The organism is Streptomyces sp. NPDC058650 (genome assembly GCF_042717315.1).
In the GTDB taxonomy this organism is placed as follows: Bacteria; Actinomycetota; Actinomycetes; order Streptomycetales; family Streptomycetaceae; genus Streptomyces.
In genome coordinates, this window is the sequence record NZ_JBHXRL010000007.1 from 1 (window position 1) to 221,852 (window position 221,852).

At 72.6% G+C, this 221,852-nt stretch carries 216 protein-coding genes, 7 pseudogenes and 2 riboswitches (1 of these 225 running past the window's edge); of the genes and pseudogenes, 111 read left to right on the forward strand and 112 right to left on the reverse strand.

What is annotated here, in order from left to right:
- Positions 1–124: 124 nt before the first annotated feature.
- On the forward strand, positions 125–1,150 hold the full coding sequence (locus ACFWWU_RS14135; protein ID WP_384143957.1) for a carboxymuconolactone decarboxylase family protein: 1,026 nt from the start codon (positions 125–127) through the stop codon (positions 1,148–1,150).
- Positions 1,151–1,251: 101 nt separating this feature from the next.
- Positions 1,252–2,013 carry a metallophosphoesterase family protein gene (locus tag ACFWWU_RS14140; RefSeq protein WP_384143960.1) on the forward strand — a complete coding sequence of 254 codons (762 nt, stop codon included), beginning with the start codon at positions 1,252–1,254 and terminating at the stop codon, positions 2,011–2,013.
- A 771-nt stretch (positions 2,014–2,784) separates the two neighbouring features.
- Here ACFWWU_RS14140 and ACFWWU_RS14145 read toward each other — a convergent pair.
- From ACFWWU_RS14145 to ACFWWU_RS14155, 3 genes and pseudogenes are all read right to left on the reverse strand, one after another.
- Positions 2,785–3,471, reverse strand: a pseudogene (locus ACFWWU_RS14145) (ATP-binding cassette domain-containing protein); the annotation flags it as partial.
- A gap of 10 nt (positions 3,472–3,481) precedes the next feature.
- Positions 3,482–3,610, reverse strand: a complete 129-nt coding sequence (locus ACFWWU_RS14150; protein ID WP_384143962.1) for a hypothetical protein — start codon at positions 3,608–3,610, stop codon at positions 3,482–3,484.
- A gap of 140 nt (positions 3,611–3,750) precedes the next feature.
- On the reverse strand, positions 3,751–4,242 hold the full coding sequence (locus ACFWWU_RS14155; RefSeq protein WP_384143965.1) for a DUF6326 family protein: 492 nt from the start codon (positions 4,240–4,242) through the stop codon (positions 3,751–3,753).
- 162 nt (positions 4,243–4,404) lie between these two features.
- Between ACFWWU_RS14155 and ACFWWU_RS14160 the strand changes: the two genes are divergently transcribed.
- From ACFWWU_RS14160 to ACFWWU_RS14185, 6 genes and pseudogenes are all read left to right on the forward strand, one after another.
- The gene (locus ACFWWU_RS14160) at positions 4,405–5,544 is read left to right on the forward strand and encodes a sensor histidine kinase (RefSeq protein WP_384143968.1); all 1,140 of its coding nucleotides are present in this window, start codon (positions 4,405–4,407) and stop codon (positions 5,542–5,544) included.
- Positions 5,541–6,197 (forward strand): response regulator, encoded by a 657-nt coding sequence (locus ACFWWU_RS14165; protein ID WP_384143971.1) that lies wholly within the window; start codon positions 5,541–5,543, stop codon positions 6,195–6,197. The genes ACFWWU_RS14160 and ACFWWU_RS14165 overlap by 4 nt, the downstream gene beginning before the upstream one ends.
- 255 nt (positions 6,198–6,452) lie before the next feature.
- On the forward strand, positions 6,453–6,749 hold the full coding sequence (locus ACFWWU_RS14170) for a hypothetical protein (protein WP_384143974.1): 297 nt from the start codon (positions 6,453–6,455) through the stop codon (positions 6,747–6,749).
- Positions 6,750–6,935: 186 nt separating this feature from the next.
- Positions 6,936–7,591, forward strand: a pseudogene (locus ACFWWU_RS14175) (5'-nucleotidase C-terminal domain-containing protein); the annotation flags it as partial.
- A 171-nt stretch (positions 7,592–7,762) separates the two neighbouring features.
- Positions 7,763–8,434 (forward strand): hypothetical protein, encoded by a 672-nt coding sequence (locus ACFWWU_RS14180; protein WP_384143977.1) that lies wholly within the window; start codon positions 7,763–7,765, stop codon positions 8,432–8,434.
- A 40-nt stretch (positions 8,435–8,474) separates the two neighbouring features.
- On the forward strand, positions 8,475–8,825 hold the full coding sequence (locus tag ACFWWU_RS14185; RefSeq protein ID WP_384143980.1) for a hypothetical protein: 351 nt from the start codon (positions 8,475–8,477) through the stop codon (positions 8,823–8,825).
- A gap of 146 nt (positions 8,826–8,971) precedes the next feature.
- On the opposite strand, the gene ACFWWU_RS14190 is transcribed toward ACFWWU_RS14185, so the two are convergent.
- Together ACFWWU_RS14190 and ACFWWU_RS14195 are read right to left on the reverse strand one after the other, a co-directional pair.
- The gene (locus ACFWWU_RS14190; protein ID WP_384143983.1) at positions 8,972–9,253 is read right to left on the reverse strand and encodes a transposase; all 282 of its coding nucleotides are present in this window, start codon (positions 9,251–9,253) and stop codon (positions 8,972–8,974) included.
- A gap of 74 nt (positions 9,254–9,327) precedes the next feature.
- A pseudogene (locus ACFWWU_RS14195) lies at positions 9,328–9,756 on the reverse strand (transposase); the annotation flags it as partial.
- 267 nt (positions 9,757–10,023) lie between these two features.
- Between ACFWWU_RS14195 and ACFWWU_RS14200 the strand changes: the two are divergent.
- The 5 genes and pseudogenes from ACFWWU_RS14200 to ACFWWU_RS14220 form a co-directional block, all read left to right on the forward strand.
- Positions 10,024–10,573, forward strand: a pseudogene (locus ACFWWU_RS14200) (transposase); the annotation flags it as partial.
- Between the two features lie 186 nt (positions 10,574–10,759).
- The gene (locus ACFWWU_RS14205; protein WP_384143986.1) at positions 10,760–11,347 is read left to right on the forward strand and encodes a TetR/AcrR family transcriptional regulator; all 588 of its coding nucleotides are present in this window, start codon (positions 10,760–10,762) and stop codon (positions 11,345–11,347) included.
- Positions 11,344–11,724: a hypothetical protein gene (locus ACFWWU_RS14210; RefSeq protein WP_384143989.1), complete on the forward strand. Its 381-nt coding sequence runs from the start codon at positions 11,344–11,346 to the stop codon at positions 11,722–11,724. The genes ACFWWU_RS14205 and ACFWWU_RS14210 overlap by 4 nt, the downstream gene beginning before the upstream one ends.
- Before the next feature lie 664 nt (positions 11,725–12,388).
- Positions 12,389–13,114, forward strand: coding sequence for a dienelactone hydrolase family protein (locus ACFWWU_RS14215; RefSeq protein ID WP_384143992.1), 726 nt, complete (start codon positions 12,389–12,391; stop codon positions 13,112–13,114).
- A 238-nt stretch (positions 13,115–13,352) separates the two neighbouring features.
- Positions 13,353–13,760 (forward strand): SSI family serine proteinase inhibitor, encoded by a 408-nt coding sequence (locus ACFWWU_RS14220; RefSeq protein ID WP_384143995.1) that lies wholly within the window; start codon positions 13,353–13,355, stop codon positions 13,758–13,760.
- Positions 13,761–13,927: 167 nt separating this feature from the next.
- On the opposite strand, the gene ACFWWU_RS14225 is transcribed toward ACFWWU_RS14220, so the two are convergent.
- Positions 13,928–14,323, reverse strand: a complete 396-nt coding sequence (locus ACFWWU_RS14225; RefSeq protein ID WP_384143998.1) for a hypothetical protein — start codon at positions 14,321–14,323, stop codon at positions 13,928–13,930.
- 188 nt (positions 14,324–14,511) lie between these two features.
- Between ACFWWU_RS14225 and ACFWWU_RS14230 the strand changes: the two genes are divergently transcribed.
- The 5 genes from ACFWWU_RS14230 to ACFWWU_RS14250 all read left to right on the forward strand — a co-directional run bounded on the left by ACFWWU_RS14230 (position 14,512) and on the right by ACFWWU_RS14250 (position 20,622).
- Positions 14,512–15,159, forward strand: coding sequence for a class I SAM-dependent methyltransferase (locus ACFWWU_RS14230; protein WP_384144001.1), 648 nt, complete (start codon positions 14,512–14,514; stop codon positions 15,157–15,159).
- 352 nt (positions 15,160–15,511) lie between these two features.
- Positions 15,512–17,563, forward strand: coding sequence for an MMPL family transporter (locus ACFWWU_RS14235; RefSeq protein WP_384144004.1), 2,052 nt, complete (start codon positions 15,512–15,514; stop codon positions 17,561–17,563).
- A 63-nt stretch (positions 17,564–17,626) separates the two neighbouring features.
- Complete coding sequence (locus tag ACFWWU_RS14240) at positions 17,627–18,862, forward strand: sensor histidine kinase (RefSeq protein WP_384144007.1); 1,236 nt, start codon at positions 17,627–17,629, stop codon at positions 18,860–18,862.
- Positions 18,859–19,515: a response regulator gene (locus ACFWWU_RS14245; protein ID WP_384144010.1), complete on the forward strand. Its 657-nt coding sequence runs from the start codon at positions 18,859–18,861 to the stop codon at positions 19,513–19,515. The genes ACFWWU_RS14240 and ACFWWU_RS14245 overlap by 4 nt, the downstream gene beginning before the upstream one ends.
- A 279-nt stretch (positions 19,516–19,794) precedes the next feature.
- Entirely contained in the window at positions 19,795–20,622 is an 828-nt protein-coding gene (locus ACFWWU_RS14250) for a BTAD domain-containing putative transcriptional regulator (protein ID WP_384144012.1), read from the forward strand.
- Here the strand turns inward: ACFWWU_RS14250 and ACFWWU_RS14255 are convergent.
- The 3 genes from ACFWWU_RS14255 to ACFWWU_RS14265 all read right to left on the reverse strand — a co-directional run bounded on the left by ACFWWU_RS14255 (position 20,612) and on the right by ACFWWU_RS14265 (position 23,455).
- Positions 20,612–21,286, reverse strand: a complete 675-nt coding sequence (locus ACFWWU_RS14255; protein ID WP_384144015.1) for a ScbR family autoregulator-binding transcription factor — start codon at positions 21,284–21,286, stop codon at positions 20,612–20,614. The two genes, ACFWWU_RS14250 and ACFWWU_RS14255, sit on opposite strands and share 11 nt — an antisense overlap.
- A gap of 169 nt (positions 21,287–21,455) precedes the next feature.
- Positions 21,456–21,947 (reverse strand): pyridoxamine 5'-phosphate oxidase family protein, encoded by a 492-nt coding sequence (locus tag ACFWWU_RS14260; RefSeq protein ID WP_329619145.1) that lies wholly within the window; start codon positions 21,945–21,947, stop codon positions 21,456–21,458.
- 65 nt (positions 21,948–22,012) lie between these two features.
- The gene (locus ACFWWU_RS14265) at positions 22,013–23,455 is read right to left on the reverse strand and encodes an MFS transporter (RefSeq protein ID WP_384144957.1); all 1,443 of its coding nucleotides are present in this window, start codon (positions 23,453–23,455) and stop codon (positions 22,013–22,015) included.
- Positions 23,456–23,879: 424 nt separating this feature from the next.
- Between ACFWWU_RS14265 and ACFWWU_RS14270 the strand changes: the two genes are divergently transcribed.
- Together ACFWWU_RS14270 and ACFWWU_RS14275 are read left to right on the forward strand one after the other, a co-directional pair.
- The gene (locus ACFWWU_RS14270) at positions 23,880–24,287 is read left to right on the forward strand and encodes a YciI family protein (protein ID WP_384144019.1); all 408 of its coding nucleotides are present in this window, start codon (positions 23,880–23,882) and stop codon (positions 24,285–24,287) included.
- Between the two features lie 8 nt (positions 24,288–24,295).
- Entirely contained in the window at positions 24,296–25,450 is a 1,155-nt protein-coding gene (locus tag ACFWWU_RS14275; protein WP_384144960.1) for an RNA polymerase sigma factor, read from the forward strand.
- A gap of 116 nt (positions 25,451–25,566) precedes the next feature.
- Here the strand turns inward: ACFWWU_RS14275 and ACFWWU_RS14280 are convergent, their stop codons facing one another.
- On the reverse strand, positions 25,567–26,268 hold the full coding sequence (locus ACFWWU_RS14280; protein WP_384144022.1) for an NAD(P)-dependent oxidoreductase: 702 nt from the start codon (positions 26,266–26,268) through the stop codon (positions 25,567–25,569).
- A gap of 93 nt (positions 26,269–26,361) precedes the next feature.
- Between ACFWWU_RS14280 and ACFWWU_RS14285 the strand changes: the two genes are divergently transcribed.
- Both ACFWWU_RS14285 and ACFWWU_RS14290 read left to right on the forward strand, forming a co-directional pair.
- A complete protein-coding gene (locus ACFWWU_RS14285; protein ID WP_384144025.1) occupies positions 26,362–27,048 on the forward strand; it encodes a TetR/AcrR family transcriptional regulator in 687 nt (228 codons plus the stop codon).
- 18 nt (positions 27,049–27,066) lie between these two features.
- Positions 27,067–27,188, forward strand: a pseudogene (locus ACFWWU_RS14290) (RNA polymerase subunit sigma-24); the annotation flags it as partial.
- Positions 27,189–27,216: 28 nt separating this feature from the next.
- Here ACFWWU_RS14290 and ACFWWU_RS14295 read toward each other — a convergent pair.
- The 6 genes from ACFWWU_RS14295 to ACFWWU_RS14320 all read right to left on the reverse strand — a co-directional run bounded on the left by ACFWWU_RS14295 (position 27,217) and on the right by ACFWWU_RS14320 (position 34,289).
- Positions 27,217–28,200 carry an SCO0930 family lipoprotein gene (locus ACFWWU_RS14295; RefSeq protein ID WP_384144027.1) on the reverse strand — a complete coding sequence of 328 codons (984 nt, stop codon included), beginning with the start codon at positions 28,198–28,200 and terminating at the stop codon, positions 27,217–27,219.
- Positions 28,201–28,362: 162 nt separating this feature from the next.
- Complete coding sequence (locus ACFWWU_RS14300; RefSeq protein ID WP_384144030.1) at positions 28,363–29,097, reverse strand: zf-HC2 domain-containing protein; 735 nt, start codon at positions 29,095–29,097, stop codon at positions 28,363–28,365.
- Positions 29,094–29,672, reverse strand: coding sequence for a sigma-70 family RNA polymerase sigma factor (locus ACFWWU_RS14305; RefSeq protein WP_384144033.1), 579 nt, complete (start codon positions 29,670–29,672; stop codon positions 29,094–29,096). The genes ACFWWU_RS14300 and ACFWWU_RS14305 overlap by 4 nt, the downstream gene beginning before the upstream one ends.
- 82 nt (positions 29,673–29,754) lie before the next feature.
- Positions 29,755–30,750, reverse strand: a complete 996-nt coding sequence (locus tag ACFWWU_RS14310; protein WP_384144036.1) for a DUF1996 domain-containing protein — start codon at positions 30,748–30,750, stop codon at positions 29,755–29,757.
- Between the two features lie 157 nt (positions 30,751–30,907).
- Positions 30,908–32,947, reverse strand: a complete 2,040-nt coding sequence (locus ACFWWU_RS14315; protein WP_384144039.1) for a calcium-binding protein — start codon at positions 32,945–32,947, stop codon at positions 30,908–30,910.
- A gap of 238 nt (positions 32,948–33,185) precedes the next feature.
- The gene (locus ACFWWU_RS14320; protein WP_384144042.1) at positions 33,186–34,289 is read right to left on the reverse strand and encodes a hypothetical protein; all 1,104 of its coding nucleotides are present in this window, start codon (positions 34,287–34,289) and stop codon (positions 33,186–33,188) included.
- Between the two features lie 120 nt (positions 34,290–34,409).
- On the opposite strand from ACFWWU_RS14320, the gene ACFWWU_RS14325 reads away from it, so the two are divergent.
- On the forward strand, positions 34,410–35,456 hold the full coding sequence (locus ACFWWU_RS14325) for an ArsR/SmtB family transcription factor (protein WP_384144045.1): 1,047 nt from the start codon (positions 34,410–34,412) through the stop codon (positions 35,454–35,456).
- Positions 35,457–35,484: 28 nt separating this feature from the next.
- Here ACFWWU_RS14325 and ACFWWU_RS14330 read toward each other — a convergent pair whose 3' ends face one another.
- Positions 35,485–36,051 carry a SixA phosphatase family protein gene (locus tag ACFWWU_RS14330; protein ID WP_384144048.1) on the reverse strand — a complete coding sequence of 189 codons (567 nt, stop codon included), beginning with the start codon at positions 36,049–36,051 and terminating at the stop codon, positions 35,485–35,487.
- Between the two features lie 42 nt (positions 36,052–36,093).
- Complete coding sequence (locus tag ACFWWU_RS14335) at positions 36,094–36,555, reverse strand: RrF2 family transcriptional regulator (RefSeq protein WP_384144051.1); 462 nt, start codon at positions 36,553–36,555, stop codon at positions 36,094–36,096.
- A 298-nt stretch (positions 36,556–36,853) separates the two neighbouring features.
- Between ACFWWU_RS14335 and ACFWWU_RS14340 the strand changes: the two genes are divergently transcribed.
- From ACFWWU_RS14340 to ACFWWU_RS14350, 3 genes are all read left to right on the forward strand, one after another.
- Positions 36,854–39,541 (forward strand): FAD/NAD(P)-binding protein, encoded by a 2,688-nt coding sequence (locus ACFWWU_RS14340; RefSeq protein ID WP_384144963.1) that lies wholly within the window; start codon positions 36,854–36,856, stop codon positions 39,539–39,541.
- A gap of 103 nt (positions 39,542–39,644) precedes the next feature.
- Complete coding sequence (locus ACFWWU_RS14345) at positions 39,645–39,890, forward strand: helix-turn-helix transcriptional regulator (RefSeq protein ID WP_329619159.1); 246 nt, start codon at positions 39,645–39,647, stop codon at positions 39,888–39,890.
- On the forward strand, positions 39,890–40,414 hold the full coding sequence (locus ACFWWU_RS14350; RefSeq protein WP_384144054.1) for a hypothetical protein: 525 nt from the start codon (positions 39,890–39,892) through the stop codon (positions 40,412–40,414). The genes ACFWWU_RS14345 and ACFWWU_RS14350 overlap by 1 nt, the downstream gene beginning before the upstream one ends.
- Positions 40,415–40,465: 51 nt before the next feature.
- Here the strand turns inward: ACFWWU_RS14350 and ACFWWU_RS14355 are convergent, their stop codons facing one another.
- Positions 40,466–41,200: a VOC family protein gene (locus tag ACFWWU_RS14355; RefSeq protein ID WP_384144057.1), complete on the reverse strand. Its 735-nt coding sequence runs from the start codon at positions 41,198–41,200 to the stop codon at positions 40,466–40,468.
- A 32-nt stretch (positions 41,201–41,232) separates the two neighbouring features.
- Positions 41,233–41,874: a TOPRIM nucleotidyl transferase/hydrolase domain-containing protein gene (locus tag ACFWWU_RS14360; RefSeq protein ID WP_384144060.1), complete on the reverse strand. Its 642-nt coding sequence runs from the start codon at positions 41,872–41,874 to the stop codon at positions 41,233–41,235.
- A gap of 297 nt (positions 41,875–42,171) precedes the next feature.
- On the opposite strand from ACFWWU_RS14360, the gene ACFWWU_RS14365 reads away from it, so the two are divergent.
- Positions 42,172–43,728 carry a FadD3 family acyl-CoA ligase gene (locus ACFWWU_RS14365; protein WP_384144064.1) on the forward strand — a complete coding sequence of 519 codons (1,557 nt, stop codon included), beginning with the start codon at positions 42,172–42,174 and terminating at the stop codon, positions 43,726–43,728.
- 31 nt (positions 43,729–43,759) lie between these two features.
- On the forward strand, positions 43,760–45,373 hold the full coding sequence (locus ACFWWU_RS14370; RefSeq protein WP_384144067.1) for a flavin-containing monooxygenase: 1,614 nt from the start codon (positions 43,760–43,762) through the stop codon (positions 45,371–45,373).
- A gap of 84 nt (positions 45,374–45,457) precedes the next feature.
- On the opposite strand, the gene ACFWWU_RS14375 is transcribed toward ACFWWU_RS14370, so the two are convergent.
- The 8 genes from ACFWWU_RS14375 to hsaA (ACFWWU_RS14410) all read right to left on the reverse strand — a co-directional run bounded on the left by ACFWWU_RS14375 (position 45,458) and on the right by hsaA (ACFWWU_RS14410) (position 53,941).
- The gene (locus ACFWWU_RS14375) at positions 45,458–46,375 is read right to left on the reverse strand and encodes an alpha/beta hydrolase (protein WP_384144070.1); all 918 of its coding nucleotides are present in this window, start codon (positions 46,373–46,375) and stop codon (positions 45,458–45,460) included.
- Positions 46,372–47,136, reverse strand: coding sequence for a glucose 1-dehydrogenase (locus tag ACFWWU_RS14380; protein WP_384144073.1), 765 nt, complete (start codon positions 47,134–47,136; stop codon positions 46,372–46,374). The genes ACFWWU_RS14375 and ACFWWU_RS14380 overlap by 4 nt, the downstream gene beginning before the upstream one ends.
- The gene (locus tag ACFWWU_RS14385) at positions 47,136–48,836 is read right to left on the reverse strand and encodes an FAD-dependent oxidoreductase (RefSeq protein WP_384144076.1); all 1,701 of its coding nucleotides are present in this window, start codon (positions 48,834–48,836) and stop codon (positions 47,136–47,138) included. The genes ACFWWU_RS14380 and ACFWWU_RS14385 overlap by 1 nt, the downstream gene beginning before the upstream one ends.
- A gap of 197 nt (positions 48,837–49,033) precedes the next feature.
- The gene (locus ACFWWU_RS14390) at positions 49,034–49,516 is read right to left on the reverse strand and encodes a flavin reductase family protein (RefSeq protein WP_384144079.1); all 483 of its coding nucleotides are present in this window, start codon (positions 49,514–49,516) and stop codon (positions 49,034–49,036) included.
- Positions 49,504–50,397, reverse strand: coding sequence for a VOC family protein (locus tag ACFWWU_RS14395; protein WP_384144081.1), 894 nt, complete (start codon positions 50,395–50,397; stop codon positions 49,504–49,506). Before ACFWWU_RS14395 ends, ACFWWU_RS14390 begins: the two co-directional genes overlap by 13 nt.
- A 27-nt stretch (positions 50,398–50,424) precedes the next feature.
- On the reverse strand, positions 50,425–51,300 hold the full coding sequence (gene hsaD / locus ACFWWU_RS14400) for a 4,5:9,10-diseco-3-hydroxy-5,9,17-trioxoandrosta-1(10),2-diene-4-oate hydrolase (protein WP_384144084.1): 876 nt from the start codon (positions 51,298–51,300) through the stop codon (positions 50,425–50,427).
- Between the two features lie 12 nt (positions 51,301–51,312).
- Complete coding sequence (gene hsaA, locus ACFWWU_RS14405; protein ID WP_384144087.1) at positions 51,313–52,479, reverse strand: 3-hydroxy-9,10-secoandrosta-1,3,5(10)-triene-9,17-dione monooxygenase oxygenase subunit; 1,167 nt, start codon at positions 52,477–52,479, stop codon at positions 51,313–51,315.
- 292 nt (positions 52,480–52,771) lie between these two features.
- Entirely contained in the window at positions 52,772–53,941 is a 1,170-nt protein-coding gene (gene hsaA, locus ACFWWU_RS14410) for a 3-hydroxy-9,10-secoandrosta-1,3,5(10)-triene-9,17-dione monooxygenase oxygenase subunit (protein ID WP_384144090.1), read from the reverse strand.
- 209 nt (positions 53,942–54,150) lie between these two features.
- On the opposite strand from hsaA (ACFWWU_RS14410), the gene ACFWWU_RS14415 reads away from it, so the two are divergent.
- Entirely contained in the window at positions 54,151–55,023 is an 873-nt protein-coding gene (locus ACFWWU_RS14415; protein WP_384144093.1) for an IclR family transcriptional regulator, read from the forward strand.
- A gap of 160 nt (positions 55,024–55,183) precedes the next feature.
- Here the strand turns inward: ACFWWU_RS14415 and ACFWWU_RS14420 are convergent, their stop codons facing one another.
- From ACFWWU_RS14420 to ACFWWU_RS14455, 8 genes are all read right to left on the reverse strand, one after another.
- Complete coding sequence (locus ACFWWU_RS14420; RefSeq protein WP_384144096.1) at positions 55,184–56,245, reverse strand: 2Fe-2S iron-sulfur cluster-binding protein; 1,062 nt, start codon at positions 56,243–56,245, stop codon at positions 55,184–55,186.
- Positions 56,238–56,465 (reverse strand): hypothetical protein, encoded by a 228-nt coding sequence (locus ACFWWU_RS14425; RefSeq protein WP_384144099.1) that lies wholly within the window; start codon positions 56,463–56,465, stop codon positions 56,238–56,240. Before ACFWWU_RS14425 ends, ACFWWU_RS14420 begins: the two co-directional genes overlap by 8 nt.
- 1 nt (position 56,466) lies before the next feature.
- The gene (locus ACFWWU_RS14430) at positions 56,467–57,621 is read right to left on the reverse strand and encodes a Rieske 2Fe-2S domain-containing protein (RefSeq protein ID WP_384144102.1); all 1,155 of its coding nucleotides are present in this window, start codon (positions 57,619–57,621) and stop codon (positions 56,467–56,469) included.
- On the reverse strand, positions 57,618–58,700 hold the full coding sequence (dmpG, locus tag ACFWWU_RS14435) for a 4-hydroxy-2-oxovalerate aldolase (RefSeq protein ID WP_384144105.1): 1,083 nt from the start codon (positions 58,698–58,700) through the stop codon (positions 57,618–57,620). The genes ACFWWU_RS14430 and dmpG overlap by 4 nt, the downstream gene beginning before the upstream one ends.
- A gap of 12 nt (positions 58,701–58,712) precedes the next feature.
- The gene (locus ACFWWU_RS14440; RefSeq protein WP_384144108.1) at positions 58,713–59,642 is read right to left on the reverse strand and encodes an acetaldehyde dehydrogenase (acetylating); all 930 of its coding nucleotides are present in this window, start codon (positions 59,640–59,642) and stop codon (positions 58,713–58,715) included.
- Positions 59,643–59,646: 4 nt separating this feature from the next.
- A complete protein-coding gene (locus ACFWWU_RS14445; RefSeq protein ID WP_384144111.1) occupies positions 59,647–60,429 on the reverse strand; it encodes a 2-keto-4-pentenoate hydratase in 783 nt (260 codons plus the stop codon).
- A 178-nt stretch (positions 60,430–60,607) separates the two neighbouring features.
- Positions 60,608–61,519: an SDR family oxidoreductase gene (locus ACFWWU_RS14450; protein WP_384144115.1), complete on the reverse strand. Its 912-nt coding sequence runs from the start codon at positions 61,517–61,519 to the stop codon at positions 60,608–60,610.
- A 34-nt stretch (positions 61,520–61,553) separates the two neighbouring features.
- Complete coding sequence (locus ACFWWU_RS14455) at positions 61,554–62,330, reverse strand: SDR family oxidoreductase (protein WP_384144118.1); 777 nt, start codon at positions 62,328–62,330, stop codon at positions 61,554–61,556.
- A gap of 78 nt (positions 62,331–62,408) precedes the next feature.
- Between ACFWWU_RS14455 and ACFWWU_RS14460 the strand changes: the two genes are divergently transcribed.
- Genes ACFWWU_RS14460 through ACFWWU_RS14475 form a run of 4 tightly spaced genes read left to right on the forward strand, consistent with a single transcriptional unit; the run spans position 62,409 to position 65,894 of the window.
- Positions 62,409–63,191, forward strand: a complete 783-nt coding sequence (locus tag ACFWWU_RS14460; protein ID WP_384144121.1) for an enoyl-CoA hydratase family protein — start codon at positions 62,409–62,411, stop codon at positions 63,189–63,191.
- Between the two features lie 14 nt (positions 63,192–63,205).
- Positions 63,206–64,054, forward strand: coding sequence for a CoA transferase subunit A (locus tag ACFWWU_RS14465; protein WP_384144966.1), 849 nt, complete (start codon positions 63,206–63,208; stop codon positions 64,052–64,054).
- A complete protein-coding gene (locus tag ACFWWU_RS14470) occupies positions 64,051–64,833 on the forward strand; it encodes a CoA-transferase subunit beta (RefSeq protein WP_384144124.1) in 783 nt (260 codons plus the stop codon). The genes ACFWWU_RS14465 and ACFWWU_RS14470 overlap by 4 nt, the downstream gene beginning before the upstream one ends.
- Positions 64,830–65,894 (forward strand): NAD(P)H-dependent flavin oxidoreductase, encoded by a 1,065-nt coding sequence (locus tag ACFWWU_RS14475; RefSeq protein ID WP_384144127.1) that lies wholly within the window; start codon positions 64,830–64,832, stop codon positions 65,892–65,894. Before ACFWWU_RS14470 ends, ACFWWU_RS14475 begins: the two co-directional genes overlap by 4 nt.
- Positions 65,895–65,994: 100 nt before the next feature.
- Here ACFWWU_RS14475 and ACFWWU_RS14480 read toward each other — a convergent pair whose 3' ends face one another.
- Genes ACFWWU_RS14480 through ACFWWU_RS14495 form a run of 4 tightly spaced genes read right to left on the reverse strand, consistent with a single transcriptional unit; the run spans position 65,995 to position 69,776 of the window.
- Positions 65,995–67,152: an acetyl-CoA C-acetyltransferase gene (locus ACFWWU_RS14480; protein WP_384144130.1), complete on the reverse strand. Its 1,158-nt coding sequence runs from the start codon at positions 67,150–67,152 to the stop codon at positions 65,995–65,997.
- 33 nt (positions 67,153–67,185) lie between these two features.
- A complete protein-coding gene (locus ACFWWU_RS14485; RefSeq protein WP_384144133.1) occupies positions 67,186–67,782 on the reverse strand; it encodes a TetR/AcrR family transcriptional regulator in 597 nt (198 codons plus the stop codon).
- Between the two features lie 42 nt (positions 67,783–67,824).
- Complete coding sequence (locus ACFWWU_RS14490) at positions 67,825–68,613, reverse strand: SDR family oxidoreductase (protein WP_384144136.1); 789 nt, start codon at positions 68,611–68,613, stop codon at positions 67,825–67,827.
- A complete protein-coding gene (locus tag ACFWWU_RS14495) occupies positions 68,610–69,776 on the reverse strand; it encodes an acyl-CoA dehydrogenase family protein (RefSeq protein ID WP_384144140.1) in 1,167 nt (388 codons plus the stop codon). The genes ACFWWU_RS14490 and ACFWWU_RS14495 overlap by 4 nt, the downstream gene beginning before the upstream one ends.
- 45 nt (positions 69,777–69,821) lie before the next feature.
- On the opposite strand from ACFWWU_RS14495, the gene ACFWWU_RS14500 reads away from it, so the two are divergent.
- The 4 genes from ACFWWU_RS14500 (at position 69,822) to ACFWWU_RS14515 (ending at position 74,072) form a co-directional block, all read left to right on the forward strand.
- Positions 69,822–70,715 carry an enoyl-CoA hydratase gene (locus ACFWWU_RS14500; protein WP_384144143.1) on the forward strand — a complete coding sequence of 298 codons (894 nt, stop codon included), beginning with the start codon at positions 69,822–69,824 and terminating at the stop codon, positions 70,713–70,715.
- Complete coding sequence (locus ACFWWU_RS14505; RefSeq protein WP_384144146.1) at positions 70,715–71,884, forward strand: acyl-CoA dehydrogenase family protein; 1,170 nt, start codon at positions 70,715–70,717, stop codon at positions 71,882–71,884. The genes ACFWWU_RS14500 and ACFWWU_RS14505 overlap by 1 nt, the downstream gene beginning before the upstream one ends.
- Positions 71,884–72,876, forward strand: coding sequence for an acyl-CoA dehydrogenase family protein (locus ACFWWU_RS14510; protein ID WP_384144968.1), 993 nt, complete (start codon positions 71,884–71,886; stop codon positions 72,874–72,876). Before ACFWWU_RS14505 ends, ACFWWU_RS14510 begins: the two co-directional genes overlap by 1 nt.
- Before the next feature lie 116 nt (positions 72,877–72,992).
- Complete coding sequence (locus tag ACFWWU_RS14515) at positions 72,993–74,072, forward strand: acyl-CoA dehydrogenase family protein (protein ID WP_384144149.1); 1,080 nt, start codon at positions 72,993–72,995, stop codon at positions 74,070–74,072.
- Positions 74,073–74,082: 10 nt separating this feature from the next.
- Here ACFWWU_RS14515 and ACFWWU_RS14520 read toward each other — a convergent pair whose 3' ends face one another.
- Together ACFWWU_RS14520 and ACFWWU_RS14525 are read right to left on the reverse strand one after the other, a co-directional pair.
- Positions 74,083–75,276, reverse strand: coding sequence for an MFS transporter (locus tag ACFWWU_RS14520; protein ID WP_384144152.1), 1,194 nt, complete (start codon positions 75,274–75,276; stop codon positions 74,083–74,085).
- 119 nt (positions 75,277–75,395) lie between these two features.
- Complete coding sequence (locus ACFWWU_RS14525; RefSeq protein WP_384144155.1) at positions 75,396–76,505, reverse strand: chitinase; 1,110 nt, start codon at positions 76,503–76,505, stop codon at positions 75,396–75,398.
- Between the two features lie 163 nt (positions 76,506–76,668).
- Between ACFWWU_RS14525 and ACFWWU_RS14530 the strand changes: the two genes are divergently transcribed.
- Complete coding sequence (locus ACFWWU_RS14530; protein ID WP_384144158.1) at positions 76,669–77,232, forward strand: HutD family protein; 564 nt, start codon at positions 76,669–76,671, stop codon at positions 77,230–77,232.
- Positions 77,233–77,272: 40 nt separating this feature from the next.
- On the opposite strand, the gene ACFWWU_RS14535 is transcribed toward ACFWWU_RS14530, so the two are convergent.
- From ACFWWU_RS14535 to ACFWWU_RS14545, 3 genes are all read right to left on the reverse strand, one after another.
- Positions 77,273–78,175, reverse strand: coding sequence for a YhjD/YihY/BrkB family envelope integrity protein (locus ACFWWU_RS14535; protein ID WP_384144161.1), 903 nt, complete (start codon positions 78,173–78,175; stop codon positions 77,273–77,275).
- A gap of 43 nt (positions 78,176–78,218) precedes the next feature.
- On the reverse strand, positions 78,219–78,632 hold the full coding sequence (locus ACFWWU_RS14540; RefSeq protein WP_384144164.1) for an SHOCT domain-containing protein: 414 nt from the start codon (positions 78,630–78,632) through the stop codon (positions 78,219–78,221).
- A gap of 61 nt (positions 78,633–78,693) precedes the next feature.
- Positions 78,694–79,119: a SpoIIE family protein phosphatase gene (locus ACFWWU_RS14545; RefSeq protein ID WP_384144167.1), complete on the reverse strand. Its 426-nt coding sequence runs from the start codon at positions 79,117–79,119 to the stop codon at positions 78,694–78,696.
- 329 nt (positions 79,120–79,448) lie between these two features.
- Here ACFWWU_RS14545 and ACFWWU_RS14550 point away from each other — a divergent pair, with 329 nt between their 5' ends.
- Both ACFWWU_RS14550 and ACFWWU_RS14555 read left to right on the forward strand, forming a co-directional pair.
- A complete protein-coding gene (locus ACFWWU_RS14550; protein ID WP_384144170.1) occupies positions 79,449–80,123 on the forward strand; it encodes a DUF5701 family protein in 675 nt (224 codons plus the stop codon).
- 87 nt (positions 80,124–80,210) lie between these two features.
- Positions 80,211–80,345, forward strand: a complete 135-nt coding sequence (locus ACFWWU_RS14555; RefSeq protein WP_384144173.1) for a hypothetical protein — start codon at positions 80,211–80,213, stop codon at positions 80,343–80,345.
- 81 nt (positions 80,346–80,426) lie between these two features.
- On the opposite strand, the gene ACFWWU_RS14560 is transcribed toward ACFWWU_RS14555, so the two are convergent.
- The 4 genes from ACFWWU_RS14560 to ACFWWU_RS14575 form a co-directional block, all read right to left on the reverse strand.
- The gene (locus ACFWWU_RS14560) at positions 80,427–81,515 is read right to left on the reverse strand and encodes an alpha-hydroxy acid oxidase (RefSeq protein WP_384144971.1); all 1,089 of its coding nucleotides are present in this window, start codon (positions 81,513–81,515) and stop codon (positions 80,427–80,429) included.
- Positions 81,516–81,535: 20 nt separating this feature from the next.
- Positions 81,536–82,678: a 4-hydroxyphenylpyruvate dioxygenase gene (gene hppD / locus ACFWWU_RS14565; RefSeq protein WP_384144176.1), complete on the reverse strand. Its 1,143-nt coding sequence runs from the start codon at positions 82,676–82,678 to the stop codon at positions 81,536–81,538.
- A 226-nt stretch (positions 82,679–82,904) separates the two neighbouring features.
- A complete protein-coding gene (locus tag ACFWWU_RS14570) occupies positions 82,905–84,320 on the reverse strand; it encodes an amidase (RefSeq protein WP_384144179.1) in 1,416 nt (471 codons plus the stop codon).
- Between the two features lie 95 nt (positions 84,321–84,415).
- Positions 84,416–85,591 (reverse strand): alkene reductase, encoded by a 1,176-nt coding sequence (locus tag ACFWWU_RS14575; RefSeq protein WP_384144182.1) that lies wholly within the window; start codon positions 85,589–85,591, stop codon positions 84,416–84,418.
- 131 nt (positions 85,592–85,722) lie between these two features.
- On the opposite strand from ACFWWU_RS14575, the gene ACFWWU_RS14580 reads away from it, so the two are divergent.
- On the forward strand, positions 85,723–89,040 hold the full coding sequence (locus ACFWWU_RS14580) for a BTAD domain-containing putative transcriptional regulator (protein ID WP_384144185.1): 3,318 nt from the start codon (positions 85,723–85,725) through the stop codon (positions 89,038–89,040).
- A gap of 14 nt (positions 89,041–89,054) precedes the next feature.
- Positions 89,055–89,384, forward strand: a complete 330-nt coding sequence (locus ACFWWU_RS14585; RefSeq protein ID WP_384144188.1) for a hypothetical protein — start codon at positions 89,055–89,057, stop codon at positions 89,382–89,384.
- A gap of 86 nt (positions 89,385–89,470) precedes the next feature.
- Here ACFWWU_RS14585 and ACFWWU_RS14590 read toward each other — a convergent pair whose 3' ends face one another.
- Positions 89,471–90,691, reverse strand: coding sequence for a saccharopine dehydrogenase family protein (locus ACFWWU_RS14590; protein ID WP_384144191.1), 1,221 nt, complete (start codon positions 90,689–90,691; stop codon positions 89,471–89,473).
- A gap of 131 nt (positions 90,692–90,822) precedes the next feature.
- Here ACFWWU_RS14590 and ACFWWU_RS14595 point away from each other — a divergent pair, with 131 nt between their 5' ends.
- A complete protein-coding gene (locus ACFWWU_RS14595; protein WP_384144192.1) occupies positions 90,823–91,557 on the forward strand; it encodes a TetR/AcrR family transcriptional regulator in 735 nt (244 codons plus the stop codon).
- 168 nt (positions 91,558–91,725) lie between these two features.
- On the opposite strand, the gene ligA is transcribed toward ACFWWU_RS14595, so the two are convergent.
- Positions 91,726–93,801, reverse strand: a complete 2,076-nt coding sequence (gene ligA, locus ACFWWU_RS14600; RefSeq protein ID WP_384144195.1) for an NAD-dependent DNA ligase LigA — start codon at positions 93,799–93,801, stop codon at positions 91,726–91,728.
- 39 nt (positions 93,802–93,840) lie between these two features.
- A complete protein-coding gene (locus tag ACFWWU_RS14605) occupies positions 93,841–94,398 on the reverse strand; it encodes a TetR-like C-terminal domain-containing protein (protein WP_384144198.1) in 558 nt (185 codons plus the stop codon).
- A gap of 170 nt (positions 94,399–94,568) precedes the next feature.
- On the opposite strand from ACFWWU_RS14605, the gene ACFWWU_RS14610 reads away from it, so the two are divergent.
- From ACFWWU_RS14610 to ACFWWU_RS14630, 5 genes are all read left to right on the forward strand, one after another.
- Positions 94,569–95,564 carry an oxidoreductase gene (locus tag ACFWWU_RS14610; RefSeq protein ID WP_384144201.1) on the forward strand — a complete coding sequence of 332 codons (996 nt, stop codon included), beginning with the start codon at positions 94,569–94,571 and terminating at the stop codon, positions 95,562–95,564.
- Between the two features lie 165 nt (positions 95,565–95,729).
- Complete coding sequence (gene rox, locus ACFWWU_RS14615; RefSeq protein ID WP_384144974.1) at positions 95,730–97,157, forward strand: rifampin monooxygenase; 1,428 nt, start codon at positions 95,730–95,732, stop codon at positions 97,155–97,157.
- 351 nt (positions 97,158–97,508) lie between these two features.
- A complete protein-coding gene (locus ACFWWU_RS14620) occupies positions 97,509–98,189 on the forward strand; it encodes a LuxR C-terminal-related transcriptional regulator (RefSeq protein WP_384144203.1) in 681 nt (226 codons plus the stop codon).
- Positions 98,189–98,851: a DUF4255 domain-containing protein gene (locus ACFWWU_RS14625; protein WP_384144206.1), complete on the forward strand. Its 663-nt coding sequence runs from the start codon at positions 98,189–98,191 to the stop codon at positions 98,849–98,851. The genes ACFWWU_RS14620 and ACFWWU_RS14625 overlap by 1 nt, the downstream gene beginning before the upstream one ends.
- Before the next feature lie 4 nt (positions 98,852–98,855).
- Positions 98,856–100,844 (forward strand): ATP-binding protein, encoded by a 1,989-nt coding sequence (locus tag ACFWWU_RS14630; RefSeq protein ID WP_384144209.1) that lies wholly within the window; start codon positions 98,856–98,858, stop codon positions 100,842–100,844.
- Between the two features lie 88 nt (positions 100,845–100,932).
- Here ACFWWU_RS14630 and ACFWWU_RS14635 read toward each other — a convergent pair whose 3' ends face one another.
- Positions 100,933–102,633, reverse strand: a complete 1,701-nt coding sequence (locus ACFWWU_RS14635; RefSeq protein ID WP_384144212.1) for a peptidoglycan-binding protein — start codon at positions 102,631–102,633, stop codon at positions 100,933–100,935.
- Positions 102,634–102,882: 249 nt separating this feature from the next.
- Here ACFWWU_RS14635 and ACFWWU_RS14640 point away from each other — a divergent pair, with 249 nt between their 5' ends.
- The 4 genes from ACFWWU_RS14640 to ACFWWU_RS14655 all read left to right on the forward strand — a co-directional run bounded on the left by ACFWWU_RS14640 (position 102,883) and on the right by ACFWWU_RS14655 (position 105,547).
- Positions 102,883–104,463 carry a phage tail sheath family protein gene (locus tag ACFWWU_RS14640; RefSeq protein WP_384144215.1) on the forward strand — a complete coding sequence of 527 codons (1,581 nt, stop codon included), beginning with the start codon at positions 102,883–102,885 and terminating at the stop codon, positions 104,461–104,463.
- Between the two features lie 72 nt (positions 104,464–104,535).
- Positions 104,536–104,979: a phage tail protein gene (locus ACFWWU_RS14645; RefSeq protein WP_024754772.1), complete on the forward strand. Its 444-nt coding sequence runs from the start codon at positions 104,536–104,538 to the stop codon at positions 104,977–104,979.
- A complete protein-coding gene (locus ACFWWU_RS14650; protein ID WP_384144217.1) occupies positions 104,979–105,398 on the forward strand; it encodes a hypothetical protein in 420 nt (139 codons plus the stop codon). The genes ACFWWU_RS14645 and ACFWWU_RS14650 overlap by 1 nt, the downstream gene beginning before the upstream one ends.
- Positions 105,395–105,547: a DUF6760 family protein gene (locus ACFWWU_RS14655; RefSeq protein WP_017242135.1), complete on the forward strand. Its 153-nt coding sequence runs from the start codon at positions 105,395–105,397 to the stop codon at positions 105,545–105,547. The genes ACFWWU_RS14650 and ACFWWU_RS14655 overlap by 4 nt, the downstream gene beginning before the upstream one ends.
- Positions 105,548–105,552: 5 nt before the next feature.
- Here the strand turns inward: ACFWWU_RS14655 and ACFWWU_RS14660 are convergent, their stop codons facing one another.
- Together ACFWWU_RS14660 and ACFWWU_RS14665 are read right to left on the reverse strand one after the other, a co-directional pair.
- On the reverse strand, positions 105,553–105,768 hold the full coding sequence (locus tag ACFWWU_RS14660; protein WP_384144220.1) for a hypothetical protein: 216 nt from the start codon (positions 105,766–105,768) through the stop codon (positions 105,553–105,555).
- A 1,683-nt stretch (positions 105,769–107,451) separates the two neighbouring features.
- Positions 107,452–107,598 (reverse strand): hypothetical protein, encoded by a 147-nt coding sequence (locus ACFWWU_RS14665; protein WP_384144223.1) that lies wholly within the window; start codon positions 107,596–107,598, stop codon positions 107,452–107,454.
- 289 nt (positions 107,599–107,887) lie between these two features.
- Here ACFWWU_RS14665 and ACFWWU_RS14670 point away from each other — a divergent pair, with 289 nt between their 5' ends.
- From ACFWWU_RS14670 to ACFWWU_RS14705, 8 genes are all read left to right on the forward strand, one after another.
- On the forward strand, positions 107,888–108,529 hold the full coding sequence (locus ACFWWU_RS14670; RefSeq protein WP_384144226.1) for an extensin: 642 nt from the start codon (positions 107,888–107,890) through the stop codon (positions 108,527–108,529).
- A gap of 83 nt (positions 108,530–108,612) precedes the next feature.
- Positions 108,613–109,050, forward strand: coding sequence for a phage tail protein (locus ACFWWU_RS14675; RefSeq protein WP_384144229.1), 438 nt, complete (start codon positions 108,613–108,615; stop codon positions 109,048–109,050).
- A gap of 1 nt (position 109,051) precedes the next feature.
- The gene (locus tag ACFWWU_RS14680) at positions 109,052–109,792 is read left to right on the forward strand and encodes a LysM peptidoglycan-binding domain-containing protein (RefSeq protein ID WP_384144232.1); all 741 of its coding nucleotides are present in this window, start codon (positions 109,052–109,054) and stop codon (positions 109,790–109,792) included.
- Positions 109,789–111,606, forward strand: coding sequence for a VgrG-related protein (locus ACFWWU_RS14685; RefSeq protein WP_384144235.1), 1,818 nt, complete (start codon positions 109,789–109,791; stop codon positions 111,604–111,606). The genes ACFWWU_RS14680 and ACFWWU_RS14685 overlap by 4 nt, the downstream gene beginning before the upstream one ends.
- Before the next feature lie 13 nt (positions 111,607–111,619).
- A complete protein-coding gene (locus ACFWWU_RS14690) occupies positions 111,620–112,018 on the forward strand; it encodes a GPW/gp25 family protein (protein ID WP_317592447.1) in 399 nt (132 codons plus the stop codon).
- A gap of 11 nt (positions 112,019–112,029) precedes the next feature.
- Positions 112,030–114,021, forward strand: coding sequence for a putative baseplate assembly protein (locus ACFWWU_RS14695; RefSeq protein ID WP_384144238.1), 1,992 nt, complete (start codon positions 112,030–112,032; stop codon positions 114,019–114,021).
- On the forward strand, positions 114,018–114,587 hold the full coding sequence (locus tag ACFWWU_RS14700) for a phage tail protein (RefSeq protein ID WP_384144241.1): 570 nt from the start codon (positions 114,018–114,020) through the stop codon (positions 114,585–114,587). The genes ACFWWU_RS14695 and ACFWWU_RS14700 overlap by 4 nt, the downstream gene beginning before the upstream one ends.
- Before the next feature lie 5 nt (positions 114,588–114,592).
- Positions 114,593–115,789 carry an NADase-type glycan-binding domain-containing protein gene (locus ACFWWU_RS14705; protein ID WP_384144244.1) on the forward strand — a complete coding sequence of 399 codons (1,197 nt, stop codon included), beginning with the start codon at positions 114,593–114,595 and terminating at the stop codon, positions 115,787–115,789.
- 79 nt (positions 115,790–115,868) lie between these two features.
- Here the strand turns inward: ACFWWU_RS14705 and ACFWWU_RS14710 are convergent, their stop codons facing one another.
- The 3 genes from ACFWWU_RS14710 to ACFWWU_RS14720 all read right to left on the reverse strand — a co-directional run bounded on the left by ACFWWU_RS14710 (position 115,869) and on the right by ACFWWU_RS14720 (position 119,449).
- Complete coding sequence (locus ACFWWU_RS14710) at positions 115,869–117,944, reverse strand: hypothetical protein (RefSeq protein ID WP_384144247.1); 2,076 nt, start codon at positions 117,942–117,944, stop codon at positions 115,869–115,871.
- A gap of 38 nt (positions 117,945–117,982) precedes the next feature.
- Positions 117,983–118,138, reverse strand: coding sequence for a hypothetical protein (locus ACFWWU_RS14715; protein ID WP_384144250.1), 156 nt, complete (start codon positions 118,136–118,138; stop codon positions 117,983–117,985).
- A gap of 123 nt (positions 118,139–118,261) precedes the next feature.
- The gene (locus ACFWWU_RS14720; protein ID WP_384144977.1) at positions 118,262–119,449 is read right to left on the reverse strand and encodes an alginate lyase family protein; all 1,188 of its coding nucleotides are present in this window, start codon (positions 119,447–119,449) and stop codon (positions 118,262–118,264) included.
- Positions 119,450–119,768: 319 nt separating this feature from the next.
- On the opposite strand from ACFWWU_RS14720, the gene tpx reads away from it, so the two are divergent.
- Positions 119,769–120,269: a thiol peroxidase gene (gene tpx / locus ACFWWU_RS14725; protein ID WP_384144252.1), complete on the forward strand. Its 501-nt coding sequence runs from the start codon at positions 119,769–119,771 to the stop codon at positions 120,267–120,269.
- Positions 120,270–120,376: 107 nt separating this feature from the next.
- Here tpx and ACFWWU_RS14730 read toward each other — a convergent pair whose 3' ends face one another.
- Entirely contained in the window at positions 120,377–120,787 is a 411-nt protein-coding gene (locus ACFWWU_RS14730; RefSeq protein WP_384144255.1) for a Fur family transcriptional regulator, read from the reverse strand.
- 208 nt (positions 120,788–120,995) lie between these two features.
- Between ACFWWU_RS14730 and katG the strand changes: the two genes are divergently transcribed.
- A complete protein-coding gene (gene katG / locus ACFWWU_RS14735; protein WP_384144258.1) occupies positions 120,996–123,221 on the forward strand; it encodes a catalase/peroxidase HPI in 2,226 nt (741 codons plus the stop codon).
- A 73-nt stretch (positions 123,222–123,294) separates the two neighbouring features.
- On the opposite strand, the gene ACFWWU_RS14740 is transcribed toward katG, so the two are convergent.
- From ACFWWU_RS14740 to ACFWWU_RS14755, 4 genes are read right to left on the reverse strand one after another with little or no spacing between them, the layout of a single operon-like run.
- On the reverse strand, positions 123,295–124,488 hold the full coding sequence (locus ACFWWU_RS14740; RefSeq protein ID WP_384144261.1) for an ABC transporter permease: 1,194 nt from the start codon (positions 124,486–124,488) through the stop codon (positions 123,295–123,297).
- Complete coding sequence (locus tag ACFWWU_RS14745) at positions 124,485–125,216, reverse strand: ABC transporter ATP-binding protein (protein ID WP_384144265.1); 732 nt, start codon at positions 125,214–125,216, stop codon at positions 124,485–124,487. Before ACFWWU_RS14745 ends, ACFWWU_RS14740 begins: the two co-directional genes overlap by 4 nt.
- Positions 125,213–126,292 (reverse strand): peptidoglycan-binding protein, encoded by a 1,080-nt coding sequence (locus tag ACFWWU_RS14750; RefSeq protein ID WP_384144268.1) that lies wholly within the window; start codon positions 126,290–126,292, stop codon positions 125,213–125,215. The genes ACFWWU_RS14745 and ACFWWU_RS14750 overlap by 4 nt, the downstream gene beginning before the upstream one ends.
- On the reverse strand, positions 126,289–126,951 hold the full coding sequence (locus ACFWWU_RS14755; RefSeq protein WP_384144271.1) for a hypothetical protein: 663 nt from the start codon (positions 126,949–126,951) through the stop codon (positions 126,289–126,291). The genes ACFWWU_RS14750 and ACFWWU_RS14755 overlap by 4 nt, the downstream gene beginning before the upstream one ends.
- A 134-nt stretch (positions 126,952–127,085) precedes the next feature.
- Between ACFWWU_RS14755 and ACFWWU_RS14760 the strand changes: the two genes are divergently transcribed.
- The 3 genes from ACFWWU_RS14760 to ACFWWU_RS14770 are packed head-to-tail and all read left to right on the forward strand — an operon-like array spanning position 127,086 to position 129,795.
- A complete protein-coding gene (locus ACFWWU_RS14760) occupies positions 127,086–127,781 on the forward strand; it encodes a response regulator transcription factor (protein ID WP_384144274.1) in 696 nt (231 codons plus the stop codon).
- Entirely contained in the window at positions 127,778–129,292 is a 1,515-nt protein-coding gene (locus ACFWWU_RS14765; RefSeq protein ID WP_384144277.1) for an ATP-binding protein, read from the forward strand. Before ACFWWU_RS14760 ends, ACFWWU_RS14765 begins: the two co-directional genes overlap by 4 nt.
- On the forward strand, positions 129,289–129,795 hold the full coding sequence (locus ACFWWU_RS14770; protein WP_384144280.1) for a hypothetical protein: 507 nt from the start codon (positions 129,289–129,291) through the stop codon (positions 129,793–129,795). The genes ACFWWU_RS14765 and ACFWWU_RS14770 overlap by 4 nt, the downstream gene beginning before the upstream one ends.
- A 49-nt stretch (positions 129,796–129,844) precedes the next feature.
- On the opposite strand, the gene ACFWWU_RS14775 is transcribed toward ACFWWU_RS14770, so the two are convergent.
- The 3 genes from ACFWWU_RS14775 to ACFWWU_RS14785 all read right to left on the reverse strand — a co-directional run bounded on the left by ACFWWU_RS14775 (position 129,845) and on the right by ACFWWU_RS14785 (position 133,106).
- Positions 129,845–130,714: an acetylxylan esterase gene (locus ACFWWU_RS14775; RefSeq protein ID WP_384144283.1), complete on the reverse strand. Its 870-nt coding sequence runs from the start codon at positions 130,712–130,714 to the stop codon at positions 129,845–129,847.
- A gap of 298 nt (positions 130,715–131,012) precedes the next feature.
- A complete protein-coding gene (gap, locus tag ACFWWU_RS14780) occupies positions 131,013–132,011 on the reverse strand; it encodes a type I glyceraldehyde-3-phosphate dehydrogenase (RefSeq protein WP_384144286.1) in 999 nt (332 codons plus the stop codon).
- A 138-nt stretch (positions 132,012–132,149) separates the two neighbouring features.
- Complete coding sequence (locus tag ACFWWU_RS14785) at positions 132,150–133,106, reverse strand: GlxA family transcriptional regulator (RefSeq protein ID WP_384144289.1); 957 nt, start codon at positions 133,104–133,106, stop codon at positions 132,150–132,152.
- Between the two features lie 242 nt (positions 133,107–133,348).
- Between ACFWWU_RS14785 and ACFWWU_RS14790 the strand changes: the two genes are divergently transcribed.
- Positions 133,349–134,620, forward strand: a complete 1,272-nt coding sequence (locus ACFWWU_RS14790) for a serine hydrolase domain-containing protein (RefSeq protein WP_384144292.1) — start codon at positions 133,349–133,351, stop codon at positions 134,618–134,620.
- A 23-nt stretch (positions 134,621–134,643) separates the two neighbouring features.
- On the opposite strand, the gene ACFWWU_RS14795 is transcribed toward ACFWWU_RS14790, so the two are convergent.
- The 3 genes from ACFWWU_RS14795 to ACFWWU_RS14805 form a co-directional block, all read right to left on the reverse strand.
- Positions 134,644–135,177, reverse strand: a complete 534-nt coding sequence (locus ACFWWU_RS14795) for a GNAT family N-acetyltransferase (RefSeq protein WP_384144295.1) — start codon at positions 135,175–135,177, stop codon at positions 134,644–134,646.
- A gap of 206 nt (positions 135,178–135,383) precedes the next feature.
- Positions 135,384–136,220, reverse strand: a complete 837-nt coding sequence (locus ACFWWU_RS14800; RefSeq protein WP_384144298.1) for a ketose-bisphosphate aldolase — start codon at positions 136,218–136,220, stop codon at positions 135,384–135,386.
- A 54-nt stretch (positions 136,221–136,274) separates the two neighbouring features.
- Positions 136,275–137,198, reverse strand: a complete 924-nt coding sequence (locus tag ACFWWU_RS14805; protein WP_384144301.1) for an SIS domain-containing protein — start codon at positions 137,196–137,198, stop codon at positions 136,275–136,277.
- A 150-nt stretch (positions 137,199–137,348) separates the two neighbouring features.
- Between ACFWWU_RS14805 and ACFWWU_RS14810 the strand changes: the two genes are divergently transcribed.
- Both ACFWWU_RS14810 and ACFWWU_RS14815 read left to right on the forward strand, forming a co-directional pair.
- Entirely contained in the window at positions 137,349–138,152 is an 804-nt protein-coding gene (locus ACFWWU_RS14810) for a DeoR/GlpR family DNA-binding transcription regulator (RefSeq protein ID WP_384144303.1), read from the forward strand.
- Between the two features lie 186 nt (positions 138,153–138,338).
- Positions 138,339–140,363: a phosphocholine-specific phospholipase C gene (locus ACFWWU_RS14815; RefSeq protein WP_384144306.1), complete on the forward strand. Its 2,025-nt coding sequence runs from the start codon at positions 138,339–138,341 to the stop codon at positions 140,361–140,363.
- A gap of 48 nt (positions 140,364–140,411) precedes the next feature.
- Here the strand turns inward: ACFWWU_RS14815 and ACFWWU_RS14820 are convergent, their stop codons facing one another.
- Positions 140,412–141,032: a hypothetical protein gene (locus ACFWWU_RS14820; RefSeq protein ID WP_384144309.1), complete on the reverse strand. Its 621-nt coding sequence runs from the start codon at positions 141,030–141,032 to the stop codon at positions 140,412–140,414.
- Positions 141,033–141,400: 368 nt separating this feature from the next.
- Positions 141,401–141,585: riboswitch (cyclic di-AMP (ydaO/yuaA leader) on the forward strand.
- 5 nt (positions 141,586–141,590) lie between these two features.
- Between ACFWWU_RS14820 and ACFWWU_RS14825 the strand changes: the two genes are divergently transcribed.
- Positions 141,591–142,472 carry a transglycosylase SLT domain-containing protein gene (locus ACFWWU_RS14825; RefSeq protein ID WP_384144312.1) on the forward strand — a complete coding sequence of 294 codons (882 nt, stop codon included), beginning with the start codon at positions 141,591–141,593 and terminating at the stop codon, positions 142,470–142,472.
- On the opposite strand, the gene ACFWWU_RS14830 is transcribed toward ACFWWU_RS14825, so the two are convergent.
- The 3 genes from ACFWWU_RS14830 to ACFWWU_RS14840 all read right to left on the reverse strand — a co-directional run bounded on the left by ACFWWU_RS14830 (position 142,466) and on the right by ACFWWU_RS14840 (position 145,425).
- Positions 142,466–143,752: an alpha/beta family hydrolase gene (locus tag ACFWWU_RS14830; protein ID WP_384144315.1), complete on the reverse strand. Its 1,287-nt coding sequence runs from the start codon at positions 143,750–143,752 to the stop codon at positions 142,466–142,468. The genes ACFWWU_RS14825 and ACFWWU_RS14830 overlap by 7 nt on opposite strands.
- 102 nt (positions 143,753–143,854) lie before the next feature.
- Positions 143,855–144,451 (reverse strand): hypothetical protein, encoded by a 597-nt coding sequence (locus tag ACFWWU_RS14835; RefSeq protein ID WP_384144318.1) that lies wholly within the window; start codon positions 144,449–144,451, stop codon positions 143,855–143,857.
- Between the two features lie 209 nt (positions 144,452–144,660).
- Positions 144,661–145,425 (reverse strand): alpha/beta fold hydrolase, encoded by a 765-nt coding sequence (locus tag ACFWWU_RS14840; RefSeq protein ID WP_384144321.1) that lies wholly within the window; start codon positions 145,423–145,425, stop codon positions 144,661–144,663.
- 198 nt (positions 145,426–145,623) lie between these two features.
- Between ACFWWU_RS14840 and ACFWWU_RS14845 the strand changes: the two genes are divergently transcribed.
- The 3 genes from ACFWWU_RS14845 (at position 145,624) to ACFWWU_RS14855 (ending at position 149,614) form a co-directional block, all read left to right on the forward strand.
- A complete protein-coding gene (locus ACFWWU_RS14845; protein ID WP_384144324.1) occupies positions 145,624–148,194 on the forward strand; it encodes a SpoIIE family protein phosphatase in 2,571 nt (856 codons plus the stop codon).
- A 165-nt stretch (positions 148,195–148,359) separates the two neighbouring features.
- Complete coding sequence (locus tag ACFWWU_RS14850) at positions 148,360–148,608, forward strand: type B 50S ribosomal protein L31 (RefSeq protein WP_317592418.1); 249 nt, start codon at positions 148,360–148,362, stop codon at positions 148,606–148,608.
- 169 nt (positions 148,609–148,777) lie between these two features.
- Entirely contained in the window at positions 148,778–149,614 is an 837-nt protein-coding gene (locus ACFWWU_RS14855) for an NAD(P)H-binding protein (protein ID WP_384144327.1), read from the forward strand.
- 181 nt (positions 149,615–149,795) lie between these two features.
- Here ACFWWU_RS14855 and ACFWWU_RS14860 read toward each other — a convergent pair whose 3' ends face one another.
- From ACFWWU_RS14860 to ACFWWU_RS14870, 3 genes are all read right to left on the reverse strand, one after another.
- Positions 149,796–150,293, reverse strand: a complete 498-nt coding sequence (locus tag ACFWWU_RS14860) for a peptidylprolyl isomerase (protein ID WP_384144330.1) — start codon at positions 150,291–150,293, stop codon at positions 149,796–149,798.
- 125 nt (positions 150,294–150,418) lie between these two features.
- Positions 150,419–150,640, reverse strand: coding sequence for a hypothetical protein (locus ACFWWU_RS14865; RefSeq protein ID WP_384144333.1), 222 nt, complete (start codon positions 150,638–150,640; stop codon positions 150,419–150,421).
- Positions 150,641–150,671: 31 nt separating this feature from the next.
- Positions 150,672–151,280 carry a DUF6629 family protein gene (locus ACFWWU_RS14870; RefSeq protein WP_384144335.1) on the reverse strand — a complete coding sequence of 203 codons (609 nt, stop codon included), beginning with the start codon at positions 151,278–151,280 and terminating at the stop codon, positions 150,672–150,674.
- A 100-nt stretch (positions 151,281–151,380) separates the two neighbouring features.
- On the opposite strand from ACFWWU_RS14870, the gene ACFWWU_RS14875 reads away from it, so the two are divergent.
- The gene (locus ACFWWU_RS14875) at positions 151,381–151,902 is read left to right on the forward strand and encodes a hypothetical protein (RefSeq protein WP_384144338.1); all 522 of its coding nucleotides are present in this window, start codon (positions 151,381–151,383) and stop codon (positions 151,900–151,902) included.
- Positions 151,903–151,963: 61 nt separating this feature from the next.
- Here ACFWWU_RS14875 and ACFWWU_RS14880 read toward each other — a convergent pair whose 3' ends face one another.
- The 3 genes from ACFWWU_RS14880 to ACFWWU_RS14890 all read right to left on the reverse strand — a co-directional run bounded on the left by ACFWWU_RS14880 (position 151,964) and on the right by ACFWWU_RS14890 (position 154,620).
- On the reverse strand, positions 151,964–152,479 hold the full coding sequence (locus ACFWWU_RS14880; protein WP_384144341.1) for an NUDIX domain-containing protein: 516 nt from the start codon (positions 152,477–152,479) through the stop codon (positions 151,964–151,966).
- A gap of 120 nt (positions 152,480–152,599) precedes the next feature.
- Entirely contained in the window at positions 152,600–153,310 is a 711-nt protein-coding gene (locus ACFWWU_RS14885) for a response regulator (protein WP_384144344.1), read from the reverse strand.
- The gene (locus ACFWWU_RS14890) at positions 153,307–154,620 is read right to left on the reverse strand and encodes a sensor histidine kinase (protein ID WP_384144347.1); all 1,314 of its coding nucleotides are present in this window, start codon (positions 154,618–154,620) and stop codon (positions 153,307–153,309) included. Before ACFWWU_RS14890 ends, ACFWWU_RS14885 begins: the two co-directional genes overlap by 4 nt.
- 134 nt (positions 154,621–154,754) lie before the next feature.
- Here ACFWWU_RS14890 and ACFWWU_RS14895 point away from each other — a divergent pair, with 134 nt between their 5' ends.
- Entirely contained in the window at positions 154,755–155,663 is a 909-nt protein-coding gene (locus ACFWWU_RS14895) for an ATP-binding cassette domain-containing protein (protein ID WP_384144350.1), read from the forward strand.
- Positions 155,660–156,499 carry an ABC transporter permease gene (locus tag ACFWWU_RS14900; protein ID WP_384144353.1) on the forward strand — a complete coding sequence of 280 codons (840 nt, stop codon included), beginning with the start codon at positions 155,660–155,662 and terminating at the stop codon, positions 156,497–156,499. The genes ACFWWU_RS14895 and ACFWWU_RS14900 overlap by 4 nt, the downstream gene beginning before the upstream one ends.
- A gap of 19 nt (positions 156,500–156,518) precedes the next feature.
- Here the strand turns inward: ACFWWU_RS14900 and ACFWWU_RS14905 are convergent, their stop codons facing one another.
- Entirely contained in the window at positions 156,519–157,388 is an 870-nt protein-coding gene (locus ACFWWU_RS14905) for a YhjD/YihY/BrkB family envelope integrity protein (RefSeq protein WP_384144355.1), read from the reverse strand.
- Positions 157,389–157,494: 106 nt separating this feature from the next.
- Positions 157,495–157,968, reverse strand: coding sequence for a winged helix-turn-helix transcriptional regulator (locus tag ACFWWU_RS14910; RefSeq protein ID WP_384144358.1), 474 nt, complete (start codon positions 157,966–157,968; stop codon positions 157,495–157,497).
- A gap of 97 nt (positions 157,969–158,065) precedes the next feature.
- Here ACFWWU_RS14910 and ACFWWU_RS14915 point away from each other — a divergent pair, with 97 nt between their 5' ends.
- On the forward strand, positions 158,066–158,560 hold the full coding sequence (locus ACFWWU_RS14915) for a PaaI family thioesterase (protein ID WP_384144361.1): 495 nt from the start codon (positions 158,066–158,068) through the stop codon (positions 158,558–158,560).
- A 34-nt stretch (positions 158,561–158,594) separates the two neighbouring features.
- On the opposite strand, the gene ACFWWU_RS14920 is transcribed toward ACFWWU_RS14915, so the two are convergent.
- Both ACFWWU_RS14920 and ACFWWU_RS14925 read right to left on the reverse strand, forming a co-directional pair.
- Positions 158,595–158,960, reverse strand: a complete 366-nt coding sequence (locus ACFWWU_RS14920; RefSeq protein WP_384144365.1) for a luciferase family protein — start codon at positions 158,958–158,960, stop codon at positions 158,595–158,597.
- A gap of 135 nt (positions 158,961–159,095) precedes the next feature.
- Positions 159,096–160,253, reverse strand: a complete 1,158-nt coding sequence (locus ACFWWU_RS14925; RefSeq protein WP_384144368.1) for a PP2C family protein-serine/threonine phosphatase — start codon at positions 160,251–160,253, stop codon at positions 159,096–159,098.
- A gap of 182 nt (positions 160,254–160,435) precedes the next feature.
- On the opposite strand from ACFWWU_RS14925, the gene ACFWWU_RS14930 reads away from it, so the two are divergent.
- The 4 genes from ACFWWU_RS14930 to ACFWWU_RS14945 all read left to right on the forward strand — a co-directional run bounded on the left by ACFWWU_RS14930 (position 160,436) and on the right by ACFWWU_RS14945 (position 163,571).
- Complete coding sequence (locus ACFWWU_RS14930; protein WP_384144371.1) at positions 160,436–161,305, forward strand: AAA family ATPase; 870 nt, start codon at positions 160,436–160,438, stop codon at positions 161,303–161,305.
- Positions 161,302–162,666: a VWA domain-containing protein gene (locus tag ACFWWU_RS14935; RefSeq protein ID WP_384144373.1), complete on the forward strand. Its 1,365-nt coding sequence runs from the start codon at positions 161,302–161,304 to the stop codon at positions 162,664–162,666. Before ACFWWU_RS14930 ends, ACFWWU_RS14935 begins: the two co-directional genes overlap by 4 nt.
- 40 nt (positions 162,667–162,706) lie before the next feature.
- Positions 162,707–162,916: a DNA-binding protein gene (locus ACFWWU_RS14940; protein WP_384144376.1), complete on the forward strand. Its 210-nt coding sequence runs from the start codon at positions 162,707–162,709 to the stop codon at positions 162,914–162,916.
- Positions 162,917–162,986: 70 nt separating this feature from the next.
- Positions 162,987–163,571, forward strand: a complete 585-nt coding sequence (locus ACFWWU_RS14945) for a nucleosidase (RefSeq protein WP_384144378.1) — start codon at positions 162,987–162,989, stop codon at positions 163,569–163,571.
- A 70-nt stretch (positions 163,572–163,641) separates the two neighbouring features.
- Here the strand turns inward: ACFWWU_RS14945 and ACFWWU_RS14950 are convergent, their stop codons facing one another.
- Complete coding sequence (locus ACFWWU_RS14950) at positions 163,642–164,847, reverse strand: alpha/beta hydrolase family protein (RefSeq protein ID WP_384144381.1); 1,206 nt, start codon at positions 164,845–164,847, stop codon at positions 163,642–163,644.
- A gap of 237 nt (positions 164,848–165,084) precedes the next feature.
- Between ACFWWU_RS14950 and ACFWWU_RS14955 the strand changes: the two genes are divergently transcribed.
- The 3 genes from ACFWWU_RS14955 (at position 165,085) to ACFWWU_RS14965 (ending at position 167,870) form a co-directional block, all read left to right on the forward strand.
- The gene (locus ACFWWU_RS14955; RefSeq protein WP_384144384.1) at positions 165,085–165,204 is read left to right on the forward strand and encodes a putative leader peptide; all 120 of its coding nucleotides are present in this window, start codon (positions 165,085–165,087) and stop codon (positions 165,202–165,204) included.
- 117 nt (positions 165,205–165,321) lie between these two features.
- On the forward strand, positions 165,322–166,509 hold the full coding sequence (locus ACFWWU_RS14960; RefSeq protein ID WP_384144387.1) for an LLM class flavin-dependent oxidoreductase: 1,188 nt from the start codon (positions 165,322–165,324) through the stop codon (positions 166,507–166,509).
- A complete protein-coding gene (locus ACFWWU_RS14965) occupies positions 166,506–167,870 on the forward strand; it encodes an NtaA/DmoA family FMN-dependent monooxygenase (RefSeq protein ID WP_384144390.1) in 1,365 nt (454 codons plus the stop codon). Before ACFWWU_RS14960 ends, ACFWWU_RS14965 begins: the two co-directional genes overlap by 4 nt.
- A 67-nt stretch (positions 167,871–167,937) precedes the next feature.
- Here the strand turns inward: ACFWWU_RS14965 and ACFWWU_RS14970 are convergent, their stop codons facing one another.
- The 4 genes from ACFWWU_RS14970 to ACFWWU_RS14985 form a co-directional block, all read right to left on the reverse strand.
- Positions 167,938–169,881, reverse strand: coding sequence for an alpha/beta fold hydrolase (locus ACFWWU_RS14970; protein ID WP_384144393.1), 1,944 nt, complete (start codon positions 169,879–169,881; stop codon positions 167,938–167,940).
- Positions 169,882–170,063: 182 nt separating this feature from the next.
- On the reverse strand, positions 170,064–171,188 hold the full coding sequence (locus tag ACFWWU_RS14975) for a PP2C family protein-serine/threonine phosphatase (protein WP_384144396.1): 1,125 nt from the start codon (positions 171,186–171,188) through the stop codon (positions 170,064–170,066).
- Between the two features lies 1 nt (position 171,189).
- A complete protein-coding gene (locus ACFWWU_RS14980) occupies positions 171,190–172,701 on the reverse strand; it encodes an MFS transporter (RefSeq protein WP_384144399.1) in 1,512 nt (503 codons plus the stop codon).
- The gene (locus ACFWWU_RS14985) at positions 172,698–173,384 is read right to left on the reverse strand and encodes a TetR/AcrR family transcriptional regulator (protein ID WP_384144402.1); all 687 of its coding nucleotides are present in this window, start codon (positions 173,382–173,384) and stop codon (positions 172,698–172,700) included. The genes ACFWWU_RS14980 and ACFWWU_RS14985 overlap by 4 nt, the downstream gene beginning before the upstream one ends.
- Positions 173,385–173,676: 292 nt before the next feature.
- Here ACFWWU_RS14985 and ACFWWU_RS14990 point away from each other — a divergent pair, with 292 nt between their 5' ends.
- The 3 genes from ACFWWU_RS14990 to ACFWWU_RS15000 all read left to right on the forward strand — a co-directional run bounded on the left by ACFWWU_RS14990 (position 173,677) and on the right by ACFWWU_RS15000 (position 176,110).
- The gene (locus ACFWWU_RS14990; RefSeq protein WP_384144405.1) at positions 173,677–174,261 is read left to right on the forward strand and encodes a TMEM165/GDT1 family protein; all 585 of its coding nucleotides are present in this window, start codon (positions 173,677–173,679) and stop codon (positions 174,259–174,261) included.
- A 101-nt stretch (positions 174,262–174,362) separates the two neighbouring features.
- A complete protein-coding gene (locus ACFWWU_RS14995; protein ID WP_384144408.1) occupies positions 174,363–174,683 on the forward strand; it encodes a hemerythrin domain-containing protein in 321 nt (106 codons plus the stop codon).
- Between the two features lie 110 nt (positions 174,684–174,793).
- The gene (locus ACFWWU_RS15000) at positions 174,794–176,110 is read left to right on the forward strand and encodes a M20 family metallopeptidase (RefSeq protein ID WP_384144411.1); all 1,317 of its coding nucleotides are present in this window, start codon (positions 174,794–174,796) and stop codon (positions 176,108–176,110) included.
- Positions 176,111–176,125: 15 nt separating this feature from the next.
- Here the strand turns inward: ACFWWU_RS15000 and ACFWWU_RS15005 are convergent, their stop codons facing one another.
- Positions 176,126–177,013, reverse strand: a complete 888-nt coding sequence (locus ACFWWU_RS15005; RefSeq protein ID WP_384144414.1) for a LysR family transcriptional regulator — start codon at positions 177,011–177,013, stop codon at positions 176,126–176,128.
- 158 nt (positions 177,014–177,171) lie between these two features.
- Here ACFWWU_RS15005 and ACFWWU_RS15010 point away from each other — a divergent pair, with 158 nt between their 5' ends.
- Both ACFWWU_RS15010 and ACFWWU_RS15015 read left to right on the forward strand, forming a co-directional pair.
- Complete coding sequence (locus ACFWWU_RS15010) at positions 177,172–178,485, forward strand: MFS transporter (protein WP_384144417.1); 1,314 nt, start codon at positions 177,172–177,174, stop codon at positions 178,483–178,485.
- Positions 178,482–178,802 (forward strand): cupin, encoded by a 321-nt coding sequence (locus tag ACFWWU_RS15015; protein ID WP_384144420.1) that lies wholly within the window; start codon positions 178,482–178,484, stop codon positions 178,800–178,802. The genes ACFWWU_RS15010 and ACFWWU_RS15015 overlap by 4 nt, the downstream gene beginning before the upstream one ends.
- Before the next feature lie 35 nt (positions 178,803–178,837).
- On the opposite strand, the gene ACFWWU_RS15020 is transcribed toward ACFWWU_RS15015, so the two are convergent.
- Entirely contained in the window at positions 178,838–179,341 is a 504-nt protein-coding gene (locus ACFWWU_RS15020; protein ID WP_384144423.1) for a tetratricopeptide repeat protein, read from the reverse strand.
- 181 nt (positions 179,342–179,522) lie between these two features.
- Between ACFWWU_RS15020 and ACFWWU_RS15025 the strand changes: the two genes are divergently transcribed.
- Entirely contained in the window at positions 179,523–181,133 is a 1,611-nt protein-coding gene (locus ACFWWU_RS15025; protein ID WP_384144426.1) for a PHB depolymerase family esterase, read from the forward strand.
- A gap of 153 nt (positions 181,134–181,286) precedes the next feature.
- Here the strand turns inward: ACFWWU_RS15025 and ACFWWU_RS15030 are convergent, their stop codons facing one another.
- The 3 genes from ACFWWU_RS15030 to ACFWWU_RS15040 all read right to left on the reverse strand — a co-directional run bounded on the left by ACFWWU_RS15030 (position 181,287) and on the right by ACFWWU_RS15040 (position 182,700).
- On the reverse strand, positions 181,287–181,595 hold the full coding sequence (locus ACFWWU_RS15030; RefSeq protein ID WP_384144429.1) for a CU044_2847 family protein: 309 nt from the start codon (positions 181,593–181,595) through the stop codon (positions 181,287–181,289).
- A 232-nt stretch (positions 181,596–181,827) separates the two neighbouring features.
- Complete coding sequence (locus ACFWWU_RS15035) at positions 181,828–181,965, reverse strand: hypothetical protein (RefSeq protein WP_384144432.1); 138 nt, start codon at positions 181,963–181,965, stop codon at positions 181,828–181,830.
- A gap of 249 nt (positions 181,966–182,214) precedes the next feature.
- Positions 182,215–182,700: an SRPBCC family protein gene (locus ACFWWU_RS15040; protein ID WP_384144434.1), complete on the reverse strand. Its 486-nt coding sequence runs from the start codon at positions 182,698–182,700 to the stop codon at positions 182,215–182,217.
- 187 nt (positions 182,701–182,887) lie between these two features.
- Here ACFWWU_RS15040 and ACFWWU_RS15045 point away from each other — a divergent pair, with 187 nt between their 5' ends.
- Both ACFWWU_RS15045 and ACFWWU_RS15050 read left to right on the forward strand, forming a co-directional pair.
- Positions 182,888–183,472 carry a PadR family transcriptional regulator gene (locus ACFWWU_RS15045; RefSeq protein ID WP_384144437.1) on the forward strand — a complete coding sequence of 195 codons (585 nt, stop codon included), beginning with the start codon at positions 182,888–182,890 and terminating at the stop codon, positions 183,470–183,472.
- A gap of 104 nt (positions 183,473–183,576) precedes the next feature.
- Positions 183,577–184,026: a peroxiredoxin gene (locus tag ACFWWU_RS15050; protein ID WP_384144439.1), complete on the forward strand. Its 450-nt coding sequence runs from the start codon at positions 183,577–183,579 to the stop codon at positions 184,024–184,026.
- Positions 184,027–184,042: 16 nt separating this feature from the next.
- Here ACFWWU_RS15050 and ACFWWU_RS15055 read toward each other — a convergent pair whose 3' ends face one another.
- Together ACFWWU_RS15055 and ACFWWU_RS15060 are read right to left on the reverse strand one after the other, a co-directional pair.
- On the reverse strand, positions 184,043–184,402 hold the full coding sequence (locus ACFWWU_RS15055; protein ID WP_384144441.1) for an SHOCT domain-containing protein: 360 nt from the start codon (positions 184,400–184,402) through the stop codon (positions 184,043–184,045).
- Between the two features lie 9 nt (positions 184,403–184,411).
- Positions 184,412–184,849, reverse strand: coding sequence for a DUF6325 family protein (locus ACFWWU_RS15060; RefSeq protein WP_384144444.1), 438 nt, complete (start codon positions 184,847–184,849; stop codon positions 184,412–184,414).
- 158 nt (positions 184,850–185,007) lie between these two features.
- Here ACFWWU_RS15060 and ACFWWU_RS15065 point away from each other — a divergent pair, with 158 nt between their 5' ends.
- The 4 genes and pseudogenes from ACFWWU_RS15065 (at position 185,008) to ACFWWU_RS15080 (ending at position 187,662) form a co-directional block, all read left to right on the forward strand.
- Positions 185,008–185,406 carry an SHOCT domain-containing protein gene (locus ACFWWU_RS15065; RefSeq protein ID WP_384144447.1) on the forward strand — a complete coding sequence of 133 codons (399 nt, stop codon included), beginning with the start codon at positions 185,008–185,010 and terminating at the stop codon, positions 185,404–185,406.
- A gap of 92 nt (positions 185,407–185,498) precedes the next feature.
- Positions 185,499–185,942 carry an RrF2 family transcriptional regulator gene (locus ACFWWU_RS15070; protein ID WP_384144450.1) on the forward strand — a complete coding sequence of 148 codons (444 nt, stop codon included), beginning with the start codon at positions 185,499–185,501 and terminating at the stop codon, positions 185,940–185,942.
- A gap of 72 nt (positions 185,943–186,014) precedes the next feature.
- A pseudogene (locus ACFWWU_RS15075) lies at positions 186,015–187,204 on the forward strand (globin domain-containing protein).
- Positions 187,205–187,341: 137 nt separating this feature from the next.
- On the forward strand, positions 187,342–187,662 hold the full coding sequence (locus tag ACFWWU_RS15080) for a hypothetical protein (protein WP_384144452.1): 321 nt from the start codon (positions 187,342–187,344) through the stop codon (positions 187,660–187,662).
- Positions 187,663–187,690: 28 nt separating this feature from the next.
- Here the strand turns inward: ACFWWU_RS15080 and ACFWWU_RS15085 are convergent, their stop codons facing one another.
- The 7 genes from ACFWWU_RS15085 to ACFWWU_RS15115 form a co-directional block, all read right to left on the reverse strand.
- Positions 187,691–188,062, reverse strand: a complete 372-nt coding sequence (locus tag ACFWWU_RS15085; protein ID WP_384144455.1) for a peptidase inhibitor family I36 protein — start codon at positions 188,060–188,062, stop codon at positions 187,691–187,693.
- The gene (locus tag ACFWWU_RS15090) at positions 188,059–188,772 is read right to left on the reverse strand and encodes a hypothetical protein (RefSeq protein WP_384144458.1); all 714 of its coding nucleotides are present in this window, start codon (positions 188,770–188,772) and stop codon (positions 188,059–188,061) included. Before ACFWWU_RS15090 ends, ACFWWU_RS15085 begins: the two co-directional genes overlap by 4 nt.
- Positions 188,773–189,147: 375 nt before the next feature.
- Complete coding sequence (locus tag ACFWWU_RS15095; RefSeq protein WP_384144461.1) at positions 189,148–189,975, reverse strand: polysaccharide deacetylase family protein; 828 nt, start codon at positions 189,973–189,975, stop codon at positions 189,148–189,150.
- Between the two features lie 195 nt (positions 189,976–190,170).
- A complete protein-coding gene (locus ACFWWU_RS15100) occupies positions 190,171–190,548 on the reverse strand; it encodes a hypothetical protein (protein WP_384144464.1) in 378 nt (125 codons plus the stop codon).
- 86 nt (positions 190,549–190,634) lie between these two features.
- Positions 190,635–192,182: an ATP-dependent DNA ligase gene (locus ACFWWU_RS15105; protein ID WP_384144467.1), complete on the reverse strand. Its 1,548-nt coding sequence runs from the start codon at positions 192,180–192,182 to the stop codon at positions 190,635–190,637.
- A 58-nt stretch (positions 192,183–192,240) separates the two neighbouring features.
- Positions 192,241–193,425 (reverse strand): DUF6397 family protein, encoded by a 1,185-nt coding sequence (locus ACFWWU_RS15110; protein WP_384144470.1) that lies wholly within the window; start codon positions 193,423–193,425, stop codon positions 192,241–192,243.
- Positions 193,426–193,538: 113 nt separating this feature from the next.
- A complete protein-coding gene (locus ACFWWU_RS15115) occupies positions 193,539–193,952 on the reverse strand; it encodes a roadblock/LC7 domain-containing protein (RefSeq protein ID WP_384144473.1) in 414 nt (137 codons plus the stop codon).
- 223 nt (positions 193,953–194,175) lie between these two features.
- Here ACFWWU_RS15115 and ACFWWU_RS15120 point away from each other — a divergent pair, with 223 nt between their 5' ends.
- On the forward strand, positions 194,176–194,601 hold the full coding sequence (locus ACFWWU_RS15120) for a PPOX class F420-dependent oxidoreductase (protein WP_384144476.1): 426 nt from the start codon (positions 194,176–194,178) through the stop codon (positions 194,599–194,601).
- Between the two features lie 21 nt (positions 194,602–194,622).
- Here ACFWWU_RS15120 and ACFWWU_RS15125 read toward each other — a convergent pair whose 3' ends face one another.
- The 5 genes from ACFWWU_RS15125 to ACFWWU_RS15145 all read right to left on the reverse strand — a co-directional run bounded on the left by ACFWWU_RS15125 (position 194,623) and on the right by ACFWWU_RS15145 (position 200,198).
- Positions 194,623–195,246 carry an ATP/GTP-binding protein gene (locus ACFWWU_RS15125; RefSeq protein ID WP_384144479.1) on the reverse strand — a complete coding sequence of 208 codons (624 nt, stop codon included), beginning with the start codon at positions 195,244–195,246 and terminating at the stop codon, positions 194,623–194,625.
- On the reverse strand, positions 195,227–195,643 hold the full coding sequence (locus ACFWWU_RS15130) for a DUF742 domain-containing protein (RefSeq protein WP_384144481.1): 417 nt from the start codon (positions 195,641–195,643) through the stop codon (positions 195,227–195,229). The genes ACFWWU_RS15125 and ACFWWU_RS15130 overlap by 20 nt, the downstream gene beginning before the upstream one ends.
- 13 nt (positions 195,644–195,656) lie before the next feature.
- Positions 195,657–196,091 (reverse strand): roadblock/LC7 domain-containing protein, encoded by a 435-nt coding sequence (locus ACFWWU_RS15135; RefSeq protein ID WP_384144484.1) that lies wholly within the window; start codon positions 196,089–196,091, stop codon positions 195,657–195,659.
- Positions 196,088–199,249: a nitrate- and nitrite sensing domain-containing protein gene (locus ACFWWU_RS15140; protein ID WP_384144487.1), complete on the reverse strand. Its 3,162-nt coding sequence runs from the start codon at positions 199,247–199,249 to the stop codon at positions 196,088–196,090. Before ACFWWU_RS15140 ends, ACFWWU_RS15135 begins: the two co-directional genes overlap by 4 nt.
- Positions 199,250–199,370: 121 nt before the next feature.
- On the reverse strand, positions 199,371–200,198 hold the full coding sequence (locus ACFWWU_RS15145; protein ID WP_384144490.1) for an MHYT domain-containing protein: 828 nt from the start codon (positions 200,196–200,198) through the stop codon (positions 199,371–199,373).
- 151 nt (positions 200,199–200,349) lie between these two features.
- Here ACFWWU_RS15145 and ACFWWU_RS15150 point away from each other — a divergent pair, with 151 nt between their 5' ends.
- From ACFWWU_RS15150 to ACFWWU_RS15175, 6 genes are all read left to right on the forward strand, one after another.
- Positions 200,350–200,970 carry a class I SAM-dependent methyltransferase gene (locus tag ACFWWU_RS15150; protein ID WP_384144493.1) on the forward strand — a complete coding sequence of 207 codons (621 nt, stop codon included), beginning with the start codon at positions 200,350–200,352 and terminating at the stop codon, positions 200,968–200,970.
- 206 nt (positions 200,971–201,176) lie between these two features.
- Positions 201,177–201,332: a hypothetical protein gene (locus tag ACFWWU_RS15155; RefSeq protein WP_384144496.1), complete on the forward strand. Its 156-nt coding sequence runs from the start codon at positions 201,177–201,179 to the stop codon at positions 201,330–201,332.
- Positions 201,333–201,369: 37 nt separating this feature from the next.
- Positions 201,370–201,561: a hypothetical protein gene (locus ACFWWU_RS15160; RefSeq protein ID WP_384144499.1), complete on the forward strand. Its 192-nt coding sequence runs from the start codon at positions 201,370–201,372 to the stop codon at positions 201,559–201,561.
- 191 nt (positions 201,562–201,752) lie between these two features.
- Positions 201,753–202,061, forward strand: a complete 309-nt coding sequence (locus ACFWWU_RS15165; protein ID WP_384144502.1) for a hypothetical protein — start codon at positions 201,753–201,755, stop codon at positions 202,059–202,061.
- 97 nt (positions 202,062–202,158) lie between these two features.
- The gene (locus ACFWWU_RS15170; RefSeq protein WP_384144505.1) at positions 202,159–203,037 is read left to right on the forward strand and encodes a hypothetical protein; all 879 of its coding nucleotides are present in this window, start codon (positions 202,159–202,161) and stop codon (positions 203,035–203,037) included.
- Between the two features lie 169 nt (positions 203,038–203,206).
- Positions 203,207–204,589: a tannase/feruloyl esterase family alpha/beta hydrolase gene (locus tag ACFWWU_RS15175; RefSeq protein WP_384144508.1), complete on the forward strand. Its 1,383-nt coding sequence runs from the start codon at positions 203,207–203,209 to the stop codon at positions 204,587–204,589.
- 20 nt (positions 204,590–204,609) lie between these two features.
- Here the strand turns inward: ACFWWU_RS15175 and ACFWWU_RS15180 are convergent, their stop codons facing one another.
- Positions 204,610–205,155 (reverse strand): MOSC domain-containing protein, encoded by a 546-nt coding sequence (locus tag ACFWWU_RS15180; RefSeq protein WP_384144511.1) that lies wholly within the window; start codon positions 205,153–205,155, stop codon positions 204,610–204,612.
- 99 nt (positions 205,156–205,254) lie between these two features.
- Positions 205,255–206,352, reverse strand: a complete 1,098-nt coding sequence (locus ACFWWU_RS15185) for a fatty acid desaturase family protein (RefSeq protein WP_384144513.1) — start codon at positions 206,350–206,352, stop codon at positions 205,255–205,257.
- A 273-nt stretch (positions 206,353–206,625) separates the two neighbouring features.
- Here ACFWWU_RS15185 and ACFWWU_RS15190 point away from each other — a divergent pair, with 273 nt between their 5' ends.
- Entirely contained in the window at positions 206,626–209,583 is a 2,958-nt protein-coding gene (locus ACFWWU_RS15190; protein ID WP_384144516.1) for an SNF2-related protein, read from the forward strand.
- On the forward strand, positions 209,580–211,016 hold the full coding sequence (locus tag ACFWWU_RS15195; RefSeq protein WP_384144519.1) for an SWF or SNF family helicase: 1,437 nt from the start codon (positions 209,580–209,582) through the stop codon (positions 211,014–211,016). The genes ACFWWU_RS15190 and ACFWWU_RS15195 overlap by 4 nt, the downstream gene beginning before the upstream one ends.
- On the opposite strand, the gene ACFWWU_RS15200 is transcribed toward ACFWWU_RS15195, so the two are convergent.
- Positions 210,997–211,842 (reverse strand): hypothetical protein, encoded by an 846-nt coding sequence (locus ACFWWU_RS15200; protein WP_384144522.1) that lies wholly within the window; start codon positions 211,840–211,842, stop codon positions 210,997–210,999. The genes ACFWWU_RS15195 and ACFWWU_RS15200 overlap by 20 nt on opposite strands.
- 320 nt (positions 211,843–212,162) lie before the next feature.
- Positions 212,163–213,017, reverse strand: a complete 855-nt coding sequence (locus tag ACFWWU_RS15205; RefSeq protein WP_384144524.1) for a bifunctional 5,10-methylenetetrahydrofolate dehydrogenase/5,10-methenyltetrahydrofolate cyclohydrolase — start codon at positions 213,015–213,017, stop codon at positions 212,163–212,165.
- 28 nt (positions 213,018–213,045) lie between these two features.
- Positions 213,046–213,154: riboswitch (ZMP/ZTP riboswitch) on the reverse strand.
- 141 nt (positions 213,155–213,295) lie between these two features.
- Here ACFWWU_RS15205 and ACFWWU_RS15210 point away from each other — a divergent pair.
- The gene (locus tag ACFWWU_RS15210; RefSeq protein ID WP_384144980.1) at positions 213,296–214,603 is read left to right on the forward strand and encodes a GAF domain-containing protein; all 1,308 of its coding nucleotides are present in this window, start codon (positions 213,296–213,298) and stop codon (positions 214,601–214,603) included.
- 43 nt (positions 214,604–214,646) lie between these two features.
- Positions 214,647–216,170 (forward strand): aldehyde dehydrogenase family protein, encoded by a 1,524-nt coding sequence (locus tag ACFWWU_RS15215; RefSeq protein WP_384144527.1) that lies wholly within the window; start codon positions 214,647–214,649, stop codon positions 216,168–216,170.
- 378 nt (positions 216,171–216,548) lie between these two features.
- Here the strand turns inward: ACFWWU_RS15215 and ACFWWU_RS15220 are convergent, their stop codons facing one another.
- Complete coding sequence (locus tag ACFWWU_RS15220) at positions 216,549–217,019, reverse strand: hypothetical protein (RefSeq protein WP_384144530.1); 471 nt, start codon at positions 217,017–217,019, stop codon at positions 216,549–216,551.
- A 241-nt stretch (positions 217,020–217,260) separates the two neighbouring features.
- Here ACFWWU_RS15220 and ACFWWU_RS15225 point away from each other — a divergent pair, with 241 nt between their 5' ends.
- The 5 genes and pseudogenes from ACFWWU_RS15225 to ACFWWU_RS15245 form a co-directional block, all read left to right on the forward strand.
- A complete protein-coding gene (locus tag ACFWWU_RS15225; protein ID WP_384144533.1) occupies positions 217,261–217,770 on the forward strand; it encodes a hypothetical protein in 510 nt (169 codons plus the stop codon).
- A pseudogene (locus ACFWWU_RS15230) lies at positions 217,767–218,199 on the forward strand (DNA cytosine methyltransferase); the annotation flags it as partial. The gene ACFWWU_RS15225 and the pseudogene ACFWWU_RS15230, both read left to right, overlap by 4 nt.
- An 85-nt stretch (positions 218,200–218,284) precedes the next feature.
- Positions 218,285–218,830: an NUDIX domain-containing protein gene (locus tag ACFWWU_RS15235; protein ID WP_384144536.1), complete on the forward strand. Its 546-nt coding sequence runs from the start codon at positions 218,285–218,287 to the stop codon at positions 218,828–218,830.
- A gap of 452 nt (positions 218,831–219,282) precedes the next feature.
- Positions 219,283–220,118 (forward strand): IS5 family transposase gene (locus tag ACFWWU_RS15240; protein ID WP_384144539.1). Its coding sequence is split into 2 segments (ribosomal slippage): positions 219,283–219,630 and positions 219,633–220,118, totalling 834 coding nucleotides; the frame shifts between segments, so codons are not numbered across the junction.
- A 777-nt stretch (positions 220,119–220,895) separates the two neighbouring features.
- Positions 220,896–221,852: the 5' portion of a LamG domain-containing protein gene (locus ACFWWU_RS15245; protein ID WP_384144542.1), read on the forward strand. 2,727 nt of this gene lie beyond the right edge of the window; the window shows 957 of its 3,684 coding nt (coding positions 1–957); the start codon lies at positions 220,896–220,898; its stop codon lies beyond the right edge, outside the window.

The following is a 221,852-nucleotide window of genomic DNA, read 5'->3' on the forward strand; positions in this document are numbered from 1 at the left end:
CGCCGAACGCGCCATCCCCCACATCATCCAAACCGCCCAAACACAAGGCATCAACATCACCTACGGCGCACCCACCCCCTAACACCACACACACCTCCGCAGACCCACGCGAGGAAGGAAAAAGATGTCGCACCTCCTCATCCGACCGGCCGCGCGCAGGTCACTCACCCACATCCGCCACATCCGACCCGTCCCCCCGACGGCCGCGACCGGCCTGGCCGCGGCCGTCTACGAAGAAGTCGAACGCGACTTCGGCATGCTCGCACCACCCATCGCCCTCCACGCCCCCCAACCACCCCTCCTCGCCGCAGCATGGACCCTCCTCCGCGAAACACTCCTCGCCACCGGCGAACTACCACGCGCCCACAAAGAAGCCATCGCCACCGCCGTCTCCCAGACCAACTCCTGCCCCTACTGCATCCACGTGCACACCAGCGCACTCGACACCCTCACACCCACCACCCCCGACAACGAGGCCCACCACCTCGCCGCCTGGGCCACCCAACCCCCGGACAAACGCCCCACCACACCCCCCACCCCACAGCAATTACCCGAAGCACTCGGCGTAGCCACGACCTTCCACTACCTCAACCGCATGGTGAACGTGTTCCTCGGCCCCACAGCCCTCCCCGACCGCATCCCTCCCACCGCCCGACGCACCGTTACCCGCCTCTTCACCCGCGCCCTGCGCAAAACCACCCATACCCACCACGAACCCGGCCGCTCCCTCGACCTCCTCCCGCCCGCACCACTCCCCCCCGACCTTCACTGGGCCACCAACACCCCCACGATCGCCGCCGCTTTCGCCCGTGCCACCGCAACCATCACCACCGCAGCCGAACGCACCATCCCCACCACCATCCGCACCCTCCTCGAAGCACACCTCACCGACTGGGACGAAACCCCCCAACCACTCGACCTCACCTGGCTCAACACCGCCCTCGAACCACTCCCTCCCCACGAGCGCCCCACCGCCCGCCTCGCCCTCCTCACCGCCTACGCCTCCTACCGCATCGACGACACCGTCATCACCCCCCTACGCGACAACGGCACCACCGACAACGATCTCCTCACCATCACCGCCTGGTCAGCCCTCACCGCCGCCCGCCACACCGCCACCCGCCTCGTCCCACCAACAACCAACTCATAGCGGCGCCACAACACCGTCGGGGACAGCGGCGGTCGGTCCTTGGACTACGCGCCGGGCGAAAGATCGCACCACTCGGCTGCCTTCACCTCACAGTGGTGACCATGCTGAACCGAGTAGCCGTCCTGTCCGACGTTCACGGAGTCCTGCCGGCCCTGGAGGCAGTACTCGCCGAACCAGACGTCACCGCCGCCGATCACATCGTTCTCACCGGCGACATCACCGCCGGTCCGCAACCGACCCAGGTGCTCGACCTGCTGACCAGCCTCGGCGACCGCGTCATCTGGATCAGCGGCAACGCCGACCGCGAACTCCTCGAATACCGCCGGGGACAACGCGCCACGATCCCCGACCCGATCGCCCCCTGGGCAGCCGAACAGCTCCGCGAGGACCATCTCGACCTTCTCGGCTCGCTGCCACGATCACTCTCCCTGTCCATCAATGGCCTGGGAAAGGTGCTGTTCTGCCATGCCACCCCGCGCGACGACGAGGAGGTCGTCCTGGTCGACTCCCGCCTCGACCGCTGGAAGGAAGTCTTCAGCGGACTCGATGCCGACGTCCGCACCGTGGTCTGCGGCCACACCCATATGCCGTTCGTCCGCCTCGCCCACGGCCGGCTCGTGATCAACCCCGGCAGCATCGGCATGCCCTACGGACGAACCGGAGCGCACTGGGCCCTGCTGGGCCCGGGCGTCGAACTCCGCACCACGTCCTACGACCTCCAGGCCGCAGCCACCCGACTAGGCCAGGACTCGCCCTACCCCGACATCGCCGAATGGGCCGACTACTTCCTGAACGCTCGCGCGACCGACGCCGAGGCCCTCGCAGCCTTCGCCCCACGGGACGGACGCGACCACAGGCCGTGACACGCGCACCCCCTCACGACAGCGGCGCCGAGCACCGACTACGCGATCAACGGCGCCTGCCGATCCCAGGGGCCGACATCGGCTGGGGCGCGGCCGGCGCCCCTGACTGGGACTGAACCCATGCCCCCTCCCCAGCGTTGATCCGAGCATGAACAAGATCGTCACCGCCCCCGCGGCCGTGCTCTTCGCCACCGGACTCGCCCCCGTCACCCTGCGGCAACAGCTGCGAGGCCACTGTCAAGACCGGTCCCGTCTTCTACTTCCGACGGTCATTCGGCCAACGCACCCGCCGTGACGAGTAATTGTCAAATCCTGTGGATCGGTTGAGCTCGTCATGCCGCGAGGGTCTCGGGACGCTCGATAAGCCGCGTTCGAACCGGGCGCGCCGGCGCGGACCAGGGCGACGAGGTGAGGTGCGTTCACGACCGGGATGTCGTCGAGGGAATCGACCATGGCGTACACCTCGCAGGCCGTGACGAGGTTCGGCGCCGGAGTGTCGTCGAGTTCGGCTTGCGCCGCCGCTCGAACCGCCTCGGCCTCGTTGATCACGTCGACCAGTGCTGCCGGGTCGATCCCCGCAGCGATCGCCGCTTGGAACCACCGGAGCTTGGCTTGAGCTTCGTCCCGTCGCTGCCGCGCCTGGTCAGGTCGCCGGTCTCCCGTGCACCACCCTGCGACTCGACCAGCGCCTGAACGGTCCGATCGAGATTCTCCGGCGCGAACGCCGTCCCGATCCACGTGTTCAGCGCGTCCACCAACGGGTCCGCCGACACGCGGAGAGCGCACCCGCACAGCGCCGCTGGCGACGGAGTCGATGACCCGTTGGACCGAGCCGGCGGCGATGATGTGACCGCGGCCGATCACGAGGAGCTGATCGGCGGTCTGGGACATCTCGCTCATCAGGTGCGAGGACAGGAACACGGTCCGTCCCTCGGCGGCCAGGTCGCGCACCAGCTGGCGAGCCCACTGCACGCCCTCGGGGTCGAGCCCGTTGACCGGCTCGTCGAGGATGAGCGTTCGGGGGTCACCCAGGAGTGCGGCGGCGATGCCCAGGCGTTGGCTCATGCCGAGGGAGAACCCGCCGACGCGCTTGGTCGCGGCCCCGGCCGGGCCGGTCATCTCGATGACCCCGCTGACACGGGAGGTCTTGATGTTGTGGGTGGCGGCCATAGTGCGCAGGTGCGAGCGGGCGCTGCGGCCGGGGTGCACGGCCTTGGCGTCGAGCAGGGCGCCGACCTCCCGCAGCGGGGAACGGTGCCGCCCGTAGGGCTTGCCGTTGACCGTGACGGTGCCCGAAGTCGGCCGGTCCAGTTCCATGATCAACCGCATGGTGGTGGACTAGCCGGCACCGTTGGGACCGAGGAACCCGGTGACGGTGCCGGGCGCGATGGTGAAGCTGAGGGTGTGCACGGCGGTCTTGTCGCCGTAGCGCTTGGTGAGCTGGTGTGCCTGGATCATGACCGGGGACCTACTGGGTGTTCGGTGGGGACTGGCGGACCTGATACGTCGGCTCGTCGTGGCGGGTGCCAGTTACGCGGACGACGACGTTGCCGCGCTTGGGGTCGGTGTCGACGATGCGGTGGGCCTGTGTGCGCATCCGATGACCTGACCTGCCGGTAGGGGTCTTGGAAGGCCCCTACGCGACGTCCCAGTGGTAGTTGGTGTCCCACCGCCAGGAGGCCCACACCGCGGCACCGAGGCAGATGGCTCCGAACAGGACGGGGACTGCTCTTGGGTTCACGCTTGCTGCTGGGCGCGAACGGTTTCACGGTCCGGGCTGGTCGCCATGGTCGCCGACGGCGTGGTGCGGGGCCAGGTCCAGGCGTACCGCAGGATGAGGGCGAGAACGATCACTTCCAGTGCGACGCCAAGGCCGTAGAAGTACGTCCAGGACTCGCCCACCGCGTTGAATGCCGCGAAGGGGACCTGTACCGAGGCCACGATGAGGTTCGTGATGCGGTTCGCCCGGGCGGGCAGCGTCATCGACAGCACGACCATGAGGATCGGGATCGCCATGAGCGCGAGGAAGGCGGTCATCAACGTCTGGCTGATGTCGAACTCCCAGACGACGCCGGCCTCGATGTCAGCGATGACGCCGGGCTTGAAGAAGGCGAGAATGTCCACGTAGACGTACAGGAACATGAAGCTCGTCCACGCTGCGGCGAGCTTGGCTCTCACCGGGATCCGCGGGTCTTCCAGTGCGGTGGTGGTGGGTTGACGTGTTCTCATCGTAGGCTCCGTTGTTGTGGTGAGGATCGGTAGGTCCACGATCGCTGAGCCCGGCGGCGGGCACATCGGCGTCGAGGCCGGACCCGCCTCGACCGTTGGAAGGAGCGGCGTCTCGTTCTTTCGGTCGGTCCCCGACGCCTCGGCGGTCCCTAGACTGGGTGTGTGACCACCAACGCCCTGAGCTCGCTGTGGACCGAGCCCCGCGCCACGGACGCTCCCGAACGGGTGTCGCGCGACTGGGTGCTGGTCGGGGTGTTGATGGTGACGGCACTGCTCGAGGGAGTCCTCCGGGACGACGTCGCCTGGCGGCCGTTCGCGACGATCGTGGCGGTCGGACTTGCGCCGGTGCTGCTGTGGCGGCGTACCCACCCGTTGGCCTGTGTCGTGGTGGCCTTCGGCACCGTGATGGCGTTGGGTCTGGCGAGCCTGCTGGGCGGGGCCCCGAGCGTGGGCCTCGACACGATGATCTACATCCTGGTGCTCGTCTACGCGCTGGTCCGCTGGGGCTCAGGGCGCGAGATCGTGATCGGCCTGGCGGTGGTGGCGGTCGCTGCGGGAATCGGTACGGTCGCCGACTACACCGGGCCGGCCGACGTCATCGGCGGGTTCGCCATCCTGGCGGCGGCGGCGGACGGAGCGGCGTTCCGCTACCGCGCCGAGAGCTGGCGCCGGGCGTTGGACCAGAGCCGCAGCGAGGAGCGGGTCGCCCTCGCGCGCGAGCTGCACGACATGGTCGCCCACCACGTCTCGGCGATCGCTGTGCAGGCGCAGGCGGGCCGGGCGATGGCCGGGCAGCGACCTGAAGCGGCGCTCGAGGCGCTGGCGGTCATCGAAGGGGAAGCGTCGCGGACGCTCGCGGAGATGCGGGCGATGGTCCGGGTGCTGCGCGACGGAGCGCCGGCGGAGTACGCCCCCCAGCCCGGCGTTGCCGACCTGGTGTCCCTCGCCCGACGCGCCCCGGTCCCGGTCGTCGACGTAGAGTTGCCAGATGACCTGGACGAACTTCCGCCCCAGGTCGACGCGGCGGTCTACCGGCTGGCTCAAGAGGCGCTGACCAACGCCCTGCGGCACGCCCGCAACGCCTCGCGTGTGGAGATCCAGGTCGTAGAGGGCGCGGGAAGGCTGCGACTACGCGTGACCGACGACGGACAGATCGACCCGGCACGGTCGGTGAACCACGGCTTCGGGCTGCTGGGGATGACCGAGCGCGTGCAGCTGCTCGGCGGCACGCTGCGTGCCGGGCCGGCGCCCGAGGGCGGGTGGACGGTCGACGCCGAACTGCCGACGAAGGTACGCCGATGACGGTGCGCGTGCTGGTGGCCGACGACCAAGATCTGGTGCGCACCGGCCTGTCGATGATCCTTGACGCGCAGCCCGACATCGAGGTCGTCGGCCAGGCCGCCGACGGCCACGCCGCCGTCGAGCTGGCGCATCGGCTCCGCCCCGACGTCTGCCTGGTCGACATCCAGATGCCCGGGCTCGACGGCATCGAGGTGACCGAGCTCCTCGCAGGGCGGGGCGTCCCGGACCCGATCGCGGTAGTGGTGATCACGACCTTCGACCTCGACGAGTACGTCCAGGGCGCGCTCCGGGCCGGCGCCCGAGGCTTTCTGCTCAAGGACGCCGGGCCGGAGCTGCTCGTCCAGGCCGTCCATGCCGCCGCCGTCGGCGATGCCCTGATCGCGCCGAACATCACCCGGCGGCTGCTAGCCACCCTCGCCGCCAGGGAACCGTCGAGCCGACGGACCCAACCGATCGAGCCGCTCACCGAACGCGAGGAGGAGGTGCTGACGCTGGTCGCCCGTGGCCGCACGAACGCCGAGATCGCCGCCGAGCTATACATCGGCTTGACGACCGCCAAGACCCACGTCGCCAGCCTGCTGACCAAAATCGGCGCCCGAAACAGGGTCGAGATCGCGATGTGGGCGTACGACACCGGCCGGGTGGGGAACTGAACCGAACCTGACGAGCATGCACGACGACTGGTTCCCGGCCGGGTGGCTGCAGGGCGGCGGCCTGCGCTTGACAGTCGTCCTTGGTGTCGGCAGTGAGCTCAGGCGACGCACCTAAAGTCGACCAGCCACTGATCTGCTGATCGGCGTTCCGCCGAAAAAGGGGTGCTTGGGTGTTCAATCGGCTTGCGGTCAATGTGTTGCCACCAGGCCCCCGATGGGCTGCCCAGCTGTCTCCGGATCGATGGCGAGGAAGTGGTGGCAGCGGCGATCGGAGAGGGAGGCCGCGGCCCGTTCGCGGAGGAGGCATTGCCGGCTGTTGGCCAGGGTCCTCTCTGGGCGACCGACGAGGGGCGACGTGTAGTGCTGGGTGAGCCCGAGTGCACGGGTGGATGCTGTGGCTACCTGTCCGTGTTCGTGCAGCGTCACGGCGGGATCGTGGAGTGGTCCGACTGGCAGGTGCCGGTTGATGAGGCGCGCCCCCCGGCCTTTTACTTCGACGCTGATCAGTACGACGCCGAACTGACCCGAGCGCTGACTACGTTTGCCTCGTGACTTCCGCCGTGTGGGTGGTCCCCTGCGCGGTGGGCCAGGCCAGAATGATCACGTGGCTGGATGTGTCACAGCACCATCGCCTCGGCCGTTTCGGTCCGCCTCTCGTAGTCGCGGGCCAGGCGGCGTGAGCGCATCAGCCCCCCGAACGTGTGAACTCGCATGACGCGGGCGCGATGCAGCTCAGCAAGCGCCGACATCAACGGCCGAGGCCACGGCCCCCGAGAAGCCGCTCGGCAACGTCATCGCCGACGCCCAGCTCGAAGGTCTCGCCCCGGCCGACAAGGGCGGAGCGGAAGTCACGTTCATGAACCCGGGCGGCATCCGCGCGGACCTGGTGCACAAGGCGTCCGGCAGTGAGGGCGTGGCTTTGTTCACGAGATCTCATGGACAGAGCCAAGGGCGACAGGGTCGTCACCTACGGCGAGGCGTTCACCGTGCAGCCGTTCACCAACATGATGAACGTCGTCGACCTGACCGGCGCCCAACTGGTCACCGCGCTCCAGCAGCAGGTCAGCAGCTCCAACGGGGCCAGCCCGAAGATCCTCCAGGCCTCCGAGGGCCTCACCTACACCCTCGACCTGACGAAGAGCGGCGCGGACCGCGTGGTCGCCGACATCATCAAGCTGAACGGCGAGGCGATCGACCCGGCGCGCACCTACCGCGTCGCGATGAACGAGTTCCTCGCGGGCGGCGGCGGCGGCTTCGCGGCCCTCGGCCAGGGCACGAACAAGCTGGTCGGCGCCTTCGACCGGGACCTGTTCAACGCCTACCTGGCGGCCCACTCCACGGCCGCCGCACCGCTGGCCCCGCCGGCGACGGACCGGATCACGATCATCCAGTAACTCCCCCTGGACGAAGGGGCGGTGGGCCTGCGGGCCTGCCGCCCCTTTCTCGTCGGCTCCCGCACGGGCCGGCCGACCCGATCCGGCCGACCGACCGACCGGATCCAGCCCATAGAGTAGGCAGCTGATAGCTGGACGCACCCCCTTAGCAGCCCTTGAGGAGCCCGCCGGGTGAGCAACGTACTGAGTATGAACAGCGTCCGGGGAAGGGTCCAGGACCCGGGGACGGTCAGGGATTCGATCGACTTCACCGACGGTTCGGGACCGGCCCGCGTGGTCGCGTACCCGGAGCGCGAGCTGCCGCCGGGCGGCATACCCGCCTATCTCGCGGCCCGCAAGAGCGGCGCCCGCGCCTTCGTGCTGTGGGCCGACGAACACCGCCGGGAGCGGGTGGCCACGGTGGTGACCCAGTCCGCCGCCGACGGTGTCGCCACCTTCCAGGTCCTCGGCGCGCACGGCGAGCACATCGGCACGATCGTGCGCGAGAAGGTGTTCCGAGGCAGGGGCCTTCGCACGCGCTGGACCGTGACCCCGCCCGGCGGCCCCGATGCGGTGGGCTACAAGGGCCGGATCGTGTGGTGGTTCGTGTGGTGGCTGTGTCTGCCCCTGATGGTGCTGATCGTCCTCGTCTCCGTCGTCGACAGCTCCCCGAGCGTGGGCGGTGCCGCGCGCGGCCCCCGGCGCATCCGATGGCGTGCGGGCGGCAGGATGCCCCTGGAGTTCAGGTCCGGCGGCGACAAGCTGCACCTGCACGAACCGGACCTGGACTGGCGGCTCGGGGCCGCGCTGGTCGCCCTGGTGCGCAGCTTCAGCTCCATCAGGTGGGACGCCATGAAGAAGTGAAGGGTGGTGTTCCGGGGCCGCGCACAGTAGAACTGGTCCCATGTCCGACCAGCAGCCTCCCTCCCACTGGCCCCGGCCGCCCGGTGCGCCCGGCGTGTACGCGCCACCGCAGGCCCGTGAGGTCACCGCTTCCTACCGGCGGTGGGCGGGCGTTCTCACCTGGACCGCCGTCGTCGTCGCCGCCCTCATGGCGGTCGCGCTCGTGGTGAGCATCGTCTTCCTCGTATGGGCGGACCAGGACACGCGGAACGCCGCCTACGGCTACCTAGCGCTCGTTCTCTGGGTCGGGATCGCCGCGGGGGTCCCGGTCCTGATCGGGGTCGCGGTCCCCGCCGGGGTCATGAGGCGGCGGGTGCGGCAGCAGAGCCGGGCGGGGAACGCGCCTTCGTAGGACGCCGCCGGGTGTGCAGGCCGGGGCCGGTGCTCCCGGACCTCCCGGTCAGGCGGCGGTTCGCGTGTCCTCGGTTCGGCGCGTGCGGTCCAAGGCGAAGCGTCTGGCCGCGCGGGGCTGGCTTGCCGAGGACACCCCGGGCTCCTTCAGCGTCGCTGTTTCGCGAGGCGGCGGCTCATGACCATGGTCATTGACCACAGCACCATCGCCTCGGACGTGTCGGTCCGCCTTTCGTAGTCGCGTGCCAGCCGGCGCGAGCGCATCAGCCCCCCGAACGTCCGCTCCACCACCCACCTGCGGGGCAGCACCACGAAGCCCGACAGGTCCGCATCGCGTTTGACGACCGTGAGTGCGAGACGCAGTGCCTTCGCGGCGAAGTCGACCGGGGGACCGGTGTAGCCGCCGTCGGCCCAGACCGGCCTGAGCACAGGAAGAACCTCATGGTCAGCCGGGTGAGTAGAACCTGGGCCGCCTCCCGGTCGGTCACGTTCGCCGCGGTGACCATGACCGCCAGCAGCAGCCCTGTCGTGTCGACCACGATGTGCCGCTTGCGGCCGTTGATCTTCTTCCCGCCGTCGAAGCCGCGGGAGGAGGCGGGCACGGACGCGGCGGCCTTGACCGACTGGGAGTCGATGATGCCTGCGGTCGGCTCCGGCTCCCGGCCGGCCGCGGCACGGGTCTTCCCCCGCAGCCGGTCATGGAACTCTTTGACCAGGCCCTTGTCCCGCCAGCGGCGGAAGAACACGTAGACCCGGTGCCAGGCGGGAAAGTCCACTGGCATCGCCCGCCACTTGATTCCGTTGTCCACGAGGAAGCGAATCGCGTCGATCATCTGCCGGTGGCAATAGCTTTCCGGCTGCCCGCCACGGCCCTCCAGCCAGCCGGGCACCGGCATCGCGGCGCGGACCTGGACCCACTCCCGGTCCGTCATGTCCGAGGAGTAATGACGCCTTCGCACACCGTGGTCGGCCGCATTCTCGTACACATGGGCGAGACAGACACACGACGGGATATCAGGGTTGGACTCCACGGACACCGGCACGGAAGACTGAGGCACAGAGCCTCCTGACGCTCGAATGGACTTCAACACCCATGAGCTGTGCGGGAGGCCCTGCTTTCATTCACCGGCCACGAGCCGATCACCAACCGAGCACCCAAGTTCGACCCGCAACCGAACCTCTCGGTACGACAACGGCTTCTCAGCCTGATGCCCCACCCGGGCCGGCAGTGGGCCGAACGGGGCGGTAAGCACAAGGACCCCGACCGTGAGCCCCGCCGACGGCGCCTGGCGACCTACAACCGCTACGGCGGGGTCCGGCACCTGTTCGCCGCCCCTGGACCTGGCCAAGGACAAGCTCTACGGCCACATCAAGCCGGTCAAGAGACGGACTCAGTTCCTGGAGTTCTGCCGCTACCTCCGCAGCCTCTACCCGCCCCAGATCCGGATCGCGATCGTCAGTGACGACTTCTTCCCGCACCTGGCCGCGAAGAAGTGCCAGCGCGTCGGCACCTGGGCAGCGGCGAACAACGTCGAGATGGCCTACACCCCGACCAACAGCTCCTGGCTCAACCGCATTGAGGCCCAGTTCACGGCCCTGCGCTACTTCACCCTCGACGGCACCGACCACGCCGACCACGCCGACCACAAGGAACAGGGCAGCATGATCCGCCGCTACATCCTCTGGCGAAACCGCCACGCCGACGACCAGCGCCTACGCGCCGTCGTCGACAGGGCAAACGTTGCCTGATGCGGCACTAGCGGGGGCGGTTGCGCCAATCGCGTGGACCCGCCCACGTGCCCGTCGACGGCCTCCGGGAGCTCTTCTGCCCGCCCGTCGGCTGTCCGACGACCTGAAGAGGCGTCGCCGGCCCCGGTTTCGAAGGGCAAGCCGGCCTCTTGTTTACCTTACGGGTCGACCCGTAAGGTAAATGCCATGAGTTCTCCTCTGCCCTCCAGGGGGCGCCCCCGGGATCCCCGTTCGCACGAGGCGATCATCGGCGCGACGGCCGAACTGGTGGTCGAGGTCGGCTACGCCGCGACATCGATCGGGGCGGTGGCCGCGCGGGCCGGTGTCGGCAAGGACACGATCTACCGGCGGTGGCCGGGCAAGCCGGAGTTGGTGTTCGAGGCCGTCTTCACGACCACCGATGACGCTCCGCCCCCGGACACCGGAACGCTGGCCGGGGATCTGACCGTGCTTCTGCAGGGTTTGGTCGACGAGTTCAGCGCGCCTGCCGCCGCGGCGGCACTTCCGGGGCTGCTCGCTGACTTCGCCGCCGATCCGGAACTAAAGGCGCGCATCCGCGCCGACTTCCTCGCCCCGTCGAAGGATCGGCTGCTGACTGTCTTCGAGCGCGCCGTGGCGCGCGGGGAGATCGCGGCCGAAACGCCTGTGGACCTGGTCCTGGACACGCTGGCAGGAGCTGTGTTCTTCCACGTAGGGCTGATCGGGGAGCACCCTGACCGGCGGCTGGCCGCACGGCTGGCCACTGTCGTGGCCAAGGGAATCGAGGTCCGATGAACAGCTGGCTTCTCACGGCCGGTATCACCGCTGTCGGCGTGGCCGCAGTGCACATCGTCGGTGGGCGCCGCGATGTGGTGCGCCCGCTGCTGGCCAGTGGGCTCGCGGACGAACCCAAGCGTGTCCTGCACGCCGTGTGGCACATGGTGAGCGTCGACTTGGTGCTTTCCGGACTCGCTCTGCTCTACCTCTCCCTGACGGCCGGTACGCCAGGGACCGGCCTGGTGGCGTGGTTCGTGGCCGCGCACTTCATCGCGTACGCGGCGGCCTTCCTGGTCGTCACGCTGTCCGTCGGATGGTCCAGACCACTACTCCGACTGCCGCAGTGGATTCTTCTCCTGCCTGTCGCGGTACTGGCAGCGGCGGGTGCCGCGTAGCCCCTCCCCCGCGAGCTCCCGCGGCCGCCGCTGTCCGCCACGGAGTCCGCGGCCTCGAACCCGTCCGCCCCAGCCATGGAGCAAACCGGGACCGGAGAGCGGCTGCCGGGTCGGACGAACCTGGTCGGATACGCCTCCGTGGACACTGCGGTGTCCGTTGCCGAACGTGGTCAGGACGACTCGCGCTTCGTGGGCGACGCCTACCGTCCGAGAGGCTGGCTGGAGCCGGCTCTTGGAGCCTGGCGCGGTGGAGAAGGCCAGATTGCAGTGCCGTCCGAACGACAGCCCGGCACCGCCCAGCCTTGTCAGCGGCGGCTCGTAGCGTCGTTGACAGGCGGCAGGCCTACGCCGAACTCGCCGTCCCCGCCGCGGCTGGCCGGTCGCGGAGATCGTGCCACCGCTCCGCGCTACCGCCGATGGCGCGTTCCTCCGTGTCACCGGCGGTGATGATCCTGCTGCACTGTCGGCGCACTGGCCCCGTACGCTGCCAGGCGCGGCCCTCGTCGCCCATCGGCCGAGGACACCGGGCCAGGGCCGCAGCGGCATCGACGTGTTTCACCAGGGCCAGAACCTGTCGTGTGCCCGGCCATGGGCCACGCTCTCGCCGTTTCGCCGAGGGTGAAGACCGGCCCGACCGGGCTCGATCGTCACTACAGTCCGGCTCATGACGACGATCACCACACGCACGGTCGAGTACCCGGCCGACGGCCTGACGATGGTCGGGCACCTCGCGCTCCCCTCCGGTGTCGACCGCCGACCCGCGGTCCTGATCGGGCCCGAAGGGCCGGGTCTGAACGACTTCCAGCGACGCCGGGCCGATGCCCTCGCCGAACTGGGTTACGTAGCGCTGGCCTTCGACATCAACGGGGGGCGGTGGTTCACCGACCCCGAAGAAATGCTGGCGCGCACGACCCCGTTACTCGCCGATCCCGACCGGATGCGTGGCATTGGCCACGCCGCGCTCGACGTGCTGCGCGCCGAACAACGGACCGACCCCGACCGCATCGCCGGCATCGGCTACGGCACCGGGGGCGCGATCGTGTTGGAACTCGGACGTGACGGCGTCGAACTGCGCGCGATCGGGACAGTCAACGCACTCTTGACCGGCCGGCCGGGCGAGGCAGCCCGCATCCGCTGCCCCGTCTGGGCCGGGGTCGGATCAGAAGACCCCATCATGCCGCCCGCGCAACGAGAAGCGTTCGCCGCCGAGATGCAGGCGGCCGGCGTCGACTGGCGCCTCACGGTCTACGGCGGAGCACTGCACGCCTTCCACCACCCGCCCGTCGACCAGGCGGTAGTCCCCGGCATCGGCTACCACCCGCAACACGCACACCGAGCGTGGCGCGACGTCGTCGACCTTCTTACCGAATGCGTTCCCCTAACGGAATGAGCCGGATTGAAACGAACTATGTGCGGCCCCTGAAAGCGCGCATGGCCGGCCGGCAAACGCGGTTACCTCCTTCGTGGGGGCGAACCGACTACCGAAGCCCGCAGCCGTCGCGGCCGCCACCGCCCCACCACCAGCGCAGGCGAGCTCCATGGGCTGCGCGGGCACGGCGCCGGCTGCGCTGTGGCGTGACTCCATCGAGCGAAGTGACCGAGCGCTCTCGGCGTCTGTTGGCTCGATCATGAACAAGATCCTCACAGCCCTGCTCAGTACCGGCATCCTCGCCGCCGGCCTTGCTCCCGCCGCATCCGCTGTAGGCCTCGCCGAGTCGACCGGGGAGGCGCACGTCCTGCTCACCGCCACCCGGATGCTGGGCGAGACCGAGGCCATCAGGTTCGTCTGCCTCGACTGCCCCGGCTCCGAAGGCCGTAACCAACCGTTCGCACGCGAGGCCTGCCGAGACCTCCGCACGGCCGATGGCGACTTCGACCGTCTGCCGGGGCAAAGCACCGCCTTCTGCTCCAACGACTCCACAGCGGTCACGGTGACCGCGCACGGCACTTTCCGAGGCCGCGAAGTCCAGTGGGAGCGCACGTACGAGAACGACTGCGCACTCATGCTCGCGACCGGGCCCGTCTTCGAGTTCTGACTCCATGTGCGCGCCCGCTGATGAGCCGTCCGGTCCGTGCAGCGGAATAACGCGCTCCTCCTTACGCCAGGCCGGGGGAATGGGCTACGCGAGCCCACTCCCCCGCCCCGCACACCGAGCCTCCCGCTCACCCTTGTGCTGGAGGCTCGCGGCCGTGGGGCTCGACCTCACGGCACGACCACTACCTGTACGTCATCCTCGTAGATGATCCGGCCTGGAGCCGAAGACTCGACCCGCTCGCACTCGACGCCGTGCGCGGCGAGAAGTTCCAGGTATCCAGCCACCCTGTCGATGAGATGTACGGCTGTGGTCTTGAACCAGGCGACAGCGCCGGGGTGCAGCTCGTGGTCATAGACGTGCGGGTCGGTGTCGGAGGGGTTGGGATAGTTGGCGTCGTACCAGTCGTTGTTCGCCCGCCAGAACCGGTACTCCTCCTCAGAGAGCCGGCCTTCGCGCGCCAGACCGTTGGCCAACGCGAAGACGCCCGGGAAGATCCCCCGTGGACTGCGGGTCCTTCCCTGGTACCTCACGAACAATGCCTCGTCCACGAGGGCTACCTCCATCCGTTGTCGCCGCTACCCCCGCAAACCCAACGCCAGGCGGAACAGGAGCACAAGCCCGGTCCAGGTCCGGGCTCGTGAGAGCGTCCTCGCCATCGGGGCGAGGATGGAGGTGTCGTCAGCACTTGTCCTTGGGACTTCCTCTCGCCGGAGTTCCCTACGCCTCGGGGGCAGGAACTACTGTCGTGCGCATGGTCGAACACGATGCCTTCAATTCCGCCCGCGAGGCCTACGACACTGCTGCCCCTCTCTATGCGCAGTTGTTTCGCGACACGTTGCGTGACAGTCCCCTGGACCGCGCGATCTTGGGTGCCTTCGCCGAGGTCGTCAGCGCGAGGGGGGACGGCCAGGTCGCGGACCTGGGGTGTGGGCCCGGCCATATCACCGCTCATCTGGCCGAGCTGGGGCTGAAGGCGTTTGGTGTCGACGCCTCTCCCGCAATGATCGAGCTGGCTCGACAGGCCCATCCGGCACTGCGGTTCGACGTGGGCTCCATGGCGGAGTTGGACATCGCTGACGGCGTGCTGGGCGGCGTACTCTCCCGTTGGTCCATCATCCACACGCCGCCGCCGGAGCTCCCGGTCATCTTGGCGGAATTCCACCGTGTGCTGGCGCCTGGCGGCCACCTATTGATCGGCTTTTCGGCAAGCGAGGACTCTTCTCACCCGACACAGGTCTTCGATCACACAGTCGCTCCGGCCTATCGGTGGTGGCCTGATCACCTTGCCGCGATGCTGCGCACATCCGGGTTGGGCGAGGTGGCCCGGATGGTTCGCGAGCCTCAACCCACGGACCGACGGCAGTTCCAGGAGATCCAGCTACTCGCCCGCAAGGACTGATCCTTGTCCGGCGCGCCGTCTGGAAGCGCCACAGGTGATCGTGCCTGAGCTCCCCCGGAGGGGCTCAGGAACGGCCCGTATGGGCTGAGGCTGGTCACCCCGGACGTCTCCGAAGGCGTCAGTCGGGAGAAGGGCGGGGCACGCACGTCCTCTGGGGGTGGGCGCGCTTCTGTGTGGGTGGCGGTCACTGGGTTGCGGGAATGGCGGGTACGGGTCGTACTTCCCCGGGAGTAGTCGGCTTGGGGTGCCGACCCTCGCAGTAGTCCTCAACTCGACCTTCGGTGCGACGAATCCTCCTTCTGAGCGCGGGAATCTGGGATCGACCTGTTGGGGATCTGTGGAGGGAGGCCCGATGGAAGGGCGCAAGAGGATCGTCGGCTGGGGGGTGTTGGCGTTGTGGGTGATCGTGATCGCTCTCGCCGCGCCCCTCGCGGGCAAGCTCGGTGATGTACAGCGTGACAGGGCCGTCGACTATCTGCCCGCGAGTGCCGACTCGACTCAGGTCGCGAAGATCACCGAGCAGATGCCGGGCGGGGAGTCCACCGACCTCGTCCTCGTCTATCACCGCGAGGGTGGGCTCACCGATGCCGACCGGGCGAGTGCCGCTCGGGAAGTGGCGGCGGTCGCTGCCGAGCACCCGCTCAGCTCGGTTCCGCGTCCGGTTCCTTCCGAGGACGGGACGACCCTTCTGTACGCGGTGTCCAGTACCGAGCCCGGGACGGACGAGGTGGCCAGGGATGTCTTCGTCCACGACGTTCGCGAGAGAGTGAGCGGTGAGGTCGGCGGGCCCGGTGCCCTGGCCACGGACGCGAGCGAGGTGTACGGCTCTCTCGACGGGCCGTTGCTCTACACGACCGTAGCCGTCGTCGCGATCCTGCTGATCGTCATCTATCGCAGTCCGTTCCTCTGGCTCGTGCCGCTGACCGTCGCCGGGGTCGCCGACTACCTGTCGATGGCCGTCACCTACGCCCTGCACCAGGGCTTCGACATCAGCGTCTCCGGTCAGAGCACCGGTGTCATGACGATCCTCGTCTTCGGTGCGGGAACCGACTACGCGCTGCTGCTCGTGTCCCGGTACCGCGAGGAACTGCGCCGGATTCCCCGTCCGTACGACGCCATGGTCGCCGCCCTGCGCGGCTGTGGTCCCGCCGTCCTCGCGTCGTCGGGGACCGTGGCGCTGGGCATGCTGTGCCTGCTGGCTGCCGACATGAACAGCAGCCGGGGCATGGGGCCCACGGCGGCCGTCGGTGTGCTGTGCGCGCTGGTGGCGATGCTGACGCTGCTTCCGGCCTTGCTCGTCGTACTCGGGCGGCGCGTGTTCTGGCCGCTGATCCCCGCGTACGGGAGTGCGCCGAAGGCCGCGCGCCGTTCTCTGTTCGCCGCCATGGGCTCCTCCGCCGGCCGGCGTCCCCTCGCCGTCCTGCTCACCGGTGCCGCCGCGCTGGCGGCCCTGGCGCTCGGGGTGCTGAACCTGCCCGGGGCCATCAAGCAGGAGGACTCCTTCAGTTCCACCCCGGAGGCCGTCACGGCGATGAAGACGCTGGCCGCCGCGTATCCGCAGATGGGCACCCAGCCCATCACGGTCGTCGCTCCCGAGGCGGTTTCCGCCGGCGTGCTGGAGCGTGTCCGCGCGGCCGAGGGGGTCGCGCGGGTCGACATCGCGCGCAGCGGCGGCGGCTGGAGCGAGATCTCCGTCGTCGCGTCGCATGCGCCGCAGTCCGCGGGCGAGACCGCCACCATCAGGGAGCTGCGCTCGGTCCTCGGCGAGGGGGTGTACGTCGGCGGGCCCAGCGCTGAGCAGCTCGACATGGCCGATACCAGTACCAGCGACCAAAGGATCGTCGTACCTCTCGTCCTTGTCGTGGTGCTGATCGTGCTCGTCGTGCTGCTGCGCAGTCTTGTCGCGCCGCTGATCCTGGTCGCCGCGGTCGTCGCGGTCTGGGGCGCGGCTCTCGGCATCGGCGGTCTCGTCTTCGAGGGGCTCTTCGGCTTCGAGGGCACGGATCCGGGTTTGGCGCTGCTCTCCTTCGTCTTCCTCGTCGCCCTCGGCGTCGACTACGGCATCTTCCTGATGCATCGGATGCGCGAGGAGTGCCTCGACGGGGTGGAGCCGGGGCCCGCGGCCTTGGCCGCGCTGCGCAGTACGGGCGGGGTGATCGCCTCGGCGGGGCTCGTGCTCGCCGCCACCTTCGCGGTTCTCATCAACATGCCGATGGTGCAACTGGCCGAGCTCGGCTTCGTCATCGCCGTCGGCGTCCTCCTCGACACCTTCCTGGTCCGTACGTATCTCGTGACCAGTGCGAGCGTGCTCCTCGGCCGTAGGGTGTGGTGGCCGGGTCCGTTGGCCAAGAAGTCTGCGTCAACGGCCGGTTCGGGGTCCGAGCGGCTGCCCGTACGGGTCTGATCAGGGGCGGGTGGGGGCTCCCCCGGACTGTCAGGAGCCCCGCCCGCTGGGAGGATGAACACCATGGACTTCGCAGCGGCTTTCACTCGTGACCCGCAGGCCGCACCGTATCCGGTGCGGTGTGACGCGACGGCCGCCGCGGTCTTCGCGGTGCTCGCCGGAGTGCTCGCGCTCACGGTCGACGACGGTCGTCGGCCGGACCTCCTCGGCTGGGCGCTGCTGCTCGCCGCGCACGTCCCGCTGGCCTGGCGGCGCAAGGCACCCCTGCCGGTGCTCCTTGTCGTGGTGGCCTGCGTCGCCCCGTACCACGCGTTCGACTACATGCACTTGGCGCCGATACCGGCCTCCATGACCGCCTTGTACACGGTCGCGGCGACCGGCCGGCCCCAGCGGACGGTGCTCGTGGGACTCATCGTCACCTCCGTCACGCTCACCATCCAGCTCGTCGTCAACCCGCACGAAATGGTGGAGCTGCTCAGAGTCTCGGGCTGGGTGATCGCGATGCTCGTCTTCGGTGCGAGCATCCGGCTCTACCGGCAGCTGGTGGCCGGTGTGATGGAGCGGGCCGAGCGGGAAGCGGAGCGGAAGGTCGTCGAGGAACGGCTTCGGATAGCCAGAGACCTCCACGACCTCCTCGCCCACTCCATCACCCTCATCGGAGTGCAGACGTCCGTCGCCGCGCATGTGCTGGTGGCCACACCGGACCGGCTCGACCGGGAGGCGCTCGTCCGGGCGCTCGACGAGATCGCCGAGACCTGCCGGGACGCCCGCGCCGAAGTGCGGACGACCCTGGACGTCCTGCGGGCCGCGCCGGAGGGCCCGTTGCCGGATCTGGCCTCACTGCCCGATCTCGTACGAACCTCGGGCGCCGATCTGACGGTACGGACGGGGACGGCGAAGGTTCCCGCGGCGGTCGGCGCGGCGGCGTACCGGATCGTGCAGGAGTCACTGACCAACGTCGTACGGCACGCGGGCCGGGGAGCGAGCGTGCGGGTCGATGTCGGGCTGGTGGATGAGGAGTTGACCGTGAGAGTGACCAATGGGGATGCCGACGGAGGGGGCGCGGCCGGCGGCTTGGATGCCCTCGGTGAGCCTGATGGTGATGGCGGGGTGGACGGCCTTGGTGGTTTGGGTGGTGCGCATGGTTCCGGTCGAGTGGAGGTGGCGGGGTACGGGATCGTCGGGATGCGGGAGCGGGCCAGGAGCGTGGGCGGCACCCTGAGTGCGGGCCCGCGCGAGGGCGGGGGTTTCGAGGTGGCGGCGCGGCTGCCGCTCACGGTGGGGAAGGTGGCGGTGTGATCCGGGTGCTGCTCGCGGACGACCAGAACCTCGTACGGGCGTCGTTCGCGATGCTCGTCGAGTCGGCTCCGGACATGGAGGTCGTGGGACAGGCGGCCAACGGCAAGGAGGCGGTGGAGCTGGCCCGTTCGGCGCGGGCCGACGTGGTGGTGATGGACGTCCGGATGCCCGAGCTCGACGGCATCAGCGCGACCCGGTTGATCGCCGCCGACGAGGACCTGGCCGGGGTGAGGGTGCTGGTCCTGACGACGTACGACACGGACGAGCACGTCATGGACGCGCTGCGGGCGGGCGCGTCGGGCTTCGCGGTCAAGGACATCCGCCCGGCCGAACTCCTCTCCGCGATCCGTACGGTGGCGGTCGGCGAGGCTCTGTTGTCGCCGGGTCCGACGTCGCGGCTGATAGCCCGGGCCCTGGCGCTCCCCCAAGCCCCAGCGATGGGTGGTCCGGAAGGGCTGACGGACCGTGAACGCGAGGTCCTGACACTGGTGGGTCGGGGCCTGAACAATACGGAGATCGCTGAAGCACTGGGGCTCTCACCCCTGACGGCGAAGACCCATGTGAGCCGGATCATGGGCAAGCTGGCGGCGCGGGACCGGGCCCAACTGGTCATCGTCGCCTACGAGTCGGGGCTGGTGAGCCCTGGTCGCTGAGCGCGGGCGGCGATCGTTCCGCCTTCGCGCCGTGTCGCGCGGTCTTCTCCGGAGCCCTCGCGGCGGCGCCGGGCAGCGGAGCGTCCGGGGCGTCTCTCGGGTGGTGCGCCTTAAGGCCCTCACAATAAACCGCGCATGTGGTTTGATTTGCATGGCTCGCCGCGGGCTCCTCCCCCGGCGCGGTGTTCCTTCGGCGCGCCATGGGCGCAACCGGGTGTCGGTGAGTCCCGCGGCCCCCGCCGAACCGCCTGGGCCGTTCGCCCTGAAGGAGAGTGCGCCGTGCGATTCAACCTCATCGGACCGTTTCAGATCGTCGGCGGCGACGGCGGGATCCTTCCGGCGGGAAGCCCCAAGGTCTCCCAGGTCCTGGCCGTGCTCCTCGCCCATTCCAACACCCCCGTCACACCGGACACCCTCATCCGGGAACTGTGGCAGCACGGCCCGCCGCGCTCGGCCCTCAACACCGTGCAGACCTATGTGCACCACGCACGCCGGGTGCTCGCCTTACCGGAAGCCCGCCCGGACGGCGGCCGCCCCGTGCTGAGCACGCAGTTCGGCGGGTACACGCTGCACGTCGACGAGGCGGACGTCGACATCAAGGTCTTCGAGCAGCTGATCGCCCGCGGGAAGGAGGAGTTCCTGGCGGGCCGGTACGAGGCGGCGGCCGGCGCGGTCGGCGCCGCGCTCGGCCTGTGGCGCGGCCCGGTGCTCTCCAACGTGCCGACGGGCAGCGTCCTCGCCGGCCGGATCGTCCATCTGGAGGAGCTGAGAATCAGGGCGCTGGAACTGCGGATCGAGGCCGCTCACCTGCTCGGGACGCTGCGTGAACTCATCCCCGAGCTGCGCACCCTCGTCCACGACTACCCGCTCAACGAGTGGTTCCACGGCCGGCTGATCGCCGCCCTGCATCAGGCCGGGCGGCGCGCCGAGGCGCTGGACGCCTACCGGAGCGTCCGGCGCCTCCTGCGGGACGAGCTGGGGCTCGAACCGTCGCCCGATGTCCAGCGGTTGCACGAGAGGGTGCTCAGCCCCCTCCGGATCCCGTTGGAGCGCGGCGTCGTCGCGGCGCCCCTGACGGTGCCCGCTCGACCGGGGATCAGTGGGTGATGCCGACGGCGGACCCGGCCGTCTCGGCACGCCAGGCCGGCATGTCGTCGTAGAGGTGGGCGGCACGGGCGGCCGAGACGTCCAGACGGGGCAGGACGGTGGGGGTCGCGACGCCCGCCAGGACGAGCCGGAGGAGCAGGGAGATCTCGTCTGGCAGGTCGTACGTGCCGGGGAGGCCTTCGGTCACCACCCGGACCCCGGTCCAGGTGGACACCATCATGCGGGCGATCTCTTCCTCGTCGACGTGCGCGAGAAGCTCCCCCCGCGTCTTGGCGTCCCTGAGGAATCCGGCCAGCAGCTCGGTCCAGTCGGGCCAGGCGGTGCCGAACTGACGGCGCGACTGGGGGTCGACCGCCATCCGCAGGGCCGCGCTGAGCATCGGCTCACGCGGCAGCCGATAGGCCAGCAGCAGGAGGGTGTCGACCATCTCCTGCAGCTTGAGGGCGTGCGGGCGGACGCCGTCGGTGGTCACTGCCGCGGCCAGGACCCCGCGCGCCAGGTCACCCTTGGACGGGAAGTGGAAGTACAGGGCCCCCTTGGTGACTTCGGCCCGCTCCAGAACCTCGGCGATGGTCGTCGCCTCGTAGCCGCGCTCGTCGAAGATCGCCGCGGCGGCCTCCAGGATGATCTTCCGGGTACGGATCGCCCGCTCCTGCTGCGCCACAGCCACCCCTCACTCTCTCGCGTCTTCATCATGGGTCGAAAGAGACCGCTTGCGCGGTATCTTAACTTGCGGTGGTAGTCCGGCCCCCTCGCTCCCGGCCCGATCCCGCGGCTCAGCGGCGCCGGTGTCGTCCTGGGGAGGGGGCCGTTCAGCCATCCACGCCGGGGAGTCAGCGGCGGTCGCCGTCGGTCCAGATGCGGCTCTTCAGGTCCGAGCCGCGAAGCACCTGCACCCGCCAGGGATCGATGCGCAGGACGTGGTAGCCGGGGTCCTCGGGGCCGCCGCGCCAGAAGCCGATCGGGTCGTAGCCGACGCCCGCGGGGCTTCCCTTGCGGTAAAGGTCCCAGGCGTACTGCCGGGATTCCGGATCCGTGGCCCAGGTGGAGACGCTGTCGATGAACACCGCGTTCTGGCGGGGGTTCCAGTACGAGTACGTCGTATGCGGGTTGTGCGCTAGGTGGGCAGCCTTGACGGGGGTCTTGTAGGCGGCCAGCCAACCGACCGGCTTTCCGTCGACCATTTCCCAGACGGGCAGCAGCACCCGGGCCCTGGGACGGGATTTCCTGTCCACTGTGATCATGGTGCAGTAGACGATGTCCTGGATGTAGGCGAAGAATTTGTCCTCGATTTCCGAGAAGGATTCCACGGTGGCAGCAGGCATTTCGATTCCTCTCGGCAGGTGATCCGTGACGCCAGGGGGCCGGCTGTTCGCGCGCCGGGCGGGAGCTACCTCGCCGCCTCGACGGGGACGGCCTTGTCGGGGGCCGGGGTGGGTACGGGGCCGGTGTCGCCGTACCCTGCCCCGGCCCCGGATCGGGTGCGCAGGCCGAAGGCGCTGATGACGGCGGCGACGAGGGCGGCGACCAGCGGCACGACCAGGGCTGCGCGGTAGCCGTCGAGGAGAGCCGCCGGGGACGTGCCGTCCGTCGCGGCGATGTTCACGGTGGCGACGAAGGACAGGCCGAGCGCGGCGCCGAACTGGAAGGACGTGTACAGCAGGCCGCCCGCGACGCCCTGCTCCTCCTCCGCGACACCGTCGGTGGCCAGAATGGTGAGCGGCCCGTAGGCCAAGGAGAAGGCGAGGCCCAGGATGATCAGGCTCGGGAACATCGCCAGGTACGTCCAGTCGGCGCCGACCGGCAGGAACAGGGCGTAGGACAGGGCCGCGAGGAGCAGGCCGCCGAAGATCACTCGGGCGTTGCCGAACCTCGCCACGAGCCGTGGAGTCAGAGTCGGGGACAGGATCGCGTCCACGCCGATGACGATGAGGGCGAAACTGGTCTGCAGGGTCGACCAGCCACGCAGTTCCTGCAGGTAGAGCACGGCGATGAACTGGAATCCGAAGAAGCCCGCGGCGAAGAGCATGCCGGCCAGGTTCGCGCGGACCAGCGAGCCGCTGCGGAAGATCCCCAGGCGTACCAGCGGCGAGGCCGCTCTGCGCTCGATCGCGATGAACACGCCGAACAGGACCAGGCCCGCCCCGATCGTGGCCGCCGTCACGGCCGCGGAGGCGTGCGCGGCACGCTCGACGCCGAAGACGAGCAGCAGGATCGCGCCGGTGACGCTCAGCGCGCCGGCCAGGTCGACACCCTGACCCTCGCGGTCCGGGCGAGGCGACTTCGGGATGAGGACGAGCGCCGCGACGAGGATGACGAGCGTGAGGATGACCGGGGCGAAGAACACCCAGCGCCAGTTCACGGCGGCCAGCAGGCCGCCGACCACCAGGCCGATGGAGAAGCCGCCGGCGGCGGTGCCGGAGTAGACCAGGAGGGCCTTGTTGCGCTGCGGGCCCTCCTCGAAGCCCGTGGTGATGATGGACAGGCCCGCAGGCGTCATGAAAGCGGCCGCGACACCCGTCACGAAGCGGGCGACGATGAGCATCCAGCCTTCCGTGGCGAAACCGCCCAGACCGGAGAAGAGCAGGAAGACCACCAGCCAGAACACGAACATCCGGCGGCGCCCGAACAGGTCGGCGGCCCGGCCGCCCAGCAGCATGAACCCGCCGTAGCCGAGCACGTAGGCACTCATCACCCACTGGAGCATGCCCGTGGACATCTCCAGGTCCTCGCGGATCGACGGCAATGCCACATTGAGCATGGCCACGTCGATGCCTTCGAGGAAAATGGCGCCGCAGAGCACGAACAGCACGCCCCACGCGCGCCCGCTCATGCGGCCGGTGCCGCTGTCCGACGGTGATTGCAGTGTGGACACAGAAATCTCTCCTTGTCAGTGCGGGAATATCCCGAGGGAACCGTCCGCATTCTGGCCGCGGGCGATTGGAGTTCCCTTGACGTGCGCGTGAGAACGGGAGGGAAGGAGACGGAGGCAGCGGTCGAACAATGAGGCCGTTCCGGGTCCCTCTTGCCGCCACCGGAATCATGCTGCGGTGGCGGCAGGGACGGAAGAACGCACTTTGAAGTCACCAAGGCACCCCACGGGTACCGGTCGCGAGCCCCGTGCGGGGACGAGGGGACGAGAGGACGAGGGGACGTACCGAAGAAAGTTCGGCCGGCGATGTCGAGAAGCCGTGGCCTGCTCCGTCCCCATAGTGAACGGGGCCAGAATGGCCCGCACCAGACCGAGGAGAGACACCATGGCGAAGTACCTGCTGCTCAAGCACTACCGCGGCGCCCCGGCCGCCTCCAACGACGTGCCCATGGACCAGTGGGCACCGCAGGAGATCTCGGCCCACATGCAGTACATGCACGACTTCGCGGCCCGGCTGGAGAAGACCGGCGAGTTCGTCGACGGCCAGGCGCTCGCGCCCGAAGGGACCTGGGTCCGCTACGACGGCGAAGGCCGCCCGCCCGTCACCGACGGCCCGTTCGCCGAGACCAAGGACCTGATCGCCGGCTGGATGGTGATCGACGTCGACGGCTACGAGCGCGCCGTCGAACTGGCCGGGGAACTCTCGGCCGCCCCCGGAGCGGGCGGTAAGCCGATCCACGAATGGCTGGAAGTACGCCCGTTCCTGACCGCGCCGCCCACCATCACCGAGTGACCTCACCCATGAACGACGCCCTGCTGCGCACCCTCACGCCGAGCGTCCTCACCGTCCTCGTCCGCCGCGGAGCCGACTTCGCGGCGGCCGAGGACGCCGTGCAGGACGCCCTCGTCGAAGCCGTCCGCCTCTGGCCTGACGGCCCGCCGCGCGACCCCAAGGGGTGGCTGGTCACCGTGGCCTGGCGCAAGTTCCTGGACTCGGCCCGGGCCGACACCGCCCGGCGCCGGCGCGAGGACCGCCTCGACCAGGAACCGTCGCCCGGGCCCACGGCCCCGGCGGACGACACGCTCCAGCTCTACTTCCTGTGCGCGCATCCCTCCCTGACGCCCTCGTCCGCGGTCGCGCTCACCCTGCGCGCCGTCGGCGGGCTCACCACCCGCCAGATCGCCCAGGCCTACCTCGTCCCCGAAGCGACCATGGCGCAACGCATCAGCCGGGCCAAACGCACCGTCTCCGACGTCCGCTTCGACCAGCCCGGCGATGTCGCCACCGTGCTGCGCGTCCTCTACCTGGTCTTCAACGAGGGGTACTCCGGCGACGTCGACCTCGCCGCCGAAGCCATCCGGCTCACCCGGCAGCTCACCGCCGTGATCGACCACCCCGAAGCCGCGGGGCTGCTCGCCCTCATGCTCCTCCACCACGCCCGGCGCGCCACCCGGATCACGCCCGACGGCACCCTGGTCCCGCTCGCCGAGCAGGACCGCGGCAGGTGGGACACGGCCGCGATCACCGAGGGCGTCTCGATCCTCCAGGCGGCGCTCGCCCGCGACCGGCTGGGCGAGTTCCAGGCCCAGGCCGCCATCGCGGCACTGCACGCCGACGCGCCCAGCGCCGGGGAGACGGACTGGGTACAGATCGTCGAGTGGTACGACGAACTCGTCCGGCTCACCGACAGCCCCGTCGCCCGTCTCAACCGCGCGGTGGCGATCGGCGAGGCCGACGGACCGCGAGCCGGCCTGGCCGCGCTCGCCGCCCTCGACGACACGGTCCCCCGCCACACCGCCGTAGCGGCCTACCTCCACGAACGCGACGGCGACCTGACGACCGCGGCGCGGCTCTATGCCGCAGCCGCCCAGAAGGCGCCCCATCTCGCCGAACGCGACCACCTCACGCGCCAAGCCGCCCGACTCAACACGTACCGGCATCCGCACGTGACCTGAACACGAACACGAACCCGGACACGAACCCGAAACGGAACGCGCGCGACGAGGTCTTGTCCCGCTGATGGACGCCATGGCCTGGTCAGACGTAGTCGACGCTGTCGATGTCCTCCTGCTCAGGCAGGGCCAGTCCACCCTGCCTGAGCAGCTGCTCGCGCGCTGGGGGTGCGGCAGCCGACGATCGCCGGGGCCTCCCGGACGAGTGTGTCGTCGGTGAGCGCTTCCACCATGAACAGCGCGAAGTCCACCCGGCGCGTCAGGTTGCTCGCCAGTACCGGGTCGCCCACGTGCCGGCTCCAGACGGGCAGGCCTTGGCTCTCGCCCTCTTCCAGGGTGCTGCCGCGCACCACGGTCCAGCGGGTGGCGCTGGCGAACACCCGTCGGCACGCCTCCACCTGGTCGTCGAGCTCGACCGCGCGGACGAGCTTGGCCAGCACGGCGGCGACCTTGACGCCCGTGGTGAACAGCCGCGAGTACTTGTCCTTGCCGTCGCGCGAGATGTGCCAGCCGCAGGAGAAGATCAGGCGTGCGCCCGGTCGTGCGTGGTCGAGGACCGCCTGTGCCGTGCCCGAGGAGTACTGGCGGACGCCCCAGGGTGCCAGCACCGTCAGCACCCCGTCGCAGCCCGCGACCGCCCGTGCGATCACCTCCGGGTCGTTCGTCGACCCCGGGATCACCGTCATCCGGCCGTCGAACGCGGCCAGTTTCGGCACGCTGCTCTCCCGGCACACGCCGACCACCTCGTAGCCGCGCTCCAACGCGTGGCGGACCATGTACTGCCCTAGCTTCCCCGAAGCCCCGACGATGCAGACCTTCATGGTGCAGCCCCTTCCACGGAATGCTGACCTTATGCTGTAAGGCACGCTAGCCTTATGGCGTAAGGCGGTCAAGGGAGCCGGAAGGAGACGTGAATGGGCGAGCGGGCCGGTGGCACGGGACGAGGCGGGGCCGGGCGTACGCCTCTCAGCCGTGAGCGCGTGATCCGTACGGCGGTGGCGCTCGCGGACGAGAAGGGCTCGGCCGCACTCAGCATGCGGGCGATCGCCGGACCGCTGGGCGTCGAGGCGATGTCGCTCTACCACCACGTCGCGGGGCGGGACGACATCCTCGACGGCATGGTGGACGCGGTGTTCGGCGAGATCGACCTGCCGCCTGGCGGCACGGACTGGAAGAGCGCCATGCGCCACCGCGCGCTCTCCGCCCGCGCCGCCCTGCTGCGCCATCCGTGGGCCATCGGCCTGATGGACTCCCGCTCCCGGCCCGGCCCGGCGACGCTGCGCCATCACGACGCCGTCATCGGGGCGCTGCGCACCGCCGGGTTCTCCGTGCCGATGACCGCGCACGCGGTCTCGCTGATCGACAGCTACCTGTACGGCTTCGTCCTGCAGGAACTCAGCCTGCCGTTCAACGGCCCGGTGGAACGCGACGAGGTCGCGGGCGCCATCCTGCACGACATGCCCGCCGACACCTACCCCCACCTCACCGAGCTGGCGACTCAGCACGTTCTCACGCCCGGCTACGACTACGCCGACGAGTTCGCCTTCGGCCTCGCCCTCGTCCTCGACGCCCTCCACCCGGACCAGCGCACGCGGCCGTAGCCGCATGGCGGTTCGGGGGGGAACAGAGGGGCCGTCCGTTCGGTGAGCAATCCCGACAAGCTCGGCCACCTCGGACCCGTCGCCGATGCCTGGGGCTCAGCGACGAGGTGAAGCGGGCCCGCCGCCGTCGCACCCCCTGACCAAAGGGGGCGTGGGCCGGATGGCCGGTTACTTGGCGAGCTTGCCGTCGGCCGTCACGGCGAACCAGGTACCGCCCACGCCCTGGCCGTCGGTAGCGCCGGGAGTCTTGTCACCGGTGAACCAGTACAGCGGCCAGCAGTCGATCGTGAGCTGCTTCGTGCCGTCCGGGCGGGTGTAGGTGATCAGCTTCTTCGGGTCGATGCCCTCGACCTTGTCGAGGTCGACCAGCTTGGCGGGCCGCCACTTCTCCAGGCACGCCCCCTCGCAGTTCGACTTCATCGGCCAGGCGGTGTCCTTGGTGAAGCGGTACAGGGTCCTGCCCTTGCCATCCCGGATGATCTTGCCCAGCTTGTCGTCGTCGGCCAGCGAGAGCGCCGGCAGCGCCGCCCCGCCCGTCTCGCCGGAGCCCGGCGCGGTCGAGCCCGGCGCGGCGGTGCCCGGCGCGGCGGTGCCCGGCTGCGGAGCGCCCGCCTTCTTGCCGTCCGGGGTGACCGCGAACCAGGTACCGCCGACGCCCTGGCCGTTGGTCTGGCCCGGCGCGGTGTCCTTCGCGAACCGGTACACCGGCCAGCCCGCGATCGTCAGCTGCCGCACACCGTCGGCCCGCTGGAACGAACCGACGCGGGAGCCGTCCACCCCGCCGGGCTGGGTGCTGCCCGCGGGGACCGGTGGCCAGGTCTTGGCGCAGTCTCCGGCGCAGGCCGAGGTGGAAGGGCCGGCCGTGTCGTTGTCGAACCGGTAGAGGGTGAAGCCCTTGCCGTCGGCGACCACCGGACCGAGCGTGGCGTCGTCACGGACCGCCAGCGGCCCGGAGGCCGTCGTCCCGCCAGTCGAGGCCGCCGCGGAGGCCCCGGCCGTGCCACCGCCGTAGGCGTCGCCGCCCGCGGCGGTCGCAGCGGACGGCGCGGCGGCGGGACCACTCGCGCCCGTCCCCTGCGTTCCACAGGCCGTCACCCCGAACAGCAACGCGGCCCCGGCCGTGGCGACGGTGAGCTTATGCATGTTCTTCATGACAACTCCTCTTATCCAGTGCTTCGTTGTGCTGTGTCGGCACCGGAAACACGCGGCCCGCCCAAGCCGGGTTCAACGGATCCGAAGAAACTTTTCGCGGGCACACGAACGCCGGCCGGGCACAGGGCCCGGCCGGCGTTCTCCGGTGCTGCGACGGGTGTTCTACACGGGCACGGGCACGGTGACGAATCGCTTGCCCGCCTCGTTCTCGACCACGAGCGCGGCCACGTCGGCCGGGGCGACCGCGGCCGAGCCGTCGAGCGAGGCGCCCTTGCCCTCCCCTTCGCGGGCTCCGGCGCCCACCACCCAGCTGCCGGCTGTCATCCGGCTCCCGTCCCGGCCCACCACGACCAGCGTGCACCGCTCCCCCTCGGGCAGACCGGTCACGGCCGCGTGGACACGGACCCAACCGGCCGCCGGAGTCACGCGGACGGTCATCCGGGCACCGGAGGAAGCGTCCGTCGCCGACGCGACCCGCGTACCCGGTACCGGCACCGAGGGAGACGCGGGAGCCGTCGGCACCGGCGAGGGCGGCAGAGCGACGGGCGCACCGGCGTCCGGCAGAGCCGTCCCTGCCCAGAACACAACGGCCAGTACGGCCGCCGCCACCAGGCCCGTCACCGCCCCTCGGCGGCGGCGCCCGGCGGCGCGCTCGCCGCGCATCTGCCGCAGGGTGCGCTGGAGCAGCAGATCGCCACCCTCGGGCGGCCCGTCGACGAACGCCTCCGGCGGCACCTCGCCCAGCGCCGCCTCCATCTCACGCAACGCGTCCGCCTCCCCGCGGCACGACTCGCATCCCGACACATGCGCCTCGACCCGCTCCGTGTCGGCGCTGTCGAGGACCCCGAGCACGTACGGGCCGAGCAGAACCTCCTCCTCATGCCGCCGCCCGTTCACGCGACCACCTCCCTGAACCCGCCGGGCCGCCCCGGCGCACTTGCCTCGTCACCCTCACCGAACAACCCCCGCAGCGCCTTCAGCGCGTAATGCGACCGGGACTTCACCGTGCCCGCCGGGACGCCCAGGCTCTCCGCCGCCTCCGCGACGCTCCGCCCGCGGAAGTACAACTCCGTCAGCACGTCCCGGTGCTCCGGCGTCAGCCGGTCGAGGGCCCCCAGCACCGCCATGGTGTCGACGACCCCGTCGGCGTGATCCTCCTCGATCGGTGGCGTCGTGGGAGACTCCGCGACCTCGGCCGGTCGTGCGGCCCTGGCCCGGTAGCGGTCGGTGATGATGTTGCGGGCCACCGTCAACAGCCAGCCCCGTACGGATCCCTTGCCGTTGACCAGCACGTCCGAGTTCCGCCACGCGCGGATCAAGGTCTCCTGCACCACGTCCTCGGCCATGGCCCGGTCTCCGGTCAGCCGGGCTGCGTAGGCGAGCAGCGCACCCCCGTGCTCCTCGTACACCGACTTGATCAACACCTCGTCACCCGAGCCGCGCCCGCCCCGCGGCCACAGTGGTCCGGCCATCACACCCACTCCGCTCTCCGTTGCCTGCGTCGTGCCCAACACGCAATCCCGGCACCATCAGTTCAGGTGACCCGCATCACACCTACTGGCGGCAGTGGCGGCCTGTGTTGAGGCAGTCGGCTACGGCCGACATCCGGGCGTCCGTCATCACGTTGACGAACATGGCGTGGTCGGTCTTCGGGCTGTGGCGTTGTTCCGGGAAGGCGTCCAGCGCGATCGGCACGTCCGGCCCGGGCACGTCGTAGGCCAGACGGATGGTCAGTTCGGGAACGGCGAACGTGTCCGCCGGGCAGACGCCGTTCGCCGCGCGGAAGGCCAGGTGCGTGCGCTCCGGTCCTGCCGTGTCCAGGCCGTTCCAGCAGCTGGGGAAGGTGAGGGTACGGGTCAGCCGGTCGCCCGCCGGGCAGCGGGGATATCGGGTCGTGTACCGGTCGGGGAAGCTCGCGCAGCCCCAGCGTGCCCTGACGTTCTCGTCGCCGGGGGCGGTCAGCGCCACCGCGTCGCCCGTGACCGCGCGCAGGAAGCGGGGCATCGGGACGACCTCGCCGACCGGATTGCCGCCGAACTCCAGGCGTACCTCGGCGGGTTGGAGGATCTCTCCGGCGTTGCCGTGCCCGGCCGCCTTCTCGTACGCGTGCTGGGCAGGCCGGTCCGTACGGCGCAGCACCGGCCAGTAGTACGTGGAGCGATCGCCCCCGCGGCAGGTGGTGGGCGCGGCCGCCAGGCTCGCGTCGGTGGAGCGGGCGTCGGTGGACAGGTTGCCGACGTAGGCGTGGGTGTGGTGGGCGCCGCCTCGCAGGCCCGGCGAGACGACCAGGTTGTCCTCGTTGTAGTGGGCCTCCTCGTTGCGGCCGCAGTCGATCGTGACCGTGCCGGTCGAGGCGTCCGGCCCCCGCGGCGGCGGCTCGCCTTTGGTTGGTGGCACGTCGCGGATGTCGACGAAGTCCCCCGGCGCCGCGGTGGCGGAGGCCGTTCCGTGCGATGCCCCGTCACGGGACACACCGAGGATGGCCACGGTCAGCGCACCGCCTATGACCAAGCAGACCAGCACGGCGAACCAGCGACGTTCTCTCCCCATGCCCGCCACGGTCTCCGTCGTGCACCGCCCGCGTCAACTACGGGCCTTGGCCGACCCCCGCGTCCCGGCCACGGCCCCGCGACCCTGGCGCCCGCCATGGCGGGAGCCGGCGCCGTGGGGACGGCGACGGCTCCCGCGGTGACGAACCACGGGTGGATCAGGGGCAGCTGATGCGGGCGTCGCCCGGGTCGGTGGTGCAGGTGTCGGTGCCGAGGCCGCCGTTGGCGGTGTCGTTGGCGAGGACCGCGTCGGTGGTCGTGAGGCGGTCGTTGCCGTAGGAGCCCGTCAGGGTGTCGTTGCCTGGGCCGCCGTTCATCGTGTCGTCGCCGAAGGAGCCGTCGAGGTTGTCGTTGCCGTAGCCGCCGTGGACGGTGTCGTTGCCGTAGCTCGCGCGGACGATGTCGTTGCCGCCGAGGCCGCAGATCACGTCGTTGGCGTAGCCGCCGTTCAGGGTCTCCGGGCCGCTGGTGCCGATGATGGTGCAGCCTCGGGCGTTGTTCACCGACGTGGTCGCGCCGGCCGTGTTGTCGGAGGTGTTGGGGTCCGCGGGAGTGCCCGCGACGGTTGCCGTGTGCGTGAGGGTGCCGGTGGAACGGGGCTCCGCCGTGAGCGTGACGGTCGTGCTCGTGCCCGGGGCGAGCGAGCCGAGGGAGCAGGTCGCCCGGGTCGCGGTCGTCGTGCACGTGCCCTGTGCGGGGGTGGCGGAGGTGAGGGTCACTCCGGCGCCGGCGAGGGTGTCCGTCAGGGTGATGCCGGTCGCGGTGGCGGTGGAGGTCGCCCGGTTGGAGACGGTGAGCGTGTACGAGACGCGGTCGCCGATGCTCACCGCGGCCGTGGTGCTCGTCGTCACCGACAGGTCCGCGTGCGGCGGCGGTGGTGTCGTCGCGTCGCCTCCCTGGTAGCGCGCGAGTGCGAAGGCGAAGCCCGCCCCGTATCCGGCGGCGACGATCTTGCCGTCCGGCTGGACGAGTACCGAGCGGGCCTCGTCGAAGTCTCCGAAGCCGGTGACCACGAACCCGTCGCCGCCGAAGCCGGTGTCCACGGTGCCGTTGGTGTGGAAGCGGGCCAGGCCGAAGTCGTTGGCCTCGGAGCTGTTCGGGTCGTCGGCCCGGCCGGCGAGGACGATCTTCCCGTTCTGTTGCAGGGCCATCGCGTACGCGGTCCCGCCGCCGCCGGGGAAGGCCACCGAGGTGCGACCGCCGGTGCCGAAGCCCGCGTCGGGGCTGCCGTCGGCGTGGTAGCGGAGGAGGGCGAAACCGGCGCCGCCGGAACCCGCGGCGAGGATCCTGCCGTCGGGCTGCACCGCGACCGCGTTGCCGAACTCGGTGCCGCCGAAGTCGGCGCTGACCATGCCGTCGCCGCTGAAGCCGGTGTCGAGGCTGCCGTCGGGCAGGTAGCGGACCACGCCGATGTCGAACGCGGTATTGCCCACGTAGCCGACGGAGACGACCCGGCCGTCGAGCTGGAGGGCCATGCTCCGGGCGATGCCGCCGGCTTCCTGGGGCGAGGAGGGGGTGAATCCGGCGACGACCGCGCCGTCACCGCCCAGGCTGGGGTCCAGGTTGCCGTCCGTGTCGAGGCGGACCAGCGCGAACCCGCCACCGCCGCCCTTGCCCGCGGCGACGATCCGGCCGTCGCTCCGCACCGCCACGTCCGCGCCGTCCGCGGAGCCGCCGAACTCCTCGATCCGTACGAGGCCGCCGTCACCGAAGTCCGGGTCCAGGGTGCCGTCGGGCAGGTAGCGGGCCACGGAGAAGAAGCAGCAGCCACCGCCCTCCTCCGCGATCACCTCGGTGGTTCCGGCCACGACGATCTTTCCGTCGGCGGGCTGGATCGCGACGGCGTTCGCCGTATGGGCACCGCCACCGAAGGCACTGGTCACGCGGCCGCCGGTGCCGAAGCCGGGGTCGAGGCCGCCGTCGGGCAGGTAGCGGGCGAGCGCGAATCCGCCCTCGCTCAGACCCGCCACGACCAGCTTGCCGTCCGCCTGGCGCGCGATGTCATGGCCCTCGGCGTACCCCGGGAAGGCCGTGGTCACCCGGCCGTCCGGACCGAACGTCGGATCCAGGTCCCCGGGCGCGGCCACCGCCACTCCGGGCAGCGCGAGCACGAGCGCCGTGGCGAGCGCGGCCGAGGCCGCGGCCCTCCCCCGCGTCCTTCGGCGATCCCGCGCGGGTCTCGGATGTGTCTGGGTCATGGGCGTACAGCCTCCGAACGTGGAGAGGGGTGCGGACAGCAGCGGCGCACAGCTTCGTGACCGAAACCCGCCCGCGGGCCGCGGGCGCCGCCTCACTGCGCCCACTGGCCCCCTCGAACCACCCCGGCGAGGGAGCGCACACGGCACCGCCGACCGCCCGCCGGACGGGCGAACGCTCCGCGGTGCGGCGGCACGGGTGCGGACCCTCCCCCGTACCGGCGTCCCGTCTCCCGCCGGGTCAGGCGGGGCCGCACGTCGGGTCGGCGATCGCGCTCACCGTGTACGGGGGCAGGCCCGGCGGATCGTCGAGCTGGCTGTTGACCACGTACAGCCGGCAACCGTGCCACGCGAGCGTGGTCGGCAGGTCGAAGGGGCCGTCGGTGAGGCGATGGGTCACCGTGCCCGACCGCAGCTCCTCGTCCAGGCGGGCGATGTACACACCGTGCGGGGCGCCGTAGTTGAGTACGGCGTACAGGGTCCGGCCGCGCAGCACCATGCCGTCGGGGCCGAAGGACTCCTCGCCCAGGTCGAGCCGGCTGACGTCCCGGTCGGCCGTGCCGATCCGCCAGACCGCCTCGGTGCCGTTGGACGCGACCAGCAGGGCGGTGCCCGACGCGTTGGCCACGATGCCGTTCAACAGCCAGTACCTCGCGGGGAACTGCGGGAACGCGGGGCGGATGTCGAGCCAGGGTTCGAGCGGGCCGAGGACTCCCCCCCGGATCTTCGCCCGGAGGATGACGGGGTTGGCCCAGTCGGTCACGTACACCGCGTCGTCCGTCACGGCCAGGTCGTTCAGGTCGGGCGTGCCGAGGGGTCCGCCGGGCGCTGTACGGGTGGCCAGCAGGCGTCCGTGCCGGTCGTGGACGGTCAGCGTCGCCCCGCCCACCGAGAGGATGCGGCCGCGCCGGTCGGTGTGGACGCCCAGGGCGCTGGGGCGGTCGTCGAGTCCGCGGGCCGGGAAGGGCTTCATGTCGGGGGTGCCGACGCGGCCGCGGTAGAGCGCGCCCGTACCGTCCGACGACACGTACATGGTGCCGTCCGGGGTGATCGCGATCCCCTCCGGGAGCACGCCGGGTGCCCGGGAGACGACGTAGGAGCCGGGCAGGTCCCGGGCGGTGGCCGCCGGGCCGGGCAGAGCCGCGAGCGCCGTGAGGAGGACCGTGGCGGCGGTGAGGCGGACGAGGGAGCGGGCCGTGGGGACGCGGGCGGGGAATCGGGCGCGAGATCGGTCGTGGGTCGGGGCGGGCGTCCGGCTGGGGGCGGGGGCCGCGGTGCGGGCGGCACTGCCTGCGGTACTCCGGGTGGTTTCCCGGGCGTTGCTCCGGGCTGGGATGCGGCGCATCGTACGGCCTCCGGTCAGGGGTCGACGTCGTGGACACCCGGAGCGTGCACCGGCGTCGGCCGTGACGCATCGCCTTTCACCCCTGGGTAAAAGGGTCCGCCGCACCGATAATCGGCTCGCATGATCCGCCTTCACTTCACGGCCGCCGATCTCCGTCAGATCACCCTCGCCCCGGCGGCGAACGCGCTGTCCGAGACCGCCCTGAGTCTGCGGCTCAGCCTGCGCCTGCGGGCGGGCGGTGGGCGCGCGAACGGCGTCGGCGGGGGCAGCGGTGGTCCGGGGTACGGGCGGTGGGACCGGCCGCGTCCCGCCGCCCGCCAGTGGCACCAGGCGCTGCGCGGGACCGCGAGCGCCCGGGCCGGCGTCCTGGCCGAACTCGTCACCGAGGACGGGTTCCTGCCGGACTTCCTGCTCCAGCCGTCCCTGCACGACTTCGCCGACGCGCTGGAGGCGGCCGCCGCGACACCGGCGGAGCAGCTCGCGCTCGACCTCGGGATCCCCCGGGCCGCGGGCCGGAACGGCCATCTGACGCGCCCCGGACCCTGGGTCCGGGAACTCGCCCAGGGCTCCCCCAGAGCGACCCGCACGCTGGTCGCCGACACCCGGCGGTACTTCCACACGTCGGTCGAACCGCTCTGGCCCCGGATCCGCGGCGGCGCCCTCGCCGATCGCGCTCTGCGCTCCGAGATGCTGCTGCGCGGAGGCGTCGACGCCCTGTTGACCACCCTGGCGACGACCTGGAAGTGGCAGCCGCCGACGCTCCACCTGCCGTCCGCCTCGGCGTACGACATCCCGTTGTGCGGTCGCGGCCTGCTCCTCGTTCCGTCCTGGTTCGCGACGGGCCCGCTGGTGATGTACCGCCCCAGGGCGTCGACCGTGCTGGTCTACCCCCTGCGGGACGACTCCGACGCCTCGGCGGGCGGACCCGGTGGCAGGCCGGAAGCGCTCGCCGCGCTCCTCGGCCGCACCCGCGCGCACGTGCTCGCTCTCCTCCGCACGCCCGCCACGACCACGGCCCTGGCCGAGCGCGCCGCCCTCTCCCTTCCGGCGGCGAGCCGGCACACACGGGTCCTGCGCGAGGCCGGGCTCGTCGACACGACGCGGACCGGCGTCGCCGTCCTCCACACCCTCACGCCCCTCGGGCACAGCCTCCTCGCCGGGATCTGACCGGCGGCGCGCACGCTCGGGCGCCCGCTCACGGGGCCCGGGGGCCGCGGGGAATCGCCAGCCGGGTCAGGAGAGCTCCGCCCGGGCGGAGGTCCGGCCAACTGCCCTGCCAGGTCAGGATGGCCGTCGCGGAGGTCGGGAACTTGGTCCGTACGCGGTCCAGGGCGTCCCCGACACCCCTGGCCGCGAGCAGCAGGACCAGGTCTTCGAGGCCCGGGTTGTGTCCGACCAGGAGCAGGGTGCCGGCCTCGTCGGGTGCGCCGTGGAGGACGTCCAGGAGCTCCCCGGCGTCCGCCCCGTAGAGGCGTGGGTCGTGTCGGGTCGGTGGAGGCCCGTCCAGTTCCGCGGCGGCGAGTTCCCAGGTGTGGCGGGCGCGCCGGGCCGGGGAGCACAGGACGAGGTCGGGCAACACCCCGGTCTCCGCCAGGAAGCGACCGGCTGCCGGGGCGTCGCGCAGACCGCGTGGGCCCAGGGGCCGGTCCTGGTCGGGGACGCCTTCCGGCCAGGCGCTCTTGGCGTGGCGGAGGACGACGAGTCGGCGCGGTCGGCCGTGGGCGGACTCGGTGCGCTCGGGTGTTCCGGTGGAGGCTGGCACATGTCCGAGCGTAGGGGGCGGGTCCGCGGGCGGCCATGGAGGCTACGGGTAGGTGCGCACGTCGTCCTGGTAGTCGCGGGCCCGCTCCCGTACGAGCTCGGGCAGGGTTCCGGCCGCCAGGTCGGCGAGGGTCGTGCTCTCCAGGACCTGGCGCAGGCTCGTCCGCACGGCACGCCACACGTCCGGCATGGGCGCCGCCGCGCCGTGGTATTCCAGGCCCGTCAGTTTCAGGTCGCGGACGCTGACCAGCGGTCCGTCCATCGCGCGGATGATGTCGGCGAGGGTGATCTCCGCGGGCGGCCGGGTGAGGGTGTACCCGCCGTCGGGACCGCGGACGCTCCGTACCAGTCGCGCCTGCCGCAGGTCGCTGAGCACGACGAAGAGGAAGCGGACGGGGATGCCCTGGCGTCCCGCGATGTCCTCGGCCTTGAGGGGGCGGTCCGGGGAGCAGGCCAGTTCGGCCATGGCCCGGATGGCGTAGTCCGTTCGTGCTGAGATCCTCACGCACTCAATGTCTCACGAGTGGCGGGTTCCTGACCTGGGCGGCTCAGGACGGGCTCGTCAACGGCTTGCGGGCGCCGCGTTGTTGTCCGGAAGCGGCGTTGTGACTCCACTTTGTTCATCGACATAGTGAACATTGGTCGTGCAGTGCCCGCCCCTTGGTTCGGAGGTCTCCGTGGTGTCCGTGGTACCTGTCGTGTCGTCGTCACCCGAGTCACCCGAGTCACCCGAGTCACCCGAGTCACCCGAGTCGGCCCGCGTCGTGGAACCCGCCGAGTCCGGGCGGTCGTCGCGGCCCACGGTGGCCGTCGTCGGCGCGGGCGCGGCCGGCGCGCTCGTCGCCGTCCAGCTGTGCGAGGCGGCGGCCCGGCGGCGTATCGCGCTCGACCTGGTCCTCGTCGACCCCGCGCCGGAGGCGGGCCGGGGCGTCGCGTACGCCACCGAGGTCCCCGAGCACCGGCTCAATGTGCCCGTCGGCGGCATGAGCTGCTACCCGGACGACCCGGGGCACTTCCGGCGCTGGCTCTGCCGACACGGCGAATCCACCGTCACGGCGGCGGACTTCGCCTCCCGGTACCGCTACGGCTCGTATCTCGCCGACACGCTCGGGCGCGCCGTCATCGCCGCGCACGGCACGGTCTCCGTACGGCGGTTGCGCACCCGGGCGACGGGGTGCGCCGACGCGGCCGGGGGGCGGCTGGAGCTCCGGCTGGCCGACGGCGGCACGGTGACGGCGGACAGTGTGGTCCTCGCCACCGGGCCGGCGGCGGGCAGGGCGGGCTGGGCCCCGGCCGAGCTCGTCGCCTCCGACCGCTTCGTCCCGCGCCCCTGGGCTCCCGGCGCGCTCGACGCCGTCGGCGAGTCGGACGACGTCCTGCTCGTCGGGACCGGTCTCACCGCCGTCGATCTGGCGCTCGTCCTCGACCGCCCCGGCCGTACGGTGCACGCCGTGTCCCGGAGCGGACTGCTCCCCCAGCCGCACGCGGTCGCCCCGCTGCCCGCCGTACCGCCGCCGCCGGGTCTCGCCGGGCTTCCCTTCCACCGCCTCCGCCGGGAGCTGACGCGGCACTTCGCCGCCACACGGCGGGTCCACGGCGACTGGCGACCCGCGCTCGACGGGCTGCGGCCCGAGATCGTACGGCTCTGGCAGGGTCTCACCGATGACGAGCGGGCGGAGTTCCTCGGCCGCGACGCCACCCGGTGGAACGTGCACCGGCACCGTATGGCGCCGTCCACGGCCGAGACGGTCGCCCGGGCCCGTGCCGCCCGCAGGCTCCGGGTCCACGCCGGCCGGGTCGCCTCCGCGGCACCGGGGCAGGACGGCGGCCTCGTCGTCTCCCTCGCCGACGGCCGCGAGATGCGCGTGGCCTGGGTGGTGGACTGTACGGGTCCGGGGCTGCGGGCCGACGCCGGTGGCGACCCGCTGTGGTGCGGTCTGCTGGCCGACGGCTTCGCCGTACCCGGGCCGCTCGGCATCGGTGTGTCCACCGACCGCGGCCGGCTGCTCGACTCCGGCGGGCACCCGGTGCGGTCGCTGTTCACCCTGGGGGCGGCCCGCCGGGGCGAGTTGTGGGAGACGACCGCGATCCCCGAGATCCGCGCGCAGGCGAAGGAGGTCGCCGAGGCCGTGCTCGCCCCGCTGACGCGCGCTCCCCGGTCGGTACGCCGCCGGCCCACCGACCAGTTCGGGCTGCCGCTGTCCACGCACGCGGCGGCCGCGGCGGCCTTCCGGGGCGGACTCGGCCGGGTGGTGACCGTACGGGCGAAGGCGGCCGAGGCCTTCACGCGCGCCACCGAGCTGGATCCCGGGTTCGCGCTCGGGCACGCCGCGCTCGCGCTGCTCGGGCACGAGTGCGGAGCGGACGTCGATGTCGCCCGGGAGCTCGCGGACGCCCAGCGCAGCGTGCGGGAGCGCGGGGACGAGCGGGAACGGTCGTTCGTCGACGTCGTCACGCGCCGCATCACGGCGCACACAGCCCAGGGAGGCGGCGCGGGCAAGTTGGCGGGCGACGGCGACACGGCGCTCGTCGACCACCTCGGCCGCTACCCCGACGACGCGTTCGCGCTCGGCATCGCGGTCCCGACCATCGCCTTCTCCGGCGTCGCGGACCTCGACGGGACCCTGGCCCTGGGACTGGTGGAGCGGACCGCGCCCGCCTACGCGGGGCACTGGTTCCACACCTCGCTCCTCTCGTTCGTCCGGCAGGAGCAGGGGCGGATCGACGAGGCCGGGGAGCTCGCCCGGGCGGCCCTCGCCGAGGAACCCGCCTCCGGCCATGCCGTGCACGCCCTCGCCCATGTCCACTACGAGTCAGGTGACCACCATGTCGGCCGGGACTGGCTCGACGGCTGGATCGGCGGCCACGGACGGGGCGCGGTGCACCGGGCGCACTTCTCCTGGCACGTGGCGCTCCACGAACTGGCCCTCGACGACTCCGCGGCCGTGCGCCGCCGGTGGTTCGCCCAGCTGGCCCCGGGGCAGGTGAACGGGGTGCGGGCGCTCGTCGACTCCGGGTCGCTGTTGTGGCGGGCCCGGATGTCCCGGAACTGGACCGGCCGCGTGCCCGTCGACGGGGTGCTCGGCGCGGTCGCCCGCGAACTCGTCGAGCGTCCCTCGACCGCGTTCACGGCGCTGCACAGCGCCGTGGCGCTCACCGCCGCGGGCGACGTCCCGGCGCTCCGCCGGCTGAGCACGCACGCGGCCGGCGCGGACCCGGTCCAGCGGGAGGTCATCGTCCCTCTGTGCGGCGCGCTGGAAGCGGTCCTGGAGGAGGAGTGGGCGACGGCGGTACGGGCACTGCGCGGGCTGCTGCCCTCGCTGCGCCGGGTGGGAGGCAGCGCGGCGCAGCGCGAGGTCATCGAGGAGACGCTGCTGTACGCGCTGGTGGAGGCGGGGCACCGTGACACCGCCCGCGACCTCCTCGAACGGCGCCTGGACCGGCGGGCGTCCCCGCTCGACCGGCGCCGGCTGGCCGGGCTGAGCGCCTGACGGGCAGCCATCGGCGCCGAGACGACCGAGGCGGGGCAGGGGCGCAGGCCCCTGCCCCGCCTTCGTGTTGCACCTGTACCCCCAGATGTAGTACTTCTTATACATGAGCGAGCAGGTACACAACAGGCTGGCGGTTGTACGGGCCGAGCGGAAGGTGTCGCGACAGGCACTGGCCGAGGCAGTGGGTGTCCACTACCAGACCATCGGCTACATCGAGCGCGGTCAGTACAACCCCAGCCTGGACCTGGCCCTGAAGGTGGCCCGGTTCTTCCGGCTGCCCGTGGAGGCGCTGTTCTCCCTGGAGCCGTTCCAGCCGCTCACCGACGAGGTCTACGGGAGGAAGCAGTGATGACCACGACGCGCTACGACCGGCGGATGTACGCCGTGATGAACGATCGCCGGGCAGCGGCGGTGTACGCCACGGCGGGGCGCCGACGGCTGCTGGTGGGGACCCACTTCGCCCTCACCACCGTCGGGGTGGGCTCCTATATCGGCGCGGTCTTCGGCTCCGGGTTCGGCTCGGTCACCGCGGTCGCCATCGTGCTGCTGCCGTGGGTGCTGCTCACGGGCATGCTGAACGGCGCCACGCGCGGCCTGCTCGAACTGCGCGGTCGGATGCTGGACGAGCGGCAGCTCGTGGAGCGCGACCGGGTGCGGGCCCTGGCCCACCGATTCACCCTGTGGCTGCTCGTGGCCGCCGCGTTCGGCGCGGGCACCTACAGCGTCCTGACGGACGCGCCGCTCCAGGCGGCCGTGACCCCGGTCCTCATCGGCGTGCTCGCCGCGCACTGGATGATGCCGCTGTGGGTGGCCGGCCTGCGGGTCCAGGACGATCTCGGGGAGCTGGACGACGAGTTCGGCGCCGCGTCCTGACGAGTCCTGACGAGTCCTGACGAGTCCTGAGGCCCCGCTGAGGACACTCCCTCAGCGGGGCGTCAGCACGGAGAATTCGTTGCCGTCGGGATCGGTCATCGTCACCCGCCCGGTCCCGCCCTCGTCCGTGTCGACGAGCGTCGCTCCGAGGGAGACGAGGCGGTCGATCTCGGCCCGCTGATCCGTCTGGGCCGGCGGAGTCAGCTCGAAGCGGAGTCGGGTCCGCCCGTCCCTCGGGTTCAGCGGCGGACCGCCCCAGGTGACCTTCGGTCCGCCGTGCGGCGAGCGGATCGCGGTCTCCTCGTCCTGGTCCCAGATCAGGGGCCAGCCCAGCGCCTCGCTCCAGAAGTACCCGACGGCCTGCGTACCGTCGCACGCGAGCGCCCCGATGAATCCGCAGTCGGCCAGAAAGTTGTTGCCCGGCTCGATCACGCAGAACTCGTTGCCTTCGGGGTCGGCGAGGACCACGTGCCCGTCGTCCGGGGTCTGGCCGACGTCGATGTGGCGTGCGCCGAGCGCGAGCGCCCTCGCCACGACCTCCCGCTGGTCGTCGAGGGACGTGCTCGTCAGGTCGAAGTGCAGCGGGTTCTGGAGCGTCTTCTTCTCCTGACCGGGGAGGAAACGGAGCCGGAACCCGGTGTCGTCACTCGGGAGCAGCACGATGCCGCCGTCGGGGTCGCCTTCGGATGCGCCGTTCACCTCCCAGCCCAGGACTCCGGCCCAGAAGCGGGCGAGAAGGGACGGGTCGTTCGCGTCGAAGCTGAGCGCGTGGAGATGGGACGTCATCTCCCGGACCCTGCCCGAAGGGCGCCGACCGATCAACTCGTTTTCTCGGCTCGCGGTCGCACGCTCGCGAGGAGGTCGTCGAGGGGTGCCGGGACCTGTCCGGGGCCCAGGGCCTCGACGAGGAGGGTGCCGTAGCGGATCTTGCGGCCCTTCTTCGTGCCGAGGAAGCGCCGCAGTTGCTGATGGCGAGGCCGGCCGTGCTGCGCGGGCTGGTGCAGGAACGTCTGCCAGGGGCGGAGGTCGCCCTCGGTCCGGACGATCTCCTCGACCCTCTCCGTGCCCAGTGCGCGAATGAGTTCGTCCTCCAGGTCCGCCGCACAGACGAAGACGTCCCGCGTCGATGCCCGTGCCCGCGTCAGGCCCCGGTCGTAGAAGGGCTGCTCACGCTCGTCGCACAGTCCCGCCAGGCGCAGGCCGAGGCCGGGCGGGCCGAGGAGGGCGGCGTAGCGGGCGATGTTCATCGCCCCGCCCATCGAGACCACGCACACGCCCTCCGCGGCGAGGTCCCGGCCACGGCGCGCGGCCAGGGCTTCGACGGCGGCGAGGTCGCTCAGCCCTTCCAGCAGCACCGCCGTCCGTACCCCGAGTCGCACGGCCAGCTCACTCGCGGGTTCGCCGGGGCCGCCGCTCGCCCAGTCACCGACCGCTTCCCGGAACTCGCCCATCTCTTGCATGGAGCGAGTCTGCACCGTCCCCCGACGGCACGGCACGGGATTTCCGCCGACCGTGGCGATCAACAGGTGGCACTGCGGCGGTCATGACGGGAGGGGGGACACCCGACATCCGGCCTCCGCCCTCGTGTCTCCAGGGCCGACAGCGGAGCGCCGGACGGGAGATCCTTCGGCAGCTTCCCGGTGAGCGGGAACTGGCTCCTGCGCCGGGCCGCCTCTCCCTGCCAGGCTCCGGACCGCTGTGGTTCCGGGCCCGCGACCCCCACGAGGGGCCGGGCGGCAGGGAGGACGTGACGGATCATGACAGGCGCGCAGACGGTCGCCCGGCTCGCGGACCGGGCCGCTGAGAGGTACGGGGACGAGGAGGCCCTCGTCTTCGGCGCGGACCGCTGGACGTTCGCGGAGCTGCGGGACCGGGTCGACCGGGTGGCACGCGCGGTGATCGCCCAGGGGGTGCGGCCCGGCGACTCCGTCGCCGTGTGGGCGCCCAACAGCGCCCGCTGGGTGGTGGCCGCGCTCGGCGCGGTGGCCGCGGGCGGGGTGCTCGTCCCGGTGAACACCCGCTACAAGGCGGCCGAGGCCGCCGACATCCTGCGGCGCTCCCGCACCCGACTCCTCTTCACCGAGCACGACTTCCTCGGTACGGACTACCGGGCCATGCTCAGGGCGTCGGGTGAGGAACTCCCGCTGCTCGAACGGACCGTGGCCCTGCACTGCGGTGAATGGGACCGGTTCCTGTCGGGCGCGGACCGCGTCACCGGGGAGGGGCGGCTGGCCCGGAGCGCCGCCGTCCGCCCCGAGGACACCGCCGACATCCTCTTCACGTCCGGGACCACCGGCCGGCCCAAGGGCGTCCCCACCACCCACGCGCAGAACCTGCGCGTGTACGACGCGTGGGCCCGCGCGGTGACCCTCCGGCGCGGCGACCGCCATCTCCTCGTGAACCCGTTCTTCCACACCTTCGGCTACAAGGCGGGCGTCCTCGCCTGTCTGCTGCACGGGGCCACGATCGTCCCCGAGCGGGTCTTCGACGCGGAGACCGTCCTCGGCCGCATGCGGGACGAGCGGATCTCCGTCCTGACCGGCGCGCCCACCGTCTTCACGTCGCTCGTCCACCACCCCCGGCGCGCGGCGTACGACCTGTCGTCGATGCGAATGGCCGTCACGGGTGCGGCGAACATCCCCACCGCGCTCATCGAACAGATCAGGACGGACATCGGCGCGCGGAACGTCAGCACCGCGTACGGACTGACCGAGTCGACGGGCGTGGTCGCGATCTGCCGGCCGCACGAGTCCCCCGAGACCCTGGCCGGCACCTCCGGAACGGCCCTGGAGGGCACGGAGCTGCGCGTCGACGCACCACCCGGCGAGCCCGGCGAGATCCTCACCCGCGGCCACCACGTCATGCACGGCTACCTGGACGACCCCGAGGCCACCGCCGAGGCCGTCGACGCCGACGGCTGGCTGCACACCGGGGACGTCGGCGTCCTCGACGAGCGCGGGTTCCTGCGGATCACCGACCGTCTCAAGGACATGTTCGTCGTCGGCGGGTTCAACGTGTACCCGGCCGAGGTGGAACACGTGCTGCGCGGCCATCCGGCGGTCCTGGACGCGGCGGTCGTGGGCGCCCCGGACGAACGTCTCGGGGAGGTCGGCGTCGCCTACTGCGTACCGGCCGCGGGGGCCCGGATCGACGCGGCGGACCTGGCCGCCTACACGCGCGAGCGACTGGCCAACTTCAAGGCCCCGCGGGCCTTCCACTCCGTGCCGGCGCTCCCCCACAACGCCGCCGGAAAGGTCGACAAGGCCGCCCTGCGCCGGCGGACCACCACCCTTCGCGCGACATCCACCGGATGAGCCGGATGAACCGGATGAGGAGTGTACGAACGTGAACGACAGCATCACCGACTCCGTCGACGTCGTGGTCGTCGGAGCAGGCGTCACCGGCCTGTACGCCGTCCACAAGCTGCGTGGTCTCGGCTACCGCGTGCGCGGTTTCGAGCGCGGGGACGACGTGGGCGGTGTCTGGTACTGGAACCGGTACCCGGGCGCGCGCTGCGACGTCGAGTCCGTGGACTACTCGTACTCCTTCGACGAGGACCTCCAACAGGAGTGGGACTGGAGCGAGAAGTACGCCACCCAGCCGGAGATCATGCGCTATCTGCGCCATGTCGCCGACCGCTTCGACCTCCGCCGCAGCTACACCTTCGCCACCTCGGTGACCTCGGCCGAGCTGGACGAGAGGACGCTGCGCTGGACGGTGCGCACGGACGGCGGCGAGGCGGTCTCGGCCCGCTTCTGCGTGTACGCCGTCGGCTGCCTGTCCAGCACGCACGTGCCGGACATCCCGGGGGTCACGGAGTTCGGCGGCGCCACGTACCACACCGGCGCCTGGCCGCACGAGGGCGCGGACTTCACCGGCCTGCGCGTCGGTGTCATCGGCACGGGCTCCTCCGGCATCCAGGCCATCCCCCTGATCGCCGAGCAGGCGGCCCACCTGACCGTCTTCCAGCGCAGTGCCAACTACAGCATCCCGGCCGGCAACGCGCCGCTGGACGAGGAGACGCGCGTACGGCAGAAGGCCGGCTACGCCGAGCGGCGGCGTCTTTCCCGGCTCAGCGGTGGCGGCTCACCCCATGCGGCGCACCCGTCCGGGACGTTCGAGGTGTCCGAGGACGAGCGGCGGGCGGCGTTCGAGAAGCGCTGGGAGCTGGGCGGCGTCCTGTACTCCAAGACGTTCCCGGACCAGTTGACCGACCGGGCGGCGAACGAGGCGGCGCGCGCGTTCTGGGAGGAGAAGGTCCGCGCCCTCGTCGACGACGAGGACTCCGCCGATCTCCTGGTCCCCACCGACCATCCGATCGGCACGAAGCGGATCGTCACCGACTCGCACTACTACGAGACGTTCAACCGCGACGACGTGCGCCTCGTGAGCCTGCGCGAGAACGCCATCGCGCGGGTCGACGGCAGCGGGATCGTCCTGGCCGACGGCACCCGGGTGGAGCTGGACGCGATCGTGTTCGCGACGGGGTTCGACGCGATGACCGGCGCGATCGACCGGATCGACATCCGGGGGCGCGGCGGGCGAAGGCTGAAGGACGTCTGGAGCGAGGGCCCCCGCACCTATCTGGGCCTCGGGATCGACGGCTTCCCGAACCTCTTCAACCTCACCGGTGCCGGCAGCCCGTCCGTCATGGCCAACGTGGTCCTGTGCGCCGAGCAGCACGGGGACTGGCTGAGCGACTGTCTGCGCCACCTCGACGCGTACGGCTACCGGGGCATCGAGGCGAGTGCGGAGGCCGTGGAGGAGTGGGTCGCGCAGTGCCGCGACCGGGCGGCCGCCACGCTGTTCCCGGCGGCGAACTCCTGGTACCTGGGGGCCAACATCCCGGGGAAGCCACGGGTGTTCATGCCGTTCATCGGGGGGTTCGGGGTGTACGGGGAGATCATCGCGGACGTGGCGGACTCGGGGTACAAGGGGTTCGACCTGATCAGCGTCTGACACGCGCGACGCGGTGGTGCGCCCCCGCCCCCATCGGATCCGGTGGGGGCGGGGGCGTACGCGTGCGGGACCGTCGTGCGGTGGTCAGTGCGGGTAGAGCGCGGCGCGCAGGAAGCCGAACGCGGTCGCGCGGGCCTCGGCCTGGTCGGGCAGGCCGTCGGCGGCCATGGTGAGGAAGCCGTGGAACATCCCCGCGTAGTGGTGGGCCTCCACGGCGACGCCGGCGGCGGTGAGCGCCGCCGCGTACGCCAGGCCCTCGTCCCGCAGCGGGTCGAAACCGGCGGTCACGACGTGCGCGGGCGGGAGCCCGGACAGGTCGGCGGCGGCCAGTGGGGCGGCGCGGTGGTCGGTCCGGTCCGCGGGCTCTCTCAGGTACCTGTCCCAGTACCAGCGCAGGTGGTCGGAGGTGAGGAAGTAGCCCTGGCCGTGCTCGCGGTGCGAGGGCCGGGAGCGGGTGGGGTCGAGCATCGGGTAGTAGAGCGCCTGGCAGGCGATGCGGGGGCCGCCCCGGTCACGGGCGAGCAGGGTGAGGACGGTGGCGAGGTTGGCGCCCGCGCTGTCCCCCGCGACGGCGATACGGCGGTCGGGGAACGTCCTCGCCGCCCAGAGCAGCGCCGTGTACGCGTCCTCGGGGGCGGCGGGGAAGGGGTGCTCGGGGGCGCGGCGGTAGTCCACCGCGACGACGGTCGCGCCCGTGGCCAGGGCCAGCGCGCGGCAGAAGCCGTCGTGGCTTTCGAGGTCGCAGAGGACGAAGCCGCCCCCGTGGCAGTACAGGATCACGGGCGCGTTCTCGTGGACGCCCGGGTCGTAGACGCGTACGGGTACGCCGGCGGCGTCCTCGTCCGTGACGCGGGCCACGGGGAGCGGGGTGACCGGGGGTCTCGGCCGGGCGGCGAAGAAGGCCCGTACCTCGGCGATGTCCGTCATCTCCGTTCCCAGCGGCGGGAAGTGGGCGGTGGCCAGGTCGATGACCGCCTGGACCTCGGGGGCGGGCCGGGTCACGCGTCCTCTCCCTTCGGGGGCAGCGCCGGCATCCGGCCGGCCGACGCCCCGCCGTCCACGGCGAGTTCGGCGCCGGAGAGGTACGAGGCGTCGTCGGAGGCGAGGAAGGCGACGAGGCGGGCGACCTCGTCGGGCTCCCCCACGCGGCCCAGCGGCGCGGCCGGGTGCACTGTGGTGCCGAGGTGGGCGGTCATCGCGGTGGCGATGGCCCCGGGGTGGACGGAGTTGACGCGGATGCCGTCCGGGCCGAGTTCGAGGGCGGCGGTCTTGGTCAGGCCGCGCAGCCCCCATTTCGCGGCTCCGTAGGCGCCGTGCCCCCAGATGCCCTGGAGGCCCGCCTGCGAGGAGATGTTCACGATGGACCCGCCGCCGCTCGCGCGCATCGCCCCGGCCGCTGCCCGGATGCCGAGGAACGGGCCGATCAGGTTGACCCGCAGGAGCGCCTCCAGGCGGGCCGGGTCCTCGTCGACGATGGGCGAGGTGGAGTAGATCGCGGCGTTGTTGACGAGGACGTCGAGCCGGCCGAAGGTGTCGACGGCGGCGGCCACGGCGGCGGCCCAGGAGCGCTCGTCGGTCACGTCGTGCCTTACGAAGCGGGCGGCGGGGCCGAGGGACGCGGCCGTCGCCTCGCCCTCGGCCTCGCGGACGTCGGTGAGGACGACCCGCGCCCCGAGGGCGACGAGGAGACGGGCCTCGGCCTCGCCCATGCCGCGGGCCGCGCCGGTGACGAGGGCGACCTTTCCGGTGAGGTCGGCGGGCATCAGCGGCTCCCCTGGTCGGCGCGGGTGCGGGCGATGTCGTTGACGGCGAGCCAGCTGAAGGTCATGGCGGGGCCGATGGTCGCGCCGGGCCCCGGGTAGGTCTCGCCCATGACCGCCGCCGAGACGTTGCCGGAGGCGTACAGGCCGACGATGGGTGTGCCGTCCTCGCGCAGTACGCGGGCCGTCGCGTCGGTGACCAGGCCGCCCTTGGTGCCGATGTCGCCCGGATGGACGGGGATCGCGTGGAAGGGCCCCTTTTCCAGTGGCGCCAGGTTGGGGTTGGGGAGCGTCGGGTCGCCGTAGTAGCGGTCGTAGACGCTGTCGCCGCGGTGGAAGTCCTCGTCGCGTCCGGCGCGCGCGAAGCCGTTGAAGCGGTCGACCGTGGCGCGCAGTCGCACCGGGGCGACGCCGATCCGTACGGCCAGGTCCTCCAGGGTGGCGGCCTTCTTGACGAATCCGCTCTCCAGCCACGGCTTGGGGAAGGACTGGCCGGGGAGCAGGCCCATGAAGAGGTAGCGGGACTTGGCCACGGCGTCCAGGATCAGCCAGGACGGGACGGTCGTCGCCCCGGGCTTGTCGTTGGCGTACATGGCGTCCACGAACTCGTGGTACGGCGCTGCTTCGTTGGCGTACCGGTCCCCCGCCCCGTCGACGATCACCATGCCGGGGACGCCACGGTCGGCGACGAGGAAGAACGGCTTGCCCTCGGGCAGCACGACCGACGGCGCGCCCCACACCTTGTCCATGAGGTCGGTCCCGGCGCCGAGCGCCGTGGCCGGCTCCAGGGCGTCGCCGGTCTGTCCGTCGGCGGCGGCGCTCCACTCGCCGGAGGTGGGCGCCGGGAGGTACTTCTCCCGCAGGCGCTGGTCGTGCGAGAAGCCGCCGGAGGCGAGGACGACACCGCCGGTCGCCCGGATCGTGAGGTCCCGGCCGTCGCGGAGGACGCGGATCCCGGTGACCCGGCCGTCCTCCTCCACCAGACCGGTCAACGGCGCGGACAGCCACAGGTCGCCGCCGAGGGTGTCCAGCGAGTACCGCATGCGGGCGATCAGCGCCTCCCCGAGGGAGAGCAGTCGCTGTCCGGAAAGCAGGGCCTTGACCGCCCGGCCGCCGACCCTGGCGGCGGTCCGGCGGCCGGCCCAGGTGCGCCCGACCATGTTGAGCAGGCGGAAGTCCTTGGAGGTGATGGTGAGGCCGTAGGTGGGCAGTCCGGCCCGGCGCATGGTGCCGCGCTGTTCCGGGCCCAGCTTCTTGAAGTCGAAGATGCGGGGTTCGATGGAGCGGCCCTGCGGGTAGCCGCCGAGCCGCTCGGGGTAGTAGTCGGGGTAGCCGGGGGTGTAGACGAACCTCACGGCGGTGCGGTCGTGGAACTCCCGCACCATCCGGGGCCCGTGCGCGAGATAGGCGTCCTTGCGCTCGGCGGGTACCCGGTCGCCGACGGTGGCGTCCAGGTAGGCGCGGGCCTTCTCGGGGGTGTCGCCGAGCCCGGCGGCGTCCAGGTGGAAGTTGTTCGGCACCCAGATGGCGCCGCCTGACAGGGCGGTCGAGCCGCCGTACACGTCGGTCTTCTCCACCACCAGGACGGTCAGCCCGCGGAGCCGGGCGGTGAGGGCGGCGGCCATCCCGGCGGAGCCGGAGCCGACCACCACCACGTCGTACGTGTGGTCCCAGGTGTCGTTCATCGGGTTCTCCCTCGTCATCGGGTTCTCCCTGGTCAGCGGGGGGGGTGATCAGGGCGTCGGTGAGGACCGGCGCGTCGTCGCGTTCCGCTGCGGTGGCCGTCAGCCGGTAGCCGTCGGCCGTGTCCCGGACGCGCGGAGTCGCACGTCGCGCGCGTCCCACACCGCCTCGGTGCGTACGGGCGGGGTGGACGTCTCCTTGTCGACGTCGAGGGGCATCAGAAGGCCCCGACGGCGTAGCGGCTGCGGAAGAACAGCAGCGGCCGGCCGTCCTCGCGGGCGTCGAGCGCGACCACCTGGGCGGTGACCAGGGAGTGGTCACCGGCCTCGTGGACGGAGTGCAGCGCGCACTCGACGAAGGCGAGGGCTCCGTCGATCCGTACGGTCCCGTGCTCGCCGGCGCTCCAGGGCACGTCCGCGAACTTGTCGGCTCCGCCGCGGCCGAGCGCGGCGCACGTGTCGCGTTGCTCCTCGGCGAGGATGTTGACGCAGAACCGGCCCGCCCGCTCGATCCTCGGCCAACTCCTTGAGGACTTGCCGACGGCGAGCATGACCAGCGGGGGGTCGAGGGAGAGCGAGGCGAAGGACTGGCAGGCGAAGCCGACGGGTTCGCCGCCGTCGAGCGCCGCCACGACGGTGATGCCGCTGGCGAAGCGGCCGAGGACGTCGCGGAAGTCGGCGGGGTCGATCAGCCGTTCCACTGGTGTCCCCAGAAGCTGTCGGCGGTGATCTCCTTGGCGACCCAGGTGGCGGGGTCGACGACCAGGCCGTCCCAGCCGTACTCGACCTGGAAGCCGCCGGGCGCCTGGGCGTAGAACGACACCATCCGGTCGTTGGTGTGGCGGCCGAGACTGGAGGCGATGGGGATGCCCGCGGCCTGGGTGCGGTCCAGGCCGCGGCCCACGTCGTCCAGGGTCTCCAGCTCCACCATGAAGTGCACGATGCCGGGCGGCAGGGCGCCGGGGTAGAGGCCCAGGCTGTGGTGGCGGCGGTTGGGGCTCAGGAAGTGCATCCAGTGGAAGTCCCGCTGCTCCGCGGCGGTCGGGACGGCCTGCGGCGGGAGCTTCATGGAGTCGCGGAGCTGGAAGCCGAGCAGGTTCGCGTAGAAGTCGAGTGCGGCCTCGACGTCCGGGACGGGGAGCACGACGTGGCCGAGGCCGAGGTCGCCGGTGACGAAGCGGTTGCCGTACGGGGTGCCGAGCGCGGAGTGGTCCTGTGCCTGGCCCCAGTAGATCTCCAGCGGGTTGCCGCAGGGGTCCGTGACGTGGATGAGGCCCCGGACCCGGCGCTCGGCGAGTTCGGTGTCGTCGGCGGCCTTGACGGCGACGCCCGCCGCCTCCAGCTCGGCGGCGGCCGTGGCGAGCGCGGCGGCGTCGGCCACCTCCCAGCCGGCGGCGAGCAGCCGGTCGCTCTCGCCCGCCTGGATGGCGATGCGGTAGGCGCGGTCGTCGACGCGCAGGAGGAGGGTGTCGTCGGTGGTGCCGGTCGCCTGCACCATGCCGAGGACGTCGAGCGCGTAGCGGCGCCACGCGTCGAGGTCGGTGGTCTCCAGCCGCAGGTATCCGAGAGCACGGATGTCCATGGTGATGCCCCTTTTCCGTTCGTGGTGTCAGTGGGAGAGGAAGTCGAGGGCGAGGCGGTTGAACTCGTCGGCCTGCTCGACCTGGGCCCAGTGGCCGCAGTGCGGGAAGACGTGCAGGCGGGCGTCGGGGATGGCCTTGAGCGCGACGAGCGCGCCGTCGAGGGGGTTGACGCGGTCCTCGCGTCCCCAGGTGAGGAGCACCGGCTGGGTGATCCGGTGGGCTTCGCGCCAGAGCATGACGTCCTCGGCCCAGGCGGGGTCGGCGAACGAGGCTCCCATCCGGGCGTTGCCGAGCCTGGTGTCGGGGTCGTTCGCCGAGGCCCAGCGCTCGTCGACGAGTTCGTCGGTGACGATCGACTGGTCGTACGCCATGACGCCGAGGAACGTGCGGAGTTGCTCCTTGGTCGGCTGCGGGGCGGCGCTGAACTCGAAGAGCCGCTTGATGCCCTCGGTCGGGTCCGGGGCGAAGAGGTTGACGGAGACGCCGCCGGGGCCCATCAGGAGGAGCTTGGCGACCTTCTCCGGGTGGTTCAGGGCCACGCGGACGGCGGTACCGCCGCCGAGCGAGTTGCCGATGAAGTGCGCCTGCTCGATGCCCAGTTCGTCCATCAGCGCGGCCACGGCGTCCGCGCTGTAGCTGAAGTAGTCCTTGTCGAGCTCCGGCTTGTCCGAGCGGCCGTAGCAGGGCTGGTCGACGAGGAGCGTACGGAAGTGCTCGGCGAAGACGGGAAGGTTGCGGCCGAAGTTGCTCCAGCCGGAGGCGCCGGGGCCGCCGCCGTGCAGCATGATCACCACGGGTGCCCGGTCCCGGCCCGCGGGTCCGGCCTCGTGGTAGTGGAGGGTGAGTCCCGCCGCCTTGGCGGTGCGGGACGTCGACGCGGGGGTGAGCTCTGCCTCTGCCATCGGGGGCACCTCTCAGGCCATGGTGTCGTGGATGTCGATGCCGAGCGCGCACTGCCCGTACATGACGAGGGCCCGCTCGGGGTCGTTGGCGGCGTGGCCGCGGCCGGTGTGGGCGTCACGCCAGGCGCGCTGGACGGGGCTGGGCCCGGTGCGCATGGCGTTGCCGCCGGCGTTCTCCATCAGGAGGTCGACGGCCGCGACGCAGCGTTCGGTGGCGAGCACCTGGTCCCGGCGGGTGCGGGTGCGGAGCTCCATGGGGAGGTCCTCGCCGCGCTGCGCGTGCGCGTACATCTCGCCGATGTTGCGGGTGATCTGGAGCCAGCTCGCGTCGATGTCACTGGCGGCGCGGGCGATGCGGACCTGTGCGAAGGGGTCCTCGGCGACCTTCTGGCCGTAGGAGACCCGGAACCGCTGCCTGGTGGCCTCGGTGTAGGAGTCGTAGGCGCCCTCGGCGATGCCGACGATCGGGGTGGTGATGGTGGTGGTGAACACGCCGGCGTACGGCAGCCGGTACAGCGGTTCCTGGTTGAGTGCGTGGCCGGGCACCTTCAGGGCGGTGACCGGTCCGAAGCTCAGGGCGCGGTGGTCGGGGACGAAGACGTCCTCGACGACGACGTCATTGCTGCCGCTGCCGCGCAGGCCGACGGTGTCCCACACGTCGTCCACGCGGTAGTCGGAGCGGGGGATCAGGAAGGTGCGCATGTCCACCGGGTTGCCCTCGGCGTCGGGGACGAGGCAGCCGAGCAGGGCCCACTGGACGTGGTCGCAGCCGGAGGAGAAGTGCCAGCGGCCGGACAGCCGGAAGCCGTCGTCGACGGCGGTCGCCTTGCCGGTGGGGGCGTACGAGGAGGCGATACGGGTCTTGGGGTCCTCGCCCCACACCTCCTGCTGGGCGCGCGGGTCGAACAGGGCGACGTGCCAGGGGTGGACGCCGACCACGGAGGCGACCCAGCCGGTCGAGCCGCACGCCTTGGCGATCTCCTTGACCGCCGTGTAGAAGTCCAGCGGGTCCGCCGCCCGGCCGCCGAAGGCCTGGGGCTGGAGCAGCTGGAAGAAGCCGGTGTCCTCGATCTCCTTGATGGACGCGTCGGGTACGCGGCGCAGGGCCTCGGCCTCGGCCGCGCGCTCGCGCAGGCCGGGGGCGAGATCGCGGATCGCTGCCAGGACGTCGTCGGCCATGGGGCATCCCCTTTCGGGTCGTGGTGGGGGAAGTGCCAGGACCGTACGACGCGGCGACACGCGGCGAAATGCGCTGCTCCCACTGAGCGGGAAGGAGAGCCGGGCGCGGGCGCTGAGGGGCGGTCGCATATGGCCGTGCCGCCGAGGACCGTGCGGCCGACGCCCGTGCCGCCGTAGGCCGTGCTCCCGAAGGCCGTGCCGCCGTAGGCCGTGCTCCCGAAGGCCGTGCCGCCGACGCCCGTGCCGCCGTAGGCCGTGCTCCCGAAGGCCGTGCCGCGGTCGACCGTGCCGGTCAGAGCATCGGGTCGTGGACGGCGATGCCCAGGGCGTCCTGGCCGAAGAGGAGCAGGGCCCGCTCCACGTCGTTGGCCGCCTGTCCGCGGCCGGTGTGGAGGTCCCGCCAGGCGCGCTGGAGGACGTCGGCACCGCCGCGCATGGGGCTGCCCGCGGCGTTCTGCATCAGCAGGTCCACGGCCGCGATCGCGCGTTCGCCGGCGAGCGCCTGGTCGCGGCGGGCTCGTGCGCGCAGGGACGTCGACGGTTCCCGTCCGTCGCGGGCCACGGCGTACAGATCGGCTGTGTTACGGGTCAACTGCAGCCGGCTCGCGTCGATGTCGCCGGCCGCGCGGGCGACGCGCACCTGCGCGAAGGGGTCCTCGGCGACCCGCTGTCCGTAGGCGGTGCTCAGTCGCTCGCGGGCGGCCGCGACGTACTCCTCGTACGCCCCTTCGGCGATGCCGACCATGACGGTCGAGATCGCGGTGGTGAAGACGGCGGCGTACGGAAGCCGGTACAGCGGCTCGGGGTTGGCCTCGTGTCCCGGGCAGCGCAGTGCGGTCACCGGGCCGAAGCCGAGGGTCCGGTGGCCGGGGACGAAGGCGTCCTCGACCACGATGTCGTTGCTGCCGCTGCCGCGCAGACCGACCGGGTCCCAGACGTCGTCGACGCGGTAGTCGGCGCACGGCACCAGGAAGGTCCGCATGTCGACGGGCCGTCCCTCGGCGTCGGTGACGACACCGCCCAGGAGGGCCCATCGGGCGTGGTCGCAGCCTGCCGAGAGGTGCCACCGGCCGGACAGCCGGAAGCCGCCGTCGACCGTGGCGACCTCCCCGGTGGGGGCGTGGGAGGAGCAGATGCGGGCGGCTCCGTCCGTGCCCCAGACGTCGTTCTGGGCCCGTGGGTCGAAGAGGGCCAGGTGCCAGGGGTGGACGCCCAGGACGGCCGCGGCCCAGCCTGTCGAGCCGCACGCCTTGGCGATCTCCCGCAGCGCGGCGTAGAAGACGTCCGGGGCGGCGGCGAGTCCGCCGTACGACCTGGGCCGGAGGAGCCGGAAGAAGCCGGCCTCTTCGAGCTCCGCGACGGTGGAGTCGGGCACGCGGCGCAGCGTCTCGGTGTCGGCCGCGCGCTCGCGCAGGGCGGGGGCGAGCGCGCGGACCGCGGCGAGAACGTCCTCTTCGCGCATGGGCGCCCCTCCCGGATCCCGGGCCCGTCCGCCGAGCTCGTCTGCTGAGCTCGGCGTGCCGTGGCCGAATGACGTGAGGAAAACTACGCGTTACTGTTCCGAGACGGAACACCCTCTTCCCAGCCGCCGGGACACTCTGACAATCTCCACGCGATACCGGAGATTGCGGACGCGGCCAAGGCGGTCCGCCGGCCGTGTGGGAGGTGCCGATGGCGACGCCAACTGTCGAGGCCGGATGTCCGCCGCTGTCCCTGCTGGAGAAGGCGGCGAAGGTGCTGAGCGCCTTCCAGAGCGCGGGGCCCCGACTCACTCTGACCGAGGTCGTGCAGCGCTCCGGCATCCGCCGGTCCTCCGCGCACCGCATCCTCGATCAGCTGGTGCAACTGCGCTGGCTGGAGCGCGAGGGCCGGGACTACCGGCTCGGCATGGGCATGCTGGAGCTCGGGGCGATGGCCTCGCACCACAACCGGCTGCGCCGGGCGGCGCTGCCCCATCTGCACGCCCTTCACGAGTCCACGGGCCACCTGGTCCACCTCACCGTGCTCGACGGCGCCGAGGTGGTCTACCTGGAGCGGATCGGCGGGTCGGACGACTCCGGCGTGCCCTCGCGGACGGGCGGGCGCCAGCCGGCGTACTGCACGGCGTCGGGCAAGGCGATCCTGGCCTTCAGCGACCCTTCCGTGACGGAGCAGGTGATCGCGCAGGGACTGCGGCCGCGGACACCGCGGACCATCACCCGCCCCGAGTCCTTCCGGGGCGAGCTGGCGATGGCGCGGGAGCGGGGGGTCGCGTTCGACCACGAGGAGGGGTTCCGAGGCGTCTTCTGCGTGGCCGCGCCGCTGCGTGGCGCGGGCCGGGCGATCGCCGCGATCTCGGTGTCCGGCAACGGCGTCCACCGCGACCTTGAGCGGATCGCGCCCACCGTGCGCGGCTGCGCGCGCTCCGTCTGGCAGGCGATGTTCGGTCCGGGGCGGTACACGGAGAAGCAGGCGCGGCCGGCCGGGGCGATGGCCGAGACCGGGCTCGCGCAGCCGTCGATGGACGACATGATGACCTGGCTGCGCTTCAGCGAGTGGATGTGAAGACTCCGTCCCCGACGGACACACGGTGGTGTCCGCCGGGGACGGAGTCGGCGGAGCCGGGTCAGTCGGTCGTACGTCCCGGGGCGCCCGGGAAGCGACGCCGTCGTGGGGGGCGCGTACGACGAGCGTCGCCACGTAGTTGCCAGGAGTGTCCGGAGTATCAGGAGTAGGTGATCGCGACCCTGTCGGTGAGCGGCAGGGCCTGACAGGCCAGGACGTAGCCCTCGGCGATGTCCTCGTCGTCCAGGACGTCGTTGCGGAGCATCTTCACGTCGCCCGCCACGACCCGGCAGGTGCAGGCGCTGCAGGCGCCCTCCCGGCAGGAGTACGGGGCGTCCATGCCGGCGGCCAGGAGCGCGTCGAGCAGCGGGGTGGACCGTGGCCAGGCGAGGGTGCGGGTCTCGCCGTCGAGCTCCACCTCCGCCGTACTGACGCTGTCCCCTGTACTGTCGCCGACCGTCTGGGCGGGGATGTCGAAGACGTGTCCGCCGAGGGAGAAGAACCGCTCCCGGTGGATGCGGTGGCCCGGCGTGCCGACCGCGCGCAGCGCCTGCTCGACGGCGTCCATGAGCGGTTCCGGTCCGCAGACGAAGGCCTCACGGTCGGCGTACGGCGCGAGTGCCGCGGCCAGCCGTTCCGCGCGGGGCAGGCCCTGGAGCGATTCCAGCCAGTGGAGCACGAGGAGCCGGTCCGGGTGGTGCGTGGCCAGCTCCCGCAGTTCGTCGCGGAAGATGACCGAGGTCTCGTCACGGTTGGCGTACAGGAGGACGACCCGGCCCTGTCCCCCGGCAAGGGCCGACTTGGCGATCGAGAGCACCGGCGTGATGCCGCTCCCACCGGCGACGAGGAGCAGGTCGTGGTCGAGGGAGTCGGGGGTGAAGGTGCCGGCCGGGGGCAGCACCTCCAGCTCGTCGCCCGCCGCCAGGTGGTCGCACACCCAGTTGGAGCCGTGCCCGCCGGCCACCCGTTTGACGGTGACCTTCAGGGGTTCGCCGGTGTGGGGTGAGCTGGCGAGGGAGTAGCAGCGGGCGGCCGGCTTCCCGTCCGCGCCCGGCAGCTTGAGGGTGAGGAACTGCCCGGGGCGGTACGCGAAGCGGTCCGTGCTCTCCGGCGGCGCCTGGAGCACCAGGGAATGCGCGTCGGCCGTCTCGGCGATCACCTGGACGACGCGCAGCCGGTGGGTGCGCGCCCCGGGCCCCTGTTCGGACATCGGCTCAGGCATCGACGACCTCCAGGGTGCCGTCCTCCACCGCGCGGTCGATGCTCGACCGCAGGGCCCGGCAGGTCCGTATCCGGGCGCTGGTCGCGCCCTCGTTCACCCGGTCGCGGAACTCGGCGCAGACGACGGCCGCGTCGGCGGTCCACTGCACGGAGGTGTGAGCCGGGCTGAACTTCTCGCACAGGACCTGGTTGCCGCAGGTCGCGCATTCCACCGGTCGCATGTCAGGCTCCGGTCTCCGGCGCCGCCGCGCGGCGGGCGAGGTTCTCCTCGACCTCCGCGTGCCAGGCCTTGTTGGCGCGCTGGGTGTCGATCTCGAACTCGAAGCGGCGGGTCATCTCGTCCTTGACGTCGGCCACGTCGACGTAGAACTGCTCGTACCAGCGGCGGAGTTGGTAGACCGGGCCGTCTTCCTCGGTGAGCAGCGGGTTGTCGATCCGGGTCTTGTTCTTCCAGATCTCCACGTCCTGCTCGAAGCCGACGGTCGTTCCCTCGGCGGTGAGCCGCGCGGCCTCGTCGGCCTGTTCCTCGGTCATCCCGGGGAGCCGCTTGACGATCGCCCCGTACTGGAGCAGGAAGCTGTTCTCGTCGATGGGGTAGTGGCAGTTGATCAGGACGACCTCCATCTCCATGCCGCCGCCGACGTCGCTGTAGAGGTGGTCGATCATGTAGGAGGGGCCGTAGTAGGAGGCGTCGGAGCGCAGGCGGCCGGCGCTGAGGGTGCCCAGTTCCATGTCGCCTCGGGGGCTGCTCTCCATGTACTGGGTGGCGACGTGCCCTTCGAAGACGTTCTTGAAGTACTCCGGGAAGGCGTAGTGAACGTAGTAGAAGTGCGCCATGTCCACGACGTTGTCGACGATCTCGCGGCAGTTGGAGCCCTCGACCCGCAGGGTCTTCCAGGTCCAGTCGCTCCATTGGCCCGCTTCGGGTCCGTGGATGCCGGCGATCTCGGGGACGGTGACCTCGGGCGGCGGGGGGTTGCCCTCCGGGTCGTGCCAGACGAAGAGCTGCTTGTTCCGCTCCAGCGTGAGCCAGGAGCGGGTCCTGGCGCGCGGCGGGACCCGGCGGGCGTACGGGATGCCGGCGCAGCGGCCGTTGCCCGCCCAGCGCCAGTCGTGGAAGGGGCAGGCGACGGCGTCGCCCTTGACGGTGCCGTGGGCGAGGTTGCCGCCCATGTGGGGGCAGAAGGCGTTGAGGACGTGCAGCTGCCCGTCGTCCGCGCCCTGGAACACCACCAGCTTGGTGCCGAAGGCCTCGATCTCGTGCGGGTTCCCGTCCTTGAGGTCGTCGGCGAGGCCGAGGCAGTGCCAGCCCCGGGCGAAGCGCGCCGGCGGCCTGCCCGCCTCGATGACCCGGACCTCGTCGTGGAGCGCCGTCATCTCGTTGTCCCTTCGTGTGTGGAGGTTCGGTTCCGCGCGGCGAGTTCCACGGCGATGTCGATCAGCTGGTCCTCCTGGCCGCCGACGAGGCGGCGTTCGCCCGCGCGCAGGAGGATCTCGGCACCGGATACGCCGTAGCGCCCGGCCTGCCGGTAGGCGTGCTTGAGGAAGCTGGAGTAGACCCCGGCGTGGCCCATGAGCAGGGCGAGCCGGTCGAGTCGGCATTCCTCGTCCATGACCGGGCGGACCACGTCCTCCGCCGCGTCGATGATCTTCAGGACGTCGATGCCGGTGCGGATGCCCATCTTGGCGCAGACGGCGACGAGTGCCTCGACCGGGGTGTTTCCGGCGCCCGCGCCGAGTCGGCGGGTGGAGCCGTCGATCTGGAGCGCGCCGGCCTTGACGGCGGCGATGGAGTTCCCCATGCCGAGGGCCAGGTTCTCGTGTCCGTGGAAGCCGACCTGGGCGTCGTCGCCGAGTTCGGCGACCAGGGCCTCGACCCGGGCGGTGACGTCGTCCATGACCATGGCGCCGGCGGAGTCGACGACGTACACGCACTGGCAGCCGGCGTCGGCCATGATCCGGGCCTGCCGCGCCAGGTTCTCGGGCGTCGTCGAGTGGGCCATCATCAGGAAGCCGACGGTCTCCAGGCCCCGCTCGCGGGCGAGTCCGAAGTGCTGGACGGCGATGTCGGCCTCGGTGCAGTGGGTGGCGACGCGGCAGATGCTCGCGCCGTTGTCGTGCGCGGCCAGGATGTCGTCCTTGACGCCGAGTCCGGGGAGCATGAGGAAGGCGATCCTCGCCTGCCGGGCGGTGTCCACCGCGATCTTGATCAGTTCCTGTTCGGGCGTCTTGGAGAAGCCGTAGTTGAACGAGGATCCGCCGAGTCCGTCGCCGTGGGTCACCTCGATCACCGGGACGCCGGCGTCGTCGAGGGCGGCGACGACGGACCGTACGTCCTCGCCGGTGAACTGGTGCCGTTTGGCGTGCGAGCCGTCGCGCAGCGAGGAGTCGGTGATCCGGATGTCGAGGGTGTCCGAGTAGGGGGTGTCGGAGTAGGCGGTGTCCGAGTGGGGCATGCGGTGGGCTCCTTACGCGCGAGGCGCGAGGAGCGCCTTGGCGAACTCCTCGCCGACCCTGGTGGCGGCGGCGGTCATGATGTCGAGGTTTCCGGCGTAGGGCGGCAGGTAGTCGCCCGCGCCCTCGACCTCCAGGAAGATCGCGACGCGGGCCATCCCGCCGTTCTCGAGCCGAGAGCTCGGGGAAGGGTCGTCGAACTGCGGCTCGGTGCGCAGGCGGTAGCCGGGGACGTAGGCGGCGACCTGTTCGGCGATCTCCTTGACGGAGACGGCGATGGCTTCCCGGTCGGCGTCCTCGGGGATCGCGCAGAAGACGGTGTCCCGCATGATGACGGGGGGCTCGGCGGGGTTGAGGATGATGATCGCCTTGCCGCGCGCGGCGCCGCCGATGGTCTCGATGCCGCGTGAGGTGGTACGGGTGAACTCGTCGATGTTCGCGCGGGTTCCGGGCCCGGCGGAGACGGAGGCCACCGAGGCGACGATCTCCGCGTACGGGACGGGGACGACGCGGGAGACGGCGTACACCATGGGGATGGTGGCCTGTCCGCCGCAGGTGATCATGTTGACGTTGGGCTTGTCGAGGTGCTCGCGGAGATTGGCGGGCGGTACGACGGCGGGGCCGACGGCCGCCGGGGTCAGGTCGACCGCCTTGATGCCGAGCTCGGCGTAGCGCGGGGCGTTGGCCCGGTGGACGTAGGCGCTGGTGGCCTCGAAGACGATGTCGGGCTTCTCGTCCTGGGCGAGCAGCCAGTCGACGCCCGCGTGGCTGGCCTCCAGGCCCATGCGGCGGGCGCGGGCGAGGCCCTCGCTGTCGGGGTCGACGCCGATCATCCAGCGGGGTTCGACGTGTGGGGAGCGGAGCAGCTTGTAGAGCAGGTCGGTGCCGATGTTGCCGGATCCGACGATGGCGGCTGTCGCCTTGGTCCTGGTGTTGATGGTCATCACCTCAGATGAAGGGCAGGGAGACCGAGCCCAGCCCGGTGAACTCGGCGGTGAAGGTGGCTCCGGGCGCCACGTCGACGGCCCGGGTGCAGGAGCCGGGCAGCACCACGTGCCCCTTCTTCAGGGCCACTCCGAAGCGGGCCACGGTGCGGGCCAGCCAGGCGACGGAGAGCGTCGGGTCGCCGAGCACGGCGTCGCTGCGCCCCTCGGCGAGCAGTTCGCCGTCGCTGGTGAGCCGTGCGTCGATCGTCCTCAGGTCGAGCTCGCGGGGGTCGCGGCCCTCGCCGATGACGTAGCCGGCGGAGGAGGCGTTGTCCGCGATGGTGTCGGCGATGGTGATCCGCCAGTCGCGGATCCTGCTGTCGATCAGTTCCAGCGCGGGCACGACGCGTTCGGTCGCGGCGAGCACGTCGGCAGCGGTGCAGGTCTCGCCCGGGAGGTCGTCGCCGAGGACGAAGCCGACCTCGACCTCGACGCGCGGGTGGCAGTAGCGGGAGACGGGGACCTGGACGTCGGGCCGCAGCTCCATGTCGTGGAGCAGGTGGCCGTAGTCGGGTTCGTCGACGCCCATCATCCGCTGCATGACGGGTGACGAGAGGCCGACCTTGTGGCCGCGCACCTCGGCTCCCGCCGCGAGGCGGTGCCGGATGTTGACGAGCTGGATCTCGTACGCGTCCTCGGTGTCGATGCCGGGGAAGGCCGAGGTCAGGGGGGCGATCGGCGTGACGCCGTGTTCGGCGGAGCGCAGCAGCTCGGCCGCCTCGTGTCTCTGGCGGTCCGTGAGCATGGCGGGTCCCTCCTGCGGGCGGTTGGGGCTGTCCGGCGAGGCTAGGCCGGTAGCGATGACCGCAGGGAGCGCCAGTTCCCGGTGAGCGGGAAAGGCCCCCGGAGGGGTGCGGAACGCGCTGCGGGGCGGGCTCGTGGCGTTCCCGTCACGAGCCCGCCCCCGCGGGGTGGAAGGCCGGTCAGTGCGCCCCGTACACGGGCTGTGGGGGCTCCGCGTCCGCGAGGAGCTTCAGTGCCGTGTCGCCCGCCTCGGCCGGGGTCCAGCGGGCGCCCTTGTCGGCAGTCGGGCCCGGCCGCCAGCCCTCCATGACGGTGATCCGGCCCGCCTCGGCCTCGAAGACGCGTCCCGTCACGCCGGCCGAGGCGGCGGAGCCCAGCCAGACGACGAGGGGGGAGACGTTCTCCGGGGCCATCGCGTCGAAGGCGTCGCCCTCGGGGGCGGCCATCGTCTCGGCGAAGGTCGCCTCGGTCATCCGGGTGCGGGCGGCGGGAGCGATCGCGTTGACCTGGACGCCGTAGCGTCCCGTCTCGGCGGCGGCGACGAGGGTGAGGCCGATGATCCCGGCCTTGGCGGCGGCGTAGTTGCCCTGGCCGACGCTGCCGAGGAGACCGGCTCCGGAGCTGGTGTTGATCACCCGCGCCTCCGGCTTCCGGCCGGCCTTGGCCTCGGCGCGCCAGTGCGCGGTGGCGTACTTGAGCGGCAGGAAGTGCCCCTTGAGGTGGACGCGCATGACGGCGTCCCACTCGTCCTCGTCGAGGTTGACGAGCATGCGGTCGCGCAGGAACCCGGCGTTGTTGACGAGGGTGTCGAGGCGGCCGAAGGCCTCCAGGGCGGTGGCGATCAGCGAGGCCGCGCCGTCGGCGGTGGCGATGTCACCGCCGTGGGCGACGGCTTCTCCGCCCGCCGCCGTGATCTCGTCGACGACCTGCTGGGCCGGGCCCGCGCCCCCGCCGCTGCCGTCCGGGGCGACGCCGAGGTCGTTGACGACGACCTTGGCGCCCTCGGCGGCGAAGGCGAGGGCGTGCGCGCGGCCGAGGCCGCGGCCCGCTCCGGTGACGATGACGACGCGTCCGCCGCACAGTCCTGTCATGGTGTGGTCCTTTCACTCAAGCTGGGTGGGGCCGTCAGTGGTTGACGGTGGCGGCGTCGAGGAAGCCGGGGCGTTCCCCGCCGCCGTGGACGTGCAGGCTGGCGCCGCTGATGTACGCGGCGCGGTCGGAGGCGAGGAAGACGCAGGCGTCGCCGATGTCGGCGGGTTCGGCGAGTCTGCCGAGGGGCACGGTGCGGCCGACGGCGGCGACGCCTTCCTCGTCCCCGTAGTGCAGATGGGAGAGTTCGGTGCGCACCATGCCGAGGACGACCGTGTTGACCCGCACCCGGGGCGCCCATTCCACGGCCATGGAGCGGGCGAGGTTGTCCAGGCCCGCCTTCGCGGCTCCGTAGGCCGCGGTGCCCGGGGACGGGCGGGTGCCGCTGACGCTGCCGATCATGATGATCGACCCTCCCCCGTCCTGGTGGCGCATCACCTCGTACGCGGCGAGGGAGGCGGTCAGCGGGGCGACGAGGTTCAGTTCGACGACCCGGGCCTGTCGCTCGGCCCCGCCGTCGCCGAGCATCCGGAACGGGGTCCCTCCGGCGTTGTTGACGAGGGTGTCGAGCCGTCCGTGGTCGTCGCGTACCCGGTCGAAGAATCCGCCGACCGCCGCCGGGTCGCGGAGGTCGACGGGGAGGAAGCGGGCCGTGCGCCCCGCCGCCTCGATGGGCTCGTCGGGGGGCCGCCGCGCGCAGGTCACGACCTCCGCGCCGGCTTCCAGCAGGGCACGGGTGATTCCCGCGCCGACGCCCCGTGTACCGCCGGTGACGACGGCGACGGATCCCGACAGATCGATGATCGCTGCCAATGGGCACCTCCCGCAGCGCGCGAACCGCTGCTATCTTCCACCTAACAAACGTTAGGTGGAAAGGTAGCTGATCTGCTCATGGGTGTCTCCACCTCCGCCCCGGAAGAGGGCATCGCCGTCGTCACCGTGGACTTCCCCCCGGTCAACGCCCTGCCCGTGCAGGGCTGGTACGACCTGGCCGCGGCGGTGCGCGCCGCCGGCGCCGACCCCAAGGTGCGCTGCCTGGTGCTCACCGCCGGGGGCCGCGGTTTCAACGCCGGCGTCGACATCAAGGAAATCCAGCGCACGACCGGGCATGACGCCCTCCTCGGCGCCAACCGCGGCTGTTACGAGGCGTTCGCCGCGGTCTACGACTGCGAGGTGCCGGTGGTCGCCGCCGTGCACGGCTTCTGTCTGGGCGGCGGGATCGGGCTCGTCGGAAACGCCGACGTGGTCGTCGCCTCCGACGACGCGACCTTCGGCCTGCCCGAGCTGGACCGGGGCGCGCTGGGCGCGGCCACCCATCTCTCCCGGCTGGTCCCGCAGCACCTGATGCGGGCCCTGTACTACACCTCGCGCACCATCACCGCCCAGGAGCTGCTGGGGCACGGCTCGGTGTGGCGGGTCGTCCCGCGCGAAGGACTCCGGGAGGCGGCCCTTGAGCTGGCCCGGGAGATCGCGGCCAAGGACGGACAGCTGATCCGGCTCGCCAAGGCCGCGATCAACGGCATCGATCCGGTGGACGTCCACCGGAGCTACCGCTTCGAACAGGGCTTCACCTTCGAGGCCAACCTGAGCGGTGTCGCCGACCGGGTCCGCGACACCTTCGGCACCGAGAGGACGGACACCGTGAACGAGACGGTCAGGGAGGAGCAGTCGTGAGCAGGGACAAGACGATGACCGCCGAGGAGGTCGTCGGCCGCCTGGAGAGCGGGATGACGATCGGGATCGGCGGTTGGGGCTCGCGGCGCAAGCCGATGGCACTGGTCCGGGCGCTGCTGCGTTCGGACCTCACCGATCTGACCGTCGTCTCGTACGGCGGCCCGGACGTCGGGCTGCTCGCCGCCGCCGGGAAGGTCCGCAAGCTGGTCGCGGCCTTCGCCACCCTCGATTCCGTCCCCCTGGAGCCGCACTTCGGCGCGGCCCGGCAGAGCGGCTCCCTGGAGATGGTGGAGCTGGACGAGGCCATGGTCATGTGGGGGCTGACCGCCGCCGCGCAGCGGCTGCCCTTCATGCCCGTGCGGGCCGGGCTCGGCTCGGACCTGATGAGCGTGAACCCGTCGCTGCGGACGGTCACGTCCCCGTACGACGACCGTGAGGAGTTCGTCGCCGTCCCCGCCCTGCGTCTGGACGCCGCGCTGGTCCACCTCAACCGCGCCGACGCACACGGCAACGGCCAGTATCTGGGCCCCGACCCGTACTTCGACGACCTCTTCTGCGAGGCCGCGGACGCCGCGTACCTCTCGTGCGAGCGGATCGTGGAGACCTCCGAGCTGCTCAAGGACTCCGGGCCGCAGTCGCTGCTCGTCAAGCGCGCGTTCGTCAACGGCGTCGTGGAGACCCCGAACGGCGCGCACTTCACCTCCTGCGCCCCCGACTACGACCGCGACGAGACGTTCCAGCGCGCGTACGTCACGGCCGCGCGCGATCCGGAGGCCTGGCGCGCCTTCACCGAGCGGTTCCTGTCCGGCGACGAGGACGCGTACCAGGCCGCGGTGGCGGCGTTCCACGAGGAGGAAGCATGAGCGGCAGCCGCACGACGACGGATACGACGACGGCGACGCGGGCCGAGTACTGCGTGGTGGCGTGCGCCGAGGCGTGGCGGGGCGCGGGCGAGATCCTGGCCAGTCCGATGGGCACGATCCCGATGATCGGGGCCCGGCTCGCACGGCTCACCTTCTCCCCCGACCTGCTCCTGACCGACGGCGAGGCGCTGCTCATCGCCGATGTGCCGGCGGTCGGCGCCCCGCCCCGGGTGGTGGAGGGCTGGTTGCCGTACCGCCAGCACCTGGCCCTCGTCACCACCGGGCGGCGGCACGTGATGATGGGCGCGAGCCAGATCGACCGGTACGGCAACCAGAACATCAGCTGCATCGGCGACTGGGCGCGGCCCAAGCGCCAGCTCCTCGGCGTCCGCGGGGCTCCCGTCAACACCCTCAACAACCCGACGAGTTACTGGGTCCCCAAGCACTCGGCCCGGGTCTTCGTCGAGCGGGTCGACATGGTCTCCGGGGTCGGCTACGACCGCGCCGCCGCGGCCGGACCTTCCGCCGCCCGCTACCACCGCATCCCCGAAGTCGTCAGCGACCTGGGGGTCTTCGACTTCGAGACCCCGGACCGCACCATGCGGCTGCGATCGCTGCACCCCGGTGTCACCGTCGAACAGGTCACGGCGGCCACCGGGTTCGCGCTCACCGTCCCCGACGAGGTGCCGTACACCCGTGAGCCCACCGCGGAGGAACTGCGGCTGATCCGCGAGGAGATCGACCCGAAGGGACTGCGGGACCGCGAGGTCCCCGCATGAGCGACGTCACGATCGCCACCCCCCTCACCGAACTGGTCGGCGTGCGGCACCCCCTCGTGCAGACCGGCATGGGGTGGGTGGCGGGTCCCCGACTGGTCTCGGCCACCGCCGCCGCGGGCGCGCTCGGGATCCTCGCGTCGGCGACCATGACCGTCGACCAGCTCCGCTCGGCGGTACGCGAGGTCACGTCCCGCACGGACGCGCCCTTCGGCGTGAACCTGCGCGCGGACGCCGGGGACGCGGCCGAGCGCGTGCAGATCATCATCGACGAGGGCGTACGGGTCGCCTCGTTCGCGCTCGCCCCGTCCCGCGAGCTCATCGCGCGGCTCAAGGACGCGGGGGTCGTCGTCATTCCCTCCATCGGGGCCAAGCGGCACGCCGAGAAGGTCGCCGCGTGGGGCGCCGACGCGGTGCTGGTGCAGGGCGGGGAGGGCGGCGGTCACACGGGGAGCGTCGCCACCACCGTCCTGCTTCCGCAGATCGTGGACGCCGTCGACATCCCCGTCATCGCGGCCGGCGGCTTCCGCGACGGGCGCGGCCTGGTCGCGGCCCTCGCCCACGGCGCGGCCGGCGTCGCCATGGGCACCCGGTTCCTGCTCACCTCGGACTCGACCGTGCCGGACGCGGTCAAGGCCCGTTATCTGGCGGCCACGGTCCAGGACGTGACCGTCACCACGGCCGTCGACGGCCTGCCGCACCGCATGCTGCGCACCGAGCTCGTCGACGCGCTGGAGCGTTCGGGCCGGGCCGCCTCGCTGCTGCGGGCGGTGCGGCACGCCGCTGCCTTCCGCCGTGAGACGGACATGAGCTGGGCGCGGATGGTCCGTGACGGTCTGGCGATGAAGCACGGCAAGGACATGACGTGGAGCCAGATCCTGCTGGCGGCGAACACCCCGATGCTGCTCAAGGCGTCGATGGTGGAGGGCCGGACGGATCTCGGTGTGATGGCCGCCGGGCAGGTCGCGGGACTCATCGACGATCTGCCGTCGTGTGCCGAGCTGGTCGACCGGATCATGGCGGAGGCGCGGGCCACGCTCCGGTCGCTGCCGCGCACCGACTGAGCGGCCGCGGCTGAGCGGCCGCGGCTGAGCGGCGGAGCTCATGAACAGGCCCGCCGGGGTGTCGTAACCCGGCGGGCCTGTCGCATACGGAGGCCGTCGTTCAGAGGCGCTCGATGATGGTGACGTTGGCCTGACCGCCGCCCTCGCACATCGTCTGCAGGCCGTAGCGGCCGCCGGTGCGCTCCAGCTCGTGCAGGAGGGTGGTCGTCAGCTTGGTGCCGGTCGCGCCGAGCGGGTGGCCGAGGGCGATGGCCCCACCGTTGACATTGACCTTGTCGGGGTCGGCCCCGGTCTCCTTCAGCCAGGCGAGGACGACCGAGGCGAAGGCCTCGTTGATCTCCACCAGGTCGATGTCGTCGAGCGTCATCCCGGCCTTCTTCAGCGCGTACGCCGTCGCCGGGATCGGCGCGGACAGCATGCGGATCGGGTCCTCGCCCCGTACGGACAGGTGGTGGACGCGGGCGCGCGGCGTCAGGCCGTGCTCCCGTACGGCCCGCTCCGAGGCGATCAGCATCGCCGAGGCTCCGTCGGAGACCTGGGAGGAGACCGCGGCGGTCAGCCGGCCGCCCTCGACCACCGGCTTCAGGCCCGCCATCTTCTCCAGTGTGGTGTCGCGGCGCGGGCCCTCGTCGGTGGTCACGTCGCCGTACGCCACGATCTCCCGGTCGAAGCGGCCCTCGTCGATGGCGCGGGCGGCCCGCTGGTGCGAGCGCAGGGCGAACTCCTCCATGTCCCGGCGGGAGATGCCCCACTTCGTGGCGATGAGCTCGGCGCCGTGGAACTGGTTGACCGGCTGGTCGCCGTACCGGGCCCGCCAGCCCTCGGAGCCGGCGTACGGACCGTCGGTCAGCCCGAGCGGCGCGGCGGCCTGGCGGCTGGCGAAGGCGATGGGGACCAGGGACATGTTCTGGACGCCGCCCGCGACCACCAGGTCCTGGGTGCCGGACAGGACTCCCTGCGCGGCGAAGTGCAGGGCCTGCTGGGAGGATCCGCACTGCCGGTCGACGGTCACGCCGGGCACCTCCTCGGGCAGGCCGGCGGCCAGCCAGGCGGTACGGGCGATGTCACCGGCCTGCGGGCCGACGGTGTCGAGGCAGCCGAAGACGACGTCCTCGACGGCGGCGGGGTCGGCGCCCGCGCGCTCCATCAGTGCCTTCAGGACGTGGGCGCCGAGGTCGGCGGGGTGGACGGCGGCGAGCCCGCCGTTCCGCCTGCCGACGGGGGTGCGCACCGCTTCGATGATGTATGCCTCGGCCATGGCCGCTCCTCTTTCCTGTCTCACGCGTTCGGGTCATGGATGTCGGGTACGGAGTGCGACGCCCTCCAGCACCATGGACAGGTACTGGCGGGCGATCTCCTCCGGGCTGTGCTGCCCGCCGGGCCGGTACCAGGACGCGGCGACCCAGACGGTGTCGCGCACGAACCGGTAGGTGAGGCGGACGTCGAGGTCGGCGCGGAACACCCCGGCGGTCACGCCGCGCTCCAGGGTGCCGAGCCAGGCCTTCTCGAACCTCTGCTGCGAGTCGTCGAGATAGCCGAAGCGCGGCTGCTCCCGCAGGTGCCGGGACTCCTTCTGGTAGATGGCGACGGCGGCCCGGTGCCGGTCGATCTCCCGGAAGGACTCGGTGACGAGGGCCTCGATGGTCTCCCTGGGGCCGAGTCCGGCGGCGAGTACGGCGTCGTACCTGCCCCACAGCTCGTTCAGGAAGCCGGAGAGGATCTCGTCGAGCATCGACTCCTTGGAGTCGAAGTGGTAGTAGAGGCTGCCGGCGAGGATGCCCGCCGCGTCGGCGATCTTGCGGACGGTGGTGGCGTTGTAGCCCTGGGCGGCGAACACCTCGGCGGCGGTGGCGAGGAGTTCGTGGCGCCGCTCGGGCGCCGCGCTCACCACGCTCTTCCTCCTGCTCTCCGACGGCCGGTCACGGTCGGCTCACGGATGCTGGCTGCTGACCGAGACGACCTCGCCGGTCAGGTACGAGGAGTAGCCGCTGGCGAGGAACACGATCACGTTGGCCACTTCCCACGGCTCGGCGTACCGCCCGAACGCCTCGCGGGCGGTCAGCTCTTCGAGGAGCTCGGGCGTGGTGACCTTCGCCAGGTGGGGGTGCATGGCCAGGCTCGGGGAGACGGCGTTGACCCGTACCCCGTACTCGGCGGCCTCCAGGGCTGCGCAGCGGGTGAGCGCCATGACGCCGGCCTTGGCGGCGGCGTAGTGGGCCTGGCCCTTCTGCGCCCGCCAGCCGACCACGGAGGCGTTGTTGACGACGACGCCGCCGCTGCCCGCGGCCTTCAGGCGGCGGAGTGCGGCGCGGGTGCAGCGAAAGGTGCCGTTGAGGGTGACGTCGAGGACCTTGTCCCACTGTTCGTCGGTCATGTCGACGAGGTCGGCGGTGCCGCCCAGGCCGGCGTTGTTGACGAGGATGTCGAGGCGTCCGTGGCGCTCCTCGGCGAGGTCGAGGAGGGCGGCGACCTGGGACTCGTCGGTGACGTCGCAGGGCAGGGCGGCGACGCGGTCGGCGCCGAACTCCGCGGCCAGTTCGGCCTCGGACTCCTTCAGCCGGCGGGCGTGGGCGTCCGAGAGGACGACCCGCGCGCCTTCCTCCAGGAGCCGCCTCGCGGTGGCGCCGCCGATGCCGGCGCCGGCCGCGGCGGTCACCACGGCGCTCCGGTCGGCGAGCAGCCCGTGCCCCGGGACGTAGGGGGGTGGTGTGCGGGTCACGGGCGGACCTCCTTGGGCAGGCCGAGGACGCGCTCGGCGATGATGTTCCGCTGGATCTCGTTGGATCCGGCGTAGATGGTGTCGGAGCGGGAGAAGAGGTAGAGCCGCTGCCAGTCGGTGAGGTCGTACGGTTCGCCGACCGCCAGCATGCCGCCGGCTCCGCAGACGTCCATGGCGAGCTCGCCCAGTTCGCGGTGCCAGGTGGCCCAGAAGATCTTGCCGATGGACGCTTCGGGGCCCGGGACCCCGGCGGCGACGCCGCCGAGCATGCGCAGGGCGTTGAACCGGATGGTCTCCAGGCCGATCCAGGCCCGGGCGATGCGGTCGCGGATCAGCGGGTCCGTGGCGGCGCCGTTGTGGCGGGCCAGTTCGATGACCGCCTCCAGTTCGCGGCGGAAGCCGACCTGCTGGCCGAGGGTGGAGACGCCCCGCTCGAAGCCGAGGGTGGCCATGGCCACCTTCCAGCCCTCGCCCGGGGCGCCGACGACGTTCGCCGCGTCCGTCCTGGCCCCGTCGAAGAACACCTCGTTGAACTCCGAGGTGCCGGTGAGCTGGACGATCGGCCGGATGTCGACACCGGGCCGGCGTAGCGGGACCAGCAGGTAGGACAGGCCTCGGTGGCGGACCGAGCCGGGTTCGGTGCGGGCGACGACGAAGCACCAGTCGGACTCGTGCGCCTGTGACGTCCAGATCTTCTGGCCGGTGACCACCCATGCGTCGCCCATGCGTTCGGCCCGGGTCCGGACGTTGGCCAGGTCCGACCCCGCGTCCGGCTCGCTGTAGCCCTGGCACCACAGTTCCTCGACGGCGACGATCGGCGGGAGGAAGCGCTCGCGCTGCCCGGGTGTGCCGAAGGCGATGAGGGTGGGCCCGAGGAGCTGTTCGCCGATGTGCCCGACGCGGGCGGGGGCGTCGGCGAGGGCGTACTCCTCGTGGAAGGCGACCTGCTGTTCCAGGGTCGCTCCCCGTCCGCCGTACTCCTTCGGCCAGCCGACGCAGGTCCATCCCTCGGCGGCCATGTGCCGCTCCCAGGCGAGGCGTTCGGCATGCGCCTCGTGCTCCCGACCGGGTCCTCCGCGGCCGCGGAGGGCGGCGAACTCGCCGGTGAGGTGGGAGCGCAGCCAGCTACGGAACTCTGCGCGGAACTCCTCGACGTTGCTCATGGCCGTACGTTAACCTACCAAACACTTGTTAGGGAAGGAGGGCGAATGTCCGCTGCCCGCACCGCGTCCACGTCCACATCCACGTCCACGTCCACGTCCACATCCACGTCGCCTGTCCGGTACGAACGCCTCGGCCCCGTGGCCGTGGTCACCATGGACCGGCCCGATTACCGCAACGCCCAGAACTCCGCGATGACATACGCCCTGGACGAGGCCTTCTACCGCGCGGCCGACGACAGCGAGGTCAAGGTCGTCGTGCTCGCCGGGGCGGGGAAGCACTTCTCCGCGGGTCACGACATCGGCACCCCGGAACGTGACGCGCACCTGCCGTTCGACCGCAGGGCCGGACTCTGGTGGGACCACTCGGACAAGGCCGGCGCGGAGAGCCGCTTCGCCCGGGAGTCCGAGGTCTATCTGGGCATGTGCCGGCGCTGGCGCGAACTGCCCAAGCCCATGATCGCGTCCGTCCAGGGCGCCTGCGTGGCGGGCGGCCTGATGCTCGCCTGGGTGTGCGACCTGATCGTCGCCTCCGAGGACGCCTTCTTCGCCGACCCGGTCGTCCGCATGGGCATCCCCGGCGTCGAGTACTTCGCCCACCCGTGGGTGATGCCCCCGCGCATCGCGAAGGAGTTCCTGTACACCGGCGACCGGATGAGCGCCCGTCGCGCCTACGAGGTCGGCATGGTCAACCGCGTCGTCCCTCGCGAGGAACTGACGGACAGCACCCTGGAGTTGGCGGCCAGGATCGCCGAGATGCCACGCATGGGCCTGGCGCTGACCAAGCGCGCGGTCAACCAGGCCGAGGACCTTCAGGGCATGCACACCGGCATGGACTCGGTGTTCGGGCTGCACCACCTCGCGCACGCGCACAACGCGGAGACCGCCCCGGACTCCCTGGGCGGCATGGACATCCGGGCGATGAAGGCGGCGGGAGCCTGATGGACCTCGACTTCACTACGGCGGAGGACGCCTTCCGGGCCGACGCCCGCACCTGGCTCACCGCCCACGTGCCCACCACTCCCCTGCCCTCCCTGGAGACGGAAGAGGGCTTCGCGGCCCACCGGGAATGGGAGCGGACCCTCTTCGCCGACCGCTGGTCGGTGGTCTCCTGGCCAGAGGAGTACGGGGGCAGGGGCGCGTCGATACTCCGGTGGGTGATCTTCGAGGAGGAGTACTACGCCGCCGGCGCACCCGGGCGGGTGAGCCAGAACGGCATCAACCTCCTCGCCCCCACCCTCTTCGAGCACGGCACCGACGAGCAGCGCGCCCGGATCCTGCCTTCCATGGCCTCCGGCGAGGTCATCTGGGCCCAGGCGTGGTCCGAACCGGAGTCCGGCTCGGACCTCGCGAGCCTGCGCTCCACCGCCGTCCGCACGGAGGGCGGCTGGCTCCTGAGCGGCCAGAAGACCTGGTCGTCACGGGCTGCCTTCGCCGACCGCGCCTTCGGTCTCTTCCGCAGCGACCCGGCGGCCGGCAAGCCGCACCAGGGCCTGACGTATCTGATGTTCCCGCTCGACGCGGACGGGGTGACCGTACGGCCCATCGGGCGGCTCGACGGCAAGCCCGCCTTCGCCGAACTCTTCCTCGACGACGTGTTCGTACCCGACGAGGACGTGATCGGCGCACCGGGCCAGGGCTGGCGGGTCGCCATGAGCACGGCGGGCAACGAGCGCGGGCTCACGCTGCGCGGCCCGGGCCGGTTCACGGCCGCCGCCTCACGCCTTGCCGAGCTGTGGCGGGAGGGTGCCGACCCGTCCGACACCGCCCTGCGCGACCGGGTCGCCGACGCGGTCATCGGAGCGCGCGCCTACCGGCTGTTCACCTACGCCAACGCCTCCCGCATCGCCGCCGGAGACTCGATCGGCGCCGAGTCCAGCCTCAACAAGGTCTTCTGGTCCGAACTCGACATCGCGCTCCACGAGACCGCGCTCGACGTGCTCGGCCCGTACGGCGAGCTGTCCGACGAGGCCACGGAGGCTCCCGCACACGGCAGTTGGGCCGAGGGCCACACCTTCTCCCTCGCCGGGCCGATCTACGCGGGCACCAACGAGATCCAGCGGGACATCATCGCCGAGCGCCTGCTCGGCCTGCCGAAGGGACGCCGGTGATGCGGTTCCTCCTCGACGACGAACAGCGGGAGTTCGCCCGCTCGCTCGACGCCATGCTCGCCGCGTCCGACACCCCGGGGGCCGTACGGGCCTGGGCCGCCGGTGACACCGCGCCGGGCCGCGCCCTCTGGTCCCGGCTCGCGGAGGCGGGGGTCTTCGCCCTCGCCGTACCGGAGCCGTACGAAGGACTCGGCCCGCTTCCGGTCGAACTGGTCGTGGCCTTCACCGAGTCGGGCCGCCACGCCGTCCCCGGCCCGCTCGTCGAGACGGTCGCGGCGGCCGCGCTCCTCGACCGTCTCGGCGACCACGAGGCGGCGGCGGCGTGGCTGCCGCGCATCGCCTCCGGCAAGGCGGTCGTCTCCCTGTGCGTGCCGGCCGTCGGAAGCCCCTACGCCCTGGACCCGGACGCGACCGACGCCGTGCTCGTCGTGCAGGGCGACACCCTGCTCCTGACGGAGGACGCCGGGCCCGTCCAGCCGTCCACCGACCCCGCGCGCCGACTGGCCCGGCCCGTCGGCGGCACCGTCCTGGCCAGGGGCCCCCAAGTGGCCGCGGCCGTCACGCACGCCGCCGATGTGGCGGCCCTGGTCACCGCCGCCCAGGCGCTCGGCCTCGGCCGCGCGCTGCTCGACCGGACCGTGGCGTACGTCAAGCAGCGCACCCAGTTCGGGGTCGCCATCGGCTCGTTCCAGGCGGTGAAGCACCGCCTGGCCGACACGCTCATCGCCCTGGAGTTCGCTCAGCCCCTGCTCCACTCGGCCGCGCTGGCCCTGGCGCGGGCGGGCGGCGCGGAAGCCGGGCGCGAGATCGCCGCGGCGAAGGTCGCGGCGGGCGACGCCGCCTACGCCGCCGCCCGCGCGGCCCTGCAACTGCACGGCGCCGTCGGCTACACGGACGAGCTGGACCTGTCCCTGTGGATCCGCAAGGCCCGTCCCCTGCGCGAGGCCTGGGGCACCCCCGCCGCCTGCCGCGCCCGCGTCCTCGCTCCCTGACGCCGCCGGCTCGCTCGCCCGGACCACCCGCCCGAGGAGGACCCGGCGGCGAGCGCCGCCCCCACCACCGACGCCGTACCGCGTCATGTCGAGCCATTCGGAAAGGAGCAGAGCGCATGAGGCTGACGGAGGAACAAGAGGAGCTGCGGTCCGCCGTACGGGCGCTGCTCGGCCGCCATGCGGGGGACGCGGCCTGGCGTCCGCTGACCGAGCAGATCGGCGTCGCGGGGCTGGCCGTTCCCGAGGAGTACGGCGGCGCGGGCTGTGGGGCCCGCGAGGTCCATGTGGTGATGGAGGAGCTGGGACGGGAGCTTTCGCCCGTGCCGTACCTCGGCTCCGCCGTGCTCGTGGTGCAGGCGCTGCTCGCCTCGGGCGACACGGTGGTGTGCGCGGAGTTGCTGCCTGGACTGGCCTCGGGCGCCGTGGTGGGGGCTCTGGCCTGGGCCGAGGACGGCTCCTGGGACCCGGCGGCGGTACGGGCCGAGGCCGCCCCCGGGCCGGGCGGCGGCTGGCGGATCACCGGGGTCAAGGATCACGTCCTCGACGGCGCCGGCGCGGAGCTGCTGCTCGTGGCCGCCCGCACGGAAGCGGGCGTCTCCCTCTTCCGGGTGTCCGGGGACGGGCCGGGCGTGGGCCGATTCCCGGCGGTGACGATGGACGCGACCCGGGGGCAGGCCCGCCTGGCCCTCGCCGGGGCGGAGGGCCGGCTGATCGGGGCGGACGGCGACGGCGAGCGGGTGCTGCGGCTCGTCCTCGACCTGGCCTGCGTGGCGCTCGCCGCCGAGCAGGTCGGCGCCGCCGCCCGCTGCCTCGAACTCACCGTCGCCTACGCCGGGGAGCGCGTCCAGTTCGGCCGGCCCATCGGTTCGTTCCAGGCGGTCAAGCACCGGCTCGCGGACGCGTACGTCCTGGTGGAGTCGGCGCGTTCGGTCGCCCTCGGGGCCGCGTTCGCGGCGGCCGAGGGAGCAGCCGATGCGGCCCGGTGCGCGGCCGCCGCCAAGTCCGCCTGCTCGGAGGCGTTCTCGGTGGTGGCGGGCGAGATGATCCAGTTGCACGGCGGCATCGGCATCACGTGGGAACACGACGCCCACCGCTACTTCAAGCGCGCGCACGGCTCGTCCCAGCTCTTCGGCCCGCCGGCCTGGCACCGCGCGCGCCTGGCGGTCGGTCTGGGCCTGGCGGCGGCCACGCGGTGACCGCGAGCGGTCAGGGGCTGTCGGACCGTACGGGTCGTCGGACCAGGTACGCGGCGGCGGAGGCGACGAGCACCAGCATGCACGCGATGAAGACCAGTCCCGCCCCTTCGAGTCCGAGCGGGTCGGCGAGGAGTCCCACGCCGATCACCGGGATGGAGATTCCCGTGTAGGCGACCACGAAGAGGGTCGAGATCACCGCGGCGCGCCGCTCCTCCGGCGCCGCCGCGGCCACGGAGGAGAGCGCCGCGCGGAAGGCGAGGCCCTGTCCGGCGCCGCCGACCACGGCCGAGAGGACGACGAACACCAGGAGGTCGGTGTAGAGGGCCGCCCCGAGGAGGGCGAGGCCGGTGAAGAGCACGGCGCAGCCCAGCGGCAGGGAGCGCGCCACCCCGACGCGGTCGACGGCCAGCTGTCCGGCGGTGGATGCGAAGAAGGCCAGGGCCACGACCAGGCCGCTCACGGCGTGGTTGTCCACGTGCAGGAAGCGGGCGAGGAAGGCAGGGCTGACCGAGGTGAACACGCCGAAGAGGGCGAAGCCCACGAAGGACGCGATCGCCGCCGGTACGAACACCGCTCTCACCTGGGCCGGGAGGGCGGGCCGCCGCGGCCGTACGGCGGTCAGGGGCCGGCGCTCCCGGACGGTCTCCGGGAGCCACAGCAGAACGCCGGCGCTCAGTGCGACGAGGCCGAGGTGCACGGCGAACGGCAGGAGCAGCGGCTCGGGGGCGTACTCCGCGAGCAGGCCGGCGAGCAGCGGGCCGCAGCCCAGTCCTCCCATGTTGGCGGCGGTCGCCACGAACGTCGCCCGGGACGCGCCGCCGCGCGGGGCCAGCTCCATGATGTACGCGGTGGCGGCGCCGGTGAACAGGCCGGCCGACAGACCCGACAGGAGCCGGCCCGCGTACAGCCAGCTCACGGTGCTCGCGCAGAGGAAGCAGATCGCGCTCGCCGCCGAGAACCCCAGGCCCCAGAGCAGCGTCGGCCGCCTGCCGATCGTGTCCGAGGCGTTGCCGGCCAGGAGCAGGACGCCGATGACCCCGAAGGCGTACACGGCGTAGACGACGGTCACCGTCAGTTCGGAGAACCCGAACTTCTCCTGGTAGAGGGGGTAGAGCGGCGTCGGCAGTGTGGTGCCGGCCATGCACACGACGAACACGGCACCGGCGAGCAGACAGCGGAGCCAGGCATGGCGTTCACCTTCCATGGCGCCGACCGTAACCCCGGCGGGCGTCGTGGCACGGGCACGACCTGCGGAAACCGCGGGGTGTCACCCGGCCCGCCCCCGAGCGGGGGGCCGGGTGACACCGCGGGGCCGGACACCCTCTAGCGGCCCTGGAGTGCCTTGACGTTGTCGCCGAAGGTCCAGTTCTTCGACCCGTCCCAGTTCGCCGACCAGGTCATGAGGCCCTTGAGCGCCCCGCCGTAGTGGTTCCACGCCTGAGCCACGGTCGACGGCGCCATGTGGCCGCCACCCGCGCCCGGCTGGGCCGGGAGGCCGGGGACCTGCTTGTCGTACGGCACGCGGATCGTCGTTCCCTGGATGACGAGGCCCCGGTTCAGGCAGTCGGTCTGCGCGACGAACCCGGCGACGGTCCCGGCGGCGTAGGAGTCGCCCGAGCATCCGTACATGCTGCCGTTGTAGTACTGCATGTTGAGCCACCACAGACGGCCGTTGTCGGCGTACTTCTTGACGACCGGCAGGTAGGCGCCCCAGATCGATCCGTAGGCCACGCTGCCGCCGGTGACGTACGCGGTCTCCGGCGCCATGGTCAGTCCGAAGCCGGCGGGCATGCGGGCGAGGACGCCGTCGATGATGTGCACCAGGTTGGCCTGCGAGGCGGAGAGGGTGCCGATGGCGCCGCTGCCCACCAGGCCGGTCTCGATGTCGATGTCGATCCCGTCGAAGTTGTACTTCCGCAGGAGGGGCACGATCGTCGCCACGAAGCGGTCGGCGACGGCGCGCGAGCTCAGGTCGATGCCGGCGGCGGCGCCGCCGATCGACATCAGGATGGTCGCGCCGCCCGCCTTGGCGCGGCACATCTCCGCCGGGGTGGGCACCCGGACGGTGTTGTCCATGCCGTCCTCCCACAGCACCGTCCCGTCCGAACGGATCACGGGGAAGGCGGCGTTGATGACGTTGTAGCCGTGGGCCGCGAAGCGCGGGTCGTCGATCGGCGCCCAGCCGAAGGGCGGGTGGACGCCGTTGGCCGCGCCGTCCCAATTCTCCCAGTACCCCTGGAGCACCTTCCCGGCGGGCTTCGGCTTGAGGGCACAGGTGTCCGCGGCGGCGGCCGCCGGTGCGGGGGTGGCGGCGGAGACGGCGGTACGGGCGGGCCGCGGGCTCTCGGCGGCGGCGGGGCCGGTGAGGGCGGCGGCCGCGAGGAGGGTGACGAGCCCCGCTCCGAAGGCACGGGGGATCCGAAGGCCTGGCATGCGTGCTCCTGGGGACGTGGGGGTGGTCCTAGGCATGGCGCGCGCTCCAGCAGACCGTAGGTTGGTCCAGACCTTTCGTCAACCACTCCCGCGGCCACGGCTCTTCCGTCGACCTGGCCGTATGATCCACACCCCGTAACGGACGCAGGTCAGGAGCCCGCCCATGCACCCCTTCGATGTCGAGACGCTGACGGCGGGCCGGTGGCGCAACGGCGGGGGCGCGACCCGGCAGATCGTCTCGCGGCCGGAGGGCAGCGAGGAATTCGGGTGGCGCGCGAGCGTCGCCGACATCGACCGGGACGGGCCGTTCTCGGCGTTCCCGGGCGTCGACCGGACGCTCACCCTGCTGGCGGGCGACGGCGTGCGGCTCAGCTGCCCCGGGGTGTTCGACCGGCTCCTGGCGCGCGCGGGCGAGCCGTTCGGCTTCTCCGGCGATCTCGAGCTCGCCGCCGAACTGCCGGGCGGCTCCTGCCGGGTGCTGAACATCATGGTGCGGCGCGGGCGCTCGGCGGCCCGCGTGGAGCGGGTCACCGGCCGGGTCGCGCCGCCCGCCGGCCACGCCGGAGTGCTCTACGTCCTGGGCGGCCGCTGGCAGGCGGGCCCGGACGGGCGTGTCCTGACGTCCGGCCAGGGTGTGTGGTGGGACGAGGACACGCCGGGCGGAGCGGTCGCACCGCTCTCGCCCGACGCGGCCGCCTTGTGGGCGGACGTCACGTCGACGGGGTGACACCGGGGCAGCCGGCCGCTGCCCTCGTGGTGTCGCGGTGTCACGGCACGAACGGCCCCGCCGTCGACCGGCGGACGACGCCCCCGTCCTCCTCGGCCGGGGGCGGCGCGCCGTTCCCGTCCCGCATCACGTACTTGTTCAGCGGCGGCTCTTCCGCGAGTACGGCTCCGATGGTGACGGCGAAGGTGACCGCGCCGCAGACGACGATCAGCCACGACAGCATGACGAGGACCAGGCCGAAGGCGCCGTATTCGCCCATGGCCCTGTCGACGGCCCCCGGCACATAGATCCGGGCCGTGAGGCTGAGCGTCGTGGTGGCGGTGGCCGCCAGCAGCGCCCCGGGCAGGAGCGCCAGCCAGGCCACGCGCTTGGCCAGGAGCAGGTGCTGGGTCCACAGCCAGACGCCGGTGGCCACCAAGAAGGTGAGGACGACACCCACCAGGGCGCCCGCGCCGAAGCCGTTCCGGATCGGGCCCTGGAGCAGGATCACGAGCAGCAGGACGAGGAGCCACGCCACCCAGCGCCAGGCCGCGATCCGGGTCTTGGCCCTGGGCAGCCGCCAGGCCCGCTCGCACACCCGGGCCATGGCCCGGCTGAAGCTCGTCGCCGACACGAGGGCCACCGCCGCCCCGACCAGACCGGTCGTCTCGCGGACTTCGTCGCTGGTCGAGCCGTCCAGGACCTGTTGGAGCTGCCGGTCGGACTCGCCGGTGAGGCCGAACATGGAGCCGAGCGACTCGCTCAGCTGGTCACGGACGCCGTGCGGGGCGAAGGCCGCGAAGGCGAAGAGGAGGGGGATCGCGGCCAGGAACGCCTGGGCGGCGAGCCTGGTCCCCGCGTCCAGGAGGTTCGCGGACATCATCCGGCTCGTGAGCTCGGTCAGTACGGGGAAGCGTCGCTCGGCGCCCGTCCGCAGGTGCTCGAACCGCAGCTTCCACTCCATGGTCTCTCCTGCCCCTGCCCCTGTCCGTCCGTGCCGAGCGCCGTCAGACCAGGAGCTTCGCCTTCGCCTTCCGGAACTCCTCCTCGGTGAGCGCCCCCTTCTCCTTCAGTTCGGCGAGCCGCGCGAGTTCGTCGGCACCGCCTCCGCCACCCGCGCCGGACGCGCCCGAAGGGCCGGCCGCCGACTTGCGGATGTAGTCCTGGAAGGCAGCCTCGGCCTCCTTGGCGTGTGCCGTCTCCCGCTGGGTCATGCCCGTCCCGCGCACGATGACGTAGACGAGGACACCGATGAAGGGAACCACCAGGCAGAGGATCAGCCAGCCCGCCTTGCCCCAGCCGCTGAGCTCATGGTCCCGGAAGATGTCCGAGATGATCTTGAACAGCAGGAACAGCCACATGATCCAGAGGAAGAACCAGAGCATGGTCCAGAAGAGGTCGAGCAGGGGGTAGTCGTCCATCGCCGTCTCCGTCCCGAGGGCCGATCCTGACCGTTTCGGGAAGTATCTGCGGTTTACGACGTTACGGCGACTCGGGTGAATCGGGTGACCCGGCACGGAAGGCGATCATCGCGGTGTCGTCGCGGTGGTCGGAGAGGTACTGGAGTCCGTGGAGCAGTTCGGGCAGCGGCGCCCGCCGGTGGCGGGCCGTGCTGCGCGGGAGGCTGAGGTCGACGCAGAGCGGCAGGTCCTCCTCCGTACCGTCGAGGAACAGCGGGTCGCCGTGGGCCGGGATCAGCAGCGGCGGCGGGTGACCGGCGTTGGACCAGCTCAGGGACCACCGGAAATCGGGACGCCGCCACAGCTGGGTGTGCACGGCCGTCGCGAAGGACGCCGCGCCCAGCCCCTCGGCCACCTCGTCGAACCGGGCGAGCCCGTCCGCGGGGGTGGTGCCGGGTCCGCGGCTGTAGGCCAGGGCGCGGAGCATCAGGGGCGGCGCGGGGGTCATCCCGGGTCCGCCCGGGGTCCCGGGTCCAGCGGGGGCATCCCGGGTCCGTCGGGGCGCGTCCCGGATCCGTCGTCACCGCTGCGGCGCCCTTCACCCACCGTCCTCCTGATCCGCGAAGCCGTGGCCCGCAGCCCGATATTCGAGACGCCCGTCGCTCCTGACCCGCTACGCCGCCACGTGTGTCACAGCCTGCTGGAGCGACGGCGGGGCGGCGAGGCGGATCGAACCAATCGAGTGACCGCGCCCGGGACGGGCCGACCTCCGGGAACAATCCCGCGGGCCGCCCCGTTGACCCCAAGTCCCCTGCACAGCTCGTACCGAGGAGAACCTTGCCCGACACGTCGCCCATCGCCACCGTGCCCCCGCTCCCGCCGCTCGCCGCGCAGGCCGAGCGCCTGATCGAGCTCGGGGTGCACGAGATCGCCGGGGTCTCCGCCGACGCGCTGCGGGCCTTCGCCGCCGATGCCGACAGCGGCGCCGATGGCGACGGGGGTGACGGTGGCACCCTTCTCGCCGTGCACCCCGACCGCGCCCCGGCCTCCGCGCTCGCCCCGCTCCTCAGCCGTGACGACAAGCCCGGCTTCGTCGTCGTCGACATGCCCGACGTCGACGACTTCGCCCCGTCCGGCATCACGCTCCCCGACGCGCCGTTCTACCTGGTCACCGGCGTCGACCGCGGCGACCACATGTCCAACTGGAGCCCGGACGAGGCGCTGCCCGCCCTCGTCAAGGAGGACCGCACCCCGCTCGTGCTCACCGAAGGCATCCACTGGGTGCTCCAGCAGCCGGCCGCCCTCGAACGGAACCTCTGCTTCATGACCATCGGTTCCCGGCTGCGCAAGGCGAACGGCGCCCTGGACGCCCGTACGCCGGCGATCTGGATCAGCAACGGCACGGGGCGGGACGGCCGCGAGCGGCGCAACGCCCCGAAGGTGGGCTGGTGTTGGTGGGGCAACCGCCACACCTGGCTGGGCTTCGCCTCGGCCGCGGGCCGCGGGCGCTAGCCACCGCTGAACCGACCGGAACCGGACCTCTGCGATCCGCGCGCCCTCGGGCGCGCGGTCCTCTACACTGCCGGACATACCGCCCCGGTGGACTCCCCCGTACCCCCGGGGCGGTTCCGCGTCCACGAGCACGAGGAGCGCGCGACGGAGAACGCCTTCGTCCGCGCCCTCACCCACGTACTGGCCCGCGCCCCAAGGCCGGTGCGGGGCAGGAGTGCGTGAGCGTCCGGGACGCGACGCGCGGCACCGACGGCTACTTCGCGGAGCGCAAAGCGACACGGTCTTCCTGTCCCCCACCGACGGCTAGGGCGCGTCACCGCCCGGGGCGCGCACCGTGCGGAGTCGTGCGGCGGCGGCCGGGTCGGGACAGCCGGCCAGGGCGAGGGCGTTCTCCAGTTCCTCGCGGAGCAGGGTGAGGACCTTGGCGACGCCTGCCTCTCCCCCGGCGGCCAGTCCCCACAGGACGGGGCGGCCGACGAGGACGCCGGAGGCGCCGAGGGCGAGGGCCTTGAGGACGTCGGTGCCGGTGCGGACGCCGCTGTCGAGGAGGATCCGGCTGCGGCCGGCGACGGCGTCGACGACCGCCGGGAGTGCGTCCAGAGCGGGCAGCGCGCCGTCGAGCTGGCGGCCGCCGTGGTTGGAGACGACGATGCCGTCGGCGCCATGGGCAGCGGCCCGGTCGGCGTCGGCGGGGTCGAGGACGCCCTTGAGGACGAGCGGCAGCCGGGTGTGGTCGCGCAGCCAGTCCAGGTCGTTCCAGGAGAGGGAGGGGTCCACGACGCCGGCGGTCTGGGCGGCGATGGCGCTGACACCGTCCTGGGCGCCGCGCGGCACGCCGTCGCGGTCGCGCGCGAAGTGCACGGCGGAGACGCCCTCGGGCAGGGTGAAGGCACCGCGCATGTCGGCCTGTCGGCGGCCCATGTACGGGGTGTCGACGGTCAGCATGAGGGCGCGCGCGCCGGCGGCTTCGGCGCGGGCGAGCAGCTCCTTGGTGAGGCCCCGGTCGCGCAGCCAGTACAGCTGGAACCAGACGGTGGCGCCGGTCGCGGCGATGTCCTCGACCGGGGTGCTGCTGAAGGTGCAGGCGGTGAAGGGGACGCCCGCGGCGAAGGCGGCCCGGGCGGCGGCGAGTTCGCCGTCGGGGTGGACGGCGCGCTGGTAGGCCATCGGGGCGACGGCCAGGGGCAGGGCGGCGGGGTCGGTGAGGAGCGTGGCGTCGGTGCTGGTGGCGGAGACGTCGGCGAGGACGCGGGGCACCAGGTGGAGCCGGTCGAAGGCGGCGCGGTTGGCGGCGAGGGTCAGTTCGCTTCCGGCGCCGCCGGCGACGAACCGCTCCACGCCGGCGGGCAGGACGTCCGCCGCGAGGGCCTCCGCGTCGGCGGGGGTGAGCATCGCGTCGAGTGCGAAGGGGGTCACTGGGCTTTCTCCGCAAGGGCGTTGCCGTCGTGCTCGGCCTTCTCCGCCTGCACGGCCTCGTAGAGCGCGCGGACGTTGCCGCCGCCGAAGGTGTCGGCGCCGATCCGCTCGATGATCTCGTAGAAGAGGGTGCGCTGGGGGTGGACGGTGCGGGTGAAGATCTGGAAGAGCTGGCCCGCGTGGTCCTCGTCGGCGAGGATGCCGGGCTCGCGCAGCTCCTCGATGGAGTGGCGGCCCAGGTCGAGGCGCGCGGCGAGTGCCTCGTAGTAGGCGTCCGGGGTGGAGAGGAAGACGATGCCGCGCTTGTCGAGGCGGGCGACGGTCTCGACGATGTTCCCGGTGGCGAAGGCGAGGTGGTGGACGCCGCCGCTGCCGTGTCGTGCGAGGAAGTCGCCTATGTGTCCGGCCTGGTGGTCGGGGCTGGGGGCGAGGACGGTGAAGGTGAGGTCGCCCGCGGGGCTGCGGACGGCCTTGGAGTCCATGGCCTCCTTGCCCTGCACCATCAGCTCCTCGTACACGGACTCGTAGCCGAAGACCCGCTCGTAGTAACCGGTGGAGGCGGCGAGTTCGCCGGTCCGGACGGTGACGGCGACGTGGTCGAGGACGGTCAGCTCGGGCGACTCGACGGCGGGCGGCGCGAGTTCGGCGACCGGTGCGAAGCCGGGGAGCGGGAGCGGTGTGCCGTGTGCCTCGGCTCCGGCGGGCGGGCGCTGGACGAGCGTGTGGCGTACGTCGTCGAATCCGGCGGCCACACGGGCGGTGACCCAGCCACCGGCGTGGTCGGCGGGCTCGGCGTGCGGGATCGCCCCACGGGCGGCGGCCTCGGCGAAGACGGCGCGCACGTCGGCCGCGGCCAGCGCGATATCGGCTATGCCGTCGCCGTGGACGGCCGTGTAGGCGGCGGCCGGGTGGGTGTCGTCGAGGGCCTGGGTGACCACGAGGACGATGCCTCCCTGCCGCAGGGCCAGCGAACGGCTCGCACCCTCCGCGCCGGTGGCGGAGGTGCGTTCGGCGGTGGCGAACACCTGGAAGCCGTAGCCGACGGTGAACACCTCGGCGGCGGCACGGGCGTCGGTGACGTACAGCTCCACATGGCTGACGAGCAGCGAGGAGTGAGAGGACGTGACGGGGTGGGCCATGACGACGGGTCCTTATGTACGGGGACGGTGCGGGCAGTTCGGATCGAGGCAATCCTGGCTGCTCGCATCGATCATGGCCACCCTCCTGGCGCACGGGACCCGCCGAGGGACGGCGGAAGAATTCTCCGGCGTCGGCCCTCGACGGGGAAGACGTACGGGATTCGGCGCTCCTCGCAGGAGAAGGCGCGGTCGCAGGTCCGCGGTCGCCGCGTTCGCCGTCGCGGTGTCAGACGTCCTGGATGCGCCGGAAGGGCCGGTCCGCCTCCAGGGCGAACGCGACTTCCAGCAGCGCCCGTTCACTGCCGGGGCGGCCGGAGAACATGACGCCGATCGGCAGGCCGTCGTCGGTCACGCTCGCCGAGGGCAACGAGATCGACGGCGTGCCGACGACGTTGTCGACCGGAGTGAAGGCGACGTACGCGAGGATCCGTTCGATCAGGGTCGCGTAGGGAACGGCCGGGCTCAGGTGGCCGATCGACGGGGCGGTGTGGGCGAGCACCGGGGAGAGGACGAGATCGAGTCCGTGGAATCCCGCCGCGTACGCCTCCTTCGTCCGCTTCAGCCTCCGCACCACGCCGGGAGTGCCTCGCCAGTTCTTCAGGTACTCCTCGCGCAGCCCCCGGCTGAGGCCGTCCATGCGGTGCCGGTCGAAGTCCCGGCCGAAGGTCCGGCCCGTGGTGCTGATGAGGTACGACAACAGCCCCCAGTAGGTGAGGAAGTCGTCGGTGAAGCGGGGGTCGATGGCCAACTCCACCGGCCGCACGGTGTGTCCGAGCCGTTCGAGCCTCGCCACGGTCTCCGTGACGGCCTCCCGGGTGGCGGTGTCGGAGTGGACGCCGCTGGGCGAGTCCCGCAGGTACCCGATGCGCAGTCGTCGCTCCGAGGGGCCTTCGACCAGGCCGAGGGGCGGCAGTTTCGGGTTGCGCCAGTACCTCTCGGCGTCGGCGAGGAACGCGGCGGTGTCGCGCACCGAGCGGCTCACGATGCCGTCGGAGACGAGGTCCAGGGGCAGTTGGCGGCTCTGGGCGTTCGGGACGACCCTGCCGCGGGTCGGCTTCAGGCCGACGAGACCGCAGCAGGCGGCGGGGATGCGGATCGAGCCGCCGCCGTCGTTGGCGTGCGCGATCGGAACGGCCCCCGCGGCGACGAGCGCCGCGCTGCCGCCCGACGAACCGCCCGCCGAATGGCCCGTGTTCCACGGGTTGCGCACGGGCTCGGCGCCCTCGAACTCGGTGGTCGGGCTGAACCCGAACTCTGGCAGCCGGGTTTTGCCCAGCACCGTGACGCCGCTGCTCAGGAACTGCCGCGTGAACGGCGCGTGCCGCCGTGCCGCGCGCGGGGTGAAGGCCGCGCTGCCGTGACCGGTGGGCAGTCCCACGTAGTCGGTGTTGTCCTTGACGAAGGTCGGCACCCCGGCGAACGCGCCGCCCGGCCAGGCCGCGGGCGCCGGCTCGGAGATGTGCGCCTGGACCGCGTGGAGCCGGTCATCGACCGCCCGGACCCGCTCGGCCGCGTCCCGGGCGACCTCGGCGGCGCTGACCTCGCCCCGCCGGATGGCGTCGGCGAGACCGACGGCGTCGTGCTCCCCCAGTGCGTCGTCCCGGAAGGCGTGCACCGTGGTCCGTTCTTCGAAAGTCGTCACCGTTACCTCAGCCCCCGGCCGTATGGATGGATGTCTCCATCATTGCTTACCAGCAAGTAACACGCGAGGGGATCCAACGGACCGCGCGAGCGGTTTCAGGTGAGCGTCGGGTAGTCCGTGTAGCCCGTCTCGCCGCCGACGTACATGAGGTGCGCGTCCCGGATCGGGTTGAGGGGGGCGCCGGCGCGCATCCGGGCGACCAGGTCGGGATTGGCCAGGAAGGAGCGGCCCAGGGCGATCAGGTCGGCGCCGGCGGACAGGAGTCGCTCGCCGGCGGCGCGGCCGCCGTCGGCGGGCAGCGGGCCGGGCCACGGCAGGGCGGGGTTCGCGATGAGCGTGCCGGGCCAGGCCGCGCGCAGGGTGTGGAAGAGGGGCTGGTCGGGGTCGGCGAAGACCACGTGCAGGTACGCGAGTCCCAGGTCGCCCAGTTCGCCCACGAGGGCCGGGTAGACGGCGTCGACGTCGTCCTCCCGCATGGCGTTGGCGGTGACGCCGGGCGCGATGCGCACCCCCACCCGCTCCGGGCCGATCGCGTCGGCGACGGCGCGGACGACCTCGACGGTGAAGCGGATGCGGTTCGCGACGGAGCCCCCGTAGCCGTCGGTGCGCCGATTGGTGGCGCTGGAGAGGAACTGGTGCAGCAGGTAGCCGTTCGCGGAGTGGACCTCGACCCCCGAGAAGCCCGCGTCCACCGCCCGGCGGGCCGCATCGGCGAAGTCCGCGACGGTGGACTCGATCTGCTCCCCCGTCATCTCCTGGGGGATCACGGACTCCTGGTGCCCGGACGGGGTGAAGATCGTGTCGGGCAGCGGGACCGGTGACGGGGCGAGCGGGTGGTGCCCGGTGGTCTCCGGGTGTCCCACCCGGCCGCCGTGCTGCAGCTGGAGGAACATCTGCCCGCCGGCGTCCCGCACGGCGTCCGTGACCCGGCGCCACCCGACCACGTGCGTGTCGTCGTGGATCGCGGGGATATTGGGGTACGTGGCACCGACCGCGTTGGGGGTCGCGGCCTCCGCGATGATCAGCCCGGCCGAGGCCCGCTGGGCGTAGTACGTGGCCATGATCGGCTCCGGGACACCCGTCGCGCTCGCGCGGTTCCGGGTCATCGGCGCCATGACCAGCCGGTTCTTCAGCGGGAGGGAACCGAGGTGGGTGGGCTCGAAGAGCGGGGACGAGGGGGACGCGTCGACCGCGGTCGTGGCCGTGCTCCTGGTCGTGTGCGCTTCCGCGGAAGCCGTCGTGGTCGTGACCGTGGTCGTCGTCGTGCTCATGGTCGTGCTCCTTCGTCCGTCTCTTCGCCGGGGCTGCGGGCCCCGCTGAACAGACTGTCGCGCAGCCCGCTTCGGATCCGCTGACGGTCCGCTGACGGTCGGATGATCATCACTGTGTAGGGTCGGGTCCCATGAGGTTCGGGGTGCTCGGTCCGTTGGCGGTGTGGGATGCCGACGACGCACCGGTGCGCGTACCGGAGACCAAGGTGCGGGCGCTTCTCGCCGACCTCTTGGTCCACGAGGGGCAACCGGTGTCGGCCGACCGCCTCGTCCACGACATCTGGGGCGACGCCGTCCCCGGCAATCCGGCCAACGCGCTCCAGGCCAAGGTCTCCCAACTGCGCAGGGCCGTCGGCCGCGACCGCGTGCTCCACCAGCCGGCCGGGTACCGACTGCGCCTCGACGGTGACCCCGCCGAGGTCGACGCGGGACGGTTCCGGCAGCTCGCGGCGCGGGCCCGGCTCGTCGCCGCGCCGCGCGCCCGGGCGGCCCTGCTCGGCGAGGCGCTGGAGCTGTGGCGCGGGCCCGCGTACGCGGACTTCGCCGACGAGGAGTTCGTCCGCCCGGCGGTGGAGCGCCTGGCCGAGGAGCGGCTCGCCCTCGTCGAGGAACGGTCAGAGGCCCGGCTGGAGTTCGGGGATCCCCTGCTGATCGGCGAGACGGCCGGTCTCGTCGCCCGCCATCCGTTGCGGGAGCGGTTGCGGGCCGTGCGGATGCGGGCCCTGTACGGCGCGGGCCGGCAGAGCGAGGCGGTCGCCGCGTACACGGAACTCCGCACCCTGCTCGCCGACGAACTGGGCCTCGACCCGAGCCCCGGTCTCGCGGCGCTGTACGAGGCGATCCTGCGCCAGGACGCCGGGCTGATACCCGCCGCGGCCTCCGACGAGCCCCCCGTCGTCGTACGTTCCTCATCCGGCGGCGAGGTCCTGGAGGCGGCGGCCGCGGTCCCGTCCCTCCTCCCCGACCCGCGTGCTCTCACGCCCCACCGCCGGAACCTGCCCACGCCGCCGACGACTCTCGTCGGACGCGGCCCCGCGCGGGAGGCCGTCGTCCGGCTCGTCGGCACCGAACGGCTCGTCACGCTGACCGGACCCGGCGGAGTGGGCAAGACGCGCCTGGCGCTGGCCGTCGCCGAGCAGCTCGGCGCCGACGAGCCGGACGGCGACGCATCCGGTGGCGTCGTACCGGACGGCGTGTGGTTCGTCGAGTTCGGCGGCCTCCCCGCCGAGACCGCGGATCTCGTCCAGGCGGTAGCGTCGGCGCTCGGCATCCGTGACACGGCGTCGTCGGCACGCGGCTCCGCCGACGCCTCGGCCGCGCTGCACGGGGCACTGCGGGACCGTCGTGTCCTGCTCGTGCTCGACAACTGCGAGCACGTGATCGAACCGGCCGCCGAACTGGCCGGGTCCCTGCTGCGGTCCGCGCCGGGGGTACGCGTGCTCGCCACGAGCCGGGAGTCCCTGCGGCTCCCCGGCGAGACGGTGTACGCCGTCGCGCCTCTCGAACCGGACGACGCGGCACGGTTGTTCACCGAGCGGGCCGTCGCGGCGGCACCGGACTTCGCGCCCGGATCCGATTCCGTCCTGGCGGCCGAGCACGAGGACGAGGACGAGAGCGGCGAGGTGCGGGACGCCGTCGCGGAGATCTGCCGTCGCCTCGACGGCCTGCCCCTCGCCCTGGAGCTCGCCGCCACCCGCGTCCGGGCGCTCGGCGTGCGCGAACTGGCCGTGCGCCTCGGCGACCGCTTCCGCGTCCTCGCCTCCGGTCAGCGCGGTCTCCCGGCCCGGCAGCAGACGCTGCGCGCGGTGATCGACTGGAGCTGGGACCTGCTCGCCCCTCCCGAGCAGGCCGTCCTGCGCCGCCTCGCCGTCCCCGTCGGCGGGTGCACGCCGGCCGCGGCGGAGACGGTGTGCGCGGGCGACGGCATCGCCCACGACGACGTCCTGGATCTGGTGGGCCGCCTGGTCGACCGTTCCCTCGTCTCGGTGGTCCGGACGGCCGACGGGCCGCGCTACCGCCTGCTGGAATCGGTCGCCGCGTACGCCCGCGAACGCCTTCACGAAGCGGGGGAGTTCGGTGTCGTGGCGGATCGCCACGCCGTCTACTACCGCGAGTTCGCCGAGCGCGCCGAACCTCAGCTCCGCGGCACGGGCCAGCGCCGCCGGCTCGCACAGCTGGACGCCGAATCCGCCAACATCCGCGCCGCCCTCGACCACGCCCTGCGGACGGCCGAGTCGCACGGCGCGGCGCGCCTGACCGCCGCCCTGTGCCCCTGGTGGCTGCTGCGCGGTCGCCTGCACGAGGGCCGGCGTACCCTCGCCGCGGTCGTGGACGCCCTCCCGGCCGACGCGGCAGCGGCCGTGTCGGCCGAACCGCGCGTGCTTCTGGGGGCCTTCACCATGCTGACGGGCGGGCGCGCGCCGGAGACGGACTGCCCCGAGGCGGGCATCGCCGACCCCGCGCGGCGGGGTCGCGCGCTGTGGCTGTTCGCGTACGGCCTCTACCACGCGGGGGACCCGACGGCGGCGCATGCCGTGAACTCCCGTGCTCTCGACCGCTTCGCCGAAGCCGGCGACCGGTGGGGCACCGCCGCGGCCCGGGCACTGCGCGCCCATACGTCGTTCGCCGCCGGTGACCTGCGGCCCGCGCGGGAGGACGGCCTCGACGCCGCTGCGGCCTTCCGGGAACTCGGGGACGGATGGGGCGAGTTGCTGACCGTTCCGGTGCTCGCCGCCCTCGCCGAGATCGAGGGCGACTACGCCACCGCCACCGCCCGTCAGACCGAGGGCCTGCGCCTCGCCGAGGGTCTGGGTCTCGCGGCGGAGGCCTCGGCACGGCTGGGCGGCCTCGGCCGCCTCGCGCTCCTGGCCGGCGACTGGGAGCGGGCTCGTGTCCTGCACGAGCGGGCCCGGCGTGCGGCGGCGGAGCAGGGCCATATGTTCGGCGAGGTGTTCGCGCTCATGGGCCTCGCCCTCGGCGCACGCCGCTCCGGCGACCTGGACGCCGCCGAGCACCATCTGCGGACGATGCGCGACGCGTACCCGTCGTCGACCGCGGGGAAGCACCTGATCCATGTGGAGCTCGGCTTCGTCGCCGCGCTCCGCGGCCGGGTGGCCGACGCCTCCGCCTATCAGGCGCGCGGTCTCGAGTTCGCCGAACAGCTGGCGGACCCGCGCGCGCTCGCGCTCTCCCTCGAAGGCGTCGCCGGCGTCGCCGCGGCCACGGGCGACTCACCGCGCCTCACCCGCGCCGCCCTGTTCCTCGGCGCGGCGGACGCGGCCCGGCGGAGCGTCGGGGCGCCCCTCCCGGAGGCCGAGAGCGCCGACGTACGCCGCATCGCCGCGGCGGCCGTTCGGGCGCTCGGCGAGTCCGCGTACACCGCGGCGTTCCGCGAGGGTGCCGGCATGCCCCTCTCGGAGGCGGTGCGCTCGGCGGCCGCCGGAGCCTGATGCCGGAGGCGTTCGTGACGATCGGCGACCTGCTGCGCGAGCAGCTGGCCCCGCCGAAGGTCAGCGCCGCCCTGTACAAGGCCTCGGCCCGGATCCCCGGCGTCACGGTCGTCGGCGACACCGTCGACGCGGCCGGCCGCCACGGCGTCGCCGTCGCCCGCGTCCACGCCGGTGAGCGCACCGAGTGGATCTTCGACAAGAAGACCCTGGACTTCCTCGGCGAGCGGGGCGTGATGGTCGAGGACACGGCGTGGGGCACGTCCGGGCAGGTCACCGCCACCACCGCGGTCCTGTCCCGCGGTGTCACGGACAAGACCGGCGAGAACCCCGGCCACACCGGCTGATCGTCGCGACCCGGCGCCGCCCTCAAGGGAGGGCCGCGCCCCCAGGCACATACGGCCACGCATGCGGCCACGCAGATGCGGCCCGGTCACTGCTCGCGCAGGCCCCAGGGGGATCCGTAGGCGGTGAGCAGGTCCAGGAAGGGGCGCGGGGCGAAGGCCTCGGGGCCGAGGACGCCCGATCCGGACCACGTACCGGCGGCCAGCAGCTCGAGGGCCACGACCGGGTTGATCGCGGTCTGCCACACGACGGCCTGGCAGCCGTACTCGCGCATCGACCACTCGTTGTCGACCACGTGGTAGAGGTAGACCTCGCGCGGCGCCCCGTCCTTGACGCCCTTGACCCACGTACCGGCGCAGGTCTTGCCGGTCATCCGGTCGCCCAGCGTCGCCGGGTCGGGGAGGACGGCCGCCACGACGTCACGGGGCGAGACCTCCGCCGGGCCGAGGTTCGTCGCCACGGTGACGGGAGCGGTGCTGTCCAGGCCCAGGGCGTGCAGGGTCTTGAGCTTGCCGATGAAGTCCTCACCGAGGCCGTACTTGAACGTGACCCGCTTCGCGTCGATCCAGCGGGGCACGAGCAGGACCTCCTCGTGCTCGACGTTCACGCACTCCACCGGGCCGATGCCCTCGGGGAAGTCGAAGACCTCGGGCTCGCTGAACGGTTCGGTGGTGAACCAGCCGCGGCCGGCCTCGTAGACGACCGGCGGGTTCAGGCACTCCTCGATGGTCGTCCAGATGTTGAACGACGGCGCGAAGTCGTAGCCCTCGACCGTGAGGTCGGCGCCGTCGCGGATGCCGATCTCCTCGATCTCGTCGAAGAGCTCGTCCGCGGCGTAGCGGGCGAAGACGTCGGACATGCCGGGCTCGACGCCCATGCCGACCAGGGCGAGCCGGCCGGCCTTCTCCCACTGCTCGGCCTGCTCGAACTGGGCGTCGCCCAGCTTGACCCCGCACAGCTCGTACGGGCGCTCGGGATGCGGGCGCGACAGCGACATCGCCATGTCGAGGTAGTGCGCGCCGGCCGCGGCGGCGGCGTGGAACAGCGGCAGGACGAAGCGCGGGTCGGTGGCGTTGAGGAGGACGTCGCAGCGCTGCTCCTTCAGGAGGGCGGCAACCGCGCCCTCGTCGGAGGCGTCCGTGCGGCAGGCGCTGAACCGGGTGGCGCCGTCGCCCAGGGCGGCGACGGCCGCCTCGGCGCGGGCGAGGTCGTAATCGGCGACGACCATGTGGTCGAAGAACGAACGGCGGGCCGCGATCCGGGTGATGGCGGTTCCCACGCCTCCGGCGCCGACGAGCAGTACACGCATGACAGGAATCTCCCTCTCACAAGGCTGTGCCCTGAGACTGTGACCTCTGGTGCAGGCGATGAAACCCCCGTTCCCTCGCTAACGTCTATGCCGTTGGCATAAGGTGCCCGGCGACGGGAAGGAGCCGTGCCATGGGGAAGCAGGTGGTGGCGGAGTCGGCGCGCAGACGGCGGCGACCGACGAAGAACGGCGCGGTGCTGTCCGAGCGGGTGATCGTGGAGACGGCGCTGCGGATGCTGGCCGAGCACGGCGGCCAGGGGCTCACCGCCCGGCGCCTCGGGCTCGCGCTGGGCGCCGATCCGAGCACGGTCTACCGGTACTTCGCCGGTATGGACGACCTGACGCTGGCGATCGGGGCGGAGCTCATCGGGCGGGCTCTGGACGGCTGGGCGCCCACCGGGGAGTGGCGCGCCGACCTGCGCCGACTGGGTCTGCGCATCCACGGCGCCTACCTCGCGCACCCCCAGGCGGCGGTGCTCACCGCCAGCCGCGTCACCGGGCGGGAGCAGGAGACGGCCGTGGACGAGGCGATCCTGGCCTTGCTGCGGACGGCGGGCTTCCCCGACCCGGACGCGGTGCGGATCTATCACGCCTTCATCGACCAGAGTCTCGCCTTCGCCGCTCTGGACGCGGCCTCGCTCGCGCTGCCCGCGGCAGCCCGGGCAGCCGACGAGCGCATGTGGGAATCTACCTATGCCCGGCTGTCGGCCGCGTCGCACCCGCACATCGCCGCCACGGCCGACCTGCTGGCCGCACGTATGAACCACAGCGCCTACCCGGCGGCCCTGGACATGCTCCTGGACAGCGCGGAGACCCAGCTGGGACGACTGGCGGGGCGGGCCGGCGCCCGCCCCACGGAGTCGTAGCCCCACCGCTTCCGGGTCGGTGCGCCTACGCGGCGTCGACCCGCTCGGCGGATCCCTCCAGCGACGTGTCCGCCGCCCGTTCGCCGCCCCGTTCAACGGCCCGTCCGACGGCCGACGCCCCGTCCGACGGCCGACGCCCCGTCCGACGGCCGTTCCGCTGCGCGCCGCTCAGTCGAGATACGCGGCCGTGAGCGCGGCGAAGGCCTCCGGGGTGAGCACCTCCACGCCGATCTCCTGGGCCTTGACGGCCTTCGAGCTCGGCTTGCCGTTCGCGGAGGGTGCGGCGACCAGGTAGGTCGTCCTGGAGTTGACGCCGCTGCCCACACGCCCACCGGCCTTCTCGATCAGCGCGCCCATCTCGGAGCGTCCCCAGCCGTCGAGCGGACCGGTCATCCTGCCCGTCACGACGACGGTCTTGCCGGTCAGGGGCCCCTCCTCGGCCTGCTCGGACTCCTCCTGCCGCGGCTCGGTCATGGTCACGCCGGCCGCGATCAGCTTGTCGATCACCGGGGCGAGCGCGGCGACCTGCTCGACGATGACCGGAGCCTTCTCCGGGCCTACGCCTTCGACGTCCTGCAAGACGTCGGCGTCGGCCGCACGGATGGCTTCCATGGTGCCGAAGTGCGCGGCGATGCGCCGGGACATGCGGCGGCCGGTGCCCGGTATGCCCAGCGCGCAGAAGACGCGGCTGAGGGGGCGGGACTTGGCGAGCCGGAGCTGCTCGGCGAGCTTCGCGCCGCGCTTGGCGCTGCCCGAGGCGGCGGTGAGCCGGTCCTCGGTGAGGGTGAACAGGTCGGCGACATCGCGCACGTCGCCGGAGGCGATCAGCGCGTCGACGTACTTCCTGCCGAGGCCGTCGATGTCGAGGATGTCGCGCCCGGCGACGTACTCGATCAGGGGGGCGAGCGCGCAGGCGGTGCCCTTCGCGCAGCGCCACCGCTCCTGGCTCTTGTCGATGGCCCCGCCGCAGTTGGGGCACTGCTCGGGCAGCGGGACCGGCGTGGCGTCCTGCGGGCGGAGCTCGACGACGGCGGCCTCCACGCGCGGGATGATGTCGCCTGCCTTGTGGACCGTGACGGTGTCGCCGATGTGGAGGTCGCGCCGGAGGATGTCCGCGGGGTTGTGCAGGGTCGCGCGGGTGACCGTGGATCCGTCGAGCTCCACCGGGGCGAGGATCGCGGTGGGCGCGAGCACGCCTGTACGGCCCACGTCCCAGATCACGTCCGTCAGCACGGTCTGTCGCTCGACCGCCGGGAGCTTGTAGGCGATGGCCCAGTACGGGAAGCGGCTGCCGGATCCCACCGCCGTCTGCTCGGCCGCGCTGTCGGCCTTGATGACGACGCCGTCGATTCCGAAGGGCAGGCCCGCGCGCAGCGCCGCGATCGCGTCGACCTTCTCCTGCGCCTCGGCGAGCGTGGCGACGACGTGCAGTCCTGCCGGGCTGTCGGCCGTCGTCCGCACCCCCGCCCGTGCCACCGCTGCGAGCGTCTCGGCGTGGGTGGCCCCGGCGGGAAGGAACGCCTCGCCGTCCAGGTCGACCGCGCCGTACGCCCAGAACGTCATGGCGAGCCGGTACGGGCGGTCCTTGGCCCGCAGGGTGCCCGCGGCGCCGTTGCGCGGGTTCGCGAAGACGGCGCCGCCGTGCGCGGTGCGCACCTCGTTGGCGGCCTCGAACTGTTCCTGGGTGAACAGGACCTCGCCCCGGGCCTCGAAGGTGGCGGGGACCGGCAGTTGTTCGGGCAGGCCCACGATCGTGCCGATGACGTGGCTGACGTCCTCGCCCCGGGCGCCGTCGCCCCGGGTGATGATCTGGACCAGCCGACCGTCGCGGTAGCGGGCGGCGACGGCCGCGCCGTCCATCTTCGGCTCGACGGTGAACCCTCCGGTCGGCGCGTGGCCGAGACGGCGCCCGAGCGACGCTCCCCAGGCCGCGAGTTCCTCGGGGTCGAAGACGTTGTCCAGGCTGAGGAGGCGCGTGGTGTGCGCGATGTCGCCGTCGGGGGCGGCTCCGTCGGCGACCTGGTCGGTGGGCGAGCCCGGCACGACGGCGTCGGGGTGAGCCTCCTCCCACTCCTTCACCGCCAGCCGCAGCCGGTCGTACGTGACGTCGTCCATGAGGCTGTAGCCCGCGCCGTAGTACGTGCGGGAGGCCTCGCGCAGGTGGTCGACAGCGTCCTCGTACTCGGCGCGGCCGGCGGTGCTGGACATGCTGGAGAACGCCTCGACGGCGGAAGGGATCGTCATGGTGAACATCCTTCCGCACGGCACTGACAACGCCCGGGATCAGTCCGCCGGCAGGGCGGGGGCGCGCGCGGCCGCGAGGGCCACGTGCACCGCGCGGTCCGCGGTCGTCGCGTCGACCGGCTCGCCGGTGAAGACGAGCCGGAAGTAGATGGGCGCGGCGAGGGTCTTGAGGAGTTCGGTCGCATCGGTGTGCGCGGGCAGTTCGCCCCGCTCGACGGCTCGGGTGACGACGGGTTCCGCGCGCCGGAACCGGTCGTCGAAGAGCGCCCGCTTGACCTCGGCGAGTTGCGGCAGGCGCACGGCGTCCGAGAGGACGGCGGCCAGCAGGGCGCGTCCCGCCCGCGCGGTCATGGTGGCGACGAGGGAACGGGCGAGCGCCCGCAGGTCCCCCTCGACCGTTCCGGTGTCGGGGATCGGGATGTCCTCCGCGAAGTGCCGGGCCAGCGCGTCGGCGACGAGGCCGTCCACGTCCTTCCAGTTCCGGTAGATCGTCGTCTTGTGCACGCCGGCCCGCTGGGCGACGCGCTCGACGGTCAGCCCGGTGTACCCGGTCGTCGTGAGCTCCTCGATGGCCGCCTCCAGCACGGCGGTACGCATCTTGCTGCCCCTGCCGACGACGGGAGGGCGTTCCGAAGGCGACTCAGCGGACTCCATTGCAACTCCTAGTTGCGTTGACGGTTGCACTGGCGAGGGAAACTGCGACAGGATCAGCGTATCGCAACTTGGAGTTGCAATACCGGTGCGCCCTTCCATGAATCGAGGCCCCCTTGAACCACGACTCCCGGCCTGCTGCCCGCTCCTCACCCCACCCGGACTGGTCGCCTGACTGGTCGCCTGACACCATCCCCGACCAGTCAGGACGCCTGGCCGTCGTCACCGGCGCGAACAGCGGCATCGGGTACGCCACCGCCCGTCAACTCGCCCGCCGCGGCGCCGTGGTCGTCCTGGCCTGCCGCAGCCGCGAGCGCGGGCGGGACGCGCTGGAACGGCTGCGCGCCGACGTCCCCGGCGTCCAGGCCGAACTGCGGCTCCTCGACCTCGCGGACTTGGCGTCCGTGCGCGGCTTCGCCGAGGGCTGGAACCGCGGCCCCATCGACCTCCTGGTCAACAACGCGGGCATTGCCATGGTGCCGTTCGCCCGGACCGCCGACGGATTCGAGTCGCAGTTCGGCGTCAACCACCTCGGTACGTTCGCCCTCACCGGCCTCCTCCTCCCCCACCTGCTGGCCGCCCCCGAGCCGCGCGTCGTCACCGTCAGCAGCGAGGGCCAGCGGTTCGCGCGCTTCGACATGACCAACCTCAACGCCGAGCACCGCTACCGGGCCGCCTTCGCCTACGTACAGTCCAAGCGGGCCAACCTCTACTTCGCGGTGGAGCTCCAACGCAGGGCCGACGCCGCCGGGCAGAAGCTGCGCAGCATGGCCGTCGCCCCCGGACTCACGCGCTCCAACGTCCTCACCGGCGGCGCCAACGGCGCGCGGGGCCGCGCGTACGGAATCCTCACGAAGCTGCTCCTGCGCGTCGCGTTCCGCCCCACCGCCGACGGGGCCAAGACCTCGCTGTACGCGTCGACCGTCCCCGAACTGCCCGGCGGGAGCTACGTCGTGCCCGACGGGGCGTTCCAACTCCGGGGCGAGCCCGTCCTCCGCGGACGGGAACGCGCCATCCAGGACTCCGCTACGGCACACCGGCTGTGGGCACTCTCGGAGCGGCTCACGGATGTGCGTTACGCATGGCCCACGGCCCTGTCGCCTCGGGCCTGAGCGGTTCCGGACCATGGCGAAGGCCCCGGAACATGACGATGACAAGGAGGTCACGCGCTCCTTGCCATGATCAAGATATAGCTCACCGGGGGGCTTGCGGCAAGGCCCCGGGTATGACGCAGAATCAGCGGCCTAAGCCACGACCTGCGGAAATGGGAATTCATGATGCTCGACGTAGTCATTGCCGGCGGCGGACCGACCGGACTGATGCTGGCCGCCGAACTGCGGCTGCACGGTGTGCGGGTGGTCGTGCTGGAGCGGCTGACCGAGCCGACTCTTCAGCAGCGTGCGCGGGGCATCCACGCACGCAGTGTCGAGGTGATGGACCAGCGCGGCCTGCTCGACCGGTTCCGCGCGGTCGCCGAGCCGTTCTCGGTCGGCGCCCTGTTCTCCGCCATCACCAAGCCGTGGCCTGACCAGGTGGACACCGCGCACCCGTACGGTCTCCTGCTTCCGCAGACGGAGACGGAGCGGCTGCTCACCGAGCACGCCGTCGAGGTCGGCGCCGAGATCCGGCGCGGCTGCGAACTGGTCGGGCTGAGCCAGGACGAGGAGGGGGTGACCGCCGAACTCGCCGACGGAACCCGGCTGCGGGCCCGCTATCTCGTCGGCTGCGACGGCGGTCGCAGCACGGTGCGCAAGCTGCTCGGCGTCGGCTTCCCCGGTCAGCCGGCCAGGAACGAGACGCTGCTCGGCGAGATGGCGCTCGCCGAGGACCCGGCGACGGTGGCCGAGGTGACGGCGGAGATCCGCACGACCAATGTCCGGTTCGGCACCATCCCCAACGGGGACGGTACGTACCGCGTCATCGTGCCCGCCGCGGACGTGAGCGAGGACCGTCCGGCCACGCCGACGCTGGAGGAGTTCACGGAGCGGCTCCGCGAGGTCGCCGGCACCGACTTCGGCGCGCACTCGCCGCACTGGCTCTCCCGGTTCGGCGACGCCAGCCGCCTGGCGGAGCAGTACCGGATCGGCCGGGTGCTCCTCGCCGGCGACGCGGCGCACATCCACCCGCCGACCGGCGGGCAGGGCCTCAACCTCGGCGTGCAGGACGCGTTCAACCTCGGCTGGAAGCTGGCCGCCGAGGTGAACGGCTGGGCTCCGGAGGGGCTGTTGGACACCTACCACGCCGAACGGCACCCGGAAGGCGAGCGCGTGCTGACGAGCACCCTCGCGCAGGGTGTGCTCCTGGAGGACACTCCTGGCGCGAAGGCCCTGCGGGAGCTGTTCTCGAAGCTCCTGGACTTCGAGGAGGTCAACCGGTACATCACGGAGTCGATCACCGCGGTCGGGGTCCGCTACGACCTCGGCGAGGGCCACGAACTGCTCGGCCGGCGGCTGCGGGACCTGGAGTTGAAGCAGGGGCGCCTGTACGGGCTGATGCACGCCGGTCGCGGACTGCTGCTCGACCGGACCGGCCGGCTGTCGGTGGAGGGCTGGGCGGACCGGGTCGACCATGTCGTCGACGCCACCGAGGAACTCGACGTACCCGCCGTGCTGCTGAGGCCCGACGGCCACGTCGCCTGGGTGGGCGGGGACCAGCAGGACCTCCTCGACCACCTGCCGAAGTGGTTCGGAGCCGCCGCGAGTTGAGCGGAAACGGCCGCGGCCCGGGAAACCGGGCCGCGGCCGTTCTCGTACGACCCTGGCGACGCCCGACGTCAGTCGTGTGCCCCGCTCCCCTTCACGTGACGCGAGCCACAGGCCAGAAGGGATGGCAGGCCGGGGCGCGGGGGGTCGGATCGGCGGCAGTGGAACGTTAGCGCGACGTCAGCGGGACGTGAGCACCGCTGCCGAGACTGGGTGGGACCACAGTGGCCGGTGAACCGGCCACGACCAGCAGAACACAGGGGGCCCCACCATGCGCGCCGACCAGCGGCCGCGAGACACCGTCATGCCCGCTTTAATCGCCGAGCCCGGGTGCCTGACCACACCCGGACCGTCATGGCGCGCGGGAAAGGGCTGGTAACCGGAGTGCTCAACACGCGGGTGACGGTGACCGTCCACGCATCCGATCCGCTCAGCAGGGCCGGGCTCATCAGCCATCTGCGGCACCAGCCGACCGTCGACTTCGTCCCGGAGCAGGACGACGGGAGCCGGGACGCCCCGGCGGTGGCCGTGATGCTGGCCGACCGGATCGACGAACCCACCACGGCCGAACTGCGGCGCCTGCTGCGCGGCAGGGACCAGCGCGTCGTCCTCGTCGCGCGGGAACTGCGCGAGCCCGACCTGCTCGCGGTGGTCGAGTACGGGGTGCGCGCCATCATCTGGCGGCACCAGGCGACCGAGCAGCGACTGCTGAGCGCCGTGCACAGCGCGGCACGTGGCGAGGGCGAGCTGCCGCCGGACCTGGTCAGCCGTCTGCTGAACCAGGTGGGGCGGCTCCAGCGGGCGACCACGGCGGGGACGGCCACCGGCGGGGCCGTCCCGCTCTTCGGGATGGCGCCGCGTGAGGTGGACGTGCTGCGGCTGCTCGCCGAGGGCCTGGACACCCGGCAGATCAGCGAGAAGCTCGCGTACTCCGAGCGCACCGTCAAGAACATCCTGCACGCGCTGATGACGCGTCTCCAGCTCACCAACCGGGCGCATGCCGTCGCGTACGCGCTCCGCGAAGGCTACATCTGATGATCCACGAGATCGACGAGGCACTGCGCCGGCTGCTCGCGCCCGCCGTCACGGGCGACATCGCCTTCGATGCGCCGACCCGCGACTGGGCGGCGCGCCGCAACTCCCCCACGCTGAACGCCTATCTGTACGACATCCGGGAGGACGTGGTGCGGCGGGAGCGCGGCGCGTACGCCGAGCGGGACGCCAGCGGGATCGTGACGCGCAGGCGTCAGCCGCCGCGGTGGTTCCGGCTCTCGTACCTGGTGACCGCCTGGACGGCCCGGCCGGAGGACGAGCACCGGCTGCTGTCGGGCGCGCTGGCGCTGCTGCTCCCCCACGAGGTGCTGACCGGCGACGCGGTGCCGGAGTCGGTGCGGCCGATCACCGAGTCCCTTCCGCTGTCCGTCGCGGTACCGCCCGCGGAGTCACGGTCGCTGGCGGACATCTGGTCGGCGCTCGGGGGCGAGCTCAAGCCCTCCCTGGACGTCGTGGTCAGCACCCCGTTCCCGGTCACCCCGGTGTACGAGGTGGCGCCGCCGGTCACCGAGGGGGCGGAGCTCGTCGTGCGCGGGATCGACGGCGTGCCCGGCGACTCCAGGCCCCGGATGATGCGGCGCTCGGTGACCACCGTGAGCACCGCGGCCACCGCCCGCGGCACGCACGACGAGAGCGGGCGGTGAGGGCGTGCTGGAACTGATCACCGCGCTGCGCACGCGAGTCGCCGCGCTCGTGGACGCCCGCGCCGCCGGGGACCCCACGGCGGGCGATCCGCTGCGCGGCCTCTACGTCACCGAGGAGACGGCCCGCCGGATCGCGGCCGAGCCGGTGCGCACGGCGGGGGACGACGATGCCGTCACGCTGCCGGACGCCGGCGGTTCGGTCCCGCTCGCGGCACTCATCCGGACCTTCGGTCTGTCCGCCCTCGACGCGCACGTTCTCGTCGCGGCACTCGCGCCCGATGTGGACCGGGGCTTCGAGGCGCTGTACGGGTACCTCAACGACGACGTCGGACGGCGCCGCGCCACCGTGGCGCTCGCCCTCGACCTCGCCGGCACCGGCCCCTTCGATCCGGCCGCCCGGGGCCGCTTCCACCCTGCGGCGCCGCTGCTCGCCGGGGGGTTGCTGGTCGTGGAGGACGAGGACCGGCCGCTGCCGGGGCGGGCGCTGCGCGTGCCGGAGCGTCTGGTGGCGCACCTGTTGGGCGACGACAGCCGACTGGACGCGGAACTGCTCGGCGTGGGTGTGGAGTTGCTGCCGCCGACCGGGGTGGGCGAGGCGCGGGCGGCTCATGTGCCCGTGACGCTCGGCGCCCGCGTCGCGGCCGCCGGGCCTGTCACCGTACACCTGCGGGAGCGGGTCCCCGGTGCCGCCACCGATTCCGTCGTGGCCGCGCTGCGCGACGCCGGGCGGCCCGTGCTCCGGTACCGGCCGGAGTGTGTCGACGTCGGGACGGCGCGCGCCCTGCTGCGCGAGGCGCGGCTGCGCGGCGCCGCTGTGGCCGTCGAGCCGCTGCCCGCACAACCCGGGCTGCTCGTACGGGTGTTGGCCTCGGCCGGGGTCACGGTGGTCCTCGCGGGCACCGACGCGCCCGACCCGAGGTGGGCGCCGGACGCGGACCTGCTCGCACTCGACGCGCCGGACGGAGCGGCGGGCCCCGGCGACGACCTGTGGCACCAGGAACTGGGCGGGCGGGACGTCGACTTCGACCTGGACGAGGCCACGGCGCCGTACCGGCTCAGCGGCGACCAGGTCCGTCGGGCGGCTCGCTCGGCGCGGGCGCTCGCGGCGTTCGAGGGCACCGCGCCGACCCTCGCGCAGGTGCAGCGCAGCGCCCGGCTGGTCTCCGCGCCGCTCCTGGACAGCCATGCCCGGCGCATCCGGCCGGCCGTCGGATTCGCCGATCTCGTCCTGCCCGAAGCGCCGTTGGGGATGCTGCGCGAGCTGACCGGGCGGGCCCGCAACCGGGACCGGGTGCTCGGCGAGTGGCGGCTGCGCACCGGCGGTGGACGCGGGCGCGGTGTCGTCGCGCTGTTCGCCGGCGAATCGGGCACCGGAAAGACGCTGGCCGCCGAGGTCGTCGCGGGCGAACTGGGCCTGGACCTCTATGTGGTGGACCTGTCGTCGGTGGTCGACAAGTACGTCGGCGAGACGGAGAAGAACCTGGAACGGATCTTCGTCGAGGTGGACCGCACGGACTGCGTGCTGCTCTTCGACGAGGCCGACGCGGTGTTCGGCAAGCGGTCGGAGGTGAAGAGCTCGCACGACCGGTACGCCAACCTGGAGAGCGCGTACCTGCTCCAGCGGCTCGAGTCGTTCGCCGGGATCGCGGTGCTCACCACCAACCTCCGGGCCAACATCGACGAGGCGTTCACCCGCCGGCTCGACCTGGTCGTGGACTTCCCGTTCCCGGACGCCGGGCAGCGGGTCGCGCTCTGGCACTCCTGTCTGGCGGGCACGCCGAAGGCCGACGGCCTCGGCGAGGAGATCGCTCGCTGCGCGACGGAGTTCGCGCTCGCGGGAGGTGCGATCCGGTCGGCGGCGGTGACGGCCGGATACCTGGCGGCGGCGCGCGGCTCGGCCGTGACCGCGGAGGACGTACGGGCCGGGGCGCGGCGCGAGTACGAGAAGGCGGGACGGCTGGTGCTCGACGCGGGCATGCCCTGGGCACCGTAGGGACGTGGGGGCGGGCATGCCCCCTGAGACCTCGTCGAGGGGGCCACCCGTGCGGGTGGCCCCCTCGACCGTTCACATCCCTCGCTCGTCAGCTCGTTTTCACGCTGCCGCCGACCATCTTCTTGAGCGTGTCCCAGTTGACTTCGCCGGTAGCCGGGAGCCCGACGGCCGACTGGTACTGCTTGATGTGGTCGGCGACTTGAGTGCTGTACTTGCTGGTCTTGTCCCGCCGCTCACGGAAGTGGTCGATGCCGTACTGGGCGTTGGTGCGCGCCGTGACCATGTCGCCGGCGTCGAAGCCGCGGTTGATCGCCCACCAGAAGGCCGCCATCAGCTGGGTGGTCTGCCACGTGGTGGTGCCGGCCTGCACCTTTTCGGGTGTGATCCCCTGGGCCCACAGAGAGGTGAGCGTGGCCCGGCCGAGCTCGCCCTCCGTGTCGGTGTCGAAGATCGCGGCGGAGTTCTTCCCCCTGGTCTCGCCGTCCGAGACGACGAGGTTCTGGTAGCAGGCAAGGGAGTCACGGGTCCGCCCGTCGATCACGCCCCTGGTCCAACCCGGCTTGAGGTCGCAGGCGTTGTCGAGCGCGGCCAGTCGCTCCTGGGCGAACTCGACGACGATCTCCGGCGCGTCGCCCATGCGCCACGGGGGTCCGGTCCTCACCGGGGCGGGCGGGGGCGTGGTCTGCTTGTTTCCGCCGTCGCCGGTGCCCGGCCCCGGTGCGGTGGCCTCGCCGCCGTCCTGCACGGGCTGGGTCGAGGTGCCTTCGCGGGGTCCGGCTTCGGTCGTGTCGCCGCCCGAATCACCGCCGTCCCCACCACCGCCGCCGTCTCCACCGCCGCCGTTCCCGCCGCCCCCGCCGCCGTCTCCGTCGGCGGGCGGCGGTGCCGCCCCGTCCGCGGGGGGCGGGGCGCCGCCGGACTCGTTCCCGCCGGCCGGCGGTCCTCCGGTCTCGCTGGGCGGCGGGGGTGCTTCGGGGAGCGCGTCCCCACTGCCCTGCGGCGCGGGCCTGGGCGCGCTCGTCGACCGGATCTCCTTGGCCGCGCTGACGATCTTCGGCGAGAAGTTGAACCAGAGCACGACGAAGGCGATCACGGCGGTCAGCAGGAGTCCGCCCGCCACCACCAGCCAGTTCCCGAGGACGGGACGCTGGTCGAACGTGGCGTCGAGGTCGAGGGTGGTGTCGTCGCCCGCGCGCCGCACGGCCACGGTGAACCGGTGCGACTCCTCGGCACCGGTCCACCGCACGGCCTGCGGCCGGACCACGAGCTCGCCGAAGGCGGCGCGGCCGGGGGCGATCTGCACGGCGTTGGGCCGTACGTCGAAGGTGAGACGGTTCGCGTCGTCGCGGGCCACGAGGGAAGCGGTCAGCGGAGTGTTGCCGAGGTTGTCCACGGCGATCCGGGCCCGGCCGCGGAAGCGGCCGATGAGCGCGGGTGGCAGCAGTTCGGCGCGTGTCTCGGTGAAGGGCGTGAGGGTCAGCCGGCCCTCCACCACGTCCCGGGCGCCGGTGTTCTCCCGGGGATCGACACGGATGCCGTACGCGACGGGTCCGGCCTCCACGTCCGACGAGCGGGGCGGGGCGAACGAGATCTCGGCGGTCCCCTCGCTGCCCGGGTAGAGGCGGAGGACGTCCGGCTCCACCCGGGCCCATCCCGAGGGTTTGCCGACGATCGAAAGCCGGTACTCCTCGACGGTGTCCCCGGTGTTGCGTACCCGCAGGCGGGCGGAGGTCCGGGCCCCTGGCTCGACGGTCACATCGGCCGGGTCCAGAGAGGTCCACATGGTCATGGGCGAAGGCTAGGGGTGCGAGTGCGGTGCGCGGCTGCCCGAAAGTCCCTGTTCGCGGGCAGGATCGTGTGCCCGCGCCGCCCCCTGGGCCGACCCTTCGGGCACGGGACTTTCGGGCACCTTCTCCTGCCCTCGTGCCCGCCCGTTCATTCCTCCCGCGAGGGACGGACTTCAGGGGAGAGTCGGCCGTGTCGGAGCGCCGCGGCAGCGCCGATGCCGACCGACCCCACCAGCGAGGAGCAACCGACCGTGCCCACCTACCTGTCCCCCGGCGTCTACGTCGAGGAAGTCGCCAGCGGCTCCCGTCCCATCGAGGGTGTCGGGACCTCCGTCGCCGCGTTCGTCGGGCTCTCACCCGTCGGGCCGCTCAACGAGCCGGTGCTCGTCACCAACTGGTCGCAGTACGTGGCCTCGTTCGGCGACTTCACGGACGGGTACTACCTCGCCCACTCCGTCTACGGGTTCTTCAACAACGGCGGCACGGCGGCCTACGTCGTGCGCGTCGGCGGCGGGGACGCGCTGGGCGCCACGCAGGCCATCGGATCCGCCGCACCCGTCGAGCCGCGGCTCGTCGCCGGTGAGGCCGTCGCCCTCGGCGCGTTCCGGGTCGCGGCGATCGCCGCCGGATCGGAGGCGGGCGGGTCGCTCACGGTCGAGGTGCAGGACATCGAGGGCGACGCCGAGCGCTTCAAGCTGGTCGTCAAGGACGGCGAGAAGGTCGTGGAGAGCTTCGACGCCTCCGCGAAGAAGAGCGCCCGCAACTTCGTCGTGGCGCAGGTCAAGCAGCGTTCCAAGACCATCGTCCTGGAGGAGGCCGCGGCCGGCGGGCAGCTCGTCAGGCCCGACGCGCAGGCCGTGACGCTCGCTCCGCCCGCGCAGGTTCCGGCGCCGGTCGCGGCGGCGACCGGCGCGTCCGCCGCGCTGGAGTCCGGGCAGTTCATCGGCGATTCGGCCGACCGCACGGGCTTCGGCGGCCTGGAGGCGTACGACGAGATCAACATGGTGGCCGTGCCCGACCTGATGGCCGCCTACCAGCAGGGGCTCATCGACCTGGAGCAGGTCAAGGCCGTCCAGCTCGGTCTGATCGCCCACTGCGAGCTGATGGGCGACCGGATGGCGATCCTCGACCCGCCGCCCGCCCTCAACGCCCGCGACATCCGTACCTGGCGTCAGGAGACGGCCGGTTACGACTCGCGGTACGCGGCCCTCTACTACCCGTGGATCAAGTCGTTCGACCCGGCGACCGGCCAGACGCGTACGGTTCCGCCGTCCGGCCACATGGCCGGCGTGTGGGCCCGCAACGACTCCGAGCGCGGTGTCCACAAGGCCCCCGCGAACGAGATCGTGCGCGGCGCGGTCGACCTGGAGCTGCAGATCACGCGCGGCGAGCAGGACCTGCTCAACCCGATCGGGGTGAACTGCATCCGCGCGTTCCCGGGCCGCGGGATCCGGGTGTGGGGCGCGCGGACACTGGCCTCCGATCCGGCCTGGCGCTACCTGAACGTCCGCCGCTACTTCAACTACCTTGAGGAGTCCATCCTCGTCGGTACGCAGTGGGTCGTCTTCGAGCCCAACGACCAGTCCCTGTGGGCGCGGATCCGCCGCAACATCTCGGCCTTCCTCGTCAACGAGTGGCGCCAGGGGGCCCTGTTCGGCCAGCGTGCCGAAGACGCCTTCTACGTGAAGTGCGACGCCGAGACCAACCCCCCGGAGTCGGTCGACCTCGGCCGCGTGGTGTGCGAGATCGGCATCGCCCCCGTGAAGCCCGCCGAGTTCGTCGTCTTCCGCCTCGCGCAGTTCCAGGGCGGCGGCGGCGACCTGGAGGAGTAGGCCCCCGGCCCCCTCCGCGCCACCGCACGACCCCCAAGCCAGCACCCGCCACACGAACAGGAGTGATCCCCCATGTCCCTCGACACCGGTGACGCCCTCACTACCCATAATTTCGGCCTGCAGATCGACGGTGTGATGGTCGAGACCCTCCAGGAGATCAGCGGCCTCTCGATGGAGCAGGACGTCATCGAGTTCCAGCAGGTCTCGGCGGACGGCAAGCCGATGATCAAGAAGCTCCCCGGTGTGAAGAAGGCCGGCGAGTGCACGGTGACCCGTGGTGCCACGCAGTCCGCCGCCTTCACCGAGTGGATCGCGTCGTCCATCGCCGGCGACATGGGCGCGGCCCGCAAGGACGCGTCCATCATCTTCCTCGACTACCAGCTCAGCGAGGTGAAGCGCTACAACCTGCGCAACGCCTGGTGCACCAAGGTGGAGTTGAGCGCGACCAAGGCCGGTGACGCGGCTGCCCTGACCGAGCAGGTCACCATCACCTTCGAAGAGCTGACCCTCGGCTAATGCGACGCGAAGGATCGGCGGGTACGCCACACCACCGCCAACAGGAGCCTCTTCGTACGGAGTTCGAGTTCGAGCTGCCGCGCGGGTTCGTCGACGAGGCGGGCACGGTGCACCGCAACGGGGCGATGCGGCTGGCCACGGCACGGGACGAGCTGCTCCCGCTGCGTGACATCCGGGTCCGCGAGAACCCGGCGTACCTGTCCGTGGTGCTGCTCGGCCGGGTGATCACCCGGCTGGGCACGCTCCCGTCGGTCCACGACGGGACGGTGGAGAACATGTTCGCCTCCGACCTGGCGTTCCTCCAGGACTTCTACCGGCAGATCAACGCGGAGGGCCACACCAGGGCCGCCGTCGCCTGCCCGCACTGCGAGGAGTCCTTCGAGGTCGAGCTGGCCGGGAGCCGCCTGGGGGAATCGTGACGTACGCGGTCGACCGGATCGAGGAGGAGACCGCGTACCTCGCCTTCCACTTCCACTGGGGCATGGACGACATCCTCGACCTGGAACACGCGGACCGGCGGAGGTACGTGGCACAGGTGGCCTCGCTGGTGGAGCGGTCACAGGCGTAAGGGCTTTACGGCGAAGGGAGGGCGGAGAGGATGGGCATGTTCGGGAAGTGGCGGGCGCGGAAGTCGCCCGGGGCGGAGGCCGGTGCCTCCGAGGAGAGCACGGCGCCCGTCGCCCGCGCCACGGCGCCCGGCGACGCGTGGCGGGCGCTGCCCCCCGTACAGCGGGTCGTCGACGCTCCGCGCACCATCGCGGAGCACGGCTTCGCCGCATCGCTCGCCACCCACTGGAACCCCTCCTTCCAGACCGACCTCGGCCACGGCGCGGTGCCGGACGCGCCCGGCGGGCTGCTCCTGGACGCGGTACGGCCCGTGCCCCGGCAGGCGCCCCGCCCGGAGGGAACGGAACCGCCGGAACTGCCGGGGCTGCGGCTTCCGGTGGCGGGAACGGCGCCCGGTGCGGGACCGGGATCGGGATCGGGCGGCGAGGCCGGCTCCGCGTCCGCGACCCGGGGTGTACGGACGGCGGGGGCACCGGCCGGTGGCGCCGCGCCGGCGGCCGTGCAGCGCGCCGCCGCCCCCTCGGGTGTGCGGAGCGTCGGGACGAGTCGCCGCCCGGTACGGGGGGAGGCTGCGTCCGCTCCGGTACGAGGGGACGGCGCGCCCCGCGTGACCGGGCGCGCGGACGCGTCCCGACCGGCTCCCCCGTCCGGGGCACCCGAACCCTCGCCCTCTCCCTCATCCTCATCCTCATCCTCACGCTCACCCTCACCGTCCACGTCTCCCTCACCTTCACCGTCCGCATCTCCGTCGGCCTCTCCGTCCGCGCCCTCGGCCCGGCCGGCTCCCCGGGCGGTTCAGCGGGCCGCCGCGCACGTCGGCGGTCCCGTACCGGCGACCGGGCCCGCTGCCGCCGAGGCCAAGGCCGCCGAACCGGCCGTCGCGCCCGTCGGGGAGACCGGCGGCGGCCTCCGTCGAGGGACGCCGACGGCCGGTGCGGCACGCCCAGGACCCGTCCGGCCCGCGCCGCCTGTCCGGCGCTCGCCGCTGGTCTCCGCGCGGCCCGTGCAGCCGCCCCGGCTCCTGGCCCCGGCCGGCACCGCTCCGCCAGGTGGCACGGCCGCGCCGGGCACGGCGCCCGTCCAGCGGTCGGCGACCTCTTCGCGTACGCCCGAAGGCGGCTCGACCGCCCCGGCCGAAGTGCCGCCCCTCACCGCACCGGGGCCCTCGGCTCCCCTGCGGTCCCAGAACGTCCCGGGCTCCGCTCCCCCCGCGGGGCCCGGGACACCCTCCACCACGGGCGGCACGCCCGCCTCACCCGTGCAGCGCCGTCCCCCTGTACGCCGCTCACGGCGCGCCCCGGGCGCCGACTGGAACGCGACGGCGTTCACCCCGGCGCCTCCGGCGACCCCGGCACCTCTGGCGAGCGAGGCACCCACGCCCGTACCGCCGACGGCCCCTGCCGCTCCCGCGCGCCCTGCCGCCGAGGTGCCCCCGGTGAACCCGTCGGCCCGTCCGACCCCGGGCGCCGCGACGCCTCCCGCCGGGCCCGGACTCGGCACGACCGTGCAACGTTCCGCCACCGTGCCCGTGCCTCCCGTCGGCCCGGCCGGGCCGACGGCCCCGACGGCCCCGACAGCCCCCGCTCGTCCGGCCGCCGAGGCGCCGCCGGCGGCGAACCCTGTGCCCCGTCCGGGCCCGACCGCCGCGACGCCGCCGGCCCGGCCGGGACTCGGGGCCCCCGTGCGACGCGCTGCCCCCGACGCACCCGCGCCCCGTACGGGTCCCGCGCCACGGAGGTCCCCCATCGGGGCACCCATCACGCGCGCGTCAGCGAGCCAGGAACCCACCCGCCCTGCCGAGGCCGCACCCGCACCCGCAACCTCACCCGAGTCGGCACCGGTCCAGCGGACAGCAGCGCCTCGCTCTCCCGTTCCGGGCACTCCCGAAGCACTGGCCGCGCACGCTCAGGGCGCCCCCGGGAAGCCCCGTGCCACCGGCACCACACCGAACCACCCGCCTCGCCCGGCCGAGCCGGAGTCCTCGTCGACCCCGCCGACGCCGACGCCCGCCACGGCTTCGAGCCCGATACGGCCCGGGGTCACCGCGCCCATCCCTCCCACCGTTCAGCGCGCCGCCTCGGCAGCGCACCCTCCTCAGGCGTCGACCTCGACTGTCGCCCCGGATTCCCCGACGACCGCAAGCCTCCCCAGCGGCCCGGGCTCCCCGGCCGCACCGACGCGCGCCTCAGCCGCACCGGCACAGGCACAGGCACCGGCACCGGCACCGGCCCAGTCACGTACACCGGCCCAGTCACGGACTTCCCCCACCGCACCCCGAGCCACCCCCGCGCCCGTCCCCCTGGTCACCGTCACCGACCTCCCCCGGGCCACTGCACCCACCGTGCAGCGCCGGTCCGCGCGTCCGCTCGCCTCCGACCGGCCGCTCGCCCCGAACCTCCCGGGCCCCGCGAGCGCCCCGACCGGTCCCCGTACGTCTGCGGCCCCCGCCCGCACCGGTCCCGGCCACCGCACGGCCGCCGCGCCCCCCGCCACGCCCGGTGCCCCGGCAGCGTCACTCCCCGTCGTTCCCCTCGTCACTCCGGCGCCCGCCCGCACCGTCCAGCGCGACACCGCGCCGCCTCCCTCCGTCAGTGCCCGGCCGGTCGTGCCGATCGGCCCGCCCGCCGCCGCGCGGCCGGTAGCCCGACCCGTGTCGATCCAGCGCCAGAGCGCTCCCACGGCCGCTCCCCCGGCGCCCGCCCCCGCTCAAGCCGCCACCCCGCACACATCGCCCCAACCCGCCCAGGCCCCGCCGGCCCCCCGCGCCGCCACGACCACCCCCGCCTCCGCCCCCCGGACGCCCGTCGTGCAGCGCAGCAGCATCGCTCCGGCCGCCGCCCCGTCCTCCTCCGGCGACACCGAATCACCCACGCAGCTCGACGAGTTGGCCCGACGGCTCGTCAGCCCGCTCTCCCGTCTCCTCCGCGCGGAGCTCCGCGCCGACCGCGAACGGGTGGGCCGACTCCGGGACCACGGTCACTGACCGGACCTCGCCCGGCCACCGCCCCGGCCACCGCCCGGCCTCTCCGCCCGACCCCGACCGAACTACCCGAGAGAACCGCCACCATGCCCACGCAGCAGGACCCCGCATCCACCGTCTTCTTCAAGCTCACGATCGACGGCCAGGACCTCGGCCTGTTCAACGGCTGCGACGGCCTCTCCTCCGAGGTGGAGGTGGAGCAGCGCCGGGAGGGCGGCATCAACGGATTCGTCTGGCAGCTCCCCACGCGCGTCACCTTCTCCACCATCCGCCTCACCCGCCCCCTCACGCCCGACACCGCCAAGGTGGCCGCCTGGATCTCGTCCCTGGCCACCGGCATCACCCGTCCGACGGCGCAGATCGCGGCCCTGCGCGCCGACGGGTCGATCGTCGCCCAGTGGGGTCTGGTCGAGGTGCTGCCGGTCCGCTGGACCGGTCCGACGCTCGACCCGGCGAGCCCGGCCGTCGCCACCGAGACCCTGGAGATCGCGCACCACGGGTTCACGGACGCGGGAGGCGCCTGAGATGGCGGGCCTCATGGGCGCCCTGGCCGCGCGCGGACTCTCGCGTGCCTCGCTCGCCATCCATCAGCCGCCCACCGATCTCGGCGGCTCCATCGGCGGCAGGCTGGGCGAGGTGAAGTTCCAGTTCAACCCGGACCAGCTCCAGCTGAGCCGGACCGCGAACTGGCACACCGAGCCGGCCGTCGCGTACACGCGGGGCGCGCCGCCGAAGTTCACCGGCAGCCAGCCGGCCGAGCTCCAGCTGGAGGTGTTCCTCGACCGCTCCGACGACCCGACCTCCAACGACGTGCAGCAGCAGGTGGAACTGCTGCTGTCCTGCTGCGAGGTGACCCAGCAGAGCATCAGCGCGAAGGCGCCGTCCCCGCCGTGGGTGAAGTTCTCCTGGGGGTCGTTCTCGACGGTGCGGTTCGTCGCGTACGTCACCTCCGTCTCCGCGACGTACACCCTCTTCAGCCCCAGCGGCATCCCGATCCGCGCCACGTGTTCGCTCTCGCTCACCGAGGTCTCCACCGCCACCAAGGGGCAGAACCCGACCTCGGGCGCGCTCTCGGCCCGTCGCGTGCACCGCACGGTCGCCGGGGACTCCCTGGCCTCTCTCGCCTGGCGGGAGTACGGCGACGCGACCCGCTGGCGGGTCATCGCCGAGGCGAACGGCATCGACGATCCGATGCGGCTGCGCCCCGGCACGGAACTGCTGCTCCCTTCCACCACCGAAACGCCGGAGACCGAGGGCACCTCATGAGCGAGAAGACCTTCACCACCGTCCTCCACGTGCAGCTCGACGGCACGCCGCTGCCGGACCCGCTCGCGGTCCGGCTCACGGAGGGCTGGGTGGACGCCAGCGTCAATGTCCCCTCCGCCTTCCAGCTGACCTTCAGCGACAAGGACGGCACCCTCACCGCGAAGTTCCCCTACCTGAAGGTCGGGGCCATGGCGGTGCTGTCCCCGTTCACCGACGGGCGGCTCGGCGAGCCCATGCTCACCGGCGAGGTCACCGCCGTCGAGGTGGACGCGGCACCCGGCCACGGGCGGTACCTGATCGTGCGCGGTTACGACCCCGGGCACCGGCTCCTGCGCAGCCGTCGCGTCGAGGGCTACCCGAACATGACGGCCTCCGACATCGTCCGGAAGCTCGCCGCCCTCAACCGGATCCCGCTCGGCAAGGTCGACGCCACCCCGACGGTGTACGAGCTGGCGACCCAACCCAACATCACCGACTGGGACTTCCTGTCCCGGCTCGCGCGTGAGAACGACGTCCGGCTCTCGCTCGACCCGGCGGGCCGGCTCGTCTTCGCCGCGCTGCCCCCGGCGTCCTCCGCGCCGGCCGACACCACGCCGGCCGCGCAGAGCCCGTACGTCCTGGACTTCGGCTCCAACACCCTGCACAGCCGGGTCTCGGTCACGGCCGCCGGGCAGGTCGGGAAGGTCGACGTGCGGGGCTGGGATCCCCGTACGAAGCAGGCACTGGCCTCGCCGACCCCCGCCCTGGCGAGCCGGGACATCGTCTCCGACATCACTCCTGCGCAGCTCGCCGCGCCCTTCGGTCCGGCGGAACTCGCCGCGACCGGTACTCCGTTCACCACGCAGTCGGAGGTGGCGCAGGCCGCCGCCGCGCTCGCGGACGACGTCACCGGCTCGTTCGCGGAGGTCGAGGTCGCCGTCACCGGCAATCCGGCGCTGAAGCCGGGGCAGCCGGTCGCGGTGAAGGGCGCGGGCTTCCCCTTCGAGGGGCGCTACACCGCGACCGGGGTGCGCCATGTCTTCGCCTCGGGACGGCAGTTCACCACGTGGCTGAGCGTGTCCGGGCGGCAGTTCCGTTCGCTGTACGGGACGGCCTCCGGCGGCGGCGAGCCGGCGCCGCCGATGCCGGGCGTCGCGGTGGCGCTGGTCACGAACACGAAGGACCCGCTGTCGCTCGGCCGGGTCAGGCTGCGTTTCCCGTGGCTGTCGGCGACGTACGAGAGCGGCTGGTGCCGGGTCGCACAGCTCGGCGGGCGCGGGGGCGGCGGTCTCGTCCTGCCCGAGGTGGACGACGAGGTGCTGTGCGCCTTCGACCGGGGGTCGCTGGAGCACCCCTACGTCCTGGCGGGGCTGTACAACGGCGTCGACCGGCACACCCCTGCCACCGACCGCGTACCCCCGGTCGATCCGACGAGCGGGCGGGTGCAGTGGCGGGCCCTGACGTCCCGTACCGGTCACACCGTGGAGCTGCGTGAGGAGGGCGGCCGGACGCGCGCCTCGCACGGCATCCGGCTGCGCACCGCGAAGGGGGGCCTGAGCGTCGAGCTGAACGAGGCCCGCACCACGCTGACCATCGACAGCGACGGCACGGTCACGATCTCCGGGGCCCGCGGGGTGACGGTCGAGTCGGGGACCGATCTGACGCTCTCCGCGAAGGGGCTGATCACCCTCGACGCGGGGCGCGGCGTGGACATCAAGGCCGGCATGAAGTTCAAGGTCTCGGCGCTGACCCAGGTCGCCGTCAACACCCCGGTCTTCAACACCTCGACCCTCCCGCTGCCCAACCCCGTCGCCGCGGCCCTGCCGCTGATCTGAGGAGGACCGTCCCATGAGTGAGCACTTCGTCGGCGCGGGCTGGGCCTTCCCGCTGCGCACCGGTCCGAGCGGGTCCATCGCCCTCGTCCGGCGCGACCGCGAGATCGAGGAGTCGATGCGCCTGGTGCTGGCGACGGCGCCCGGCGAGCGGCCGATGCGACCCGAATTCGGTTGCGCGGTCCACGAGTTGGTGTTCTCTCCGGTCAACGACGCGACGATGGGCCGGGTCCGGTACGAGGTGATGTCCTCGCTCGACCGCTGGGAGCCGCGCATCGAGGTGGAGGACGTCACGGTCGCCCCCGCGCTCACGGACCCGACCACGCTGTACATCGACGTCCGTTACCGGGTGCGCGGCGCCAACAACCCGCGCAATCTCGTCTTCCCCTTCTACGTCATCCCCTCCGAGGACTGAAAGAGCCACCCATGGCCCTGCCCGCACCCCATCTCGACGACCGGCGCTTCCAGCAGTTCGTCGACGACGCCAAGCGCTACATCCAGCAGGCGTGCCCCGAGTGGACCGACCACAACGTCTCGGACCCGGGCGTCACTCTGGTGGAGGCCGTCGCGCACATGGCGGACCAGCTCGTCTACCGCCTCAACCGGGTCCCCGAGAAGAACCACCTGGCCTTCCTCGACCTCCTGGGTGTGACGCTCTTCCCGCCCGCCGCCGCCCGCGCCGAGATCACCTTCCGGCTCTCCGCCCCGCAGCCCGAGCCGGTGCTGCTGCCCGCCGGCACGGAGGTCTCCACCGGGCGTACGGAGACGGAGGAGGCCGTGGTCTTCGCGACGAGCTCCGATCTGACCGTCGTCCCCTGCGAGTTGACCCACCTTCTGCGGCAGGAGGCCGGGGGCACGCCCGAGGACCGTTCGCAGGACCTCCGGGGCGGCGAGGACGTCGCCGCCTTCTCTCCGCTGCCGCGCGTCGGCGATCTGCTGCTCCTCGGGCTTTCGGCCGCCGTGCCGGACTGTGTGCTCGTGCTCGACCTGGACAGCCGTGTCGACGGCGTCGGCGTGGACCCGCGCCGGCCGCCGCTCGTGTGGGAGGCGTGGACGGCGGCCGAGGGGTGGACCGCGTGCGAGGTCGACGAGGACACCACGGGCGGGCTCAACCGGCCGGGCGAGGTGGTGCTGCACATGCCGTCCGGGCACGCGGTCTCGCGGCTCGGCGGACACGCGGCGGGCTGGGTGCGCTGCCGGGTCGTGGACGCCCCCGAGGGGCTGCCGTCCTACAGCGAGTCGCCGACCGTACGGGCGGCGGGCGCGTTCACCATCGGCGGCACGGTCCGCGCGGCGCACGCCGAGACCGTGCGGAGCGAGCAGCTGGGCGAGTCCGAGGGTGTCCCCGGGCAGCGGGTGCGGCTCGCGCACGCGCCGGTCGTGGACCGGCCGCCGCTGCTGCTCCAGGTCGCGGAGCGGGCGACGGGCGGCGCCACGGACGCGGAGGACCCCGACGGTGGCTGGGAGGAGTGGACCGTGGTCCGCGACTTCGCCTCCTCGCGTCCCGGCGACCGGCACTACACGCTGGACGCGACGACCGGCGAGATCGCCTTCGGGCCGTGCGTGCGCCAACCGGACGGCACCCTGCGGCAGTTCGGAGCCGTGCCGCCCAAGGGCGCGGCGATCCGCGCGGCCCGGTACGGGACCGGCGGCGGCCGGGCGGGCAACGTGGCCCGTTCCACGATCACCGTGCTCCGCAGCTCCATCCCGTACATCGCGCGGGTCGAGAACCGCGAGGCGGCGCGCGGCGGGGTCGACGGGGAGACCGTCGAGGAGGCCAAGGCCCGCGCGCCGATCACCCTGCGGGCGCAGGAGCGGGCCGTCACCGCCCGCGACTACGAGGAGCTGGCACGGCGCGCCGCGCCCGAGGCGGCGCGGATCGCCTGCCTGGCGGCGGACGCGGTCGAGGCGGGCGACAACGCGGTCCGCGTCCTGGTGGTCCCGCAGGCGGTGCCGGACCGGGGCGGGCGGCTGCGGTTCGAGCAGCTCGTGCCGGGCGACGAACTCCTGTCCCGGGTGACGGGTTTCCTGGACGAGCGGCGCCCGCTGGGCACCCGGCTCGCCGTGGGGCCGCCGTTCTACCAGGGGGTGACGGTGGTGGCGACGCTGCACTCCTTCCGGGCGGCCGAGGCGGAGCGCGTACGGGCCGAGGCGCTGGACACGCTGTACGCGTACCTGGACCCGCTGACGGGCGGGGCGCACGGCGAGGGCTGGCCGTTCGGGCGCCCGCTGCGGGCCGGGGAGGTCTTCGCGGCGCTCCAGCGGGTGCCGGGCGTGGAGCTGGTGGACGAGGTCCTGCTGCATCCGGCCGACCCGCTGACGGGCCGGCGCGGTGACACGACGGACCGGATCGAGCTGGCGCCGTCGGCGCTGCTCTTCCCGTTCGACCACCGCGTGCGTGTGATCGAGGCGCGGTGAGCGGGTCCGCGCGGGGTACGGTGCCCGGGCTCGCGACCCCGTACCCGCTGGGCGCGGCGCTGCCCGCCGTCTACGCCGAGGACGACTTCGGGCAGCGGTTCGTGTCCGGCCTGGACGTGGTCCTCGCTCCGCTGTTCACCGTCCTGGACTCGCTGGAGGCGTACTTCTCGCCCGCGCTCGCCCCCGCCGACTTCGTGGACTACCTCGCGACCTGGGTGGGCGCGGAACTGGACGGCACCGAGCCGCTTCCGCTGCGCCGCCACGCGGTCGCCTCGGCCGTGGCGCTGCACCGGGTCCGCGGCACCCGGCAGGGTCTCGCGGCGGCGGTCCGGCTCGCCTTCGGCGTCCCGCCGGAGATCACCGAGAGCGGTGGCGCGAGCTGGTCGGCCCGCCCGCTCGGTCCGTTCCCCGGGTCGCCCCAGGCCGGGCTGCACGTCGTCCTCCGGGTCGCCGACCCGGCCGCGGTGGACCCGCACCGCCTGCGCGCGGTCGTGGGCGCGGCCCGCCCCGCGCACCTGCCGTTCACGGTCTCGGTGACCACTTCCCGTACTTCCGAAGGAGCCTGACCCCCATGAGTGACGCGCCCCTGTCCCGCCCTTGCCCGGACTGCGCGAGCCCGGTCCGCGCGGCGGACCAGTCGTTCTGCGACAGCTGCGGGGCGTTCCTCCGCTGGGACGCCCCGGCGGCGACGCCCTCCGCCGGGGCGTCCGCCGCGCCGCCGGACGCCGCCGTCCCGGACCGGGAGGAGCCGGCGCCCGCCGCGGCCGGGCCTGCCCCGGAGGTGCGGGACGTCCAGGAAAGCGCGCCCGCTGCCGGATCCGAGGAGGTCACGGCCCCGCTGCCCGCCATGGACCCGTCCCGCGAGGCGCCCGTACCCGCGGCCGCCCCCACCCCCGTACCCGAGGCGGGGCCGCCGTCCGACGAGGCTTCGGACGCGGTCGCACGCTCCCTCCTCGTCCCCGTGCCGGGGAACCGGCCCGCGGAGCCGGTCGTCGCCGCGCCCGTGCTCCCCGCACGCCCCGAGGCCGCGCGGCCCGCGGCGAGGACCGCCGTCGCGCCCGCCCCCGTCGAGGGCGGCACCCCTTGCCCGGCGTGCCGGCTCGCGAACACTCCGGGCCGTCACTTCTGCCGGTACTGCGCGACGCCCATGGTCCCCGAGCGGCTGTCCACGGCCGAGGGCCCGTACGCGGGCCGGCGCCCCGGGCTCAACCGCGACCGGGGCCGCTGGATCGCCCGCGCCCTGATCGCGACGGCGGTCGTCGCCGTGGTGGTCGGCGGTGTCGTCGGCGGCCCGCCCGCCGCCCGCGCGGTCCAGGACCACTTCGCCACCCGCGTCCCGGTCCACCCCGTCACCTGGGCGGCCTCCCACTCCGCGCCGAAGCAGAACCCGAAGCTGGCGGGCGACGGGTACTCCAACACCTGGTGGGGCACGGGATACGCGGGCGACTCGGCGGGCCAGTACCTGGAGGCCGGATTCGCCGAGCCGACCGATCTGCTGAGCGTGCTGGTCACCCCCGGAAGCGCGAAGAACACGACGCAGGCGGACGGGCAGGCGACCCCGCGCACCTTCGACCTCGTGGTCAAGGACGCCTCGGGCGAGACGCGCGTCTCGCACCACCTCATCAACGACGGCGGTACCCAGCGCGTCGACCTGCGAGTGCGCGACGCGCTGTCGGTGCGTCTCGTCCTGCGTACGGCGTGGCGCGCCGACCCGCGCAAGCAGGTGGCCGTCGCGGAGCTGGAGTTCTTCGGCAGGTCCGTCACCTGACGAGCGGGTCCGTCTCCTGACGAACAGGTCCGCCTCCTGACGAGCAGGTCCGCCTCCTGACGAGTACCGCGACGGCTCGTCAGGATGCGGCGTGCCCGGCGATCCAGGCCCGGGCCGCCGCGAGTTCCGCCTCGGTCGGCGCGGGGCGCAGCTGGTCGGGGTAGCGGATCAGGTGGTGGTCGCGGGCCACGCGCAGGCCGATCGCGCGGGCCTCCGCGGACAGTCCGGGATCGTCCGCGACCTCCTGCGCGCGCCGCCACCAGTCCCGGCCGCGCGGGTCGACGGCGTAGTGCCAGAGGGGCTGCGCGGGGTCGGCGACGCCGATCAGGACCCGCTCCAGGACGTAGGTGCGGATGCCCGGTGTGCCCAGCAGCCGGTCGGCGACGAGCAGCGGGGCCTCGCCGTCGAGCCGGGCCCGGAGCAGTACCCAGGTCATGAGCTGTCCGACGTCGTGGGCGCCGGAGGTGACGAAGTCCCACAGCTCGGCGGCCTTGGCCTCGTCGGGGGCGCCGAGGTGGGTGAGCAGGCGGAGGTCGTTCTTCCATGCGGGCCGCGGCTTGCTCCACCAGGCGGCCAGGGCGCCGGCGGCCGGGTGGTCCAGGTCGAGGGCCAGGCAGGTGAGCGTGACGAGCGGGTGGCGCCATTCGGTGTACGTGGTCCGGTACCGCTTGGTGAGCTCCTTCTTCCAGCGGGGCAGGAGCGCCTCGACCTCGGCTGCGGTGGCCACGCCGTGGGCGAGGAGGAGTTCGAGGCAGTACGCGAGTCCCTGGACGCCGGTGGCCGGGTCGGCCACCTGGGCCCGCAGCCACCGGACGTCGGCGTCGGCGAGGGTCCGGAAGCGCTGCCAGTCGCGGCGCAGGATGCCCTCGCCGAGGGTGAGGTCGGGGCCCGTTCCGGCGAGCAGCTCGTCGCGGGCGGCCTCGTAGCGGTCGGCGGCGGCCAGCGCGTCGGCGGCGTCGGTGCCGGTGACGTCGGCGTACGCGGGGCCGAGCCGGACGGCCTCCTCGCGGACGTGGTCGACGTGGTCCCGCGCGGTCCCGGCGAGCGCCACGCGCAGCTCGCGCGGGAGCCGTTCGTCCGTGCTGAACCGGACCGCCGCGAGTGCGTGGAAGGTGCGACCGGTTGCGTAGTCCGCCCCGGTCTCCCGCCGCCGGTCTGCCGTGACGGCGACGGTGAGGGCGGTCGCGAGGGCGCGCGTCGCCGTGTCCGAGGTTCCGTGCGCGGCCAGTTCGGCGGCCAGCTCGGCCGCCGCCCGTACGGGGTCGGGTTCGCGGACCGCCCGGTGTGCCCTCAGCCACGCGGTGATCGTGGCGCGGTCGCCGGCGCGCCCGAGGTCCCGCAGGACGGCGAGGCCCCGCTCGGAGGGCACCTCGCCGAGGACGTCCGCCGCCCGGGCGCCGAGGGAGGCGACGACGTCCCAGGCCTCTTCGTGGTCGTGGCGCAGCAGCGCGTGGAGCACCGCGCGCCAGGCGTCCCAGTCGGCGAGCCGGCCGGCGTACCGCTCCCTCCACACGGCGAGGAGCCGTCGTGTCTCCTCGCCGGTGAGGGCGTCCCGCCGCTCCAGGGAGGTCACGAAGCGGGCTGTGGCGGACGGGTCCAGGGGATCACGCATCCGGTCGCGCAGCCACGCGGCCTCGGCGGCGGTCAGCGGCCGGTACCGGAAGGGAAGTCGGGTGCGGTCGAGGGGTTCGTCGAGCGCGGCGAGGAACTGGCGTACCCCGGCCGGGTCCGCCGGGTCGGGCAGCCCCGCACCGTCCCGGAGCGTCACCCGGTCCAGCCGGAAGGCGCCCTGTGGGCCTCCGTCGACGACCCGGAAGCCCGCCGGGCCGTCCCCGAGGCCGGCGGCGACGGCCGTGTGGTCACCGCCCCAGTACAGCATCAGCTCGCTCTTCAGCGCGCCGGCGCGGTCGAAGGCCTGCTGCGCCTGCCAGTGCCAGTACGCGAAGGAGGTGCCGGTGGCGAGGCCGCGCACGGCGCACAGCTCGGCGGCGTCCTCGTGGCCGTCGGACTGGGTGTAGCGGCTGCGGGTCGGCGGCGGAAGCACCAGGAACCCGTCGCCGCCGAGCGTCTTCCACCAGGCCCGCACGCTGTCCAGGTCCGAGGCACCCTCGGCGGGAGTCCCGTCGGGCGCGGCGGTGTGACGGAGGCGGGCCATGTGCTGCTCCTTGGCGGTTCGGTACCGGTGGCGTCGTGTCAGATCAGGCGGTGCAGCTGGTCCCAGAGCCAGTTCATCAGCACCACGACCAGGACCAGGATGCCGATGATCACTACGGTGACCCAGGAGCAGCTGCCCCCGACGTCCGCGTTGTTGTCGTCCCGCCCGCCCAGCTCACCGTCGAAGAGATCCACGATCCTCGCCCCCGCGCTCACTCGCGGAGCCCCCCGGCTCCGTCGGAGTACTGTCGCACGTCCCGCGCCCGCCGAGGAGCCGTGTGCCGTACTCAGAGACGGACGCGGGTACTCAGGGCGTACTCAGCGGGGGTTGGCGGCGTGGGTCAGGGTCCCCCAGGCCACGAAGAGGTTGTTCGTACCCGCCGGACGGTTGGACTCGGTCAGCCTCTGCGTGTTCGTCATCGCGTACCCCATGCGGTGGTGCAGCGCGTTGAAGCCGACCTCGGTGACCGGTCCGAGGTGGTCGCGGAGGGTGCCCCCGCAGAGCCAGCCCGGGACCGGCTCGCCGAGCTCGTACTTGGCGTGGAGGCCGAGGGCGTGGCGCAGCCGGTCGGCGACCTCGGGGTAGAGGTCCTGCCCCTGGATGCGGCTCGTCTCGGCGATGTTCGAGATCGCGGCCAGGCCGTAGCCGGCGTGGGTGAGGTCGCGGCAGGTCTCCTGGGTGAGTCCGTCGACGAAGGTGGTCTGCCCCTGCCAGTACCGGACGAGCTCGTCGCGGGTGTCGAGGCCGCTGCCGGGCGCCGCCTTCGGGAGAGCGCCGTCGCTCGCGAGGTAGATGTACGCGGGGACGCGGCCGCGGAACTTGGCCACCGCCTTGTCGTAGGCGGCGCGGTCCTCCAGGAAGACGGCGATGCCGATCGCGGCCTCGGTCATGCTGAGCTCCCAGTTGCCGTTGGAGTGGGAGCCGTTCGTGACCTCGGGGAGGTAGACGGTGCGCAGCATCGTCTTGAAGCGGTCGACGCGGGCCTGGGGCCAGGCGGTGGAGGTGTAGCGGATGATCTCGGCGGCGCGGGGCCAGGAGGAACCCGCCCAGCCCGTCTGCAGCGGCGCGTTGGAGTTGGTGTGGTCGGTGATCACACCGGACCAGGCGTCCATGATCTCGATCGCCTTCTGGGCGTACCGGCCGTCGCGCGTGATGTACCAGGCCAGGGAGAGCGTGTACGCGGCGATGGCGTCCTCGCGCTCGTCGGTGCAGCCGAGGTTCGGGTTCGAGTACGAGCCGCACTCCACCACCGCGCGGGGCTTGGGGACGCGGGACAGCGAGGCGTATTTGCTCGCCATCATCTGGTCGAAGGCGGCCTTCCAGGGCTGCGCCCCGGCGTTGACCTTCTCCCGGGTGAAGTCGAGCTGGCCCCGCGAGACGAGGACGCCGGGGTGGACGAAGGTCGCGGGAGCCGCCTCGGCGCGGCCGCCGGCGGGCCCGGCGAGCAGGGTGGCGAGGAGAGCGGCGAGCAACAGGGGTGCGGCGAGCAGCGAACGCCTTCGGATGTGTGCCGTGCGGGATTCAACGCGCCATCTGGACAAGGAGTTACCCCTTCTTCATGTATGTGAACGGGGGACGGCTGTCGAGTCGGGAACCTAAAGGTCTGAACCATTGCCGTCAAGGCCCACTGCGCGACCAGGACCGTCCGATCGAGCGCCACCAGCACTCATGGGGCGAGCGCCGCTATTCACATATGTGAATCACGGGAAACTCTCTCCCTCGGCCGGCCCCCTGGGCCGCGCCGGCGGCCCGAGTCGTTCTCCAAGGTCCACACGCCGTACGATTCCCCGCGTTGCCACTCACACCGTCCGAAGGAGATCCCCCATGGCCCAGGTCACGCTGAAGGGCAGCCCGGTACAGGTCAACGGCGCCCTGCCGACCCCCGGCAGCCAGGCCCCCGACTTCACGCTCGTCGCCGAGGGTCTTGCGGACAAGACGCTGAAGGACTTCGCCGGTCAGCGCAAGGTCCTCAACATCTTCCCGAGCGTCGACACCCCGACGTGCGCCTCCTCCGTCCGCGCCTTCAACCAGCAGGCCGGCGAGCTGGAGAACACGGTGGTGCTCTGCATCTCCGCCGACCTGCCGTTCGCCCAGGCCCGTTTCTGCGGCGCCGAGGGTCTGGAGAACGTCAAGAACCTCTCGACGCTCCGCGGCCGCGAGTTCCACACCAACTACGGCGTGGAGATCGCGGACGGCCCGCTGGCCGGTCTGACCGCCCGCGCCGTCGTCGTCCTCGACGAGAACGACACCGTCCTGCACGCGCAGCTCGTGGGCGAGATCGCCGAGGAGCCCAGCTACGACGCGGCCCTCGCGGTCCTGAAGTAGTCGCTGCGCAGCACACGAGAGGAGCCCCTCCGCCGGACACCGGCGGAGGGGCTCCTCTCGTTTCCGGGCGTCCGGCGGAGGGGCTCCTCTCGTTTCCGGGCGCTCGCTCAGGAGCAGGCCGGGCAGAGCCCGCGGTACGTCACGTCGGCCTTCGACACGGTGAAGCCGAACCGCTCCGCCGGCGGGAGGACGGCCAGCGGGTCGCCCGTCGGGTGCACGTCACGGATGATGCCGCAGTCCGAACAGACCAGATGCTGGTGCGGGCGGTGCGCGTTCGGGTCGTAGCGCTTCGCCCGCCCGTCCGTGGAGAGCTCCACGACCTCGCCCAGCGAGACCAGCTCGCCCAGCGTGTTGTAGACCGTCGCCCGCGCGATCTCCGGCAACCGGGCCACGGCCCGGGCGTGCACCTCGTCCGCGGTGAGATGCACGTGCTCGCCGGCCAGGACCTCCGCGACGACACGCCGCTGCGACGTCATCCGCCAGCCTCGTGCTCGCAGTCGCTCGAGCAGGTCACTCATGTCTACTCCCCTCTTCGGCGCGCCAGCCTTCGGACAGTATTTGGCAGGGTTCTTGACTTGGACTAGGTCCATCGTAGGATCTGTTCTGTTGATGGCCAAGGGACAGGAAGACTCCAGCACGGCGGGAGACGGCGACGTGACGGACCATCCCGCGCGTGTCGTCACGCTTCCTGAGCACTGTGATCCGCCAGGTCCGGAAGGATTCCGCATGTCTGAGAACCATGATGCAATCGTCGGAGACGCGAAGTCGGAGGGCGGCGGTGGCTGCCCGGTCGCGCACACCCGCGCCGCGCACCCGACCCAGGGCGGCGGCAACCGCCAGTGGTGGCCGAACCGTCTGAACCTGAAGATCCTCGCCACGAACCCCGTCGTGGGTAACCCGCTCGGCGCGGAGTTCGACTACGCCGAGGCGTTCAATTCCCTCGACCTCGCCGCCGTGAAGCGGGACATCGCCGAGGTGCTCACCACCTCTCAGGACTGGTGGCCCGCCGACTTCGGCCACTACGGCCCGCTCATGATCCGGATGGCCTGGCACAGCGCCGGTACGTACCGCATCAGCGACGGCCGCGGTGGCGCCGGCGCCGGCCAGCAGCGTTTCGCGCCGCTCAACAGCTGGCCGGACAACGGCAACCTGGACAAGGCCCGCCGCCTGCTGTGGCCGGTCAAAAAGAAGTACGGCCAGAACATCTCCTGGGCCGACCTGATGATCCTCACCGGCAACGTCGCCCTGGAGACGATGGGCTTCGAGACCTTCGGCTTCGCCGGCGGCCGCGCCGACGTGTGGGAGGCCGACGAGGACGTCTACTGGGGCCCCGAGACCACCTGGCTCGGCGACGAGCGCTACACCGGTGACCGCGAGCTGGAGAACCCGCTCGGCGCGGTCCAGATGGGCCTCATCTACGTCAACCCCGAGGGCCCCAACGGCAACCCGGACCCGGTCGCCGCGGCCCGCGACATCCGCGAGACGTTCCGCCGCATGGCGATGAACGACGAGGAGACCGTCGCCCTCATCGCCGGTGGCCACACCTTCGGCAAGACCCACGGCGCCGGCCCCGCGGAGAACGTCGGCGACGACCCCGAGGCCGCGCCCCTGGAGGCGCAGGGCTTCGGCTGGGCCAACTCGTACGGCACCGGCAAGGGCGCCGACGCGATCACCAGTGGTCTCGAAGTCACCTGGACCACCACTCCCGCGCAGTGGGGCCACGACTTCTTCAAGCACCTCTTCGAGTACGAGTACGAGCTCTCCAAGAGCCCGGCCGGTGCTCACCAGTGGGTGGCGAAGAACGCCGAGGCGATCATCCCCGACGCGCACGACGCGTCGAAGAAGCACCTCCCGACGATGCTCACCACCGACCTGTCGCTGCGCTTCGACCCGGCGTACGAGCAGATCTCGCGGCGTTTCTACGAGCACCCGGAGCAGTTCGCGGACGCCTTCGCCCGCGCCTGGTACAAGCTCACCCACCGTGACATGGGCCCGGTGGTTCGCTACCTCGGCCCGGAGGTCCCCTCCGAGACCCTGCTCTGGCAGGACCCGCTGCCCGCGGTGGACCACGAGCTCGTGGACGCCTCGGACGTCGCCGCACTCAAGAGCAGCGTGCTCGCCTCGGACCTCACGGTCTCCCAGCTGGTCTCCACCGCGTGGGCGTCGGCCTCGTCCTTCCGCGGCAGCGACAAGCGCGGCGGTGCCAACGGCGCGCGCGTCCGCCTCCAGCCGCAGAGCGGCTGGGAGGTCAACGACCCCGACCAGCTCGCCACGGTGCTCCGCACCCTGGAGGGCATCCGGGACACGTTCAACGGCGCGCAGACCGGCGGCAAGCGGATCTCGCTCGCCGACCTGATCGTGCTGGCCGGCGCCGCGGGCGTCGAGCAGGCCGCGAAGGACGCCGGCGTCGCGGTCGAGGTCCCCTTCCGGGCGGGCCGGGTGGACGCCACGCAGGACCAGACCGACGTGGAGTCCTTCGCCGCGCTCGAGCCGGTGGCCGACGGTTTCCGCAACTACCTCGGCAAGGGCAACCGCCTCCCGGCCGAGTTCCTGCTCGTCGACCGGGCGAACCTGCTGACCCTGAGCGCCCCCGAACTCACGGTCCTCGTCGGCGGCCTCCGGGTGCTGGGCGCGAACCACCAGCAGTCGCAGCACGGCGTCCTCACGACCACCCCGGGCTCCCTGACGAACGACTTCTTCGTCAACCTGCTCGACATGGGCACGGTCTGGACGGCGACGTCCGAGGACGCGACCGTCTTCGAGGGCCGCGACGCGGACACGGGCGCCGTCAAGTGGACGGGCACCCGCGCCGACCTGGTCTTCGGCTCCAACAGCGAACTGCGCGCGCTGGCCGAGGTCTACGCGAGCGACGACGCGAAGGAGAAGTTCGTGACCGACTTCGTGTCGGCATGGAACAAGGTGATGGACCTGGACCGGTTCGACATCGCCTGATCAGCGTCGCGTGATCCTCTCGACGCCCCCGGCAGACCGGCTCGCCCGGCCTGCCGGGGGCGTCGTTTCGGCGTCAGCTCGCGTTCAGCGCCACCGTCGGGTGCAGTCGCGAGGCGCGGATCGCCGGATAGAGGCCCGCGATCACACCGATCAGGAGCGTCGCGGCCAGGCCGCCCGCCAGGGACCAGGGCGGGACCACCGCGGTCCAGCCCTGGACCCGGGCGAAGGCGTACGTCGCCGCCGACCCGAGGAGCGCGCCCGTCGCGCCGCCCAGCGCCGACAGGAGCAGCGACTCGGTCAGGAACTGAAGCCGGATCGCGTTCCGGGTCGCGCCCAGGGAGCGGCGCAGGCCGATCTCCTGGCGGCGTTCCAGGACGGAGATGACCATGGTGTTGGCGACGCCCACTCCCCCGACCAGCAGGGCCACCGCTCCGAGGCCGAGCATCAGGGTCGTCAGGCCCTCGTCGGTGGCGGCCTTGGCGGCCAGGGCGTCCGAGGGCCGGGACACCTTGACTCCCCCTTCGTCGCCGGGGTTGATGGTGCGGGCCAGCACCGCCCGTACGTCCTCGACCGAGGCGTCCGTGGAACGCTCGAAGACGGTGGAGGGATGGCCGTCGAAGCCGAAGTAGCGTTCGGCGGCGGGGAATCCGACGAGCGCCACCCGGTCCAGGGTCGGGACCAGTTCGAGCGGTGCGAGGATGCCGACGACGACCACGCGCGTGTCGTTCATCATGATCGTCTCGCCGGTACGGGTGATGCCGAGGCGGTCCGCGGCCACCGCGCCCAGGACCGTCACCGGGAGCCGTTCACGGGCCGGGTCCAGCCACACCCCCTTCGCCACCTCGCCGCCGAGCGCCGACAGGAGGTCGATGCCCGCGGCCTGGGTGGTGACGCCCGCGGTGCGTTCCTCGGGGACCACGTCGCTGCGGCGGATCCGGGCGTCGACGTCGCCGGTGGCCGTGGCGTGCCGCACGGGGCCGATGCGCTCGACCATCGCGACGGCGTTCTTGGGCAGTGTGATCTCCTGCCCCATGGCGTCCTTGCCCGCCTCCGCGGTGAGGAGGTTGGTGCCGAGGCGGTCGAGCCGGGCCATGAGGTCCGCGCGGCTGGACTCGGACAGGCCGACGACCGCGACCATGGTCGCGATGCCGATGGCGATGCCGAGCGCCGACAGGACCACGCGCGCGCGGCGCGCGCGGAGGCCGACCGCGCCGACCCGGAGCACGTCGCCGGGAGCGAGGCGGGAGGGCTTGAGGTCGTGTTTCACGAACCGGCTCCTTCCCCGGACGTGTCGGAGCGGGTGTCCGAGACGATCTCGCCGTCCTTGAAGCGCACGCGGCGCGGCAGCGAGCCGGCGATCTCGTGGTCGTGGGTGATCACGCAGATCGTGGTGCCGGACGCGTTCAGCTCGTGCAGCAGCTCCATGACGATCTCGCCGGACGCGGTGTCGAGCGCCCCGGTCGGTTCGTCCGCGAGCAGCAGCCGGGGCTCCTTCACCAGGGCGCGGGCGATGGCCACGCGCTGCTTCTCGCCGCCGGACAGCTCGTTCGGCGTGTGGGAGCGGCGGTGGTCGAGACGTACCCGGGCGAGCGCCTCCCGCGCGCGGGTGCGCCGTTCCCTCAGCGGTACGCCCGCGTACAGCAGCCCGTCGGCGACGTTGTCGACCGCGTCGCGTCCCGCCGCCAGGTGGAAGTGCTGGAACACGAAGCCGATGTGCCGGGCGCGGAGGGCGGAGAGCCGGGAGTCGGAGAGCTCGGACACGTCGTACCCGGCGACGCGGACGGTGCCCGTGGTGGGCTTGTCGAGGGTGCCCATGACGTTGAGCATCGTGGACTTGCCGGAGCCGGACGGGCCGACGACGGCGAGCAGTTCGCCCTCGTCGACGGTGAGGTTCACCCCGCGCAGGGCGTGGACGCCGCCGGGGTACGCCTTGCCTGCGTCCCTCAGTTCGATCACCGGGGCCGGTGTCGTCCCGGGTGCCGGGGCCGGTGTCATGACGTCGCCACCCCGACCTTCAGGCCTTCGCGTACGTCCGGACCGCTGACCTCGATCTGTCCGTCGGCGGTCATGCCCGTCTCGACGCGCACCATCGTCGAGCCGGTCCCCCGCACGATCTGGAGGCCGTAGCCGCCGTTCTCGCCGCGCAGGGCGACGACCGCCTCGACGGGGACCGCGAGGACTCCTCTGCGTGCCTCGCTGACGAACCTCACGCTCGCCGACGCCTTGGCGTCCTCGCCGCTCGCCGCGCCCACCCCGCCGTCCAGGACGACCTCGACGGTGATGCCGTCCTGAGCGCCCGCACCGCCGCCGGGCGCGGTCTCCTCGGGGCGGACGGTCCCGGCGACCCGGCCGGCCGCGGTCTTCCCGTCCGGCAGGGTGACCTCGACCTTGGTGCCGCGTGAGGTGAGCGCCCCGTCGGACTGGTCCAGCTGTGCCCGTATGACGGGCCGGGTGGAGGCGACGGTCAGGACGGGGCCGTTCGGGGCGACCTGGTCGGCGAGGGCCGCGTCGGCGGAGACCACCTTGACCTTGCCGGGCTGGAAGACGACGTCGCCCTTGCCGACCTTGCCGGTCGGCTCCCGGTTCAGGGACTTCTGCCACTCCTTGACGGCGGCTTCGGTGTCCTTGCCGTATCGCGTGTCGACGTACAGCTTCGCCCCCCATCCCAGGTCCCGGAGGTTGCGTTCCAGTTGGAGGACGTCGCTGCCCCGGTCGCCCTCCTTCATCTCGCGGAACATGGGGACCGGCCCGTAGAGCAGGGTGACGGGCTTGTCGTTCAGCTCGTACAGGGCTTCGCCCCTGGTCAGCGTCTTCCCTTCGGGGGCGGCCACGGTGACGGTGCCCTCGACGGCGGACTTGACGGTGCGGCGCTGGGCGAAGTCGAGCGTGCCGTCGACGGTCTTGGACCGTACGAGGTCGGTGCGGACGACGGTCGCGGTGGCGGGCGGCAGGTCGCCGCCCGTGCCGGACGCGTCGGCCTCTCCCCCGCGGTCGAGGACGAGGACGCCCCCGGTGGCCGCGGCGGCGACGGTCGCCGCGCCGAGTACGAGGAAGGCGGAGCGGCGCTTCACTGCATCCCGTCCAGACCGTCGAGCAGCTTCGTCCTGCACGCCTCGCGGGCCTGCTTGTACGTCGGCGAATCCGAGTCGATGGTCGGCGAGGCGGGGTTCGGGTCGCCGCCCGGCTGGGCGTTGCCGCCGCTCATGGTGGGGTTGGTGAAGCGGGAGACGCCGTTGTCCCGCATGCACTTGGCGTGCGCGAGCATCGACTCGTAGTCCTTCTGCTGGTCGCGCTTGGGCTCGGCCGTCATGGCCCGCTGGAGTTCGGGGGCGCAGACGCCGTTCTTGCCGCCCTTGGCGGCCTCGTTCTGCCCGGGTCGGGACGAGATCTCCTCGATCTTCGTCCAGTCGAGGTGCCCGCTGAGCTTCGGGTCCGGGTAGTCCTTGTAGCCGCCCTTGACGCGCATGCACTGGACGTACTTCAGCTGGGCGTCGTAGAAGGCGCTCTTCCCGGCGGGCGCGGTGCTGGGAGGGGCGGCGGCGCCTTCGGCCGTGCGCGAAGCCGACGGGGTGTCCGGCACCGAGGCGATCTCGTCGCCCTTCTTCGCGCCGTCGGCTCCGGCGCTGTCGCCACCCCCGCCGCAGGCGGCCGAGAGGAACAGGACGGGAAGCGCGGCGAGCGCGGTGATGCGCAGCCGGGCCGTGGCACGGGAGGTCGTCGTGGGGTTCATGTGCTCCACCCTCGCCACGCCACGTGATGGCCTGTCCATGACCACATGATGAGAACGTAACAATGCCCCCGACCTGCGTATCCGCCCCGGTCCGGGACGCCGGATCACTCGTCGGCGTGCTCATAATCGATGCCATGCCGCATGTACTGCTGATCGAGGACGACGCGTCCGTACGGGACGGAATGGAGCTCGTGCTGCGCCGGCACGGGTACGACGTCGACACGGCGGCCACCGGCGAGCAGGCCCTGGCCCTGCTGGAAGGGCCGGGCGGTGCGAAGGTCGAGCTGGCCGTGCTCGACCTGATGCTGCCCGGCATGGACGGCTTCGAGGTGTGCCGCCGGATCCGCGCCAGGACCACGACCCTGCCGGTCATCATGCTGACCGCGCGCGGTGACGACCGGGACATCGTGACGGGCCTGGAGGCGGGCGCCGACGACTACGTGGTCAAGCCGGTCACCGCGCCCGTCCTGGAAGCCCGCATCCGGGCCGCGCTGCGGCGGGCGGAACCTTCCGCTCCGGTGCGGGGAGCGGAGGCCGACCCCGCCGGTCTGGTCATCGACCGCTCGGGTCTGACCGTCACCAAGCACGGCGTCCCGATCGCGCTGCCGCCCACCGAGTTGCGCCTCCTCCTGGAGCTTTCGGCCTCCCCCGGCCGGGTCTTCAGCCGTGAGCAGCTCCTCGCGTCCGTCTGGGACCACACCTTCCTGGGCGATTCCCGGCTGGTGGACGCGGCAGTCGGACGGCTGCGGGCCAAGCTGGAGGACGTACCGGCGAAACCGCGGTACGTGCAGACCGTGCGCGGCTTCGGCTACCGCTTCGGGCCGCTGTGAGCCGACGGTCCCGGCGACCGGCCCGCGGTGTGCGCGGCCGGCTCGTCGGCGGGCTGCGTACCCGGCTCGTCGTCGCCTTCGTCGTCGTCGCGCTCCTCAGCGCCGTGACCGCGACCGCGCTCGCCTACCGGGACGCGCGCACCGCCGTTCTCCAGCGCACCCAGAACACCGCCGTGAACGACCTGCGGGAGCGGGTCACGGCGGTCGCCGCCGACTTCGACGTCCCGCCCGACCAGCGCTCGCTCTCCCGGTTCGCGACGAAGGTCTCGGACGGCCTCGGCGCCCGCGTCGTGGTCGCCCGCTACCACGACCTCGTCGCCGTGTCCGACTCGCTCGCCGATACGGAGGGTCGTGTCACCACCGAGCTGCGCACCGCCGTGCGCACCGGGACCGGGGCCCGTTTCCAGCGGGTGATGTGGCGGGGCGAGCCGTATCTGGTCGTCGGCATGCCCGTGACGTACGCCGACGGGGACCGCCGTACGTCGGGCCTTGAGGTCTTCGCCATCACCGACCTGCGGGCCGAGCGCGACGACACCGCCGCTCTGCTCGACTCCGTACGGTCGGGTGTCCTGCCGGTGGTGCTCCTCGCCGCCGTCCTGGCCCTGCTCGCCGCGCGGACGGTGCTTCGTCCCGTACGGGAGCTGGGGCGGGCCACGCGGGAGCTCGCGGCCGGGGACCTGGGGAGCCGGGTCGCCGTCACCGGGCACGACGAACTCGCCGATCTGGCGCGGACGTTCAACGACACCGCCGACGCGCTCCAGGCCTCCGACGCGGAGCTGCGCGAGCAGGAGGCGAAGGCGCGGCGGTTCGTGGCGGACGTCTCGCACGAGCTGCGCACGCCTCTCGCGGCGATGACGATGGTGGCGACGGTGCTTGAGGAGGATGCCGACCAGCTGCCGCCGGACGCGGCGCGGGCGGCCCGGACGGTCGGCGCGGAGACGGCCCGGCTGTCCCGGCTGGTCGAGGACCTGATGGAGATCTCCCGTTTCGACGCGGGGGCGGTACGGCTGAACGCGGCCGAGACGGATCTCGCCGAGGCCGTTCGGGCGTCGCTCGCGTTGCGCGGCTGGACCGACCGGGTACGGACGGACCTCGTCGAGGGCGTACGGGCGAGGGTCGACCGGCGCCGCGTCGACGTGATCGTCGCGAACCTGGTGGGGAACGCGCTGCGGCACGGGGCTCCGCCGGTGACCGTGACGCTCGCGACCACCGTCGCGGAGGACGGGGAGTGGGTGACGCTGGAGGTCGCCGACCACGGTCCCGGACTGCCGACGGGGGCCGGGGATCGGGTCTTCGACCGGTTCTACAAGGCGGACTCGGCCCGCACGCGCGGCGCGGCGGACGACAGCGGACAGGGCAGCGGCCTCGGCACGGCGATCGCGCTGGAGAACGCCCGGCTGCACGGCGGCACGATCGACGCGGCCGACGGGCCGGGTGGGGGCGCGGTGTTCACGCTGCGCCTGCCCCTGCGGCGTACGGACGAGCGAGTCACCGGAGAGGACACGGAGTGAAGGTCCGTCATGGCGTCGCGGTCACCGTGCTGGCGACGGCGGGGCTCGCCCTCGCCGGCTGCGGTGTCCAGCCGACCGGGGTGATAGGCGCGGGCGAGCCCGCGTCGGGGCTGACGCGCGGGATGCGGCTGTACTACGCGTCGGACAGCGGCCTGCGCGGAGTACCCCTGCTCGATACGCGGCTCAAGGACCTCAACTCGGTCGTGAAACTGCTCGCCCAAGGCCCGGGGCCCGCCGAGCAGCGCGACGGGCTCACGTCTCTGGTCCAGGAGCTCGGCGGATACACGGTGAGCGGTACGGGCACCCGCGTCACCATCCGCCTGGACGGCCCGTATCCGCTGTCGGGGCGTGACCAGGGCACGGGGCAGCTGGTGTGCACGCTGGCGCGCGCCCAGTCCGTCCTCGACCCGAAGGTCAGGGCGGACGAGGTCGAGGTCGGTGTGCGCCCGGCGGAGGGGGCGGAGCTGGGCCCGTACCGGTGTGCGGAGTTCCTCGACGGGTGAGACGGCGAGACCCGCCCCGGGAGGGACGGGTCTCACGGACGGCGCGGTGTCAGGCCGTCGGACCGGGGATCTGCAGCGCCTTGGTGTTGCGCTCCCAGCCGGACCAGAGGTCGTCGTCCACGCAGTAGCCGCAGCCGGGGCCGAAGAACACGCCCCGGGCCTGCTCGTCGCCCATCAGCCAGAAGCGCAGCCAGGCGGTGGTCGGGGCACGGAAGTCCCCGCCGTCGCCGATGGAGGCGAGGTGCCCGGCGCCGCGGACCTCGCCGTAGACGGCGGGGACGTGGGACGAGTCCCGGTAGAACGCCTTCACCAGGGCGGGCCACACCGTCAGGTCCCGCTGACCGGCCAGGTAGAAGACGGGTTCGTCCATCAGGTCCGCGCCGGCGAGGGGACCCGGCTGGATGGGGACGGCGGTGTCGACGCGCGGGTCGATCGCGGCATTGATCGCCGCCGCGCCGCCCTGCGAGTGCCCGGCGGAACCGATGTGCTCCAGGTCCACCTTGCCGTGGAACGGGCTGCCGCTGTCCGCGTTCCGCCGCTCCAGTACGTCGATCCCGGCGCGCATGCTGATCGCGAAGTTGGAGGTGGGGGTGTTGGCGGCGGCGACGATGAACCCCTGGCTCGCCCAGTGCCGCAGCAGCGAGCTGTAGATCCCCGGCACGGCGCCGGTGCCGTTGCCCCAGATGACCACCGGATGCCGCTCTCCCGACTGCCCCATGTTCCGCGGGTAGTAGAAGGTGTGCACGACGCCGATGTCGACGTTCACCTCGTACGGGCCGGTCCGGCCCCAGTCGGTGCCGAGCGACGCGATCGTGCCCGTCGGTGCCTCCGCGGCGCCGGCGGTGCCGGGCGTGGCGACGGCCGCCAGCACGACGGCGAGGAGGGCGCTGCCGAGCGCCCGGCTCAATCTCCCTGACATGGGAACTCCTTCACGGGTACGGCGCGTTGCGCGTCCTCGCAAGCGCGGCCAGTGCCCATGGTCGGGGTCGCCGACACGGCTGTCTCCCGGCAGGAGCCCAGTGCTGTCGCGGCGGGATTGGGCGTCTGCCCAATCACGTCGCTCGGGGGTCCCAGCCGGTCTTGGCGAAGAACGCCTCGACGGCCGGCTGGGGCATGGCGGAGCGCTCCGGCCGGCCGTCTCATGGGGACGGCCGGGGCCGGAGCGCTCTCGGGGATGCCTCGCAGGTGTGCGGGCCTGCGGGGACGGGGTCTTACGGTCAGCGACCGGCGAGGAGTCCGAGCGTGTCGATCACTCGGTTCGAGAAGCCCCACTCGTTGTCGTACCAGGCGACGACCTTGATGTGGCGGCCTTCGACGCGGGTGAGGGCCGAGTCGAAGATCGACGAGTGCGGGTTGCCGGTGATGTCGGAGGAGACCAGCGGGTCCTCCGAGTACTCCAGCACGCCGGCGAGCGGGCCCTCCGCCGCGGTGCGGTAGGCGGCCAGGACGTCCTCAAGGGTCACGTCGCGGGCCACGGTCGTGTTGAGCTCGACGATCGAGCCGACGGGGACCGGTACGCGGATCGAGTCGCCCGACAGCTTGCCGTCGAGGTTCGGCAGCACGTGGCCGATGGCCTTGGCGGCGCCGGTCGTCGTCGGCACGATGTTGACGGCGGCGGCGCGGGCGCGGCGGGCGTCACGGTGGGGGCCGTCCAGCAGGTTCTGCTCCTGCGTGTAGGCGTGGACCGTCGTCATGAAGCCGTGCTCGATGCCGGCGAGGTCGTCGAGGACCGCGGCCAGCGGCGCGAGCGCGTTGGTCGTGCACGAGGCGTTCGAGACGATCGTGTGCAGCTCGTGGTCGTACGCGTCGGTGTTGACGCCGTACGCGAGCGTGACGTCGGCGCCGTCCGCCGGCGCGCTCACGAGGACCTTCTTCGCACCGGCGTCGAGGTGGGCTCGGGCGGCCTTGGCCGACGTGAAGCGGCCGGTCGACTCCAGCACGATGTCGACGCCCAGCTCGGCCCAGGGCAGCTGCGCGGGCTCGCGCTCGGCCAGGACGGTGATGCGGCGGCCGTCGACGACGAGGGTGTTCCCCTCGACGCTCACCGGGCGGCCGAGACGACCGGACGTCGTGTCGTAGGCGAGCAGCCGCGCGAGGGCGGCGGGCTCGGTGAGGTCGTTGACGGCGACGACCTCGAGGTCGCTGTCGCGCTCCAGGAGTGCGCGCAGCACGTTCCGTCCGATGCGGCCGAATCCGTTGATCGCGATGCGAGTCATGAGCGGTGTCCCTTCCGTTCCGTTCCGTTGCGCTTCAGACTCGCGCACGAAATCAGCCCGTGACAGCGGCGTGATCGCCACGGTCCGCAAGGATCGCGCCATCGGGCCGCCACACACGCTCCGACCGGCGGAAACGGGCTACTCGCCCTGCGCGAAGGTCCGCCGGTACTCGCTCGGCGTGGTGCCGAGGATGTGCTGGAAGTGCAGCCGCAGATTCGCTCCGGTGCCGAGGCCGACGTCGGCGGCGATCTGCTCGACGCCCCGCCCGGACCGCTCCAGGAGCTCGCGGGCCATGTCGATCCGGGCCCGCATCACCCATTGCATGGGTGTGTATCCGGTGTCCTCGACGAACCGGCGGGAGAGCGTCCGGGCCGACACCGCCGCGTGCCGGGCCAGGATCTCCAGGGTGAGGGGCTCGCCGAGCCGGTGCAGCGCCCACTCGCGGGTGGCGGCGAACCGTTCGCCGAGGGCCTCGGGCACGCTGCGCGGTACGTACTGCGCCTGGCCGCCGCTGCGGTACGGGGCCGCGACGAGGCGTCGGGCCGCGTGGTTCGAGGCGGCCACGCCGAGGTCGCCGCGCAGGATGTGCAGGCACAGGTCGATGCCGGAGGCGGCGCCGGCCGATGTCAGGACGCTGCCCTCGTCGACGAACAGGACGTTCTCGTCGACCTGGACGAGGGGGCGTTTCGCCGCGAGCGCCCGTGCGTAGTGCCAGTGCGTGGTCGCCCGCCTGCCGTCGAGGAGGCCCGTCGCGGCGAGCGCGAACGCTCCCGTCGAGATGGCGGCCAGGCGCGCGCCCCGCTCGTGGGCGGCGATCAGCGCGTCGACGACGGCCCGCGGCGGGTCCTCGCGGTCCGGGAACCGGTAGCCGGGGACGAAGACGATGTCCGCCCAGGCGAGGGCGTCGAGGCCATGGGCGACGTGGTACGACAGTCCGTCGCCGCCCGCGACGGGACCGGGCGCCGCGCCGCAGACCCGTACCTCGTACGGCATGCTCGCGCGGGTCGTGAACACCTGCGCCGGGATGCCGACGTCGAGCGGCTTCGCGCCTTCGAGGACGAGGACGGCGACGCGATGCAGACGGGAACTGGGCACGTGAACGAGGGTACGTGGCCACCCCGGCCGCCTGCGTCCCCGTACTCCGGAACGACGCCTTCCGGAACTCGTCCCCCCGTGTCAGGAACTTTTCCCGGGCGTTGTCACTCATGATCCATGGGCACGGGGGGTCGCACTGTCACGGTCGCACCGTCACGGTCGCGCGTTCCCGGCCCCGCGGCCCACCGCTGCCGCGCCGCGCCGAACGATCCGGATGAACCGGAAGAAGCCGAGGAACCACTGTGACCCTGCCGTCCCACCGCCGCCGCCTGGCCGTGAGCGCCACCCTGATCGCCGCCCTCGCGGCGGGGGTCGCCCCGGCGACCAACGCCTTCGCCACCACCGCCCCCGCCGCCGTGGCCACCACCGCCCCCGCGCCCACGCCGGCCCCCGACATGGAGGGCGTCACCGCCGCGCTGAACGCGGCCATGGCCAACGGCGCCCCGGGCGCCATGGCCCGGTACACCGGTCCCGACGGCGTCCGGAGCCGCACCGTCGGCGTGCGGGACCGTGTCTCGGGCGCGGCGATGGACGTCCAGGCCCGTTTCCGGATCGGCAGCGTCAGCAAGACGTTCTCGACGGTCGTCCTCCTCCAGCTGGTGGACGAGGGGAAGCTGACGCTCGACGCGCCGGTCAACGAGTACCTGCCCGGTCTGCTCCCCGACGACCGCATCACGGTCCGGCACCTGCTCACCCACCGCAGCGGTCTCGCCGACTACACGGACCAGATGTTCCACAGCACCGTGCCCGGCTTCGAAGCGGTGCGGAACAAGGCGTTCACCTACCAGGAGCTCGTCGACCTCTCCCTGGCCCTGCCCCGGACGACCGAGCCCGGAGTGGCGTACAAGTACTCGAACGCCAACTTCGTGGTGGTCGGCATGCTGATCGAGAAGGCCACGGGCCGGCCGGTCGCCGACGCGTACGAGCGCCGCATCTTCAAGCCGCTGAAGCTGCGCAAGACCTCGTACGTCCACCCGGACACCCGCATCAAGGGGCTGCACGTGCGCGGCTACCTGCACCCCGACGAGGAGGGCGCCCCGCTCGTGGACTCCACGGAGCAGACGGTCTCCTGGGCGCAGTCCGCCGGGGCCGTCATCTCCAGCCCCGGCGATCTGAACACCTTCACCAGCGCCCTCATGCGCGGCAGGCTGCTGTCGCCGGCCATGCTGGAGGCGATGACGACGGTCACGCCGACGGACACCACGAACACCCGCTTCTACGGTCTCGGGCTGCGGCGGTACAACCTCTCGTGCGGCACGCAGATCTTCGGCCACACCGGGACCGTGCAGGGTTTCTACACGTACGCCTTCTCGACGCGTGACGGTCGGCGCAGCCTCTCGGCGGTGGCGAACACCTCGAACCACGGCTCGGCCAACACGGCGCTCGGCGGGACGCTGGAGGCGGCGTTCTGCGGCAAGAAGCCGACGGCCCCGACCTCGCGCGCGGCCGCCTCGCCCACGGCCGGTGACCTGACGCAGCTGCCGGCGGAGCGGGACCTGCCCGAGCGCCACTGAGCCGAAGCCGGTACCAGGCCTGATCAGGCCTGGTACTCGGTGAGGTCGATGGCGTAGACGCGCAGCGGCACGTCGAAGACCGGGTGGTTGGTCTCGCGCTCGGCGGTCATGCCGAGCTTGCCCAGGATGTTCTCGGCGGACGAGTTGCTGATGTGGGTGAGGGCGACGACCCGGTCGAGCCCCCGGTCCTGGAGCGCGAACTCCAGGACCGCGTGGGCGGCCTCGGAGGCGTACCCCTGTCCCCAGAAGGGCCTGCCGAGACGCCAGCTGATCTCCACCTCCGCCAGCAGTTCCGGCAGCCCTTCCGGCACGGAGAGCCCGGCGAAGCCGATCAGCTCGCCGGAGGCGATGAGCTCGACGGCGAAGAGCCCGAAGCCCTCGTCGTCCCACTCCTCCTCGTACCTCTCGATGTCCCCGGCGGTCTCGTCCAGGTCCCGCACCGATCCGTCGCCGATCCAGCGCATGACTTCGGAGTCGGCGTTGATCTCGGCCAGGGGGACGAGGTCGTCGTCGGTCCAGCGTCGGAGGATGAGGCGGGGGGTACGGATCTCGGTCATGCCCCCATCCTGACGCATGCCGCCCGAAGCCCCTCCCCCGCGGTCTCCGCGCCGGGCAGGGGCTTCGTCGTTCAGCGCACGGCGGCCGTCACGAGCGTGGTGACCTCCTTCTCCGTGACCGGTCCGCCGTTGATCAGACGGTCCGGACTCCGCCCAGCCTCACCTCGGACGCTCGGTGACCTGACCCGGGCTCACGCCCTCCGCCGTCAGGACGGGGACAGGACCGTCAGGAGGTGCGAGACCTCCTGGGCGACCGCCGTGCGGGCCGGGGTCAGGTATTGGCGGGGGTCGAACGCGGTGGGGTGCTCGGCCAGGTGGGTACGGATCGCCTGCGTGAAGGCCTTGTTCAGATGGGTGGAGACGTTCACCTTCGTCATGCCCGCCGCGATCGCCGCCGCGAGGTCCGCGTCCGAGACGCCCGAGGAGCCGTGCAGGACCAGCGGCGTGTCGACCGCCGCGCGCAGCCGGGCGATCAGCTCGAAGTCGAGGACCGCGTCCCTGGTCAGCATCTGGTGGGCGCTGCCGACCGCGACGGCGAGCGCGTCGACGCCGGTGGCGGTCACGAAGGCGAGGGCCTCTTCCGGGTCGGTGCGCACGCCCGGGGTGTGGGCGCCGCCCTTGCCGCCGATCTCCCCCAGCTCGGCCTCCACCCAGACGCCGTGGTGATGGCAGTGCTCCACGACCTCGCGGGTCGCGGCCACGTTGTCCGCGTACGGCAGCTTGGAGGCGTCGAACATCACCGAGCCGAGGCCGAGCGCGACGGCCTCGCGTACGAGGTCGGGGTTCTCGGCGTGGTCGAGGTGGACCGCTACGGGCACCTTCGCGGCCCTGGCGACGGCGAGGGACGCGAGGGCGACCGGCTCCAGGGCTCCGTGGTAGCGGACGGTGTTCTCGCTGATCTGGAGGATGACCGGGCGGTCGGCGGCCTCCGCGCCGGCGACGATGGCCTGTGCGTGTTCGAGCTGGAGGACGTTGAACGCGCCCACGCCCGAGCCGGCCGCGCGGGCCCTGCGGACGATCTCGTCGGTCGGCGTCAGTGGCATGATCCTGCTTCCTGGGAGTCGGTGGGACCGGGGCGGTCGGGCGTGGGGGTGCGGTCAGGCATGGTGGTCGGCCAGGACCACGGAACGGGTCAGGTTCCGGGGGGTGTCGGGGTTGAGGCCCTGGGCCTCGGCCACCGCCACCGCCAGGCGCTGGGCCCGGATGAGGTCCGCGAGCGGGTCGAGATCGCTCTCGACGACCGTGCCGCCGACCTTCCGTACCTCGTCCGCGAGGCCCGCGGGGAGGGTGCCGAAGCCCCACGCGACGCGCCCCGGGCCGGTGATGCTGATCGGGCCGTGCCGGTACTCCATCGCCGGGTACGACTCCGTCCACGCCCCGGCCGCCTCCCGCATCTTCAGCCCGGCCTCCAGGGCGAGGCCGTAGGTCCATCCGGTGCCGAGGAAGGTGAACTGCTCGGCGGTGCGGACCGCTTCGTCGAGCGGGACGGCGACGGCACGCTCGGCGTCCTCGGCGGCCTCCGCGAGGGGCCGTACGCCGGCGGGCAGGGCGTCCTCGGACTCCAGGTGCGCGCGGAACAGGGCGAGCGCCGTGGTCGCGAAGCGGGTCTGGACGACCGACTCCTCGTCCGCGAAGTCCAGGACGGCGACCTCGTCGGCGAGGTCCATCACGGGGGTGGTGGGGTCGGCGGTGAGCGCACCCGTGGGCACCTCGCCGCGCAGGCGGGCGAGGACGGCCAGTACCTCGCTGGTGGTGCCGGAGCGGGTGATGGCCACGACGCGGTCGTAGCGGCGGCCGTACGGGAATTCCGAGGCCGCGAAGGCGTCGGTCTCGCCGTGACCGCCCGCCTCGCGCAGCTCGGCGTAGGCCAGGGCCATGAACCAGGAGGTGCCGCAGCCGATCACGGCGACGCGCTCGCCCCGGCGGGGCAGGGCGGCGGTGTGCTGGGGAAGGGTGCGGGCGGCCTGGCGCCAGGTGGCCGGCTGGGAGGTGATCTCCACGGCGGTGCGAGAGGTGGTCATGCAGGACTCCTTGCAAGAAGAGTGCGCGATGATTGATCGAAGATGCGTGAAGGTGGACTCATTCAAGCAGATGTGCGCATTGCGTTGCCAGGGTTGACGCGCGCCGACGGATAGAATCGGACGCGCGCACGATCGGGAGGGGATGGGCCGATGTCCAAGCACGAGCGGTGGAACGCACTCCTGGAGCTCCTCGCGGCCTCGGGGAAAGTCGAGGTGGAGGAGGCGGCGACCGCACTGGAGGTCTCCGCCGCCACGATCCGCCGCGACCTCGACGAACTCGCCGAGCAGCAGCTGCTCGTACGGACGCGGGGCGGGGCGGTCGCACACGGCGTGTCGTACGAGCTGCCGCTCCGTTACAAGTCGGCGCGGCACGCCTCCGAGAAGCAGCGGATCGCCGCGGCGGCGGCCGATCTGGTGGCCCCCGGGGAGGTCGTCGGGCTCAACGGCGGCACGACGACGACGGAGGTGGCACGGGCGCTCGCACTGCGGTTCGCGAGCGGCCGGGCGGAGTCGCCGGGCGCGGGCACGGCCGGGCCCGCGCTGACCGTGGTCACCAACGCGCTCAACATCGCCGGCGAGCTGGCGGTGCGCCCACAGATCAAGATCGTCACGACGGGCGGGGTGGCGCGCCCGCAGACGTACGAGCTGGTCGGCCCACTGACCGTCGGCGTGCTCAACGAGGTCGTGCTCGACGTCGTGATCCTCGGGGTCGACGGCGTCGACGCCGAGCTGGGCGTGATGGCCCACCACGAGGACGAGGCGAGCATCAGCCGGCTGTTCGCCCAGCGGTCGAGCCGGGTCGTCGTCGTGACCGACTCCTCCAAGATGGGCCGCCGCGCCTTCGCCCGTATCTGCGGTCTGGACCGGATCGACCTCCTGGTCACCGACACGGACATCTCCGCGGAGGCCACGGCGCAACTCACCGAGGCCGGAGTGAAGGTCCTCACCGTCTGACCGGGGCGGGGACCTGCAGAACCTCAGCCTTATTGGTATGAGGTCGGACCAATCTCCATACCGGCATTCCATGGCCCGGGGCTGTTAACCCACTAATTACTGCACGGCCGTATACCTTTAGGCATCCCTCCCCCATCATGGCTCCCGACGTGCCGCGTGGGCACGCCGTGACAGGAGAGGCGGGGCATGCTTCCCATCAGTCGCAGGGGATTCGTCGGAATCGGCGCGGGGCTCGCCGCCGGGGCGGCACTGCCGCCCGGCCGGGCGTCGGCCGCCGCGCGCGCCGCGACCGGCACGCTCACCGACGTCCGGCACGTGGTGATCCTCATGCAGGAGAACCGCAGCTTCGACCACTACTTCGGCACGCTGCGCGGCGTACGGGGCTTCGGCGACCGCGCCGCCGGCAATCTGCCCGGCGGCTGGGGCATGTTCAACCAGCCCAACTGGGGCGGGCGCCAGTACCCGTGGAAGCTCAGCGACACCCCGCCCGCGGGCGGCGTCGACGGCGAGACCCTCGCGCAGTGCAACGGCGACCTGCCGCACAGCTGGACCTCGCAGCACGCGGCCTGGAACAAGGGCCGGATGGACAACTGGGTCACGGGCGTGGGCAACACGCGGACGCTCGGTCACCTCGACCGCGAGGACATCCCCTTCCACCACGCGCTCGCCGACCACTACACGATCTGCGACGCGTACTTCTGCTCCGCGCTCAGCGCCACCGGCCCGAACCGGACGTTCCTGTGGAGCGGGAAGATCGACGGCTCCAGCAAGGACGGCGGCGACGAGTCGGGGCTGACCTGGGAGACGTACGCGGAGGCGCTCCAGCGGGCCGGGGTGAGCTGGAAGGTCTACCAGAACGCGCAGGACAACTACGGCGACAACGGTCTCGCGTACTTCAAGAAGTTCACGGACGCCCGCCCCGGTGACCCGCTGTACGACCGGGGCATGGGCTCGGTCCCGAAGGTCACCGGCTCGACGCCGGACGACATCGCCGCGGCCATCCGTGCCGACGTCGTGGCGGGCACGCTGCCGCAGGTGTCGTGGGTGGTGGCGAGCGAGGCGTTCTCCGAGCACCCGTACGCGCCGCCCGGGGACGGCGCGCACTTCGTCGACCTCGTCTACCGCGCGCTGGCCGCCGACTCCGAGGTCTTCGACTCGACGGTGCTGTTCCTCAACTACGACGAGAACGACGGCTTCTTCGACCATGTGCCGCCGCCGGTCGCGCCGCCGGGGACGCCGGGCGAGTACCTGGACGGCGTGCCGATCGGGCTGGGCTTCCGCGTCCCCATGATCGTCATGTCCCCGTGGACCCGGGGTGGTTGGGTGAGCTCCGAGGTCTTCGACCACACCTCCGTCCTCCGCTTCATGGAGACCTGGACGGCGGCTCTCGGCACACCGGCCGCCTGTCCGAACATCAGCGCCTGGCGGCGACGGGTGACGGGCGACCTGACGAGCGTCTTCGACTTCGCCCGCCCGGTGTACGGAGTGCCCGGCGGCCTCCCCTCCACGGCGAAGGTGATCGGCCAGGCCACCTGTGGCCCGCTGCCGAACCCGGCGCCGCAGAACAACGCCCAGCCCGCGCAGGAGTCCGGCACCCGCCCGGCGCGCGCCCTGCCGTACCAGGTGAACGGCAACCTCGACCGGTTCGAGTTCGGTGCCGCGGGCAAGATCCTGGCCTGGTTCTCGATGACGAACCAGGGGGTGGAGGCCAAGCGGGCGGCGCACTTCTCGATCCACCCTCACCAGCACCGCGACACGGCGGCCTGGCAGTACACGGTCGACGCGGGTGCCACGGCCTCCGACTACTTCAACATCGGGATCGGGTCGGGCTCCGGGAAGTACGACATCTCGATGATGGGCCCCAACCGCTTCCTGCGGCGCTTCATCGGCGACGCGTCCAAGGCCGGCAAGGCCGTGGAGGTCGCGGCCCGGTTCGCGCCGGAGGCGGGGACGGGCCGGACCGCCCTGTGGTTCAGGATGACCAACACCTCGGCGGGACCGGTGACGTTCACGATCCGTTCGAACGCCTACCGCACGGACGGACCGTGGACCTACACGGTCCCGGCGAACTCCGACCGCGAGGACTTCTTCAACGCGGTGGCCTACAGCGGCGGCTGGTACGACTTCACGATCGTCGCCGACATCGACGGGACCTGGTCACGCCGGTACACCGGCCACATCGAGACCGGAGCCCCGAGCGTCACCGGCTGAACCCTTCGCACACCGGCCGGCGTCACCCGCCGACCTCACCCGCCGGCCTCACCGGCCGGCGTGCGCGGCGCGTCGGATCGTCGCGTCGAGGAGGCCCACCGCCTCGGCGGCCGTACGGCCGGGGGCCCGGTTCCACGGACCGATCAGCTCGCCCCATCCCTGAGAGCGGAGCTCGGTCATGATCCAGGCGGCCGCCTCGTTCATGGTGTCCACACCGCCGTAGCCGAGGCGGTGGGCGGCGAGGAGCGCGCCGCAGACGCAGCGCGCTCCCCGTGCGTCGCGCAGCTTGTACGGGGCGTTCTGCCAGCCCCACTCCGTGAGCACCAGCCGCGCGTAGCCGAGGTGGACCGAGGGGCGCAGCTCGGGGCGGCCGATCCGGCGCCAGGCGTGCAGTCGGTCCGGGAGTACGGCCCCGATGCGGCCGGGCAGCGTGCGTTCGGCGGGGGGCGGCGGCGGGAGCGCGTCGAGCGCGTCGGCCACGAGCCGGTCCACGGACACGGTGAGGAGGGACCGCCAGTCGGCGGGCTCGGGCGTCGGCTCCGGCGCGGGGGCCGGTCGAGCGGGGGCGGTCCAGTCGGTGACGATCCGCTGCCAGGTGGCGCTCTCGAAGAGAGCGGCCGCCTCGCGGTCGAGTCCGTCCGGGCTGAGCGGGGCGATGGAGGTCGGCATCCGGGAGGCTCCTGGGTCGGGGGGGACTCCATCTTTCAAGAAGAATGTCTGGTTTGCGACTTTTGCCCGCACCGGGCGTGCCCCTCACGCCCGGTGCGGGCGAACAGCCCAGCCCGGGTAATTTCCGCTCATTTACTCACCAACGGAATTACATCGCATATTCGGACATTACCCTCCTGGTGATGCGGTTCACTTTCTCTCGCCCCCGCCAGGGACCCGTACACCCGCAGGCCTTACCGCGCACGGAAGTTCATCGGATCCCGAGTGCGGTCGATCTTGAATTCCTTGAATTCGGAGATCCAATTCCGGCTGCGAACGTTCGGCTCCTCTTGTTATCCGCCGCAATGCTGGCCTACGGTCACCCCCATTCGAGCGGAACGCCTAATCCTGCCGCCGCCCGAAAACACCTCCCTTTCACCCGACGGCAGGAGCGGGGGACCCACGAATTCGCCGGTCCGGAATCCGGAACGGCTCGGGGTGCAGCCGCGTGCGCGCGGCCGGACATCTCCCGTCCGAACCCGACAGCTCACCCCGCAGGCGCCGGAGAGGAAATCCGTCATGCCTGCACACGGTAAGCACCGCCGCCCCCGACGCCGCACCGTCTCCCGCGGCCTCGCACTCGCCGGCACGGGCGGGGCCGCGCTGGCCCTGCCGCTGGTCGTCCCCGCGACGGCCGGCGCCGAGACCGTTTCGGCCGCACCCAAGATCGCCGCGCAGTCCTTCGCGGCGCAGCCCGCCACCGCTCCGGCCGCCGCTCCCTCGGCCCCCGCCGCCGCGCGCACGTACACCGTCGTGAGTGGTGACTCGCTTTCCCTGATCGCCCAGAAGAAGGGAATTCAGGGCGGCTGGAAGTCGATATACCAGGCCAACAAATCCGTCGTGGGTGACAATCCGTCACTCATTCACCCCGGTCTCGAACTGACGATTCGTCGGGATTCCGCGAAGCCCGCCCCGGCGGCCGCGACCGCACAGAAGAAGAGCTCCACGACCACTGAGCGGGCGAGCCGCTCCCAGCGCCGTGCAGCGGCTCCGGCCCCCGCCTCGGGTGCCTCCGCCGCGCAGGCGGCGCCCGCCGCCGCGCCCGCCGTCAAGGCCGCCCCGGCCGCCGCCACCCAGTACGCCGACAACCTCGACGGCTGGATCCGCGAGTCGCTGGACATCATGGCCCAGCGCGGCATCCCCGGTTCGTACGACGGAATCCTCCGCAACGTCATGCGCGAGTCCTCCGGCAACCCCCGGGCCATCAACCTCTGGGACTCGAACGCCGTGGCCGGCACCCCCTCGAAGGGTCTGCTCCAGGTCATCCAGCCGACCTTCGACGCCTACCACGTGCCGGGCACGTCCACGGACCTGTTCGACCCGGTCGCCAACATCACGGCCGCCTGCAACTACGCGGCCGACCGCTACGGCTCCATCGACAACGTCAACGGGGCCTACTGACGCCGGAACCACTCGGCGAACCAGTCCGTGGCGAGCTCCGCCACCTCCTCCAGGGCACCCGGCTCCTCGAAGAGGTGAGTGGCGCCGGGGACGACGGTCAGCCGGTTCTCGCAGCGCAGCAGGGCCTGGGCGCGTCTGTTGAGGTCCAGCACCAGCGCGTCCCGGCCGCCCACCACCAGGAGGGTCGGGGCGCGCACCCGGCCCAGGTGCTCGCCCGCCAGGTCGGGCCGGCCACCGCGTGAGACGACGGCGGCGACGCCGGAACCGGGATCGGCCGCCGCCCACAGCGCGGCGGCCGCACCCGTGCTCGCCCCGAAGTAGCCGAGCGGCAGATCGCCGCCCTCGGGGTGCCCGGCCAGCCAGTCCGTGGCGCTCGCGAGCCGTCCGGCGAGCAGCGGGGTGTCGAAGACGTGGGCCCGGTCGGTCGCCTCGGCCTCGGTGAGCAGGTCGAACAGCAGCGTGCCGAGACCGGCCCGGTTCAGGGCCGCCGCGACCGCGCGGTTCCGCGGGCTGTGCCGGCTGCTGCCGCTTCCATGGGCGAAGAGGACGATGCCGGTCGCCCCGTCGGGGACGGCGAGCCGTCCGGCGAGGGTGGCACCGGTCGCCGGGATCCGGACGTCCGTGTCCCGGACGACGGGGTCGCGCGCGGCCCGGCTGCGGGCGAGGCAGTCGAGCACCTCCGCGTCGGACGTCTGCGAGAAGTCGCGGTAGAACTGGCCGATCGCGTAGAAGAAGTCGGGCTCGCGAACGCTTACGGTCTCGTCGGCCTCGCCCCCGAGGCGGGCGGTCCAGCCGTGCGGCGCGACCGGCACCGCGAGCACGATCCGCGCGGCACCTTTGGCACGGACCACCCGGCAGGCCGCCAGCGCCGTCGCGCCCGTGGCGAGCCCGTCGTCGACGACGACGACCGTCCTGCCGTCGAGCGGCACGGGCGGGCGACTGCCCCGGTAGCGGTGCATGCGCTCTTCGAGCTCCACGTGCTCGCGCTCCTCCACGGCCGCGAGGTCCCGCTCACCCACGCCGGTCTCGCGCAGCACCCGGTCGTTGAGGACGCGTACGCCGCCCTCCCCCAGCGCGCCCATCGCGAGCTCCGGCTGGTACGGCACGCCCAGTTTGCGCACGAGACAGATGTCGAGGGGCGCGTCGAGCGCGTCGGCGACCTGCGCGGCCACCGGTACGCCGCCGCGCGGGAGGCCCAGGACCACGACGTCCTGGCCCTTGAGGTGGTCGAGACGGGCGGCGAGCTGCCGGCCCGCGTCGGTGCGATCGCTGAAGTCCATGGTCCGCCGCCCTTCCGCACGCGGCTCGGGCGTCGGGAGGAACGGTGTGTCCCGTCCCCCGCCCGTCTCTCCAGGGTAGACGGGTCGCCCCGAAGGAACAGGTCAGCGGGACTGCAGGGCGTCGAGGGCGACGGCCTGGGCTATCGCGAGCCGCCGGTCGAGCTCCGGGTCGGCTATGTCCACGACGTACCGGTCGCGCACTCCGAAGCGCTTCTCGACGGACATGACGGGCCGTCCGGCCTCGGCGAAGTCGAAGTGGTACGGCACGACGAAGGGGAGCAGCTCCGTGAAGGGGAGGAACTCCCAGCCGCGCCGCAGGATCCCCACGGTCCGGTTCCGCTCCCGTCCGGTGATCTCCCGGGACTCCCCTTCCCGGTTCAGGTGCCAGGTGCTGCGCAGCAGGGACGCGCCGAAGTCCTTGCGGAAGCCGCCCAGCCGCGTGCCGGAGGCGCCGTGGACGTCGTAGGTCGCGCCGAGGTCGATGACCTGCCGGGCCCGGAAGGTGAAGAGCACCTGGCGCTGGGACTCGTCGGTGTAGACGGTGACGTGCTCCTTGAGGGCCATCCGCTTCTGGTGGGCGAAGGCGACCAGTTCGGCCTCCTCGCCGTCCGGGCCCATGGTGTGCACCAGGTAGCGGTTGGCCATCAGGGTGACCTTCTGCCGCACCAGGAAGCGGTGCTGCGACTGTGCGAGGCCCATCGGTGGTGCTCCTGCCGGTTCCGGACGGTCCGTCGGCGACCGTCACGTGGGGTGGTGAGCACGATGATCCGATGCGGCGCCTGCCCGCCGCTGTCCTCGAAAGTCGTCGGTCCCGACGACCTTCGGAGGGCATCAGCCGCACGGCCCGCCGGAGTCGCCGCGGACGACGGCGACGGCGACGGGCACCGGTGACACCGCGGAAGGTCCCGTCAGGCGGCGAGAAAGGCCTCGATCGCCTCGGCGAGGGCCTGCGGGGTCTCCTCGGGGGCGTAATGGCCCGCGTCCTTGAGCACGTGCAGGCGCGCGTTCGGGTACCAGCGCAGCCAGGTGGCCTCCATCGCCTCCGTCCCAAGCGCGGGATCGTGGGCGCCGACCACGAGGAGGACGGGGGTGGGGTTGTCGCGGACGCGCTCGTGGAAGTCGGGGCCGGACCAGGAGTCCAGATAGGCCCGGAAGGCCGTCGCCGAGGAGCGGCTGACGGAGCGGTCGACGAGGGCGCTCAGCCAGGCGTCGTCGTACCGGCCGCCGGTGGTGTTGTCGATGATCGCGCGCCGGTTCGCCGGGGCGTCGGCGGCGCCGGCGAACAGCTCCCAGGTCTCCCCGTCGAGCGGGAATCCCGCGGCGGAGACGGGTGAGATGCCGATGAGGGAGCGGACACGGTCGGGCGCGTCGAGGAGCATCAGCTGGGCGGCCTTGCCGCCCATCGAGTGCCCGATGACGGAGAACGAGTCCCAGCCGAGGTCGTCGGCGACGGCGAGGGCGTCGGCCGCGGCCTCCTCCATCGTGAAGGCGCCGTCGATGTCGCGGGCCTCGCCGTAGCCCCGGCAGTCGACGAAGGCGTACGTACCGGCGGCGGCGTCGAGATGGGCGCGCAGCGGCGCGAAACTCGTGCGGTCGCCGAACCAGTTGTGGAGGACGAGGGCCCGGCCGGGGCCTTCGCCTTGAACGTCGTACGGAAGAACCCGGCCCGTCATCGTGCCCCCTGGCAGCGTGGTGGCGGCGCCGCGCGTCGACGGCGGCGCCGGTGGTGGTGGTCGACGACCGAGTGTGACGGCGCGAGCGCGTGTGGTCAACAAGGCCGGGCGGGCGGGGACCACGTTCCGGTCGCTCGGGCGGCGTCTCGTGCCGTGCCCGGGATGCGGGGGCTTTCATGACAGGGGCATCCTGGCTGTGTGACCTCGCACGGCACGTCCGGCCCCGGCCCGGCGGGCGGTACCGGGCGCCCGTCCGGGACCGGGGCTGCCGACGGGCCCGCTTCGGGCGCGCTGACGCGGGCCCTCGCGGAGGCGGCGCTGCGGACCGTCGAGGCGGTCGGCGGGTACGCGGGCGGGGTGTACCTCCGGTCGGAGACACCGGGTCTGCTCCGTCTCGCGGTCCTCGTGGGGCTGCCGGGGCAGCTGTTCCGCCCGTGGTGGCGGATGCATACGAACCGGCCGTTCCCGGTGGCGGACGTCCACCGCTCGGGGCAGGCCGTCCATCTCGCCGACGTCGACGAAGCGATGCGGCGGTTCCCCCAACTGGTCGCGAGCCTGCCGTTCCCCTTCGCCTCGCTGTACGCCCCCGTGGTCGCGGGCCGCGAGCGGTTCGGGGTGCTCGTGGTGCTGCGGGCGCCGAGACCGGGCGAGGACGTGAGCACGCGCGACCGCACCCGCATGACCAGCGACGCCCTCCGGCTCGGCGAGACGCTGGCCGCCCTCACGGCTCACGGGACCGCGGCCGAGTGGACCGGCGACCCCGTGTGCGTGCAGCTGTCCTCCGCTTCCGCGCCACCCGTGCGTTTCGGTTCCTTCGACTGGGACCTGGACACGGGCACGGTCACCATGGACGGCGGGCTGCGGGAGATCCTCGGGGCCGGCGTGGCCTCGCCCTGCTCGATCGAGGTGCTCACCTCCCGGCTGGACACGGAGGACGCGTACGCGCTGTGGGCGGCGGCGCTCCAGGCGACGGGCGAGGACGGGCGCCCTACCGTGCGCAGGATCCGGCTGAAGGGCCCGGACGGCGGGCTGCACCTCCTGGAGGTGTCGGCCACCGCCCGGCAGGAGCCGTCGGAGCGGGCCGGAGGCCCGCCGCGAACCGGCGGCCGGCTCTCGGGCACGCTCGTCGACCTGGGGACGGGTCTGGTCGGTTCGGACGCCACGGACCGGCTGCCGCGGGCGATCCTGGCGATCGACCGGCTGGGCCGGATCACGTACCTCAACGAACGCACGGAGCGGCTGCTCGGCCGGCCGCGCGGGGCGCTCGCGGGGCGGCCCCTCTGGGAGGCGCTCCCCTGGTTCGGCCTCCCCTTCCACGAGGAGCAGCTCCGCGCCGCGCTGCTCTCCGACGAACCGGTGCGCTTCCTGGCCCGTCCGGAGCGGGGCCGATGGCTCACGGTCTCCCTGCATCCGGGACGGGACGGCGTGACCATGGTCCTCGTTCCGGAGGAGGACCTCTCCGGTCCCGACGCGGCTCCGGGCCGCCCGGACGGTGCGGGCGGCCCGGACCGTCCGCACCCGGCGGCGGACGACGACGTCGAGGGCCGTGGCGACCGGGCGGCGGCCCTGTACCGGCCGGTGGCGCTGGCGATCGCCCTGTCGGAGGCCGTGACGGCCCGCCAGGTGTCGGCCGTGGTGACGGAGGAACTGCTGCCGGCCTTCGGCGGACGGCAGCTGGCGATCTACCTGCTGAGCGACCGGCGCCTCTACCTCGCCTGGGAGACGGGCTTCCCGCCGGGCTTCCTCGAACCCTTCGACGGGGTCACGCTGGACTCCCGGATGCCGGGGGTGGAGACGCTGACGACGGGCCGGCCGCTCTTCTTCGAGTCGATGGACCAGCTGAGGCTGGCGTACCCGGGTCTCCCCGTCGACGCCCACACAGGGGCGCGGGCCTTCCTGCCGCTGATCGCCTCGGGACGGCCGGTGGGCTCCTGCATCCTCGGCTTCGAGCGGCCGCGCACGTTCAGCCCGGAGGAGCGGACCGTGCTCACCGCCCTGGCGGGCCTGATCGCGCAGGCCCTGTCCCGGGCGCAGCGGTACGACACGGAGTCCGCGGTCGCGCGGGGGCTCCAGGACGCACTGCTGCCGCACCGACTGCCGGTGCTGGCCGGGGTGGAGACGGTCGGCCGCTATCTGCCGGGCACCGAGGGCATGGACGTGGGAGGCGACTGGTACGACGTGATCGCGACGGGCCACGACCGGCTGGCGCTCGTGATCGGCGACGTCCAGGGCCACGGGGTGGCGGCCGCGGCCACGATGGGGCAGCTGCGCAGCGCGGTGCGGGCGTTCGCGTTGGGCGGCCATCGGCCGCAGGACGTCATGCGGGGTACCAACCGGCTCCTCATCGATCTGGATCCCGGTCAGTTCGCGAGCTGCTGCTATGTGCTGCTCGACCCGGGCACGGGAGAGGTGCGAGCGGTACGGGCCGGACATCCGCAGCCGCTGCTGCTGAGCCCGGACGGGACGACGCGGTTGGTGGAGCTGGCGGGCGGGGTCGTGCTGGGGGTCGACGACCGTGCCTCGTACCCCGTGACGCGGTTGCGGCTCGCGCCCGGAGACGTCCTCGCGCTGTTCACGGACGGGCTGGTCGAGCGGCCCGGCACGGACATCGACGAAGGGATCGAGCACCTGCGGCGGGCGCTCGCCTCGACGGGTTCGATGGCCCTCCCGGAGGCGGCTGACCGGCTGATCCGGGAGGCCCGGCAGGCCACGGCCAGGCCGGATGACATCGCCCTGCTGCTCGCGGCCCGCTGGCCCGAGACCCGCTGAGCCCGCCACCTCCTGACGCGTCCGTCCGTCACCCGGTCGGGCCCGTGGCGCTGGTCGGCCGCCACGGGCCCGGCGAGGCTGGGGGTGCCGTGCCGCATCAGGCCGGACGAACCGAGACGCCCACGTCAGGGCGAACGCGTCAGGGCGGAAGCCCGAGGAGGACACGTGCAGCAGGACAAGCAGCCCGAGTACGGACCCGTGGTCTTCCGGGACCGGTCGGCCGGGTACGCCTTTCTGACCCGGTCCACCGCCACCAGCGAGCGGACCATCGAGTGGGACGACGGCAACACGTACCCGGTGATCGACGTGGAGATCTCCTCCGAGAGCCACCCCTTCTTCACGGGAACGGCACGGACCGTGGATTCCGAGGGCCGGATCGCGCGGTTCGAGCGCCGCTTCGGCGAGGGAGGCTGAGCAGGCCGATCGGTCTGCTCGGCAATCCGCTCGGCGAACCGCTCGGAAAGACGCCAGCGAAACCGCTCGCGAAACTGGCCAGAGGATGGCCGGTTTCCCTTCCAGGATGAGGTCACGAGGACGGCGGGGCGCCAGCGCACCGCCGCGGACCCTGGGAAGGGGAACTGCTGTGATCGTGGTGACCGGAGCGACCGGAAACGTCGGACGACCGCTGGTGGAGGCACTGGCCGCGGCCGGTGAGGAGGTCACGGCGGTGAGCCGTCGCCCTGCCGACGGGCTGCCCGCCGGTGTGGTCCACCGTCGGGGCGACCTGGCGGATGTGGACGGCCTGAAGGAGTTGTTCGAGGGTGCCGAGGCCGTCTACCTGCTCGTCGCGGGCCTCGGGGACACCCTGCGGCCGCGCGAGATCGTGGCGGCGGCGGTGGCCGGCGGGGTGCGGCGGATCGTCCTCCAGTCCTCCCAGCTGGTGGGGACGCGGAGTGATTCCGTGTCGCACGCCTTCCTTCGCGCCTTCGAGGCGGCGGTGCGGGAGTCGGGCCTGGAGTGGACGGTGCTGCGGCCCGGTGGCTTCGCCTCCAACGCGTACCTGTGGGCCGAGCAGGTGCGCACCGCGCGGACGGTCGCGTCCCCGTTCGGGGACGTGGCGCTGCCGGTGGTGGATCCGGCGGACATCGCGGAGGTCGCCGCGTCCGCGCTGCGCGATCCGGCGCACGCGGGGCGGACGTACGTCCTGACGGGTCCGGCCGGGGTGTCGCCGCGCCAGCAGGTGCAGGCCCTCGCCGAGGCTGTCGGTGAGCCGGTGGAGTTCGTGGCGCAGAGCGCGGCCGAGGCGCGGTCGCATCTGGTGCGGTTCCTGCCGGAGGAGGCCGTCGACGGCATGCTGTCGGTGATGGGCGCGCCCAGCGCGGAGGAACAGCGGGTGAGCCCGGACGTGGAACGGGTCCTGGGGCGGGCGCCGCGCCCGTTCTCTGCATGGGCGGCACGGAACGCGTTCGCCTTCGCCTGAGGCGGCACCGCGTGTGTGCCGCGTCGGCCGGGGCGGGGAGCCGCGTCCTGTGGACGGTGCTCCCCTGCCCCGCCGTGCGGGCGAGCGAGGGCCTCGGGCCCTCTGCTCGTACTCCGCCGAGGCTACCGATCAGTGCTGCTGATCCCAGTGCTGCTGATCCGGCCTCTGGTCAAGCGCCTGTTCAGGCCTTGACGATGCCGGACTCGGCGACCTTGATGGTGGCGCTGGTGCGGCCGGAGCCGGAGCCGAGGCCCTCGATCTTCTTGACCAGGTCCTGGCCCTCGACGACCTCGCCGAAGACGACGTGCTTGCCGTCGAGCCAGTCGGTGACGACCGTGGTGACGAAGAACTGCGAGCCGTTGCTGTTCGGGCCGGCGTTGGCCATCGAGAGCAGGTACGGGCGGTCGTGCTTCAGCTTGAAGTTCTCGTCGGCGAACTTCTCGCCGTAGATGCTCTTGCCGCCGGTGCCGTTGCCGCGGGTGAAGTCGCCGCCCTGGAGCATGAAGTTCGGGATGACGCGGTGGAACGGGGAGCCGGCGTAGCCGAAGCCGTGCTCGCCGGTGCAGAGCTCGCGGAAGTTCTGCGCGGTCTTCGGGACGACGTCGTCGAAGAGCCGGAAGACGATGCGGCCGGCGGCCTCGTCGTTGATGGTGATGTCGAAGTAAACGTTGTCGCTCATGGGGACATCCTGTCATTACTCGCGCACGGCGCGCGCACGGGCTACCCCCTCCCGTGTCACGGCGCGCCGGTGCCCCGCGCCACCCGTGGGCGCGGGGCACCGGTCCCCGCGGTCGGGGCGAGGCGTCAGAGCAGTCCGCCGGTCTTCGGCGCCTGGAGGCCACCCCCGGCATCCTGGACGGCCTCCACGGCCCCGGTGACGGTCTCGACGCTCTGGTCCTCCTGGAGGAGGCCGGTGGCGCCGCCGAGGGGGCTCTCCGCGGCGCTGGCCTGCGGCGGCGGGGTGACGAGGGCGGTGACGACGCCTGCGGCGAGGGAGGCGATGGCGAGCATGCTGCGCTTCTTCATGCCCTGGTCAACTGCTGAGGCGCCCGAGGGGTTACGCCCGACTTCGGACCCAGACCAGGAGCACCAGCGACGCGACGGCGGCGAGGGCGCACCACGTGGAGAGGAACTCCGTGCGCCACAGCAGCGCGCAGACGACCGCCCCGGCGCCGGTGAGGAGCCCGAGCAGGCGCAGGATCCGGTCGCGGGCGAGGAGCAGCGCTCCGACCGTGGCCAGGAGGTAGCCGACGAGGAGGGGGGCCGCGTACGGCAGGTCGACGACGTAGCCGAGGGTGTGTCCGCGGATCTCGGCCGTGACCGGGCGGATCGCGAGGTGGTACGCGAGGACCGCGGCGGCCACGAGGCCGGCCGCGAGCGGCGCGAGCGGGCGCCGCCGGTCGCCGGGGCGTGCCGCGGTCAGGACGCCGGCCGGGACCCAGACGGGCAGGAGGGCCAGGGCGATCACGGCCCAGGCGAGGGTGGCGGGGCCCGCTCCCCCGCCGGAGCGCCAGACGGCGGCCTCCACGACCTGGTGGGCGCCGAGGAGCAGGGGCAGGGCGGCGAGGGGCACGTCCCCGGGACGGCGTACGGAGGCGATCGAGGCCACGCCGACGGCGCCGATCCCGAGGCCCGCCCAGAGGTCGGCCGTCGCACTCCAGCACATAACGCACTTCTACCTCATACCGGGCGGAACCGTACGGTTGAGGTGGATGTCTTTCCCAGTGACACCAGTGTCCCCGGAGCTGAAGAAATTGGGGGACGTCATGCATCACCGTGACACTCTCGCGGCCGTCGCCGCAGGGATCCTCCTGACCGCCGGGATCGGCGCCACGATCCCGGCAGGCGCTTCCGATTCCCCGCCCCGCGCCACGACGGCACCGGCCACGGCCCAGGTCGTCAATGCCCGTTGGGGCGGACACGCGGGCTTCGACCGGATCGTCATCGACATACGGGGCGCCGTGCCCCCGGTCACCGTCCGGCAGGCGAGCGCACTGCACTACGACGGCTCGGGGCAGAGGGTCCCCCTCGCGGGGAAGTACTTCCTGCAGATCGGCCTCTCCCCCGCCGCCGCCCACGACGACAACGGAAGGAACGTGTATCAGGGGCCCCGGCTGCTGAAGATCTACCTGCCCACTCTCAAGGGGCTCGCCCTCACCGGCGACTTCGAGGGTGTGGTCACGATCGGGGCGGCCTTCGACACCAAGCCGTCCTTCAAGACCTCCACGCTGCACTCCCCGGAGCGCCTCGTGGTCGACATCGCGCACCCGGTCGGCTGCCGGGCCTGAGGGTCACGACGGACAGGTGGGCGCGAGTGGGGCCGTCCGGGCGGACGGCCCCACCCCCTGTTCAGTCCACGGTGCGGTCCGCGGCGGCGCCGGTCTCCACGTACACGGTCGATCCGGTCCTGCGGGCCCGGTCGATCTCGGCGAGGCGGGTGAACTCGCGCGGCGTCATCTCGCGCTCCCACTCGTCGAGGCCGCACACGCTGTACTCGCTGTGTTCGTCAGGGTCGAGGACGACGGCGGCGATCTGCTCGTCCGTCAGCTCGCCGCCGTCGAAGATGAAACCGATGTGGTTGGCCGGCCACTCCTCGCCCCGGTCGGTCATGAAATGGGTGCCGAGGAGACGCGGCTCCCCGGTGAAGACGATTCCGGTCTCCTCGTGGCACTCGCGCACGGCCGTCTCCCAGGGGGTCTCCCCCGGGTCCATGTTCCCGCCGGGCCACTGCCACAGCTCGGTGCGGTAGCTGGCGCGGAGCTGGAACGGGCGGCCGCCCGTGTCGGTGAAGTACAGGCAGGCGTACGCCGTCGCTCTCGGCAGGGTCGCTACGTACTCGACGGGCGGCAGCCAGATGTTCGCCATGGGCGGCTCTCTTTCGACGGGCCGGTGGGGACTCCTCCATCCAATCGGCCCCGGGACCGCCGCCCGGCCCGTGGCGGGGAGATCACCGGATCGTGTGATCACCGCTCACGGCCGGCCGGGTCAGGCCGCGGAGACCAGACCCGCCTCGTACGCGATGATGACCAGCTGCACGCGGTCGCGGGCGTCGAGTTTGGCGAGCAGGCGCGTGACATAGGTCTTCGCGGTGGCGATGCTGATGTGGAGCTCGGCGGCGACCTCCGTGTTGGAGAGACCGCGGCCGACGAGGGTGAGCACCTCGCGTTCGCGGTCGGTGATGCCGTCCGTGCCGCGGCGGGGCGTGGTGGACGGCCGCCGCGGGCGGCCGGTGAACTCCTTGATGAGGCGGCGGGTGACGCCGGGCGCGATCAGGGCGTCGCCGGACGCGACGATCCGGACGGCGGCGAGGATGTCGTCCAGGGCCATGTCCTTGACGAGGAAGCCGGAGGCCCCGGCGTGCAGCGCCCCGTACACGTGGTCGTCGTCATCGAAGGTGGTGAGGACCACGACGCGGGCGCCGGTGGGGCCCGAGGTGACGAGGCGGGTCGCCTCGATGCCGTCGGTGCCGGGCATCCGCAGGTCCATCACGACGACATCGGCTCCGGTCTCCTCGACGAGACGGACGGCCTCGGCGCCGTTCGCGGCCTCGCCGACCACGAGGAGGTCGGGGGTGTCCGCCATGACCATCCGGAGCGCGGTGCGGACGAGGGGCTGGTCGTCGGCGAGGACGACACGGACGAAGCCGGCGTCGTCGGCGGGCTGCTCGGCGGTGGGCTCGGCGGTGGGCTGGGTCATCGGGCGGTGGCTCCTGTGGGGAGGGGAAGTCGGGCGGTGACGCGGAAGCCGCCGCCGGGCCGGGGGCCCGCGGCGAACTCTCCGTGCAGCAGGGCGACGCGCTCGCGCATGCCCGCGAGGCCGTAACCGGATCCTCCGCCGGGTCGCTCGCGCTCCCTGCCGGGGGTCGGGCCGTCGTCCTCGACGGTGACGGCGACGGCATCCGGGTCCTGGTGGTCGACGGTCACCGTGCAGGTGTCGGCGCCGGAATGGCGCACCACGTTGGTGACGGACTCCTGGACGAGACGGAAGGCGGAGAGGTCGATGTCCGGGGGCAGGGGGTGCGTGGCGCCGAGCCGCCGGACGGCGACGCGGACCCCGGCGGCCCCGGTGACCTCGGCGAGCCGGTCGAGCGCGGAGAGGCCGGGCGACTCGGGGAGGCATGGCGTCTCGGGGCGGCCGAGCGTCTCGGGGCGGCTTGCGGTGGTGACGGCCGACGTCCCCGTACGGGACGACTCGTCGCCGCGGTCGACGCCGGTCGCGGCGGCCTGGTCGGCGGTGCGCAACGCGCCGAGCATGCGGCGCAGTCCCGCCAGGGTCTCGCGGCTCGCCGTCTCGATCTCCGCGAGGGCCTGCCGGGCGCCCTCGGGCTGCGTGTCGATGACGCGCCGGGCCGCGCCCGCCTGGAGGGCCACGATGCCGATGCTGTGGGCGACCGTGTCGTGCATCTCGCGGGCGATGCGGAGCCGTTCGGCGGTGACGGCCTGCTCGGCGGCCTGGGCGCGGCTCCGTTCCGCGTACGTCCGGCTCTGGTAATCGGAACGGCCGAGGAGCCAGGCGACGGCGGCGGTGAGGGCCACGGCCAGGGCGCCGGTCGTGCCGACGCTCCAGCCGGCGAGCAGCCGGACCGCCAGGAAACCGGCGAGGATCCCTTGGGCGAGCAGGAGCGCCCGGACGGCCTCGCGGGGCGGCCGGGCGGCGGCGATGGCGTACAGGGCGACGTCGACGGCGAGGTACTGCGCGAACGGGATGGCCATGACGCTGAGCGGGACACTGCCCAGGACCGCGCCGCCGAGGAGGAAGCGGAGCGCGGCGGCCGGACGGCGGGCCAGGAGCACGCTGCCCCGCAGTACGAGGGCGGTCGCGATGGCCAGCATGGTGACGCCGTCCCAGCGGAGGAAGACCACGCCGGCCATGACCTCGGCCTCGTCCTGGCCCGGTAGCCGGAGCCGGAGGAGGCCGGTGAAGAGCAGGCCCGCGAGCCAGGCGAGCACGGCCCAGCCGCCCGGTGTGAGCCTCTTGAGGAACGGCGCTGACGGGGTGGCGGACATGCGGTGATCGTAGAGCGCCGCCCTCGGCCGGGTCATCGGACCCGGGGTGTACGACCAGGGGTGACAGCGCGGCCCGCCGATTGTCCTTGCTGGTCCGATGCCCCGGAAGGACTCCGGTCGGCACGGTGGTGCACATGATCGAAGTCAGGGAACTCACCAAACGCTATGGCTCCAAAACCGCCGTCGACTCGCTCACGTTCACCGTCCGGCCCGGCATCGTGACCGGGTTCCTCGGGCCCAACGGGTCGGGGAAGAGCACGACTCTGCGGATGGTCCTGGGGCTGCACACGCCGACGAGCGGCGCGGTGACGGTCGACGGGCGGCCCTTCACGGACCGGCCGCGCGGCCTCCGGCACGTCGGCGCGCTCCTCGACGCCGGTGACGTGCACGGCGGGCGGACCGCCCGGGCGCATCTGACGGTCCTCGCGCGAAGCAACCGCATCCCGCTCTCCCGGGTCGACGAGGTGCTCGATGAGGTCGGGCTCGCGGGGGCGGCACGGCGCAGGATCGGCGGGTACTCGCTCGGGATGCGGCAGCGGCTCGGGATCGCGGGCGCGCTGCTCGGCGACCCACCGGTGCTGCTGTTCGACGAGCCTCTCAACGGGCTCGACCCGGAGGGCGTGAAGTGGGTGCGCGGGCTGTTCCGGCGCCTCGCGGCGGAGGGCCGTACGGTCTTCGTCTCCAGCCATCTGATGACGGAGATGGAGCACACGGCGGACGAGCTGGTCGTGATCGGCCGGGGAGAGCTGATCGCGGCGGAGAGCCTGTCGGCGTTCGCCGCCCGTGGGGCCCGGCTGAGCGTGACGGTCGGTACGCCCGATCCGTCGGCGCTGACGCCGCTGCTGCTCGCGGAGGGGGCGGAAGTGGCGGAGGAGGACGGTCGGCTGACGGTGACGGGGCTCCCGGCGGCGCGGATCGGCGCCCTCGCGCTGGATCACCGCGTGCTGCTCGACCAGCTGACCACCCGTACCGCCTCTCTGGAGGAGGCGTTCATGGAACTGACCGCCGACAGTGTCGAATACCTGGCAGGAGACGCCCGATGACCGCTCTCGATCTTCGTGTGGCTTCCGTGGTGGAGCCCCGTGCCCGCTTCCGCGACCTGGTGGCGTCGGAGTGGCTGAAGCTGTGGTCGCTGCGGTCCACGGGCTGGTCGCTGCTGCTGAGCGCGCTGGCCGTGGTCGCCTTCAACGCCGGAACCGCCTGGGACCACTACCGCTACTGGTTCACGTACGACGCGGAGAGCCGCGCCGACTTCGTGCGGCACGACATGGCGCTGTGGGACGTGTTCACGGGGAACGCGTCGATGGTGCTGATCCTCTGCACCGCCGCGATGGGAGCGGTGGCGGTGGTCGGCGAGCACGGCAGCGGGATGATCCGGACGACGTTCGCGGCGGTGCCGGCGCGGAGCTCGGTGATGTCGGCGAAGGTGCTGGTCGTCGCCGCCGTGCAGACCCTCTTCGGGGCGGTGGTCGCGGCCGGTTCGTTCTGGTCGACGCAGGCGATTCTGGACGTGCGGGGCGTCGGTCTGCCGCTCTCGCATCCGGGGGCGCTGCGGATCGTCGTCGCGTCCGCGCTGCTCGCGCCGGTCTGCGCGCTGGTCGGCTTGGCGCTCGGTGCGCTGCTGCGGCAGAGCGCGATCTCGATCGTCTGCTCGGTGGTCCTGCTCCTGGTGCTGCCGTCGGTGCTCTCCGACCGGCGCCATCTCTCCGCGGTGCTGGCCCACGCGACGCCGCTCCACGCGTGGCGGCGGCAGGTACCGGTGGGGTTCGACGAGGTCCCGTACCCGTGGACGAGCGGCGCCGCGTGGCTGGTGTACGGGCTGTGGGCGCTGGGCGCGGCCGTGGTGACGGTGGTGGCGGTGCGCCGCAGGGACCAGTAGCGGCGCGCACGGGCCCGGGTCACGCGCCGCCGGTGAGATCGCGGCTCAGGCGGCGGCGGACGAGGTGCTCGTGGACGAGGCGCCCGGTGAGGGCGCCTCCGTACACGACGAAGCCGACGCCGACGAGCCAGGACTGGAGGACGAGGACGGTGCCGAACTGGCCGTAGGTGACCGCGTTGGAGGCGATGAGCGGGGAGAAGACGAGCTGGGAGAAGATCCGCAGCCCGAGGAGACCGAGAGCGGTGAGGGCGGCGCCGGGGGCGAGGGCGCGCCAGCGGATGCGGCCACAGAGGAGGAAGCGCTGCGACCACCAGAAGAAGAGGAAGGTGCCGATGAGGTCGGCGACGGCGACGAGGAGGGTGGTCGAGGCCGGAGACGTCTCGGATGCGGGGGTGGCGACGAAGAGGAGGAGGGCCGCGACGAGGACGGCGAGCCAGACGACGTGCCGCCACATGGTGTGCCAGCGGGCGGTGGGGAGGTCCCAGGCCCGCTCGTAGCCGGTCTGGACGGCGGACCCGAAGGTGACGCCGAACGCGGCGAGGGCGGCGAGACCGAAGGCGGTGGTGCGCTGGAGGGCCTGCCCCGGCTGGCCGAAGAGCCGCTCGACCTCCTCCTCCGAGACCTCGGAGACACCGAGGCCCTGGACGAGCCAGCGGGCGAAGCCCTGGCCGCTGGCGAGGTCGGCCGCCGCGACGACGATGAGGAGCGGGACGAGGGTGAGCAGGCTCAGCGCCGCGAAGCCCATGGCGCGGTGCATGAGTTCCATGGCGCGGCCACGGTTCCAGGCGAGCCCGACCGGTGAGGCGAGCAGCCGCATGTGGAGCCGGTGGAACCAGTGACCGTGCTCGGTGGGGGGACCGTCGTCCGGCGGGCCGGGAGTGGGGGGCATGGTTCGTGGGGTACCCGTCCGGGGGCCGGGACACCTCCGAAGTGCCGCCGAACGGGTGCCGCCCGTCGTGGTGGCGCGGGTCCGTCGGCGGCCCGCGAGCGGTCCGTCAGCGGGTGAACGGGCGGGCTCCGGGACCGGGCCGGACGGTGACGTCCCGGGCGGCGAGGGTGGCGTGTTCCTCGCCCTCGCACTGGACGACCACGCGGACGGGCGCCCCGCAGTCGCTGTGCCGGATGTCGAGCACGGGGCCCTCGGGATCTCCCGCGTACGCGTCGCCCCACTGCTTCAGGGCGAGGAGGACGGGCCAGAGGTCGACGCCCTTGGGGGTGAGCCGGTACTCGTACCGGGTGCGGGCGCCCGGTTCGCGGTAGGGCTCGGCGCGCAGGACGCCGGCCGCGACGAGCTTGCGGAGGCGGTCGGCGAGGACGGCCTCGGAGAGGCCGAGGTGGCGCCGGAACTCGTCGTAGCGGCGGACCCCGTTGAAGGCGTCCCGCAGGATGAGCAGGCTCCACTTCTCGCCGACGAGGTCCAGGGTGCGGCGGACCGAGCAGTTCTCGGTGTCCGTCTCCAGCCACTTCATCCTCACACTCTAGCCACCTGGCTGCGTCGTTGACAGTCAGCTGACACGACGGCTAGCTTCGCTGTACAGAGTCAGCGGGGCCTAGCGGAGCGGAGTGGTGACGGTGCGGTCACGGACGGTCGAGTGGCGGGACGCCGGGGTCAGCGCCCGGGCGGCGGGCACGATGGCGGGGCTCGACTTCCTGCGCGAGATGGTGGCGGGGCGACTGCCCGGTCCCCCGATCGCCGCGCTGCTGGGCTTCGGCCTCGAGGAGGTCGAGGACGGCCGGGCCGTGTTCGCCTTCGAGCCGGGCGAGGAGCACTACAACCCCATCGGCAGCGTGCACGGCGGGGTGTACGCGACCCTCCTCGACTCGGCCGCCGGCTGCGCGGTGCACTCGACGCTCCCCCAGGGCACGGCGTACACCTCGCTCGACCTGTCGACCCGCTTTCTCCGGCCCATCACGATGGACACGGGCAAGGTGCGGGCGATCGGGACGGTGCTGTCGCGGGGGCGCCGCACCGCGCTGGCGGAGGCGGGCCTGTACGACGCGGAGGACCGTCTGCTCGCACACGCCACCAGCACCTGCATGCTGTTCCCGATGCCCGCGTAGACGGGCTGATCCCGCTCCCCTGGTGGCGCCGGACTCAGCGGATGCCGGTGACCGGGAGGGTGCGGGTGCAGCCGTCCGGGGCGACGTCGGGCACGCCGTTCGCCTGGAGGGCCGCGCTCACCAGCGTGGCGAGCAGGTCGATGTCCGAGCCCATGTCCAGACGGACCGTCACCCACCCGGATCCGGCGCGCATGCGGACCGCGCTCGACCCGAGCAGGGCGGAGCGCAGCTTCGCGACCATGGCCCTGGTGAGGTGGACATCGGCCTCGTGCTCCCCATGGAAGTGCACGATCTCCTGTGTCGCGGTGCCCAGACCGAGCTCGGCACCGCAGTGGGTGCGGCCGGGGGTCAGCGAGGGCCAGCTCATCAGACGTTCACTGGCATGCCTGGCCGTGTTCATACCGAGGAGCGTGCCGGGCCACGGGGCCGCGCACAAGCGTCCTGGCGAAAGAATCCCGCGCAGGCGGGAAACAGGACGCGGACTGGCCGAAGTGACCGTGTGTCACGGGGCACGCGGGTCGGGAGTGACGTGGCGTCAGGCCGTCGGCCGGGCGCGGACGCGGGCCGCGAGGACGGCCACGTCGTCCTCGGCCCGGTGGGCATCGAGGCGGCGGAGCACCTCGTCGACGACCTGGTGGGGGCCCGGGTCAGGGGGGAGCCGGAGCGAGGCGAGGCGGGCCAGCGACACGTCGATGTCCTCGCCCCGGCGCTCGACGAGGCCGTCGGTGAAGAGCAGCAGTGTCTCGGCGGGCGTGAGCGGGCGGGTGGTGGGCTCGTAGCCGCCGACGCCGGTGCCCAGCGGTGGGCCCACCGGGAGGTCCACCAACTCCGCCGAGCCGTCCGCGCCGAACACGGCGGGCGGCAGGTGGCCCGCACTGGCGAAGGTCGCGGCGCCGCGCGCCGGGTCGACGCGGACGAGCAGGCAGGTCGCGGGACGGCGGCCGTCGTCCTCGGCGACCACGGAGTCGAGGTGGCGCAGCACCCGGTGCGGCGGCAGGTCCGTGGCGGCGACCTCGCGGAGCACGGTGCGGTAGGCGTTCATGTCGACGGCGGCGTCCAGACCGTGCCCCATCACGTCACCGACGACGAGGAGGGTGCGGCCGAAGTGGAGCCGTACCGTCTCGAACCAGTCGCCGCCGACGAGGGTACGGAGGCCGGCGGGGAGGTAGCCGCCCGCGATCTCCAGATTGGGGTGCGGGCGGCCCGGTTCGGCGACGAGGGCGCGCTGAAGGTGGAGGGCGGTGTCCTCGGTGGCGGCGAGGCGGCGCGCGTGGTTGATGTGCCGGGCGGCGAGCCGCGCGGCGTGACGGAGGGTGGCGGCCTCGTCGGTGGTGAAGGGGACGCCGTCGATACGGGTCGCGGTGACCGTTCCGAGGGGTTTCTCGTCGTCGCCGACGGCGAGCGCGGCGGTGAGGGTGTGTACGGGGCCGGGGGTGCCGGGAACGGTGGCCTCGGACCGGGGGGCGGCGCCGGGCCGGTACGGCTCGGCGGACGTGCGTGCCGTCGCGGCGCGGCGCGGCGGGACGCCCTGCTCGGCGGCCAGGTCGACCACCACCGAGCCGCCCAGCCGGCGCACGAGGAAGGCGGCGACCTCACGGCAGGTGTGCGTCTCGTCGAGCGTCGTGCCGATCTCGCCGATCGCCTGCTCCATCGCCCGCACCCTGGCCAGGAGGGCCTCGTCCCGTTCCGCCACGACACCTCCACCGCCGCGCGGCTCCCCGGGCGCCGTGCCCGGTCCCCCCATTGCACCAGCGGGTCGCGGCCCGCGCGCGGGCACGGGCCCCGCACGGAACGGTTGTGCGGTGCTGCCGGATCTGATCAAGTACCCCTGAGGCTACTGGCCAGTAAGAGTTTCCGCTTCCCGGGGGGACAGGCATGACGACCGGATTCTTCAGCTCCGTGGACGACGTCGCCGAGCGGCTCGCCACGACCGGCTACCTGGCGTCGCGGGCCGTCGCCACCACCGTCTTCCTCGCCGACCGGCTCGGCAAGCCGCTCCTGGTCGAGGGGCCCGCCGGGGTCGGCAAGACGGAGCTGGCCAAGGCCGTCACCGAGGTGACGGGCGCCCGGCTCGTCAGGCTCCAGTGCTACGAGGGCGTCGACGAGTCCCGCGCGCTGTACGAGTGGAACCACGCCAAGCAGCTGCTGCGGATCACGGCCGGCCGGGGCGAGGCCTGGGACGAGACGCGGACGGACATCTTCTCCGAGGAGTTCCTGCTCGCCCGCCCGCTGCTCACCGCCATCCGGTCCGAGGAGCCGACCGTCCTCCTCATCGACGAGACCGACAAGGCCGACGTCGAGGTCGAGGGTCTGCTCCTGGAGGTGCTCAGCGACTTCCAGGTGACCGTCCCCGAGCTCGGGACGATCGCGGCGGCGCGGCGGCCCTTCGTCGTCCTCACCTCGAACGCGAGCCGCGAACTGTCCGAGGCGCTCCGGCGGCGCTGTCTCTTCCTGCACATCGGGTTCCCGGAGGAGGAGCTGGAGCGCCGGATCGTGACCCGTAAGGTGCCCGGGCTCGACGCCGCGCTCGCCGCGTCCGTCGTCCGGGTCGTGGGGGCGCTGCGGGCCATGGACCTGCGCAAGGTCCCGTCCGTGTCCGAGACGATCGACTGGGCGCGCACGCTGCTGGCGCTGGGCGCGGACCGGCTGGACGAGCGGGTCGTACGGGACAGCCTGGGGGTCCTCCTCAAGCACCAGGACGACATCGTGAAGGCCGCGGCCAAGCTCGACCTGGACGCGGTGTGACCCCGGCGGTCCCGGGCGGGACCGTGGAGCGGCTCACCGGTCTGGTGGGGGCGCTGCGCGACCACGGCTTCGGGATCGGGACGGGCGAGACCGTGGACGCGGGGCACGCCCTGGAGGCGGTCGGGTTCACGGACCGCGAGCGGGTGCGGGAGGCGCTGGCGGCGACGCTGCTCCACGGGGAGCGGCAGCGCCCCGTCTTCGACCGGGTCTTCGACCTGTACTTCCCGCTCGGCGGCGGGCAGACGGCCCTCGACGGCACCGCGGCCGACCTCGCCGAGCTGCGGGAGCGGCTCGCGGCCGCGCTGGCCGCCGACGACGGGGCCGCCCTCGCGGTGCTCGCCGCGGAGGCGGTGGGCGGTTTCGGGGGGTACGGCTCCGGCCCGGAGACGGACGGCTGGTCCTCGTACCAGACGCTCTCCCGACTGCGCCCCGAGACCCTGCTCGCGCGGGTGCGGGCGGCGGAGCGGGGCGACGAGCCCGAGTTCGCCGACCGGCTGCTCGACGACGAGATCCGGCGGCGGATCGAGGCGTTCCGCGAGCGGGTCCGGACCGAGGCACGGCGGCGGGTCGCCGAGCGGCAGGGCCGGGACCGGGTCGCGCGGCGGGCGGCCGCGGGGACGGCGGACGGGGTGGACTTCCTGCTCGCCGGGCGGGCGCAGCTGGACGAGCTGCGGCGTACGGTACGGCCGCTGGCGCGGAAGCTGGCCACCCGGCTGGCGGCCCGCCGGCGCCGGGCGGCGCGCGGGGAGATCGACCTGCGGCGGACGCTGCGCCGCTCGCTGTCGACCGGGGGCGTCCCCGTGCGGCCGGTACTGCGACGGCGTCGTCCCGGGCGGCCGGAGCTGGTGCTGCTCTGCGACGTGTCGGGGTCGGTGGCCGGTTTCGCGCAGTTCACGATGCTGCTGGTGCAGGCTCTGCACGACCAGTTCAGCCGGGTGCGGGTCTTCGCCTTCGTCAACCGGGTCGACGAGGTGACAGGTCTGATCGCACGGGGCGCGGCGGACCCGGCGGGGCTCGGCGACCGCATCCTCGCGGAAGCGGAGCTGACCGGCTGGCACGGGCAGAGCGACTACGGGACGGCGCTCGGGGAGTTCGCCGACCGGTACGCGGAGGCCGTCGGCCCGCGCACGGTGCTCTTCGTCCTCGGCGACGCACGGACCAATCGCGCGGACCCCAACCTCGCGGCGCTGAAACGGGTCGCGGACCGGGCGCGCCGGGTCCACTGGCTCAATCCCGAGCAGCCCTCGCTGTGGGGCACGGGTGACTCGGAGGCCCCGGCGTACGCCGAGATCGTCGACATGCGGCCCTGCCGCAACGCACGCCAGCTCGAAGCGCTGATCGGCCGCCTGCTCCCGGTCTGACCTACGGGCCGCCTCCCCGAGCGCGTGGCACGATCGGGCCATGGCCACCCCATCCGACCGTCCCGGTACGGACTTCCCCCGGGGTATCGGCGTGCCCGCGACGCGCGCCCTCGTCGCCGCCGGCTACACCCGGCTCGCCCAGCTCGCCGACGTCCCCACGGCCGAGCTCGCCGCTCTGCACGGCGTGGGCCCGAAGGCGCTGCGCGTGCTGGGCGAGGCGCTGGCGGAGCGAGGAGAGTCGCTGGGGTAGACGCCCTGCTTAGGGGGGTCGTACGGGGTCCGGTTGTACGGCGGCGGGGCGGCCATTTAGCGTGACCTCCATGGAACTCTTGGGAGAGATCGTCGTCGGCCGTCCTCTGTACGTCGTCGCGGTGAAGGAGGAGGCGCAGTTCCTCGACACCGATCTGCCGGTGCTGCTCACCGGTATGGGCAAGGTCAACGCGGCGACCGCCCTCGCGACCGTACTCGGCCGGGGACCGCGGCCGTCCGGGATCGTGAATTTGGGGACCGCCGGGGCACTGCGCCCGGGCTTCATGGGCACCCATGTCGTCGGCACCGTCCTCCAGCACGACTTCGACGGCGCGTTCCTCGCCACGCTGACCGGCGAGACCTACGGAGAGCCGCTGACCCTGCCCGACGGCGGTGACGTGGTCCTGGCCACCGGTGACTCGTTCATCGCGGACGAGGCCTCCCGGGCCCGGCTCGCGGAGCGGGCGGCGCTCGTCGACATGGAGGGGTACGCGCTGGCCTCGGTCGCGCAGCTCGCCGGGGTTCCGCTGCGGATGGTGAAGCACGTCAGCGACGAGGCGGGAGACGGAGCGGCCCGCACCTGGCGCGAGTCGGTCGCCGAGTGCGCGCGGGCGCTGGCCGACTGGGCGGCGGCGAACACTCCGTACCGCTCCTGACGCCGACGGATCGACCGCCCGAGCCGCGAGCGAGCCACCTCTCGGCGGCCCGGCGGCCCGGGCGGACCGGTCAGCGGTGCTGGAAGTGGACCTCCGGGTCGTCCGGGGTCGGGCCGTCCAGGACGGGCCGCGCGAGGCCCCGCAGATGGCGGTCGAAGAAGGCGGCCACGTACGTCCGGGTGACGGCGACGGCCCGGTCGGCGGACAGCGCCGGCCCGGGCAGACCGAACTCGTTCTGGATCACAGGGTAGTCGGAGAACGTGAAGTGCTCAGCGCCGGCCACGGTGATCCACCGCTTCCAGCCGTCGAGCGTGGGCCACACCCGGTCCCAACTGGTGTCCTGCCCGCCGGGCAGGTGCACGCCGTCGTGGGTGCCCAGCATCAGGAACGGACGGCCGCGCAGGCCCTCCGACGGCAGGTCCTCCCAGAAGGCCCCGTCCATGTTGACCCCGGCGTCGATGCGCGGGTCGGCCGCCATGGCGGTGGCCGCGCTCGCCCCGCCGATCGAGTGCCCCGCCATGCCGACGCGGCGCGCGTCGATGGCGCGGGCGTGGCGCCAGACGGGGCGGGGGCCGGTGAGCCGGTCGAGGACGAAGCGCATGTCGGCGGCGCGGGTGGAGGTCACCACGCTCGCGTGGACGCCTCCCTCGTCGAGCGCCGTGCACGCGACGCAGGTGAGGGTCCGGCCGCCGGGGACGGAGATGCCGTACGACTCGTAGGCGTGGTCGACGGAGGCGACGACGTAACCGCGCGAGGCGAGGTCCTCCGCGAGGTGGCTGAGCGTCCAGCGGGAGCCGCCGAAGCCGGGCGACAGCAGCACGAGCGGGTGCCGGCCGGGGGCGGGACGGGCGTCGGTGCGGCCGTGGGTGCGCATCCGGGCGAGCGCTTCGCCCGGGACGACGGAGCCGATCCCGAGCGCCTCGATCAGGAGGCGCGCCTCCTCGCCGGTGGCGTACGGGGCCGGGCGCCCGTCGTCGGGGCGCGCGGCGGGGTAGTGGAGGGTGACCATCAGTTCGCGCCCGGCGGCGGTGGGGACCCAGGGGTCGGTACGGGACCGGTCGACGAGCGGCAGGACCGTACGGCCGATGGCGTACGGCCCTGTGGGCGCGGGCAGCGCGGGCCGTGCGGTGCCGGGGGCGACGGGCGCCACGACCGAGAGCGGAGCGACGGCAGGGGCCGGGGCCGCGACGGACGGGCCCGCCGTGGCGAGGGCTCCGGGTAAGGCGAGGGAACAGGCGAGAAGCACGGCCGCGGCCGCGCGGGTGAATCGGGTCATGCGGGGCACGCTAGGGCCGGCGGCAGGGGCCGCGCGTCCTTCCATGGGTGCATGTTCGGTCAGACCGACGGCTGACCCCTGCTCACCCGCTTCCGGTCAACTCCCCTCACCCTGTGGCCTGCTGACGCTCTCACCTGCCGGGACAGCCTTGACAGCGCGGAAGCCCGCCTGCCTATGGTGAGACGTTCCTTCCCGGATGGCCGGGACGGAGCCGGACCTGACCGAGGGGAGGCGTACGTGCACGCGTCGAGCACCGCGCCGCGCCGCCTCGTCCGCTCCGGGGCGCCGCTGGTCTGCCGCCGGCACGTCGACTTCTGCCGTACCTCCTCGGCCATCTGTCCTTCCGTCAGCGCCTGACCCCGCTCCGCGTGGGTCCGCGCGTTCCGTGACGTCCCGTCGCCCGGCCACACGCCGGCGCACCTTCGCGCGCCCGTGGCCCGCCGTGCGCTCCCGTCTTCCGGAAGGACACTTCCCATGCCCCGCCCTGCCCTGCGCCTGGCCGTCGAGCTCGACGGCGACGGTGCCCATCCGGCCGCGTGGCGCCGTGCCGCGCACGCCCCCGGCGAGCTGCTGACCGCGCGCCGGCTCGCCCGGACCGCGGCCGCCGCCGAGAACGCCGGATTCACGCTCGTCACCCTGGACGACTCGATCCTGCCGCCGGCCTCCGGCGCCGACCCGGTGGGCCGGATCGGCGCGGTCGAGCGCGCCGCCTTCGTCGCCGCGTCGACGAGCGTCCTCGGGGTCGCCCCCCTGGTCGCCACCACCTACGCCGAACCGTTCCACGTGTCCTCGCAGCTGTCCTCCCTCGACCACCTCTCGGCCGGCCGCGCCGGCTGGGTGGTGGGCGTCGAAGAGGACCCGGCGGCCGCGCGGGCCTGGGGTCGTCCCCTCGTCGAGGGTCCCGAGGCCCGGGCCCGGGAGGCCCGCGACGGGGTGCGTGTCGTCCGCGACCTCTGGGACTCGTGGGAGGACGACGCGGTGATCCGGTCCGTGGCGACGAGCCGCTATCTGGACCGCGAGCGGCTCCACTCCATCGACTTCACCGGCGAGACGTACTCCGTGAAGGGCCCGTCCATCGTGCCGCGCCCCCCTCAGGGCCGACCCGTGGTCCTCGCCCGCCAGGGCCTCGTCCCGGCCGGGCTGACCGACGTGGCACTGGTCGGCGCGCCGACCGCGGCGGAGACGGGCGCGGCGGGCGAGGCGGCCACGGCCGCGGGTGTGCCGCTGGCCTTCGCCGAGATCGAGGTGGCCCTCGACACCCCGCGCGAGACGGCCCGGGAGCGGATCGCCGATCTGGAGCGGTACTCCCGCTGGGAGGAGCGCCCCGACCGGCTCCGGTACACGGGTTCCGCGGACGGTCTGGTGACCCTGCTGGCGGAGCTCGCCGCGCGCGTCGACGGGGTACGGCTGCTGCCGCTGGTCCTCGACGAGGACCTGTCGGTGCTCTCCCGTCTCGTCCTGCCCGCACTGTTCGTCCGGCGGCTCGCGACGCGCCCGCTGCCGGGCACCACGCTCCGTACGGCACTGGGGCTCCCCAGGCCCGTCAGCCGATTCGCGACGCGCACCGCCACCTCCACCTCCACTTCCACTTCCACCGCCCTCACCGGAATCGGCACCAGCGCCGACACCGCCGCCGCTCTCGTCCGGGAGGAGACCCGATGACCCGCACCGATCCCACCGACGTCCCCCGTCCGCATGCCCGGCTCCACTTCGGCGTGTTCTTCCAGGGGGTCAACCACTGGACGATCTGGTCCGACCCGTCGAGCGGTTCACAGATCGCTCCTGCCTCGTTCCTCCAGGTGGCGCGGACCGCCGAACGCGGGCTCTTCGACGCCTTCTTCCTCGGGGACGGGCAGCGGCTGCGCGAGTCGGAGGGCGGGATCCACGAGCTCGACGTCGCGGGGCGCCCGGACTCGATCACCCAGCTGTCGGCGCTCGCCGCCGCGACCGACCGCATCGGTCTGGTCTCCACCTCCAACACCACCTACAACGAGCCGGCCGACCTGGCCCGGCGACTCGCGGGCCTCGACCTGCTCTCCGGCGGCCGGGCCGGCTGGAACATGGTGACCACGCACAACGCCTGGACCGGGGAGAACTTCCGGCGCGGCGGGTTCCTCGACCACGCGGACCGCTACACGCGCGCCGAGGAGTTCCTGACCGTCGCGCGTGCCGTGTGGGACGGCTGGGGGAAGGACACGGTGGCCTCGTCCGCCGACGCGCGTTCCTGGTCGGTGCCGGGGGCCGTGGGGCGCGTACGGTCGCGCGGGGAGCACTTCGACGTCGATCTCGCGCCGACCCTGCCGCGCAGCGCCCAGGGCCACCCGGTGATCTTCCAGGCCGGCGACTCCGGTGAGGGCCGGGACTTCGGGGCGCGGAACGCGGACGTGATCTTCTCCGCGCACGGTCTGGACTTCGACGACGCGCTGGGATTCGCCGAGGACCTCCGGCGACGGCTGCGTGCGGCGGGGCGGCCCGAGGACGCCCTGCGGATCCTGCCGGGTACGGAGATCATCATCGGGGCGACGGAGAAGGAGGCGGAGGAGAAGGCCCGCTGGGTCCGCCTCGAACAGGTCACTCCCGCCGTGGCCCTCGGCATCGCGGGCCGACTGTGGAACATCGATCTGTCCGGGCGGGACGCCGACGGCCCGCTGCCGGCCGAGGATCCCGTGATCGTCGAGTACACGGGAACGTTCGGGTCGAGCAGGATCAAGGACGCCCTGACGACGGTCGCCGAGTGGCGCGCGAAGGCGGAGGCCAACGGCTGGTCGCTGCGGGAGACCGTCATCGAACTCGGTCCGCAGCGCGGGCACGTGGGTACGCCCGCGGCGCTCGCGGAGAAGTTCGCGCGGTTCGTCCGGTACGGGGCGGTCGACGGCTTCAACGTCTCGCCGTACCTGGTGCCGGACGGGCTCGACGACATCGTGGACCTGCTCGTGCCCGAGCTCCAGGAGCGCGGGGTGTACCGGACCGCGTACACGGGGACGACGCTCCGCGAGCATCTGGGACTCGCGCCGGTGCAGTGACGCGGGGGCGTGGGGGGGGGGGGGGGGGGCCCCCCCCCCCCCCCCACGCCGCGTACCGCTTCCGCGCTCAGCCGAGGGGCAGTTCCAGGAACGACGGCTCGCCCTCCGGTGAGCCGAAGGCGGTCTGCGTCCAGGTGATGGAGGCGCCGCCGTACAGCGGGTCCATGCTGTCGACGACCAGCATCAGCCGGTGGCCGGCGGGGATGTCGTACGCGGCGGCCTGGAGGTTCCAGGTCACGGTGACGTCCTGCTCGGGCGTCAGGCCGTAGACGTTGAGCGGCTCGTGGGTGATGATCCGGGCCGTCTCGTCCTCGGCGACATCGAGGAGATGGGCGACGAGACCCGCCGAGGTGGCCGTGGAGCGGACCGTGAGGCGCAGGCGCGGGATGCCCCGGACGCGGCGGCCGCCGTGCCCGTCTCCCTCGGGGGCGACGAGCGGTTCGGTGGTCCAGGCCACGGCGTGCCGGCGGTCGATCTTGCGGGTGTCGTAGATCTTGGGGTTGCCGCCCCACTCCGCCTGGCCGGTCTTCATGAGCGGCAGGTCCATGGCGGTGGCCTCGGTGTCCACGCCCGCGACGAACGCGCGCCGCCAGCCGGTCTCCTCCGGCGGTGCCGACTCCGCGCCGGCGCGCGGGATGAGCAGGCCGTCGGCGCCGCCTGCCCCGTCGCCGGTGAGACCGAACACCTCGACGCCGGTGGTGACCTCGCTCCAGGCCGCCCGGATCTCTCGGACGGCGGGTTCGACGATCCGGTTCTCCCCGGTCGGTTCGCCGGTGCCAGGGTCCGTGACGGGTTCAGTGACGTAGGTGAACATCACCTGGCTGGAGACCTGCTCCCAGTCCTCGACCCCGTTCCGCTCGCCCTTGAGGTGGTGGTCGAGCCAGGCGTACGCCTCGTCCATGGGGACGTTGGCCTTGCGGGGCTCCGTACCGATGAGCGCCGGGCCCTCGGGGGCGGCGTGGTCGCCGATCCAGAGATTGAGCCGCTTGGGCACCCGCAGGCCCTCGAAGGTCGTCAGGACCTGGTTGACCGGGAAGAGGCTCTCGTGCCAGGTGTTGGAGAAGAAGGTCGGCGTCTCGTTCTCGTTGGTGAGGGGCAGGTACGACTCGGGGGCGCGCCTCCGGCCCCACTTGACGACCTCGTCCAGGTTCCGGTCGGCCTGGAAGTCGGCCAGGATCTGCTGGTTCTCCTCGTCGAACTTCTCCTCGACCGGTCCGCCGGTGAGCGAGAGCAGCGCCTTCACGGCCGCGAGGTGGCGGGTCTTGTTGTCGTAGAGGCTGGTGGCGAGGTTGCCCCAGGTGCTGAGGGCGACGACGGCGGAGACGCGACCGTCGTGGGCGGCGACGAGCTGGCTGATGCCGGAGCCGTAGGACTCACCGAGGAATCCGATGGCGCTCGGGCCGAAGTGCTGGACGGCGAAGTCGATGACGGCCGAGCCGTCGGCCCAGTCGTGCGGTCCGGCGACGTCGATGAAGCCCTCGGAGGTGGAGGGCAGCCCGGGGATGCCGAGGCCGCGGGGTGTGTACGCGAGGACGTGGTAGCCCTTCCGCGCCAGGGTGAGGTACGACCAGAGGAACAGCGGCCAGCCGAACGGGGTCCAGCCCGCGGGGACGACGACGAGCGGGTGCGGGCCGGGACCGAGCTGCCGGAGGCTGAAGGCGGAGAGCCGGACGCCCTCGGTGGCGGACTCGATGCGGTGGTACGCGGGCCAGGCCAGGCCGCGGACCTCCTCGACGTGCGCGGCGAGTTCGGCCGGGAGCAGCGCGTCGGCGCTCGCCGCGCCGGGGGTGCCGCCGCCGAGGAGCGCGGTGGCGAGGGTCTGGCCGAGGCGGACGGCGTCGGGGTTCACCGTTCCGTCGGCGGCCCAGAGGCCGCCACCGCTCCCGTGTCCGCTTCCGCTTCCGCTTCCCGCGATGCGGGCGGTGTCGGCGGCGGTGAGTCCCACCGTGCCGTCGGGGAAGCCGGGGAAGTCTTCGGACGAGCCGGTGGTGAAGGGGTTGTCCTGGGGCACGTGCACCCGTTCCTCTCGAGTGGACTGCAGACTGTCCGCGATGCGGACGGTCGCAAGCCTCACGTATGAGGGCCGGAGCGGCCAGAGCGCACGAACGGCGCACGTGTCACGTAACCGTGCGGGAACGACACAAGCCGCCCCGAACTCGATGTTTGAGGACGCCGGTTCCGGTGTGCAGGGGGTCAGACGGCGAGTCGGCCCGGCTCGGGCGGGCGGACGACCAGCAGCGCGGCGACGTCGTCCTCGAGGCCGTCGACGCCGTACGCGGCGAGATCGCGGTGCAGGATGGCGGGCAGCTCGGCGGCCGGTTCCCGCGCCCAGCCGCGCAGCCGCAGCTCCAGCGGGTAGAAGGTGCCGGCCCGGTCGCGGGTCTCGCTGACGCCGTCCGTGAAGAGCAGCATCCGGTCCCCCGGTCCGAAGGACACCTCTTCGATCCGGTGGTGGTTCTCCGCGAGGCCCGCGAGGTTGACGGGCAGGGAGGGGTCGGCGAAGGCGACGGGGGTGACCTCGGCCCCTCGCTGGACCAGGGGGGCGGGGTGGCCGCAGCTGAGGAGCCGGGCGATGTCCTGGTCGTCGGGGAGTTCCAGGAGGACGACGGTGGCGAAGCGTTCGGCGGCATCGGATTCGGGGTCCCAGCCGCTGAAGCGCGTCAGGCCGTCGTCGAGCGTGTCGGCGAGCGCGGCCAGGTCCGGGGCCTCGTTGACGGTGGCCCGGAAGGCGCCGAGCAGGACGGCGGCGGTCTCGACGGCGCCGAGGCCCTTGCCCTGGACGTCGCCGAGCATGATCCGTACGGCTCCGGGGACCCGGACGGCCTCGTAGAAGTCGCCGCCGATCCGGGCCTTGGCGGCGGCCGCGACGTACAGCAGGTGCAGGTCGAAGCGGCCCAGGCGGTCGGGCAGGGGACGCAGGACGACGCGCTGGACGACCTCGGCGACGGCGGTGACCTCGCGCAGCTCCCGTTCGTAGCGGGTGCGGACGCGGCTGACCCAGGCGGCGGTGGCGGTGACGAGGGCGAGGACCACCTCGCTGGCGAGGAGTTCGGGGACGAGGGTTTCGTCCCGGTCGAGGTGGAGCACCGCGCGTACCGCCATGGCGAGCAGCCCGATGCCGATGGTGCCGCGCACGCTCCAGGTGACGGCGGCGAGCGCGGGCGCGGCGACGAGGAGGCGCTCGAAGCGCTCCCTGTCGGGGGTGAGGACATCGGCGGCGGCCGTCATCGCGAGGATCAGGAAGGGCAGGGCGCGACCGAGGTTGAACTGTGTGCGCTCCGCCCTGCCGGGCGGGCGCCGGTGGCCGGCATCGGACATTTCATGATCGTACGCAGAACCGCCGTCGGGGCTCCGGTGGCGTCGGCCCCCGGCGTGTCCCCTGGCGTTCCCCAGGACGTTTCCCCTGGCGCTTCCTCGGACGTTTCCCCGGGCGCTTCCCCGGACGTTTCCCCTGGTGGTGTGCCGCGTCGGGCAGGGCGAGTGCGGCGGGCAGGGCGAGCGCCGCGATCACGGCGAGGGCGGGCAGGGCGACGCCCCGGTCCGGGACGAGACCGCCGTCCGGTACGAGGGCGAGGAGCAGGGTCGTGAGGGCGACGCCGACGGCGGGTCCGATGTTCATGGCGGTCTGCTGGAGGCCGCCTGCGACGCCCGCGTGGGTCTCGGGGGCGCGGTGCACGACGACGGAGGTCGCGGTGATCATCAGGGTGACGAAGCCCGCGCCGAGGAGGGCGGAGCCCGTACCGACGGAGGCGGCGGAGGCCGTCACGTCGAGCCGGGAGAGCAGCAGGACGCCGAGCGTGAGCAGGACCGCGCCCACGGCCGCCGTGCGCCGGGGGCCGAAGCGGCGCTGGAGCGGCGGGCAGAGGGGCGCGCCGAGCACCATGAACACGGCGAGCGGCAGGACCCGCAGTGCGCAGCCGAGGGGATCGAGGCCCTGGACGTCCTGGAGGAAGTACGTCGCGACGAAGAGCGTTCCGAAGAGAGCGGCCGAGGCGGCGAGGAGGACGGCGAGCCCGGCGCGGACGGGGACGCTCCGCATCAGCTCCGGCGCCAGGAGGGGGTGCGGTGCGCGACGCTCGTGCCGGACCAGCGCGGCTCCGGCGGCCAGGGCGGCGGCGACCACGAGCGCGGTGGTCCCGGAGCCGCCGGGGCGGGGCGCGTCGACCAGTCCGTGCACCAGGAGGCCGAGGGCCGCGGCGAGCAGGAAGGCGCCGAGCGGGTCGAGCGCGGCGAGTCCGGCGGTGGGGCCGCGCTCACGGACGTCGGCGCGCGGCTCCGGACCGGTGAGGGCGAGCAGGCCGATCGCGAGGGTCGGCGGCACGCCGAGGAGGAAGACCGCGCGCCAGCCGTACGAGGAGACGAGCGCGCCGCCCACGAGGGGGCCCGCCGCCGCGGCGAGGCCGATGGCGGCCGTGCGCACCGCGATCGGCGTCGCGAGCCGCTCGGGTGGGAACGCGGTGCGCAGCATGCCGAGGGTGGCGGGCTGGAGGAGCGCCCCGCACACCCCCTGGAGCACGCGCAGCGCGATCACGGCGCCGATGCCGGGGGCGAGGGCGATGCCGGCGGAGGCGGCGGCGAAGCCGAGGGCGCCGACGGCGAAGACACGGCGGTGGCCGTAGCGGTCGCCGAGGCGGCCGGCGAAGACGAGGAGGCTCGCGACGGTGACGAGGTAGGCGGTGCTGGTCCACTGCACCTGTCCGACGTCGGCGTGCAGGTCCCGCTGAAGGGCGGGTTGGGCGACGGTGAGGACGGTGCCGTCGAGGGCGACGACGGCGGCTCCGACGACGCTGCAGGCGAGAGTGGAGGCGCGGCGCGTGCCTGTCGCGGTCACGGGGCGGGCTCCACGGGGCCGAGGTGGGCGTCGAGGGCGGCGGCGAGGAGCGGGGCGGGATCGGTGCCGCCGGTGGCGAGCGGGAGGCTGCCCCAGTGCCAGAGCTGGGCGATGCCGTGGAGGTTGGCCCAGAGAGCGCCCGCACGCACAGCCGCGTCGGCACGCGGCGCCGGGCCCTCTCCCAAAGCCGCGTCGGCACTCCGCGCCGAGCCCTCTCCCGAAGCCGCGTCAGCGCCCGGCCCGGGATCCGTGGCGCGGGCGACGAGCCCGGTGAGGTGGGCGAAGAGCGGCAGGCTCGTCTCGCGCAGTCCCAGCCTGCCGCTTTCGAGCAGGTCATGGCGGAACATCAGCTCGTACATGCCGCGCCGGCCGCCCGCGTACGCGAGGTAGACGCGCGACAGGATCGCGATCCGTTCGCGCGGCCCCGCGTCCTCCCGGTCCTCCTCGGCGAGGCGGTCGGCCAGCTCGGCGAAGCCCTGGCGGGCGATGGCCGACAGGAGGTCCAGGTGGGTCGGGAAGTAGCGGCGGGGGGCTCCGTGGGAGACACCGGCCCTGCGGGCGATCTCACGCAGGGACAGGGCCTGCGCGCCTTCGGCGTTCACCAGCTCGACGCCCGCCCGGACGAGGCGTCCGCGCAGTCCGTCCTCGCGGTCGTCGTGATCTTCGTTCTCCTGATGCTGCATAGACAGTGTCTACCAAGATCGAGTAGACACTGTCTACCCATGCTCGCGCCCTGTTCGGTTACACTCAGGGACAGCGAAGGGGAGTAGCCCCGCGAACCGGTCGTCGACACACTGGAACCCCCGGGTTCCCGGTGACCGGGTCCACGCACGACGTGGACGGGCGAGACCTTCGGCCAGGCATCAACCGCGTCCGCGATTCCGTGGGCGTGGTCCGTCATGCCGGGCCGAGTGGTCCTCCCGTCGCCTTCGAGGTGCGGAGCCCACGGGCCCGGACCGAGCAGAGAGCCCCGGTATGCACCTCGACCCCTTGGCGATCCTCACCGCCTTCGGGCTGATCTTCCTCGCCGAGCTTCCCGACAAGACGATGTTCGCGTCCCTCGCCATGGGCACGCGGATGCGTCCGTTGTACGTCTGGTTCGGCACCTCGACCGCTTTCCTTGCGCACGTCGCCATCGCCGTGGGAGCCGGCAGCCTGCTCGGGCTGCTCCCCGGCTGGATCGTCAAGCTGGTCTCGGCCCTGCTGTTCGGCTTCGGCGCGTTCATGCTGCTGCGCGGCGGGGGCGACGACGAGGACGACGACACGGGCGGCCGGGCGGTGACCGGCTTCTGGCCCGTCTTCTCGACCGCCTTCATGGCCGTCTTCATCAGCGAGTGGGGCGACCTCACCCAGATCACCACCGCCAACCTCGCCGCCACCAACGGCACCTGGTCGACGGCGATCGGCTCGCTCGCCGCCCTGATGAGCGTCTCCGCCCTCGCCCTCGTCGCGGGCCGGTTCATCGCCAAGCGCGTACCGCTCAAGACCGTGCAGCGCGTCGGCGGCGTGATCATGGCGGGCCTCGCCGTCTGGTCGCTGATCGAGGTCTTCACCGGCTGACGTCGCCCCGGCCCACAGCGGCCCACGCCCACGCCGCACACCCCCCGTCCCGTACCGGACGGGGGGTGTGCGGCGTCCGGGCCCGGTGCGATCACGCGGGGATGACCACGGCCTCCGAACCGGCCGACCGCCTCGCGGCGTTCGGGAATCAGCTCGTCGACGTGCACATCCGGCTCCGCGAGGAGCTCGCCCGCCTCCGCGAGGACGTGGACTCCTTCCTCTCCGGCGACGGCGACCGCCCCCGGAACCTGCGGGCGCACTGCCTCGCCTTCTGCACCGCGCTCACCCGACACCACACCGCCGAGGACCAGGGCGTCTTCCCCGTCCTCGCCGAGACGTACCCGGCGCTGCGACCGGTGCTCGACGCGCTCGGCGCACCCGTGCCGGACGACTTCACGCTCTCCGATCTGACGGGCGGCTGACACGCCTCGGGCCTGTCCGGTCCTCACCCGCCGGACAGGCCCTCGGTGCGAGGCTGGTGGGGCACGGTCCCCATGGCCACGGCGCGAGCCGGTACGAGAGGGAGTCCCCGTTGAGCACGGAGTCGGAGTCGATGCACGCCGAACTGGACGAGCGGGCAGGGAAGGTGGCGGAGCGGGTGGTCGCCTGGCGGCGCCATCTGCACCGGCATCCGGAGCTGTCCAACCGGGAGGTCGAGACGGCCCGGCTGGTGGCGGACGAGCTGCGCGCGCTCGGCCTCGACGAGGTGCGTACCGGCATCGCGGGTCACGGCGTCGTGGGCGTCCTGCGCGGTACGGCGCCGTCACCGGGCGGGCGGGTCGCGGCGCTCCGGGCGGACATGGACGCGCTGCCCGTCAGGGACCTGTGCGGGGCGGAGTTCGCCTCCGAGGCCGTCGACGCCGACTATCCGGGCGGCCCGTTCCCCGTCTCGCACGCCTGCGGGCACGACTGCCACACGGCGATGGTGCTCGGCGCGGCGGCGGTGCTCGCCGGGGTCCGGGACCGCCTCCCGGGCACCGTTCTCTTCGTCTTCCAGCCCGCCGAGGAGGGCCCGCCGGTGACCGAGGAGGGCGGGGCACGGGCCATGGTCGAGGCGGGCGCCTTCGCCGACCCGGTGCCGACGATGGCGTTCGGACTGCATGTGACGCCCTATCCGAAGGGCCATGTGGGGTACCGGATCGGCAATCAGTACGCCGCTTCCGCCCTCGTCCGCATCGTCGTCACCGGGAAGCAGACGCACGGTTCCACCCCCTGGGACGGCGTCGATCCGATGCCGGCGGTGGGGGCGGTCCTGACGGGCGTCGGCCAGCTGTACCGCCAGGTCTCGGCCTTCGCTCCGGTCACGGTCTCCATCGGGCATGTGGAAGACGTCGGCCGGTTCAACATCATCGGGCAGACGGTGACGCTGTGGGGCACGGTCCGGTGCGCCGTCGAGGCGGACATGGCGGAGGTCCAGCGACGCCTGACGACGCTCGTGGAGCACTCCGCGGCGGCGTACGGGGCGACGGCCTCGGTGGAGTACCTCCAGTCCGTACCGCCCGTGCACAACAGCCGGCCGTGGGTCGAGTCGGCGCTGCCGACCTTCCGCCGGGTCGTGGGCGAGGAGCGGGTGGTGGAGACCGGGGGGACGCTCGGGTACGACGACGTCTCCGAGTTCGTCCGCCGCTTCGGCGGGCTGTACGTGGTGCTCGGCGTCCAGGACGCGGCACTGGACGCATCGGGCCGGCCGGTGCCGGTGCCGGGCGGGCGCGGGATCGTCACCAACCACAACCCGCACTTCTACGCGGACGACGACACCCTCGTCACCGGCGTCCGGCTCCACGCCCACGTGGCGTACGACCATCTGACGGGGGCGCTGGTGGCGCCCGCGCCCGCCGACGCGCCGTAGGGTCCACCGGACGGGTCAGGGCCCGGCGGCGCCGACCGCCTCGACGAAGGCCCGGAGCAGCGCGGAGTCCGCGGCCGTGGGCCAGACCAGGCCGTACTCGACGGGCGGGGCGTCACGCAGGGGGACGTAGGCGATGCCGGGGCGCGGGTGGTAGCGGGCGCCGAGCGCCGCGCCGGGGGCGACGCCCCGGCCGGCGCTGACGTGGGAGAGGACCTCCTGCCAGGTCGCCGCGACCGGTCCCCGGCCGACGGGGGCGCCTGACGGGGTGCGGCGGGGGTAGTGGTGGTCTCGCCAGTACGCCGGGCTCGCGCCCTCCGGGGCGATCAGGGCGAGGCCCGCGAGGTCCTCCAGGCCGAGGGACGCCCGGCCTGCCAGCGGATGAGCCGAGGGCAGGAGCAGGACCCGTTCCTCGGCGACGACGACGGGACCGGTGGTCAGGTCCGGCTCGCGGACGGGAAGGGCGACGAACTGGACGTCGAGCGTGCCGTCCCGGAGGGGGCCGAATCCGCCGTCGAGCGGGACCTCGCGGACCGTGATCTCGCAGCCGGGGTGGCGGGCGAGCAGGGCGTCGGCGGCGGTCGTGAGCAGGTCGCCGCCCCAGGGGGTGGCGAAGCCGGTCCGCAGTCCGCCGTGGAAGCCCCGCCCGGCCTCGGTGGCGCGTTCGAGCGCGGCGCGCAGCCGGCGGTACGCGGGCAGCAGGTCCTCGTACAGACGCAGGCCGACGGGGGTGAGGTGGACGCTGCGGCTGGTGCGGGCGAAGAGCGGGGTGCCGACGCGGCGCTCCAGCTTCTTGACGGTCTGGCTGATCCGGCCGGTGGAGACGCCGAGTCGCTCGGCGGTGCGCCCGAAGTGGAGCTCCTCGGCGAGCGTGAGGAACGCCTCCAGTTCGTACCGTTCGAGCATCGGACCCCTCCTGATCGCTCCAGATCGCCCAGATCGGCTCCTGCATCTTCTCCTGATCGTTGAGCGTGACTCAACGCCGGTTCGATGATCGCATCTTGTTCGGCGGGATGGCGGCGAGGAGCCTGGAGGCGTCGCCCGCCCCGTACGGAAGAGAGTCCGTGGAACCCAGTCCCCTCGCCGCTCCCGTGAAGTCCGCACCCGTGAAGTCCGCACCCGCCGGGAGGGTGAACGTCCTGCTCTTCGCCGTGGCAGGCGCGGTCACCGTCGCCAACATCTACTTCCCGCAGCCGCTGCTCGCCGCCGTGGCACGCGGCCTGGAGGTCTCGGAGCGGACGGCGGGGCTGATCGCCTCCGCGGCCCAGATCGGGTACGCGCTCGGCATCCTGCTGCTCGTGCCGCTCGCCGACACCGCGCGGCTGCGCCGGCTCACCTCGGTGCTGCTCGCGCTGACCTGCGTCTCGCTGCTCGTCGCCGCGGCGGCGCCTGACGTGGTCACGCTGACGCTCGCCACGCTGGTCCTCTCCACCACGACCGTGCTGCCGCAGATCCTCACCCCGGTGGCGGCCGTGCTCGCGGGTCCGGGACGGCGGGGCAGGGTCGTGGGGCTCGTCGGGCTCGGCCTCACCCTGGGCTCGACGCTGTCCCGCACGGTCTCGGGTGCCGTGACCGACGCGAGCGGGAGCTGGCGCGCGGCCTACGTGGTGGCCGCGGCGGCGACGGCTGCGCTGCTGTGGGTCCTGCCCCGGCGGCTGCCCGAGCGGATGGGCGCGCTGCCGGCGGAACGGCGCCGTTCCTCGTACCTTCGGCTTCTGGCCGGACTGCCCCGGCTCCTCGCCGACCACCGGGAGCTGCGGATCTCGGCGCTGCTCGGGGCCTGCGTCTTCGCCGCGTTCAGCGTCTTCTGGGCCGTGCTCGCGTTCCACCTCGCGGCCCCGCCGCTCGGGTACGGGCCGGGCGCCGCCGGGCTCTTCGGGGTGCTTTCCCTGCCCGCGGCGCTGCTCTCGGCGGCGGCCGGACCGATGGCCGACCGGTGCGGGCCGCGGGCGGTGAACGCCGCGGGTCTGGCCGCCGCGGCGCTCGGCCTCGGGGTGGCGGGGTTCGCCCCGTACTCCCCCGTGGCGCTCGTGGCCGGGGCCAATCTGCTGGTCGTCGGGGTCAGCTCGTGCCAGGTGGCCAGTCAGGCCCGGATCTTCGCGATCGGCCGGGCGGTGGCGGCCCGGGTGAACACCGTCTTCATGCTGGCGACGTTCGGCGGCGGGGCCCTCGGTTCGCTCGCCGGATCCTGGCTCTACACGGCGTACGGCTGGTCCGCCACCCTGCTCGCGGCGGGGCCGTGCGTCGCCGTCGCGGGTCTCGTGGTGGCGGTCGTGGCACGACCGGCGGTCCCGAGTTGCGGCCCGGACGCCACACGGGAGGCTGGGGGTATCCGCCCGAGCACCTCGCAGGAGAGCACCCCGCAGGGAGAGACATGATCCTGGACCTCACCGCGCTCGCCGACGAACACCTGGCCGCGGCCCGCACCGCGCCGCACGGGCGCAGCGCCCATCTCCTCGTGCACGACGGGGTGCTCCGGCAGACCGTCATCGCCTTGACCTCGGGAACGTCCCTGGACGAGCACAACGCGCCGCCCGCCGCGAGCCTCCAGGTGCTGCGGGGCCGGGTGAAGCTGACGGCGGCCGGGTGGGCGGAGGAGCTGCCGGCGGAGGCGCTGCGGATGCTCCCCAAGGAGCGGCACGGGCTGACCGCCGTGGAGGACTCGGTGTTCCTTCTGACGGCCGTGAACGACTGACCGCGGTCCCTCCGCTGCGCGACGGCGGCCGGCGGTCACTCGGTCGTGTCGAGGTCCTCGGCGTAGTGCTCGATGGCCCGCCGGTAGGTGCGGACGGACGGGTCGTCGCTGGTGGCGGCCAACAGGCGCAGCAGGGTCCGGACGGAGTCGTGGTGCTGCCCCGTGTTGTAGAGGGCCATGGCCAGGAAGGTGCGGAGGGCCCCGTCCTGGGGGAACTCGTCGGCGGCGGCGGTCAGAAGCGTGACGGCGTCGTCGTACCGGCCGAGGATCCGGTACGTGCTGCCGAGGCCGAGGAGGGCGCCGCGCCGGTCGTCCGGGGTGAGTCCGGCCCCGGCGAGCGCGCGCTCGTAGTACGGCACGGCCTCCGCCTCCAGGCCGAGGACGTCGTGCGCCCAGGCGGTCTGATAGGCGACCTCGGCGTCGTCCGGACGGCGTGCGGCGAGGTCGACGAGCAGCTCGCGCGCCTCCTCCTTGCGGCCCTGTTCCCGCAGGGCGACCGCCTCGGCCAGGGGGTCCTTCTGCTCCTCGTGATGCTCCATGACCGCATCCTCGCAGCTCGCGCGGCCGGGATCGCACAGGGGTCCCGCTCCGGCGGCCAGGTGACGGGCCGCCATACCGACCCGGAGGGTTTGTGGCGTCCTCCCCCATGGCAGGCGCCTCCTGACCGGCCGTAGCCTCCCGGCCGACCCTCCGTCAGGACCGAGCCGCCCGGGAGACCCCATGCGTTCACCCCGTCCCGCCCACCACCGCGGGCCACGCCGTTTCGCGGCGCTGCTGCTGTGCGCCGCGGCCACCCTGTTCCCGACCGCCGTACCGGCGGGCGCCGCCGCTCCCCCGCCCGTGCCGGGCACCCTCCAGGCGTACGACATCGGTTCCGTGTACAGCGCGGGCGTCTCGTCCGGCGGGTACATGGCGACCCAGTTGCACGTGGCGTACTCCGGTACGTTCGAGGGGTCGGCGTCCTTCGCCTCGGGGCCGTACGACTGCGCCCGCGGCTCGCTGCCCACCGCGCTCAACGCCTGTATGGACACGACGCAGAACCTTCAGCTCGGCGCCCTGGAGCAGGCGACCCGCGACCGGTCCGCGCAAGGGCTCGTCGACCCGGTCGCGAACCTGGCCGACGACCCGGTGTACGTCTTCAGCGGCTCGAACGACTCGACCGTGAGACGGCCGGTCGCGGACGCGCTCGCCGACTACTACGACCACTTCGGCGCCCGGGTCCGCTATGACAGGTCGACGGCGGCGGGGCACGCCTGGATCACGCCGCTCGGCCCCAACTCCTGCACGGTGACGCAGAGCCCGTACCTGAACAACTGCGGCACCGACGCCGAGGGGGCGCTGCTCGGGCACCTCTTCGGATCGGTCGCGGCGCCCGGCTCCGGGACAGGCGGCTCGCTGATCCGCTTCGACCAGGACGCGTACGCACCGGGCGGTTCGGCGGCGGCACTCTCGATGGGCGAGGACGGCTTCGCCTACGTGCCGGCGTCGTGCGCGGGCGGGGCGCGCTGCAAGCTCCTCGTGGCGCTGCACGGCTGCAAGCAGGGGTACGCGTACCAGGGTTTCGGGACCCGGTTCGTGGAGGGCGCGTATCTGAACGAGTACGCCGACACGAACGCCATGGTCGTGCTGTATCCGCAGGCCGCGCCGACGGCGACCCTGGAGAACCCCAACGGCTGCTGGAACTGGTGGGGCTACCTCGGTGACACGGCCTACGCGCGGCACGGCGGGAAGCAGATCGAGGCGGTCATGAGCATGGTGCGGGCGCTGCGCGGGGGTTCGACGCCGCCGCCCGCGCCGGGGCGGACCGCGCTGGCCAGTACGGACTCCGAGGACGGGTACGTGAAGGCGGCGGCGGACGGATCCGGGCCGGCGGTGGGCACTCTGGAGGACCTGTACGGTCTCGCGCTCGGCCGGGGCACGGACGGCAAGGTGAACCGGTCGGTGGTCTCCTTCGACACCTCGAGGATCCCGGCGGGCAAGGAGGTCACCCGGGCCTGGCTGACCGTCACGCGGTCCAGTGGCGCCGGCGATCCGTGGGCCTCGCCGGCCGGCAACCGGTTGGTGGTGGACGTGCGCACGGGCTGCTTCGGCGGGTGTGCGGTGGAACCCTCCGACTGGTCGGCGGCCGCCTCGGTGGCGGGCGGGGCGGAGATCGCCGCGTTCACCTCGGGCAGCGCGGTGTCGACGGACCTGTCGGCGGCGGCGCTCGCGGCGCTGAACCGGGGCGGGGTCACGCAGCTCCGGCTCGGCTTCGCGTCGGCGCCTGCCGGGAGCGCGTACCTCTTCGTGAACCGGGACGCGCCGGTGACTCTCACCGTCGAGTACAGGTAGAGGCTGGTGGGTGTGAGGGTTCGCATGCGCTGCTCACCATGGCCGCGATCGCCCTGGGCGTCCACGTCGCCGCCGGACTCCAGCCGCGCCCGGGGGCGCCGGGAGCCGCGAGCACCCGGAAGGGGTGCGGGGTCCGCGGCCTGACGGTGCCGGTCAGCGGGACGACTTCTTCCATTCGAGTGTCACCCGCAGGCTGGCGTTGGCGCTGCCCTGGACGACAAGGGCGGTGAGCTTGCCCGCGTCCAGGCCGAGCTGGCAGCCGAACTCGACGGTCGCCCGGTCGGGGGCCGCCCGGTCGAGCGCCTCGCCGATCTGCCCGGCGAAGGAGGCGAGCGCCCCGGTGACGGCGGAGAGGTCCGGGAGGCGGTCGCCGAAACCTTCGAGCTCGGTGTCGGGGCCGAGCCGCCGCGCTTCCACGAAGAGGGTCGCGTCCCCGACCTCGACCTTGGTGACGTCCGGCATCGAAGCTCCCTGGGCGCGGTGAGGCGGGTGGGCAATACGGCAAGCAGCAGGCAGGCAGGACGTCAGTATCACCGAGGGGTACGGGACCGGGGGCGCCCGACGGGCACTCGGCGCGGCGCGGTCCCGTCTCTCGCGGCGCCGTCGCGCGTACGGCTCAGAACGCCGGGCGCAGGGAGCCCGCCGCGGCCGTGGGTCCGGCGGCGGCCGGAGCGGTGAGCGCGCTGCCGCGCCGCTACTCCGCCCAGCTGAGGTTCCAGTCCCCGAAGCCGTTGCCGAAGGGGGTCATGGGTTCCCCGTAGCCGCTGACAACCCGGACGAGGTCGCCCTCGAGGACCGTACGGAACGACCAGGCGACGTCCTCGGTGCTCATCCTGGTGCCGCCGTGGCTGACGCCCTCGCTGCCCTCCGTCACCCGGGTGGCCCAGCGGACCTCGGTCGAGGTCGTAGGAGTCGCGGCTGCCGCGCCGATCGGTCACGGTGACGGCGGCAGCGTCGGCGGGCGTCGCCGACCGCAGCATCGAAACGGATGGAAGGAGGAAAAGATGGTCAAGGCGCCGGGCGTGGCGGTGGAGTGGGGAGGGAGACGACTCGAATGGGCCGGCGGTGACTGGAGGTCAGGTCAGCGGGGCGGCTCGGGGAGTTCCTCGCCGGTCTCCAGAAGGGACTTGAGACTGGAGATCAGCGCGGGCCAGCCCTCCCCGATCAGCCCCTGCATGATGCCGTCGGGCTCCAGGGCACCGTGGGTGACGGTGAGTTTGACGGTGTCGCCCGAAGGCTCGACGTCGAAGGTCACCTGGGACCGGCGCTCCCGGGCCAGGCGCGCGTACACCTCCCGGTCCAGGCCGACGGCTTCCGCCCACGCCGGGGTGAAGGTGTGCCAGGTGTACGAGAGGAGGCGGCCGGGCTCGGCGGCGAGGACGACCTGCTCGGGGTCGACGGTCCTGCGTCCCACCTCGTCCCACACCATCACGGCGCCGGGGGTCCACTCCGACTCGAAGGCCACACCCCAGTAGCGGCGGGTGAGCTCCGGGTCGGTGAGCGCCTTCCAGAGCTCGTCGGGAGTGGTCCGGATGTAGGTGGTATAGACGAACGTGTCGCTGCCCATCGCAATGCCCCTCGGATCTGCGCCCCCACGGCCTTCTCCCTCCAGCCTAGGCAGGCGCGGGATCGACGTGCCAGCGAAGAGCGGCCTCCCGCGGTCCGGCCGGCAGGTCCTGCGGTCCGGTCGGCAGGTCCTGCGGCCGTTGAATAGGTGCGGAGGAAACTATTCAACGTGCTGCTACTTTGTCCGGATGTCCCTCAAGCACGCCGTCCTCGCAGCTCTCCTGGAGGGCGAGGCCTCCGGATACGACCTGGCCAAGATCTTCGACGTGTCCGTCGCCAACTTCTGGGCCGCCACCCCGCAGCAGCTCTACCGCGAGCTGGAGCGGCTCGCCGAGGCCGGTCTCATCACTGCCCGTGTGGTGGAGCAGGAACGGCGACCGAACAAGCGGATGTTCAGTCTCACGGAGTCGGGACGGCGGGATCTGTACGCCTACACGTCGGCGCCGCCGCGTCCGAGCGCCATTCGCGACGAGCTGATGGTCCAGGTGCAGGCCTGCGACGAGGGCGACACGGGAGCGGTCCGGGGGTCCGTGGCGCGGCGGATGGAGACGGCCCGGACCAAGCTGGCCCGCTACGACCGGCTGCGGGAGCGGATGCTCGACGGGCGGGACGAGGAGACGTATCTCCGCGAGGCGGAGCGGGTCGGCCCGTATCTCACGCTGATGCGCGGCCGGTTCTTCGAGGAGGAGAACCTGCGCTGGGGGGAGCGGGCCCTCGCCGTGCTCGACCGGCGTGCCTCGGCGCACGGCGGCGTGCCGGAGACCGCACGCTGAGCCTTTTCCCCGGGGGTTTCGAGATCCCCTACTCTGCGGTAACGTCACCGGCCGGCCACCGGAGGCGCCGGGGCCTCGTACGGACGGATCGGGGACGGACCTCCATGAACGTCGGTGACCTTGTCGAGGACTTCACCCTTCCGGATGAAACCGGCACCCCGCGCTCCCTCTCGGAGCTGCTGTCCGAGGGGCCGGTCGTCCTCTTCTTCTACCCCGCGGCGCTCACCCCTGGCTGCACGGCCGAGGCCTGTCACTTCCGCGATCTCGCGGCCGAGTTCCGAGCCGTCGGGGCCCTGCCTGTGGGCATCAGTACCGACGGGGTGGAACGGCAGCTGGAATTCGCGGAGCGGCACTCCCTCGGCTATCCGCTGCTGTCGGATCCGGACGGGGGTGTGCGGGATCGGTTCGGCGTGAAGCGCGGCTTCTCGCTCGCGCCGACGAAGCGGATCACGTTCGTGATCGGCCAGGACCGGCGCGTGCGGGAAGTCGTGCGCAGCGAACTCCGCATGAGCGCGCACGCGGACCGGGCGCTGGCGACTCTGCGGCGCGGCTGACGCCGGCCGCCCGGGATCAGACGCCGAGCAGTTTCGCCTTGGCGGCCGCGAACTCCTCGGGGGTGAGCAGGCCTTGCTGGGCGAGTTCACCGAGCCGCGTCAGCTGATCGGTGACCGTGGACGCCGCCCCGGGCGCCGGCGCTCCGGCGGGCGGTAGTGGGCTCGGCGCGGGTGCGGGCGCGACGGCCTGCGGCTGTTGCTGTTGCTGTTGCTGCGCCTGGAGGTCGGCGATGGCCTCCTCCTGGTCCTGTTCGCGGCGCGCGGAGCGGGCGGAGCTGCGGCCCGCGGCATAGGCCGCGCCGCCCACGAGGGCGCCGCGCAGCAGAGGCGCTCCGCGGGGCCGGACGACCGGACGGAGGAGGGGACGGCGTCGCATGAACATCGGTCAGCGCCTTCCGGCCGCGGCGACCGCGGCCTCGCGGTAGGCGTCCCGCGCCTGTTCGACGTGGTCGGGCGGGATTCGCACGGTCCCGGAGATTCGGCCGCCGGCCTCGCGGATCGCCTCCGCCGCGCGCTCGGCCCAGACGTGTTCGACGAGCAGCATCAGCGCGCAGGAGCCCGGTTCGAGGGTCTCGGCCGCCTCGGCAGCGTCCTCGGGGCCTAGCAGGTTCGCCTCGGGCCCGATCTCGGCGGTGGCCTCGTCGTACTCCTCGTACTCGACGAGTTCGGAGGTGGACACCTCCCCCGTGACGGACTTGACGACGACGAGCGAGTCGATCAGCCGCACCTGACCCGCTCTGCGCAGTTCCGCGACGGCCGTCACCGCCGCCACCTTCAACCGCTCCCCCGGGAAGGCGAGTACGACACATTCCACCGGCCCCATGACGCTCCGTTCCTCGGCGGTCCTCGGCAGCCACCATCCGAACACGGCCGGGGGCGGGCCGCACCCCGGGCCGCCACGACATGCGGGGGCGCTATGCCTGCACGAGACTCACTCGTACGCCGGGCCTCCCGGCCCGAGTGGGAACGGAGTGTGCAGGAATGGACGACTACCCCCTCCTCAACGTCTTCTGGACCATGCTGTGGTTCTTCCTCTGGATCATGTGGCTCTTCCTGCTCTTCAGGGTGATCACCGACATCTTCCGCGACCACGACCTCAGCGGCTGGGGCAAGGCCGGCTGGCTGATCTTCTGCATCCTGCTCCCCTATCTCGGCGTGCTGGTGTACGTCATCGCCCGCGGCAAGAGCATGGGGCAGCGTGACATCAAGCAGGCCAAGGCCTCCGAGGCCGCCTTCCAGGACTACATCCGCAAGACGGCGGGGACGGGGCCATCGGCCGGCGGCGCCACCGACGAACTGGCGCGGCTCGCGGACCTGAAGGAGAAGGGCGCCATCACGAACGAGGAGTTCGAGAAGGCAAAGGCCAAGGTTCTGGCCTGAGAACAGAGACAGGGGGAGGCGGTGTGCGGGCCACGGGCTCGCACACCGCCCCTTAATACGTAGGGAAGATACCGCTTTGCTAGGGTCGGACCGTGAGGCTGACAAAGTTCACCGACCTGGCGCTCCGTGCCGTGATGCGTCTGGCGGTCTTCCCGCATGACGAGTCCGTCACCACGCGCGAGGTGGCGGAGTCCATGGACGTGCCCTACGCCCACATGGCGAAGGTCGTCACGCGGCTCCAGCATCTCGGCGTGATCGAGGCACGGCGCGGCCGTGGCGGCGGCCTGGCCCTGACGGAGCTGGGCCGGCGTTCCTCGGTGGGCTGGCTGGTCCGCACCCTGGAGGGTGAGGAGGAGGTCGTCGACTGCGAGGGCGACCCTCCGTGCCCCCTGCGCACGGCGTGCCGGCTGCGGGGTGCGCTGCGCGAGGCGCAGGAGGCGTTCTACCGGGCGCTCGACCCGCTGACCGTGACCGAGCTCGTCGCCTCACCGACGGGGCCACTGCTCCTCACCCTCACCCCACGCCCCTCCCCCTGAACTGCGGGCTGCCCTTCCTCGGCACACGCAGGCGTTTAAATACGTAGATCATCTACCAGATTGAGAGTCCCCATGCTGTCCGAGCAGGCCGCCCCGGTCATCCGTGCCACTCTGCCCGCCGTCGGCGGCGCTCTCGACGAGATCACCGAGCGCTTCTACGCGCGGCTCTTCGCAGCCCATCCCGAGCTGCTCCGCGATCTGTTCAACCGGGGAAACCAGGCCAACGGCGAGCAGCGGAAGGCGCTGGCGGGATCCATAGCCGCGTTCGCGGCCGCCCTGCTCGACCACCCGGGCAGCCGCCCGGATCTCATGCTGTCGCGCATCGCCCACAAGCACGCCTCGCTCGGTGTCACCGCCGAGCAGTACAAGACGGTGCACGAGCACCTCTTCGCCGCGATCGTCGAGGTCCTCGGCGACGCGGTCACCCCCGAGGTCGCCGAGGCCTGGGACGAGGTGTACTGGCTGATGGCCAACGCGCTGATTGCCGTGGAGGCCCGGCTCTACCAGCAGGCCGGCGTCCCCGACGGCGAGGTGTGGCGGCCGATGGAGATCGCCGAGCGCCGTGAGGAGACGTCCGACACCGTGTCCTTCGTCCTGCGGCACGCCGACGGGACCCCGACGGCCGCGTTCCGCCCGGGTCAGTACGTGAGCGTCCAGGTCACGCTGCCCGACGGCGCCCGGCAGATCCGCCAGTACAGCCTCTCCGCCGCTCCCGGGCACCCGCAGTGGCGGATCACGGTGAAGCGGGTCGACGGAGACCCGGCGGGCGAGGTCTCCACCTGGCTGCACGCCCACGCCCGCGCGGGGGACACCGTGGAGGTGTCGGCGCCCTTCGGCGATCTGGTCCTGCCCGAGGGCGACGGGCCGCTGCTGCTCGCTTCCGCCGGCATCGGCAGCACCCCGATGCTGGCGATGCTCGACCACCTCGCGGCCACCGGATCGACCCGCCCGGTCATGGTCGCGCACGCGGACCGCTCCCCCGCGTCCCACGCACACGCCGCCGAGCTGTACCGCCTCGTGGCGGAGCTGCCGCAGGCGACCCTGCACCTCTGGTACGAGGAGCCGGGCGAGGACTCCGTGGGCTGCGGGGCCGCACCGACGTCACCGCGCTCGATCTCCCCGAGGGCACGACGGCGTACCTCTGCGGGCCGCTGCCGTTCCTCCGCACGGTGCGCGGTGACCTCCTCACCCGTGGAACGGCCGCGGCCGACATCCACTACGAGGTCTTCGGCCCGGACCTGTGGCTCGGCGCCGAGAGCTGACACCCTCTCCCTGAAGGCCGCAGCCGCCACCTCCACCTTCGATAACCAAGCAGCATGCCATTCACACTGCGGATCCCGCATAGTGAGGGCCCGAATCGGCCTCGCGATCAGCGGGTACGGAGCGAATGGGCGGAGCGATGGAATCGTTCGGATCAGTCGGCGGCGGCCCGCCCACGGGGCGGCGCCCGGTGCGCGGGATCGCCGGGACGGCCGCGGACCTGGTCAGCGACTTGTGGCGGCAGGACGGCACCGGGGCCGTGCGCGGCGCGTTGCGCCGCGGAGTTCTGGTGACCGGCGGAGGCGCGCTCCGGCTGGACGTGACGGGCCGCCTGGCACACCTCCTCCGGGCCCGGCTGCGGCCGGCGAACGGCCCGTCGACGAGCGTCGTCCGCGGCACCGGACTGATGCCGGTCTCCGCCCTGCGCCACCACCCGGGCGACCCGCTCGACCGCGATTGATCCGGCCGGACGGATCCGGCCGGAGCGTTCAGCAGCCCATCGACCAGGTATGGGAGTCACCGCGGTCGTTGGCTGCGCCGTTGTAGCCGACCTCCTGTCCTGGGGCGAGACAGATCGTCATACCGCCTCCCTGCCAGGCGCTCTCGTAGACCTTGACGTGATCCTTGATGCCGGGTCCCGAGATGCCGTGGTTGGCCCAGGAGGAGTCGGTGTCGGAGATCCAGCTCTCCCACCAGCCGTCGTCTCCGCTCCAGTTGGCGCGCTGGCCGCCGAAGTTCGAGTCCTGCCAGGCACAGAACTCCCCGCTGGGGCATTCGGCGGCCCCTGCGGCGGTGGAGAGGGCGAGGCCGGCGGTGACGGCGAGCAGGGCCGCCGCGGAGAGGGCGAGGGTGCGCTTCACGAGTGGTCGTGGCCTTTCTGCGGATGGGTGGGCGCGGGCAGTTCGGCTGCCCGCAGCAGTGCGCGGTCGCGCAGCTGCCGGTATGCGGTGAGCTGGTCGCGGTGCAGGGTCCGCACGACGAGCAGCTCGACGGCCTCCAGCCGGGCGCGGACGTCGGCGAGTCCGCTCTCCTGGGCACAGCGGGTGGCGACGGCCGGATCGGGACTGGCGGGTCGTGGGCGGTCGGGTGGGGTCACGCACCGCGTCCAGCGGGCGAGTGCCTCCTGATGGGCGGGGTCGTCGCGCACGCGGGCCTGGGCCTCGGCGCGAAGGTTGTCGACGGTGACCTGGGCCCGGAACCAGCGGCGGGGGTCGCCGTACAGTCGGCCTCGCGCGGCGGCGAGGCAGCCGTCCTCGTGGGCGGTGACGGTGGCGCCGGTGGCGAGCGTGACGGAGAGCTCGCGGGGCCCCGCTCCGAAGAGCGCCGCCTGAAGGGTCCTGTCCTCGTCCGGGGCGCGGGCCCGTGGCGTGAGGGTGAGTCCCCGGTCCGCCAGACAGTCGACGACGAGCCGGTGCTCGGCCGCCTTCAAGAGGGCGTCCTGGGCTGCCCGACCGGCCGGGACGCCCGGCCCCCCGGGCCCGCCCTGGCCGACGACGGTGCAGCCGGAGATGAGCAGGGAGGCGGCTGCGGTGACGAGGGCGCGGCGGGCGCGCGGTGTGCTGCGGAGCATGGGGTCCCCCTTCGAACGTCCCGGGTCGGCGGGGTCCGGGTGATCGTCCGGAGAGCCCGGAAAGATCACTGCCCGGGGCGGGACCGGCCATGCAGACGCTCACTCGAACGAGTCGAACGCGCCGGGACACGCGCCCCTCGGGCGCCGTTTCACCACCACATGAGAAGGCCCCGGGCACGACAAAGCCCCGGTTGGACGGGGGATTCCAACCGGGGCCGTTAGCCGTGACACCGAAGAGCGGTCACCTCTGGGGGGGACCTTGGGGACCGGGCCCCTTCGCCGTCACATACGTATGAACGGTAGAGCTCTCCCGAATGTTCCTTGTACCCCCGCATGGGCGATGTGAGTCACCTCACCCGGTTTCGGGAGGTCTCGTCATTCGCTCTCGGGGGCGTAGACGACCCCGGGCTCGGCCTTTCCCGGGGCGAGAAGTTCGGGCACCGTCACGAAGGTGAAGCCCCGGTGCTTGAGCTCGTCGATGATCGAGGGGACGGCCGGCACGGTCCCGTCGTAGATGTCGTGGAGCAGGATGATCCCGTCACGCCGCGACTGGTCGATCACACGCTGGCGTATCAGCGCGGAGTCGGTGGTGGAGTAGTCCTTGGCGGTGACGCTCCACAGTATCTGGGCGAGTCCGAGCTCCTTGCTGACCTCGGAGACCGTGTCGTCGGTGCGGCCCTGCGGCGGGCGCATCAGGGTGGGCTTGCGGCCGGTTATCTTCTCGACGGCGGTCTGGGTGCGCTCCAGTTCCTCGCGGACCTCGGCCTCGTCGAGGTCGGTCAGGATCCGGTGGCTCCAGGTGTGGTTGGCGACCTCGTGCCCCTCGTCGGCGATGCGCTTGACGACCTTCGGGTAGCGGTCGACGTGCTTCCTGCCGAGCAGGAAGAAGGTGGCGGGGACGCGCTTCTCCTTGAGGATGTCGAGGAGCCGGGGCGTGTCCTTGCCCGGCCCGGCGTCGAAGGTCAGCGCTATGCACTTCACCTCGGCGCAGTCCACGCGCCGGGCACCCGCGCCCGCGCCGCCCTTGTCGTCCGTCCCGGCCTCGCTTTGCGTCCCGGCCCCGCCGTCCGCCCCGGCCTTGCCCCGGGCGTCCTGCGGAGTGACCCGGTCGACCCCGCACCCGCCCAGCGTCAGCATCAGCGACGCGGCGGCGAACACGACTGCCGCCGTCCCCCTGCGGCTGCCCGGCCTGAATCGGAACATGGTGGAACCCGCTTTCCCCTGCGATGACATCGGTCCGGTCGCCACCGCCTGGTCAGGACGGGATCATGCGACGTCAAGGACTCTACACACGGTGTATACCGGTGATCACAGGGGGGGTGCTCCAGACGCCTGCGGGCATGCGTGGGCCCCGGGCGGCGCCCGTCCGCTCCGCCCGGGGTGTCGGTGCCTCGTCGCTCAGCGGGAGGCGAGCAGCAGACGGGCCTCGGTCTCCTGGTCGCCCGAGACCGACTGCAGGGACTGGATGTCGAAGCCGGTGGCGAGCACGCGCTCGACCTCGTCGACGGCGTGGTAGCCACCGGTGAGCGTGGCGCCGACCAAGGCGGACAGATGGGCGGGGCCCACGTCCTCGTGTCGTCCGCCGGCCGTGTCGAACGTGGCGACCCAGACGGTGGTGGCCGGGCCCTTCGCCGTCTGCGGGCCCGGGGTCTCCATGTCCTCCAGCTGGTAGACACGGTCGAGGACGTCGAACACGGCCTGGGCGTCCTCCCGGGAGCAGTCGCTCAGCTGCACCGTGACGTCGGTGTCGATGTGCAAGTCGTACACGTCGCTCATCTCCTCGCGCCTCCTCGTGCCACGTCTCCAGCATCCCTCGCGGCACGTACTCCCGCGAGGTCCAGCGACGCCCCGCCGTCCCGCGCTCAGCGGGGCCCGATCAGCGCCTCGACGGTGTCGGCCTCCGCGGCCGGTTTGTCGGGACGGTGGCGTACGACGCGGGCGAAGCGGAGGGTGATGCCGGCCGGGTAGCGGGTCGAGGCCTGAAGACCGTCGTAGGCGATCTCGACGACGAGCTCGGGTCGCACCCGCACGGTGAACCCGTCGTCCTCCACGGCGAGTTCACCGAGCCGCTCGGTCTGCCAGCGGAGCATCTCGTCGGTGAGCCCCTTGAACGTCTTGCCCAGCATGACGAAGCCACCGTCCTCGGCGCGCGCCCCGAGGTGGAGGTTGGAGAGCAGCCCGGTCCTGCGCCCGTGGCCCCGTTCCACGGCGAGGACGACGAGGTCGACGGTGTGGACGGGCTTCACCTTCAGCCAGGTGCGGCCCCGGCGGCCGGCCACGTAGGGCGCGTCCAGGGCCTTGACGAGGACGCCCTCGTGTCCGCGCTCCAGCGTCTCGGTGAAGAAGCGCTCGGCGCCCTCGACCCGCGTGGGATCGGTGGGGTCCGTGACGACGAGGCGGCGGACCCGCTGGGACTCGGGGAGCAGCCGGGCGAGGACGGCGTGCCGGTCCCGGCCCGACCGGTCGATCAGGCTCTCGCCTTCGGCGGCGAGGACGTCGAAGAAGACGGGCGTCAGCGGCAGGGCGGCCCGTGCCCCGGCCACGTCGGCGCGGGAGCCCACCCGTGAGGCGATGGACTGGAAGGACACGGGACGTCCGGTGTCGGGGTCGAGGGCGATGACCTCCCCGTCGAGGATGAACGCGTCCGAGGGGACGGCCAGGGCGGTCGCGACGACCTCGGGGAGGCGGTCGGTGATGTCGTCGAGGGAACGGGTGTGGACGCGCACGCCGTCACCGCTGCGGTGCACCTGGACGCGGATGCCGTCGAGCTTCTCCTCCACGGCGCAGGCCCCCAGTGCGGCGATCGCCTCGGTGACGGAGGCGGCGGTGTGCGCGAGCATGGGCTGCACCGGGCTCCCGACCCGCAGGGTGAACCGGTCGAGCGCGGCGGCCCCCTGGGCCAGCACGGCCTGGGCGACCGGAGGCAGCGAGCCTTCGAGCATGACGGCACGGCGCAGCTCGGCGGCCGGCACGGCGGCGGCCTCGGCGACGCCTTCCAGGGCGATCGCGTCGAGAGCCCCCTGTCGCACCTCTCCGGAGAGGAGCCGGAGCAGAAGCTCCTGTTCGTCGCGGGTGGCGGCGGCGAACAGGGAGTGGACGAGCCGGTCCCGCTCCGCCCGGGCGCCCGCTCCCGAGACGGCGGCGAGCTCCGAGAGCGCGGTGTCGACGCGCGCGAGCGTGAGGCCGGGCGCCTCGGCCGGCGGGACGGCGGGCGGAACGACGTTCTTGAGGATGCTCCACCCGACACCGATCCGCCCCTGCGGGAGTCGACCCGCGAGGTAGGCGATGACGAGCGGACTCTCCTCGGGCACGGCCTCCGCGAAGAGCTCGGCCAGCAGACCGATCTTGCGCGAACGCGCCGAGGTGGCGGCGACCTCCCGGGACACCTTCGCGACACGGGCGAGCAGCATGGGCTCATCCTCCCCACACCCCGCCCCCGCCGCACGCCGGCGCCGGTCCGGTTTCCCGTCAGGGCCAGGCCACCGGCCGCTTCCTTCTCCGGCCCCGCACGGCACCCTCCGCGGTCCTGCGGAGGAGCCGGTCGAGCAGCCGGGTGCGGCGGGACGCGGACACCGATGGCAGCTCCGGCCCCGGAGACACCGTGGGGAGCCGTACAGCCGACTCCTCCGCGCCAGGCGAAACCGGCGCCTCCAGGGCCCGCGCGACCGCGACCGCAGAAGCCGCCAGCGGGTCCGAAGCCGGCCGTGGGTCCGAGCCCGGCAGCGACTCCGAGGCCGGCAGTGGCTTCGGGACGGCCAGCGGGTCCGCGCCCGGCTGCGGCTCCGAGGCCGCCGGTGAGTCCAGCGTCGATGGCGGCTCCGAGGCCGTCCGCGGCCCCGATTCCGCCCTCGGCTGCGGCTTGGGCCGCGGCGCGCGGGCCACGTTCTCGCCCGGGTGCGGGGCGGGGCGGTCCGCGCGGGCTTCCTCCAGAGCCAGGGTCAGGCTCATCCGGTGCCAGAGGACCTCGTCCGGCTCGTCCGCCAGCGCGAGCCGGTCGGTCACCTCGCGTGCCGCCGGCGACACAGCGTGGCCGGACTGCGGTGGCGGGCGCAGGCGGTCGAGGTGAGCGCGCTCGTACGGATCGCCGACGACCTCGGCCAGATGGACGGGGTGGAGCATCGAGGCGATGGCGGCCGCGCGCGCCCATGGGTCGCCCGCGCCCCGGAGCAGCAGGGCGAGCCGGCGCGCCCGCCAGTTCCTCGGCCTCGCGTCCTCGTGAGCGTCGAGTCGCTCACGAACGTCCTTGGGCAACCGCCCGGCGAGCAGGGCGGGGTGGGAGAGGGCGAATTCGGTCACCTCCGCCGCGAGGTACATCCACACCACCGCCCGGTAGCGGTTCAGATAGAACCGCACCGGGCTGAGGTGCCCCGTCCTGGTCAGCCGGGTGAATCGGTCCTGGGTCACGGAAAGCAGCGCCGCGGCCTCCCCGGTGCCCACCGCCCGTACCCTTTCGCGCAGGCCCTCGGGGAAGTCCGGCGCGGCCTTGAGCCGGTCGATCTCCGCCCGCTCGACCCGCCGCCGCTCCCCGTCGCCCACCGGCACGGTCCTCACCAGGCCCAGCTGCGTCGCGAGCCGGAACTCGCCGCGCCTCAGTTCCAGTTCCTCCGCCGCCTGCCCCGGTGTCACCGTGCCCGCGCCTTGGTCCGCCGTCATCACATGGCCCTCCCCCGTACGTCCGTGGTCTCTCGCACCCGACAAGAGACAACGTAACGCAGAGTGACGAGAACCGTGCGGCCTGTGGACAACGCCCTGTGGACAAACCGCCGTCAGAACGTGGTGTCACCCGGACGCCCCGGCTGGCGTGCCGCCACGCCGAGGTGCTCGCCGACCCGGTTGACCAGCAGGGTCATCTCGTACGCCACCTGGCCGACATCGGCCTCGGCGGCGCTGAGGACGCAGAGGCAGCTACCCTCGCCCGCCGCCGTCACGAAAAGCAGCGCCTCGTCGAACTCCACCATCGTCTGCCGGGCCCGGCCGGCCCGGAAGTGCCGGCCGGAGCCCCGGGCCAGGCTGTGCAGGCCCGAGGAGACGGCGGCCAGGTGCTCGGCGTCCTCCCGCGCGAGACCACTGCTCGCGCCCGTCACCAGACCGTCGTTCGACAGCACCAGCGCGTGCCGTATGAACCCGACCCGTTTGGTCAGATCGTCGAGAAGCCAGTCCAGTCCTTTGTCCAGCGCCATGCGTGGTCCTCCCCCTTGGTGTTGCGTCCCCGTCGACCCGCAAGTCATCCGGCTCCGCGTGTCGTGGCAAGCCTTACGCACTGTCGTGGACAGGGCAAGCACCGGACCGTGCCCGCGCGTGCCGCCCGACTCCGGACGCTGTCCGACCCACGACCCACGACGCACGACGTCCGACGCACGACGCCCGAAGCGCGATGTCCGAAGCGCGAGGCAGGATGGTGGCATGACGAGGATGACCGAGGATCAGTGGCGGGCCTTCGTGTCCGCGGGGACCCGTACCGGCAAGCTGGCGACCGTTCGTGACGACGGCAGTCCGCACGTCGTGCCGGTCTGGTTCCTGCTGGACGGCGACGACTTCGTGTTCAACACGGGCAAGGACACCGTGAAGGGCCGGAACCTCTCCCGCGACCCGCGGGTGTCGCTGTGCGTCGACGACGACACTCCGCCGTTCGCCTTCGTCACCCTGAGCGGTCGCGCCGAACTCGGCGAGGACCCCGCCGAGTTGCGCCACTGGGCCGCCCGTATCGGCGCCCGCTACATGGGCGAGGACCGGGCGGCGGAGTTCGGGGAGCGGAACGGGGTCCCCGGCGAACTCCTCGTCCGGGTACGGATCGACAAGGTGACCGCCCGGGGCGGCGTCTCCGACTGAGGGCATGGCGGGGCGGGGCCCTCAGCCGACGCTGTCGAGGAGTCGGGCGGTGTGCATCCGCCCGGCGTACTCGACGAGGCGGATGAGCACCTCCTTCCCCGAGTCGCGGTCGCGCGCGTCGCACAGCACCACGGGTGTGCCGCGGTCCAGGTCGAGGGCGCGGGAGACCTCGTGCGCGCCGTACGTCCGGGCGCCCGTGAAGCAGTTGACGGCGACGACGAAGGGGATCTTGCGGTGCTCGAAGTAGTCGACGGCGGGGAAGCAGTCCTCGAGCCGCCGGGTGTCGGCGAGCACGACGGCTCCGAGGGCGCCCTGCGACAGCTCGTCCCACAGGAACCAGAAACGGTCCTGACCGGGGGTGCCGAAGAGGTAGAGGGAGAGCCCGGAACGGATCGTGATGCGCCCGAAGTCCATGGCGACGGTCGTGGTCGTCTTCTGGGCGACTCCCCCGGTGTCGTCGACGAGTTCGCCGGCACGACTGAGCTGTTCCTCGGTCCGCAGGGGCCGGATCTCGCTCACGGCGCCGACCAGGGTGGTCTTGCCCACGCCGAATCCTCCGGCGACCAGGATCTTCAGGGCGAGGGCGGTGGTGTCCACGCCGTCGCCCGCGCCGGTACCTGTGCTCTCAGAGCGCTCGTAGGCCATCGATGACTTCCCTCAGGATTCTTTCGTCAGGGAGCTGTGCGGGGGGTACGGGTCTGCTGACGCGGACGAAGCCCGATTCGAGGAGGTCGCCGAGGAGGACCCGGACGACTCCGACGGGCAGGTCGGCGTCGGCGGCGAGCTCGGCCACCGACTGCGTCTCGGCCCGGCACAGTGCGAGCAGCGAGCGGTGCTCGGGGCCCAGAAGGCTCTCCTCGGCCGCTCCTGGCGGGTCGTCGTCGACGACGACGAGGGCGATGAGGTCGAACCGTACGTTGCTGGGTCCCGGTCGGGTCCGCCCACCGGTCATCGCGTACGGACGTACGAGCGGCCCGGCGTCGGCGTCGTACCACTGACTGCCCGGTACGGACGCGTCGCCGCCGGTGCTGTCCTCGTTCATGGAGGTCTCCGGGTCAGCCGGCGGCCGGCGGGGTCACCGTGAGCCGCGGCGGGGTGTGCAGGTGCTCGCCGACACGCTTGACGAGGCGGGCCATCTCGTACGCGATGAGGCCGATGTCGGCGCTGACCGAGCTGAGGACCGCGAGGCAGGAGCCGTCACCCGCCGCGGCGACGAAGAGGAATCCGTCGTCCATCTCGACCATCGTCTGGCGGACGCCTCCGGTGTGGAACTGCCGTCCCGCGCCCTTGGCGAGGCTGTGGAAGCCGGAGGCGATGGCGGCGAGGTGCTCGGCGTCCTCCCGGCTGAGTCCGCTGGAGGAGCCCACGGCGAGTCCGTCGTTGGAGAGCACCACGGTGTGGCGGACCTCGCGGACCCGCATGACGAGGTCGTCGAGGAGCCAGTCGAGTTCACCGGACCGGTGAGGGGAAAGCCTCTCGTGGTCGATCATGCGTCGTCTCCTTCGAAGCGGGGGGTCATGGGGTCGATGAGGTCGTGGTGCGAGGCGTGGGGGGACTCGCCGCCGCCGAAGCCGGTCCCGAGCGGTCGCCTGCTGCCGGGGGCGGGGCCGCCGCCGCGCTGCCAGCCGTCCCGGTAGGCCGCCATCCGGTCCCGGACCTGCTCAGGCGTACGCGCGTCCGCGCCGGAAGCCGCGGGTGCGGAGACCGGGGCCGGAGAGGGCGCTTCGCGCAGCTGCGGGACGAGGCTCGCCTGCCGGACGCGGCGCGGCAGGTCGCCCTCGGGGTCACCGTGCTCACCGCCTGCGAGGCCGTCACCGTGGTCACCTCCTGCGAGGCCGCCTTGAACTCCTTGCGGGCCGTACGCAACGGGACCGACCGGAGTCGTGGTCGGCCGCGCCGGGGCCGGCACCCACGGTGACGGTGGAGCCGCCGGTCCTGACGAAGACGTCGGTACGGCCTGGGTCGGTGTGGCCTGGGTCGGTGCGTCCTGGTGGGGTGCGGCCTGAGTCGGTGCGGCTGTCGTCGGTGCGGTCTGAGTCGGTACGGCGGGGCCGCGCTGCCGCAGCGCGGTGACTCCGGCGGGCGGGGGCCCCTCCTCCGGTCGCGCCGCCAGGGCGGGAACCGCCGTCGGGCGGGAGAGCGGCTGCGGACGGGACTGCGGGCGGGGTCGGTCGGCCTGCTGGGGCCGGTTCAGGGGCTGCGGGCCGGCCGGCGACTGTGGGGCGCCTCCCCGGGAGGCCGCGGCGGAATCGAGAGGAAGGGTCGGCGTCGGCGTACGGGGGCCCTGCGGGCGGCCGAAGCGGCGGGCCTCCGCGCGCTGCGCCTCCTCGTGTTCCCGCGCGGCGCGCGAGGCGTCCGCGACAGAGCCGCCCGCGCGCGGATCCCGCTCGCGCGGGTCGCCCGTGCGCGCGTCGCCACCGCGGGCCGGGTCGGCCGGAGTCCGCCGGGGCCCGGGATTCCCAGCCCCGGCAGCGGCCGCCACCCCCTCGGGGCCCGGCCCCGTGGTCGCCGGGGTGCCACGCCCGGGCGGCAGCGAGCCCTGGAGGAGGTCGGTCGGGAGGAGCACGACGGCGGTCGTCCCGCCGTACGGGGAGGTCCGCAGATGGACCTTGATGTCGTGGCGTGAGGAGAGCCGGCTGACGACGAACAGGCCGAGCCGGTCGCTGTCGAAGAGGTCGAGGGCCTCGGACTGGGCGATGCGGGCATTGGCCTCGGCGAGGGTCTCCTTGCCCATGCCGAGCCCGCGGTCCTCGATCTCCAGGGCGTAGCCGTTGCCGACGGGTTCCCCGCTGACCCGCACCTTGGTGTGGGGCGGGGAGAACTGGGCGGCGTTCTCGATGAGTTCGGCGAGGAGGTGGGTCAGGTCGGCGACGGCGCCGCCGACGACGGCCGTCTCGGGCAGCCGGCGCAGCTCCACGCGCGCGTAGTCCTCGATTTCGGAGACAGCGGCGCGGACGACGTTGGTGAGGGGGACGGGCATGCGCCAGGCGCGGCCGGGGGCGGCGCCGGAGAGGATGATCAGGCTCTCGGCGTGGCGGCGCATGCGGGTGGTGAGGTGGTCGAGGCGGAAGAGGTCGCCGAGCTCGTTGGGGTCGTCGGCGCGCCGCTCCATGCTGTCCAGGAGGTTGAGCTGGCGGTGGACGAGGACCTGGCTGCGGCGGGCGAGGTTGACGAAGACCCCGGAGATGCCGCTGGCGAGTTCGGCGCGCTCGACGGCGGCGGAGAGGGCCGCGCGGTGCACGGTGGTGAGGGCCTCGCCGACCTGGCCGATCTCGTCCTGGGAGACGGTGCCGGGCGGCGCCTCGGCCCGCACGTCGATCTCCTCTCCGGCGCGCAGTCGCCGCATGGCGGCGGGGAGTTTGCGGCGCGCGATCCCGAGGGCGGTGTTGCGGAGGCTGACGAGCTCGACGACGAGGCCCCGGCCGATGCGGACGGAGATGACGAGGGAGGCGGCGACGGCGGCGAGGCCCAGCAGGACCGCCGCGCCGCCCATGCTGAGGAACCCGCCCGCGAAGGGGTCGGCGCGGTCGGCCGCCGCGGTGCGCGCCTCGGTCTCGATCGCGGTGAGTCCGCCCCGTACGGCGGTCAGGGTGTCGTCCCAGTCGGCGGAGGGGACCGCCTGGGCGGCGGGACGTCCGGACTCCGCGGCCAGGACGCTGTCCTCGGCCTTGACGAGGCGGGTGTGGTCGCGGCCCGCCGCGAGCCGGGCCCACTCCGCGCGCGTGGCGGCGGGCAGGTCGGCGGTGGCCGAGGCGGTGAGGGTACGTCGGGTCTCGACGGCTCCGGCGAAGGCGCGGAGCCGCTCCGGGGTGAGGCGCCCGGTGAGGTGGGCGGAGCCGAGGAGGGCGTCCTCCCGGGACAGCATCTCGCCCGCGCGGCCGAATTCGAGGAGCACGCGCGCGTCGGAGCCCTGCTGGGTGTCCTGGATGCCGGTGAGGGCGCCGCCGACGGCGAAGCCCGCGGAGACGGCGGCGGTGTACTCCCCGTACACCTGGTCCCAGTCGGCACGCCCGTCGACGGCGGCGGTGCGGAGCCGGGCGAGACCCTCGACGGTGCCCACGAAGGCGCTGACCCGCGCGGGGACCTCTCCGGGCAGGTCCCCGGTGTCACCGACGGTGTGCTCGCCGCCGAGGCGGAGGCGGTCGAGGGCCGTGTCCGTGCGGCGCATCCGGTCCTTGAGTTCGGCCGCCCGGGCGGCGCCGGGTGCCCCGACCTGCCGTACGGCGGCGCGCCGTTCGGCCTGGAGCGCGTGGATCGCGGCCGTCACGGGTTCGCGGATCTCGGCGTCGACGCGCTGGAGCTGGCGGAGCCGCGCGATGTCCTGCGCGGTGGTGACGGTGGCGAAACCCCACAGGGCGAGGAGCGAGACGACCGGGACCATCAGGAGCGAGACGATCTTGGCACGGACGGTCCGGGGCCGCAGTCCGTGTCGCGTGGGGCGGCCCGGGGTGGGGCTGTCCGAGGCGTACGCGGCCGTGGTGCCCGGCGCGTGCGGGCCGGTCGTGCGGCCGGCGGTGGGGAAGGCCTCGGGAGTGTGGTGCGGCCCCGGCTCCTCGGCGGGTGGCCTTGCGTGTGCGCGTCGCCCGCGCGTGGCCGCCGGCGGCGGAGCCGTCGCCTCGGCGTCCTTGGTCTTGCGGGGAGTTCGCATGGGCTCCTCGTTCCGGCTGCGTCTGTCTCTGGTGCGGTATCTGGTGCGGTATCCGGTGCGGGTATGCGTGAGCGGTGTGGGGATGCGGGGGGGGTACGGGGGCGCGGGCGAGGAAATCAGGTCAGGGGTGGCGGGCGGGTTCGGCGGCGCGGAAGCCCGGTGGCGCGACGTCCACGGCCCGCTCGTCCGGTTCGGTGAGCCGCTCGGCAGAGGCGTACGCGGCCCGCTCCCCCGCCGTCGGGGACAGGGCGACGAAGGCGGAGGTGATGAACAGGTACGAGCCGAGTCCGACGGCGAGAGGGAAGATGAACTGCATGACCGTGGCGCCGGGGAGAGCGGCGGCGGAGGGGACGACCTCGACCCGCACCGCGAGCATTCCGGTGTAGTGCATGCTGCTGACGGCCGCGCCCATGACGAGCGAGGCGACGGCCACGGCCGCGGGTGCGTGGATGTGGAGGGCCGCCCAGAGCGCCGCGGTGGCGGCCACGACCGCGATCACGACCGACAGGGCGACGAGCAGGGGGTCGTACCGGACCTGGCCGTGCAGCCGGAGCGCGGCCATGCCCATGTAGTGCATGCTCGCCACTCCGACGCCCGTGGTCAGTCCGCCGATCAGGAGCGAACGGACCCGGTCGCGGCCGTAACCGACGGCGAACACGCCGACGCCGACGACGGCCATGGCGATGAGCAGGCTGAGGATGGTGAGGGGAACGTCGTAGCGGATGTCGGTTCCGGTCACTCCGAAACCGAGCATCGCGACGAAGTGCATCGTCCAGATGCCGGTGCCGATCGCGGAAGCGGCGGTGAGCAGCCAGTTCCGCCGCGATCGGCCGGTCGCGTCGAGCGCCCGTACGGTGCAGCGCAGCCCGAGGGCAGCGCCGATGCAGGCCATCGCGTACGACAGCGCGGGTGTCAGCCAGCCGAAGGTGGCGTGGTCCAGGTGTCCCATGGCTCAGGGACGCTAGTGCGCACCGGGGGGCGCACCAGGGGCGCATTTCGAAAGCTGATGGAATATGACAGAGAGATGATCCCGAACGATCACGCCGAGTTCGAACGTGCACACAGAACGTTCACACCTCCGGGTGGTGGATCATGAGCGCATGAGCGATGACCCCACACACGTCCGAGAGTTCTTCGGCAGTCGCGCAGCCGACTGGGACAGCAGGTTCCCCGACGACGGACCCGCGTACGCCGCCGCCGTGAGCGAGCTCGGTCTGCGCCCGGGTGACGCCGTGCTGGACGCCGGCTGCGGGACCGGCCGCGCCCTGCCGCCGCTCCGCGCGGCCGTCGGCCCGACCGGCACCGTACTCGGCGCCGACCTGACCCCCGAGATGCTGGCCGAGGCGGTACGGGCGGGGCGCGGGGCGCCGGATCAGGGTGCCGCAGGCGCCGGGACGCTCCTGCTCGCCGATGTCGGCCGGCTACCGGTGCGCGACGGCGCGCTCGACGCCGTCTTCGGGGCGGGACTCATCTCCCATCTCGTCGACCCCGTCGCCGGTCTGCGGGAACTCGCCCGGGTCGTCCGTCCTGGCGGCCGTCTCGCACTGTTCCACCCGATCGGCCGCGCCGCCCTCGCGGCCCGGCACGGTCGGCAGATCACGCCGGACGACCTGCGCGCCGAACCGCGGCTGCGTCCCGTGCTCGCCGAGGCCGGCTGGCGGCTCGTCAGTTACGTGGACGAGGACGCGCGTTACTTGGCCCTGGCCGTCCGCGAAGGCTGAACCGCCGCGTCCCGGCCGCCGCGCGTGTCGACCGGGATCGCCACCCCTCGGCCGACACGCCGGAACCCGCCCCCATGCGGAGGACAGCCGGCGCGGACACCCCATCGCCGGGCCACCACCGTGACCGGCTTCGCCCCGGCGCGGGACGGCGGCCAGGCCGGCGCGCGTCCGGGACGGCCGCGCACGAACGGAACGTACGGGAGGCCGTGGCGGCGGAGGCCCTGAGCCCGGACACCGGCGAACGGATCACGGCGAGTACCCGCCCGCCGACGGACACGGGCGTGGGCGTGCGCGCGGCGGCGGGGAACGCGGCCGAGGACTTCGGGTCCGAGCACGTCAGGGGCCGGGTCGAGCGCGGGTGACGACCACACCGTCGCCATCGACGTCGGCGCCGAGGACATGGAACTCACCGCGGTCTTCGAGCAGCGGAGGCACGCCCTGAAGGTGGAGTGCGAGGGCGGCAACGGCACCGTCTCGCTCTCGCAGGACGGCCCGTACTCGGACGGCGACACCGTCCTCGCCACGGCGGTGACCGACCCCGGGTACGTCTTCGTGGACTGGACTGCTCGGCGGAGAACCGTACGGCGGTGACGAGGCGCGTTCCCTCGGCGAGACGGCGGTCTCCTTCGACGAGGGCACACTCTGACGGCGGTCTTCGCACGTGCGTGAGCCGCGCCCTGATCAGTCGTGATCGGAACAGTCCCAACGCGCCCTTCTGTCCCGGCACTTCGCTGTCTACGGTGGGGGTGCCGGGCAGTCGTGCCCGGGAAAGGCGGCGGGCGATGACACGGGTTCCGGAACGACTGCGCAGACTCCTCCCCACCGCCCGGCGGGCCTCCGAGGCCGCCGCGCCCGCGCCACCGCGCGCACGGCAGGGCCACAACCTGTTCGAGGCGGCGGCGGAGTACGTGGCCGCGTGCGCCGAGGACGAGCCGGCCCGGGCGGAGGAGGCGGCGAGCCGGGTTTCCCCCGGTGCGCTCTCCTTCGGCGTCAACGAGCTGGCCTGCCGGGCGCTCATCGCCCTCGCCCGGGAGCGCGACGAGTCACCGACCACCGTGGCCCGCTCGCTGCTCGGTCTCAGGGACGGCTGAGGGGAGCTCCCGGCGAGGGGATCTCCCGCTCGAACACCCTCGACGCGCGGGTTACTCACTGGTTAAGGTGCGCCGACGACCAGATGGGGAGGCTGCCGTGGCCGGGACGGACCCGATCGCCGAGGCGCGCGCCGTCGGCGACGCCGAAGCCGACGCCGACGCGCTGTTTGTGCTGACCGCGGCACTGCTGACGCCGGCGCGCTTCCCGAGCGTGCTCGGTGACGACTATCCGGCGGCCTGCGCCGCGCTGGGGCTCCAGCCCTACGTGGACGGGTACGGGCTCGTGTTCGGCCAGGACGGGCTCGGCGCGCGGTGGACGGTCGTCGTCGACGACGTGTCGCTCGTCGCGGTGGCCATCTCGTCCTGGGACTGTGGCATGGCCTACGACCTCTCTCCCGACGAGAACTCCGTGGTGGCCGGGCTCCCGGGCTGGCCGCTCGCGGTGGTCACCGCCGCGCCCGGCGTGCCCGCGCCGCACGACCCGGAGCCGGAGGAGGGCGATCCGGCCCCGCTGGTCCCGCCGTCCGGCGACGTGTGGGGACCGGCCCAGCGCCGGCTCGGCGCGGACGAGGTGGCGCTCCAGTGGGCCGCCTGGCGTGCCCAGGTGAACGATGACGCCCAGGGCGGCGGCGTGGCGGAGCAGGAGTCGGCATCGGCGTCGGCGTCGGAGCAGGAGGCACCGGTCACCTCCTCCGTACCCGACCCCTACGACGGTGTACGGAAGGCCCTGAGTGAGCTCCGCGGATATCTGGAGGAGGCACCTCCGGTGGGCCGGGTGCGGTCCCGGTCAGCGGCGGAGGAGGGTGCTCGCATCCTGCGCGCGGACGGCCCCGGTTGGTCGTTCGTGGCCCGGACCGACGACATGGCCTTCGTGCTCCTCGATGAGCTGCCGCGCGAGGTGCTGCCGGTGGCCAGGGGTCCACGACTGCCCGCGCTCCTGGACGCGCTCGACGCGATGGCCGTCCGCACGTCCTGAACACGCCTACGCACGACACGACCACCCCCCGACACGCCCACCCGAAGAAACACGCCTCCCACATGGGACGACCGCCATAGGTGTGGTCCCGGACCATGGTCCGGCGGTGGTGGTGCGCCGCACGATATGGCGCCGCACCCCCTTCCCGTCGTCCCCACGGAGGCTCACCATGCGCCTGTTCCCAGGCGTTCCCCTGCTCACCGCGCTGCTGGCCGGGGTCACCGTCCTCGCCCCCGCGAGCCCCGCCGGAGCCGGAACGGAGGCCCAGGTCTCCGCACACTGCGCGCGTCAGGATCGGCTCCACGTACCCGGCGCCGAGCACCAGGAGTCCGCCTGCCTGGCGGACCTCACGACGGCGGGGCTCGCCGGTACCCCGTATACCGACATGGCCGACCAGGCCGGTCTCGCGGCGAAGGCGACCCGTAACCCCTCAGGGGTGCCGGGGGTCCAGATCGACGGCTACTTCCCCGACACCTCACGTCTCAACGCCACCCACGGCTGGGCCCACGACGCGCAGTTCGTGATCCGGCTGCCCGACGACTGGAACGGCGGGCTCGTCGTCACCGGCGCGCCCGGCACCCGGCGCCAGTACGCCACGGACGCGCTCATCTCCGACCGGGTCCTCGCCCAGGGATTCGCGTACGCCGCCACCGACAAGGGCAACACCGGGCCGGACTTCTTCACCGACGGGCGGGCACCGGGCGACGCGGTCGCCGAGTGGAACCGCCGGGTCACCGAGCTGACGAGGGCCGCCAAGAAGGCCGTACGGCAGCGCTACGGCAGCGCCCCCGAGCGGACGTACATGACCGGGATCTCCAACGCCGGGTACCTGACGCGCTGGCAGCTGGAGAACCGGCCCGAGCTGTACGACGGCGGGGTCGACTGGGAGGGCGTGCTGTGGACCGCGGGCGGCCCCAACCCGCTCACGAGCCTGCCGGTGACGGTGGCCCGCTCCCTCGGCCGCGCCTCCGACGAGGACCTGGTCGAGGCTGGTTTCGCACCCGGGTCCCGTTTCCTCTGGCCGTACCACGAGAGGGCGTACTGGGGGCTCACGCAGAAGATCTTCCGGGCCGAGTTCGACCCCTCGTACGACCCGGCCTGTCCGGGTGCCACGGCGGGACGGACGGTGGAGGAGATCTTCGCGGCCTGCGCCTCGGACGCCTCGTACGACTACGCCTCGCGGCCCGCGTCCGTCCACCGCGCGGTCGCGAAGGTCGCGCTCACCGGTCGCATCGGCAAGCCCCTCATCACGCTCCACGGCGATCTGGACTCCCTGCTGCCCATCGCCACCGACTCCGACGTGTACGCCGGGATGGTCGACGCGCGGGGCCGGGGCCGACTGCACCGGTACTACACGGTGCAGGACGGGACGCACACGGACGGCCTGTACGACACGTATCCGGACCGGCTGCGGCCGATCCTGCCCTGCTACCGCTCCGCGTTCGACGCGCTGACGCGCTGGGTCGAGGAAGGTACGCCGCCGCCAGCGGACCGTACGATCGCGCGGCCGGCGGGCGGTGACGTGGTCGACTCCTGCGCTCTGGAGGAGTGACGGAGAACCGACGAGCGGGATCAGACCTTCTGGAGGGGGCGGTGCGGCCCCTCGGGCAGCTCGGCCCGGATCGTGTCGCCGGGCCGCACCTCCCCGCCGGTGAGCACGATGGCCATGATGCCCGCCCTGCGGACGACCTCGCCGTTCTCGTCGCGGCCGATGACCTGCTTGAGTAGGCCGTGCCGGAAGTTGTCGATCTGCGCACAGGGGTTGCGCAGCCCGGTGACCTCGACGACGGCCTCGGCTCCCAGGTGGAGGAGCGTGCCGGTGGGCAGGCCGAGAAGATCGATCCCGTGGGTCGTGACGTTCTCGCCGAGGTCGCCCGGGCCGACCTCGAACCCGGCGCCCGCCACGTCCTCGAAGAGCTCGGCGTGAATGAGGTGGACCTGACGCAGGTTCGGCTGGGTCGGGTCCTGGGCCACGCGCGACCGGTGCTTGACCGTCACTCCCGCGTGGACGTCGCCCTCCACGCCGAGGCCCGCGAGGAGGGTGATGCCGTCCCGGTTGGGCTTGGTGAACGAGTACGTGCCGTTGCTGCTGACCGTCTGGACGGTGCCGCTGCTCATACTGAGGAGCTCCCCTTCTCCGCTGCCGCTCGGTCGTCGCGGGCGGTGCATACACCTCACCCGAACCGATGATCACATCGCGTGTGATCATCCTTGACCTTACTCGGCCGCGCCGGACCGCTCCGCGCGCAGGGGCTCGCCCACCTCGTGCAGATGCCCGAGGGCCTGGCGGTACGACTCCACGAAGCCGGTCTCGGTGTACGGCACGCCCAGCGCGGCGCAGTGGGCGCGCACGGCGGGCTGGGCAAGGCGGAGGTTGGGGCGCGGCATGCTCGGGAAGAGGTGGTGCTCCACCTGGTAGTTGAGTCCGCCGAGGAACCAGTCGGTGAGGGCGCCGCCGCGGATGTTGCGCGAGGTGAGCACCTGGCGGCGCAGGTGGCCCCAGCTGTCGCCGTCGGCGTGCTCGTCCGGGCGCTCCATGCCCTTGTGGTTGGGGGCGAAGGCCATGCCCAGGTGGACGCCGAGCAGCATCTGGTGCAGGAGGGCGAAGACCAGTGCCTGGAGGGGGGTGAGGAGGGTGAGGAGCAGGGCCGTGTAGCCGGCGAAGTGGGCGAGGAGCAGGGCGCCCTCGACGAGCCGCTCGCGCCGGGTGCGGCAGGGGCCGTCCTTCGCGAGCAGTGCCTGGACTCCGTACACCTTGAGGGCGATGCCCTCCAGGGTCGTCAGCGGGAAGAACAGCCAGGCCTGGTGGCGGGTGAGAAAGCCGCGCAGGCCCGTGCGGCCCGTGGTCTGGTGGTCGGCGAAGACGAGGATGTCGGCGGCGACGTCCGGATCCTTGTCGAGGTGGTTGGGGTTCGCGTGGTGCCGGTTGTGCTTGTCGTTCCACCACTCCCGGCTCATGCCGAGGAGAAGGTTGGCGTGCACGAGCTGGATGACCCGGCTCGCCCTGCGGTCGGCGGTGATCTGGGCGTGGCCGGCGTCGTGGCCGACGAAGGCGGCCCGGGCGGAGAGCAGGGCGAGGGGGAAGGCGAGCGGGAGCGCCCACCAGGAAGGGCCGATCAGGGCGAGTCCGGCCACGACGGCGGCGATGCCGAGGAGGTTGACGACGATCCCGCGGGCGTACCAGCCGGGGCGATGTTCCAGGAGGCCCTGTTCCCTGACCGTCCGCAGGAGCGGGCTGAACTCACTGCCGCCTCTGGCGCGGGCGGGAGCCTCGGCGAGGGCGGGCGCCGGGGGCAGGACGGTGGCCTGGGACATGGCGGGGCTCCTGTTGCTGTGGGTCGGGATCGGGATCGGTTGCGAAGGGTGGGCGCCTCCACTGAAACTACGGATTCGTGATCGTCCGGGTCCATGGCGTCACCACCCGTCCGCGACAGGGGGGGGCGCCGGGGTGCGGGGGTGGGGCGAACCCCACCCTCCGCGCGCCCTCGACACGGAGACCTCGGCTATGGCGCGGATCACACGTCCCGCGTGCGCGTCACATCGATCACTTCGGGTATCCTCGGTCGCTCGGTCCCCAGGTAGTCAAATTTGAGGAATGCATTGTCGCTGTCGTACGGACCCGATGATTCCGCCCGCGAACTCGCCCTCCACTCCGCCGTCTTCCTCCCCGCCGATCCGCCCCGCGCGGGACGGATCGCCTTCTGGTCCGCGGAGGGGGACGCCCTGCCGGACGGCGCCCCCGCGAACACCGAGCTCACGGTCGTGGACGGCGAAGGCCTCCAAGCCGTGACCGTCCCCGCGCGCGCCCTCGCCGTACGGGACGCCCTTCCGCTGCTCGCCCGTGCCCGGTTCACGGACTCCGCCTCGCCCGCCGCCGCGTTCTGGGGCGCCGCGTCCCTCCTCGCCCTCGACCTCGTCGCACACGGACTCCTGCTGCCCGGTCTCACTCCCGGCGAACACGACGCGTGGCGGGCCGGGCCGCTCGGCCCGGAGGAGCTGGCGCGGCTGCGCACCCTCGCCGCCTCGATGCCGCCGAGCGCCCACGCCGTACCCCTGTCCCCCGACGAGCCGCTGCTCCTGCCCGAACCCGAGGCACTGCTCCGCGCGTTCGCCGACGCGGTCGCGGACACACTCCCGCGCACCCCGGCGGCCTCCCTCGCGGCCGGCGGCCACGCCTTCGCGGCCGACGCGGCCCAGTCGATCCCCGAACAGCGAGCCTGGGCCGCCGACGTGGCGGCGGGTCACGACGCGGGCGTCCGGTTGTCGCTCCGCCTCGAACTCCCCGGCTTCACCACCGAGTCCGACGAGGCCCCCGCCTTCCGCGCGGTCCTCCAGCTCCACGGCGTCGCCGACCCCACGCTGGTCGCGGACGCGGCGGAAGTGTGGGCGGGGTCCGGCACGACAGCCGGCGCGTTCGGCCCCCGGGCCCGGATGGACGCGCTCCTGGCGCTCCGGCGCGCCTCCCGCGCCTGGCCGCCCCTGGCCCCGCTCCTCACGGCGGCCGTTCCCGACACCGTCGAACTCGCCGACGAGGAGGTCGCGGAGCTGCTTGGCCCGGCGACCCGGGCCCTCGCGGCGACCGGCGTCCAGGTCCACTGGCCGCGCGAACTCGCCGACCGGCTCACCGCCCACGCGGTGATCGGCCCTTCGGCCACGGAGAACGAAGAGAGCGACGCGCGGTACGGGGTCGGCGACGCGCCCAGCGCCGATGGCGCGGCACCCCCGAGCACCGGTGACGCGCCGGACGAAGAGGGCGGCCCCTCCCGCGGCTCGCTCCCCTCCTTCCTCTCCGCCGACGCCCTGCTCGCCTTCAACTGGCGCTTCGCCGTGGGCGGGCACGAGCTGACCCGGGCCGAGCTCGACCGGCTCGCCGAGGCCGGACGGCCCCTCGTCCGCCTGCGGGACCGCTGGGTCCTCGTCGACCCGGCCGAGGTGCTTCGCGCCCGAGCCCAGCAGGACCGCAAGGTCACTCCGGTGGACGCGCTTTCGGCCGTCCTCACCGGCACGACCGAGGTGGACGGCCGCCCCGTCGAGGTGGCGGCGTCCGGCTGGCTGGAGCGGTTGCGGGAGCGGCTCGCCGACCCCGAGGGCGGCCGCCCGGAGGTCGCGCAGCCCGCCGCGCTCGCCGCGACCCTGCGCGACTACCAAGTGCGCGGGCTCGACTGGCTCCACCGGATGACCTCCCTCGGCCTCGGCGGCTGCCTCGCCGACGACATGGGCCTGGGCAAGACGATCACCGTCATCGCGCTCCATCTCCACCGGCAGACCGATCCGGCCTCCGCCGGACCCACGCTGGTCGTCTGCCCGACCTCGCTCATGGGCAACTGGCAGCGGGAGATCGAGAAGTTCGCGCCCGGCACGCCGGTGCGCCGCTTCCACGGCGCCGCGCGCGACCTGGAAGGCGTCGCCGACGGCGGCTTCATCCTCACCACGTACGGCACCATGCGGCTCGACACCGAGCGGCTCGCCGCGCGGAGCTGGGGACTCCTCGTCGCGGACGAGGCGCAGCACGTCAAGAACCCGTACTCGGCGACCGCACGTGCGCTGCGGACGATCGGGGCACGCGCGCGCGTGGCACTGTCCGGCACCCCGGTGGAGAACAACCTCTCCGAGCTGTGGGCGATCCTCGACTGGACGACCCCCGGCCTGCTCGGCAGCCTCGGGGCCTTCCGTACGCGCTTCGCCGCCGCCGTCGAGGGCGGCGGGGACCCGGCCGCCGCCGAGCGGCTCGGCGCGCTGGTCCGCCCGTTCCTGCTGCGCCGCCGGAAGTCGGACCCGGGCATCGCGCCCGAACTCCCGCCGAAGACCGAGACCGACCGGGCCGTCTCCCTGACGCCCGAACAGGCCGGTCTGTACGAGGCGGTGGTGCGCGAGACCCTGGAGTCGATCGCCGTCGCCGAGGGCATGGAGCGCCGCGGGCTCGTCGTGAAACTCCTGACCGGTCTCAAGCAGATCTGCAACCATCCCGCCCAGTACCTCAAGGAGGACCGGCCGAGGATCGAGGGCCGCTCGGGCAAGCTGGAGCTGCTCGACGAGCTCCTCGACACGATCCTCGCCGAGGGCGCGAGCACCCTGGTCTTCACCCAGTACGTGGGGATGGCCCGGCTCCTGGAGACGCATCTCGCGGCGCGGGGCGTACGGACGCAGTTCCTGCACGGCGGCACGCCCGTCGCCGCGCGCGAGGCGATGGTGGCGCGGTTCCAGGACGGGGACGTCCCCGTCTTCCTCCTCTCGCTGAAGGCCGCCGGGACCGGGCTCAACCTCACCCGGGCCGAGCACGTCGTGCACTACGACCGCTGGTGGAACCCGGCCGTGGAGGCCCAGGCCACCGACCGCGCGTACCGGATCGGGCAGGACCGCCCGGTGCAGGTGCACCGGCTGATCGCCGAGGGCACGATCGAGGACCGGATCGCCGCCATGCTCGACCGCAAACGGGAACTGGCGGACGCCGTTCTCGGGACGGGCGGGGACACCCCGCCGGAACTGACCGAACTGACCGACGCGGAACTGGCGGAGCTCGTACGGCTGCGAGGGGACGGACGATGAGCGAGTACGGACACGGGCAGGGCCCCGCACAGGGACAGGGACACGGACGCGGACACGGACACGGGGGCGACGAGCGGACGTTCGAGGCGCTGCCGCCCGCGAAGGGCGCGGCGTTCGCCCGGACCTGGTGGGGCCGGGCGTGGCTCAAGGCACTGGAGGACACGGCGCTCGACGGCGAACAGCTCAAGGCCGGGCGCCGGCACGCGCGCGCGGGGGCCGTGGGAGCCGTGTCGGTGCGTCCCGGCCGGATCACGGCGATCGTCAAGGACCGCGACGGCACGGCGCACCGCAGCGACGTGCTGGTGCGGGAGTTCTCCGGGGAGGAGTGGGAGCGGCTGCTCGATCTGGCCGTGGACAGCGCGGGGCACATCGCGGCGCTCCTCGACCGCGAGATGCCTCCGCACCTGGTGGAGGACGCGGCGGTCGCGGGGATCGACCTGCTCCCGGGGATCGGCGATCTCGATCCGGAGTGCGGCTGCGAGGCGTGGGACCACTGCCCGCACACGTCGGCGCTCTGCTACCAGGTGGCGCGACTGCTCGACGAGGACCCGTTCGTCCTGCTGCTGATGCGCGGGCGCGGCGAACGGACCCTCCTCGACCAGCTCCAGGCGCGCAGCGCGCGGCGGGCCACGGCGCCTGCGGAGCGCGACGGTCAGGAGGGATCCGGGGACGGGGCCGCGGTGGAGGGTGCCGGGGGCATGCCGGGCGTGTCGGCGGCCGAGGTGTACGCGGCCCGGGACATCCTGCCGCCGCTGCCCGCCCCGCCCGGGGCCCTCTCGGCGCCGGGCGAACCGCCCTCGCTCGACACGGAGACGGATCCCGAGCCCGGGGTCGATCCGACGGCACTGGAGTTCCTCGCGACGGACGCGGCGGCTCGCGCGCACCGGATGCTCGTCGCGGCCCTCGGGGGCGGCGGGCCGGAGCTCACGGAGCCGCCGCTGACGGTCGCTCAGGACGCGGTGCGCCTCGCCGCGGGCTCGCCCGCCTCCAGGATCACGGCGCGGCTCGCCACCGGTTCGGGCAGATCGCGGGCGGATCTGGACGCGGCCACGCGCGCGTGGCGCTTCGGCGGCAGCGCCGCCCTCGCCGTACTGGAGGAGGAGTGGACGCCGGACGCCGAGACCCTCGCCCGGGCGGCGGCGCGGCTCGCGGAGGCCTGGGCGGACGACGAGCGGCCGGTGCTACGGCGGACGGCCGGCGCGCGTTGGACGGTGGTGGGAGGGGAGGCGCAGTTGCGGCTCGGTGCGGACGGCCGCTGGTGGCCGTACCGCAAGGTGGGTGGCCGCTGGTCCCCCGCGGGCCCGGCGGACCGCGATCCGGCGTCGGCCCTGGCCACGGCCACGGACACGGCCACCGCTACGACCACGGCCACCCTCGCGGCCCACACCACGGGAGCGGGAGGCTCCGGCGGCGCTACTGGAGGAGGCCGGTGACCTTCCCGACGGTGGTGGACGGGGCGGCCAGGCTGCAGGCGACGGCGTCGGAGCCGAGGAGGTAGCTGGTGCGGTAGGGGTACTGGACGAAGGTGGTCCAGCGCGTGCCGAGCGGCTGCCGGGCGGCCTTGGCGCGGAGGGGTTCGCGGCAGAGTTCCGTGGCGGCCTCGCGCACCTTCTGGTCGTCGGCGTAGGTGCCGGTCAGGCGTGGCCGGGTGACGAGCTCGGCGTCGTGCGGCGTGTCGCAGTCGCGCCGGAGGGCGGTGCCCGGCGTGGCGCGGTCGATGTCGAAGCAGTCGCCGACGCGCAGTGCCTCGAAGGAGACGGGCCTGGCGGGCGGACGTGTCGCCGTCGGGGCCGAGGTAGGGGCCGGCCGGGTCGTCTCGGGAGCGGTGCTCCCGGTACGGGAGGGCTGCGGGGAGGCACTCCGCCCCTGCGGGTCGGGCCGCTTGTCGCGCGCCGCGTGCGTCGGCGTGTCGGCCACGGGGCCGCCCGTGGCGGGCACGCCGGTGGTGGATGTGCCCGGCGAGCCCACGCCCGGCGCGCCCGGCGTGGGCTCGCCGGGCGACGGCGCGCCGGCCGTCGGGACAGACGTCGTGCCGGTGTCCTCCGCGGTGACGACGGGGGACGGTACGGCCACCGGGCCGCCGCCCGGCCGCCCGTCGGCCGGCCCTTCGAAGTCCTCTCCGCCGCCGACGGCCATGAACCCGCCCACGACCAGGGCTGCCAGGAACAGCGGTACGAGCGGCACGCCGAACCAGCGGGCGCGCCGCGCGGCCGGCCCCGGCCGGGGTGCGCCGAGGCGTACGACACGCGGCCACGCCACAGCGGCGAGCCGCTCGGTGGAGTGGGACTCGACGGAGTGGGACCCGGGGGAACAGGACTCGGTGGAACGGGACTCGAGGGAGCGGGGCTCGGCTGAGGGGGACTCAGCCGGTCGGCGGTCCGGCGGCGGAGTGGCGGTCGGCTGGTGCGGCACAGACACCAGGGTTGCTTGTCGGCGGCCGTGAGGCGAGTGATCCGGGGCCGCTGAGCACGGCCTGTACAGAATCGTGACCATCGCCGACCACGGCTTGTCCGACCATGGCCGGAAAGGGCCTCTCCTCCCCCGGTCGCCGTCCCGCCGACGCCCCGTCACGGGTTGTCCTACAGACCGAGCTGGCGCTCCGCGCCCTCGACCGTCTGCGCGAGCAGAACGGCGATGGTCATGGGACCGACGCCACCGGGGACCGGAGTGATGAGGGAGGCGCGCTCGGCGGCGGACGCGAAGTCGACGTCGCCGATGTTGCCCGGGTTGTAGCCGGCGTCGACGACGACGGCGCCGGGCTTGATGTCCTCGCCCTTGATGAAGTTCGGCTTGCCGACGGCCGCCACCAGGATGTCGGCCTCCCGTATGACGGAGGAGAGGTCCTTGGTGCGGGAGTGGCAGTAGGTGACGGTGGCGTCGCGGCCGAGGAGGAGGAGACCGGCCGGCTTGCCGAGGATCGCGCTGCGCCCGACGACCACGGCCCGCTTGCCGCTCGGTTCGACGTCGTACGCGTCGAGGAGGCGCATGATGCCGCCGGGCGTGCAGGAGACGAAGCCGGGCAGTCCGAAGCCCATGGCGGCGAAGGAGGCCATGGTGACGCCGTCGACGTCCTTCTCCGGCGCGATGGCCTCGAAGGCGGCGCGCTCGTCGATGTGCGGACCGACCGGATGCTGGAGGAGGATGCCGTGGACCTCGGGGTCCTCGGACAGCGCGGTGATCGCGGCGACGAGCTCCTCGGTCGTCGTGGTGGCGGGCAGCTCCACGTGCCGGGAGCGGATTCCGGCCTTCGCACAGCGGTTCTGCTTCATCTTCACGTACGTCACGGAGGCCGGGTCGGCGCCGACCAGGACGGTGGCGAGACACGGCGTGACGCCGGTGCGGCGGGTGACCTCGGCGGCACGCGCGGCCGTCTCCTCGACCGTACGGCGGGCGAGGGCGGTGCCGTCCATGAGGCTGGCGGTGCTGGTGGACATGGCAACTCCTGGGCGTCGTGTCTGACCGGTGGTTCGCCCAGGCGCACGGCATCGGCACGGTCGCACCGCTCGGGTGCGCTCCGCCGGGGCCGCTCCCCGGTGGTGATCCACCTCAAGCGCCAGTCACGGCCCGGGCCCACTCTACGTGCTCCGCGCCAGGGCCCGGGGGCCGGTCCCGGACAGGGCGCATATGCCGTGGTGCCGGGGCGCTTGTCGGCGGCCCGCGCGCGCACGACGATGAGCCGGACGTGCTGGACGACCTCGACGAGGAGGCCGAATTGAGCGATGCGTGGGTAACCGGGGCGAGAGGTCCGGGCGACAAGGCCCGCGGTCCGAGCGACAAGGCCCGCGGTCCGAGCGACGGGACGACGGGCTCAGGTGACGGGGCGACCGGTCCGGTGCTGCGGCCGCTGGTGGCCGCCTCGTGGCGGCGTTCCGTCCGGGCCAGGGTGAGTCAGGAAGCGGCCGCGCGGATCGAACTGGACGAGGACGAGTTGGCGGGACACCGGGACGGGCATCCCCTCTCGGCGGCGATGCCGGTGATCCGGGAGTTGATGGGGACGTACGCGACGGACGGGGAGCATCTGCTCGCGGTCTGCGACGCGGCAGGGCGGATGCTCTGGGTGGAAGGCCATCCGGGCACGCTGCGCAAGGCCCGGGCGATGAACTTCGTGGCCGGGGCCCGCTGGTCGGAGTCGGCGGCCGGGACGAACGCGCCCGGGACCGCGATCGCCGTCGGCCGGCCGGTGCAGGTCGTCGCCGACGAGCACTTCCGGCTGCCGGTGCGGGCCTGGACGTGCGCCGCCGCTCCCGTGCACGATCCGCTCTCCGGCCGGGTGATCGGCGCGGTGGACATCACGGGCGGGGAGCGGCTCGCGCACCCGCACAGCCTCGGCTTCGTCCAGGCGGTGGCGCGGGCGGCCGAGTCCCAGCTCGCCCTCCTCGGTCCGCCGGCCCGGCCGGGCGGGTTCAGGCTCTCCGCGCTGGGCCGCGACGAAGCGGTGCTCACCATGGGCGGGCGGCGCGTTCGCCTGTCCCGCCGGCACAGCGAGATCGTGGTGGTCCTGGCGCACCGCCCGGACGGGGTGGGTGGCGACGAGCTCCTGACGCTGCTGTACGAGGACGAGTCGGTCACCCCGGTGACGCTGCGGGCGGAGCTGTCCCGGCTCCGCGCTCTCCTCGGGCCCGACATGCTGCGCTCGCGCCCGTACCGGCTGGCGGGAGCCGTCGACGCGGACTTCGCGACGGTCGACCGGCGACTCGCCTCGGGGGCCGTCTCGGCTGCGGCCGGCGAGTACGCGGGCCCGCTCCTTCCGGCCTCACTCGCCCCGGGGGTGGTCCGGCTGCGCGAGCGGCTCGCGGACCGGCTCCGGGCCGCCCTGGTGGACCGGGGTGACCCCGGACTCCTCGCGGACTGGGCGTACAGCACATGGGGCGAGGACGACGTCGTGGTCTGGCGTGCCCTGTGCGCGGCCGTACCGACGTCGCAACTCCCGCCCGTCCGCGCCCGGCTCGACTCCCTGGAGACGGAACTGACCGCCGGTGCAACGGGGTTGCAACGTAGGGGCGCGCAGACTCGGCGATGAGCGCCGGCCAGGGACGGCCGGCGCGCCGAGGGAGGCCATGCCCATGACCCGATACGCCGCACCCGGCACCGAGGGCGCGCTGATGTCGTACGCGGACCGCTACGACCACTGGATCGGCGGCGAGTACGTCGCCCCGGCGCGCGGCCGCTACTTCGAGAACCCGAGCCCGGTCGACGGCCGGGCCTTCACCGAGGTCGCCCGCGGCACGGCCGAGGACGTGGAACGCGCCCTCGACGCTGCGCACGCGGCGGCTCCGGCGTGGGGCAGGACGGCCCCGGCGGAGCGCGCGACCGTCCTGCTGCGGATCGCGGACCGCATGGAGAGCAACCTGGAGGCGCTCGCGGTCGCGGAGAGCTGGGACAACGGCAAGCCCGTCCGGGAGACCCTCGCCGCCGACATCCCGCTCGCCATCGACCACTTCCGCTACTTCGCGGGGGTGTTGCGGGCCCAGGAGGGCTCGCTGAGCGAGATCGACGACGACACCGTCGCGTACCACTTCCACGAACCGCTGGGCGTCGTCGCGCAGATCATCCCGTGGAACTTCCCCATCCTGATGGCGGTCTGGAAGCTGGCCCCCGCGCTGGCCGCCGGCAACGCGGTGATCCTCAAGCCCGCCGAACAGACCCCGGCCTCCGTGCACTTCTGGCTGAGCCTGGTCGCGGACCTGCTGCCGCCGGGCGTCCTGAACATCGTCAACGGCTTCGGCGAGGAGGCCGGCAAACCGCTCGCGTCCTCGCCGCGGGTGGCGAAGATCGCCTTCACCGGCGAGACGGCGACGGGCCGCCTGATCATGGGGTACGCCGCCGAGAACCTGAAGCCGGTCACCCTCGAACTCGGCGGCAAGTCGCCGAACATCTTCTTCGACGACGTGTGGGCGGCGGACGACGACTTCCGTGACAAGGCTCTCGAAGGCTTCACGATGTTCGCCCTGAACCAGGGCGAGGTCTGCACCTGCCCGTCGCGCGCCCTCGTCCAGCGCGGCCGCTACGGCGAGTTCCTGGAGGCGGCGATCGCCCGTACGGAGCGGATCGTCCCGGGCCACCCCTTGGACACGGCGACGATGATCGGCGCGCAGGCCTCCGCCGAGCAGCTCCGGAAGATCCTCTCGTACCTGGAGATCGGCCAGCGGGAAGGTGCGAAGATCCTGACGGGAGGCCAGATCGTCACGCACGACGGAGACTTGGCCGGCGGCTACTACGTCCAGCCCACGATCTTCGAAGGCGACAACCGCATGAGGATCTTCCAGGAGGAGATCTTCGGCCCGGTGGTTGCGGTGACGTCCTTCACGGACTTCGACGACGCGATCCGCACGGCCAACGACACGCTCTACGGCCTCGGCGCGGGCGTCTGGACCCGCGACACGAACACGGCCTACCGCGCGGGCCGCGCGATCCAGGCGGGCCGGGTCTGGGCGAACTGCTACCACGCGTACCCGGCCCACGCGGCTTTCGGCGGCTACAAGCAGTCGGGCATCGGCCGCGAAACCCACCGCATGATGCTGGACCACTACCAGCAGACGAAGAACCTGCTGGTGAGCTACTCCCCGAAGAAGCTGGGCTTCTTCTAACGGCACGGAAGAAGAAGCCTGACCTGGACTTTTATCCGGGTCAGGCGCCTCCGTGGAGCGCCCAGCAACGCAAGTGGGCGAGGTGTCGAAATACGCTTCTTCTCCCAGTTCATCCCACTGGTATCCCAGTCCTGACCAGCAGTTCCGGGCCATACACGGGCCAGAGCGTGACTCAGCCCGTAGGGCCACTGTCCCCACTGCGCCGACTCCACTCCTGCATCGACTCCTCGATGAGCCGGTTAGAATGCTCCTGCAGACCCTCACCGATTGCACAGTAGAAGCTGTCTTCGTCGACCATGTGCCGGCCGTCCAAGGCGAACACCTGGCCTGCAGGCGCATCGGGCTTCCCCTGGCGTTGGTACTTCCGGGACCACAGGGCTACCGACAGCCACGCGTGTCGATCCTCGGGTGCGATTCGTGCCACATGCCGGTGCGGTTCAGTTGACCCGTGCGGACCAGGTCCCACGCTCGTTCCGCTCCGGGCAGGGCGTTCTCGCACCACAGCGTCACTGTGACGTCGATGAGGCCGGTTCCAAGGGCGGAAGGTTTGGCGTCGACGACGGTGACCTCGTTGACGAAGTAGGACCCCATCGTGACACCGTCGCCGTCGAGAAGGGCGAGCCATGCGTTCCCCACCATGGCGCGACGACTACCGACATGATCGAGGCTCTTCAGTAGGCCACCCTGCGGGAGACAACCTTCGAGGTGCACTCGGCGTGCGCCCTCCTCATCCGGCAGAGGCGTGAAGAGCCCCTCGGCCTCGTGAGCAAAGCCCCAGAAGTCACTGTCGTCCTCGTCCGAGGTCAGCGCGTACTTCTGCCCCTCGCCGGCCTGCCCTGATGTTCGCATCGCACCCCCAATAAGAGCGCTGATCTTACCGACGCCTGACAACTCACCGGGCAGTCGTCGGCGCTGTCCCCACCCCTGACCCCATCCCATCTATCTCGAAGGCCCATTGACGAGCCACATAGACCCGTTCACCCATGAGCGTGAAGTGCAGAGAAGTACGGGCGAATATACGGTAAATCCGATCAAAAAGGCGGTCCGGAGGCTGCTCGGATACCCGTATCCGAGGCGCGTACCGAAGGGGGTGTTCGTCGAGCAGTGGATCGGCATATCCACTGATGAATTCTATCGCGCCAAGGACGCCGACGTCCGCTACATGCGGAACGTTCACCCGCTGATCGACATGAACTGGTCACGCTCGGACTGCGTCCGCTATCTAACCTCCCTCGGACTCGCCGAAACTCCGAAGAGCAGCTGCCTCGGATGCCCCTTCCATGGCAACGCCCAGTGGCGGCACATACGCGACACCTCCCCCTCCGAGTGGGAAGACGTCGTGGAATTCGATGCCGCCATCCGCCGGGGGAACGCTCGGGCCACCGCCACAGGCAACGCGCTGCTCGGCAAAGCGTTCCTCCACCGCTCGCGCGTCCCCCTCGGTCAGGCCCCGATCGATCACGTCACCGCCGCGGAACGCGCCGCTCTCGGCGAGGAAGCCGCCTCCGAACTGGAGCAGGGCGTCGTCCACGGCTGCTCCCCCTGGTCCTGCCGCAGCGAAGTCGAGGCGGTGCAGGACGACTTCGGGATAACGGCATGATCACGAGCCGCGATCTTGTGATCGACCTGTTCGCGGGCCCGGGCGGATGGAGCGTCCCCCTGCGCCGCCTCTGGATCCGCGACATCGGACTGGAGTGGGACGAGTGGGCCTGCAAAAAAGACGCGAGCGGCAGCCGGCCTGCTGACCATCCGTACGGACGTCGCGATGTATCCGGCCTGGCTCTTCGCAGGCCGGACCTGCGGATTCATCGCCTCCCCGCCCTGCCAGGCGTGGTCCATGGCGGGCAAGCGCCTCGGCCTGGTCGACCAGCCCCTCGTTCACCAGGCCGTCGCCGACCTTGCCGCCGGGCTCGACACCCGCGAAAAGCTCCTGGCCGCCTGCCGTGACGAGCGGTCGCTCCTCGCGGCGGAGCCGATGCGCTACCTGCACGCCCTGCACTCCGTCGGCGAGCCGGAGTGGGTGGCCATCCGCTCCACGCTCACGGTCTACCAGCGCCGTCGCGTTCCCGGCGCCGCCGATCTCGCCCGCCGCATCCGCGAGGCCCTCGCCTAACATGCCCAACAACCCGCCTGACGAAGGGAACACCGTGGTCCAGCAGACCGAGACCCAGCCCAGGGCCCTCAAGCCGGCACTCGAATCGATGACCCTGCTGGTCGCGGCTGTCATCGTCCACGACCAGGCCACCAATCGCGTTGTCCTCCTGCAGCGCAGCGAGAACGCCAAGTTCGCCCAGGGCCTGTGGGACCTGCCCGTCGGCAAGAGCGAACTGGGCGAGCCCATCACCGAGACCGCGGTCCGCGAGCTGTATGAGGAGACCGGACTCACGGTGAAGCCCGAGTCCCTTAAGGTCGCCCACGTCATCCATGGTGCCTGGGGCGTCGAAGCCCCCAACGGCTTCCTCACCATCGTCTTCGCCGCCCATGAATGGACCGGGGAACCAGAGAACTGCGAACCCCGCAAGCACTCCCAGGTCCGCTGGATCGGTATCGACGCCATCCCCGACGCCTTCGTCGACACCACCGCCAGTGCCCTGCACCACTACTTGGAAGGCGGAGCGCAGGTCTCCCTGGACGGGTGGAAGCAGCCTGCCGTGCCCTGACTCAGACAGCCGCACGGTCTCGGAAACGAGGACCCAGCAGCTTTGGAGCCCCGCACAACCCGGCATCACGCCCGACACCACGGCACTGGCTTCAAGCTGAGCCCAGCGGATGCCGATGCTGCCGGATCCACAGAAACTCCGGGAGAAAGCCCCCTTCGGCAGAACCACGGACTCCCCGCCAGCGCGGTGTATGTGGCTCCTTGCCTCGTGTTCACCGAAACTGGCGCCAGCCCGCGGTCCGATCCAGCAGGACGTTTCTGACACGCTGCTCGGCGTCTGGCCCTCCGTTCCCGAACACGCTCGGCCTGGATCCGGCTGGCGAAGTTGCCGGCGTCATCGCTTCGAAGGGGTCGCCCCCGCGGCAAGCCCAGCCGGGGCGGCGCCTCCGGCATCTTCTGCGGAGGGCTTAGAGGTCCTAACAGAAGCTGTTGATCATGTGACTATCGGTCCGGATGGTCGTTGGTCTGGCTGTGGGGAAACGTCAGTCGCGGCCGTGGATCGTGTCGGATGAACTGTGGTCGCTCATCGAGCCGTTGTTGCCTGAGCCGGTGCCGAAGCAGGTGGCGGGACGCCCCCGGGTGCCGGACCGGCAGGCACTCTGCGGGATCCTGTTCGTGCTGCATACCGGGATCCAGTGGGAGTACCTGCCGCAGGAGCTGGGCTTCGGCTCCGGGATGACCTGCTGGCGGCGTCTGGCCGCGTGGAACGATGCCGGCGTCTGGGACCAACTGCATCTGGTGCTGCTGAAGAAGCTGCGGGTCGCGAAGAAGCTGGACTGGTCGCGGGCGGTGATCGACTCCTCCCACGTCAGGGCAGCTCGACGGGGCCCAAAAGCGGTCCCAGCCCGGTCGACCGAGCACGTCCGGGCAGCAAGCACCACCTCATCGTCGACGGCCAGGGCATCCCACTCGCCGTATCGCTGACCGGCGGCAACCGCAACGACGTCACCCAGCTGATACCCCTGCTGAAGAAGATCTCATCGGTCGCCGGCCTGGTCGGACGGCCACGCAACCGACCCGACAGCCTGCTCGGCGACCGCGGCTACGACCACGACAAATACCGCCGTCTCGTCTGGGCGCTGGGCATCAAACCCGTGATCGCCCGCCGCGGCGTCCCACACGGTTCCGGCCTCGGCGTTCACCGGCGGGTCGTGGAGCGGACCATCGCATGGTTCCACGGCTTCCGCCGACTACGGATCCGATGGGAACGACGCGACGACATCCACGAAGCCTTCCTCGGACTCGCCACCTGCCTTATCACCCACCGACACGTCCAACGCCTTTGTTAGGACCTCTTACACGGCACCATGACCGACTTGGACACGAGGGTGGCAAAGACTGCGTCGGCTGCCGAGCCGGCGCACTGCGGCTCATCCGTGGCCTCCCCTATCGCGACCTCCAAGCTGCGTTCGCGCCCAGGTTGTGCTGCGTGACCTTGTCCAACTCCCGCAGGACGACGAAGTCGTCGGTCCGCGTCAACCACAGCTCGGCCGCGCATTCGCACACTTCCCCAGAGCCACCCGCGAACGTCTGAACATCGAGGTGCCGTCAACTCCGCGCCTAGGGAAGCCGGTCACCCCAGCCCCGAGAAGCTCATCCCCTCGAGGGGCAGATCAGGTCGGCGTCCGAGTCGGACAGCTGGAGGTGACGGCTCCGCCACCGGAATGGCGCACTCGGCAAGGTCAGCGCTCCAATCCCGAAGGTGACGACGAGAGCGGTACGACAGCTTTCGCAAGATGCCCAAAAAACCATTAGGGGTAAATGCGGCACACATTCACGGTCGACCGCAAACGTACATGAATTGCGCGAAGAGGGCAGACGCCACCGTTCAAACTCAAGGCACCGATGGGACCCACCAACCTCCGGCACGCGAAAGGGAGTTGGTAACCATCTTCGACCCTCGACATACCGGCATATCAGGAGGCAGCCCAAGCGTCCCGACCTTCCCTTGACTAGACCAATCCGCACCCTCATATTGAGGTGGATCTTTGTGTGGATCATGTGGACGATGTGGGTGAAATATGCAAGATGGGGCGTGGCGTCGTGGACGCCGAAGACTAAGTGCCGTGTTGGCCGCTACAGCCGTTTTGTCTGTCTTCTCGCCGCTGTACAGCAATCCGGATGCCGCTCTGGCGGCTTCCTCTGAGTTGCTGGATGAGGAAGCCGCCACTCCAGAGTCGGCTGCCTCGGAGGCAGCGGCTGAGACGGGGCAGAGGGCGGAGGTGCTTGCCCGGACTACGGAGACATCGCAGGTCTTCGCCAACCCGAACGGCACCTTCACCAAGGAGATGAGCGCTGCGCCCGTTCGCGCCCAAAAGGACGACGGATCGTGGGCAGCCATCGACACCACGCTGTTTCGCACGGGGGACGGACGCGTCGAGACCAAGGCCACCGTGAACCGGGTGGAGTTCTCGGGCGGCGGGTCCGATCAGCCGATGGCGACCGTTTCGAAGACAGATAGGGAACTGTCTCTCGCGTGGCCCGGGGCTCTGCCCGAGCCCGACCTGGACGGTAGTACTGCCACGTATCGAGAGGTCTTCCCTGGCGTTGACCTCAAACTGACGGCGGTCGAAAGCGGGTTCACGCAAACCCTCGTGGTCAAGACCGCCGAGGCGGCTCAGAATCCGGCCCTGGAATCCGTGCAACTGGGCATGGAGAGCAGCGGCGTGCGGTACACGCCCGGTCGCGACGGCGGGATGCGTTTCGTCGATGCCGACGGCAGGACCGTCTTCGAAAGCCCAAGTGGTCAGATGTGGGACTCCTCCGGAGACGCCCAGATATCTACAGAGGCACCGGCGCAGACTGTCAGCAGCCAGGCGCGGAGCATGGTTGCCGAAGCGCCGAGTCCTTCGGCACCACCGGGTGAAATTCATGACGGCGGCGCAGAAGAGCCGTTCGCCGCACCCAGCACCGGCGACAAGACAGCGGGCGTTGCCGTGAAGCTCGACGGCGCGACTCTGGAGGTGAAGCCGGACCTGGGTCTTCTGCGGAGCGAGGCAACGGTATACCCGGTGTACATCGAT

Coding starts and splice junctions, on each gene's coding strand:
- ACFWWU_RS14910 (WP_384144358.1), bottom strand. CDS start 157,968: ATGAAGTGGCTGGAGACGGACACCGAGAACTGCTCGGTCCGCCGCACC.
- ACFWWU_RS14560 (WP_384144971.1), bottom strand. CDS start 81,515: ATGCTCACCCCCGCCGACGCGGAGGCCCTCGCGGCGGACGTCCTGCCC.
- ACFWWU_RS14450 (WP_384144115.1), bottom strand. CDS start 61,519: ATGACAGGACTGTGCGGCGGACGCGTCGTCATCGTCACCGGAGCGGGC.
- ACFWWU_RS14315 (WP_384144039.1), bottom strand. CDS start 32,947: ATGACCCAGACACATCCGAGACCCGCGCGGGATCGCCGAAGGACGCGG.
- ACFWWU_RS15035 (WP_384144432.1), bottom strand. CDS start 181,965: ATGAGCACCGAGGACGTCGCCTGGTCGTTCCGTACGGTCCTCGAGGGC.
- ACFWWU_RS15120 (WP_384144476.1), top strand. CDS start 194,176: ATGACGAGGATGACCGAGGATCAGTGGCGGGCCTTCGTGTCCGCGGGG.
- ACFWWU_RS14480 (WP_384144130.1), bottom strand. CDS start 67,152: ATGGCCGAGGCATACATCATCGAAGCGGTGCGCACCCCCGTCGGCAGG.
- ACFWWU_RS15045 (WP_384144437.1), top strand. CDS start 182,888: ATGTCCCTCAAGCACGCCGTCCTCGCAGCTCTCCTGGAGGGCGAGGCC.
- ACFWWU_RS14930 (WP_384144371.1), top strand. CDS start 160,436: ATGACGACCGGATTCTTCAGCTCCGTGGACGACGTCGCCGAGCGGCTC.
- ACFWWU_RS14865 (WP_384144333.1), bottom strand. CDS start 150,640: ATGAAGAAGCGCAGCATGCTCGCCATCGCCTCCCTCGCCGCAGGCGTC.
- ACFWWU_RS14285 (WP_384144025.1), top strand. CDS start 26,362: ATGGGCGAGCGGGCCGGTGGCACGGGACGAGGCGGGGCCGGGCGTACG.
- ACFWWU_RS15050 (WP_384144439.1), top strand. CDS start 183,577: ATGAACGTCGGTGACCTTGTCGAGGACTTCACCCTTCCGGATGAAACC.
- ACFWWU_RS14445 (WP_384144111.1), bottom strand. CDS start 60,429: ATGCTCACGGACCGCCAGAGACACGAGGCGGCCGAGCTGCTGCGCTCC.
- ACFWWU_RS14960 (WP_384144387.1), top strand. CDS start 165,322: ATGCCCCGCCCTGCCCTGCGCCTGGCCGTCGAGCTCGACGGCGACGGT.
- ACFWWU_RS14270 (WP_384144019.1), top strand. CDS start 23,880: ATGGCGAAGTACCTGCTGCTCAAGCACTACCGCGGCGCCCCGGCCGCC.
- ACFWWU_RS14230 (WP_384144001.1), top strand. CDS start 14,512: ATGGTCGAACACGATGCCTTCAATTCCGCCCGCGAGGCCTACGACACT.
- hsaA (WP_384144090.1), bottom strand. CDS start 53,941: ATGCGCGAAGAGGACGTTCTCGCCGCGGTCCGCGCGCTCGCCCCCGCC.
- ACFWWU_RS14475 (WP_384144127.1), top strand. CDS start 64,830: ATGAGCGACGTCACGATCGCCACCCCCCTCACCGAACTGGTCGGCGTG.
- ACFWWU_RS14775 (WP_384144283.1), bottom strand. CDS start 130,714: ATGTCAGGGAGATTGAGCCGGGCGCTCGGCAGCGCCCTCCTCGCCGTC.
- ACFWWU_RS15220 (WP_384144530.1), bottom strand. CDS start 217,019: ATGCGAACATCAGGGCAGGCCGGCGAGGGGCAGAAGTACGCGCTGACC.
- ACFWWU_RS14880 (WP_384144341.1), bottom strand. CDS start 152,479: ATGGCGAACATCTGGCTGCCGCCCGTCGAGTACGTAGCGACCCTGCCG.
- ACFWWU_RS15215 (WP_384144527.1), top strand. CDS start 214,647: ATGACCCGATACGCCGCACCCGGCACCGAGGGCGCGCTGATGTCGTAC.
- ACFWWU_RS14360 (WP_384144060.1), bottom strand. CDS start 41,874: ATGCAAGAGATGGGCGAGTTCCGGGAAGCGGTCGGTGACTGGGCGAGC.
- ACFWWU_RS14260 (WP_329619145.1), bottom strand. CDS start 21,947: ATGCCTGCTGCCACCGTGGAATCCTTCTCGGAAATCGAGGACAAATTC.
- ACFWWU_RS14590 (WP_384144191.1), bottom strand. CDS start 90,691: ATGCGTGTACTGCTCGTCGGCGCCGGAGGCGTGGGAACCGCCATCACC.
- ACFWWU_RS14140 (WP_384143960.1), top strand. CDS start 1,252: ATGCTGAACCGAGTAGCCGTCCTGTCCGACGTTCACGGAGTCCTGCCG.
- ACFWWU_RS14580 (WP_384144185.1), top strand. CDS start 85,723: ATGAGGTTCGGGGTGCTCGGTCCGTTGGCGGTGTGGGATGCCGACGAC.
- ACFWWU_RS14710 (WP_384144247.1), bottom strand. CDS start 117,944: ATGGCCCGCCTCCGTCACACCGCCGCGCCCGACGGGACTCCCGCCGAG.
- ACFWWU_RS14890 (WP_384144347.1), bottom strand. CDS start 154,620: ATGTCCGCCACCCCGTCAGCGCCGTTCCTCAAGAGGCTCACACCGGGC.
- ACFWWU_RS14815 (WP_384144306.1), top strand. CDS start 138,339: ATGCTTCCCATCAGTCGCAGGGGATTCGTCGGAATCGGCGCGGGGCTC.
- ACFWWU_RS14965 (WP_384144390.1), top strand. CDS start 166,506: ATGACCCGCACCGATCCCACCGACGTCCCCCGTCCGCATGCCCGGCTC.
- rox (WP_384144974.1), top strand. CDS start 95,730: ATGCTCGACGTAGTCATTGCCGGCGGCGGACCGACCGGACTGATGCTG.
- ACFWWU_RS15115 (WP_384144473.1), bottom strand. CDS start 193,952: ATGGCGCTGGACAAAGGACTGGACTGGCTTCTCGACGATCTGACCAAA.
- ACFWWU_RS14505 (WP_384144146.1), top strand. CDS start 70,715: ATGGACCTCGACTTCACTACGGCGGAGGACGCCTTCCGGGCCGACGCC.
- ACFWWU_RS15025 (WP_384144426.1), top strand. CDS start 179,523: ATGCGTTCACCCCGTCCCGCCCACCACCGCGGGCCACGCCGTTTCGCG.
- ACFWWU_RS14975 (WP_384144396.1), bottom strand. CDS start 171,188: ATGTCCGATGCCGGCCACCGGCGCCCGCCCGGCAGGGCGGAGCGCACA.
- ACFWWU_RS14510 (WP_384144968.1), top strand. CDS start 71,884: ATGCGGTTCCTCCTCGACGACGAACAGCGGGAGTTCGCCCGCTCGCTC.
- ACFWWU_RS14940 (WP_384144376.1), top strand. CDS start 162,707: ATGGCCACCCCATCCGACCGTCCCGGTACGGACTTCCCCCGGGGTATC.
- ACFWWU_RS14605 (WP_384144198.1), bottom strand. CDS start 94,398: ATGCGTACCGCCGTGCTGGAGGCGGCCATCGAGGAGCTCACGACGACC.
- ACFWWU_RS14705 (WP_384144244.1), top strand. CDS start 114,593: ATGAGTGACGCGCCCCTGTCCCGCCCTTGCCCGGACTGCGCGAGCCCG.
- ACFWWU_RS14440 (WP_384144108.1), bottom strand. CDS start 59,642: ATGACCATCAACACCAGGACCAAGGCGACAGCCGCCATCGTCGGATCC.
- ACFWWU_RS14650 (WP_384144217.1), top strand. CDS start 104,979: ATGCGACGCGAAGGATCGGCGGGTACGCCACACCACCGCCAACAGGAG.
- ACFWWU_RS14465 (WP_384144966.1), top strand. CDS start 63,206: ATGACCGCCGAGGAGGTCGTCGGCCGCCTGGAGAGCGGGATGACGATC.
- ACFWWU_RS15150 (WP_384144493.1), top strand. CDS start 200,350: ATGAGCGATGACCCCACACACGTCCGAGAGTTCTTCGGCAGTCGCGCA.
- ACFWWU_RS15235 (WP_384144536.1), top strand. CDS start 218,285: ATGCCCAACAACCCGCCTGACGAAGGGAACACCGTGGTCCAGCAGACC.
- ACFWWU_RS14695 (WP_384144238.1), top strand. CDS start 112,030: ATGGCCCTGCCCGCACCCCATCTCGACGACCGGCGCTTCCAGCAGTTC.
- dmpG (WP_384144105.1), bottom strand. CDS start 58,700: ATGCCCCACTCGGACACCGCCTACTCCGACACCCCCTACTCGGACACC.
- ACFWWU_RS14205 (WP_384143986.1), top strand. CDS start 10,760: ATGAGTTCTCCTCTGCCCTCCAGGGGGCGCCCCCGGGATCCCCGTTCG.
- ACFWWU_RS14730 (WP_384144255.1), bottom strand. CDS start 120,787: ATGAGTGACCTGCTCGAGCGACTGCGAGCACGAGGCTGGCGGATGACG.
- ACFWWU_RS14825 (WP_384144312.1), top strand. CDS start 141,591: ATGCCTGCACACGGTAAGCACCGCCGCCCCCGACGCCGCACCGTCTCC.
- ACFWWU_RS15110 (WP_384144470.1), bottom strand. CDS start 193,425: ATGACGGCGGACCAAGGCGCGGGCACGGTGACACCGGGGCAGGCGGCG.
- ACFWWU_RS15015 (WP_384144420.1), top strand. CDS start 178,482: ATGATCCTGGACCTCACCGCGCTCGCCGACGAACACCTGGCCGCGGCC.
- ACFWWU_RS14275 (WP_384144960.1), top strand. CDS start 24,296: ATGAACGACGCCCTGCTGCGCACCCTCACGCCGAGCGTCCTCACCGTC.
- ACFWWU_RS14185 (WP_384143980.1), top strand. CDS start 8,475: ATGTCCGACCAGCAGCCTCCCTCCCACTGGCCCCGGCCGCCCGGTGCG.
- ACFWWU_RS14820 (WP_384144309.1), bottom strand. CDS start 141,032: ATGCCGACCTCCATCGCCCCGCTCAGCCCGGACGGACTCGACCGCGAG.
- ACFWWU_RS14365 (WP_384144064.1), top strand. CDS start 42,172: ATGACAGGCGCGCAGACGGTCGCCCGGCTCGCGGACCGGGCCGCTGAG.
- ACFWWU_RS14835 (WP_384144318.1), bottom strand. CDS start 144,451: ATGGGCCTCGCACAGTCGCAGCACCGCTTCCTGGTGCGGCAGAAGGTC.
- ACFWWU_RS15145 (WP_384144490.1), bottom strand. CDS start 200,198: ATGGGACACCTGGACCACGCCACCTTCGGCTGGCTGACACCCGCGCTG.
- ACFWWU_RS14985 (WP_384144402.1), bottom strand. CDS start 173,384: ATGCAGCATCAGGAGAACGAAGATCACGACGACCGCGAGGACGGACTG.
- ACFWWU_RS14685 (WP_384144235.1), top strand. CDS start 109,789: ATGAGCGAGAAGACCTTCACCACCGTCCTCCACGTGCAGCTCGACGGC.
- ACFWWU_RS15130 (WP_384144481.1), bottom strand. CDS start 195,643: ATGAACGAGGACAGCACCGGCGGCGACGCGTCCGTACCGGGCAGTCAG.
- ACFWWU_RS14295 (WP_384144027.1), bottom strand. CDS start 28,200: ATGAAGAACATGCATAAGCTCACCGTCGCCACGGCCGGGGCCGCGTTG.
- ACFWWU_RS14460 (WP_384144121.1), top strand. CDS start 62,409: ATGGGTGTCTCCACCTCCGCCCCGGAAGAGGGCATCGCCGTCGTCACC.
- ACFWWU_RS14265 (WP_384144957.1), bottom strand. CDS start 23,455: ATGAGCGGGCGCGCGTGGGGCGTGCTGTTCGTGCTCTGCGGCGCCATT.
- ACFWWU_RS14355 (WP_384144057.1), bottom strand. CDS start 41,200: ATGACGTCCCATCTCCACGCGCTCAGCTTCGACGCGAACGACCCGTCC.
- ACFWWU_RS15180 (WP_384144511.1), bottom strand. CDS start 205,155: ATGAGCAGCGGCACCGTCCAGACGGTCAGCAGCAACGGCACGTACTCG.
- ACFWWU_RS14945 (WP_384144378.1), top strand. CDS start 162,987: ATGGAACTCTTGGGAGAGATCGTCGTCGGCCGTCCTCTGTACGTCGTC.
- ACFWWU_RS15090 (WP_384144458.1), bottom strand. CDS start 188,772: ATGCTCCGCAGCACACCGCGCGCCCGCCGCGCCCTCGTCACCGCAGCC.
- ACFWWU_RS14675 (WP_384144229.1), top strand. CDS start 108,613: ATGCCCACGCAGCAGGACCCCGCATCCACCGTCTTCTTCAAGCTCACG.
- ACFWWU_RS14920 (WP_384144365.1), bottom strand. CDS start 158,960: ATGAACACGGCCAGGCATGCCAGTGAACGTCTGATGAGCTGGCCCTCG.
- ACFWWU_RS14235 (WP_384144004.1), top strand. CDS start 15,512: ATGGAAGGGCGCAAGAGGATCGTCGGCTGGGGGGTGTTGGCGTTGTGG.
- ACFWWU_RS14320 (WP_384144042.1), bottom strand. CDS start 34,289: ATGCGCCGCATCCCAGCCCGGAGCAACGCCCGGGAAACCACCCGGAGT.
- ACFWWU_RS14515 (WP_384144149.1), top strand. CDS start 72,993: ATGAGGCTGACGGAGGAACAAGAGGAGCTGCGGTCCGCCGTACGGGCG.
- ACFWWU_RS14165 (WP_384143971.1), top strand. CDS start 5,541: ATGACGGTGCGCGTGCTGGTGGCCGACGACCAAGATCTGGTGCGCACC.
- ACFWWU_RS14420 (WP_384144096.1), bottom strand. CDS start 56,245: ATGCCTGAGCCGATGTCCGAACAGGGGCCCGGGGCGCGCACCCACCGG.
- ACFWWU_RS14155 (WP_384143965.1), bottom strand. CDS start 4,242: ATGAGAACACGTCAACCCACCACCACCGCACTGGAAGACCCGCGGATC.
- ACFWWU_RS14215 (WP_384143992.1), top strand. CDS start 12,389: ATGACGACGATCACCACACGCACGGTCGAGTACCCGGCCGACGGCCTG.
- ACFWWU_RS14310 (WP_384144036.1), bottom strand. CDS start 30,750: ATGGGGAGAGAACGTCGCTGGTTCGCCGTGCTGGTCTGCTTGGTCATA.
- ACFWWU_RS15030 (WP_384144429.1), bottom strand. CDS start 181,595: ATGCCGGACGTCACCAAGGTCGAGGTCGGGGACGCGACCCTCTTCGTG.
- ACFWWU_RS15060 (WP_384144444.1), bottom strand. CDS start 184,849: ATGGGGCCGGTGGAATGTGTCGTACTCGCCTTCCCGGGGGAGCGGTTG.
- ACFWWU_RS14545 (WP_384144167.1), bottom strand. CDS start 79,119: ATGACCCCCGCGCCGCCCCTGATGCTCCGCGCCCTGGCCTACAGCCGC.
- ACFWWU_RS14840 (WP_384144321.1), bottom strand. CDS start 145,425: ATGACGGGCCGGGTTCTTCCGTACGACGTTCAAGGCGAAGGCCCCGGC.
- ACFWWU_RS14395 (WP_384144081.1), bottom strand. CDS start 50,397: ATGGACATCCGTGCTCTCGGATACCTGCGGCTGGAGACCACCGACCTC.
- ACFWWU_RS14345 (WP_329619159.1), top strand. CDS start 39,645: ATGAGCGAGCAGGTACACAACAGGCTGGCGGTTGTACGGGCCGAGCGG.
- ACFWWU_RS14795 (WP_384144295.1), bottom strand. CDS start 135,177: ATGACCGAGATCCGTACCCCCCGCCTCATCCTCCGACGCTGGACCGAC.
- tpx (WP_384144252.1), top strand. CDS start 119,769: ATGGCCCAGGTCACGCTGAAGGGCAGCCCGGTACAGGTCAACGGCGCC.
- ACFWWU_RS14415 (WP_384144093.1), top strand. CDS start 54,151: ATGGCGACGCCAACTGTCGAGGCCGGATGTCCGCCGCTGTCCCTGCTG.
- ACFWWU_RS15100 (WP_384144464.1), bottom strand. CDS start 190,548: ATGAGCGACGTGTACGACTTGCACATCGACACCGACGTCACGGTGCAG.
- ACFWWU_RS14225 (WP_384143998.1), bottom strand. CDS start 14,323: ATGGAGGTAGCCCTCGTGGACGAGGCATTGTTCGTGAGGTACCAGGGA.
- ligA (WP_384144195.1), bottom strand. CDS start 93,801: ATGACGATCCCTTCCGCCGTCGAGGCGTTCTCCAGCATGTCCAGCACC.
- gap (WP_384144286.1), bottom strand. CDS start 132,011: ATGACTCGCATCGCGATCAACGGATTCGGCCGCATCGGACGGAACGTG.
- ACFWWU_RS14350 (WP_384144054.1), top strand. CDS start 39,890: ATGACCACGACGCGCTACGACCGGCGGATGTACGCCGTGATGAACGAT.
- ACFWWU_RS15125 (WP_384144479.1), bottom strand. CDS start 195,246: ATGGCCTACGAGCGCTCTGAGAGCACAGGTACCGGCGCGGGCGACGGC.
- ACFWWU_RS15005 (WP_384144414.1), bottom strand. CDS start 177,013: ATGCTCGAACGGTACGAACTGGAGGCGTTCCTCACGCTCGCCGAGGAG.
- ACFWWU_RS14755 (WP_384144271.1), bottom strand. CDS start 126,951: ATGAACCCCACGACGACCTCCCGTGCCACGGCCCGGCTGCGCATCACC.
- ACFWWU_RS14150 (WP_384143962.1), bottom strand. CDS start 3,610: ATGCGCACACAGGCCCACCGCATCGTCGACACCGACCCCAAGCGCGGC.
- ACFWWU_RS14535 (WP_384144161.1), bottom strand. CDS start 78,175: ATGGAGTGGAAGCTGCGGTTCGAGCACCTGCGGACGGGCGCCGAGCGA.
- ACFWWU_RS14520 (WP_384144152.1), bottom strand. CDS start 75,276: ATGGAAGGTGAACGCCATGCCTGGCTCCGCTGTCTGCTCGCCGGTGCC.
- katG (WP_384144258.1), top strand. CDS start 120,996: ATGTCTGAGAACCATGATGCAATCGTCGGAGACGCGAAGTCGGAGGGC.
- ACFWWU_RS15140 (WP_384144487.1), bottom strand. CDS start 199,249: ATGCGAACTCCCCGCAAGACCAAGGACGCCGAGGCGACGGCTCCGCCG.
- ACFWWU_RS14620 (WP_384144203.1), top strand. CDS start 97,509: ATGGCGCGCGGGAAAGGGCTGGTAACCGGAGTGCTCAACACGCGGGTG.
- ACFWWU_RS15105 (WP_384144467.1), bottom strand. CDS start 192,182: ATGCTGCTCGCCCGTGTCGCGAAGGTGTCCCGGGAGGTCGCCGCCACC.
- ACFWWU_RS14860 (WP_384144330.1), bottom strand. CDS start 150,293: ATGAGCGACAACGTTTACTTCGACATCACCATCAACGACGAGGCCGCC.
- ACFWWU_RS14805 (WP_384144301.1), bottom strand. CDS start 137,198: ATGACCACCTCTCGCACCGCCGTGGAGATCACCTCCCAGCCGGCCACC.
- ACFWWU_RS15020 (WP_384144423.1), bottom strand. CDS start 179,341: ATGGAGCATCACGAGGAGCAGAAGGACCCCCTGGCCGAGGCGGTCGCC.
- ACFWWU_RS14870 (WP_384144335.1), bottom strand. CDS start 151,280: ATGTGCTGGAGTGCGACGGCCGACCTCTGGGCGGGCCTCGGGATCGGC.
- ACFWWU_RS14430 (WP_384144102.1), bottom strand. CDS start 57,621: ATGACGGCGCTCCACGACGAGGTCCGGGTCATCGAGGCGGGCAGGCCG.
- ACFWWU_RS14995 (WP_384144408.1), top strand. CDS start 174,363: ATGACCACGGCCTCCGAACCGGCCGACCGCCTCGCGGCGTTCGGGAAT.
- ACFWWU_RS14875 (WP_384144338.1), top strand. CDS start 151,381: ATGCATCACCGTGACACTCTCGCGGCCGTCGCCGCAGGGATCCTCCTG.
- ACFWWU_RS14425 (WP_384144099.1), bottom strand. CDS start 56,465: ATGCGACCGGTGGAATGCGCGACCTGCGGCAACCAGGTCCTGTGCGAG.
- ACFWWU_RS15165 (WP_384144502.1), top strand. CDS start 201,753: ATGACACGGGTTCCGGAACGACTGCGCAGACTCCTCCCCACCGCCCGG.
- ACFWWU_RS14625 (WP_384144206.1), top strand. CDS start 98,189: ATGATCCACGAGATCGACGAGGCACTGCGCCGGCTGCTCGCGCCCGCC.
- ACFWWU_RS15080 (WP_384144452.1), top strand. CDS start 187,342: ATGGAATCGTTCGGATCAGTCGGCGGCGGCCCGCCCACGGGGCGGCGC.
- ACFWWU_RS15195 (WP_384144519.1), top strand. CDS start 209,580: ATGAGCGAGTACGGACACGGGCAGGGCCCCGCACAGGGACAGGGACAC.
- ACFWWU_RS14525 (WP_384144155.1), bottom strand. CDS start 76,505: ATGCCAGGCCTTCGGATCCCCCGTGCCTTCGGAGCGGGGCTCGTCACC.
- ACFWWU_RS15040 (WP_384144434.1), bottom strand. CDS start 182,700: ATGGGCAGCGACACGTTCGTCTATACCACCTACATCCGGACCACTCCC.
- ACFWWU_RS14380 (WP_384144073.1), bottom strand. CDS start 47,136: ATGCCCGCCGACCTCACCGGAAAGGTCGCCCTCGTCACCGGCGCGGCC.
- ACFWWU_RS14895 (WP_384144350.1), top strand. CDS start 154,755: ATGATCGAAGTCAGGGAACTCACCAAACGCTATGGCTCCAAAACCGCC.
- ACFWWU_RS15095 (WP_384144461.1), bottom strand. CDS start 189,975: ATGTTCCGATTCAGGCCGGGCAGCCGCAGGGGGACGGCGGCAGTCGTG.
- ACFWWU_RS14680 (WP_384144232.1), top strand. CDS start 109,052: ATGGCGGGCCTCATGGGCGCCCTGGCCGCGCGCGGACTCTCGCGTGCC.
- ACFWWU_RS14665 (WP_384144223.1), bottom strand. CDS start 107,598: ATGGGCGCGGTGACCCCGGGCCGTATCGGGCTCGAAGCCGTGGCGGGC.
- ACFWWU_RS14645 (WP_024754772.1), top strand. CDS start 104,536: ATGTCCCTCGACACCGGTGACGCCCTCACTACCCATAATTTCGGCCTG.
- ACFWWU_RS14595 (WP_384144192.1), top strand. CDS start 90,823: ATGGGGAAGCAGGTGGTGGCGGAGTCGGCGCGCAGACGGCGGCGACCG.
- ACFWWU_RS15185 (WP_384144513.1), bottom strand. CDS start 206,352: ATGTCCCAGGCCACCGTCCTGCCCCCGGCGCCCGCCCTCGCCGAGGCT.
- ACFWWU_RS14530 (WP_384144158.1), top strand. CDS start 76,669: ATGCACCCCTTCGATGTCGAGACGCTGACGGCGGGCCGGTGGCGCAAC.
- ACFWWU_RS15065 (WP_384144447.1), top strand. CDS start 185,008: ATGGACGACTACCCCCTCCTCAACGTCTTCTGGACCATGCTGTGGTTC.
- ACFWWU_RS14470 (WP_384144124.1), top strand. CDS start 64,051: ATGAGCGGCAGCCGCACGACGACGGATACGACGACGGCGACGCGGGCC.
- ACFWWU_RS14495 (WP_384144140.1), bottom strand. CDS start 69,776: ATGAGCAACGTCGAGGAGTTCCGCGCAGAGTTCCGTAGCTGGCTGCGC.
- ACFWWU_RS14540 (WP_384144164.1), bottom strand. CDS start 78,632: ATGGACGACTACCCCCTGCTCGACCTCTTCTGGACCATGCTCTGGTTC.
- ACFWWU_RS14305 (WP_384144033.1), bottom strand. CDS start 29,672: ATGGCCGGACCACTGTGGCCGCGGGGCGGGCGCGGCTCGGGTGACGAG.
- hsaA (WP_384144087.1), bottom strand. CDS start 52,479: ATGGCCGACGACGTCCTGGCAGCGATCCGCGATCTCGCCCCCGGCCTG.
- ACFWWU_RS15055 (WP_384144441.1), bottom strand. CDS start 184,402: ATGCGACGCCGTCCCCTCCTCCGTCCGGTCGTCCGGCCCCGCGGAGCG.
- ACFWWU_RS15135 (WP_384144484.1), bottom strand. CDS start 196,091: ATGATCGACCACGAGAGGCTTTCCCCTCACCGGTCCGGTGAACTCGAC.
- ACFWWU_RS14800 (WP_384144298.1), bottom strand. CDS start 136,220: ATGCCACTGACGCCGACCGACGAGATCGTCCGCAGGGCCCGCGCGGCC.
- ACFWWU_RS14885 (WP_384144344.1), bottom strand. CDS start 153,310: ATGACCCAGCCCACCGCCGAGCCCACCGCCGAGCAGCCCGCCGACGAC.
- ACFWWU_RS14810 (WP_384144303.1), top strand. CDS start 137,349: ATGTCCAAGCACGAGCGGTGGAACGCACTCCTGGAGCTCCTCGCGGCC.
- ACFWWU_RS14500 (WP_384144143.1), top strand. CDS start 69,822: ATGTCCGCTGCCCGCACCGCGTCCACGTCCACATCCACGTCCACGTCC.
- ACFWWU_RS14325 (WP_384144045.1), top strand. CDS start 34,410: ATGATCCGCCTTCACTTCACGGCCGCCGATCTCCGTCAGATCACCCTC.
- ACFWWU_RS14990 (WP_384144405.1), top strand. CDS start 173,677: ATGCACCTCGACCCCTTGGCGATCCTCACCGCCTTCGGGCTGATCTTC.
- ACFWWU_RS14135 (WP_384143957.1), top strand. CDS start 125: ATGTCGCACCTCCTCATCCGACCGGCCGCGCGCAGGTCACTCACCCAC.
- ACFWWU_RS14575 (WP_384144182.1), bottom strand. CDS start 85,591: ATGAGCACGACGACGACCACGGTCACGACCACGACGGCTTCCGCGGAA.
- ACFWWU_RS14635 (WP_384144212.1), bottom strand. CDS start 102,633: ATGACCATGTGGACCTCTCTGGACCCGGCCGATGTGACCGTCGAGCCA.
- ACFWWU_RS14385 (WP_384144076.1), bottom strand. CDS start 48,836: ATGACGAGGGAGAACCCGATGAACGACACCTGGGACCACACGTACGAC.
- ACFWWU_RS14240 (WP_384144007.1), top strand. CDS start 17,627: ATGGACTTCGCAGCGGCTTTCACTCGTGACCCGCAGGCCGCACCGTAT.
- ACFWWU_RS15205 (WP_384144524.1), bottom strand. CDS start 213,017: ATGTCCACCAGCACCGCCAGCCTCATGGACGGCACCGCCCTCGCCCGC.
- ACFWWU_RS14690 (WP_317592447.1), top strand. CDS start 111,620: ATGAGTGAGCACTTCGTCGGCGCGGGCTGGGCCTTCCCGCTGCGCACC.
- hsaD (WP_384144084.1), bottom strand. CDS start 51,300: ATGGCAGAGGCAGAGCTCACCCCCGCGTCGACGTCCCGCACCGCCAAG.
- hppD (WP_384144176.1), bottom strand. CDS start 82,678: ATGGCCCACCCCGTCACGTCCTCTCACTCCTCGCTGCTCGTCAGCCAT.
- ACFWWU_RS14905 (WP_384144355.1), bottom strand. CDS start 157,388: ATGCCCCCCACTCCCGGCCCGCCGGACGACGGTCCCCCCACCGAGCAC.
- ACFWWU_RS14210 (WP_384143989.1), top strand. CDS start 11,344: ATGAACAGCTGGCTTCTCACGGCCGGTATCACCGCTGTCGGCGTGGCC.
- ACFWWU_RS15160 (WP_384144499.1), top strand. CDS start 201,370: ATGGAACTCACCGCGGTCTTCGAGCAGCGGAGGCACGCCCTGAAGGTG.
- ACFWWU_RS14950 (WP_384144381.1), bottom strand. CDS start 164,847: ATGACCCGATTCACCCGCGCGGCCGCGGCCGTGCTTCTCGCCTGTTCC.
- ACFWWU_RS14830 (WP_384144315.1), bottom strand. CDS start 143,752: ATGGACTTCAGCGATCGCACCGACGCGGGCCGGCAGCTCGCCGCCCGT.
- ACFWWU_RS14900 (WP_384144353.1), top strand. CDS start 155,660: ATGACCGCTCTCGATCTTCGTGTGGCTTCCGTGGTGGAGCCCCGTGCC.
- ACFWWU_RS15175 (WP_384144508.1), top strand. CDS start 203,207: ATGCGCCTGTTCCCAGGCGTTCCCCTGCTCACCGCGCTGCTGGCCGGG.
- ACFWWU_RS14745 (WP_384144265.1), bottom strand. CDS start 125,216: ATGACACCGGCCCCGGCACCCGGGACGACACCGGCCCCGGTGATCGAA.
- ACFWWU_RS14280 (WP_384144022.1), bottom strand. CDS start 26,268: ATGAAGGTCTGCATCGTCGGGGCTTCGGGGAAGCTAGGGCAGTACATG.
- ACFWWU_RS14760 (WP_384144274.1), top strand. CDS start 127,086: ATGCCGCATGTACTGCTGATCGAGGACGACGCGTCCGTACGGGACGGA.
- ACFWWU_RS14220 (WP_384143995.1), top strand. CDS start 13,353: ATGAACAAGATCCTCACAGCCCTGCTCAGTACCGGCATCCTCGCCGCC.